This is a genomic window from Nocardia cyriacigeorgica (genome assembly GCF_029868385.1).
In the GTDB taxonomy this organism is placed as follows: domain Bacteria; phylum Actinomycetota; class Actinomycetes; order Mycobacteriales; family Mycobacteriaceae; genus Nocardia; species Nocardia cyriacigeorgica_F.
Genome location: NZ_JARWNX010000043.1, coordinates 56,778 through 287,463, shown reverse-complemented (window position 1 = coordinate 287,463; position 230,686 = coordinate 56,778). Strand labels below are relative to the sequence as shown.

The following is a 230,686-nucleotide window of genomic DNA, read 5'->3' as shown; positions in this document are numbered from 1 at the left end:
AACTGCAATCCGGTACCGCCGAATTCGCCGACAACGAGGTTCCGCCGCCGGACGAGGTGGCCCGCGGTCAGCTGCTGCGCGCCCTGGCCTCCGACGCCATTCGCGGTGGGCTGGAACGGCATTTCGGCGTGAAGCTCGCCTTCCAGAACTGCCACCGGGTGGCGGCGTTCCCGTTATCCGCGGTCGGCGGAGATACCTACACGACCTTCATCGGGACGCGGGCCCAGCTGCTCAACCAGAGCCCGGAACTGCGTAACTGCTAGATGTCGACGCATCGGCCCCCGCTCCTGGACTCGGAGCGGGGGCCGATGCGTGTCCTGCTCAGGCGAGGGTGATCACCGTGAGGTCGCCGTCGGCGTACTGGGCGCGCAGGCGCTTCTTGTCGAACTTGCCGACACTGGTCTTGGGGACCTCGGCGATGAACGTCCAGCGTTCCGGCAGCTGCCATTTCGCGAACTTGGTCGCCAGGAACTCGCGCAGTTCCTCGGCCTGCTTCTCCGCCGCTTCCGCGCCCTCGGTGAGCACGATCGCCACCAGCGGACGCTCATCCCACTTCTCGTCCGGCACACCGATGACCGCGGCCTCGGCGACCGAGGCGTGGCCCATGACAGCGTTCTCCAGATCGACCGAGGAGATCCACTCACCGCCGGACTTGATGACATCCTTGGAGCGGTCGACCAGGGTCAGATAGCCGTTCGGGCTGATCTTGCCGACATCGCCGGTGCGCAACCAGCCGTCATCGAACTTGTCGGGATCGACCGGTGAACCGTCGGGCGAATAGTAGGAGCCGGTGATCCAGGGGCCGCGCACTTCGAGTTCGCCGAGGGATTCACCGTCATTGGGCACCACGCTGCCGTCATCGGCCACGAGGCGGGCCTGCACACCGGCCGGGAAACGGCCCTGGGTGATGCGGTAGGCCCATTCCTCCTCGCCCTCCACCCCGGCGGGCGGATGCGCGACGCTGCCCAGCGGCGAGGTCTCGGTCATGCCCCAGGCGTGCACCACCCGCACACCGTGCTGTTCCTGGAAGGCCCGCATCATCGACGGCGGGACCGCCGAACCACCAACGACCACCGAGCGCAGATGAGTGATGTCCTGCGGTGCCGCGGCCAGCCCGGCCAGGACGCCACCCCAGATGGTGGGTACGGCGGCGGCGAAGGTCGGCTTGACCGACGCCATCATCTCCAGCAGCGGACCCGGCTGGAGGAACCGGTCCGGCATCAGCAGATTCGCGCCCGCCATCAGCGCCGCGTACGGCAGACCCCAGGCATTGGCGTGGAACAGCGGCACGATCGCGAGGATGGTGTCGGTATTGAACAGCCCCATACCGTTCGGTGAGGCGACCTGGGTGGCGTGCAGCCAGTTCGAGCGGTGCGAGTAGACGACACCCTTGGGGTCGCCGGTGGTGCCGGAGGTGTAACACATCGCGGCGGCGGAGCGTTCGTCGATGACCGGGAAATCGAAGGTGTCCGACTGGGCGTCCAGCAGTTCCCGGTAGGAGTGCACCTGCACACCCTCGGGTGCGGTGAGCGTCGCGGCGTCACCATTGGCGACGATGACGTGGCGCACCGTCTTCAGCCGCGGCAGGTACTGGGCGAACATCGGGACCAGGGTGCCGTCCACGATGACGACCTGGTCCTCGGCGTGATCGGCCACGAACACCAGCTGATCCGGGAACAGCCGGATGTTGAGCGCGTGCAGTACCGCGCCCATCGCGGGGACCGCGACGTAGGCGACCAGATGCTCGTTGTTGTTCCACATGAACGTGCCGACCCGGTCGCCCTCGCCGATCCCGAGCCCGCGCAGCGCGTTCGCCAGCCGCGCCGAATCGGCGCCGACCTCGCGGTAGGTCATGGTGCGCACGCCGTCACCGGTCCAGGTGGACACGGTGGCATCACCGACGAACGTCGACGCGTAATTCAACAGCGTCGCCAGCGACAGCTGGTCGTCCTGCATGGTGCTCAACATCGAAAAGGACCCCTCACTCTCGGGCGAACGGCCACGCCCCGGCACCTCGACCAGGACATGAGCCACATCACATCGGGAGCCTACCCAAGAGTAGTCGGAGTGGGGTCGGGAACTTCGTGGCCGCGCGAACCGCTGCACCAGGGTTCCGGCCCCGGCGCGCCGACGGCACCCCCAGCATGCCGTCGGCACCGGATTCCCGTGACCGGGACCGTCACGTGTCTAGCGGGCGCGGCATGGTCGTGCCAACTCCCGTGACGAAAATAGACCCGACCGATACGTGCGCGGGGCCGCCATCGCGAGCGCCATGCCTATCTCGGCGTCGACGCCGACACCCTGAGCTGCGAATTCCCCGGAAGCCCCCGCCACACGGCTGACCCGGGGTTCACGTACATATGCACGCGCATAACGTGGGCGGCAACGGCACGAGCCGAGACGATGCGACCAGCGGGAGTTGACACCATGCCTGTGGACCGAATGCTGCCCACCGAGGAAGCCAGGGATCTGATCGAGCTGACCCGCGATCTCGCGGACAAGGTACTGCAACCGCGGGTCGTGGAATGCGAGAAGACCGAAACATTTCCCGACGGCGTCTTCCCTGCGCTCGGCGCGGCCGGTCTGCTGAGTCTGCCGTATCCGGAGGAATTCGGCGGTGGCGGCCAGCCCTACGAGGTGTATCTCCAGGTGCTCGAGGAACTCGGGGCGCGCTGGGCGGCGGTCGCGGTGGCGGTGAGCGTGCACGGTCTGTCCTGTTTTCCGCTGTTCACCTTCGGCACCGATGAGCAGAAGCAGCGCTGGCTGCCGACCATGCTCTCCGGTGAAACCATCGGCGCCTACAGCCTTTCCGAACCGCACGCCGGTTCCGACGCCGCGGCTCTGCGTTGCCGCGCCACCGCCGTCGACGACGGATACCGGATCAACGGCTCGAAGGCGTGGATCACCAACGGCGGCCGCGCCGATTTCTACACGCTGTTCGCCCGCACCGGCGAGGGTTCGCGCGGGGTCTCGTGCTTCCTGGTGCCCGACGACACCGACGGACTGAGCTTCGGCAAACCCGAGGAGAAGATGGGACTGCGCGCGGTCCCGACCACCACCGCGAGCTACGACGACGCCTTCGTACCCGCCGAACGGCTGATCGGCACCGAAGGTCAGGGCCTGACCATCGCGTTCAGCGCCCTGGACTCCGGCCGCCTCGGTATCGCCGCGGTGGCGACCGGCCTGGCCCAGCGCGCCCTCGACGACGCCGTCGCCTACGCCAAGGAACGGGAAGCGTTCGGCAAGCACATCATCGACCATCAGGGTCTCGGGTTCGTCCTCGCCGATATGGCCGCCGCCGTCGATTCGGCCCGCGCCACCTATCTCGACGCCGCCCGCCGCCGCGATGCCGGACTCCCCTATTCGCGCCAGGCCAGCGTGGCCAAGCTGGTGGCCACCGATGCCGCTATGAAGGTCACCACCGATGCGGTGCAGGTGCTCGGCGGCTACGGCTACACCCAGGATTTCCCGGTGGAGCGATACATGCGCGAGGCCAAGGTGATGCAGATCTTCGAGGGCACCAATCAGATCCAGCGGCTGGTGATCGCCCGGCAGCTCGCCGGTAAGTAGCGAGTGGCCGGAAATGTGGATTTATTGTCCGTCGATCTCTTCGGACCAGCCTGTTTCCGGCCTACTCTCGAATCATGACTTCGCCGTCGATCATCATCATCGGAGCCGGTTTCGGCGGGCTCGGTATGGCCTTGGAGCTGCGCCGCGCCGGGATCGGTGATTTCACCATCCTGGAGAAGGCCTCCGACCTCGGCGGTGTATGGCGGGAGAACACCTACCCCGGCGCCGCCTGCGATGTGCCCTCGCCGCTGTACTCCTGGTCCTTCGAACCGAAATCCGATTGGCCCCGGCGGTTTTCCGAGCAGGCCGATATCCACGCCTATATGCGCGGCGTCGCCGCCAAATACGGGCTGACCCGCCACATCCGATTCGGCGCCGAGGTCACCGACGCCGAATTCGACGAGACCACCGGGCAGTGGCAGCTCACCCTCGCCGACGGCTCGCGGCTCACCGCCGATGTGCTGATCCCCGCCGTCGGCCAACTCTCCCGCCCGGCCATGCCGAATATCGCGGGTATGGACACCTTCACCGGGCCCGCGTTCCACTCCGCCGAATGGGATCACGGCGTCGACCTGACCGGTCAGCGGGTGGCCTGCATCGGCACCGGCGCCAGCGCCATCCAGTACATTCCGCGAATCCAACCGCAGGTCGAGCAGCTGACGCTGTTCCAGCGCTCGGCGGCCTGGATCATCCCCAAACCCGATGTGGCCTACCGGCCGATTCACCACACCCTCTTCGAGCACCTGCCGCCGCTGCGGATGGCCGAACGCTTCCTCGCGTGGTCGTTCTTCGAACTGGTCGCACTGGCGATCACCGATGTGCCCGCGCTCAAGGGCCCGGTGGTGGCGATCGCCGACCGGCACCGGGCCAACCAGGTGCCCGATCCACAACTGCGCGCCAAGCTGACCCCCGATTACGCGGCGGGCTGTAAACGCGGTTTGCTGTCCAACGACTATTTCCCGGCGCTCACCGAACCGAACGTGCATGTGGAGACCACCGCCATCACCGAGATCACCCCGAAGGGCGTGCGGACCGCCGACGGCGTGGAGCACGAGGTCGATGTGATCATCTACGGCACCGGATTCAAGGGCACCGAATTCCTCGCGCCGATGAACATCTACGGCACCGGCGGCCGCAAACTCGCCGACGCCTGGGCCGATGAGGGCGCCCGCGCCTATCTCGGCGTCTCGGTTCCCGATTTCCCGAACCTGTTCATGATGTACGGCCCCAACACCAATGTCGGCTCCGGTTCCATCATCTACATGCTCGAGGCACAGGCCCGCTATATCCGCCAGATCATCGAATACCTCGGCGCCCATCCCGGCCGCAGCCTCGCCGTCCGCCCCGGCACCGAACAGGCCTGGGATGTCTGGCTCCAGCGCCGCCTGAAGGACACCCCCTGGAACTTCTGCTCCAGCTGGTACCGCAATGCCTCCGGCCGCATCACCAACAACTGGCCAGGCGCGACCCTGCTGTATCGCTGGAAGACCCGGCGTTTCGATCCAGCCGATTATCAGGAGTCCCGAGTTCCCGCGGGAAGCCGCTGACGGGGTCGGGGCCGGGCACGCGGCTATGAGCCGAAGGGCCGTGGGCACGCACCGAGGCGAGCGATTCGAGGCTCGGGCAGACGATGCCGGGGCATCGCTGAGCGGCCGATCGATCCGAGCCGGATCGGTTCGGCGATCATCGGTGGTGCGGCCAGCCGATCCGCGCGACTCGCTGCGGGCGAACATGCTCGTTCAATCGGCATACGCACCGGCGGATCCACGCTACGGCCGGTTATCGAGCTGGTTCACCCGGCGTGCGCAGCGACGCGACTGCCCCGACTGGACGATTCACTATTCAACCGGCGGGCATATGCAGATCGAGTAATTCACCGAGGTGCTTGCCGACCTGGTCCAACGGCGCGGTGGAGTTCTGCGCCATGGAGAGGATGACAGCGCCCTCGACCGCGGCGAGCATCGTGGTGGCCAGCGATTGGGCGGTCTCGGCATCGACGTCGTGCTCGGCCAGCCGCTCGGCCAGGATCTGCTCCCATTCCTGATACGTCTGCCTGGCGACTTCGGCGGCCTCCGGTGCGACGGAGCGGCCGAGCGATGCCGCGACCACCGGGCAGCCCGCGGCGTAATCGCTGGTCCGCAGCACGCCCTTCCAGCGGTCGAGGAAGGCGGCGATCCCCCGCTGCGGGCTGCTCGCGGTGAACTCGCGCAACCATCCACTCATCGCCTGCCCGGCCACCCTGGTCGATTCGGCGATCAGTTCGGCCTTTCCGCCAGGAAAGCTCAGATAGATCGAGCGGCGCGACACCCCGCTGTGCGCGAGCAGTTCGCTGAGTCCGGTACCGGCCACACCATTGCGCCGGACCAGTTCGATTGCACTGCCGATCAAGCAGTCACGTACGGCCACCCTTGCGAGTATACCGATCGTTCTACTACTGTCGCTCCCGACTAGACCAATCGGTTTACCCAGTGGATCAGGAGCCGCCATGACCGCCCTGCACGAACCCCTCGAGCTCGACTGCGGCCTCGTACTGCCGAACCGGCTGATGAAATCCGCGCTCAGCGAAGGACTCGGCACCGCGGGACTGGGGCCGGACGAGCGCATCGAACGCCTCTACACCCGCTGGGGGCGCGGCGGATTCGGGCTCGTGATCACCGGCAATGTCATGGTCGATCGGCGTCAGCTCGGCGAACCGGGCAATATCGCGATCACCGACGACCGCGATCTCGACGGCCTGGCCCGCTGGGCGAAGGCCACCAAGGACGGTGGCGCACCGATCTGGATGCAGATCAATCATCCTGGACGGCAGGCCAATCCGCTGGCGACCCGGTATCAGCCGGTGGCGCCGTCGGCGGTCGCGATGAACATTCCCGGCCTGCCCGCGCCGAGGGAACTGACCGAGGCCGAGATCGAGGACATCATCGACCGGTTCGCCACCACGGCCCGGATCGCCGAACAAGCCGGCTTCGACGGGGTGCAGATCCACGGCGCGCACGGATACCTCGTCTCCCAGTTCTTGTCGCCGCTGGTCAACCGGCGCACCGACGGCTGGGGCGGCGATCCGCGCCGCCGCATGCGCTTCCCGCTCGAACTCATCCGCCGGATCCGTTCGGCGGTATCGCCGGGTTTCGGCGTCGGGATCAAACTGAACTCCGCGGATTTCCAGCGCGGCGGGTTCACCGAGGACGAATCCCGCGCGGTGATCGAGCAGATCGCCGCGGAGCGCATCGACCTCATCGAAATCAGCGGCGGCAGTTACGAATCACCCGCCATGATGGGCCGCGCGGCGAGCACCCGGGCCAGGGAGGCGTACTTCCTGGAGTACGCGCAATCGGTACGAGAACTGGCCGCCACCGTGCCCCTCGCCGTCACCGGCGGTTTCCGCAGCCGGGCCGCGATGACCGAAGCGGTGGCGAGCGGAGCCTGCGATATCGTCGGCCTCGGCCGCCCCACCGCGGTGCACACCGCGGCCGCCGCCGCGATCCTCGACGGCACCGACCGGCTCCACACACCGACCATCCGGCTCGGCCTGCCCCGCCGCCTGACCGAGGCCGCCGGCGTGAAATCCCTCGACGGCGCACTCGACCTGCAATGGCATTCCGATCAGCTGCACCTGATCGGCGCCGGTGCCGAGCCCGATCCCACCCGATCGCCCTGGTCGACGGCGCTGACCATGGTCAAACGCAACGGTCTCGATTCGTTGCGCAGCCGCCGTTCCGCGGCGCCGGACCCGCGTCGCGACATCCGGCGCAAGTTCGTGATCGAACGCGCCGTGGGCCGCTATATCGCCAATCCGACGGTGCGGGCCCTCGGCCGGATCGGTGTCACGACCTCGGCCGCCGCCGAACTCGAGACCATCGGCCGCAAGAGCGGCCTGCCCCGCCGGGTCCCGGTATCGGCCCGCTTCGACGACACCGGAGCCTGGCTGATCTCCCAGCACGGCACCCGATCGGGTTGGGCGCTCAATGTCGGTGCCGAGCCGAATATCCGTATCCGCCAAGGCAATCGCTGGCGCACCGGTACTGCCGTCCTGCGCCCCGACGACGATGTGATCGCCCGCGCTCGCGCCTTCGCCCCACATCCGCTGCTCGCCGGACTCAGCGCCGCCACCTTCCGCGCCCTGCAAACCGACCCCATCTCGGTGCGCGTGACGTTCACCGACTGATTCGTCCGCGCCCCACCGATCTGTCCCGAGGAGCCGATCATGACTACCCCCGACCCCACCGTCACCGTCGAACGCGACGGCCACGTACTGCTCATCGGCCTCAACCGGCCCGCCAAACGCAATGCCTTCGACCTGGCAATGCTCACCGAACTGTCGCGCGCCTACGCGCTGCTGGAATCCGACGACGAATTGCGTTGCGGCGTACTGTTCGCCCACGGCGCGAACTTCACCGGCGGCCTGGATCTGGTTGACGTCGGCCCCGCCATCGCCTCCGGCCAGAGCCCGTACCCACCCGACGGCCGCGATCCGTGGCGCCTCGACGGCCCATGGACCACCCCGATCGTCGCCGCCGCCCAGGGCTGGGTGATGACCCTCGGCATCGAACTCCTACTCGCCGCCGATATCCGCGTCGCCGCCGCCGACACCCGTTTCGCCCAGCTCGAAGTCCGCCGCGGCATCTACCCGTTCGGCGGCGCGACCCTGCGTTTCCCGCGCGAGACCGGCTGGGGTAACGCCATGCGCTGGATGCTCACCGGCGACGAATTCGACGCCACCGAAGCCCACCGCATCGGCCTGATCCAAGAAGTGGTCGACGGCCACCCTCTCGACCGGGCCCGAGCAATCGCCCACACCATCGCCGACGAAGCCGCCCCGCTCGGCGTCCGCACCACCCTCGCCTCAGCGCACCGAGCCCGCACCGAAGGCGATGCATCCGCCGCCGCCCACCTGGGCCCCGACGTCACCCGCCTGTTCACCTCCGCCGACGGCATAGAAGGCATGCAATCCTTCATAGAACGCCGCAAAGCCACCTTCACCGGCCGCTAACCCACCCCCGCCGACCCGGTGAGCAACGGATTCAACACCCCCGCCAACGCACACAACACGGGCGACCCGAACGGCGGACACGGCACCGCCGAGCTCACCACCTCCCGACCAACCACTGCCTGCGCGGGCACCTTCATATCCGCCGAGGCAACCCCAACAGGCGCCAACTCCACCATCGCCACAACCGCCGAAACCACCACAGTCCTGCGCATAACCCCACCTTCCCGTAGCCCATCACCCCACCCACCGACACAAACTGTGTACCCACCCACCAACCAGGTAGACTTCCCCGAGTTCGCGCATCGGCCCCCCGGTCCGAACCAAGCCCTCGTAGCTCAGGGGATAGAGCACCGCTCTCCTAAAGCGGGTGTCGCAGGTTCGAATCCTGCCGAGGGCACGTAGAACATGGCCCACTGTAGTAGCGGTATCCCGTGACGTGCCGGGTTGCCCGGTTCGGTGTCGTGGCTCGCAGCGGGGCCTCGCCACAGGTCACGGTGAGATCAGTCGAGGTCGCCGCGCCGGGGCTCTCGTGGTGAGATCACGCCGCGCGTCGGAGGGCGGGCCAGGCCCTGATCGAGGTTGAGGCCCTCGGCCGCGAAACCGCGAACAGCACCACAACCCCATTCGCGAAAATTGCGCGGATTCGCCGCGAGGCCGCCTCGCGCGACAACGCAAGCCGCGAACGAAACGCACCCAGCGCACCCGAAAGGCCTCGACCGGCCGTGAGGCCAGCCATACCATCAGAAATGGATTTCAAAGAAGGAGAAAGAGATCCAGGTGAGGGTCGGTGTGGACGCAGTCCCGCGAGTCCGTGCTGTCCATCTCACTCCTCCTTATGGTGGCGACCAGAGTTCGTCGCGAAGTCCTGACGGTGGTAGCCGACTCGCTGACATTCGGGGAGGCAGGCATCGCGACGGCCGTGCCTGGCCGCCGCACCAAAAGTGATGATCGCGCGGAAGCTTTCGGGGGTCTGGCTGGGGACAACAAGGAGCTGGCCTTCGCTGCGATGGAGGGTGGCTTGGTGCGACATGGGGTCTCCGATTCCGATGCGGCGGACGAGGTAGTACATGGGCCGCCGATGGCTTATGGTCGTGCTCGCGTTCATGTCGAGCGCATCGAGAGAGAGGTAAGAAATGGCTGTGGCCAGCACGGAAAGGCACACCCTCATCGGTGATGTGCACCTGCTGCTCACCGACGACCAGGGGAGGATCCTGTTCGGTCGGCGAGCTGGTACCGGTTACGCCGATGGAGCGTTCCACCCGCCTTCGGGGCATCTCGAGGCCGAGGAGTCGGTGGTCGAGGCGCTGCGGCGTGAAGCCGCCGAGGAGATCGGTGTGCAGATCGCACCCGAGGACGTCGAGTTCGCGCACATCATGCACAACAGCTCGTCCGGCGGTCGCGTCGCGTTCTTCTTCCAGGTCCGGCAGTGGGAGGGCGAACCGACGAACATGGAACCCGACAAGTGCGATGCGCTGGAATGGTTCACGGCCGACGCTCTGCCAGCGGACATGATCCCCTACTGCCGGGAAGCACTGGGCCACATCTCCTCCGGCAAGTCACTGTCACTGTTCGGCTGGTGACAGGTGACGGTGGGAACCGTGACCTCTCTCTCACCGGTCCCCACCGTCGCTTGACCTCGTCAGATGAGCTGCCACTCATCGAGCGAGGCGATCAGTTCCTCGAGGCGCTGCGGGGACATACGTTTCTCCGCAGCGTCTTCGAGGGATTCCTTCATGGCCCCGTATTGCCACCAGGACTCGCCGTTCTTGGCGTCCATGACCAGGAACCGGTCCTTGATGGCAGGGCCGCGCAGCACCAGCGACACGGTGCCGGGTTCGGCGACCACGGCGTGAACAGCGCTGTGGTGCAGCGCGTAACTGGCCCCGACCCGTTCCTGGCGCACGTGCACCGCGCGCAGGCTCGAAACGTCGATCTCGGTACCGAGTTCGACGTCGCCGTAGAGCCGGTGCCGGTATTCGCCACGCAGGATGCGGCTGGCGTAGGTCCAGCGGTGGTTGTGCGGGCGATCGTGGTAGCCGGGCCCGAAGATGTGCAGGCGCAACCGGATCCCGGATTCGAGGTCGTCGTGCAGGACGATCTTGTCGAGAATGTCGTAGTGCTCGCACAGTGCGGCGAGATCGGGGTTGTCGGGCAGCGTAGTCAATTCGCGCCGCAGCAGGTACTTCTGGGCTGCGAGCAGTTCGAAGGACTTGCGGGTAGCCAACTCGACGGCCTCCACGTCGTTCCAATCGAGGCAGCGCAGCGGTTCGATGACGGTTTCCATGGTGTGCATTGAGGTCTCCTATTCGGGTTTCGCGCTGGATTTCCACAGTCGGCAGACCGGCACGATGTCGGGGTAGGCCGAGCACGACGAAGACCCCATGACCAGTTCCTCGGCCGGGCAGCCGCCCATGCACGCCGATTCCTTGCAGCCGCCGCAGGCGCTGCCGACGAGAGGTTTGGTGAACAGATCGAACTCGTTGACCTCGCTGTCGCGGTTGAGCAGCACCTGGCCGTCGCGCATCTTGGCGTAGTAGGTGTCGGTATCGAAGAGGTAGCTGCACACGTAGCAGCGGCCGTCGGGGAAGATCGAGATCCGGTCGAGGGTGCGGCCGATGCAGCCCTGGTAGCCCTCTCCGGCGTAGCGGTCCATCTGGTCGCGGCGGGCGTAGGTGGGCTGGAACCACACCCGTGACTTGTGTTCCGGCGCAACCAGTTCGAGCCTGGCGCAGAAGTTCACCCACTCCAGGGGATTCATCGCCATGTCGGCGTTGCCGTGGCCGGTGCCGATGGTGGAGAACACGTGGAACTTGACCAGGCTCGCGCCGATGCCGTCGGCGATGTCGAGCAGGCGCAGGACATCACCCTCGTTGGCTTTGTGGACCGTGCAGATGATGCGAGTGTCGAACCCGCGCTCGCACAGTTCGGCGCTGGTCTGCATCGCCTGGTCGAAGGTGCCCTCACCGCGGACCGTGTCGTGGGTGGCTGCGCTGCCGCCGTCCATGCTGACCTGGACGTAGGCGAAGTCCTCGGGGGTGAGCCGGGCGAACTTCTTGCGGGCGATGGCCTGGGCGTTGGTGGTGGTGATGACGTGGCCGTAGCCGATGGTCCTGGCCGCCCGGATGGCGTCGATGTACCAGGGGTGCAGGGTCGGCTCACCGCCGAGAATGGTGAGCTTGTCGCCGCCGAGTTGCCGCCAGGTGGCGAGGGTGTCGACGATCTGCTGCGGGGTCATCTTCAACGCCCGCTCGAGCCGTTCGCCCATGTAGCAGTGCTCGCACCGCAACTGGCACGCCTCGGTGATGTAAAGGTAGACGTTGCGGAACCGGCCGTAGGCGACCTTGTCGACACGGTGTGGTTCGCGCTGTCCGGCGTTGCGTGGCATCCGGGCGTGGCCGTAGGTGTCGGGCCGGAAAGTCGGGAGTCCAAGAGGGGTTGTGCTGGTCATGCGGTGGTGCTCCTCACTATGAGCAGGGGCTCGACGATTCGTGCGAGGGTCGCGGCGTCGTCGGCGGCGTCGACGGAGTTGGTGGGGATGCCCGCACGGTCGAACGCGGTACGCACGTCCTCGACCGTGTCGTCGTGGCGTCGGGTGCGGGCGGCGAACAGTGACGGAGCGTCGCCTCGCCGCGGGTGCAGCAGTGAGCCACAGTTCCCACAGGTCCATCCACCGAACGTCGATGCGGTCGCGGGCAGGCGCGGATCGGCGGCCGGATCGCGCTCACATCGGTGGCAGACGCGACGTGCTCGCGCCCTCTTGCGTCTGGCCGGCGCGTCGAGCACGAGCTCGACCGGCTCGACGGCACAGCCCGGTGCGAGCGCCCGCGTTATCTCGAGCAGCGCTTCGACCTGCTGGCCGGTGCCGGGATAGTTGTCCAGGAGCACCGTGTGGTTCCGGGAGTCGGTGGCCACGGTGCTCAGGTACCGACGCACCGCCAGATTGACGACGTCATCGTCGATCCAGCCGAGGTCTCGCGGACCGTGACTGGCGGTCTGCCTGACCACCTCGGGCGGCACGTGTTCGCGCAGTCTGAACACGTGCCGGTCGAGATTCTTGCCCAGCGCCAGCGTGAGCGTTGTCTTTCCGGACGCCGGTGGCCCGAGGATCGGCACCAACAGTGATAGCGCCATGTCGCCCCTTCCGCAGGATTGCTATCGGACACACCGACGATCGCCGCGTCGAGCACGAATTGGCTATACACACAACGAGTCTCGGGAATTCCGGCGTATGCAGAAGGTGCATATGGGCTGGGTAGAGCTGGTGGTACCGTCGGAAAAACCGTTGGGGACGGCCATGATCGCGGAAGCGGGGCGGATGATGCGGATAGCCGAGAACACGCGCGAATGCCCGATGTGCGGGACTCGGTTGTCCCGATTCAACACCGGCACGGCGTGCAGTAGTTGCGCGCGAGTAGAGCCCGCTGTCGGCGCACCGGTGATGCCCGCCGAGTTCTGGGCCAGCGATCACATGCGCGACGCCTTGGCCTCCTGGCACATGGGCCGGGTGATCTTCGCCTTCCGCACCCACCCCATGCACAAGTCCCCGATCACCCAACTCGACGTCGCGAACTGGCTCGACATGTCCCAGGCGACCCTGAGCCGGATCGAGCCCCGCGAAGCTCCCGAAAAGATGTCCAAGCTGGTCCAATGGGCAACAGCTCTGCACATCCCCGAGGAACTGCTGTGGTTCCGACTCCCCCGACAGAACGCGGCAACAGAGGTCGACCGTCGACAGCTGCTCGTCCTCGCGGCAGCGGCCGTCGCCTCGGCCACCACCGAGGACATCCTCCCCAGCAGCAGCCCGGCCACCGACGACTTCGACGCCTCGGTGCCCGCCATCGAAACAGCATTCTGGGCAGCAGGCAACATCGGAAGCGATCAGCCAGTCCGCGAGATCGGCGAACTCGTCGCGCTCGCCCGACGCATCACACGACTCCAAATGGCCTGTGAATACACGAAACTCGGTCCCCTGCTGGCTCCGGCGATCACCGATCTGTACCGCCAAGCCCACAGCGGAAAGCCCCGAGACCGCCGCGCCGCGTGGGATGCGTTGGCCCAGGTCGCTTCCGAGACTTCAGTGGCCCTGCGCGCACGCGGCTACTTCGCCGTCGCCTGGTCAGCCGCGCAAGCAGCTGAATCCGCTGCCAAACGGATCGACAGCCGCCAAGGCATCGCCTCGGGCGCTTACGTGCGCAGCCAGGTACTCCTCGCCCGACCCGAGTCCCTCAAGGCTGCCCTGGACTGCGCCGTACACACCGCTGCCCAGGTCGGACCCGACGCAACCACCGCCCCCGAGATACAAACGGTCGGAATGCTCCACCTCCAAGCCTCTTTGGTCACCGCCACCATGGGCGCCAGCCCCCACGATCATCTCGCCCAGGCGGCCGAGTACGCGGCTCAGCTCGACCGCGGGACCATCGACGATCCCACCACGATCGTCGGCAACGTCTCCTTCGGCTCGGCCAACGTGGCGTTGTGGAACATGACCGTGGCCATGGAAGAAGGCTCCCCGGAACGAGTGCTCGATCTCGCCCATTGCCTCGACCCTCGTTCGCTGCCGACCGTCGGCCGCGCCGCCCAGTACTTCGTAGAGGTGGGGCGTGCCGCCGCAGCCCGCGACGACCACACCATGTCCCTGGACGCGCTGCTACGGGCAGAGCGCATCGCGCCTCAACAGGTCCGCAACATGGACACGGTGCAGGAACTGGTGGGCCACATGATGATCAAAGCCGGACGCGACCTCGTCACTGGAGACCTCGGCAAACTCGCTTCCCGGGTCGGTGCTGTGGCGCTGTAGGCGAAGACGCATCACCCATCGCCTGCCATGATGGGGACATGGGTGAGCGCACAAGAGTTCTGTACGCGATCGTGACAGGAGCCGGTGGGGCCGGGGACGTCGGGGAACTGGTGACCCTCGCACAGGCAGACGGTTGGGAAGTGTGTGTTCTGGCCTCCCCCAACGGCGCCCGATTCATCGACGCCGAAGCACTCGCGGCACAGACCGGATACCCCGTCCGGTCGGAGTTCAAGGTCCCAGGCACCAAAGACCTGCTTCCGCCACCCGACGCGGTCCTCGCCGCGCCGCTGACGACAAGTTCTATGGCGAAATGGGCTGCGGGGATTGGTGATACATTGCCGCTGGCGCTGCTTGTCGAAACGGTCGGAGCCGGGCTACCAGTCGTAGCGGTTCCGCACGGACGAGCAGCCCAATTCCAGTTCCCGCCAGTCGCTGCCGCACTGTCCAACCTCACCGACTGGGGCGTGCGCTTCATCCGGGTCAACGAAGGCGAACCGGTGCCCTGGGCCGCAGCCCTGAAAAGCCTCGACTGACTCAGTCCCACCACGCCCTACAGCCTCCCATCGTTGTATAGTCGGCCCGAAGTCCCCACGCCTGAGCTGAGTTTCGGTCTCGAACTGCCGCAGCAGAACGCTGCCGGGCCCGAAGGACGCTGCCAATATAGCGAGGGATTGGGTTCGCCACTTGATGAACAAGCGTTCAACGCCCCAGGGGCTTCCAGATTCATGCGGTTCAGGGTAAACCCTGTGGCCCCTGAACTACATGTCTACGGCTATGCTGCCCCTCCCCGCGCGGCGGCCGGAGCCGACTATCTAAGTATCACAATCTCCTACGCCAAGTGTTCGGCGCAGCTCTGGGTCGTTGTCCAGGCTGTGCTGGAAACCCTCAAACGCAACAAGATCGACCGGTTTGCCGCCGAACCACCGCTCCACGAGCTCAAGGCCCTTCGGTGTCAAAGATGCGAACCGGGCTGGACGTCCTTGGAGCTGTTCTTCGTGTAGCCGAATGGGTTTCGGGCCATCTCGTCGCCCAGACGGCAGAAGCCATGCGTCCTTTCGTAGTGCGATCATCCCATCTGCAACGAGATCACCTACCGCCCAGGTCATTCCGTCGGATATCAGAGGTCGATCCCGACCCGGCGCGTACTCGAATAGCCACCGTAGTAGCCGCAGCTCCAAGTCGCTGTAACGACGTGTCATCACCCCGAGGTTGGCCTTGTACTGCTTCATCGCCAGGACATCGATCTCGCCGTGTGTCTTGCGCGCGTGACAAGTCGGGCACAGCGCGATGAGGTTGTCGAACTCGTGACGTCGTGTCTTTGCCCAGTCGACGATGTGATCGACCTCGACGGGGTACTGGCGACAAGTTGGTATGGCGCAACGATGTCCTGCCTCAACCAACACCTCACGGCGAAGCTCACTGGGAATATGCGGGCGCGTTGACGACACAGTCCGATGCTAGTTCCGACCACTGACACCTCGTCAGACCTCGCGGCGGGCGGGTGTCGGGCCGATCCCGATCACTCAGCTGATCAGAATCACCGAAACGAGGCCAGGCCCGATCCCACCTTCGATACGCCCGCCGTGGGCACAACGAAGATGGGAACGCGATAAGGTCGGCACCGACGAATGGGGATCGCTAGATCGTGTAAGAATCCGCGATGACCAGGCGTTTTCCGGTTGCCCATGTTTGTGTGTCCTGCCGAGGGCACAAATCTGCGACGGCGTTTCCGCAGTTCAGCGGCTTCGGCGCCCGTGCTCCCGCCGATCATGAAACCGCACGTCAGCGATGTCGCTCCGTCGGCCGTATCGCGGCAAGCCACCAAGATCTGGAAGGGCGGCACCGAGCGCGACGCCGCTGCCGCCAACTGGACCCGATGCTTCCGCCGGGCCGGCAAAGCTCGCCGACTACCCCTCGGCAGTCCTCGCCTCACTGGCCGGGGCGTTGTGATGTGCCGTCGAAAAGTCTGTGCGTCTCGGGGGTGCGGAGGTGAGCCGAGTCGGTCGAGGCTTCGGGTGATGCGCTGCGAGGTCTGTTCGGAAGCGAACTCCATCGCGAATACGACGATGCATTTTCCCGAAGCTCTGTGCATCATCGGCGAAGGCAAAGGCGTCACGATCGTCGCCAACCAGATTCGGGATTGCCACACCCGCCCCGACGTCGCGTACGTGCCGCTACTCGGCGCCCCGCCCATTCGCTACGGACTGCTCTGGTCCACCGACCGTGTAACCGCTCCGGTGCGGGAACTCGCCGGGGCGATGCTGCGAGAGGCGAGGCGCGACCTCGCTACCGGTGAACTGGGGCAGCTGGCGCAGCACGTCGGCATCGCGCCCGTCTGACATACGTCTCGGGCCACAGCCGGTGTGAGAAGCTTCTACAGCCAGATCGATGTCGAGAGTGCCCCAGGCATCAACTCACGCATGGACGAGGCGTTCGCCGGTCGGAGTTCAGGACTGTGGCGCCGCGGTGCCGCGTGCAGGGCATGGACCAAGCGCGGGGGCAGGACGCCAAACTCGACGGTGAGGACGATCGAGTCGGTTACCTGTAAGCGTTCCTCGAAGAGATCGGCGATCACGCGTTTGCCCTCGATACTGTTCTTGCATCGAACGGGACCGTGCGGGTTGTGGAACTGGATGAGAAGACGCGAGCCGCCTGTCGTCGTGCCGTAGACGCCCCACGCACGTCCGGTACGCCTCACAATTCAGGTTGTCGTGCTGTCGGCCCAGAATTCACGGACAGTGGGGGCCGCCGTGAACGTGAGTGCACTTCTATTGGCCCATTTCGATTCGCGGGTCGAGCCCGGCGTCTGCGTGGAGGTAGCGTCCGGGTGAGGTCCCAACCGTCCGGCGGAACGCCGCGAGGAACGCGCTCGCAGTCGTGTATCCCACGGCGTGGGCGGCCTGGGATACGGTACGACCTTCGGCGAGCAGAGGCAGGGCCGCGCGCAGCCGCATATGGGTGCGCCAACGGTCGAAGCTCATACCGGTATCGCGGACGAACAGCCTGGTCAGTGTTCGTCGACTCACTCCTATGTCGTGTGCGTGCGCTTCGAGGCCGCGGGGGTCGGCGGGGTCGGCGAGCAGCGCGTCGGCCACCGCGCGGACCCGTTCGTCGACGGGGTGTGGAACGTCGATCGGTAGGGTCGGTACGGGGTGCAGCAGGTCCAGCACGACAGCCTCGGCCCGCTGCCGTGCGCCTTCGGCCAGATCGTGGCGGGCGAGATAGGTGATCAGTTGGGCCAGCAGCGCGCCGACACCTACCGCGGTGGGCTCGGACCAGTCCAGGGAGCATGCTGCCGGATCGAGGTAGAGGCTGCACAACATCGCCTCGCGGGTGGCGCCGGTTCGGTGTACTACCCCCGCCGGTAACCACAAGGCCCGGGTCGGCGGCAGTACCCAGTACGCGTCGGCGACAGCGATGCTGAGGACTCCGCGACGCGTCCACGCCAACTGATGGTGGGTATGACTGTGGGCGGGGATCCATTCCCCCGACGTCAACGGGAATTGGCCGACGATGATCACTCCCGCACCGGACAGATCGGACCAATCGGCGGGTTCCAGCATGCCGCCAGCCTATGTCCTCAACGCGACATCATTGGGCCTCACCACGTATTGTGGCCAGCTTCGAGAGGCACATAGCGTCGTTGAGTGCTGAAAAATCTTGTGACTCATAATGGTTGGCGTACTCCCTCGATGCCGGAGCGTCTGCCGTGACACCGATGGTCGCTTCCGTAGTCCCCGGCCGACGCCGGGCAGCGCTGGTAGTGCTGTGCTTCGTGCAGTTCATGCTCGTCCTCGACGACAATGTGGTCAGCGTTGCTCTCCCCAGCCTCCGCGACGAGCTGGGCTTCACCGGCGCAGGGCTGGCCTGGGTAGTCAACGCCTACTTTCTCGCATTCGGTGGATTGTTGTTGCTGGCCGGGCGCGTGGCCGATCTGCTGGGCCGCCGCCGTGTCTTCCTGCTCGGGGTGGCGCTGTTCGGTGTGGCAAGTCTGGCGTGCGGGTTCGCCCAACAGCCATGGCAGCTCGTGCTCGGACGGTTCGTTCAGGGCACCGGCGCGGCCATGGCGAGCCCGGCCGCGCTGTCGTTGATCACTCTGCTGTTCCCTGGCACCGCGGAACGCACTCGGGCACTGGCCATCTGGGGCGCGATCGCGGCTCTTGGCGGCACCGCGGGCCTGGTGATCTCCGGCGTGCTGACCGACCTCACCTCCTGGCGCTGGATCTTTCTCATCAACCTGCCGGTGGCGGCGGTGGCGATCGTGCTGTTGCCTCGCTTGATCCCGGAAAGTCGTGCGCGCACCCGAGCACGTCTGGATATACCCGGCGCTGTTCTGGGCACCGGCGCCGTGGTCTCCCTGGTCTACGGCCTGCTCCGAGCCGGAGAAACGAGCTGGGCCGGACTCCCCGTCATCGCGGCCCTGCTGTTTGCTGCGCTCTTGGCCGCCGCATTCATCGTGGTGGAGTCGAGGGTGGCGCAGCCTTTGGTGCCGATGGCGTTCCTGGCCGACCGGACGCGTTCGGTCGCCAACGCGGCGACGTTGCTGTTTTCAGTGGCCTTTTTCGCCATGGCCTTCTTGTTGATGATCCACTTGCAGACCGTCCTCGGATACGGGCCATTGGAGGCTGGCCTGGCCTATCTGCCCTATGGCGCTGGAATTCTCGTGGGTATGCGCCTTTCCACGTACGCGATCACGAGGATCGAGATGCGGTGGGCGCTGGTCTTGTCGTTCCTGATCAGCGCGGCCGGGCTACTGATGCTGTCCGGTGTGGCGGTGGGCGATCCATACGCTACGGGTGTGCTGCCGGGCATGCTCGTCACCAGCCTGGGATGTGGGCTGAGCCTGCCGGCTCTGACGGTGGCCGCGGTCACCGGCACCACCACGGACAACGCCGGACTCGGCTCGGCGTTGTTCAGCTCGGTGCAGCAGATCGGTGGCGCAATCGGCATCGCCGTTCTGGTCACCGTGGCCGAACACCACAATGGCGCCTCGGCCGGTTCCGCCGATTCGGCGGGCTTTTCCTTCGCGCTCATGATCGCTGCCGTTGTACTCGCCCTCGGCGCTGTCCTCATAGCCGCACTGCTGCCAGCAAACCGCTCGACCCCAGCCGCCGCCTCGGACGACGACCGGATATCAGCAGCCGACCGGGCCTGACCCTCGACAGACACCGCAGAGTGTGGGTGTTCGACGCGGTAGACCGAATAATTCGGGGGATTTCGGGTGGTGATGTGTAGAAGACGATGAGCGTCGCACATCGCGACCGAGCGGGGTTACCTCCGCTGAGAATTCGCCCGAACCGCTTGGAGTGCTCCCTCACCCCGTTCACCTGGTCCCAGCGGCCCCCGTTGTGATCAGCGAGAGCAACCCGTCACGAATCTCGGTGAACCGCGCACGCACTGTTTCGGCAGCCGCTGCGATCACACCGTCAGCGGGGTAGGTCGGTGGCTCGAGCAGCAGGTGGACGACCTCGGCGAGGACGGTTTCGGGGTCGTCGATCTCGATCGGGCCGGAGCTGGGCGGGTCGGCCATGACGGTGCTGAATCCGACGAGCAAGGCGTGGATCGCGTACCGCTGCTGTGGTTCCGGGAGGTCGTCGCGCACGATTCCGTGCGCGCGCAGGGTGGTGGTGACCACGTTGGCCATCGCGCTCGGTGAGGCGTCGATGAAGCGTTGCTGGTCGGCGGGGCGGTGAACGAGCTGGCGTAGTGCGCTGTCGTCGTTGCGCACCCAGCGCAGCCATGGGTTGCCCAGTGTTGTGCGGATCAACAGCGGTGCGAGGTTGCGGGGCAGGATGGTGTGCGGGTCCTGGGCGATCTGGGCGTTGATGGTGTCGATCCAGGCCAGTACTTCGCGCGTGATCAGTCCCATGAACAGGTCTTCTTTGGTCTCCCAGTACAAGTAGACCGTGCCCTTACCGACACCTGCGGACTTGGCGATCTCGGCGATGGTCACCTTGCGGACGCCGTGTCGGAGGGCCAGTTCGCGCGCGCTGTCGAGGATTCTGGCCGCCTTGATCGAGTCGTGTTCGATCAGCTGACCCGTCATCGAGAGTCCTCCTATTCGGTCGTCGGGGCCATGATGTCACGGAGGCAGCGGATGAGCGGGCCTGCCGCAGGGGTCACCCCGCGGCAATATCGATCGTCTTCATCCGGTTGGCTTCACTGCGGTGCTCCAGTTTCGACAGCAGCCTCCTACCGAGCGAAGCCCCCGCCACCAGATTGAAGGCGGAACGAATCCGGAGTTCCCTCGCGTCGGCGGGAACGAAGAGACGACGCATGGCCATTCCGGTGCCCTGGTGGAACTCGACGAACGGGCGGAGTCGCGCCTCCCATGCCCGCAATGCGGCCGGTATGTCACCCGGGTGTCGTTCCAGCATCGTGCCGAGCAGGTCGGCACCGGACATACCGACGGCGGCGCCCATACCGGAGTAGAGCGTCAGACACCACGCGGCATCTCCGAGGAGAACCACACGGTCACGGTGCCAGGTATCCATCCGGATCTGTTCGGCGCTGTCGAACAGGTGATTCGGCGCCTGCTCGAATTGGTCGAGCAGCCAGCCGAGGGTTGCGCCGGTGGGCTCCGGCCCGAACACCTTGCGTAGCGAGTCGATCGGGGCTCGCGTGAACTCGGCGTCCACATCGTCGGTCCGGTAGGTGAACAGGACGGTCGGGGGCCGGTCGGCGAAGGGGAAGACCCAGACCGACCGTCCCTGTTCGGCCAGAACGACACCGTCCCGGCTCCGAAATCCGGGCACCGGAGCGGGCAGGGCGCATGCGGCGATCATGTAGCCGAGGCGGTGCACGCGTCCGTCGTCGGGCCCGAATGCCAAGCGGCGCACCGTCGAACGCAAGCCGTCGGCCCCGATGACGAGGTCGAACCGCTCGGTGGTCGTCGTCGCGGAGCCGCGGTCGGTGATGTCGACCTCCACACCTTCGGCATCCTCGCGCAGCGCGACGGGAACCGTCGAATAGCGGATCCGCACATCGGGGGGCACGGCGTTGAACGCGCCGTCTTCGATGTCACCGCGCACGACGAGCCGTGTCCTACCCGGCACCGCATCGGCGAAGCTCAACCCGCGCCGCCGCCGACCCGCCCGGTCGATGTTGTAGTTGGCGAGGTCCGCCGAGACACGATCCGGAAGTTCGATGCCGAGGCGTTCGGCCGCGCCGAGCCCGGTGCCGAAGAGGGCGATGAAGTAACCGCCGCGGCGGCGTTGCGCGGCCCTTTCCAGAACGGTGACATCCCAGCCCGCTCGGTGCAGCCGCAGCGCGGCGGCGATGCCGCTGATGCCGAGTCCGACTATGAGTACCCGCTGCCGCGGGGTGGCGTTCAGGTCCATGACCACAGCGTAGATACTTTTGACCAAAATGGTCATATGGTCACTCGATTGTAGCGAAGGCCACTGCGAGCAGGGGCCAGGCCGTGCTCCGAGGCGGAGTCGAGCACCGAGGAACGTAGACCTCGGATTTCTCGAAGTGGACTTCGGTGACCGGATGCGACCTCGGTTGTCGGGGCCGAAATTCATTCGCGACTACGAGATCGACGGCGTATCGGTCACCACCGGTTTCAAAGGTCCCGGCCGCGACCGCGCCGTCTACACACTCGCCCTGCGCTGATATCGGACTGGAGATCAATGGATCTTCACGCCCGGAATCCGACCTCGAACCGAAGACTTCGAGAGGGCCTATGGCGACGCGGCCGAAGTCAAGCCGGCGAAAACTCCGCTGCCACATCCAGAATCCAGGTAATTCCGAAACGGTCGCGCAGCATGCCGAACGCCGGTGCCCATTGCGCTGGGCCGAACTCCTCGATGACAGTTGCTCCGGCGGACAGGGCTTCCCACAGCGCGCGTACCTCCTCGACGGACTCACCTCGCACGGATAGGAAGAATGGCTCCTCGGTGCGGGTTGTGCCGTTCTCGCGGTGGGTGGTCGGCGCGGAGCGGTCGATCGGAGTGTCCGGACCGGGTACGTCGTAGGCCATGACGCGGAAGCCGTTCTCGGCGATGATCTGACCGAATACGACCTTGGTGGCGTCGGGTGATTCGGTGCGCATACCGAAATCGGCGTAGGTGGCGAGGGTGAGCCGGCCGCCGAAAACCGATTGGTAGAACTCCAGGGCCGCGCGGGCCTGACCGTGGAAGTTCAGGTGGGCGACTGCGTTGATCGTCATGATGATCCGTCCTCGAGAAGTAGGCCGCCGGTGATTTCCGGCGACGAGAGCAACCCTGTCAGCGGTACCGGTCAGGGAACGTCCGCTACTTGTGGCAGCCTGACCGATATGCCGACCTCCTCCTCGACGGCAACGTCGCGCCGACTGCTCGCGCTGCTGTCGTTGCTCCAGGTCCGCCGCGACTGGTCGGGCGGCGTCCTGGCCCGGCGCCTCGATGTCAGCGAACGCACGGTGCGCCGCGATATCGATCGTCTGCGCGAACTCGGCTACCCGGTCAAGACCACCAAGGGCCCCGAGGGTGGCTACCGGTTGGAGGCAGGCAGTGAGCTGCCGCCGCTGCTGTTCGACGACGACCAAGCGGTGGCACTCGCCGTAGCGTTGCGCATCGCCGCGGGGACCGGTGCGGGGATCGCGGAGGCCGCCGCACGGGCCTTGACCACCGTGCGGCAGGTGCTACCGGCGCGCCTGCGGCAACGCGTCGACGCCCTCGAGATCACCGCCGCCGATAACGTGGGCGATTCACCAGTCGACAGCCACATGCTGCTCGCGCTGAGCAGCGCCATCCGATCCCGCGAGGAACTGCGCTTCGACTACCGGTCACCGACCGGCTCCGGCACCGATCCCGGGCCGCCACGCCGGGTTCAGCCGCACCATCTGGTGGCCAGAGCCGGGCGCTGGTACCTCATCGGATGGGCTCCCGAACGCGCGGACTGGCGAATCCACCGCGCCGATCGAATGACACTGCGCATCCCCAACGGGCCACGCTTCACCCCTCGCCAACTGCCGGGTACCGATATCGCCGCGTTCCTGTCCGCCCGCTTCAAAGGCTCCGAGAGTACGAACATCTGGCCCTGCCAGGGCGAAGTGATCCTCGATCTGCCCGTCACCCGAGTCGTCCCCTTCGCCGGTGACGGTGTCGTCGAAGAACACGGACCCGACCGGACCAGACTGCTCATCGGCTCCTGGTCCTGGGCCGCGCTCGCCGCCACAGCGGCCCGTTTCGACACCGACATCGAAGTCATCGGCCCGGAACCCTTGCGCGACGCCTTCACCGACCTCTCCCGTCGGGCGCGCCGCGCCGCCGGACTCGACTGACCACCGCACATCGTCGAGAGGCCGACCGTGGCAACGGGATCGATCGCTTCCCTACGATTCGACCGCGACAACGGGCAATCCTGCTACCGACGCCGTCGCACAGAATCCTTCGGCCCCTCCGCGAACTCGTAACCCTGCGACAGAATCCGCCGCGGCGAACGCCCTACCCCTCAGAGACCGCCGCGATACCGGCGTGGACCACCCTGGCGAACATCGCCAGATCGGAGATGAGACTGTCGATATCCGCGGTATCGGCATGGTGTAGCCAGTCGGCGACCGTGTCGAACAGCCCGCCGATCGTCGATACGGCGAGCGCGCGGGTGTCGAGGGTGGTGCTCTCCGCGACGATTCCTTCACGGCGCCACAGTGATTCGAGGAACTGTGCAGCCCAGCGGCGGTTGGCCCGGCGTTGGGCCTCCACTTTCGGCGAGATGCCGCTGGCCTCGCCGAAGGTGACGGCGGCGACCCGTGGGTCGTCGACCAACGCGTGGGCAAACGCCGCGATCACGACCATTGGCGCGTCACCGCCCTCATCGACTTCCTCGAGCGCCGCGAGCACCTGGCGTTGAATGCGCTCGCTGATCGATTGCAGCAGGGCGAGATAGCACGCTTCTTTGTTCTCGAACTGCTCATAGAACGCCTTGTTACCGACGTAGGCCGTCTGGGCGATCTGTTCGATCGAGGTGCCCGCGTAACCGTCACGAGCGATCAACTCGAACGCGGCGTCGAGGAGTTGCTCGCGTCGGCGAGCGCGCCGTTGGTCGGCATCGAGACCTTGGATGCGCCGACCACGCGCGCCGATGGTCCGCGCCGAGTCGACGTCTTCGGTAGCCACCACAAGGCCCACCATACCCAGCTACGCATTACAAACAAGGACTCTTGTTCATAACAAGGGAACATGTTGTAATCGTCACATTCGATCGAAGGAGCTGCCATGCAACGACGCACGGCGATCTGTCACCACGCTGTTCGAGCATTCGTACCTGCCCTGATGGTGGCCCTGTTCAACGCCGCGGCTCCGGCTGCCGCCGACGACATCCCACTGCCGCCGCTGCCCAACGAAGCGCAGGTCTATCCGGCGGTGGTGCCGATTCCGACCCCCGACGAAGACCCCTGGTACGCCGATCCCGGGGACATCGACCGCTACGCACCCGGCGACGTCGTGCGCAGTCGAGTCGTGCAGACCTACTCGCTCGGTGTACCGGTCCCGGTACACACCACACAGTTGCTCTATCGAACGACCGATGCGCAGAACGATCCCGTCGTCACCGCGACCACTGTGCTCATGCCCGGCATCCCCTGGCTCGGCCTCGGGCCGCGACCGCTGATCTCGTATCAAGAGGCGATCGACAGCCTCGGCTCGCAATGCAACCCCTCCTACACGCTGCGGGCGGGTGTGCAGAAGGAGATCGCGATCATCGGCCAGTTCCTCACCGCCGGTGCGGCTGTCGCGGTGCCCGATTTCGACGGTAAGACCAATGCCATCATGTCGCCGAGCGAGGGCACCATGGTCCTCGACGGTCTACGCGCCGCCACACGGGCCGGGCTCGGGCTCGAGCACTCCCCCATCGGCATGTGGGGATACTCCGGCGGCGGTAACGCCACGGCGTCGGCGGCCGAGAAGCACGCCGCCTACGCTCCCGAGCTGCCGATCAAAGCCAGTGCGCAGGGCGGCATTCCGGGTGACAAGGCCGCGATCGCCCCGTATGCGATCTCCGGTGCACAGCCGCAGGCCAACTTCACCGGCTGGCTTGCGGTGCTCGGATTGGCCCGCGCCTACCCCGAATTCGATCGACTGCTGCGCGACGAACTCACCCCCGACGGCGCCCGCATCGCCGCGGACCTGAGCAACCGCTGCCTCTATACCGTTGTCGGGACGACGCTGCTGCGGCCGATGGTGAACTATCTGAAGAACCCGGACGTGCTGGCGCATCCGATCGTGCGGCAGGCGCTCACGGAAGCGAGCTTCGGGCGCCCGGAGAACACCCCGGATATGCCGATCCTGGCGTGGCATTCCACCACCGATCAGCTCCTGCCCGCCGAACTGGCCTTCGACCGGATCGCGCGCGACTACTGCGACCGCGGCGTGAACCTGCGCTATTTCCGCGTCCCCGCCTCCGAGCACCTGAGCGCCGAGATCGTTCCCGAGCTGGCGACGGTGGCGTGGGTGCTCGGTGTGATCGCCGGTGCCGATCCGGGGCCGCGGATATGTTGAGGCGGTGTCATCCGGGCCAATTTCCCGGTGCGCGGCTGACCATCACATTTATCAGCGGTGGTCCGCGGCTCGCGGTGAATATCGAGACATCCATCCCGTTGCGCATATCGGAATTCGATGCCCTGGCATGACCTGTGCCCCGAATTCGTACCGATCGCCGGCGCTGCGACCAGGGACGGAACATCTCCGGTGAAACGAGTGTTCGCGGTTCTATCGAGGGAGGCGCCCGATCTACTCACCCATTGCGCGAAATGATGTTTCGTGACCTATTCGGAGGGCAGTTAGCGTCGAATTCATGGAATGGAATTTTCGATCGGCCGAAGAGCTGGCGACCGCACTGCGTGCCGGTGAGGTGACCTCGGTGGAACTGACCGAGGAGGCGATCGCTCGGATCGAGCGCGAGGACAAGCTGATCAATGCGATCTGTGTGCCGGATTTCGACCGTGCGCGAGCCGCCGCACACCGGGCCGACCAGGCGCGCGACCGCGGCGAGGACCTGACGCTGCTCGGTATTCCGGTGACGGTCAAGGAGTCCTACGACATCGCCGGGCTGCCGACGACCTGGGGCATGCCGCAGCACGCGAACCACGTGCCGGCCGAGGACGCGGTGCAGGTGTCGCGGCTGAAGGCGGCCGGTGCGGTGGTGCTCGGTAAGACGAATGTGCCGTTGATGCTGCGAGATATCCAGAGCTTCAACGAGATCTACGGCACCACCAACAATCCGTGGGATCACGACCGCACCTCCGGTGGATCGTCCGGCGGTTCGGCGGCGGCCCTTGCGGCTGGATTCGGCGCACTGTCCATCGGCTCCGACCTCGCCGGTTCGCTGCGCACCCCCGCGCATTTCTGCGGTATCTACGCGCACAAGCCGACACTCGGGTTGGCCCCGACTCGCGGTATGGTCGCCCCGCCCGCGCCGGCTCTGCCGGTCGATCTCGATCTGGCCGTCGTCGGTCCGATGGCACGCACCGCCCGCGACCTCACGCTCCTGCTCGACATCATGGCCGGACCGGACCCGCTGACCCACGGCGTCGCCTACGACCTCGCACTGCCGCCCGCACGCCATGAGCGGCTGGCCGACTTCCGGGTCCTGATCATCGAGGACCATCCACTCATCCCGACCGGAGCAGCGGTGCGGGCGGGCGTGAACCGGGTCGCCGAGGCCCTCGTCGAGGAGGGCGCCCGCGTCGAACGGCGCAGTCCGCTACTGCCCGACCTGGCCGAAGCCGCGTCGCTCTACATGCTGTTGATGTTGTCGAACGCCGCCACGAGCCTTCCCGTCGACGTGTACGAACAGCTGCGGACCCGCGCCGCCGCCCTGAGCGCGGACGATCGGAGTCTCGATGCGGCCCGGCTGCGCGGCATGGTGCTCAGCCACCGTGACTGGGTCGAGGCGAACAACCGTCGCGAACTGCACCGCCGCAGCTGGCGGCAGCTCTTCGCCGAATTCGATGTCGTGGTGTGCCCTGTCACGCCTACCCCCGCCTACCCGCACGACCACAGCGGCGGCCTGGAGGATCGGCGCATCGACATCGACGGCGTCGAACATCCGTACTTCGACCAGCTCGTCCTGGCAGGTGTGGCGACCATGCCCGGTCTGCCCGCTACCGCCATCCCGGCGGGCCGCTCACCCGAGGGTCTACCGGTGGGGGTGCAGCTCATCGGCCCGATGTTCGAGGACCGAACCCCGCTGCGGCTGGCCGAACTGCTCGAGCAGAAGATCGGCGGCTTCCAGGCGCCGCCGCCCTACGCGGGCGGTGCGTGAGTGCGCCCGCGCCGAACATCCCCTGTGGGGAGCGCACGCACGGAAATCAGCTCAGCGTCTTCAGCGACGCCGCGTCGTAGGGCTTCAGCTCGTCCATCCGTCCGCCGAGTACCTTGGCCGCCCACTCCGGGTCCTGGAGCAGGGCACGGCCAACGGCGACCAGATCGAATTCGTCGCGTTCCAGGCGATCGAGGAGGTTGTCGAGGCTGCCGAGTTCGGCGCCCTCGCCGGTGAAGGCGCGCAGGAATTCGCCGTCGAGGCCGACCGAACCGACGGTGATGGTCGGCTTGCCGGTGAGTTTCTTGGTCCAACCCGCGAGATTCAGCTCCGAGCCGTCGAACTCCGGGAGCCAGTAGCGGCGGGTGGAGGCGTGGAAGGCGTCGACACCGGCCGCGGCCAGCGGGGCCAGGATCGCCTCCAGCTCCTGCGGGGTCTCGGCGAGTCGAGCGTCGTAGGCCTCTTGCTTCCACTGCGAGTAGCGGAAGAGCACCGGGAAATCGGGCGACACGACGGCCCGCACCGCGGCCACGATCTCGGCCGCGAACCGCGTGCGGGCCACGGGATCACCGCCGTAGGCGTCGTCGCGGCGGTTCGTCCGCTCCCACAGGAACTGGTCGAGCAGATAGCCGTGGGCGCCGTGGAGTTCTACGCCGTCGAAGCCGATGCGCTCGGCGGCCGCGGCGGCCTCGGCGAAGGCGCCGATGACATCGTCCAGGTCGCGCCGGGTCATCGCCTTACCTGCGCCCTCGGTTCCGTCGACGCGGATACCGGACGGGCCGACGGCGGGGGCATCGGCGTAGGGCTCGTCGCCCTGATTGCGGACCATCCCGATATGCCACAGTTGCGGCACGATCGTGCCGCCCGCCGCGTGCACGTCCTCGGCGACCTTCGCCCACCCCGCCAGTTGTTGCGCACCGTGGAACCGCGGCACCCGATCACTCTGTCCGGCCGAATCGTGGCCGACGTAGGTCCCTTCGGTGACGATCAGGCCGACGCCAGCGGCGGCACGGCGCGCGTAGTACGAGCGCACATCGTCACCGGGAACGCCGCCGGGAGAGAACATGCGCGTCATCGGCGCCATCACGATGCGGTTCGGAACGGTCAAACCGTTCAGGGTGATGGGCCGTGACAGGACCTGAGCCGTGCGGGAGGCGTCGGAGGCGGTGACGGTCACTGAAATACTCCTCGTAGGTACTTGACTATGTCGATGGTTGAGAACCTCAAGCAATACCGCCACGCTAGAGGTAGATATTTGAGGTAGTCAAGTTTCTGCGGATAGGCTGGTACGCATGGCAGAGGCTCCTCGCGTCGACACGACCCAGCTCATGGAGCTGCTGTCGGTGTCGCTCGGCGCCTACTACGGAGACTTCACCGCCGCGGCAGCAAGCGAGAATCTCACCGCGAGTCAGGGCAAGACACTGACCGCGCTGCGCCGCCGCCCCTTCACCATGCGCGCCCTGGCCGGAATCCTCGCATGTGACGCGTCGAACGTGACCGGCATCATCAACCGGCTGGAGAAGCGCGGACTCGTCCGCCGCGAGCCCAGTGCCTCCGACCGCCGCGTCACCAACCTCGTCATCACCCCCGAGGGCGAACGTGTCACCGACGCGATCCGCACGAAGATGCACGCCACCCACGACGGCCTGGACAGGCTCAGCGACCACGAACGCGATTGCCTGTACGAGCTGCTGGAACGGGTTTTCACCACCCGACTCACCACCGCGCCGACACAACCCTGACCGCACCCGCCATCGGCGCGCATCACCACCGAGCCCGAATCTGTTTCACGACACCTGAATTCGCCATCTCGCGCCGATGCGTGTCCACGATCGAACCCGCCCCAGCGCAGTCAGCGAGAAAGCCCGGAGCGCAACACCGTCCACACCGGCACAGCGAGCTTGATCGGTGATATGTCGAGGGCGAATGCCCGGCGGGTTCGGCTGACCTAGCATTTCCATGGTGGGACTGCTCTTCCGAACGCGCGCCTCGGATTCACCGTGGATCGAATCCGTGTGGACGTGTCGTAGTGAGCAGGTCTCGACGATGACCTCCGTTGCCACCGAGACCTGGGGGCTGGTGTTCTGGGAGCAGGAGGGGCGTACGCAGGCGGCGATCACCGGGCCGGAGACGCGGACCGGGACGGTACCGGTGCCCGAGGGAGCGGATTTCGTGGGTATCCAGTTCGCGGTCGGCACATCGCTGCGGATGGCGGCGACGCCGTCGCTGGTGGACGGCGGGATCGCGTTACCCGATGTGCGCGGGCGGCGGTTCTGGCTCGACGGCGCCCACCGGGAGATACCGCGGCTCGATGATGCCGAGGCGCTCGTCGAGCGGCTCGTCCGCGAGGGGGCCGTGGTGCGTGACCCCGTGGTCGCGGCGGCACTGCAAGGCCTGCCGCCGGCGGTGGGCGAGCGGACGCTCGAGCGTCGATTCCGGGCGGCGACGGGGCTCACCCATGGTGCGGTGCGGCAGATCGGGCGGGCGCGCACGGCCGCGTTCCTGCTGTCCACGGGTGAGGCGCCCGCTGATGTCATCGACAAGCTGGGCTATTACGACGAACCGCATCTGGCCCGTGCGCTACGCCGGTTCGTCGGCCGGACGGCCGGGCAGCTGCGCGCCGACGAGGGCGGCGCGATCGCGCTGGATACGCCTCAGTGCGCGACCTCGTAGACGAGTTTGGCCACACCGTTGGAGTAGGTCGCCGACTCCCGCAGCCGCAGCTGCTGCTTATCCCGATCCGACCGGGCGAACAGGCTCTTGCCCGCGCCGAGCAGCACCGGGAACATCAGCAGGTTGTACCGGTCGATCAGATCGGCATCGGCGAGGCGCCGGGCCAGTTCGGCGCTGCCGTGGATGAAGATGGCGCCGCCGTCGGTCTGCTTCAGCTTCGCGACATCGTCGTCGGATCGCAGGATGGTGGTCGGGCCCCATCCGTCGATCAGCGCGTCGTCGGTCAGGGTGGAGGAGACGACGAACTTGGGCAGGTCCTTGTAGGCGAGGTGATCCTCGGAATCGCGCCAGATCGGGGCGAACGCCTCATAGCTGCGGCGGCCGAACAGCAGCGCCGTCGTATCGGCGAGTTCCTCGCCCTTGAGCGAGTAGGCCTCCGGCACGAACTCGGTCTCCATCACCCAGCCGCCGCTGCGATGGCCCTCGGCGGTGCCGCCGGGTGAGTCCACGACGCCGTCCAGCGACATGAAACCGGTGTAGACGAGTTCGCGAGTCATCAATTCCTCCTGAGTAGGTGCGTCGGCGTTGTGCCTGCGCCCAGCCTAGGAAATGGCCGCCGCGGCTGTCTTGGACGAAACCGACACCCATCGATCCCCCGGCATCGCCGGTCCGCCGGACGAACCCTGTGCCATCCGGACCTGCTCCACCACGGCCCATTAGGCTGACGAGGAATGTCCGGCGAGTGGGAAGCATCTGAATGAGCACCTATCCGGGCGGGTGGCCGCCGCCGCAGAAGACGGGATCGAACCGGCGACTTCTGGTCATCCTGACGCCCATCATGGTGTTGGTGCTGGTCGTTGTGGCGATCGGTATCGGATTGCTGGCTCGCGGCCTGGTGACGACGACGATCGAAGGTCAGGCCGTGGCGGCGGTCGAGGGCTCCACGCCCGAGAACGTCCTGGCCGACGGTGCGGTGCGCGTCGGCGATGCGGACGCGCCGGTGACCGTCCGGGTCGTGATGGACCTGCAATGCCCCGCCTGCAAGGCATTCGAAGAGGCCAACGGGACGGTGCTGGAAGACGCGGTGCGCGACGGCACCGCCGCGGTCGAATACAGCGTCATCAGCTTCCTCGACCGCGCCAGCGATACCGAGTACTCCTCGCGGGCGGGCAACGCCTCGTTCTGCGTCGCGAACGCCGGCCTCGACGATTACCAGTCCTGGTTGTCGGAAATGTTCGCCCGCCAACCCTCCGAGGGCGGCGACGGCCTGCCCGACAGCGAACTGATCGAGATCGCCGAATCGGCCGGTTATACCGATTCCGCTGTGGCCGAATGCATTACCAACCGCGAATACGACGGCTACCTGCGCGTGAAGACCGACGAGGTGCTCAACTCCGGCCTCACCGGCACTCCCACCGTCTATGTCGACGGTGAGCAGATCACCGATCCGCAAGCCATCATGGGGCAGGACGGTCTCGCGCCCGTGATCGCGGGCGCGCGATGAGCTGATCTACGCACCCACCGGCACCAGATCCGCGTCCGGTTTCAGGACGGGTTCACCACATTGGTGTTCTGGGCCGAACACACCCACCATGCGCCATCTCGGCGAACAAGCACCCAGGTGCCGCGATTGGTGAGGGAGAACTCGGGCGTGTTCAGGGTTTGTTCAAGGTTGACGATCGCGTGGTCGGTGGTGAGGAAGCGGACGGCGATGATGTCGTACCGTGCCTGCGCTGCCGTGGATTTGCCGAGCACGGCGCGATGGTAGGTGTGGAGTTCGTTCCAACCGCGGAAGATTCGTCCGGCGGGATTGATGAACATGATGTCTTCGGTGAAGACATCATCGAAAGCGGCGGCGTCCCCGGCGCTCAATGCCGCTTCCAGGTGCCGGAACAGTCCCTCGATCTCGGCGATATCGGTCGACTCCGATTCGTCTGCCGAGGACGAAGGCCGGGCGATTGATCTACTGGATACGGTGTCGTCCATCGGTCCGATGCTATGCGCGTTGCGCCTGGCGTGCGAGTCCATGGCTCTGGCGTCAGCCATCGACCATTCGGGTCGAGCTGATCGCAATGCTGTTGCGGGGCGGGCGTGAGCGGTTCGATCGATTCACTATGAGTTCCGCCGCGTCGCCGATCACCACCCTCTCGTTCCTGACACCGGGCAACTATCCCGACGACGACCCGGCCGCCGGGCTCGAGGACACGCTGCAACTGTTCGAATTCGGTGAACGCCTCGGGTTCGATGGCGCCTGGATCCGGCAACGGCATCTCGAACACGGTGTCGGTTCAGCGGCGGTGTTCCTGGCCGCCGCGGGTCAGCGCACCAGCCGGATCGAGTTGGGGACAGCGGTGATTCCGATCGGGTACGAGAGCCCGTTCCGGCTGGCCGAGGATCTGTCGATGGCCGATGTGCTCTCCGGCGGGCGGCTCCAGCCCGGTTTCAGTGCTGGCACGCCACCGCATGCCGAATTGCTCGGACATCTGGTCTTCGATGGCGACTGGCGAAGCTATGACCTGTCCTACGGCCGGATCGCCCGGCTCATCGACAATCTGCGCGGCGACTATCTCGGCGGTCCGGATACGGTGATCCATTCCCCCGGCAACACCCAGCGGCCCCGGTTGCAACCGCACAACCCCGGCCTGATCGACCGGCTCTGGTACGGCGGCGGCAGCGTTCGCTCGACACGATGGGCGGGCGAGAACGGGCTGAATCTGCTGGCCGGAAATGTTGCGACCGGGGAATACAGCGACGATTTCGGTATCACCCAGTCGCGACTGATCGAGGAGTACCGTCGCCGCATCGACCCGCTACGTCCGGGTCGGGTGGCGGTGGGGCGGGTGATCGTCCCACTCGACAGTGCCGACCGCGCGACCAGACAGCGCTACCGGCAGTACGCCGCGAGCAGACATGAACGCACCCTGTCACCGCAGGGCGAACGCCGCATCCTGTTCGCCCAGGACCTCGTCGGCACCGCCGCGGAAATTCTCGATCGACTGCACGCCGATCCCGTACTCGCGCACACTGCCGAATTACGTCTGGAACTGCCCTACGAGTTCCATCGCGCCGATTATGAGCAGATCCTGCACGACACCGTCGAACTGATCGCACCGGCATTGGGTTGGAAATCCGCGACGAGCGAGCAGCCGGACGCCGCCGCCGGTCGACCACGGCCGCGGTGATGATCGTCCCGATTCCACTGCGGAACCCGCACGGGCAGCAGCTGGGTCTTCTGCACGCCAGATGGACGGAGAGGCCCGCATAATGCCTCGGCCCGGAACACATGGTTCCGGGCCGTAATGGACGGTGCAGGTCAGGGCTTCGTCGGTCGGTCGAGGAATGCGGTGACCATCGGCACGAGAAGCTCGGGCCGGTGGACGACGGTGACGTGGGAGGCGCCGGGGATCACGGCCAGTTCGGAATCGGGCAGGCCCGCCGGAGTGTCACCCATGATGCCGCCGCCGTGCAGGCGGAACATCTCGACGGCGTGCTCGGGGCGCACGATATCGGAGTCGCCGATGATGGTCAGGGTCGGCGACGTCATAGCCGTCACGGCATCGGCCGGGAAGGTCGGTGCGTTGGCGTCCATCTCCTTCACCTTGGCGACCAGAGTCGGAAAATCTTCCGGACGTGGCGCATTCGCCAGATAATCCTCGTGAAACGGTGAACCGTGCAGCATTTCGGGCTGGATCTGGGTGATGCCGTCGAGCACACCGGGGTGCAATCCCTCGGGCGAGAGACCCACCGAGAGCAGCACCGATTTGCGGACCATATCGCTGTGGCGCAGCCCGATGTCGAGGGCGACACCCGCCCCCATGCTGTAGCCGAAGATATCGGCCTTCTCGACGCCGATCTGCTTCAACAGCGCGACGGTGTCATCGGCCATGTGCTCGGTACGCAGCGGCCGGTCGATATCGGCGGTGCGTCCGTGCGCCTGCTGTTCGATCGCGATGACCTGGCGGTCCTTCGACAGTTGCGGGATCAGATCACCGAAGTCGGTACCGATACCGGACAGCGCGCCGTGCAGCAGCACCAGCGGCGGCGCGTCATCGGACTGTCCGTGCACCTCGTAGTACATATCGAGGCCGTTCACCTGGATGTGCCTACCGGGCTCGGGGGTCGAGGATTCGGCGTCGTCACCGCATCCGGTCAGCAATCCGGTGGCGGCGATGGCGAGGGCGGCCAGGGCGGGCTTGATCATGACGGTCTCTTCTCTGTGTCGCGCTACGGGCGGTGATCGCGAGGCCGCGGTCCTCGCTCGTTCAGCCATAGAGACGGGCACCGAGCCGAGAATTCATCGCCGATCGCTCGAGGGGTATTCGGAATACCCGCCATTCACGCCGGGTTGGCATGCACAACCGAGATCATCGACGAGACAGTGGAGAACTATGAGCGACTTCAATACCGATGTGATCCGGCAGTTCCGCGCCAATGGCGGACGGGTCGGCGGAATATTCGAAGGCCGCACCAACATGGTGCTGATCACCACGACAGGCGCCAAGTCGGGGCGGCAGATCACCACTCCCCTGGTCTACGTACCCGACGACGACCGCATCGTGCTGATCGCCTCCAACGGTGGCGCCGACCGGCACCCGGCCTGGTATCACAATTTGAAGGCGAACCCGACCGTCACGGTCGAACTCGGCACCGAATCCTATGAGGCGACCGCCGAAGTCCTCACCGGCACCGAGGCCGACGACCTGTTCGACCGGATGGTCGCGATAGCACCCGACTTCGCCGAATATCGCGCGAAGACCTCACGGCGCATTCCGGTCGTCGCGGTCAACCGTGCCTGATACCGGCGGGCCGTACGGGGCCGCTGCCGTACCGCGCCGACCGCTGAACCAGCAGGCGACGCGGTACCGGACGGTCAGCGGTCGGCGGCGATGAGGTCAGCGGCCTTTTCGCCGATGACCACCGCGGGGGCGTGGGTGTGGCCGCGGATGATGGTCGGCATCACCGACGCGTCGGCCACGCGCAGGCCCTCGACGCCGCGGACCTTCAGCTCGGGCGTGACCACGCTGGCCGGGTCGCTGCCCATCCGGCAGGTGCTGGTCGGGTGGTAGAGGGTGTGCGAATGCCAGGTGAGGGCGTCTTCGAGCGTGTGCTCCAGCGTCGGCTGTTCCCGCTTGGGTTGCAGGAACCGGCCGATCCGGGAGCCGAGCGGCTCGGAGGTGGCGATGCGGTGTGCCATATGCAGTCCGGTGAGCATGGCGGCGCGGTCGACGCCGTCGCTGTCGGACAGATACTTCGGATCGATGACCGGCTTGGCCGTGGGATCGGCGGATGCCAGCGTCACCGTCCCGCGGCTGCGGGGCTGGAGCAGGATGGGGCCGAGCCCGATGCCGTGGCCGGGCGCCACGCCGATACCTTCGTCGTAGAACGGGGCGGCGCCGAAGATGATCTCCAGATCCGGCAACTCCAGATCCGGCCTGCTGCGCACGAAGCCGTATGCCTCGCCCACATTCGAGGTGAGCATGCCGCGGCGCCGGGCGAGGTAGTCGATCAATTGCAGCGGCTTCTCCGCATCGAACAGGGTGCCGGAGTCGACGGCGAAACCGATCAGCGAGACCAGATGGTCGGTGAGGTTGCGGCCGACGTTCGGCAGTTCGTGCACCACCGGAATGCCGTGCGCGCGAAGTTGTTCGGGGTCACCGATACCGGACAGTTGCAGCAGCTGCGGACTGTTGATCGCACCGCCGCACAGCACCACTTCCTGCTGCGCGCGAACCGTCCGGGTCCGACCGTTCTCGACATATTCGACACCGACGGCGCGCGTACCCTCGAACAGCACCCTGGTCGCCTGAGCGCCGGTGATCACGGTCAGATTCGGGCGCTTACGGGCGGGCTTCAAATACGCGTCGGCGGTGCTCCATCGCGCCCCGCGCTGCTGACACACCATGGTCTGGGTGAAACCCTCGGGCTGCGGGAGATTGGCCCGCTCACGCTTGAAACCCGCCTGCTCGACGGCGGCGAGGAAATCGGAGGTCCAGCGGTTGGGGCTGCGCTGACGCGAGACGTGCAGCGGTCCGCTACGACCCTCATCCGATTCCTGCGCGCCCTCCACCGCCTCGATGCGCTTGAAGTACTCGACCACATTCGCGAACGACCAGCCCGCACCCGCGGCTCGAGCCCATTCGGCGTAATCGGCGGCATAGCCGCGAACCCACATCATGGCGTTCATCGAGGACGATCCGCCGAGCATCTTGCCGCGCGGCCAGAAGATCTGGCGGCCGCCGAGTTCGGGCTGCGGGGTGGTCAAATAGTTCCAGTCCAGGTCGGTCTGGAACAGCTTGGAGAACGCGGCCGGAATGTGGACGGCCTGGTTCTTGTCCTCCGGCCCGGCCTCCAGGGCGATGACCGTATTCGACGAGCGCTCGCTGAGCCGTGCGGCGACCACCGCGCCCGACGAGCCGGTGCCGACGACGATGTAGTCGGCAATGGTGTTGGTGCTCATAGGATTTCTCCAGTCGGAAGTGGATGGCTCAGCCGCGTAGCGCGGAGGCGAAGATCATCGGCAGGCGCGTCCAGCCGGGGTCGGCGGCGAATCCGGTGAGCAATTCGCCGGTGCTCGCTGCGGTGCGGTTGCCGACGAACCACGGCGGCTTCGGCGACATCGCGAACTCGCCGTGCAGCAGCGACCGCGGCGCCGGACGGAACGGGCCGCGCACCACCGTGCGCTCGACGCGGTCGATCAGCCATGCGTTGTGCACCACACCGATACCGCTCTGCACATCGGCGAGGGTATGGCCGGGGAAGGCGCCCCAGGACGCGGTCGGCGTGAGATAGCCGACGCCGGTCCACGCGTTGATCGCGATCGTGCCGTAGCGCAGATCCTCGATCAGCTCGTCGAACGCCTCGCCGAGTTCGGTGATGGTGGCGGGCTGGGCGATGACGTTCACCCCGAGGGTTCCGGTGCAGGCCTCGTTCGCGGTGCGGGCCGCGGCGCGCGCGAACTCCGCCCCGGTGCCGGGCAACTCCACCACACCGAATACCGGCGCGAAGTACTCACCCGAGAGCAGCGGCTCCGCCGGAGAAGGCGCCAGCCCGGTGATCAGCAGGCGTTCCCCGGCCGATCCCAAGCGTTCGGCCTGCGGATACGTCGACCGCGCCTGCGCGACCCGGTCGTCGCTGCCCGGATAGTACGCGCGGCGGGCCGGCGCTTTCGCGATGGCCTCGCGCAATGCGGTGAGGAACTGCTCCTTCTGCGCCCAGTCGGAGGAGATGATCAACGCCTGAGCGGCGACGCAGTTGTAGCCGCCGTTGTGCAGCCGCTGGGTGGCCACATGCTCGGCTTGGAACGCGATATCGGCCGCACTCCACCGACCTGGCAGCACGATCGTCGGCGAGACACCGCCGAGTTCGCTGGTGACCGGTGTGGTCAGTTCGGGCGTGCCCGCCCGCTTCCGTTCGTCAGCCTCCGCGCCGGTGCCCCAGACGATCGCGTCGTGGGTCCTCGCACTGCCGGTCATATGCACATGCGCGACGAGATCGTGGGTGACCAGGTAGCCGCCGACTTCCGCGCCGCCGGTCAGTATCCGTACCGCACCCAGTTCGATCAGCGGCGCGAGGATCTTGCCGAACACCGGTAGCAGCGGATCGGTGATCGGATTGAGTTTGAGCGCCACGACCCGGTTGTGCGCGATCAGCTCGTACAGGGTGTCCAGCGGGGCGATCGAGGTGATGTTGCCAGCGCCGAGCACGGCGCCGATGCCGTTGGTGCGGCTCGGATCACGCTGGGCCAGACCGGCATTGGCCTTCGCCGCGGCATTGCTGACGCCTCGCTGGAGCCAGACCTGTGCGCTGAAACCGTTGAGCAGCAGCGCATCGAACGGGCTGGCCGGGAGAACGTCGATAGTGACGTGATCGCCCGCGGCGCCGAACGACGCCTTGTCGAGCGGGGATCTCCCCTGCTCCAGCTTGCCGAGCGTTTCCGAGAGCGCGCCGAGGCTCGCGGCCAGCACATAGGGACCCGAGAGCCACTCCTCGCCCACCAGCGGCGACGACGGGGCGAGGCCCTTGATCGCGACGGCGGCGTCCACCCAGTCGTCGGCGTGCCGGAGGGTGAGTTCGCGCATCCGGTCGAGCAGTTCGCGCCTGCCGCGCAGCGAAAGATTCGCCCACCTCTTCTCGCCCTCGGCGAGCTCGGACAAGGCGGCGTCGACGGCGGCGTGTGTCGACGGCGCCACATTGGTAACCACGTTCGATCCTCCAAGACGTCGGCGGTCCGCGCGGGTCTCCGCCGCGGACGGGATCGACCAATTGTGTGTCCTGCACCACTCTCGGGGCCATGTGCCGCCGTTGCGGACACACCAGGCCCACGTTGTGCTCGCGCACAAACCGCCGCGCTGAACTCCTCGACGGAACCGTCTTGAACATGCGTCGTGCACCCGTGCCGCCCGGAACTTCAGCGATCGACAGCGCTCGCGATTGTGCACGGCAACAATTTGATGGTGGCGCACCTCACCCTCCCCTGCCTACGCTGACAAGGTGGCCGCACCATCGCAAACAGTTCCGACGCCCACTGCCCGACCCGCCCTGGATCTGCTCGAGCGAGTCGCGACGTTGTCCGACGAGCTGGTCACCCGGATCATCGCCGCCGACCGCTCCTACGGCGAGCCCGGCCTGCTCACCGCCGAGGAACTCCGCGAGGCCTGCCTGACCAATCTGACCGCGATCATCGGCGCGCTCGGTGGTCTCGAGCCCGTACGGTTACAACCCGCGCGTGCGGTCGGACGACTCAAAGCCGAGCGGGGCGTTCCCATCGCCGCGTTGTTGCACGCGTTCCGGCTCGGCGGCCGACTGATCTGGGAGCAGCTGACCACACGGCCCCCCGAACCCGGCGATCCCGAGCTGCGCGACCTCGCCACCGCGTTATGGGAACTCATCGACACCTACTCCGACACCGCGGTCGAGGCCTACCGCGAAACGGAGATCCTGCTCGCGCACGCCGACGCACAGGCCCAGAGCCGGTTGATCCGCATGCTGTTCGACGACAATTCCGGTAATCCGGCCCGCGCGCTGACGGCATTGCGCACCCTCGGCCTGCCCGAATACGGAACCTATGCGGTGGTCTCGATCGAGACCGATGATCCCGGCGCCACCTTGCCCGGCAACCTCGTCACCGCGATGCAGGATGCCGGGGCGCGGTCGGTCTGGGATTCACAGGTCGATACCCATGCCGGACTGTTGTGCACCGGATCGTCCGCGGCGATCGACCGTGTGCTGGCGAAGCTGGCGGGCCTGGTAGGCGGACGAATCGGCGTGAGTACGAGTTTCACCAGTCCCCAGGCCATACCCGGCGCACTGGCCGAAGCCCGCCTCGCCGCCCGCAGCGCACGCACGGATTCACGCGGGGCCGTCCGATTCGGTGACGACCCGGTCGCGCATCTGCTGGTGATGCTGCCGGAGGCGAGCCGACAGGCCGCGACCCAGATCCTCGGGCCGGTGCTGCGCCTGCCCGCACCCGAACGCGACGACCTGATCGTGGCATTGCGGGCCTGGTACCAGTGCCATGGTTCGACTGCCGCGGCCGCCGAACAGCTGCATTGTCATCGCAATACCGTGCGCTACCGGCTACGCAAGATCCGCGACCTCACCGGCCGCGATACGGCCGACCCGGTCCAGTCGGCCGAACTCCATCTCGCGCTACAGGCCGTCACCCTTCTCGGGCCCGATCCCGCGCCGACCGGCGCTTCGGCATAGCAGCGCCCGAATGTCTCGTGCGACGGCAGGTGCGGCGTGAGCACTATCCGTAGTGGCAGACGTAGTGCATGGTTTCGCGCACCTCGATCTCGAAGGAGCTGTCACCGGGCACGGAGAACGATTCGCCCGCCCGGTAGACCACGGCCTCATCCGCACCGGCGAAGGTGACCGCACATTCGCCCTCGATCAACTCCATGACCTCGGGCGCGGCTGTGCCGAAGGTCAGGGTGGCCGGCTGGATGACGCCGACCGACTTGCTGGTGCCGTCGGGCAGCTCGAGGCTGTAGCTGACGCATTTACCGTCGAAGTAGACGTTGGCCTTCTTCGCGACGCTGACATTCTCGAACTTCGACATGGTCTCTTTCCCGTGGTGAGCTGGAGGGCGTCAGCCTACTTCAGGCAGCGGCCGCTCAGTCGCCCCAGCCGCCGGACGCGATGATCTCGTCCCAGGTCGGATAGGGCAGTTCCGGATGGCGCTGATGCACGATCTCCCCGGCGAGGGTGGTGGGAAAGGCTTTGCGTGGATCGGCGAGCGTCTGGGCTTCGATAACGTCGGTGAGGGCCCGAAGAGAAAGCCGCGGATGCTGTGATTGCGCACCGGCGCGGTGAGGGCGGCATCGATCAGTTGTCGCGCCGCCACCGCTATCGGCGATGACGGCAGCGCGAGCGCATCGGTGCGCGCCGCTGCCGTGGTCTCGGGCGGCGCTGCGACGCCGGTCGACCCGGCGGCGCCGAACGCGGTGCGGTGAGAGGTGTCCATGAATGCTCCGATCTCGAGAGAGGCCGTTCGGCCCATACCGACGTGTGCCCGTCCGAAGCGTGGTCGAGCAGGCACAACCTTCAGCAAGACTGAAGCATAGCGGAAGCTTCAACAAGGCTGAAAGAGGTGGCCGACGACGCATACCGCGCGCCGCCGAACCCATTCCGATAGACCGGCGCGCCAAGCGCCCTACCCGCGATATCGCATTCGCGCTGCCCAGCCAGCCGCACTCGGGGTACCTTCAGGGCCGGTCGACGCCCATGGATGCGGCCGGCGAATCGGGGAGGTAGCAGAGGTGAGCAGCACACCGGAGACGGTCATCGCCGGATACCGGATCGATCGCGTACTCGGCAGCGGCGGGATGGGCACGGTCTATCTGGCGCGCCATCCGCGAATGGACCGGCTGGTGGCGCTGAAAGTACTACCCGACCATGGTGCCGACCCGCGCACCGCCACCGGCTTCGAACGCGAGGTCGACCTCGCGGCCCGGTTGGACCATCCCAATATCGTGCCGGTGTACGACCGCAGCGCACCGGGCGCGACGCCGATGTGGGTCGCCATGAAGTTCATCGAGGGTCAGGATGCGGCAGCGCTGCTGCGCACGAATGGACCCTTGTCTGCGGCCCGCGCGGTCGCGTTGCTCAGCGATATCGCCGACGGACTCGACTACGCGCACCATGCGGGCGTGCTCCATCGAGATGTGAAGCCCGCGAACATACTCATCGAACATGCCACCGGACGGGCACTGCTCACCGACTTCGGGATCGCGCGCACCGTCGATCACACGGTCACCCGCTCGGGTCTGCTCATGACCCTCGCCTACACCGCGCCGGAACGCTTCCGGGGCGAGCAGATCGATCACCGCGCCGATGTCTACGCACTCGGATGCACACTGTACGAACTCATCATCGGCACACCGCCATTCACGCGCTCCGACCAGGCGGCGGTGGTCGCGGCGCATCTCACCGCGCAACCGCCGCGGCCCAGCGAACTGCGCCCGGACATACCGGCCGGATTCGATGAGGTCATCGCGGTCGCCCTCGCCAAGGACCCGAGTCTCCGCTACGACAGCTGCGGCGAGCTGGCGGCCGCGGCCGAACTCGAACTCGCCGAATCCGACGACAGGACAACCGAACTCGTCGACCTCCCGCCGATGGCAGCGCGAAATGTTTCGCGACGTCGGTTATTGGCCGGTGCCGCCATCGCGGTACCGGCGATCGCGGTCGCCGCCACCGCCGCGACGCTCGCCCTTCGATCCGAGGACGAGGCATCCGGCGCGGGCCCCACGCACACACCGGACCCGCAGCGACCGCTCGCCACCGAAATCACCGACCTGCCCGCGGGGAGCACGCCGGACGCGGTCGTGTTCAGCTCGAACAGCGGCAAGGTGGCCGGTGGCAGAAATATATGGAATGCGCAGGCCAGACGTGCGATCAGGGAAATATCCCGCGGACAGGTGATCCGCGCATTCGATCCAACCGGCACCATCGTGGCCGTCGAGGACCGGCACGATCTGCGACTGGTCCGCGCCGAGACCGGCGAGACGATCGGACCACCGTTCACCGGGCACACCGATATGATCGTGACCGCCGCCTTCCATCCCGATGGCGGCCGGCTCGTCTCCGGCAGCTGGGATAAAACGATCAGAATCTGGGACGTGTCCACCGGACAGCAGATCGGCCCGGCGTTGACCGACCACGGCGACTATGTGGATGCGGTGGCCATCAGCCCGAACGGCACCACCCTGGCCTCCGCGGGCTGGGACGCGACCATACGGCTCTGGGATATCGACACCGGAGCACCCATCGGACCACCGCTCACCGGCGATCAGGCCTGCCACGCGGTCGCGTTCGGCCCGGACGGCACGACGCTCGTCTCCGGTGACAGCACGGTCCGCTTCTGGAATGTGGAGCGGCACATCGAACTACCCAGCGGAAACCTGATCGAGCCGATCGCCGCCGCCGGTGTCGAATCGGTCGCCGCGAGTCCCGACGGCGCGCTCTTCGCCAGCGCGCACGCCGACGGCACGGTTCGCCTGTGGGACGCGCGAACCCGAAAATCGCTGGAGCAACCGCTCACCGTCTCGTCCGGGCGTGCGTTGTCGGTCGCCTTCAGCCCGGACGGCACGCTGCTGGCCGCCGGAGCCGAGGACAATACGATCCGACTCTGGGAGCTGGGTCCGCATCGCTGAACCGCCGCGTCGGGTCTCAGGGCACCGCCGGGGTCGCGTCGTGGGTGAAACCGCCCGCATCGTGCCGGGTGAGCGGCACCGATTGCGGATGCACCGTCAGGTGGTCGATACCGCGCCGGACATCCGCCAGCAGGAGGTCGACCATGTCGTGAGTGAAGCCGTGCCGCAGCACCGCTCGCATGATCACCTCATCGCCGCGATCGTCGGGCAACGGATACGCCGCGATGAGCCAGCCACGCGCGCGCAGCCGGTCGGAGAGTTCGTAGAGGTTGAACCCCGGATCGCCGCCGAGACGCCAGGAGACCGCGGTGATGCCGCGACCGGGATCACCGGCATGGATGAGTTCGAACGGGCCGAGTTCGGCCAGACCCTCGGCGAGATGACGTGCCACCTGGTAGATCGCCGCCTGCAACTTCGTGTAGCCGATGCGGCCGAGCCGGATGAATTCGTAGTACTGCGTGATGGCCTGACCGCCGGGCCGGGAGAAGTTCAGATTGAACGTGGCCATACTGCCGCCGAGATAGTCGACGTCGAAGATCAGTTCGTCGGGCAGATCGGCGGCTTCACGCCAGATCGCCCAGCCCACACCGAGCGGCGCCAGACCGGTCTTGTGCCCGGAGGCATTGATCGACTTCACCCGCGGCAACCGGAAATCCCACACCAACTCCGGTGCGGTGAACGGGGCGAGGAAGCCGCCACTGGCCGCGTCGACATGGATCGGGATATCGAGTCCGGTGGCGGCCTGGATATCGTCGAGCGCCTTACTGATTCCCACCACATCCTCGAACAGACCGGTGAACGTCTGCCCGAACGTGGGCACCACCATGATCGTGTTCTCATCACAGTGGGCGGCGACATCGTCGGGATGCATGGTGTATCGGTCACCGCGCAACGGGATCTGGCGGATCTCCACATCGAAATAGCGCGCGAACTTCTCCCAGCACACCTGCACCGGCCCACAGACGAAATTCGGCATCCCGGTCCCGCCGCCTCTGGCACGCCACCGGAATTTGGCCGCGAGCCCGCCGAGCATCGCCGCCTCACTCGAACCGATGGTCGACGTACCGAGGGTCGCGGCCGGATCGGGCGCGCACCACAGATCGGCCACCATCCGCACCGCACGATGCTCGAGTTCGGCGGTCTGCGGATACTCGTCCTTGTCCACGATGTTCTTATCGATCGACTCGAACATCAGCCGCCGCGCCTGATCATCGATCCACGTCGTACAGAAGGTGGCCAGATTCATCCGCGAGACACCATCGAGGGCCAACTCATCGTGCACGATCTCGTAGGCGACCTGCGGCAGCAGTTCCGGTTCGGGAAAACCGGCCTTCGGCGCGCTGCGCCCGAACGCCGGGAGCGCGAACAAGTCGTCGGCATCGCGTGAGGTAGCCATCGGACCTCCACACATCGTGTGATGTTTGAACCGCATGACCCGTGCCAGCATGCCACGAACGTGGTCCGCGCAGCGGCCGTTCCGGCACACCCGCCGGTCCGATCCCAGCCGATTCCCGGCGCACCCAGGTGGATAACCTTCCGAAAACGATCGAGGGAAAGCGACCTTCGGCCCTTGATCGCGGTGAGCGGCCGGGACAGGCTTGGCGCTGCGGCACCCAGCGGAGGTGGGCCGCAGCACCCGGTCGGATGCTCGCCCGGTCCGGCCCGAACACCGGAGGCCGAACATGTCGGAACCGATAGACAACCGCCGTGACCGATCCACGGATGTGGTCGTCGGCATCGATGGGTCGGCGGGGGCGTTGGTGGCGGTGCGGTGGGCGGCCCGGTTCGCGGCCGAGCGTGGGCGGGGGCTGCGGTTGGCGCACGGTATGGAGTTGGTCGGCACCGCGAAGCTGGTCAGCACCGCGGGTGGGGTGACCTCGTCGCTGCTCGAGGCGTTGAAGGAGAACTCACGGCATCTGCTCGACCGAGCCGAACAGGTCGCCGTCGAGGAGGCACCCGAGCTGTCGGTCACGACGCGTGTCTCGGTCGGCAGTGCGGGCGCCCTGCTCATCGAGCAGAGCGCCGAGGTGTACGTGGTGGTGCTCGGTGCCACCGGGAATGTCGGGATTCTCGGTCATATCGGATCGACGCTGCTCGCGGTGGTCTCGCGTGCGCACGGCCCGGTGATCGTCGTGCGGGCGGACGCCGCGGGTGCGGTCCGGACGACGGGCCCGGTGGTGGTCGGGGTGGACGGGAGCCCGGTCAGTGAAGCCGCGGTCGCCGCGGCCTTCGCCGAGGCGAGTGTCCGCCGCACCGATCTGGTCGCGATCCATGTGCACAACGACCGGCGGCTCGAATCCGAACAACTGCGCAGGCTACTGCCCGAAGACGAGGTCGAAACCGCAGGTCAGGAAGTGCTGGGTGAGCGGCTGGCCGGATGGCAGGAGAAGTACCCCGATGTCGCGGTGACCCGCAAGACCTATATCGACAACCCCACCGAGCGACTACGCGAATGGTCCGATACCGCCCAGTTGGTGGTGGTCGGCAGCCGCGGGCGCGGTGGATTCGCCGGTCTACTGCTCGGCTCCACATCGAACTCACTGGTTCAGCACGCCGGATGCCCCGTCATGGTCGTCCGGCCGGAGGATTCCACGGAAGGACGCGCCCGATGACCGCACCGATCAAACCCGCCGACGCCCCGATCGTGGTGGCGGTCGACGGTTCACCGCAATCCATGCACGCGGTGGCCTGGGCGGCGGCCGATGCCGCATCGCGGGGGCGGGCCCTCAGCATCGTCTCCGCACCGGAACTGCCCTCGGATATGCGGCCGAGCGTGCTGTTCTCCGCGGAGGACATCGCCGGATCACGGCACCGGGCCGAGCAGTCGCTGGCCAAGGCCGCCGAGGTCGCGGGCTCGAGCGGGGTACCCGAGATCTCGACCGAATTGGTGGAGGGCCGCATCGTCGGGTATCTGCTCGGACGTTCGGCGGATGCGGTGCTGCTGGTGGTGGGCAGCCGTGGGCTCGGCGCCTATCGGCGCAGCCTGCTCGGTTCGGTGAGCACGGCCGTGACCAGGCATGCGAACTGTCCGGTCGCGGTGATCCGCGATGTGTCGGCCACCGATGTGGTGTCCGCGGCCAAACCGGTGCTGGTCGGCGTCGACGGCACCCGCAACAGCGAACCGGCCATCGAACTCGCCTTCGACGAAGCCTCCCGCCGCAAGGTGGGGCTGACCGCCCTGCACTCCTGGACCGATGTGACCGGTATGGACATACCGATGCTCGACTGGGTGGACAGCGAGGACATCGAGGCGGCGACGCTGGCCGAATCCCTGGCCGGATACGCCGAACGCTATCCCGATGTGGAGGTGCAGCGCATCCTCGAACGCGACCGGCCCGCTCGATCGCTGGTGCGCGAATCCGAGAACGCGCAGCTTGTGATCGTCGGCAGCCACGGCAGGGGCGGCTTCACCGGCATGCTGCTCGGCTCCACCTCGGAATCGGTGCTGCATTCGGTGGAATGCCCGGTGATCGTGGTGCGCGCCTGAGGATCTCACCGACGGGACCCTCGTCTACACCGGCAACACCCTGATCACCGAGACCACATCGAGGATGAAGCGATGACCCGGAAGACCGCGAATCTGTGTTAACTTAACACGGAATGGTCATTAACTTGGCCGGTCGGCTCGGAGTCAGGAGTTGGTCATGGAGACCGCGGTCATCGTCGACGTCGTGCGTACCCCGTCGGGTAGAGGGAAGGCCGGTGGCGGGCTTTCCGATGTTCATCCGGCCACACTGCTGGCGGGTGTGCTGTCGGATCTACTCGGCCGCAATGATCTCGATCCCGGGCTGGTCGATGATGTGATCGGTGGCTGTGTCACGCAGAGTGGCGAACAGGCGTTCAATATCAGCCGGACGGCGGTGCTGGCGGCGGGGTTCCCGGAATCGGTGCCCGCGACCACCGTGGACCGGCAGTGCGGTTCGAGTCAGCAGGCGGCGCATTTCGCAGCACAGGGCGTCATATCGGGTGCCTACGATATCGCGATCGCCTGCGGTGTCGAATCGATGAGCCGGGTGCCGATGTTCTCCAACGCCGCCGGCCAGGACGCCAACCGCGGGCCCATCGCCCAGCGCTATCCGGAAGGCCTGGTACAGCAGGGCATTTCCGCCGAGCTGCTGGCCGCCCGCTGGAAGCTGGACCGGGCCCGGCTCGACGAATTCGCCGCCCGCTCACACCGATTGGCGGCCGAGACCGCGGCATCCGGCGGCTTCGACCGTGAACTGGTCACCGCGGGACGGCTGGATGCCGACGAAACCATTCGCGCCACGACGACCGTCGAGAAACTCGCCGGACTGAAACCCGCCTTCACCGATGAGACCTACCGGCAACGGTTCCCGGAGATCGAATGGTCGATCACCGCGGGCAACTCGTCGCCACTCACCGACGGCGCCTCGGCCGCGCTGATCATGAGCGAGCGGATGGCGAACAAGCTCGGCCTGCGCCCGCGGGCACGGTTCCATTCGTTCGCCGTCGTGGGCGACGATCCGCTGCTCATGCTCACCGCGGTGGTCCCGGCCACCCGCAAGGCTTTGGACCGGGCGGGGCTGAGCATCGATGACGTCGACGCCTACGAGGTCAACGAGGCCTTCGCTCCGGCGCCGCTGGTGTGGCAGCACGAACTCGGCGCCGACCCGGCCAAACTGAACCCGCGCGGCGGCGCCATCGCCCTCGGCCACCCACTCGGCGCCTCCGGCACCCGCATCCTGGCCACCATGGTCAATCATCTGGAGCAGACCGGCGGCCGCTGGGGACTGCAAACCATGTGCGAGGCAGGCGGTTTGGCGAATGCCACCATCATCGAGCGGCTGTGATCATTCGGGCCGGTAACGGGCCCTGATATGGAAACGCTCGCCCTGCGGTCCGTAGATGCTCAGGTATTCGACAGGATTGTCGTCGGCATTGCCGAACCAATGCGGTAGGTGGGTGTCGAATTCGGCGACCTCACCCGCGGTGAGCACCATGTCCCGGTCGCCGAGGATGAGGCGCAGTTTGCCGTTGAGCACGTAGAGCCAGTGGTAGCCCTCATGGGTGCGCGGATCGGGTTCCCGATCGGCGGGGCGTCCGGCGAGGATCTGCTTCCAGGCTTGCAATCCGCCGGGCTTGCGGGTCAGCGGCACGACCGTCTGGCCGTTGCGGGTGAACGGGCGCGCGTACACGCGGGGATCGCCGGTTTCCGGCGCGTTGACCAGCTCGTCCAGCGGCACCTGATGCGCCTTGGCCAGCGGCAACAGCAACTCGAGACTGGGTTTGCGCTGCCCCGATTCCAGCCGCGACAGCGTGCTGACCGGGATGCCGGTCAGTTCGGAGAGGGCCGCCAAGGTGGTGCCGCTGCGGCGACGCAACTCGCGCAGCCGCGGCCCGACCGCGTCGATCACCTCATCGAAGTCCCGATCCATACCGATATTGCAGTTCTGGCAAATTTGTTTGTCAAGTCTGCATGGTTGCTCGCATTCTGGTCCTGCCACCACCGAGGGACGGAGACACGCGATGGACCAGCAGTTCTGGGATGAGATGTACGGCAGCCGCGAGCAGTTGTTCAGCGGTCTGCCCAACGATGTGCTGGTCACCGAGGCGAGTGGACTCACACCGGGGCAGGCGCTCGACGTCGGCTGCGGTGAGGGCGCCGATGCGCGCTGGCTGGCCGAACAGGGCTGGCAGGTGACCGCGGTGGATGTCTCGCAGGTGGCGCTCGAACGTGCGGCGGCGACCAACCGCGAGGTGTCCTGGTCCCATGCCGACCTCACCACGACGCCACCACCGGCGGATTCCTTCGACCTGGTCTCCGCGCACTACTTCCCGATCGAGCTGGAACCCGAGCACGCCACGGTGCGCGGCCTGATCGATGCGGTCGCGCCCGGCGGCACGCTGCTCGTCGTCGGCCATGATCCGGCCGACTTCCCACCCGATGACGACCACGGCTTCGATCCACGCGACTACTACCTGCCCGAGCAGATCGCCGACCTGCTCGGTGACGACTGGACCGTGCTGGTGAATTCGACCCGCCCCCGTACCCGCCCCGGCCCGCCGGGAACCCATCACACCAGCGACGTCGTGCTGCGCGCCCAGCGCAAGCCCATCGGCTGACATCCCCGCCGCCGCTGGCGAGTCCTCCCCAGGTTTCCAGAGCACATTGCTATGGTCTGGGTCACATGTGCGCCGGACGCGAAAACCATGAGGCGGAGGGGTGTCGATGCGGTTGACCCGGCGGGTCCAGGGTGTGGCGGCAGCGTTCGTGATCCTGTTCACCGGCGGGGCGGCCGGAGTGGCGACCGTGACCGACCGCGAGGTCGCCTACGAGACGCCCGCACCCGCCGTCGCGCCGGACGAACTGGCACGGCAGTGGACCGACACCCATGACGGGCCGCAGCCGTATCCGGATGTGCACATCGACTGGGATGTGCCGATCACCATGAGCGACGGCGTGGTGCTCAAGGCCAATGTCTACCGGCCGATCCGCGCCGACCGGCAGGTCGAGACCGCGCCGCTGCCGACGATCGTCAACCTCACGCCGTACACGAAACTCATGACCAACCTGATCGATTCGGCCGTCTCCATGCCCGGGTTGCAACAGCTCACCATGGATCTGGTCGGCCGGATCAACCTGTCGGGCACCCCGGTCAGCGGGTTCGAGGATCTCCTGCACGCCCTCGACGGCGGCACCATCCAGACCGTACTCGGCTTGGACCGCAAGCTGATTCGCAGCGGATACACCCAGGTCGTCGCCGATGTGCGGGGCACGGGATTCTCCCAGGGCACCTGGAACACCCTCGGCGAGCGCGAACAACTCGACACCCGTGAGGTGATCGACTGGGCGGCCGCCCAACCCTGGTCCAACGGCCGGATCGCGATGAGCGGCGGTTCCTACTCGGGTATCAACCAGTTGCGCGCGGCCGAGAATCCGCCGCATGCACTGCGCGCGATTTTTCCGGTGGAGCCGGGCAGCGACCTCATGCGTGATGTGGTGGCTCCCGGCGGCGGTATCGGCACCACCTTCCTGCCGATGTGGCTGAACTCGGTGAACAATGCGAAACTGCTGCCCGATATCGGCTCGATGCTCGACGGCACCTTCGACTGGCGCTGGTTCAACGACCGCAGACGCGATCCGCTCACCAATGTCGATCTGCTCGCCCAGGCCCTGCTCACACCGTCACTGCACAATGTTCCGCCCGCGCTGTCGGCCGCACTGGATGAGAACAGCGCGTTCCGCGAAGGCATCCTCGGCCACCCCGACCGGGTCGGTGTGCCCGCCTTCGTCTACGGCGGCTGGCACGACATCTTCGCCAACAGCGCCACCGCCCTCTACAACGCCATACCGCTGCCCGCGGACCGGAAGAAGCTGGTCGTCGGCGATACCTATCATGCGAATCCCGGTGCGGGCACCGGTGTTCCGGGCGCACCGGCCCGCCTCGACGTACTCCAGCGGGCGTGGTTCGACCACTGGCTCAAGGACATCGACAACGGCATCACCGGATTCGGACCCGTTACGGTGTGGCAGCAGGGCGGCGGCTGGGTCACCCTCGGCGAATTCCCGCAGCCCGGTATGACGCATCGCCGGGTGTATCTGTCCGGTGCGCCCAGCGGCACCACCCGCGACAGCCTGCACGACGGTTCTCTCACGGCGGCGCCCGCGGGCGAGACCACGCGCCTGACCGTCGCGCCCGGACTCACCACCGCGTGCTCGCGCGACGCCGCGCAGGGCTCGGCGGGAATGACCGCCGTGATCGATGCCTGCGCCAAGGATTCCCGGATCGCCGAACGCAACGGCCTGACCTTCACCAGCGCCGAGATCACCGAGCCGACAGTGATCTCCGGGCCGATCAACGTCCATCTCAATACCGTGCACGATGCCACCGACGGGTACTGGAACGTCACCGTCAACGATGTCGCGCCCGATGGGACCTCGACGGTGCTGTCCACCGGTCAGCTCACCTCCTCGCTGCGCGCCATCGACGACGCCAAGAGCACCCGGTCCGCCAATGGCGACCTGACCGCGCCGCACAATCCGATCACCCTGGACAGCATGCTGCCGGTGCCGCCGGGTGAGCCGATCGCATTGGATATCGCCGTCATCCCGACCCAGGCGATCATCCAGCCGGGGCATCGGCTGCGGGTGGACGTCTTCGCCGGGAACTCGCCCAAAGCCCTGGCGTTTCGGCCGATGCTCAATGCCAGCGAACTCAAACCGCAGCATCTGGTGCTCGACCCGAACGCGCCGAGCTTCGTCAACCTGCCGACCGATCGACCTGTCACCTTCGGGTAGCGGAGATTTCGTGTGACGCCACAATGTCACCGCGACCCCTCGTTCGCCGGGGCCGGAATCCGTAAGGTTTAGCCCCATGGTGTCGCCCGAAATGTCGCAACTGGTGCAGTCGGTCGTCGAGACATACCTGCTCGGTGGCACCCGGCGCTACACCCGCGACGATGTGGCCGAGCGGTCCGGTGTTGCGCCGGAGGTATCGCGGCGGCTGTGGATCGCGCTCGGTTTCCCGGCGGGCGGCGAGGAGCCCACGCTCGATTACACCGATGCCGATGTGCGCGCCGTCCGCGATTTTCGTGAGCTCGGCGTGCTGGCCTCGGCCGATATGCGGCAGCAGGCGGCGACCGCCCGCACCATGGGCCAGGCGATGGCGCGGCTCGCGGAATGGCAGGTTGATCTGGTGCTCGACGAGATCACCCGCCGGGTGGCCGCCGCCGATCCGGGCGCCGATCCGGCCGAGGTGGCCAGACAGGCCACCGAGGCGACCGTGCCGATCCTGGAAGAACTACAGGTCTACGCCTGGCGCAGGCATCTGGCCGCCGCTATGGCCCGCTCACTCGACGGTGCTGGCACGGCCGCCGATTCCACGCGGGAGCTGGCCGTCGGCTTCGCCGATATGGTCGGCTACACCCGGCTGACCAGGCATCTGCATCCGGATGAGCTGTCGACGCTGCTGGAGGCGTTCGAATCGACGACCACCGCCGCCATCACCGAGAACGGCGGCTGGGTGATCAAGAACGTGGGCGATGAGGTGATGTACGCCGCCGAGACCCCGCTGGCGGCCGCGCGCATCGCGCTGACGATTCAAGAGACCACCATGACCGTCGGCACCACGCCGGAGTTGCGCGTCGCGGTCGCCTATGGCCCGGTCCTCCAGCGATTCGGTGATCTCTACGGCTCCGTGGTGAACATTGCCGCACGGCTCACCGGCGTCGCCCGGCCCGGCACCGTTCTGATCGATGATGCGGCAGCCGACGAACTGGCCGGTGAACCCGAATTCGCCATCCGCCATCTGCGCAGTGTGCGGGTGCGTGGATTCAACCGGCTGCGGCCCCATCTGCTGCGCCGCAACAACAAGGGCCGCTGAGCACGCCCTCGTCTGCTGCCTCCGCTGGAGGAGTTGCCGCGGCACGCCAGACCCGGTCACGTTCTCGTCTAGGCTCGGCCGGTGGATATCGACTGGCCCGACCTGCGTGAACGCTGCCGCCTCGATGAGGACGAGGCGATCGTGGCGTTGAACAAACCCGCGGGCATATCGGTGACCGGGGAACGGCACGACACCGATATCGTGCAGGCCGCCGCGGCCGCGGGTGAGACGTTGTATCCGGTGCATCGCATCGACAAGGTGACCTCCGGTGTGGTGCTGCTGGCCAAGGATCTCGCCGCGCACGGCCAGTTGACCAGGCAGTTCAACAAGCAGACCGCCCGTAAGACCTACCTGGCGATAGTCGCGACACCGGCCGAGCAGCTGCCCGACACCGGCACCATCGATCTGCCGTTGAGCGTCGGCCGCAAGAACCGGGTGCGGATCGCCGCGCCACGGGAGAGCATCCGGGTCGCCGACGACCGCTGGTTCGTCGAGTCCGCCGATCTGCTCGACACCAAGAACTACCCGTCCACCACCCGTTTCGCGACCGTCCTTCGCCACGGTGCGCACACCGTCCTCGCGCTACGCCCGGTCACCGGCCGCCGTCACCAGATCCGCGTGCACCTCGCCTGGATCGGCCACGCCATCACCGGTGACCCACTGTTCGACAAATCCACCGCCCACGACCGCACCTATCTGCACTCCTGGCGGCTCGGCCTGGCCGCGGACTGGCGCACCCCACCCGAGCTGAACCTGGAGGCGCCGCCGGGCGAGTCGTTCTGGGCGCCGATCGCCTCGGCGTCCGATGATCCGGCCGAGCTGCTACAACGGGCGGCCGAACGACTGGGTGAAAGTTCAACATGACTCGCCCCACATTTTTCGGAGTTGGGCGATCGAGGTGGTGAGCCTCATGGCGACAACGATTCCGCTGGTCAACTAGCCTGATACCGGCGCTGCGGGAGGTGCGGTGCACGCTGTTTCGCAATGGAGCGATCCCCCAGAGAAAGCGGATGGGCATGATCCTGGTGGCTCAGGTCAGCGACACACATTTCGATCTCGGACCCCGCAATGTCGAACGTGCGGAGCGGGTGATGGCCTACCTCGCCGACCTACGGCGCCGACCGGACGCGATCCTGGTGACCGGCGATATCACCGATTCCGGCAAGCCCGATCAGTACGCCGAGGCGCGGATCGCGTTGCAGGCCGATATCCCCGTCTACGCGATCCCCGGCAACCATGACGACCGCGCCGCCTTCCGCGAAGTGCTGCTCGGGGAGCCGCCGTCGACGGCACCGATCAATCGCACCCACCGCGTCGGCCCGCTGACCCTGGCCCTGCTCGATTCCAGCGTGCCAGGCGAGCCGGGCGGGCGGCTCACCGACGACACCTACGACTGGTTGCGCGGGGTCCTCGCCGAGGCCCCCGTCGACGCACCGATCCTGCTGGCGCTGCATCATCCGCCCGCACACCTGTTCAGCCCGGTGGTCGACGAGATCGCGCTCGCCGAACCGGAGCGTCTGGCCGAGATCGTCGCGGGCGACGACCGCGTTCTCGGCGTGCTCACCGGCCACGCGCATTCCGCCGCGACCACCACGTTCGCGGGCAAACCGCTGCTGATCGGACCGAGCACCGCGTCGGTGCTCGGCGGTGAGTGGGAGCTGGCGCTGCCCGATCATGTGATGGACTATGCGCCGGACCCCGCGGTCGCACTGCATGTGATCGACGAGAAACACCGTCTGACAACACATTTCCGCAGCGTTCCGATGGGTGGATGGATAGGCATCGCACCGATCTGAACGGGCGAGGCTCACTCGTCATCGAAAGAAGCGGGAAGCATTATCGGCGTTCACACGTACCGCGTATCGCCACCGGCGGTAATTCGTAAAACGAATATATGACCCGAGAACGAGTCCGGTAAACGCACCGGAAATATAGTCGATACCTCCTGGCTACCGCCGCATCACCCTGGCGCAATATTCCCAATATTGGGAATTGACGCAGGAATGAGCGTTCTCTTGGAAGGTCTATCCTCGCTGCTCTAACCAAGATTCATACGTGGTTGTCCAGGAAGTACGCATGCCACCCTTTCCGCCGTCGTCGGCTCTGCACGCCCGTCAACCGATTGCCCGACTGGAATCACCACACGGATGGTTCGCAGTCGGCTGGAGCCGCGAATGTCGCCCCGGATCCGTCTTCACCACCCAGCTGAATTCCCGTGAGATCGTCGTATTCCGCACCGAATCCGGCACACTCGTCGCCGCCGATGCCTATTGCCCACATCTCGGCGCACATCTGGGGCATGGCGGAAAGGTGGTGCGGGAAGAAATCCGCTGCCCGTTCCACGGATTCCGCTTCTCGGCCACCGGCGCCTGCACGCACAACCCGTACGGCACACCACCGCCCGCCGCGCGGCTCGGCACCATCCCGGTTCTCGAACGCTACGGCGCGATCCTGGTCTATTCCGGCCCGGAGGCGACACCCGCATGGGAACCACCCGACGACGACAGCTCGCAATGGCGCGGCCTGTTGGTGGGCAGCCATCATTTCCAGGGACATCCACAGGAAGTCACCGAGAACAGTGTCGACCTGGGCCATCTGCGCATCCTGCACGCGTTCGGCGAGGTACGGGCGACCCAGCCGCTGACTGTCGACGGCCCGCTGCTGCGGGCCGGTTACGGCATCCGCCGACGGCTCATCGGCCGGATCGAGATGGACGCGACCTTCGATCTGGTCGCCGCCGGTCTCGGTGTATCGATCGTCGAACTGACGTTGCCCGCGTTCCACGTTCGGCTGCGCCTGCTCGTGCTGCCAACACTCGTCTCCGGCGGGAAGGTCGTGCTGCGGCTAGCGGTCAGCGCGCGACGCAGCCGAAAGGTGCTGAGCACGGTGCTTTCGGCCATCCTCGCCCGCGTGACCCTGGTGGCCTTCTCGCAGGAAGTGCGCAGGGATATCGACATCTGGCGGCACAAAACCTATCTCGCGCGGCCCGCGATCGCCGACGGTGACGGCCAGATCGGCCGATACCGCCAATGGGTCCGGCAGTTCTACTCGATGGATGGAGCACTGTGAACACTCGGCTCGAGCGGGTCCCGCTCCAGCGCGCTGCCCTGGCCACCGGGGCGGCGGCCGGACTTCTCATGTGGCGCGGATGGCGCGCGCACTGCCGTCCACCGGAGGTGCCGCACGGATTCCGCGCCGCACCACTGGCACGGATCGGCGCGGATGCGATCCCGATCATCGGCGTCGTCTCGCGGTTGCACAATGTGGTGACCCGGCCGGTGGAGATGGTGCACGATGCCGCCCGCGTGCACGGCAGCGTCTTCACCCTGCGCGTGCCGACCCGGTTCGATCTGACCTATCTGACCGATCGCGCGGCCTACGATCAGGTGCTCGCCCTGCCCGCCGAGCACGCCATGATGGGCCCGGTCTTCGGCAATGTCCCGACCGTCGGCTTCTGGTTCCCGCGCCGGCACAGCGATCACGATTCGCTCCAGGATCTCGCGCTCACCGGTAAGCGGATCATGGCGGGCCTGCTGGCGCCGCATCGTGTCACGACCCTTGCGCCGCTGACCGAGACGGTGATGGCAGCCCATATCGACAGTTGGGGACCAACCGTCGATATGGCCGAAGCGTTCCCGCGGGCGATCTACGAGATCTCCGGACGGTACTTCGCCGGAGATGAATTCTGGGACCGCTACGGCGCCAGGGTCACCCCGCTGATGCGGGCGATCGCCGATGGCATCGAGGTGCCGCGTGCCACGCTGGCGGTGACCCCGGCGCGGTGGTTCATGCGTGAATACCGCGCCACCAAACGGCTGGCCGCAATCCTTCGGGAAGCCGCCGAGACGATGCCGGACTGCCTGCTGTTCCGGTCGATTCGAGCGGCGGGCGTCGCCACCGGAGACGCGGCCTGGATGGCGATGTACGTGCTGTGGAACGCCGTCACCTATCCGGGCAGCTACGGGCTGTGGACGCTGCTGGATGTGGTGTCTCGTCCCCAGGTGTACCGGGCGGCCACCTCGGCCGATGATCCGGTGACCTATCTGAGCTGGTGCCTCTGGGAGACGATCCGGCTGAATCCGGTGTCGTCGCTGGTGCGCGCGTTGAGCAAGCCGTTCACCTATGAGCAGGACGGCGTGGCCTACCATCTGCCCGCCGGAACCATCGTCGGGGTCGCGCCGTCGCTGCTCAATCAGGATCCGAATGTCTGGGACCATCCCGGCCACTACCGTCCGGAACGGTTCGCCGACCTGAACAATCCGCGTCGCGCGCTGTTCGGTTCCGGCCCGTTCGGCTGCGTCGCTGGCGAATTCTCGCGTCAACTGGTGGCCGAGGTATGCGCGCAGATCCTGCGCAGCGCGGAGATCAGATTGCTCGACGGCCTACCGAACCGGCAGTGCCGGGTCCACCTGGCCTATCCGGACCGACCCATCCCCGTGGCACGTATGCCGATCGGAGCGTGATCGGATGCGCCGCACAGGTTTCGAAGTGTCGGTCGTCGTACCGGCGGAACCCGATACGGTCCGCGACTTCCTGGCCGATCTGCGTGAATCCCCCCGGATCCATCCGCTGATCGTTCGGGTGGACCCGCTTGCCGAGCGCATGCCCGGTATCGCCAGGTACCGGATACGCGACCGGATGCGCATGGGCCCGATGACCATCGCCTTCAGCTATCTGGTCGAGACCACCCGCACCCCGGAAGGCGACATCGTCTCCGACGCCTACCAATTCCCCCGCATCCACCTGCACAACGTCACCTCCTTCACCCCGGTCGACGACGGAACCCTCGTCCACGAACAGGTCACCATCACCGCACCACGGTTGCTGGTGGCGACAGTCCGCCGTGAAGGCGCCCGCGCCCACCGCACGATGATGGACAACCTGGCGGCGGAACTGGCGAATGCGGCCTGCGGACCGGAATTCGAGGACAGACCTCGCTAGTTCAGGACGCGGGTGCGTGATCTCCGGTAAGCGGCGGGGGTGGTCCCTGTCCAGCGTTTGAACGCGTAAATGAACGTCGACGCCTCCGCGTATCCCAATCGGATCGCCACGTCGCTCACCGATAGTGGTGTGGTGCTGAGCATTTCCTCGGCGAGGGCGCGGCGCATTTCGTCGAGGAGGGCGCGGTAGCTGGTGCCCGCGGCGTCGAGGTGGCGGCGCAGGGTTCGGGTGCTCATATTGAGATCTCGTGCCACCGAATCGATTCCGGGTGGGGCGGCGAGGCCGTCGGTGCCGCCGTGTGGGACCAGGCGCGACCTGACCTCGGCGGCGATGCCGGTGCGGGCGCGGCGGCGGTGTACCAGGTCACGGCATTGGGCCAGGCAGATGGCGAGAGTGTGCTCATTGGCCTGTGGCAGCGGTTGGTCGAGGGTGTGCGGATCGAGCGCGAACAGGTTGTGCGGGCGGTCGAAGCGCGGCCGGACCACCGTCACCTCGGCGATCCGGTCGGCGTAATCCGGTTCGGGAAAGGCGAACTCGGCTCTGGTCAACGGCATATGGTGGCCGAGCAGATCGCTCATCACCTGATGCATCGCGGTGACGTCGCGTTCGATGAGGAACTGACGCACGTCGGCGGGCACCGATTCGGCGTGGATCCGTGCCACGAACTCGGTGTCGAGCAGTTCGGTCACCGGTAGGCAGAAGGTGAAGCTCAGATCCAGATAGCGCAGCGCGAACGCGATGGCCTCCCCCAGCGTCGGACTGCTGATACAGGCGAAGCCGAAGATACCGAAGGTGGTGATCCGGTAGCGCTGCCCGACCTCGACCCCCAGCGCGGGCCGGTCCGGCAGCGCGCGGACCAGATTGCGGACCACCGTGAGTTCGGTGCGCGCGTCGATCTGAGCGTCGGGATCACGCAGTAGCCGCTCGGTGAGCGCGGTGCCGTCGAGCATCCGTTCCACCGCGACACCCTGCTCACCGGCATAACCGGTGAGCAGGGCGACGCTGGCCACACCGCGCGGAAAATCCCAATCGCGCACCGGACTGTCCACCATGGCAGCCAGTATGGCCGAAAGTGTCGATTACCAGGACAACTCCGCGCAACGTCGAGCGGAATCGGGTGTTTCCACCTGGAGCGTGGCGTGGCTGATGTGGAAACGCTCGGCCAGCAGATGCTGAGCCGTGCGCAGCACGTCCTCGGCGCTGGCGCCTTCGGCCGTGGTGATGTGCGCGGAGGCGACCTCCATACCGGAGGTGAGGGTCCACACGTGCAGATCGTGCACATCGGCCACCCCGTCGACGGCACCCAGTTCGGTGGCGACCTGCTCGACGTCCAACTCTTCCGGGCTGTGCTGGAACAGGATCCGCAGCGAACGCTTGGCCAGCACATAGGTCCGCGGCAGCACCCACAGGCCGATGGCCACACCGATGATCATGTCCGCGTAGCGCCAGCCGGTGGTGAGGGTGATGGCCGCCGACAGCAGCACACCGAACGAGCCGATCATGTCGGCGAACACCTCGAGGTAGGCGCCGCGCACGTTCAGGCTCTCCTTGGCGCCGCTGCGCAGCAGCAGGAAGGAAGCGATATTGGCCAGCAGACCGACCGCACCGACGATGAGCACCGGCCAGCCCGGCACCTCCGGCGGTTCACCGATGCGCGCCAGCGCCTCGTAGAGCACATAGCCCGCCACCAGGAACAACAGCACCGCATTGGCCAGCGCCGCGATCACCTCGGCGCGGTAGTAGCCGAAGGTGCGGGTATAGGTCGGCCGGCTGCGACGGGCCAGCAGGATGGCCGAGAGCGCCATCCCGATCCCCACGACATCGGTGAGCATATGCGCGGCATCCGACAGCAGCGCCAGCGATCCGGTCGCGAACGCGACGACGAACTCCACCACCATGAATCCGAGGCCGATGGCCAGCGCCAACCCCAACCGGCTCAGATACTTCCCGGACGCGCTCTCCGGCGCTATCCCATGCGAATGATCGTGTCCCACACCTGACAACATATGCGTACATGCGCATGGATGCAACATCCTCGTCTCGGGCTGGCAGACTTGTGCCGTGAGTGATGTGTCCACCGAATCGGCCGAACGCGCCGCGCGCGGCCCGCTACGGCCGATCGAGCTGGCCACCGGCGCGGTCCTCGGCGGTGTCACCGTCGGGCTGGTGACGATCGGTTCGGTGGTACCACTCGCGACCGCCTTGCAGCTGGTCGCCGCGGTGCCGATGGGCCTGCTCGCCCATCGCTACCGCTTCCGCGCCGTGGCCACCACCGCTATCGCAGCAGCCCTGGTCACCTTCGTCGCGGCCGGGTTGCTCCCAGCCATGGGCATGGCCGCCTCGGCCACCATCGGCGGCATCATCGGTGGGGTCAAACGCAGGGGTGGCGGCATCATTGCCGTCTTCGGTCTCTCGCTGATCGCCGGTCTGGCGTGGGCAGCGTTCTCCATCGGATTCCTGCTGGTGTTCTCCGCCTCGCGCAATCTGCTGTTCGACACTATCCGCAATACCTCCGAAGGTGTGAAGGACCTCGCCGGGCGGGCGCCACAGCTGGCGCCGCTGGGCGACGGCGTCGCCGAGCTGACCGATGTGGTGCTGCGCTACTGGTGGATCTACGTCGGCGGCGGCGTGCTGTTCGGCACGATGCTCACCGCCGTCATCTCCTGGTTCGTTCTGGGTTCGGTCCTGGATCGGCTGGAGTGGTTGCCGGGCAGCGACCGGCTCGACGCCCCTGTCGACGACCGCCCCGTTGCACCGCTTCCGGTGACCATGCGCGCGGCGGGATACCGGTATCCAGGCGCGGACACCGAGGCACTGACCGGGATCGATCTCACGGTCGAGGTCGGGGAGTTCGTCGCGGTCGTCGGCCACAACGGGTCCGGGAAATCCACCCTGACCCGCCTGCTCGCCGGACTGCCGCCCTCCACGGGCAGCGTCGACCGGCCCGGCTCGGCCGGACTCGGCCATCTCGGCGGCACCGCGCTGGTGCTGCAACGGCCGGAAAGCCAGACCCTCGGCGTGCTCGTCGCCGATGACGTGGTCTGGGGCCTGCCCGCCGTCCTGGCCGAACAGGTCGATGTGGACGGGCTGCTCGGCGAGGTCGGCCTCGAAGGGATGGGCGACCGCGAAACCGCCGCGTTGTCCGGTGGCCAGCAGCAGCGCCTCGCCGTCGCGGCGGCGCTGGCCCGGCGACCCGCCCTGCTCATCGCCGACGAGGCCACCTCGATGATCGACCCCGACGGCCGCCGCGAACTGGTCGCCTTGTTGGCCGCACTACCGAAACGGCACCGGATGGCGGTGGTCCTCGTGACCCACCACGAAGCCGATGCGGCCGCCGCCGACCGGGTGGTGCATCTGGCCGGAGGCCGCGCGGTGGATCGGCTGCCCGCCTGGCCGAAACCGGGCCACGATCCGCGCCGGCACCCGATGGGCGAGCCGATCATGCAGCTGCGCGATATCCGCCACACCTACCACCGGGGCACCCCGTGGCAGGCTCCGGCACTGCACGGTGTGGACCTGTCGGTCCGGCGGGGTGAGGCGCTGCTGGTCGTCGGTGGCAACGGCTCGGGTAAATCCACCCTGGCCTGGATCATGGCCGGGCTGATCAAGCCGAGCGCGGGACGGTGCGAGCTGTCCGGGAAGCCGGTGACCTCCCAGATCGGCCGGGTCGAGCTGGCCTTCCAGCATTCCCGGCTGCAATTGCAGCGCCAGACCGTCGGGGCCGAGATCGCCGACTGGGGCGGCCGGGCCACCGGGTCCGGTGCGGTCGGGCGGGCATTGGACGCGGTGGGACTCGACCGCTCACTCGCGGCCCGTTCGATCGAGGAACTCAGCGGCGGACAGGCCAAACGGGTCGTACTGGCCGCGATCGTGGCGAGCCGACCGCAGGTGGTGGTGCTGGACGAACCGCTGGCCGGGCTCGACCCGGAGGGCCGCGCCGATATCGTCGATCTACTCGCCCGGCTACGCGATTCGGGCCTGACGCTCATCGTCATCTCGCACGATGTCGACGATGTGGCCGCCATCTGCGACCGGACGGTGCATCTGCGCGCGGGCCGGATCGCCGAATCGGCGCATGCCGGTGCGGCCTCCGAGGCGGCGCCGGATCCGACGGAAACCGCGCACCCTGGCACACCATCGTTACCCGGCTCCGCGTGGCGGATCGAGCAGGGAGGTCGACCATGAGCATCGTGCTGCTGCGACAGGTCCCGGTGGCCAGCCCGATCCATCGGCTGTGGGCCGGAACCAAGATGATCGGGGTCTTCCTGATCAGCGTGCTGCTGATGTTCTGGCCGACCTGGCCGGTACTCGGCATCGTCACCGCGTTCCTGGTACTCGTCGGCCTCCTCGCCCGACTGCCGCTGGGCACCCTGCCACGGCTGCCGTGGTGGTTCTGGGGGCTGGCCGCGGTCGGCGCGCTGATCAATCTGCCGGTCGGCGGTGCCGCGGTACTGCGATTCGCCCAGGTCCTGGTGTTCAGCCTGATCCTGGTGGCCGCGTCGTTCCTCATCGCCTGGACCACCCCGATGAGTGAGATCGCACCGGCACTCGCCAAGCTCGGCGCACCGCTGCGCACGCTGCGGGTTCCGGTGGACGAATGGGCGGTGGTCGTCGCGTTGACCCTGCGCGGCCTGCCGCTGCTGATCGATGAGATCCGGGTGCTGCACGCGGCACGGCGGCTGCGCCCCAAGGACGATCTGCTGCACCGGGCCGCCGATAACGGGCTCATCGACATCCTGACCGCCGCGATGGCGGTATCCACCCGGCGCGCAGGCGAATTGGGTGAGGCGATCACCGCACGCGGCGGCACCGGACAGCTCACCGCCAACCCCGCCGCGCCGGGACGCGGCGATGCGGTCGCGCTCTTCCTCGTGGTGGCGGTATGCGTCGGTTCGGTCATGATCGACTTGCTGCTGCTGTGACACACTGGTGGTCGGATCGGCCCGGAACACGGCACCCGCGAAATCGATGGAACCGAACGCAGGCCCGCCGCGTCGAAATGGGTATACGGACCGAGTCTCGGAACAGGGGTAGGCGATGAATGACGACCGGGAAGCCATGCGCTCCCGCAACGACGCATTGCGCACGCAGGTCGGCGACATGCTCGAGACCTTCGAACGCCAGCGTCACGAACTGGCCGCCGCACAGCAGCGGATCGCCAATGCGCAGGTCACCGCGTGGTCGTCGGACAATCTCGTCCGGGTGACGAGCAATGCCGCCGGTATCCCGCTCGAGGTGCACATCGAACCCGACGCCTTCAAACGCACCAACCCGGAGCGGCTCGGCCGCTCGATCACCGAGGCCGTGCAGGCCGCCGCCCGCGAGGGCGTGCAGGTATCGCAGCAGGCATTCGCGCCGATCGAAGCCGCCGCCGACGAACTGCCCGATCTGCCCGATCTGGTACCCGGCGCCCCGAGCATCCGCGATCTGGTCGACAAGCTGATCCCGGAACCGCCCGCCGCGCAGGACGCCGCACCGCAGGCGGCGGCGCAGGCCCCGCTCGACGATGAGGACGAGGACGACTACTACCGCAACCGCAGCTACCTCGAGGGCCGCTGATGAGCACGTTGAAGGCCGATCCGGAAGCGATCAAGGCGACAGAGCCCGGGTTCCAGAGCCTGTCCACCCAGGTGGGCGATGCCCTGAGCACGCTGAAATCCGCGCTCGAGGCCGAGGGCGAATGCTGGGGCGCCGACGAGATCGGCGAGAGCTTCGCCGGAAACTACACCCCCGGCGCGGAGAAAGCGCTCAAAGCGGTGGAGATTCTCAGCACCACTTTGTCGGCCATGGGTTCGGGTGCGACCAACACTGCCACCTCGCTGGAGGGGCAAGACCAGGCGATCGCCGACGCGCTGAGCAAGGACTCGTAGCCGTACCGCTTCATCAGGTTCCCAATAGCTTTGCGCTATAACGGGCGGCAGGTTTGGTACTGACCCAAACCTTTCGGTTTACCCGCAAATCCGTCATATCAAACCAGCCTCCGGTTGTAACGTGGCGTCCAGGAGAGCTGTCCACTTGATCAAAGGTCCGTGCGCGGGGCGGGGAAGCACCACAACGCGCGGAGCGTTCGGTAGGGAACCTGATGAAGATGGGAACAACAGAATGATTTTCCGCAAAATCGCCGCGTTGGTGGTGCCGGTGGCCGCTGCCATGGTGGTCGGCGCAGGCACCACTCAGGCGCAGCCGGCCGCGGCACCCGTACCCGATATCGGGTACGAGGCGAAGCTGGTCGGCGACCGCATCATCACCACACTGACCGGGGGCACGTTCGAAGTCGCCGGTAATACGGTGAATATCAAGGACTCCGCGGGCAATACGGCGATCAGTATGCCGTTGGCGTTCCGGCAGGACGGGCTGGAATTCCCGATGCCGAACATGGTGCGTGACGAGGGACGAACGCTCGAGTTGACGGCGGTCAAGGACTACACGCGGGCTCGTCCGGTTCCGGTGACGCCGGTGGCGTCGCTGGAGGAGAACCAGCGGGCACAGGATGCGTTCCTGGCTCAGTTCGGGATCGCCACGGCCGTCGGCGGATTCGTCGGACTGGCGATCGGCGCGGCGGTCGGACTCATCGGATTCCTCGGTGGAGCCTTCGGTTTCGCAACCGTTCCGCTGGCCGCGGGTGTCGGAAGCATCATCGGCACCCTGGTTGTGGGCGGGCCCGCACTGATCATCGCGGGCATCGACCTCATCAATACGCTCAATGCCCCACCGGGCTCCACCAAGTGGATGGACGAAACCGGCAGGAACTGATCAGGCCCTCCGGATAAACCACTGGGCCGATCGCTGCAACGCGATCGGCCCAGTTCCGTTCACAGGACCCGGAATCCGCCGCCCCAGCGCCCGGCTCGTGCAATCTGAGCACGATCTCAGCAACTGCGATGCGGGCCGAGAAGCAGGCGGGCAGAGCCAGTGCCTCGCCCTCGGCGCACCGGATTCCGGCGGTACGCCGGGCTGCTTCAGCCCTGTTTGCGCACCGCGTTCTTCGCGGCTTCCTGCGCGGTGTCGACCTTGTCGGCGAATTTGCCGCCGGTCTTCTGGTCGACGATGTCTCCGGCCTTGTCGATGACGGTGTCGACCTTGTCGGCGTTCTTCGCCGCCAGGTCCATCGCCTTACCGGCCAGGTTCTTGAAATCCACGTGCACTCCCTCGGTGTCGAGCCGCGTTCGAATCGCGATCACCATACCCGCGCTCACGGCGCCCGCTCGGGTACGGCAGAAGCGATTTGATCACATTCGAGGCCGGGTTGCTCAGTTGTTGCCCTGTCGATTCGACGTGATCGGACAACCCTGGCGCGGCCGTCGCCTCGCCTCCTGCCGTGCACTCTCAGTTCGTGCGCCCCAACCAGGCCGGATGCCAGAGTCGCCCGCTGTCGGTCCAATTCATGAAACGCACGGTGCCGGTGAGTTCCGGGGTCACCCAGGTGGCGTCCTTGGTCTCCTCGCGCGACATCTCGTTGACGAAGGGGCTGGTCTTGCGACGGTGTCGATGCAGTCTCGCCGACAGCGTGCGCATCTCCTCCTCGCTGAAGCCGGTACCGACCCGGCCCACGTAGATCAGTGTGCCGTTGTCGGGGATGCCGACCAGCAGTGAGGAGAACTGCCGGGCCGCGCTGCCCCGCCAGCCGCCGACGAGTACTTCCTGGGTGCGCCAATTGCGTTGTTTCACCCAGGAATGGCCGCGTTTGCCCGGCAGATAGACCGAATCCCTTCGCTTGGCCACCACGCCCTCGGTGCCCTCGGCACGGCTGGCCTCCAGCGCGTCGGCACCGGTGCCCGGCAGTTGCGGTGGCACCGACAGGGCGGGCACGGCGGCGGCCAGCGCCTCGAGCACCTGCCGCCGATCGCTGTAGCGTTTGCGTAGCAGCGAGGTGCCGTCGAGGTAGAGCAGATCGAAGGCGACCAGATCGGCGCGGCGGGTATCGGCCTGTAGCAGGGCGAGATTGGCGATGCCGTCCGCGTCGAACACGACCGCCTCACCGTCGAGTACCACCCGATGCTCGGAAAGTTCTGCGGCGAGCGCGGCGATCTTCGGGTAGCGGTCGGTGACGATATTGCCCGCGCGGCTACGCAATGTGGCCGTGCCGTGGTCGAATTCGACAATCAGCCGGTAGCCGTCCCATTTCGTCTCGAAGACCCACTCGTTGGGATCCAGACCGGTCACCTCACCGGAGGTGGCGAGCATGGGTGATAGGCCGCGGGGTAGGTCGGCGGTCGATCTCTCGGCGATGCCTGCTGCCCGCGCAGTTCGGTCCGCAGTCGCCTTCGACCCGGCGGTGGACGGACCTGCGGCCGGTCCGTCCTCCGAACGCCGAGTCCCCGCCTTCCCGTCACCTTCCCCCGGCTGTTCCCGCATCAGATGCATCAACCAGTTCTTGCCGCCGGTGCGGATGAGCGCATACCGGCCGTGCAACCGCTCACCGCGCAGCACGACGATCACTTCGTCCTCGCGCCACTTCTCGGCCTCGTAGGTGCCCGTATCCCAGATCGTCATCTCCCCGCCGCCGTATTCGCCTTTGGGGATGGTGCCGTGGAAATCCAGGTACTCCATCGGGTGGTCCTCGGTGTGCACGGCGAGGCGGTTGTCCTTGGTGTTCGTCGGCGGGCCCTTCGGCACTGCCCAGGACACCAGCACGCCATCACGTTCGAGCCGCACATCCCAATGCAACCGGCGCGCATGATGTTCCTGGATGACATACCGATTTCCCGGCCCTGGGCTCGGCGGCTGCGCGGGAACGGGCTCGGGTGTCCGCGATGGGTCACGCATGGACCGATAGGTGCTCAGTGCATCCGGACGCGCCGAACCCTGCTGTTCCAGTGGCGGATCGAGTTCGGCCAGCAGATCGCCATCGGCCCGGTACCGGGCCAGCACCTCATCGAATCTCAACTGCCGCAGCGAATCCCGATCCTCGATCTCGGCCCAGGTGCGCGGCGCGGCCACATTGGGTTGGGCGCGTCCGCGCATGGAGTACGGCGCGATGGTGGTCTTGGCCGGGTTGTTCTGGCTCCAGTCCAGGAAGACCTTGTCTGTGCGTACCTTCTTCGCCATGGTCGCCGTGACCAGTTCCGGATGCATTTTCTCCAGATTGGTGGCGACCTGTTTGGCCACCGTGGACGCACCACCGGGGCTGAGCGCGCGATCGAGCGGCACATACAGGTGAATACCCTTGCTACCGCTGGTGACCGGGAACGCGCGCAGTCCGATATCGGCGACCATATCGCGCACCGCGAGCGCCACCGTCGCGCATTCGGCCAGTCCGGCACCGGGTCCGGGGTCGAGGTCGAAGACCAATCTGGTGGCCGGGCCCATCTCGTCGCCGTCGAAACGCCATTGCGGCACATGGACTTCCAGTGAGGCCTGCTGGCCGAGCCAGGCCAGACCGGCCTCGGAATCGATCAACGGATAGCTCACGGTGCGGTCGGAATGGCGGATCAACCGCCGCACCAGCCAGCCGGGAGCGTGGGCGGCCAGATTCTTCTCGAAGAACGAGGACTCGGCGACGCCGTTGGGCCACCGTTTCCGGGTGACCGGCCGCCCGGCCATATGCGGAAGCATGGCGGGGGCTATCGCGGCGTAATAGGCGATGACCTCGCCTTTGGTGGTCCCGGTCTCCGGGTAGAGCACCTTGTCGAGGTTGCTCAGTTCCAGCTCGATATCGGGCTGCCCCGCCGCGCCGCGGAAGCTGCGGCGCAACCCGTGGTCCGCGACCCGGCGACGGGAACCGGCGTTCATCCGGTTCCCGCCGCGCGTGGCCTGCGGACGGTCACTGCCCTGTGGGCGGTCTCGGCTGCGAGGGCAGGTCAGGCCTGCGGGCCCGGCTGTCCGCCCGGCTGCTGACCCTGCTGGCCCGGCTGCTCCGGCGGTACGGCCTTCTTGGCCGCCTCCTTGCCCTTCTCGATCTTGTCGGAGTACTTGCCCTTCGTCTTCTGATCGATGAAGTCGCCACCCTTGTCGATGGCTTGGTTGATCTTGTCCGAATTCTTGGCAGCGGCCTCCTGGCCCTTGCCGACCAGGCCCTTCAAGGTGTCGATCAGACTCATATGCCTTACGTCCTTCCCTGTGCCTTCGATGAGGTGTTCACCCGATATCTTTCCACCACAACTGCCCGGACGGCAGGTCATCGGGATCCAGACGCTCACCCGGCCGCGGAACCGCCACCGTGGTGCCCGCCGCGCGCGCCGCCGCCACCATCCGCTGTACCGGCTCCGACCACCCGTGGAAGGCCAGATTGAACGTCGCCCAGTGGATCGGCACCAGCAGACCGTGGCCGGGATCACCGACGCACAGATCGGCGTGCGCGCGCACCGCCTCTTCCGGGTTCATGTGCACATCGGTCCAGCGCTCGTCGTAGGCGCCGATCGGCAGCAGCGTCAGATCGAACGGGCCGAGCGTCGTGCCCGCATCGGCGAAGGCCTTGGTGTATCCGGTGTCGCCGCCGAAGTAGGCGCGCCGGGTGGGGCCCGCCAGCGACCACGACGCCCACAGCGTGGTGTTGCGGATGAGGCCGCGACCAGAGAAATGCCTGGCCTCCACGCAGGTGATCGTCAGATCCGTGCCGTCGCGGTCCCGACCGAGAGCGGACAGGGAAATCGAACCGCCCCAGTCCAATTCGACGATCCGATGATCGGGCACACCCCAGTGCCGCAGATGCGCGCCGATACCGACGGGCACCACGAACGGCGCGCTCTGTGCCGCCACCAACGCACGCACGGTGGCGGCGTCGAGGTGGTCGTAATGATCATGGGAGATGATCACCGCGTCCACCGGCGGCAACTCCGACAGCGGCGCGGGCACCGGATGCATCCGCGCGGGGCCGACCAGTGGTGAGGGTGAGACCCGCTCGCTCCACACCGGGTCGGTGAGTACGCGGTAGCCGTCGACCTCGATCAACGCGGTCGCATGCCCGAACCAGGTGACGGCGAGATCGGACGCCTCCGCGGGCAGCCGCGGTGTCACCAACGGCACCGGCCTGGCCGGGCGCCCGGCATGGCGTTTGGTCAGGAACGAATGCAGCAGCGAGGGTGCCGCGCCCGGCGCGATCTGGCTGCTGGGTTCGGTGTTGTGGAACTGCCGGTTGCGGTAGCTGGTGGCGCCGGTCGCGTACGGCTGGATCGCCGAGATCGACGCGCCCATCGCCGAGGGCAGACCCCACAGTGCCCGCGCCACCCAGGTGATGCCGAGCGCACCGGCGGCTCCGGTGACGATCCGTCGCATCCGCATCATCGCCCCATGAATTTCGCCGCGCGCTTCTCTTGTCTGGCCAGGCGGCCCTCTTGGGCATCGGCGCTGGTCCAGGCCGCTTCCAGGGCTTCACGCTGCTGGGCATTGTCCGGGTCGCGGGTGCCGTCATCGTTGAGCACCAGTTTGAGATGACGCAGCGACAGCGGCGCGAGTTCGGCGATCGACTTGGCCCAGGCCTGCGCATCGGCGAGGGTGCCGAGCCGGTTGGCGAAACCGAAACCGTAGGCGTCCTCGGCCGAGATCGGCTCCGCGCCCAGCAGCATGGTGCGGGCGGGGCCACCGCCGATCAGCGAGACCAGCCGCCGCGCGGTCCACCGGTCGACGGTGATGCCGAGCTTGGCGGCGGGAATCGCGATATAGGAGTCGGGGGCGAGTACCCGCAGGTCCGACGCCAGGGCCAGCTGCACGCCCGCACCGAGCGCGGCGCCGTTGATCGCCGAGATCACCGGGATCGGCGCCGACTCGATGGTGTGCAGCATCTCCAGCAGGCGGTCGAGGAAATCCTCGGAGTACACCCCGCCGAGATCGGCGCCCGCGCTGAAGATCGGCCCTCGGCCGGTGAGCACGATGACGCGGGCCTGCTCGGCGGCATCGAGCACCGCATCACGCAGCTGCGTGACCAGCTCGATGTTCAGGGCATTGCGACGGTCCTCGCGCTGTAGCTCGATGGTGACGACATCACCATCACGGCTGACACCGAGCATGCTTCCTCCCCAGCTGAACGAAATCCGACTGTTGAGTTCATGCTGCCACAGGAGCTGACACAGACCGGCGACGGCGCGAATGTGCGCGGTCACAGTCGTCGGCGCCGGGGTCCGCTCTCGCGTGTCCGAACCGGATGCCGGGATGCGCATAGCATCGGAGACTGTGCTGTCCGATCCGATGCCCGATTCCATCTCGATAGATTCCGGCTCGTCCCATATGAGCTATCCGATTCTGGTGATCGGTGCGGGCCAGGCCGGGTTGTCCGCGGGCTATCACCTGCGCAGGCGCGGTCTGGTGCCCGAACGGGATTTCCTGATCGTCGATCACGCGCCCGGTCCCGGTGGCGCGTGGCAGTTCCGCTGGCCCTCGCTCACGCTCACCACGGTGAACCGAGTGCACGATCTGCCGGGAATGTCGTTCGCGGAGACGCTGCCACCCGGTTCGGAATCGGCGCCCGCGGCGACAGCGGTCCCGCACTATTACGAACTCTACGAAAAGCACTTCGACCTGCGGGTACAGCGGCAGGTGAAGGTCAAGGTCGTCTGCGATGGTCATAACGGGCAGACCGACGGCAGCGGGCCCGACCACGCAGAGCCGACGGATTCGAGCGGCCCCCGACCCGCGCGCGACGGACTACTGCATGTCGAGACCGATTCGGCGGGCACGATCCGGGTCCGCGGTCTGATCAACGGCACCGGCACCTGGGAGCATCCGTTCATTCCGCGTTACCGGGGCGCGGAGACCTTCGCCGGGCGTCAACTGCACACCCGTGACTATCACTCCGCCGCCGAGTTCGCGGGCGAGCATGTGGTGATCGTGGGCGGCGGTATCTCGGCCGTGCAGCTACTCGACGAGATCTCCCAGGTCACCACGACCACCTGGGTGACGCGGACCGAGCCGCGGTTTCGTGAGACACCGTTCCGCGAGGACGAGGGCAGGCAGGCGGTCGCGATCGTCGAGGACCGGGTCCGGCGCGGACTGCCGCCCGGTTCGGTGGTCTCGGTGACGGGTCTGCCGCTCGACGACCGGCTCCGCGCCGCCCGAGACCGCGGCGCCCTGCACCGCCTGCCGATGTTCGATCACATCGAACCCGAGGGCGTGCGCTGGGCCGATGGCACCTTCCAGCCCGCGCAGGTGATCCTGTGGGCGACCGGATTCCGCAGCGCGCTCGACCACCTCGCGCCGCTGCGGTTACGCGGGCCCGGCGGCGGCATCACCATGACCGGCCGTCTGGCGACGCAGGTCGCCGTCGATCCGCGCATCCACCTCATCGGGTACGGGCCATCGGCCAGCACCATCGGCGCCAACCGGGCCGGACGGGCCGCGGCGGCCGAACTCACCGCATACCTGGGTGTGGGCAACCGCTGACGACGGCCGGGCGTCAGTCCAGACCGGCGGCGAACGTCGAGGGGTCGGGGCCGACGCGGCCGCCGTCGTCGAGTTCGGTGATCGCGGCCATCTGCTCGCCGGACAGTTCGAATCCGAAGACGTCGAAATTCGACTCGATCCGCGACGGCGTGACCGACTTCGGGATGACGATATTGCCGAGCTGGAGATGCCAGCGAATGATCACCTGGGCTGGCGTGCGGCCCACCGCGGCGGCGACCTCGGTGATCACCGGATTGTCGAGTAGCGTGCCCTGGCCGAGCGGGCTCCACGCCTCGGTGGCGATCGCATGTTCGGCGTGGTATTCGCGCAGCTCACGCTGGGCCAGTCGGGGATGGAGTTCGATCTGGTTGACCGCGGGGATCTCGCCGGTCTCCCCGATCAGCCGCTCCAGATCCTGGACCCGGAAGTTCGACACTCCGATCGAGCGCACCCGCCCATCGGCCTTGAGCGCCTGGAACGCCTTGTAGGTGTCGACGAAGCGATCCGCGGACGGCGCGGGCCAGTGGATCAGGTACAGGTCGAGATAATCCAGGCCGAGCCGCTCCAGGCTCGCATCGAAGGCGCGCAGCGTGGAGTCGTAGCCCTGTTCGGAGTTCCACAGTTTGGTCGTGACGTAGACCTCGTCACGTGGGAGGCCGAACTGGCGGATCGCCCGGCCGGTCCCCTCCTCGTTGCCATAGATGGCCGCGGTGTCGATACTGCGGTATCCGGCCTGTAAAGCGGCCGTGACCACGGGAAAGACATCGTCGTCCGGAACTTGGAACACCCCGAACCCGAGCTGCGGGATCACGTTCCCGTCGTTCAGCACGATCGAGGGAATGGCGCAGGTCTCGCTTCTGAAGGTCACCATTCCGAAGGTAGAAGCGCCGGGCCGCATGGTCAACGAGCAGCCGGTACGTGTCGTTGTGTGGGTCCGGGAGCCGAGGGGTGCACAGCGGGGTCGGTCTCACCGGCCCATCCGGCGTGCCGACACCGGTCGAGCGCGGTTCCGCGGCCGGATCCGCGAATCGAGACCTCGGATCACTCGGTGCCGTCGGGCACTCCGAGACGGCGGTAGCGGAGGTGTCGAGCGGCGCGCAGATCGGCCATGGGTGTGGCGTGCAAGGCAGCCAGTTCACCGGCGATGGCGGCGACCATGCGGCGGGCGAAGTCGATGGGTTCGTCTGCGGCGTCGGGATTTTCGGTGACGATGCGGTCGACGATCCCGGCCGCGAGCAGATCGGTGGAGCCGATGCCTTGTGCGCGAGCGAGTTCCGGCGCGTGGTCGGTATCGCGGTAGACGATCTCACTCGCCCCCTCCGGCGGCAACGGTGCGAGCCAGCCGTGGGTCGCGGCCAGTACGCGGTCGGCCGGGAGCAGGGCGAGCGCTCCGCCGCCGGTGCCCTGGCCGAGCAGCACCGAGACGGTCGGGGTGTCCAGGGTGACGAGATCCGCTATGCAGCGGGCGATTTCGGGTGCGAGCCCACGCTCCTCCGCCTCCTTCGACAAGGCCGCGCCAACCGTGTCGATCACCAGCACCAGCGGCAACCGCAGTTCCTGGGCGAGCTGCATACTGCGCCGCGCCTCCCGCAAGGCGGCCGGGCCCATGGTGTTCTCTCCCACCGGACCCGAACGGTCGTGGCCGAACACCACACACGGGTAGCCGCGCAAGCGCGCCAATGCCAGGACCACGGTCCGATCGGTCTCGCCCTGACCGGTACCGCTGAGCGGAACCCGTTGCGTCACATGCCGTAACAGCTCGCGCAGGCCGGGACGGTCCGGGCGGCGTGATGCGAGCACCGATTCCCACGCCGGATCGTCGCCGGGCGAGTCCCGGCCACCGGCAATCCGCTCGGTGCCGTGATCGGTCCGGGAAACACGGTCGACGTGCACGGAGGCCGATTCGGCAGCGACGCCTGTCGAAACCTGTCCGGTATCCCGCGAACCCCGCTCGACACTGCCGAACGTTCGCGTCTTGCCGCCGACCGCATCCACGTCGGGAACCCCGCTGAGCACGCTCAGTGCCCGATGCGCGATGCGGCGGAACACCTGGAGCCCGATCACACCGTCGATGACGCCGTGCCGATACAGGTTCTCCGCGGTCTGCACACCGGGCGGGAAGGGGCGGTGGTAGAGCGCCTGATACACCCGCGGGCCGAGGAAGCCGATCATCGCGCCGGGTTGGGCGAAGGTCATATGGCCGAGCGAACCCCAGGATGCGAACACTCCGCCCATGGTGGGATCGCGCAGGTAGACCAGATACGGATGGCCTGCCGATTTGTGTGCGGCGACCGCACCGGCGATCTTGACCATCTGCACGAAGGCGACGGTGCCCTCCTGCATCCGGGTGCCGCCGGAGGTCGGTGAGGCGATCAGCGGCAGGCCGAGTTCGGTCGCCCGCTCCACGGCGGTGACGATCCGCTCGGCCGCCGCCACACCGATGGAGCCCGCGAGAAAATCGAACTCGCAGGCGATCACGGCCACCCGGCGGCCACGCAGCAGGCCTGCACCGGTGCGGACGGATTCATCGCTGCCCGTCCGCGCGGCGGCGGCGCGCAGCTCGTCCCGGTATTGCCCGGACATGCGCACCGGCAGCGGTGGCCGGTCCCAGCTACGGAACGAACCGGGATCGAGCAACGCCTCGAGTAGATCGGCGGCGCGGATCCTCCCCGATCCCACGCCGGCGCCGACCGCCGAACCGCTGCGCTCCTGCCCGCCGGAGCCGATCAATAGCCCTGCATCACCTTGCGCAGGGCGTATTCGGTGAGCGCGACCAATGCCTGTTTGGCGGGCTCACGACGACGGGCGTCGATGGACATGATCGGCACATCACCGGAGACGGCGAGCGCCTGCCGGATGTCCTCGATCGGGTAGCGCGGCGCATCGTCGAACTCGTTGAGCGCCACCAGGAAGGGTAGGTTGCGCGCTTCGAAATAGTCGACGGCCGCGAAGCTGTCCTCTAGCCTGCGGGTGTCGACCAGCACCACGGCGCCGATGGCGCCGCGGATCAGGTCGTCCCACATGAACCAGAACCGGTACTGGCCCGGCGTACCGAACAGGTACAGCACCAGGTCGTCCGCGAGACTGATCCGGCCGAAGTCCATGGCCACCGTGGTGGTGGACTTCATCGGAATGCCGGTCAGGTTATCGATTCCGGCACTCGCGTTGGTGACCAACGCTTCGGTGCGCAGCGGAACGATCTCCGAGACGGCGCCGACCAATGTCGTTTTACCCACACCGAAACCACCCGCGACCACGATCTTGGCCGAAGTCGGCTTGGCGGTACGGGTATCGACCTGCGCCGTCGAATCAAATACGCCGGAGTCCACTGAGAACCCTTTCGATCAGCTCGCGACGTTCATCGTCGCTGGAGTCGTCTTTCAATGTGGCGGAAACGCGAACGTGCCCCGCTTCGATGAGATCTGCCACGAGCACACGCGCCACCCCGATGGGTATACCCAATCGAGCCGCAACTTCCGCCACAGACGGCGATTCTCTGCACAACTCCACGATTGACGTTTCGATGTTGGTCAGTTCGAACTGCCGCTCCAGGGCGACCGGATGCGATGCGACGAGGGCCTCGAGCGCGAGCTCGACCGCGGGCCGCGTACGACCCGCGGTCAGCGAATACGGGCGGACGAGACTCGGCTCGCTGCTCCCCACACGATGATCTTCTATGTCCATCCCACCATCAGGAACCCATCGTGACGCGTGGAGTGGCCTGAACTGTCTGGCCAACACGCTCGACCAACAACGCCATCTCGTAGCCGACCTGACCGATATCACACGAGGTGTTGGTCAGGACCGCCAGATACGAACCGTCGCCGACAGCCATGAGCAGTAGGTAGCCGTGTTCCATCTCGACCACCGACTGCAAGACGGTGCCGCCTTCGAACAGGTTCGACACACCCACCGAGAGGCTGGCGAGCCCGGCGGTGACGGCCGATAGCTGTTCGGCACGATCGACCGGGAGCTGTGCGCTCGCGGCCATCAGCAGACCGTCGGCCGAGACCAGCACGGCATGGGCTACGCCAGGAACCTCGTTGGCGAAGTTCGAAACCAGCCAATCCAGCTGACGGTTCGTACCACTACCACCTAGATCGGGGTTCATCGGTCTCCTTTGTCTCCGGTTAGGTTCATTGCCTTCATTGCGCGGCCATCCCGGACGCCCTGCTGGTGACGACTCAAGCTGGACCGGATCGTTTCGGGATCGCGACTCGGTGCCCGATCCACGGCGCCGCTGACGGCGCCGGGCACGAGTCGTCCGCCCGGATTACGCTGTGGCAGACCGGCTGCCGTTGTGGTTGTGGGCTTGGCTTCGCTGGCCCGTTGAGCGGCCTGCCAGCCTTCATCACCGGGTGATTCGAAGGAGGCGGCGGCTTGGGATCGGTCCGCGTTCGGATCCGACAGCCAGGCCGACATCATCTCGGCGAAGATCGGCGTTCCGCCCATCACCGGATCGCTGCTCTCCTCGGCAGGCTGCAACCGGGTCTGGAAGAACGAGGCCGTCCGCTCCGGGTTGGAGCGGTAGCTGTGCCTGCCGCGATCGCGACCCGCGTCACCGGGACCGGTCGACTCCACCCGGTCACCGTTGGCGGCGCTGTCCCGCTGCGGCAGTGCGACACCAGGCGCGTTCTCGACCCGCTGCGGCAGGCCGTTGCCCGGCTGACGCTGCGGCAGGCCACCGGGACCGGACGGGCGCTGGGGCAGATCGGTCTGACGCTGGGGTAGTTCGGTCGAACGCTGGGGTAGATCCATCTGACGCTGGGGTAGCTCCGTGTGACGCTGGGTGACATCCGGGCGGCGCGGCGGCAGCCCCGGCTGCGCGTTGCCATTGGCCAGACCGGAGACGGCCTGGATCTCACCGGACTGCGCCGTCGCGGGCTGACGCTGCGGCAGACCGGATTGTCCGGGCTCCCGCTGCGGAAGACCACCCGGACCCGCTTCGCGCGCCGGACCAGTCTGGCCGGGTTCCCGCTGCGGCAGACCACCGGCAGACGGCTCACGCTGCGGCAATCCACCGGCGGTGGGCTCACGCTGCGGCAACCCGCTGGGGCCCGCGTCACGCTGCGGCAGACCACCCGCGCTGGGCTCACGCTGCGGCAAGCCGCTCGGACCAGCTTCACGCTGCGGCAACCCGCTGGGGCCCGCGTCACGCTGCGGCAGACCACCGGCGGACGGCTCACGCTGGGGCAGGCCACTCGGACCGGCCTCACGCGGGCCGAGACCACTCTGGCCCGGTTCACGCTGCGGCAATCCGCCCGGTCCGGCCTGACCCGGCTGGCGCTGCGGCAGACCGCCCGCACCACGCTGCGGCAGGCTGCCGTTCGCGTCACGCTGGGGCGCGCCACCGGGCTCACGCTGGGGCAGACCACCGGTCGGCTGCGGCACACCGTTGGAACCCGGCTGACGCTGTGGCAGACCACTGTTCGGATCGCGCGGCGGCGGGGTGGCGGCGGGCCGTTCGGCCTGCGGACCACCGGGACGCGGCGGTACCGGACCGCCGGGGACGACATTGCGCTTGGGCAGACTGGCTGCGGCGAGCTTGCCGCGCTGCGGGCCATTGCCCTGCTGACCTGGTGCGGGCCGCAGCGTCGCACCCGACTGCTCGGCCTCACCACGCAGACCCGACGCCATCGCCGAACCGGGCTGCCGCTGCGGCAACCCACCACCCGGAGTGGCGGGCGCACCCGCCGCGTTCGCCGCGGCCGCGCGCTCGTCGGCACCGGCCGCGATCGGGCCGCTCACGCCGGGATCGACGGTGACCATCATGTTGCCGCCCGGAGTGCGGCTGACCGAGCGCATCTGCATCGACGAGGGCGCCGACGGACGCTGCGGTTCACCGGCCGGAGCCGGGGACGGCTGCGGAACCAGCGGACCGGAACCGCTCTTGTCGGCCACGATCAAGCCGACGGGCACATGCACGGTGACGGTGACGCCCGGATCACGCGCGGTATCGAACGTCGGGCGCAGCCGCACGGTGAGTCCGTGCCGCTCGGCCAACCGGCCGACCACGAACAGACCCATGTGGCGGGCGGTGTCCGGGCCGGGTTCGGCGGTTGTCTCCAGCCTGCGGTTGATCTCGGCCATCTCGGTCGGCGGCATACCGATACCGCGGTCGGCGACCTCGATCAGCAGGCCCTGGTCGTGCGCCTGGGCGAAGGTGAACTTCACATCCGTTTCCGGCGGCGAGGCGCGCAGCGCGTTGTCGAGCAGCTCGGCGAACAGATGCGCGAGGTCGGAGGCCGACGGCTCTTTCAGCGAACCGCGCGGGGTGGCGCCGAGCTTGACCCGCTCGTAGTCCTCGACCTCGGAGATCGCGGCACGCAGCACGTCGGCGATCTCGACCTGCGCGGATTTGGTGCGACGTTGTTTGGTACCGGCCAGAATCAGCAGGTTGTCGCCGTTTCGGCGCATACGGGCGGCGAGATGGTCCAGCCGGAAGAGGTTCTCCAGCAGACGCGGGTCCTTCTCGTCGTACTCCATCGCCTCGATCAGCGTGAGCTGATGGTCGACCAGCGACTTGGAGCGGCGAGCCAGGGTCTCGAACATGTCGTTGACCTGGGTACGCATCTGCGCCTGATCACTGGCCAGGCGCAACGCCTGACCGTGGATGTCGTCGACGGCGCGGGCCAGCTGACCGATCTCCTCCTCGGAGCGGATCGGCATGGGCTCCAGCGGCACCTGTTCGGGCGAGGCGCCGTTACGCAGCTGGGCCACCTCATGCGGCAGATCGCTCTCGGCGACGCGCAGCGCGGCCAGGCGCAGCCGGTGCAGCGGCACGATCATCGACCGCGCGACGAACACCGCGAGCAGCAGCGCGGCGAGGATGGTCAGCAGCACCACGATGCTGTACATGATGGCGTCGGCGCGCGCGGCGTCGGCGAGGTCGCGCACACCGCCGACGATGTCGTCGGTGGAGAAGGCCACCAGTGCTTCGGTGGTGTCGAGGCTGGACAGGATCGACTGGCGGGCCTCACCGAGCGGCAGCTGCCCGGACTGGGCCTGCGGCCCGGTGAGCATGCCCTCACGGGCCTCGATGCCGCGACGCAGATCGTTGATATTGCGGTCGTCGGCAGGGAATCGTTCGGCGAGCAGACCGAGCAGCGCCCGTTCGGTGTTGGTGGCGACCAGATAGGTCTGCGTCCCCTCCTCACGGTCTTGCAGATACACGGCGAGACCGACGACCTCACCGAGCATGGTTGAGCGCATGTTCAGCGCGTCGACCAGGCGCAACTTCGCCGCGTCGATCTGCGGATCGCTGACCTGCGCCACGATCTGTTCGACGGCCTCGACACCGTTGCTGCGGTATCGGTCGATCTGATCACGCGCCTCGAGCGGCGTCAGTGAGGTCGGGGCCAGCCCCTGGGCGCGCACCTGCTTGGCCTGATCGAGCATCTCTTGCAGCGGCTGCTGCGCACTCGGCAGGTCGGCGAGTTCGCCGATGACCTGCTCGGTATCGGTGATGGCCTTGTCGAGGTCGACCAGGTTCTCCTCGGTGACCAGCGATCGGCCTCCGATGTTGATCACCTGGGAACCGGCGACCGTCGAGGTCGCGGCGCTCAGACCGGTGACGACCGGGATGACCTCTACGTTGTCGGCGGCCGAAGCCAGCCGGTTGGCCTCGCTCCACTCGGATGAAATCTTGGACACGCCGAGTCCGACCGCGACCGCCAGCGGCACGGCGAGCACCGCCGTAACCTTCCAGCGCAGGTCCCAGTTGCTGAGCGCCCAGCGCTTTCTGCCGGACCTAGCGGCGTCACGCATCTCCCACTCACTTTCCAAACTGGCCCCAGCCACGCGCCATCAGCGCCAACCTCCACAATCGCATGCTGGCTCGACAGACAGTGCTGGCCGAGAACTGCGGCTGGCCGAGAAATTGCGTCTACGACGGACCGAATAAGTGACATCAGATTCTAACGGATCAATAACTTCTTGGTTTACCCCGCATCGGCACGCAGCCAGTGACCAGCCCGTTCCAGGCAAAACCAAAGGTCGCGGCACCCACCCGGGCGTCGCGTGAAGTCTGCCACAATCGTGCTGATCTATCGAGGCGGGCATCGAAGCGAGGCTAGGGAGCACGGGTTGAACGCGAGGAACGAGTACCGACCGGTCTACCAGACCAGCCTCGTCGATCCCGCCGAGTTCTGGGCCCATGCTGCCACCGCCATCGACTGGGAGGTACCCCCCGATCAGGTGATCGACACCACGGCCCGACCTGCGGCACGCTGGTTTCCGGACGCCCGGCTCAACACCTCGTTCAACGCGCTCGACCGGCACGTGCGTGAGCTGCCCGAAGGCGCCGAGGGCACGGGCGGCCGCGCCGATCAACCCGCACTCATATACGACTCGGCTATGACCGGCGCCAGAGGGGTTTACAGCTACGCCGAACTGCTGACCGAGGTGTCACGGTTCGCGGGCGCGATGTCACGGCTCGGTGTCGCCAAGGGTGACCGGGTCGTGATCTACCTGCCGATGATCCCCGAGGCCGTTATCGCGATGCTGGCCTGCGCGCGGATCGGCGCGGTGCATTCGGTGGTGTTCGGCGGGTTCGCCGCGCCCGAACTGGCGGCCAGGATCGATGACGCCGAGCCGGTGCTGATCATCACCGCCTCCGGCGGGCTGGAGCCGGGCCGGCGGATCGAGTACCCACCGATCGTCATGCAGGCCCTCGACCTGGCGCAGACCACCGCGCCGCGCAATGTCATCGTCCGGCAGCGGGCCGCGTTCCCGACGATCCCCTTCCCCGAGCCGCAACCCGCCACCGAATCGCTGCCGAGTTCGGCCGATACCGTCGCCGCCCGCTGGCTCGACTGGGAGGACGCCGTCCGCGACGCCCCACTCGCCGATCCGGTGACGGTGGCCGCGACCGATCCGCTCTACATCCTCTACACCTCCGGCACCACCGGTAGGCCGAAGGGCGTGGTCCGCGACAACGGCGGGCACGCGGTGGCGCTGAGCTGGTCGATGCGCAATATCTACGATGTCAGTCCCGGCCAGGTGATGTGGGCAGCTTCGGATGTGGGCTGGGTCGTCGGCCACTCCTACATCGTCTACGCGCCGCTGCTGGTCGGCGCCACCACACTGCTGTACGAGGGCAAACCGATCGGTACCCCGGACGCGGGCGCCTACTGGCGTGTGGTTGCCGAATACGGGGTGCACGTGTTGTTCACCGCGCCGACCGCGCTGCGTGCCATCCGCCGCGCCGATCCGAACGCCACATTGGCCCACACCCACGACCTGTCCTCGCTGCGGGCGATGTTCTGCGCGGGCGAGCGGCTCGATCCGACGACCTACGAATGGGCCGTGCACACTTTGCTGGCCGAACGTCCGGACTGCCCCGTGGTCGACCACTGGTGGCAGACCGAGACCGGCTGGCCGATCTGCGCCAATCCGCTGGGGTTGCAACAGCTGCCGATCAAACCGGGATCGGCGTCGGTGCCGGTGCCGGGCTATCGGCTGCGGGTGCTCGATTCCTCCGGTAATCCGGTCGCGGCGAATGTCGAGGGCAATATCGTCATCGGGTTGCCGTTGCCGCCGGGTGCGCTCAGTGGACTGTGGCAGGACGACGAGCGGTACAAACGCTCCTATCTGTCGGCCTATCCCGGCCACTATCTGACCGGTGACTCCGGTTATTTCGACGACGACGGCTATCTGTTCGTCCTCGGCCGCAGCGACGATGTGATCAATATGGCCGGGCACCGGCTGTCGGCGGGCAGTATCGAGGCCGCTATCGCGGGTCATGAGGCGGTCGCCGAATGCGCGGTGATCGGCCTGCCCGATGAACTCAAGGGGCAGCGCCCGATCGCATACGTGGTGCTCAAAACCGGGGTCGAGGTGGACAATGAGCAGTTGCGCGAGGAGCTGATCCAGCGCGTGCGCACCCAGATCGGCGCGATCGCCACCCTGCACGACGCGGTGGTGGTGGCGGGCCTGCCCAAGACCCGTTCGGGCAAGATCCTGCGCAAGACCATCCGCCATATCACCGCCGGCGAGGAATACGAGGTCCCGTCCACCATCGAGGATCCCTCGGTGTTGATCGCCCTGGAAGATCAGATCCTGGCCGCACAACCGGAGCTGTTCACCAGCCGCCCGCCCGATGGCGAGGGCAACGGGAACGGCAATTCCGGCGAGGTCGTATCGGATTCGGATCCGGTCGCGCCGTAGTTCATCCGCACCGTCGGCAGCTCCGCATGCGTCCTCAGAGTTTTCACAGGAGCGGCTCACACGCATGCCAGCACGGGGCAATAGCGTCGAGGCGTCCGTCATCGATCTTGTAGGAGGCAGCACTATGAACCGTTTTCGTGGCAGGGCCACCCTCGCGGCACTCACCGTGGCCGGGGCCGCCACCGTGACCGCGTTCCTCAGCCCGGCCGTCGCGTCCGCCGGACCGATGGAGCTGGCCGCGCCGCTGCTCGAGTCCGACTGTTCGTTCGCACAGGTCGATGCCGCGCTGCACGATCAGGCCCCGCAGCTGGCGGCGATGCTGGATGCGAACCCGGAGGTCAAGGCGGAACTGCAAGCCAAGTTCGAACAGCCGGTCGAACAGCGGCGCGCCGAACTCCAGCGCTATATCGACGAGAACCCCGAAGCCGCGCAGCAGGCCGAGAACGATCCCCGCGCCTCGGGTCTGAGCCAGACCATTCAGAAAGTGGCCGACACCTGCCGCAACTACTGAATGACCGCTGACGCTCGCCGGTCGGTGCCGGATGGTGGTGCCGATATCGCGACGCACCGCGGCAGGTCCGCGACCGGGCCGCACCGGGAAACGGCGGCACAATGAACGACGTGACCAGCGAGCGAAACGTGAACCCGACCGTCCTCGTCGTCGACGACGACGAGGACGTGCTCGCCTCGGTGGAGCGCGGGCTGCGCCTGTCCGGCTTCCGGGTCCTGGTGGCCCGCGACGGTGGCGCGGCCCTGCGCTCGGTCAACGAGCACTCCCCCGACGCCATCGTGCTGGATATGAATATGCCCGTGCTCGACGGCGCCGGTGTGGTGACGGCGCTGCGGGCCATGGGCAACGAGGTCCCGATCTGTGTGCTCAGCGCCCGCAGTTCGGTCGACGACCGGATCGCCGGACTGGAATCCGGCGCCGACGACTATCTGGTGAAGCCGTTCGTCCTGGCCGAACTGGTGGCGCGGATCAAGGCGCTGCTGCGCCGGCGGTCCGATACGCCGGCGCCGACCACGCCCGGCGCGGTCACCGTCGGACCGCTCGAGGTGGACGTGGCCGGATACCGGGCCCTGCTCGACGGCCGCGAAATCGACCTGACCAAGCGGGAATTCGAACTGCTGTCCACGCTGGCCCGCAATGCGGGGGTGGTGTTGAGCCGGGAGCGGCTGCTGGAACTGGTGTGGGGCTACGATTTCGCCGCCGACACCAATGTGGTGGACGTGTTCGTGGGTTATCTGCGGCGCAAACTGGAAGTCGAGGGCACGCCGCGGTTGCTGCACACGATCCGCGGGGTCGGGTTCGTCTTGCGGGCGCCGAAATGATGTGGCACATATGACCACCGGCCGCGCGCGGCGGCGCACCTATTCGCTGCGCACCAGGGTCGCCGGTGCGGCGGTCGCGGGCGCGATCCTGGTCATCACCATTCTCAGCGTCATCACCTTGCAGGCGATCGAACGGGTCAATGTCGAGCAGACCGATCAGCAGCTCACCCTCGCGTCCAGGCTGGTGCTCATCGATCCGGTGATCGCCGTCGGACTCGTCAACCTCATCGGCCCCAACGAGGACATGGCCCTCACCGTGCGCGATGACGGCGCCTTGACCGCGACCACCGCGATCGAACTCCCCGATCTGCCGACCGGGTCCCGCACTGTCACCGTGGACGGTGCGTCCTATCGTGTGCTCACCACGACCGAGAATCAGCAACCCGGCCGAACGGTCTCGATGGGCATCCCCAATGCCGACGCGGCCCGCGCCACCGCCGAACAGCAGCGCTGGGTGCTCGGTGGTGGGCTGGTCGCCATCGCCGCGGCGGCCTGGCTCGGCTGGCTGTTCGGTGGGCGCGCCGTACGGCCGATCGTTGATCTGACCCGTCAGGTGGGGGCGCGCAGCGGCTATCGCGATCCCGCACATCCACCACAGCCGGTGGACGGCTCCGGTGTACTGGAGGCCGAGAAACTCGCCGACGCGGTGAACACCATGCTGTCGCGGGTCGATCAGGCCCAGGGCGAAACCGCCGCCGCATTGGAGACCGCCCGCGATTTCGCCGCGGTCTCCGCGCACGAACTGCGCACTCCGCTGACCGCGATGCGCACCGACCTCGAGGTCCTGCGCACCCTCGACCTGGACGAGGCCCAGCGCACGGAAATCCTCGACGATCTGCACCGCAGCCAGGGCCGGGTGGAGGCCACGCTGTCCGCGCTGGAACGCCTCGCCTCCGGCGACCTCACCCATGAACGCGACCATGTCGACACCGATGTGGGCGACCTGTGCGATCAGGCCGCCCACGACGCCATGCGCCACTTCCCCGACTTCACCGTCCGCATCGACACCGACGCCGAACTCGTCACCCGCGGGCTGCCCGCCGGGTTACGCCTCGCCGTCGACAATGCCCTGGCCAACTCGGTCAAACACGGTGGCGCCACCGAAGCACTGGTCTCCGCGCACCGAGCACCGAACGGCCATATCGTCGTCTCCATCGACGACAACGGCCGCGGCATCCCACCCGAGGAGCGCCAGGCGGTCTTCGACCGCTTCTACCGCGGAAGCCAAGCCACCAAGGGCGGTTCCGGACTCGGTCTCGCATTGGTCGCCCAGCAGGCGCAGCTACATGGTGGACAGGCCTATTTCGATGACGGGACGCTCGGCGGAATCCGCCTGGTCCTCGACCTGCCCGCACGACCGGCACCGGCGATCTGACCGCCGGGATCTACCGGCGACCACCGATCGCTGTCCTTACCGAAACCTCAGAGAATTACCAACAGCGGCAACATAACGCGGATCTACTGTCGTCGCAGTGATCGGAAAACGGGCCCGCTGGGCACTTCTCGCTGCTGTCATCGTCGGGGTCGGGGCGGTCGGTGGGTTCGCCGCTTGCGGGCGTTCCTCTGCTGCGCCGAGCGGAATCGCGTTGGTGAACGTCGATTCCGGACCGACCGGTGAGCGGGTGGTCGAGGCCGTGCAGCAGGCCGGTGGTTATGAATGGGCGGTGGTGGCGCCCGAGGCGGTCGAGAGCGACGACTACGCGGCCGTCATCACACTGCCCGCCGATCTGACCGAATCCATGGGCACGCTGGCCGGGCCGCAACCGCGGCGGGCGCAGGTCACGGTGGCGACGCATTCGGACGCGGACGCCGAGCTGGTGAACGGGGCCGTGGCCACGGTGACTCAGCACATCGGCGCCGCGGGTGTGGACGCGGCGCTATCGGCCACCGCCGCGGCCAGATCGGAGATGACGAGTGTGCAGTTCACCGCCCAGTTGCTCAATGCGGGGGTGAACGCGGCGGCAGCGGGCGCCGATCAGTTCACGGCGGGCGCCGATCAGCTGCTCGGCTTCCTGGATATGGCCAAAGACGGTTCCGCACAGTTGACTTCGGCGATCGAACTGCTGAACACCACCGTCGACGGGGCCGCCGCACAGGCCGAACAACTCGCCACCGCATTGGATTCGACCGGACTGACCATCGCGCAGGTGCAGCAGTCGGCGAACACGATGACTTCGGGACTCGATCAGATCCTTCCGCTGCTGCGCGGCCTGCCGTTCGCCGACGATCCGCAGGTGGCCGATGTCATCGGCAAATTGCAGGGGCTGCGCGATGTCTCCGGTCAGGTCGGTTCTCAGCTCACCGGGCTCGGCACGCTGGTCGGCGGCGCGACGGACCCGAACACCGACCTCGGCACCCTGCTGCGCACCGTGGTGGCCCGGCTGACCGGCGCGAGCGACCAATTGACCAAAGGCGCCCAGCTCGCCGAATCCCTGCCCCGGCACGCCGATGAGGGCGGCACCCAACTGCTGGCCGCCATCGGCATGATCGAGACCGGCATCGGTCAGCTCCAGGGGCTCACCACCACCCTGAACGAGCGGACCGGTAAGGCCATCGCCACGCTGCCCCCACGCAGTTCCAGCCAGCAATCCGCGGTGGCGCTCGCACTCACCGACCCGGTCGAGATCGTCCACGAGTGAGGGGCGCCGCGACCGGCCGCACCTAGCCGAGCACCGCGACCCGTGCGGCCTCGAGCGCGGTGACGCCGTCATCGGCCAGGAAATGCCCCGCACCGGGGACCACGACCGATTCGACACCGAGCCGGGCGGCCAGCCGGTCCGTATGCGCCGTCGGCACGATCTCGTCGTCGTCGGAACGGATGACCGTCACCGCGCCGATCGAGGATCGCACACCTTCCACCGCGCATCCGCCCTCGATGAACTCGTCCAACTCGGGCAAGACGGGCAGGGGTTCGAGAAAGCCGCTCACCAGCACCAATCGTCGGAGCGACCATGGATGCGGCAGACCGGCGAGATGCCGCAGCACGGTCAACGCGCCGAGACTGTGCGCGACGATCGCGGTCGCGGCATCGGGGGTGCCCACCGTGCGCTCGATGACGGACGCCCATCGGGTTCGGTCCGGCGCATCGGCTTCCGGGAGCATGGGGACCTCGGCGGCGATGCCGGACGACCCGAGCGCGTGTGCCAACCAGCCGAACCAATGGTCGTCGGGCGTCGCGCCGTAGCCATGCACGATCACGGCACGTCGGAGGGCGGGCACCACCGGAATGTCACGCAGCTCTGTCATGTTCGTGACGGTAGGGCTTCACGTCAGCGTGAAGGTCAAGCTGGAGGAGGAACATGCTGATCGGCGAGCTGTCGCGACGCTGTGGTGTCAGCACCCGCGCATTGCGGCACTACGAGGAGGCCGGACTGCTTGTCCCGAACCGGGACGGCAACGGCTACCGGCGATACGGCGCGGACGCCGCGGATACCGTCGAACGGATCCGGCGGATGATCGCCGCCGGACTCGGCACGACCACGATCCGCCGCTACCTGGAGTGCGTCCGGACCGGTGCGCACGGCATAGAGCTACAGATGTGCCCGGCCTTGCGCGCCGAACTCGATGCCATCGGCGAACGCCTCGATCGGCAGGCCACCGAACTCGACCACAAGCGGAGAAAGCTGGCCGAACTGGCCGACAGCGCCGGATAGTGCGAAACGAACGAAGGCCCGCTCCTCGGAGGAGAAGCGGGCCTTGTCGTATCCGTCGGTCCTACTGCGCGGCGAGCAGGTCGATCACGAAGACCAGGGTCTTACCGGAGAGCTTGTGGCCCGCACCGGCGGGACCGTAGGCCAGCTCCGGCGGGATGGTGAGCTGGCGACGACCGCCGACCTTCATTCCGGGGATGCCGTCCTGCCAGCCCTGGATCAGGCCGCGCAGCGGAAAGGTGAGGGATTCGCCGCGGTTCCACGACGAATCGAACTCCTCGCCGGTGTCGAATTCGACGCCCACGTAGTGCACCTCGACGGTGCCACCGGGCACCGCCTCCGCACCGTCACCCACGGTGATGTCCTTGATGACCAGTTCGGTGGGCGCGGGCCCCGCCTGGAATTCGATCTCCGGCTTGCTCATTCGCATATCCCCTTCGATATGTGGGTTCTCTTCGTCGGATCTAGCGGTTGGTGATCTCGTGGTAATCGCGGGCGCCGTACCCGGTGTAGATCTGGCGCGGACGGCCGATCTTCAGCGGTTCGCTGTGCATCTCCCGCCAGTGCGCGATCCAGCCGGGCAGCCGGCCCATGGCGAACAGCACGGTGAACATGCGGGTCGGGAAACCCATGGCCTTGTAGATGACGCCGGTGTAGAAGTCGACGTTCGGGTACAGGCGACGCTCGACGAAGTAGTCGTCGGTGAGGGCGGCCTCTTCCAGCGCCTTGGCGATATCGAACAGCTCGTCGTCACCGCCGAGCTTGGCCAGGATGGCGTCGGCGTGCTTCTTGGCGATGGCGGCGCGCGGATCGTAGTTGCGGTAGACGCGGTGCCCGAAGCCCATGAGCTTCACGCCGTCTTCCTTGTTCTTGACCTTGCGGATGAATTCCTTGACGTCGCCGCCCTGCGCCTTGATGTCGTCGAGCATCTCCAGCACGGCCTGGTTGGCGCCGCCGTGCAGCGGGCCCCACAGCGCGTTGATGCCACCGGAGACGGAGGTGAACAGGTTGGCGTCGGAGGAGCCCACCAGACGCACGGTCGAGGTGGAGCAGTTCTGCTCGTGATCGGCGTGCAGGATCAGCAGCATGTCGAGCGCGGCGGCGATCTCCGGGTCGACCTCATAGGGCTCGGCCGGGAACCCGAAGGTCATCCGCAGGAAGTTCTCCACCAGGCTCAGCGAGTTGTCCGGGTAGAGGAACGGCTGACCGACCGACTTCTTGTACGAGTACGCCGCGATGGTCGGCAGCTTGGCCAGCAGGCGGATGGTGGACAGCTCGACCTGCTCGGGGTCGCGCGGGTCCAGCGAATCCTGGTAGTAGGCCGACAGGGCGTTGACCGCCGAGGAGAGCACGGGCATCGGGTGCGCGTTGCGCGGGAAGCCGTCGAAGAACCGCTTGAGGTCCTCGTGCAGCAGGGTGTGGCGGCGGATCTTGTCGGTGAACGATTCGAGCTGGGCCTGCGTCGGTAGCTCGCCGTAGATGAGTAGGTAGCTCACCTCGATGAAGGTCGAACGCTCGGCCAGCTGGTCGATCGGGTACCCGCGGTAGCGCAGGATGCCCGCTTCACCGTCGATGTAGGTGATCGCCGACTTGGTGGAGGCGGTGTTGACGAAGCCGGGGTCGTAGGTCGTATATCCCGTGCTCGCCAGCAGCTTGCCCAGATCGATGCCGTCATTGCCCTCGGAGGCATCGGCGATCGTCATCGGGTATTCGCCACCGGGGTACGTCAGAACCGGCTTGGCGTCGTTGATGTGATTCTCGGGCACGGAAGGATCCCTCTCAGGCTATGACCGTCGGCACCGGGTGCGGTCGGCACGGCGGTGCGCTTGACCATGACGCTAGTCGCTGCGTCGCCGGGCCCGGTCGGGAGGGTGCCCACGGCACGATCTCACAAACGTTCGCGCCGAAGGTGAGGTCGCGCGCTCATACGACCGCCGGTTCGGCCTCTGACCGGCCGACGCGGTACCGGACGAAGGCCGGAAAGGCCAGTGCCGCGAGCACTACACCGACCACCACCAGGATTCCGCCGCCGGCCGCCGCGACGGCGGTACCCAGGCTCGCCGCGGCAAAACCGTGCGCAACATCACCGATCCGCGGGCCACCGGCCACCACCACGATGAATACGCCTTGCAGCCTGCCACGCATTTCGTCGGTTGCCACGGTCTGCAACATCGTCATCCGCAGGGCGGCCGAGACCATGTCCACCGCACCGCCGAAGGCCGAACAGGCCAGCGCGATCCACAGACCCACCGTGACGCTGAGCCCGTGCCCGGTACAGCCGACCGCTGCGCCGAATCCGACCATGGCCAGACCCCACAGCACGATGCAGACGACCACCGCGAGCCCCTGCCGTCGCACCCGCGGTATCCAGCCGGAGAACACCCCGCCGAGCACGGCGCCCGCCGACATGGACGCGAACAGCAGGCCGAGTGCCACCCCGCCGGTGACGGGATCGCCGAACGTCTCGTGCGCGATCTGCGGGAACAGTGCCCGCGCCATGCCGAACACCATGGCGATGATGTCGACGGCGAAGGAGGCGAGCAGTATCCGCTGGGTGGCCAGATAGGCGAACCCATCGACGACCGTGCGCAGGCCCGCGCGGCGCACCGAACCGGTGGGCGGCAGCGAGGGCAGCCGCCATACCGCCCACAGTGTGACCAGCAGGGCGATGGCGTCGATCAGATACAGCGTGGACAGCCCGATCAGCGGGATGAGCGCGCCCGCGAGCACCGGTCCGGCGATGGCGCCGAACTGGGTGACCGTCATGGACAGCGAATTGGCCGCGGCGAGCTGACTTTCCGGCAGCAGCCGGGGAATGGTCGCGCTGCGGGTGGGCTGATTCACCGCGAAGAAGGCCTGCTGCACGGCGAACAGACCGAGCACCACCCAAACGTTGGCGAATCCCGCGGCGGCTTGGAACCAGAAGGCGAGCGCGGTGAGCCCGGTACCGGCATTGGTGATGAGCATCAGCGTGCGCCGGTCCATCACATCGGCGAGCGCGCCGCCCCACAGGCCGAACACGATCAGCGGGACCAGCCCGAACAGCCCGGCCAGACCGACGTAGCCGGAACTGCCGGTGAGCTGGAAGATCTGGGTCGGCACCGCGACCACCGACAGTTGCGCTCCGATGGTGGTGACGACACCGGAGGTCCACAGTCGGCGATAGTTCGGATCGCGCAGCGGCCTGGTGTCGGCGAGCAGTCTCACCAGGCGCAGATTATTCGAGTGCGGCTCGATTGATCCAGGCCTTATTCATCACATCATCGGACGCATTACTTCTCGGCCATGCGACCGGCGATATCGCGAATCCGGGTCGGCCGAATCAGGGTTGCAGGCGCTGGACCGTCATCCGGTCACCGTCGACGTCCACCCGAATGCGATTGTGCAGCCGCCCCTGTCGCCCCTGCCAGAACTCCACCTCATCGGGTCGCAGCAGATAGCCGCCCCAGTGTGGTGGCACCGGGATCGCGTCCACGCCGGCGAACCGCGCGGTGGTCTCGGCCAGTGCGCGATCGAGTTCGGCCCGTGAAGCGATGGGCCTGGATTGATGCGAGGCCCATGCACTCAGCTGCGAATCACGTGGGCGCGAGCGCCAATACACGCCGGTGGTCTCGTCCGAGACCCGCTGCACCGGGCCGCGCAGATGCACCTGCCTGCCGAGTGCGGGCCAGACGAAGGTGGCCGCCGCGAACGGCACCGCCGCCAGCTGGGTGCCTTTGGCGGAGTCGTAATTCGTGTAGAAGGTCACGCCTTCGGGGGACAGCCCCTTGCACAGCACGGTGCGCGCGACCGGACGCGGTGTGCCGTCGGCGGCCAGCGCGACGGTGGCGAGGACCATGGCGTTCGGTTCGGCGATGCCCACCGCGGTGGCCTGTTCGATCCAATGCCGCAGTAGCGGCTCCCAGCCGCCGGCCAGCCAGGTCTCGTCGAGATCGGAATCGCGTGCGCCGGTACCCGGCGCGCCTTCGCTGTCGAACGGGCCGCCGCCGTACTCGACGCGCATGGCGGCGAGATCCGGGTAGGAATTGTCCAGGTCACGCATGGGGCAGACGTTACTCCGCAGTAGCAAGGGGCTAAGGTTTTGGTGATCGGCATGTGCCGCGATCGCCGTGCACCGCGAGCCATGCGACCCGACGTGCGAGGAGAGTCACCACATGACTACCAGCCCTGCGGTTCCCCCGGACTTCGTCAGCGGCCTCGAGGGTGTCGTCGCATTCACCACCGATATCGCCGAACCCGACAAAGACGGCGGCGCTCTCCGATACCGCGGGGTGGATATCGAAGATCTGGTCGCCAATCGGGTGACCTTCGGCGACGCCTGGGCGCTGCTGGTCGACGGTGAGTTCGGTCACGGCCTGCCGCCCGCCGAACCGTTCCCGCTGCCGGTGCACACCGGTGACGTCCGGGTCGACGTACAGGCCGGCCTGGCCATGCTCGCCCCGATCTGGGGCTACGAGCCGCTGCTCGACATCGATGACGCGACCGCACGGGAGAACCTGGCGCGCGCCTCGGTGATGGCGCTGTCCTATGTCGCGCAGTCCGCGCGCGGTATCTATCAGCCCGCGGTCCCGCAGCAGAAGATCGACGAGTGCACCACCGTCACCGAGCGGTTCATGACCCGCTGGAAGGGCGACCCGGACCCGCGGCACACCGAGGCCATCGACGCCTACTGGGTCTCGGCCGCCGAACACGGGATGAACGCCTCGACCTTCACCGCCCGGGTGATCGCCTCCACCGGCGCGGATGTGGCCGCCGCGCTGTCGGGCGCGATCGGCGCCATGTCGGGACCGCTGCACGGCGGGGCCCCGGCGCGCGTGCTGCCGATGATCGAAGAGGTCGAGCGCACCGGCGATGCCCGCGCACTGGTCAAAGGCATCCTCGACCGCAAAGAGAAGCTGATGGGCTTCGGACACCGGGTGTACCGGGCCGAGGACCCGCGCGCCAGGGTGCTGCGCAGTACCGCGCAGCGGCTGGCCGCGCCGCGCTTCGAGGTCGCCGCCGCGCTGGAGCAGGCCGCGCTGGCCGAACTGCGTGAGCGTCGCCCCGACCGCGCCATCGAGACCAATGTCGAGTTCTGGGCAGCGGTCATCCTCGATTTCGCCGAGGTGCCGGCCCATATGATGCCCGCCATGTTCACCTGCGGCCGGACCGCCGGCTGGTGCGCGCACATCCTCGAACAGAAGCGGCTCGGCAAGCTGGTGCGTCCGGCCGCCATCTACACCGGTCCCGGCCCACGTAAGCCCGATGAGGTCGCGGGCTGGGCGGCCATCGCGCACAGCTGATTCCGCCCGTTCACGGGCGGGTACCGCTGCCCCCACGCCGCGTATCGCCGTCTCGGCGGTGCGCATCCGGCTACCGCTCCCCCAGCGAGGCGGCCCAGTCGACGGCGACCGATTCACCGCGGTCGACGGTGAAGAACGCCACCTCGAGCCGGTTACCGAGGTCGATGAGCCCGATCGCGGCCAGCGGCACCGGCTGCACCAGCCGAACGCGCCACGGCGCCGGTTCGTCCCACGCGTGGACCTCGAGGTCGAGCCGAAGCACCGGATCGTCGCGTCCGGAGTAATCGGCCGCCATCGGTGTCGCGGCCAGTACCGTCGCCTCGGCGCGGCGGCCGTCGGACAGGATCTTGGCGATGCCGACCCGACCCGGATCGGCGTCGTTCGAGACGTGCAGGACCACCCGCTCGCGATCACCCGGATCGACCCGGCAGAAGATCACGTCACCCGGACGCATCCGGTCCAGGTCCGCCTCACGCACGCGCTGGCGCACTCTGGTCTCGTAGGGCAACTCCCCGTCGAGCTGCACCCGCACCCAGAACACGTGCCCGGCCTCCCTGCGGCGCGGTCGCACACCAAGCACGGTGGCCGTGCCGTGCGTACCGCGCAGCAACAGCTCACGCCGCGCCGACCCGGTCAGCACGCCCGACTGCGCGCCGATCCGCCACGGCAGCCGCGGCCGCAGACTCGACAGCGCCAGACCGGCGCCGAGCAGCCACAGCCCGATTCCCGAACGCCTGGCACCCGCACCCGCCGTGACGTCCCCGCGCGCCCTGCCCCGCCGAACCCGCCGCACCACCCGGGACGAACGCCGACCCTGCGCTCCGCGCGATCGCCGCGCGGAGTTTGCCGACAGCATGCTCATGAGGGTTCAGGTTAGCCGGAGTGTGGTACACAACACAGCGATACCGCGACTACGCTGTTCGCCATGACCAGTGCGTTCCCGACCATTCCCGACGACCTCAAGCCCGCCGACGGACGTTTCGGCTGCGGCCCCTCCAAGGTGCGACCGGAGCAGTTGCGGTCCCTGGTCGAGGTGGGCGCCTCGGTGTTCGGAACCAGCCATCGGCAGAAGCCGGTCAAGGATGTCGTCGCGCGGGTGCGCTCGGGTCTGCGCGAGCTGTTCTCGCTGCCCGACGGCTACGAGGTCGTGCTCGGCAACGGTGGCACCACCGCGTTCTGGGACGCCGCGGCCTTCGGCCTGATCCGGGAGCGTTCGCTGCATCTGACCAATGGTGAGTTCAGCTCCAAGTTCGCCTCGGTGGCCAAGAACAACCCCTTCATCGGCGACCCGATCGTCGTCTCGGCCGATCCGGGCAGCGCGCCCGAGCCGGTGTCGGACCCGTCGGTCGATCTGATCGGCTGGGCGCACAACGAGACCTCCACCGGTGTGTCCATCCCGGTGCAGCGTCCGGCCGGTTCGGACAACGCGCTGATCGCCATCGACGCCACCTCGGGCGCGGGCGGTCTGCCGGTGAACATCACCGATGCCGATGTCTACTACTTCGCGCCGCAGAAGTGCTTCGCCGCCGACGGTGGTCTGTGGATCGCGCTGATGAGCCCGGCCGCACTGGCTCGGGTGGAGGAGATCAAGTCCTCCGGTCGCTGGACCCCCGACTTCCTGTCGCTGCCGATCGCGATCGACAACAGCACCAAGGACCAGACCTACAACACGCCGGCGCTGGCCACCCTGTTGCTGTTCGCCGACCAGATCGAATGGCTCAACGGCAACGGCGGCCTGGACTGGGCGGTCAAGCGGACCCTCGATTCGTCCTCGCGTCTGTACTCGTGGGCCGAGTCGAGCGAATTCGCCACCCCGTACGTCACCGATCCGGCGCACCGCTCGCAGGTCGTCGGCACCATCGACTTCGCCGATTCGGTCGACGCCGCCGCGGTGGCCAAGGTGCTGCGCGCCAATGGCATCGTCGATACCGAGCCCTACCGCAAGCTCGGCCGTAACCAGCTGCGGATCGGCATGTTCCCTGCCATTGATCCCGAGGACGTCACCCAGCTGACCAAGGCCGTCGACTGGGTAGTGGAAAAGCTGGGCTGAACCACCCGAAACCAGCGAGAACCCGCCGCGCCGACCGCGTGGCGGGTTCTCTTTTTGTCAAGCGGGGCAAACTGGTTGGTTCGCAACGGAATAGAGCAGATTAGCCGTGCGCGGTGCGTTAGGGGTAGATTTCGATGCCGCGTGTCTTGCGGCGGGATTTACAGAAGTGCACTACTGTTCCAGAACGTGGGCGGTGTCGCGAGCCGACGCGATAAGGAGGTAACGGTGCGTGAACTTCGAGTGATCGGCGTGACGCCCGATTCCGCCCATATCGTCTGTGTGGACACCGAAAGCGGCCAGAAATTCCGGCTTCCCGCCGATGACAAACTGCGTGCCGCCGCCCGCGGAGACCTTGCCCGATTCGGCCAGATCGAGATCGAAATGGAAGCGACTATGCGACCACGCGATATCCAGGCCCGTATCCGCGCCGGTGCCTCCGTAGCCCAGGTCACCGATGAATCCGGCATGCCGGCCAGCCGGGTCGAACGTTTCGCCTATCCGGTTCTGCTGGAGCGGGCCCGCGCCGCCGAACTGGCGCAGAAGGCCCATCCGGTGCGGCCCGATGGTCCCGCGGTGGAAATCCTCATCGATGTGGTCACCGCCGCGTTCACCGCGCGCGGGCACACTTTGGAAAACGCCGAATGGGATGCCTGGAAAGACGAGAAGGGTTTCTGGGTCGCCCAGCTCCAGTGGCAGAACGGACGTTCGGAGATCGCCGCGCATTGGCGGTACCAGCCGGACGCGCACGGCGGAACGGTCTCCCCGCTCGATGATCCGGCCGCCGATCTGATCGATCCCGATTTCGGGCGCGCGCTGCGTGGTCTGGCCACGATCCTGCCGGAGGAGCCGCAGGCACCCGCCCCGGTGGAGCCGCCCGCCGAACCGAGGCAGCAGCCGCGCGAAACCGCCGCCCTCCCGCAGAATCAGCCCGCGCTCGAAGAGTTCTACGAGCAGCGCGCGGTCGCGGCGGGCGGCACGACCGCACTGCCCGCGGCCGGGACGTCGGGTGCGATTCCGGCGGCCGGTGGTTCGGCCACCGGCGCTACGGCAGCGAGCCCGAAGGCGCCGACGGCAGGTGGTCGCGCCGATACCGCGCACACCGAGCCCGCCGCACGCACCGACACCGGCGCGCCTGCCGAGTCCGACAGTCGCGTCGAGACCGTCGACCGCACCGCACCGGAGGCGGTCGAGGTGCCCGCCGCGGCAACGGAACCGGACGCGCCCGAGACCAAGAACACCGCCGAAGAGGCCAAGGCGGGCGCCGCCAAGACGGCCAAGCCCGCCCGGACCAAGCGCGGCAAGGCGCCCATGCCGTCGTGGGAAGACGTGTTGCTCGGAGTTCGCAGCTCCGGTCACTGAACCCGCGTCGACGAGGTCGTAACGGGCAAATCCGCATCATGATGCGGCGGGGGCGAGTAGATTTTTCGGTGTGTCGTCGGCTGCGGTCGACATAGGGCCGTGCACGGAACGCCTTACGCGCACCGTGCATTGCCCGAAGTTCGCGGAGCTCTTTCGTGCAACTCGGGAGGTGCCGAAAATGCTGTCCAAGGCTTCGTCTGTCTGGTACGTCGACGCACCCGATCCGGCGGCGGTGCTGCGCGAGGATCACGCATCCGATCCCGACGCCGCGCGAGCGCTGGCCGAACAGCTGCACCCCGACAGTGACGTGGTGCCGATCATGGTCGGCACGCTCGGCGGCTGTGCCGGACCCGACGCCGACGAGGTGTACATCGGCTGCTATCCCGGTGTCACCGTGGTGTGTTCGCCGCAGATGGCGCGGGTACGGCCGACCGCGCTGCCCACGCCGCTGATCCGGCCGCTGGCCTCCGAGCACACCTATCTGATCGCCTTCGACACCGCGCACCGCTGGGGTTCGTTCGCGCATTGGGAGCGCGGTGAATTCCGCCGCTCGTTCAGCGCCAACCGGGTGCACATCCTCGAAGACGAAGGCCTGCCGCTGGTGTGGGAGCGTTCCTACTGGGCGGGTGAACATCCGATCCGTTTACAGGTGGGCGATATGCCCGACCCGCAGATTCTGCCGTTCGATCCCCCCGATTTCGCGGACGCGGCCAATAACGAATGGCTCGGCTTCCATTACCGCGCACCGGCGGGCGACGGCGCACTACTGCCGGGCGATATCTCGGTGTGCGGTTTCACGCTGTATCCGAAAGGCCAGGCGCCCGATCCGGTGGCGCGCACCGGCGAGAATCAGCCACATATCGCGAACGGCAAACCACGCCGCGGTCTGCTGTCGTGGCTGCGGCGCGGTGATCCGGTGGGCTGAGCTGACACCGCTCAGCGGTGCGGGTGAATCGGTTGGCACCGCAACCGACCCTGCTAGCCGCCGAGCAATAGCCCCAGCCACGCCAGCACGACACCGATCACGCCGCCCGCGAGAACCCAGCGGGTGACCGGCGCGGTACGCCAGCGCCATGCGGTGGGTGCGACCCCGCCGACCGCGACCAGATTGACCGCCACCGACAGCAGCGGATGGACCTCGGCGAGCGCGGCGCCGAAGGCGTAGACCGCGACCGTGGTCAACACCGCGACCAGCACCGTCACCGTGATGCCCGCCGACCACGGGGTGGGGTCCTGGCTGTCGTGGTACGGGTCGTAGGGGTTGTTCGACAGATCGCTCATGTCGTCCTCACCCGTTCATAGAACGCCATCGCGGCCGCGGTCGCCACATTCAGCGAATCGGTGCCGGGGCTCATCGGGATGCGCGCGCGGACGTCGGTGGCCGCCATGGCCTCTTCGGTCAGCCCGGGGCCCTCCGCGCCGAGCAGCAGCGCCACCCGATCACCGGTCATGGCCGTCGCCAGGTTCATCGCCGCGGGATTCGGGGTCAACGCGATGATCTGAAACCCCGCGCGGCGCAGGATGTCCAGGCCGTCGGGCCAGCCGGGAACACGCGCGAACGGCACCCGGAGCACATGCCCCATCGAGACCCGCACCGCCCGCCGATACAGCGGGTCGGCGCAACGTTCACCGAACAGGATGGCGTCGGCGCCGAGACCGGCCGCATTGCGGAACATGGAGCCGAGGTTCTCGTGGTCGTTCACGCCCTCCAGGACGGCGACGGTGCGCGCACCGTCGATGACCTCGTCGAGGGTGCGTTCGGGCGGACGGTGCGCGACGGCGAGCACCCCGCGGTTGAGGTGGAATCCGACCACTTCGGCCATCACCTCGGCCGAGGCCCGGTAGTAGGGCGCGTCGATCTCCGCGAGGTCGGCGGCCAGTTCCTCGCAGCGCTTCGCCGTCCCGAGCAGTGCGTGCGGGCGGAAGGGCGACTCCAGCATCCGCCGCACGACCACCACACCTTCGGCGATCACCAGCCCCTTGCCGCCGGGACGGTCCGGCCTGCGATCGACCGACTTCAGATCCCGGAAGTCGTCGACCCGGGGATCGCTCACCTCGTCGATATCCACAACCACCGCCACAGCCGACATCCTGCCAATCCCGCGCCACCGCGCCCGACCCGGCCGGAAATTCGGGTGCGCGCACAGCGCGGGAGTGCCATCGTTTCGACTATGGCCATCCAGGACGCAGTCGTGATCCGGTCGGCGGAGCCCGCCGACACCGCCGCCATCCAACTCCTCCTCGAGGCGAGTTTCGCCACCCGGGTCTCCCCGGAGGAGGTCGAGCAGCTGCCGCGGCTGTTCCCGCTGGATCAGGCGCTGGTCGCCGAGGCGGGCGGTCGGGTCGTCGGGCACACCCAGGCCACCACGATGACGCTCACCGTGCCGGGCGGCCGCGAGGTCGCGGCGACCGGTATCGCGGGCGTCGCGGTGGCGCCCACCCATCGGCGCCGCGGCATCCTGCGCGCGATGTACACCGAACAGCATCGTCGGACCGAGGCCGCCGGACTGCCGCTGACCATGTTCACCGCCAGCGAGGGCGGGATCTACGGACGCTTCGGCTACGGGCCCGCCGTGGTCGAGCGGAGCATCCGGGTGGACCGGCGGGCCGCGGCCCTGCTGCCGTCGACGCCGGATCCCGGTGGCGTCGAATTGGTGGCGCTCGCCGCCGCGCAGCAGCCGATCCGGGCCGTCTACGACCGCTGGCGCCGCATCGTGCCCGGTGCGCAGATGCGTCCCGATGCCGCCTGGGCGTTGCGCTTCGGCGATCCCGAACGTTTCCGTGGCGGCGGGACCGACCTGTTCGCCCTGGTACATCCCGACGGTTACGCGCTGTACCGCTACCGCCACGGCGCCGACGGTTCGGTGGCCGATGTGGTCGAACTACGCGCGGTGACCACCGATGCGCACATCGCGCTGTGGCGCGCCCTGCTCGGTCTGGATCTGGTGGACCGGATCGAAGCCGCCGTCACCGACGGCGATCCGCTCGAGTATCTGCTCACCGATCCCCGGCTGGTCCGCACCACCGGCCGCTGCGACGGCGTGTGGTTGCGGCTCATGGACGTTCCCGCAGCCCTGTCGGCGCGCACCTATCAGGGCGATGTGGACGTGGTGCTCGCGGTGCACGATCCCTTCCGCGACGCGGGCGGCACCTTCGCGCTGCGGGTCCGCGACGGTATCGCCGAATGCGCGCCGACCGACCGGGACGCCGAACTGGAACTCGGCATCGATGTGCTCGGCAGCCTGTACCTGGGTGCGCATCCGGCCGGTGGGTTCGCCGCGGCGAACCGGCTGCGCACCAAGGATTCCGGGTTGATGCGTGCGGTCGAGCAGGCCTTCGCCGCCGAACGCGCGGCCGAACTCGGCTGGTCGTTCTGACACCGAGCACGCCCGGCCACTGCCAAGGAGTACGCCAGGGCGAGGAATGGATGCGAACCACGCCCGGACCTGGCATGCTCGAGTCATGCAGGTGATCCGGCTCATCCTCAATATCCTCTGGCTGCTCTTCGCCGGATTCTGGATGGCGCTGGGCTACCTGGTGGCGGCGGTGATCTGCTTCATCCTCATCATCACCATCCCGTTCGGCGTCGCCGCCCTGCGCAATGCCGCCTATGTGCTGTGGCCGTTCGGCCGCACCACTGTCGACAAGCCGGGCGCCGGTGCGGGCTCGCTGATCGGCAACATCATCTGGTTCGTGGTCGCGGGCTGGTGGCTGGCCCTGGGACACCTGCTCACCAGCATCCCGCTGTTCCTCTCGATCATCGGCATCCCGTTCGGATGGGCCAATCTGAAGCTGATCCCGCTGGCGCTGTTCCCGCTGGGCAAGGACATCGTGGATTCGGATCAGGCGTTCGCCCCGAACTACCGCTACTCATCCTGAACGGCTGCCGCGGCCGCCGAGTCGCGTGCCAGCATCGGACCGCATGGCCGCAGTGAATGCGGAGGTGGGACGTTATTCGGATTCGGCGACGATCTGCTTCATGATCGTGACCGCCCGCGCCAGCACATCCAGCTGATCCGGCGTCAGGCTGGAGAGCTGATCGGTCATCCAGGCCTCACGGGCGCTGGCCTCATCGGCGATCAACGCGCGACCCTTCGCCGAGAGCGACACGATGATCTGACGACCATCGGTGGGATGCGGATCACGCGCCACCAGACCGATATCGGTGAGCGAGGCGATGACCCTGGTCATCGACGGTGGCTGCACCCGCTCCTTGGCGGCGAGGGCGCCGGGAGTCATGGCGCCGTCGCGGTGCAGGGTGGCCAGCACCGAGAGCTGGGTCAGCGAGATCTGCGAATCGGTTCGCCGCCCACGCAGATGCCGCGTCAAACGTACGACCGCCAGCGACAGCTCACCCGCGAGCTCCCGAACATCCGATGGCGTTGTCACAGTTGAGCACGATACGGGACCGTGCCCCGACTGCACGCATGTTCGCCGGCTACCCGTATCTCCCATTCGCTGCCGGTATGCGCAGGCCGACAACTCCCGGCGCGGGACGGGTCCACTAATCTGGGCACCGTGCCCCAGCAGGTTCCGCAGATCCCGCAGCGACTGACCGACCCACGGCCGGTCCTCGCGGTCGGCAGCGCGCTGTGGGCGCTGGCCACGGTGGTGGTGTGGCTGAGTGGCGACCGCTGGGAATGGGCGCGACCGGTCTGCCTGATGGGGCTTGCGGTCGGCTTGCTCGGGTACACGATCTTCTTCGTTCAGCGTCGCGGTGCGCGGCGGGGGGACAAGGGCGCACAGACCGGGCTCTGAGCCGTCAGGCGATATCGAACTCGTCGCTGGTCCCGACGATCGGCGTCAGCGAGCCGTCCGCACCCAGCCGGTCGGCGAAATGTTGGAAGCGGTAGCGACCGGGCGTCGCATCGCCAGGGATGTCCCAGGTGAATCGGGCCACCGAGACTCCGGGGCCGGGTGAACTCCAATGGAACCGCACCGCCCATTCGCCCTCGTTGGCCACCCGCTCCCAACGCCCGGAACCGGTGCGCCGCTGCACCTCGAGGAAGGTGCCGTTGCGCCGCGGGTTGTGTTTCGGATGCGCCGAGACGAACTCGACCTCGGCACGGGTTCCCGGTGCACAAGCGGGCGCCGGTTGTACGAGCACATCGCCGAAACCGCGGCCCTGCGGTGCGGCGTCCGGGCCGGGCACCGGCACGAGGTTGGGTTGTAATGCGGAGACGTCACGCGGGGCCGGACCACGCGCGATCGGCTGACGGGCGGCGAACGCCGTTGCCAGCCGGGTGAATTCCTGCTGGTAGGCGCATAACGTGTAGCGGCCGTAGAGGGTCGAGGCGCCCTCGTACTGCTGCACGTCGTATTCCTCCGGCGTGGTCACGTACTGGTGATAGGCATTGGCGTACCCCTGCATCAGCACCTGCTCCACATCCACACCGAGCGCCGCCGCGACGGCCCGGCGCACCCGCAGACCGGAGACGATGGTGAACTCGCCACCCGCCGCGGCCAGATACAACTCACCGATGCGGACCAGCTGAATCGGCAGCACATTCGGCACCCACGGCACCGGCGGCAACAGCCCGAGCGGTGCGGCGATCGCCTTGGGCGCCTGTGCGTCGGCGAGCCAGGCGGGCGCGGCGGCACCCGGATCACCGAGCGCGGACAGGAACGGATTGGTGACGCCCTCCGGGATCGGTCCGCCCGGCAGACCGGGCCCGTCCTCGACACTTCCGGCGACGAGGGACACACCCGCCGCGGCAGGCGCGGTGCGGCGCGGCAGACCGTCGGGGGTGAACCGGCCGTCGACGCCGATATCGGCCAGATCGATGTAGCACAGCATCGCGTCGACCGGACCGCTGATCGATTCGGCCGTCGACAATGCCGATTTCGCGGCGCGATACTGCCGATCGCCGATGATGCGGGTGTTGTCGAATTCGTCATCGGTCGGGCCGGAACCGGGCCGCAGATTCAGATTCGGTGACATATCACCGGAATTGGTCTGCGCGAAGGCCGCGATGAAATCGGCACGCCCGTCCAGATATCGCACGCCGTGTTCGGTGTGTTCGAAGCTGAACGCCGCGTAGCCCTTGTTATCGGAACTGATCAACCGGTTCTCGTTGGTCATCGAGGTGTTGTGGGTGGCGAACCAGGTGATGGCGCCGATCTCGCGTCCACCCTTGCGCAACGACAGCACCGTCACCGCGGGGTCGATGGCGTCCGGGAAGTACTGTCGATCGGCTTCGGGGTTGCGGTCGAACGCGATTCGGGACCGATTGACGCTGGCATCACGCAATTGCGCACGGCCGAGCGCGAGCGAGCCCGGTCCCAGATCGGCGTGCGCGGCGGCGACGGCCTCGACGATGCCCTGCACCTCGGCGTCGTAGACCTGCTGCTGGAAACCGAGAATGGCCAGGTTGTAGGCGTAGTCGTGGGCCGAGCCGCCGCAGGTGGCATGGGAATGCGTCGAGGTGAGCAGCACGTTCTGCTCGGTGTACAGATCGCCGAAACGTTCGGCCAGTGCGAGCATGACGCCGCGGTGCACGGATTGGAAGATCATGCCGTTCTCGGCGACGACGTAGGCGATGCGCCGGCCACCGGCGGCGATGATGAACGCCCTCGCACGCGGGCGCAGATGAATGCCCGCGGTGGTCTGTTCCTGCTGGGAGTAGCCCATCATCCCGCATTCGGCGGCCGGGCCGGTGATATCGGAGAGACCCGCGCCGATCTCGTAGGCACCGGGCGAGGCCTGCGCGGCGGCGCCGAGCACCGCCGACAGACCGGGCGCCATCACCGCGGCGAGCGCGGCCGAGCCGACCGCCGTCCCGGCGAGCATCGTTCTGCGCGTTACCGACATCACAGACTCCCTTCGATCAGATGGCAGCGAACCACACATCTGGACACGCGTCCAGTACGAATTTTTCGGGTCTGCGAATTGACTGTTCGCGCCGTGAGCGCTTAACTCGCTCAGGTGTCCTCCCGATTGAGCGTCGAAGAACGACGGGCCCACCTTATCGAGGCCGCGATCGGCCTTGCCGAGAAAAAGGGTGTAGCGGGCGTGACAACGCGCGATGTCGCACAAGCGGCAGGCGTGTCACTCGGTGTGGTGCATTACTGTTTCGAAAACAAGGACGCGCTGATGACCGAGCTGGTCAAAGCGCTATCGATGGAATTGCGCGATTCCGTCGACGCCAATGAAACGGTATGGCAGGACGCCGGAACCGGAAAAGCGGCACTGCAATCTCTGGTGCGCGCGGGTCTGGAACTCATGTGGCTCAACATCGAAGCCACACCGGAACGTCAGCTGCTCACCTACGAGACCACCACCTACGCATTGCGCGAAGGCGAGCAGACTCCGGCGAAACTGGCGATCGCGCGGGAACAGTACGCATTCAACGACTCCACCGTCGCCGATATCCTCGACCATGCCCGCGATGCGACATCGACGCAATGGTCGGTGCCGGTGCAGACCCTGTCGCGGTTCACCCTCAGCGTGATCGATGGGATCGTGCTGCGCTGGTTGGTGGACAACGACAGCGAGAGTGTGCGCACCCAGCTGGACGTGCTCAGCGAGATGGTCAGCACCTACGCGAATTAACGCCGGCCCGATCAGTCGCGGGCCTGCGGGTTTCGGATATGGGTCGTCTCGCCCTCGCGCCACCACGGCACCGAGACCGTCCGCTGCACCGCGCCCGTCAACCGGACAAGCAGTTCGTCGTGCAGCACCAGATCACCGCCATCGGGCAGCCGGAACAGTTGGCGCAGGACCACACCCATCGGTTCGGTCGCCCAGGTACTCGGGCGACCGGTGCTGATCACTTCGGCGGTGACGACTTCGGAGACGAGTGGAAGATCCAGCAGCGTCGCCAATGCGGGAGCCGTTTCGATCGCACCCGCCACCAGCCGTTCCGGCGGAATCGCCAGCCCGAACCACGGCTGATCCAGGACCATGGCCTCGGCCGGATCGACCGTCGCGCCGGATAGCGCGCGCACCAGCTCGGGGAGGGCGAGATCGGCCAGGTCGAGATGTTCCTCGGCGGCAGCGAGCCGGGCATGGGTGCGCGCCACCACGTCCGGTGTGGGTGTGCGCGCCGGGTCGGCGAGCGCCGCCAGCAGGGCCTCGGCCAGATCCGGTGTGATCGCCGTGGGATCGGCGAGGACGGGACGCAACACATCGAGTTCGGCCCGCAATAGCCCTGGGGCGGCGAATTCGGTTAGCAGACCGTCGAATTCGGACTCACTCGGATGCCGCAACACGCCGAGCGGTGTGCCGTCGATGCGAGCGAACCTGCGCAACCACCAGGCGGTGTAGCCGTTCGGGTCCGCCAGCAGCGGCCGGGTCCGCGCACCGGTGACCAGCTGACACAGGGCCTGCGGCCAGGCGGTGTCATCGATCAGGTCGAGATCGCGGACGGCGATCAACTCGGCCGGATCCTCCGACAGCCCCGCCCACCAGGCCTCTTCGTCCGGGAGGTCGTGATCGGGGCCGGTCGGATCGGTCTCGGTGACGATCGCGAAATCCCAACCGACGCCCACCGCCCGCAGGGCCTCCGCACCGTAGCGGTCGACGAGCGCTCCGTCGACCGTGCCGAACGGCGAATCCGCCACCAGCACATCGCGCAGCGGCGCACCGGGCAGCAGCAGCTCATCGGCGGGCAGCGATTCGCCCGTGTCATCGGCCAATTCGAGCAGACCGAGCCATGCGGGCAGGGCGGCGGGATCGGCGTGGGCGGCCAGCCTGAGCACCGCATCGGCGATCTCCGGGTTGCCCGGATCGTCCTCGAGTTCAGCGCGCAGGCCCGGGTCCGACAGCAGATCCGACACATTCGCCTGCCGCGCTCCGAGCCGCGACAGCAGCGGATGGGCCGCGTCCGGATGGATCAGCCGCGCCCAGCGCACCGGAATCGGCACCTGTAGTTCGTCATCGAGGACGGCCGTGCGCGGACCGGTGACCAGGCGTCCGTCGGCGAGCGGCACCGCGAGCGCGCCCAGCTCCTCCACCGCGAGCGGATCGGTGACATACGGTTCCAGCGCCGTGTACAGCTCGCGCCACCACATCGGCGAACGGTCCAGTCCGGCCGACAGTTCGGCCAGCCGCGCCAATCCGATGCGATGCACATCCAGCACCGACAGCGCCTCCGCGTACGGACCACCCGACAGTGCGGGGACGACCAGCGGACCGAGCACATCGGCCAGCAGGGCGGCCAATTCGGCACTCAGGCCGGGGAAGACGCTCGCCCGGGTCGGCAGTGCGACAACGTCGTCGGGCGGTCGGGCAGCGGATGTATCGAGCGGGTTCGCGACGGGGTGTTGCTCGCGCGGCATCTCATCCGAAGCGACATGCCGGGCTGCGGAGTCGTCGTAGCCTCCGGGTTGTATCGCGCCGGGTAGATCGTCGGTCACCGGTGCGTCGAGGTGAGCTTCCGGCTGAATCCGTGACCCCGCGACCTCCGCTGGATTCGGGACGACCGGCAGCCAGGAATGGGTCTGTAGTTCGCGGATGATCGCTTCGCGGAGCAGCCCGTCGGCCTCGCTGCGCGCGAAACCCGGAACCGGGACGAGGGTGAGGCGATCCCGCGGCGGTAAGGCACGCGCGAAATCAGCGTAGCCCGAAACCAACTCGGTCAGGGGCGCGCCCGGAAGCAGGCGACGCCGATCCGGCTGCATCGGGACATCGGCGATGAGCAGAACCGGCAGCGACAGTTCCTCGTCGGAGCGGGTCGGCGCGCGCAACACATCCGCCCCGGCGGGTACCGGCCTGCCGTCCCGGATCGGCAGCAGCCATCTGGCGCGGGCCGTGCGGTACTGCCACCAACTCCGGTCGAGATCGGGGCCGGTGATCCGCAACTCCTCCGGACCGGCCGGGGACGAGGTGCTTGCGGCACTGGTGAATTCATCGTCGCCGACCCGAATGGCGCGCAGTGCGGGCAGTTCGAGCAGGAGGTCGACGACCTCGCTTCGCATCGCAGCGAGCAATGCCTCGGAATCGACGTCGTCGCGCAATCGCAGCACGACCTCGGTATCGAAGCCGATGGCCGGTGCCGTAGTACTCGGCCATACCAACCGAAGGGCGGGCGGATCCATCCGATTCCCGGCGGTATGGCGGGGTGCGGCCGGACGGCCACGCTCTGCGGGCACCGCGCGGTCATCCTCGGCACGCACCGAACGCGTACTCGCCGATCGGGGGGAGCCGTCGCGCCCAGACGATTCCGTAGCGGACGCTGGCCGATCGTCGCCGGATCCGGGCTCGCGCAATGGCGTTCGAGCATCGATCGTCCGAGTATCCACGTCGGCGCCCTCGGGACTGCCCGGCACATGGATGTGATTGCGACGCAGCGCTTCGCGAGTCTCGGCGCGGGAGAACCGCAGCGATCCCGTCGTGGAACGGAGTTCGATCTCCTCGCTGACCGTCAGCACCGCGGTGAAACCGACACCGAAGCGTCCGACCGTGGCGGCGGGATCGGACTTACCCGACGCGCGCAACGCCGTCAGCGCGTGCACACCGGAAAGATCCAACGGCGCACCGGTATTCGATACGTGCAGCGCGCGGCCATCCAGCCACACCGCAAGCCGCCCCGGCACACCGGCCTTCGCCGCGGCATCGGCGGCGTTCTGCGCCAGCTCGGTCAGCAGCCGATCCCGATACCCGGCGCGCACCAGATCGGCCTCGGTGGCCGCGTCCTCACGCAGCCGCGTCGGCGAATCCCGCCACGCGGCGAGGACACCCGAGCGCAGGGCCGCCGTATCGAACGGATCGCCCGACGCGCTCAGCTCTGTACCGATGGCCCGGACTCCGACCGGGTGTCCGGCTCAGCCGCCGACCGGATCGGCTCGTCACCCGGTGTCACCGAGCTGATTTCGGGCTGCGCAACGTCCGCGGCGGCTTGGTCCTGCGCGTCCGCAGATTCGGCCAGCGCGGAATCGGCGATATCGGAACCGGCGATCGCATCGACGTGCTCGATGACGACGTCAGCGGCCGCAGAACCCACCGGCGCGTCCACATCCACCACTTCGGCATCCGCACCAGCGGCCACCTGGGCGGTATCGTCGGCGACCGTCTTCGATCCCCGACGCGATTCCACCGCGACGATATCGAACGCCGCATCGTCGTACGCCTCGTACAACGGCGAACCCGCCCCCGTGGGAACGGTGACGTCGGAGTGCGCACCACATCCGTATTCGGTGTGCACGACATGACCGTCGGCGGCCATGGCGTTACCGCATACGCCGAACGCGGCCCGCAGGGCGCCGGACAGCGGAAGGTAGAAACCGCAGCGGCCGCAGGTTGACGGCGCGGCCTTGGCCATCTCGGTATCGGGACCGAACTCGGTGTACCAGCGCTGGGCGGCCTCCTCGCGACCTTCGAGGCTGAGCACCTGGGTGCGGCCGAGCCCCACCTGGTAGGCGACGTCGTCGACCTCGGGATCGCCGGTGGCGGTGTAGCCGGGGACCAGGCGTGGATCGCCCGGCGGCGGGGCCAGCAGATCGCCGGGGGCCAGATCGCCGGGCCGGACGCGCTGATCCCACGGCACGAATTCGGGCGCGATCAACGCGTCCGGTCCGGGCAGCAGCGCCGACTCGCTCACGGTCGGATGGTCCGCGCCCGGCGGCGCCGCCACCACGACCGCCCACTGCCAGCCGCGATAGCCCGGCAGCGTGGCCTCGAAACGGTGCGTCGCGGCGGTGTCGTCGTCCTCGGCGGACACACCAAGATGCGTACCGACCCCGGATGGCTCCAGCTCGAGGAGCGCACGACGGGCAAGCTCGACGGCGTCGGCCAGGATCGGCCGCACGCCGGAGTCCGAAACAGAAACTGCGCTCACGGCCTACATTTTGCCGTATGGAGACCGATCGGCGTTCGCTGGCCGTCGCTGCCCTGCTCTGCCTGCTCACCGCGACGGGCTGCGCGGGCCCCGACGACCCGGCCGATCACGCCCCACACCTGGTCGTGGAGGTCGTCGGCACCGCACCGCACGATACGAATGCCTTCACCCAGGGCCTCCAGATCACCGGCGATGTGCTCTACGAGAGCACCGGCATGCCGGGCGCGTCGGGTGTGCGGGCCACCGATCGCGCCACCGGCGCCGAAATCGCGGCGGCACGGCTCCCACAGCCACTGTTCGGCGAGGGCATCGCCACGGCGGGCGATACGCTCTGGCAGCTCACCTGGAAAGACGGCATCGCCTTTGCTCGCGATCCGGCCACCCTCGCCGAGCGCGGTCAGGTCACCTACGAGGGCGAGGGTTGGGGTCTGTGCGCCCAGGACACCCGACTGGTGATGAGTGATGGTTCGGCCACGCTGACCTTCCGCGATCCGGACACCTTCGCGCCCACCGGCTCGGTCGAGCTGAAAGGTCGTGACTCCGCACGTCTGAACGAGCTGGACTGCGCGGCCGACGGGTCGGTCTACGCCAACAACTGGCCCAGCGAGGAGATCCTGCGCATCGACCCCGACACCGGTGCGATTCTCGCGGTCATCGACGCCTCCGGCCTGCTCACGGCGCGCGAACGCGCGGGCGCCGACGTCCTCAACGGCATCGCCCAGATCCCGGGCACCGACCGCTTCCTGCTCACCGGCAAGTACTGGCCCACCCTCTTCGAGGTGCGTTTCGTGCCCGCGCGATAGGCGAACCACAGCACTTTCGGCGGAATCGACGGAGAGTGCGTGAACCCCACACGCGGTTGTGCGCCAGAATTGAGGTTGTGACGACTCCCAGCGATCCCCCCGGTCCCGATCGCGGTCGGTGGGACGGCGAAGAGTACCCACCGAACGAGCGACACCCCGGCTTCGACCGGTACCCGCCGCCCAACGCGCCCCGACGACGTCGCCCGCTGCCGCCACTACCACCGGATCATCCCGGCACCGCCCCGCCTCCGACCCGCCCGATCACCGAAGTGGGCCGCGAGGCCGAGCGCGAATCGGGCCGTGGATTCACCCGGTCTATGCGCAAGGGCGGCGCCGAACAGCCACGTCGAGTCGACGACCGCCGCGAGGAACAGGCACCGGCCGACGACACCGGACGGGTCGACGACCGACGTATGCCACGCAAACTCACCGTCACCCGAGTCGCGGCGTTGCGCGGTAAGGAACTCACCGAGAAGGGTTTCGCCACCTTCCAGCGCGCGGCCAAGGCCGACGGCGCCGACAAATCCGGGCTGACCGCGCTGACCTACGCGACCATGACGAACTTCGCGCTGGACGCCGCGATCGCCGTCGCACTGGCCAATACGCTGTTCTTCGCCAGCGCCACCGCCGAGAGCAAGACCAAGGTGGCGCTGTATCTGCTGATCACCATCGCACCGTTCGCGGTGATCGCGCCGTTGATCGGCCCCATGCTCGACCGGTTGCAGCGCGGACGCAGGCTCGCGCTCGCCTCCTCGTTCGCGGTGCGCGCGGTGCTGGCGGTGGTGCTCATCATCGACTTCGACACCTGGGCGCTGTATCCGCTCGCGCTGTGCATGATGGTGCTGAGCAAATCGTTCGCCGTACTCAAGAGCGCGGTGACGCCACGGGTACTACCGCCGGGGATAGATCTCGTCCGCACCAATTCACGGCTGACGGTGTTCGGCCTGGTCGGCGGCACGATCGGCGCCGGGGCGATCGCCGCTGCGGCCGCCGCGGCCTTCGGTTCGACCGGTGCGCTGGTGCTCGCGGTCGGCATCGCCTGCGCGGGCACCTATCTGAGCCTGCACATTCCGCGCTGGGTCGAGATCACCGAGGGTGAGGTACCCGCCACCCTCAGCTACCACGGCGACGATCCCGAGACCGAGGTCATCCCCTCCGGCAAGAAGTCCGCGGTGCCCGCGCGTAAACGCCGCCAGCCGCTCGGGCGCTCGGTGGTGACCGGCCTGTGGGGCAACAGCACCATCCGGGTGCTGACCGGATTCCTCACCTTCTATGTGGCATTCGTCGCGAAGGCGACCGAACATCGTCCGATGCAGCAGGCGGCCATGCTCGGTGCGGTCGGCGCGGCCGCCGCGATCGGCAACTTCGCCGGTAATGCCAGCGGCGCCCGGATCAAACTGGGTAGGCCGTCGTTGATCGTGGTCAACTGCACCGCCGCCTGTGCGCTGGTCGCGCTGTTCGCGATCTTCGCCGACAACCTGCTCGGTGCGGCGCTGGCGGCGCTGGTCGCCTCGGCTGCCAGCGCCCTGGCCAAGGTGTCGCTGGACGCCTCGATCCAAGACGATCTGCCGCCGGAGTCGATCGCATCCGGTTTCGGGCGCTCGGAGACCGTATTGCAGCTGAGCTGGGTGGCGGGCGGTGCGGCCGGTGTGCTGCTGCCGACCGACTACTGGAAGGGTTTCGCGGTGGTGTCGGTGATCCTGGTGGCCGGACTGGTTCAGACTGTGGTGAGTTATCGCGGCCATTCGCTGCTGCCCGGTCTGGGCGGCAACCGGCCGCAGCACGCCGAACAGGTGGTGCCGGCACCGTCATCGGACACCACCGCCCGTAAGTCCGGCACCGCCCGGCGCCCCGGCGCGACCGCCGATATCGAACGAGGGGATCCCATCTGGTGAGCACACTCAACGCCCGCACCATCGTCGCGCTGTTCACCGCAGGCGTGCTGGTGCTGTCCACGGCCTTCGTCGGCGTGCTGACGGTGCTGGTCCGCAATGCCGACGAGCACGACCCGGAGATCACCGCCTATGCGCACGGGCGCACGGTCACCGTCGCGCCGTTCATGTACTGCACGGTGCGGATGGAGGATTGCCGCTACGGCCAGACCGTCGCCCTCGAGGTGCCGCCCGGCTATCCGCTACAGCTGTCGCTGCCCAGCGAGATCGCCGATGCCCCCTGGCTGATCCAGCAGGTGTACGCGCTGCCCTCCGGTGAGGAGATCGCCAAGGTGAGCAGGCACACCGATTTCCCGGAGGGGGTGCGCGCCATCACCGTCGAATCGCAGCCGGAACCGGATCTGCGTCTGGTGGGTGTGGAGATGCAGCTGCCGATCCTGGCCCGCGACGAGACGGGCGCGGAGTTCTATGTGCCGCACGCCGCCTGGTCGATCAGCACCGCCGAGTAGTCCGCAGGTCACCGCACAACGGTCGTAGGCATCGAGTGATGCCTACGACCGTTGGTGTTTCGGAGTGTTCGGCGCCGCTCAGTGATCGAGTTCACGGGCGACGGCCCGCACGACCTCGGAAATCCGCTGCGCGGTCTTGCGGTCGGGGTACTTGCCCTTGCGCAGATCCGGCTGCACCGTGGCCTCGAGCAAGGTGATCATGTCCTCGACCATGCCGTGCAGCTCATCGGGCGAATGCCTGCGCGCGGCGGGCTCTTTACGCCCCGCGCGCTCCTGACCCTGACGCACCGACGGCGGCGCCTCGAGCAGCTTCAGGCTCAGCGCCTGCGGACCGCGACGGCCGGCGGCCATCCCGAACTCCACGCGCTGTCCCGGCTTGAGCGTTTCGATGCCCTGCGGGAGCGCAGACGAGCGGACGTAGACGTCCTCACCCTCGTCCTGGGAAAGGAAGCCGAAGCCCTTGTCGACGTCGTACCACTTCACCCTGCCGGTCGGCACTGCGCTCACCCGTTCATCATTCGAAACCCGGACCCTTGCGGTCCGGGTGGATCCGTATGCGAAGCACCTGCGCGGCGGCGCCGCGATCAGGTCTTGCCCTTGTGCGAAAGAACGCGCCCCACAGGTATGCAGGACGCGCATTGCCGTCGAGTCTACCCCGGTGCCCACCGCTCGGGCACATCAGTTTTACGGTGCAGCTGTGACGAACACTCCCCCGCAACCGCCTTCGGGCGGAGCGCCACGCCGTTCCGGCGACTGGTTGCTACAGCTCGCGCTCGGCGCCTTCGGGGTCGGACTGCTGGCGATCGTCGCCATTTTCCTGACGCCGATCCTCACCGACGGGAAGCCGGGACTGTGGCTGTATCTGTTGGCGATGCTCGCGCCGATCGGCTTCGTGCTCGCGCTGGTGTTCACGCTGCGCTCCGGGCGACGAGCCAAGTGACTCCAACCGGTTACCCCGGCCGTTCGTTACCGAAGCCACCATGTGATCCTCATCACATAACAGCCAGATAACAGAACGTTCTTGCAGCCGCCCCGGCCATCCCGCACCGCGCCTAGCTGCACAGAGAGGTCTATGCCCGGCCGAGACCACTCCGAGACTCCCCCGTACACGCCGGTTACCAAATAGTGATTTTTCGCGGGGTTCGTCGTACCGTCTTACCCAGCCGGGACACCCGGCAACCAAACCACCGGCCCGCCGCACCGAACCTCACCCCGCGGGTACCGGACCCCCGACGGCCTTGAGGGGTGAGGGCGGGACGGACGACCTCTCAGTCCGAGCCCGAGCGACAACCTCGCAGGTGCGTACGAGAGGAAGACGAACCCGATATGAGTGGACGCCATCGCAAGCCAACCTCCACCGGGCGCACCGTGGCCAAGGTCGCCGTCACCGGCGCCATCATGGGCACCGCAGGTGTGGCCCTCGCCGGAAACGCCAGCGCGGCACCCGACTCCGACTGGGATCGACTCGCGCAGTGTGAGGCCGGGGGTAACTGGGCGATCAATACCGGCAACGGTTACCAGGGCGGACTCCAGTTCTCCCCGAGCACCTGGAACGCGCACGGTGGTGGCGAGTACGCCGCGACCGCGAACCAGGCCAGCCGGGAACAGCAGATCGCGGTCGCCGAGAAGGTGCTCGCCTCCCAGGGCTGGGGCGCGTGGCCGTCCTGCTCGGCCTCGCTCGGCCTGAGCAGTGCACCCACCCCGCGTTCGGCCCCCGCCGAGGCCGAGAGCCCGCGCTGGCAGCCCTCCGCGCCGCAGCAGCAGGCCGCCACCGACAGCAGCCAGCAGGTGTTCGACGCCGTCGATCGCGCCATCGCGGTGGTGCAGGCGCAGGGCGTGAATGTTCCGCAGCAGGCGCTGGACGTGTTCAATGCCGCCAAGTCCAACGGCACCAAGCTGGATCCGGCCGTCGTGAACTTCTTCGAGGCGAACCAGGGTCTGCTCCCCTCCTGACCCGAGACTTCACATACCGACTGTGGCCCCGCATCCGATCGGATGCGGGGCCACAGTCGTTTTCAGATGTGATGTGGAGCGCGTTCAGATGCGATGCGGGATGTGTCGCGTCCCGGACACGAATACTCTTCGGCCCCACCTACACCGAAACCGCCCGCGGGCATGAGCCAGCGCGAGCGGAGGGTGTGGGCATCGCCGAATGCGATGAACTACCGATCGGCGGCCGCGGTTCGCGACGGCCGGGGTGGGTGGCTCAGCGGTTGATGACGGTGTGCGGGTGGACGTAGGGCAGCTGATCGGCGGCCACCGGGAACTCGGTGTCCTCGCCGAACGGCGACAGATTGCCCGAGCGCGAGGACGACAGTTCGGTCACCGCATGCTCACCGTCGGCCACCTGCGGCCAGCCGTTGTCGACATAGGGCTTCTTCGATTTGTTCACCACCCGCCCATTCTGGCATGTGGTGTGTGCCAACCGGCAGATGGTCGGCGTGAATCCGCGGTGCGGGCGTCGACGCCTCCTGCTCGGGCAGCGCCGGACCGCACATCGTAGGCTGAATCCGATGACCGGTACCGACTCCCTGGCCGACTGGCTCGGCTCCCGCGGCGATGCCGAGCTGGTCGCGCTGCTCGAGCTGCGGCCCGATCTGGCGGTGCCGCTGCCGTCCTCGATGACGGTGCTCGCCGCCCGCGCCGAACAACGCGCCTCGGTGCTGCGCGCCGCCGACGAACTCGACACCCTCGAATTCGCCATCGTGGAAACCCTCGCCGTGCGTGCGGCGTCGGCGCAGGAGCCGTTGACCCGCCGCGAGTTGAAGAAGGAGCTGCGCGATCGCGTGAAGGCCGCCCCGGTCGACGCCGCGGTGAAGCGTTTGACCGACCGGGCGCTGGTCTGGCTCGACGGTGATGCGCTGCGGCTGGTTCCGGCTGCCGCGGAGGCGCTTCCATGGCCGCTGGGCAGCACCACCGAGCTGCCGGACACGCTGACCGAACCGGAGGTGACGGCCGCACTGGCCGAGATCTCGCCCACCGAACGGGCTTTGCTGGACAAACTGGCGGCGACCGGTCCGCGGGGGCGCACCAAGGACGCCGCCCCCGGCACCCCGGCCGATCGGCCGGTGCAGCAACTGTTGAGTCGGCAGCTGCTGCGCCCGCTGGACGAGGAGACCGTCGAACTACCGCTCACCGTGGCCCAGGTGCTGCGCGGTGAACCCGTCACCGATCCGCATACGCTCACCCCGCCGCGACCGGCCACCACCGAACACACGGCCGCCGAGGTGAACGCGGTGGCCGCGGGTGAGGTCGGTGAACTGCTGCGCCACTGCGCGAGTGTGCTGGAGGTTCTCGGTCAGGCGCCCGCGCCCGCGCTGCGGGCCGGTGGGCTCGGGGTGCGGGAGACGCGCCGGATCGCCAAGCACGCGGGCACCGATGAACAGCGCACCGGTCTGCTGATCGAACTGCTGGCCGGAGCCAAACTGATCGACCGCGGCCTGCCCGACCCGCCGCCGGATGTCGACGGCACCGACGACTTCTGGGCACCGACCCCCGCCGCCGACTCCTGGCTGGAAGCGCCACTGGCCCGGCGCTGGGTGACACTGGCGCAGGCCTGGCTCGAATCGGATCGGGTGCCGTGGATGATCGGCATGCGCGACGCCAATGACAAACCCCTTGCCGCCCTCGCGCATGAACTGCGCTCCCCGCACGCCGTCCGCGACCGGCAGGCGATGCTGCGAGTGCTGGCCGAACAGTCGGCGGGCACCGCGCTGGAACCGGCCGACGCCGCGCGGCTGCTCGCCTGGCGGGCCCCGCGCTGGCGCAGGCATTTCCGGGTCGAAGCGCTGAGGCGCACCTACGCGGAAGCCGCGGCGCTCGGCGTCATCGGCCGTGGTGCGCTGAGCGCTCCTGGACGGGCGCTGTTGGGCGAGGAGTCCGCCGCTATCGCCGAGGCCGAAGCCGCGATGGAGCAGGCCCTGCCGGATCCGGTGGATCATGTGCTGGTGCAGGCCGATCTGACGGTCATCGCGCCCGGTCCGCTGACCGCGGAGTTGCAGAGCCGGATCGCGCTCGTCGCCGATGTCGAATCGGCGGGCGCGGCCACCGTCTACCGGATCGGTGAGACCTCGGTGCGGCGCGCCCTCGACGCCGGGCTCACCGCCGCCGAACTGCATGCGCTGTTCGCCCGGCATTCGCGCACGCCGATACCGCAGGCGCTGACCTATCTGATCGATGATGTGGCGCGGCGGCACGGACAGCTGCGGGCCGGAATGGCGCAATCGTTTGTGCGCAGTGACGATCCCGCGCTGTTGACCCAGGTACTCAACGCCCCGGTGGCCGCCGAACTCGCGCTGCGCGCGATCGCGCCGACGGTGGCGATCTCGCAGGCACCGCTCGGCGAGCTGCTCGACCGGTTGCGCGCGGCGGGTTTCGCACCGGCCGGGGAGGATTCGGCAGGCGTGATCGTCGATCTGCGGCGACGGGGCGCCCGGATCGCGGTGCGCCCGAATGCCAGGCACGCGTATCGTCCGGTGCCGCCGAGCACCGAACAACTGGAATTACTGGTCCGGGAACTGCGGGCCGGTGAGCGCGCGGCCAGCGCCAAATCGGCGCAGGCGGTGCGCACCGACGGCACAAGGACCGGAACCGCCGCGACGCTCGCGCTGCTGCAATTGGCGGCGCGCGGGCGCCGGGCGGTGAACATCGGTTATGTCGACGCGCAGGGCACGGCCATCCAACGGGTGGTGGAACCGCTGCGGATCGGCAACGGTCAACTCGATGCGGTGGATCCGGTGACCGGCGCGGTCCGGCACTTCACACTGCACCGGATCGCGTCGGTCGCCCTACTGGAATAGCTTCGGTCCTGCCGGAGCAGGCGCCGATCAGGCCTTGGGATCGCCGAGGCAGAACGTGGTCTTGGGATCGGCCACGGTGATGAACTTGTTGGCCTCGGCACCGCACAGCAGTTCGTCGGCCTCACCGTCGATCCGCTGGATCACGCGGAAGCTGGCATCGGTGGAGGCGCAGTCGGCGAAGCTGTAACCGGAGAGCATGCTGTCGGCGTAGCAGCTGTCCTGCTTGAAATTGGGCGCGAGGCACAGGAACGCGGTGGTCCCGCCGTTGAGGGTCTCCTCATAGGAGGTGTAATCCTCGGCGCATTCGGTTTTGGTCTCGTGGGTCTGGACCACCTTGTAGACGGCCTTCTCCGATGAGCAGTCGACCGGTTCGGTCTCGGAGTCGACCGCCGAGCTGCTGATGACGTTGATGCAATCGCCGACCTCGGACTTCGCCGTATCGGACTTGCCCGCGTCGTCGAGCATCGAACATCCGGTCACCGCAACCGCCAGCGCGACCGCTGCGACGAAGGCGAGCATGATGCGCGCCAGCAGCCGCGTTCCTGGGAACTTCACGTGAAAACCTCTCTCACCGAAGCGTTCACTGGATCATGAACGCGCGGGTGAGGATACCCGCACGATCATCGCGGCCGCATCTGGTCGGAGTGCGGAGCCGATGGTCAGTAGATGCTGGACATGCCGAGCAACGACAGCGCGAGAATGCTCGGGAGCAGTCGACCGAGCATCTGGAAACCGAAATAGTTCACAATGGTGCCTTCCACATTTCGTCCACATGATGGACGTACGTCCAGTCCGAGCACTCTGGCGGTGCCGGCCGGCGCGTTGTTACGCCCCATGAGTATGGCCGCCACCGGCCGTCACCGCGACCCCTACGTTCAGCGCCCTGACCTGAATATTCCTGCCCGGCAGTGACTCCGGTCACATATGGCGTCTATGCGACGTTCACGCCGCGAGGTCGCCGGGGAACAGGTACTCATCCGACGGCCGGGCGGCCTGATCGAGCCATGCTGTGAAGAACCCGGTCAGATCGGCGCCGGACTTCGACTGGATGAAATCACGGAACTGCGGCATCGAGGCATTGCCGTAGGCATTGGCGGTGACGAACTCGCGGATCGCGGCGAAGAAGACTTCATCGCCGAGTTGTTTACGCAAGGCGTGCAGGAACAGCGGGCCCCGGTAGTAGACGGAGGTGAATTCGTTTCCGGCGCCGGGGTTTTGCAGCGGGACATCCCAGAACTCCGGCATCGTCTCCGCTTCCCGAATCGTGTTGCGGTACATCGCGTCGACGTCGGCGCCCGCCGTCCGCTCCGGCCACAGATAATCGGCGGTGTAGCTGGCGAAGCATTCGTTCAGGCAGATATCGGCCCAGCTGTACACCGACACCGAATCACCCCACCACTGATGCGCGATCTCGTGCACCACGGTCGGCAGATCGACCCACGGCGCATAGATCGGCCGGGTCTGGGTTTCCAGGGCGAAGGACAGGTCGGCGTCGACGTAGATCCCACCCGCGGTGTCGAACGGATATGGGCCGTAGAGAGATTCGGTGAAATCGAGGATCTCCGGCAGGCGCCGCTCGTGCTCGATATTGCGGGTCGCGCCGGGGGCGAAAGCGCTCAGCAATGGTGTGCCGTCGGCGCGGCGCTGTTCGAGATAGGTGAACTTGTCGATGGCGATGGTGGTCAGGTAGCCGAGGATGGGTGCGCGCGATTCCCAACTCACCGTCCGGGAACCGTCGCGCACCTCGTTCCTGGTGCGCACCCCGTTGGAGACCACTTCCCATTCGGCGGGCACGGTGGCGTGCAGGGTGAAGGTGGCCTTATCGCGCGGGGTGTCGTTGAGCGGGTACCAGGTGGTGGCCGAATGCGGTTCACCGGCGACGAACGCGCCGCCACTCGGGGCGAAGGTCCAACCCTCACCCTCGGCGTCCACCGCAGGACCCGCGTAATCGACCGTGACGGTGAACGGCAATCCCGGCAGCAGCGGTAGCAGCGGCCGCACGGTCAGTTCGTGCTCACCGTTGCGGTCGAACGTCGCGGGCATATTGTTCACCGCGACCCGCTGCACCGGCGGACCGGCGAAATCCAGGTTGAACGAGGTGAGCGCCTGGGTGGCGGTGGCGTCGATCCTGGTGGAACCGGTCAGCTGCCGGGCCACGGGCTCATAGCCGATGCCGACCTCGTAGTGGCGCACGTCGTATCCGCCGTTGCCGTCGAGCGGATAGTACGGATCGCCGAGTCCCGGCGCACCGGCCAGCGGATCGTTCGCCGACTGCGCGCTCGCCGGACCGGACAGTCCGAGCAGCAGCGCGGCCGCCACCGCGACGATCGACGCGCCGGACAACCTCATACGAACCCACACCCCTCGTTCGATACCGCATCGTCGGGCACGGTGCACCGGCCCCGATGGATGGTAGTCGCCCCCGACGGCCTTTCCGCGCACCGCCGCCGACGCGCCGGTCCGGCGGCCATCACCCGGCCCGTATTCCGCGCGACCCTCAGGAGCCGAGATCGTCGGGGAGATGCTGGGGGTCGAGCAGCAATCGCTTGGCGGAGGTGCGGCGCACCTTCTCGGCGAGGGCGAGATTGTCCGACAGCAGCCGCCACTCCACCTCGCTGATGGCCGCGCGGGCCCGTTCGATGACATTGCCGTCCCTCGTGCCCCAGGCGATGGGCATGGCGTCGACACTCTGCCGCAGCTCACCGACCGCGCGGGAAGCGTGATCGCCGCGCACCACGACCGAGGGCACCCGCTCCCCCGCTCTGGCCTCATGTCCGGGTAGCGCCCGCACCTTGCGCACCACCAGCGCGTAACGCGCCTCGGTGCCCTCGGGGCGGCCGAGGTTCACCAGCGCGAGCAGCAGCACCGTCCCGCTCGGATACGCATGCGAGACGACGGCGGGAACCAGTTCGCCCTCGGCGTAGAGCCGGTCGATGCGTGAGCGGCGCGGTGCCCACAGCGCCACCCAGAGCGCGGTCACCGCACCCAGCGCGGAGGCCACGGCCAACAGATAGGACCAGGGGTGGTTCAACCACACCAGATAGGCGGTCACGGCCGCCGCGACCACGGCGGCGATCACCGCGCTGATCCGCAACCGACGCAGATCGGCGACAACTTCGTTGACCGCATGGGCATGGTTGCGGTCCACCACGAATTCGAAGCGTCGCACGTCTTATTCCTAGCACACGTTGTGGAGGTGTCGCCTCCACTTATCCGATGGCCGGTCCCAGCAAGTCGTCAGCATCTGTTATGCGATAGGCATACCCCTGTTCGGCCAGGAAACGCTGGCGATGGGCCGCGTACTCCGCGTCGAGCGTGTCGCGGGCGACCACCGAATAGAAGTGCGCCTGACCCCCGTCCTGCTTCGGACGCAACAACCGGCCGAGCCGCTGCGCCTCCTCCTGCCTCGACCCGAACGTACCCGAAACCTGGACTGCGACCGACGCTTCGGGCAGGTCGATGGAGAAGTTCGCGACCTTGCTCACCACGAGTACGGGCACCTCGCCGCGCCGGAAGGCGTCGAAAAGCGCTTCGCGCTCTTTGGTTTTCGTCGACCCCTGGATGACCGGCGCGTCCAGCGCCGCACCAAGCTCCTCCAACTGCTCGAGATAGGCGCCGATCACCAGGGTGGGCGCGTCGGCATGTTCGGCCAGGATGGATTCGACGACGGCGATCTTGGTGTGCGCGGTGGAGCACAGCTTGTAGCGCTCCTCCGGCTCGGCGGTGGCATAGGACATCCGTTCGGCATCGGTGAGCGTCACCCGCACCTCGACGCAGTCGGCGGGCGCGATCCAGCCCTGCGCCTCGATGTCCTTCCACGGCGCGTCATAGCGTTTCGGCCCGATCAGCGAGAACACATCGCCCTCGCGGCCGTCCTCGCGCACCAGGGTGGCGGTGAGGCCGAGCCGACGCCGGGACTGGAGATCGGCCGTCATCCGGAATACCGGCGCGGGCAGCAGATGGACCTCGTCGTAGATGACCAGCCCCCAGTCACGGCTGTCGAACAGCTCGAGATGCTTGTATTCGCCCTTGGTGCGGCGGGTGATCACCTGATAGGTGGCGATGGTGACCGGACGGATCTCCTTGCGCTCACCGGAGTATTCACCGATCTCGTCCTCGGTGAGCGACGTGCGGGCCAGCAGTTCACGCCGCCACTGCCGTCCGGCGACGGTATTGGTGACCAGGATCAGGGTCGTCGCCTTGGCTCGCGCCATGGCGGCAGCGCCGACCATCGTCTTGCCCGCACCACACGGCAGCACCACCACACCCGAACCACCCGCCCAGAACGAATCGGCGGCCATCTCCTGATAGTCGCGCAACTGCCAGGCGCCGCCGGTGTAGTCGAGTTCGATCGGATGCGCCTCACCGTCGACGTATCCGGCCAGGTCCTCGGCGGGCCAGCCGATCTTCAGCAACATCTGTTTGATGTGGCCGCGCTCGGACGGATGCACGATCACGGTGTCGTCGTCGAGCCGCTCACCGAGCATCGGGGCGATCTTCTTGTGCCGCAGCACCTCCTCGAGCACCGCGCGATCCAGGCTCACCAGGGTGAGCCCGTGCGCCGGATGCTTCACCAGCTGCAACCTGCCGTAGCGGGCCATGGTGTCGACGACGTCGACCAGCAGCGGCTGCGGCACGGCGTAGCGGGAGAAACCGATCAGCGCGTCCACCACCTGCTCGGCGTCGTGGCCCGCCGCACGGGCGTTCCACAATGCCAGCGGCGTTATCCGGTAGGTGTGCACATGCTCCGGCGCGCGCTCGAGTTCGGCGAACGGCGCGATGGCCTGCCGCGCCGCGTCGGCCGATTCGTGATCGACCTCGAGCAGCAGCGTCTTGTCACTCTGAACGATTAGTGGACCTTCAGCCACCGGTGCCTCCTGTGCAGTGCTCCCACCCATTGTTCCCGAACCCACCGACACCCACCCGCGACGACGGTACTCCCCTGCGCACCGATGGTGACGGGTCCACCGGTGCCGAACTGGACCGAGACGAACCGACCCGGCGCGCGCGAGGATCATCGGCATGATCGAGATGGCGGCAATGATGGGCGTGGCGGCGGCAGCGCTCGGCATGGTGCTCACCCCAGGACCCAACATGATGTATCTGGTGTCACGGACCGTGTCACAGGGACGCCGCGCGGGCCTGGTGTCGCTGACCGGCGTCGCGGCCGGGTTCGGGGTGTATCTACTGGCCGCGGTCGCGGGGATCACGGCGGTGTTCGCGGTGGTCCCCGGGCTGTACACCGCGTTGAAGCTGGCCGGTGCCGCCTATCTGCTCTGGCTGGCCTGGCAGGCGCTGCGGCCGGGTGGGGTGTCGGTATTCACGCCCGCGCAGCTGCCCGCGGACCCGACCCGGCGACTGTTCACGATGGGTCTGGTCACCAATCTGCTGAATCCGAAGATCGCCATCATGTACATGGCGCTGATCCCGCAGTTCGTCCATCCCGGCCCCGCGCCGGTGTGGTTGCAGAGCCTGTGCCTCGGCGCGGTCCAGATCACCGTCGCGCTGACCGTGAACGCCCTCATCGTGCTGGCCGCCGGGCAGGTCGCCGCGTTCTTCACTGCCCGCCCGATCTGGCTGCGGGCACAGCGCTACTTCATGGGAACCGCACTGGGCGGTATCGCCGTCGTCGTGGCCACCGATCGCGCCCGACCGGTGCCCGCCTGAGCCGGGTCCGCACGGCTCAGGCGATCGGCGCTCCGGCGCGCAGGCGCCGTATCCCTTCGTCCAGGGTCTCGCCTCGCTTGCAGAAGGTGAAGCGCACCAGATGGTTCCACTCGTCGGGATGGTCGGTGAAAACACTGACCGGAACCGCGGCCACGCCGAGGCGCGTCGGCAGTTCACGGCAGAAGGCGAGGCCGTCGGTGGCGCCGAGCGGACGGATATCGGCGCAGACGAAATAGCCACCCGCACTGGAGTGGACCGCGAAGCCGGTATCGGCGAGCGCCGCCGACAGACGCAGACGACGGTCCGACAGCGAGTCGCGCAGTGCGGCGACCCAGTCCAGCTCCTCGGTCAGCGCATGGGCCACCGCGGGTTGGAACGGGCCACCGGCGACGAAGGTCATGAACTGTTTGGCGGCGAGCACGCCGTCGATCAATTCCGGTGCGGCGCATACCCATCCGGTCTTCCAGCCGGTGACGCTGAACGTCTTCGCCGCACTCGACACCACCAGCGTCCGTTCGGCCATACCGGGCAGCGTTGCGAGGCTGATGTGCTCGGCACCGTCGAAGACCAGATGCTCGTAGACCTCGTCGGTGAGCACCAACAGGTCGTGTGCACAGGCTATTTCGGCGATCGCGGTGAGGTCGGCGCGGTCGAGCACGGTGCCGGTAGGGTTGTGCGGCGAGTTGACCATGATCATCCGGGTGGCGGGTGTGATCGCGGCGCGCAGGCTGTCCACGTCGAGGACGAAACGGGCGCCGTCGGCGACGAGCCGCGCGGTGCGCCGCCGCGCACCGGCCAATGCGACGGCGGCGGCGTAGGAGTCGTAGTACGGCTCGATGAGCACCACCTCCTGCCCCGGTTCGACCAGTCCGAGCACAGCGGCGCTGATCGCCTCGGTGGCGCCGACGGTCACCAGAACCTGGGTGTCCGGATCGTATTCGGTGCCGTAGCGCCGGGCCCGATCGGCGGCGACAGCATGACGCAGGACCGGCATACCGCGTCCCGGCGGGTACTGGTTGAGCCCGTCGGCGATGGCGCGGCGGGCCACCTCGAGCATGCCCGCCGGGCCGTCGGAGTCGGGGAAGCCCTGCCCCAGGTTGATGGCATCGTGCCGGACCGCGAGTTCGGTCATCTCGGCGAAGATGGTGGCGCCGAAGGGCCGCAGGCGGGCGACGGTCTGTGGCTGCTGGCGCATAGCAGCGAGCCTAGTGGGCGCACGCGCAGGCCTTCGGCCCTCTCCTCGCCGCCATCGAACGGCGCGACGCGTATCCGCGATAGCCATGGAATCGCTATCGTTGCCACCAGATAGCGAACAGCTATGTTTCACATTCGCTTTCCAGCTTTCACCTGCATGGTTGTGCGTTTTCCCATAGGCAGCTAGCCTCGCCGTGTTCTATTTCACAGCCCGCCTCGGCGGGTATCTCGAAAGGGGCGCCTATGGCCTCATACCTCGACCTGATATCGAATCCGGCCGCGTCGGAGGTCGCCGGATTCCTCTTGGGTCAGCTTCGCGATGTAGCCCATGACCTGATCGCAGGCTTCGGTTCCTCGACCCCGGACTGGGGTCTCGGATCGTCGACCGGCGACCACAGCACCGGTTCCTCGACCGGCGACTGGTTCACCGGTTCGGCCACGCCGTAGCGCATCACCCCGTCGGGCCGGGATGCGCGGCCCGGCCCGACGGCGCTCGCCCTCCCGATCCGTTCAGTCGATCCGGATACCGGTGTGCTTGGCCGGATTGGCGATATCGTAAGTGCCCCAGACCAACCCGTCGCGCACCGCGAATCCCACCACCCGCCGCGGTATCCCGGGAGCACGATCGTCGGCCGCCCGCTCGGCCACCAGCGCACCCCACTGACCGTTGACCGATACGATCTCCATACTGCGCACCATCTCCGCGCCCTCGATGCCGTACTTGCGCAGCAACCCGACGAAGAACCTGGCGATCCGATCCGCACCGTGCAGCACATTGACGGCGGTGGAGGTGGTGCCATCGGCATCGCCGATCATCACCGCGTCCGGATGCAGCGCCGCGGTCACCGCCTGCACATCCCCCGTCGTCAATGCCGCGAGCAGCCGCTGCACCGCCGCGACATGATCGTCGTCGGCGACCGGCTCCGGCGCCCGCGACACCGCTTTGCGCGCCCGGACCGCGAGCTGACGGGCCGCCTCGGGGGTGACCTCCAGAATCTCGGCGATCTCATCGAACGGCACCGCGAGACCGTCGTGCAGCACGAAGGCCACCCGCTGCGGCGGGGTCAGCGAATCGAGCACGACCATGGCGGCGAACCGGAATTCCTGTCGGCGCACCACCGCGTCCAGCGGATCGGGGGCACTCGACGAGCCGAGCCCGGTCACCACCGGCTCCGGCAACCACTGCCCCACATAGCTTTCCCGCCGCACGGCCGCACTGCGCAACCGATCCAGGCAGATCCGGCTCACCACGGTGGTCAGCCACGCCCGCAGATCCTCGATCTCGGACTGCCTGGCCCCGGCCAGCCGCAGCCAGCTCTCCTGCACCGCGTCCTCGGCGTCGGCCACACTCCCGGTCAGGCGGTAGCCGACCGACAGCAGATGCGACCGATGCGATTCGAACAAGTCAGCAAGCAATGCGGCTACCACCGGTCGAAGTGTACGGACCCCCGACCACCCGCCCGCGCCGCCCTCGGCACCGGAAAACCCGATGAACCGACCGCCGGGTCCGTGCCACCATGTGGCGATGGAGGACCGCACACTCACCGACGGGACAGTCTGGTTGTCGCGGCCGCGCGCCACCGATATCGACACGATCGTCGCGCGCTGCCAGGAGCCGTCCATCGGCGAATGGGTGACGATCCCGCTGCCGTACGGACGCGCCGACGCGGAGGCCTTCCTCACCGAGATATCGGAACCCGGCTGGGCCGACCGCAGCCCGACCTGGGCGATCCGCCCGGCCGATGACGGACCCGTGCTCGGCATGATCGGGCTCGGAGCGCGTGATGAGACGGCGGCCGAGATCGGCTTCTGGCTCGGATCGGATTTCCGCGGCAGGGGCATCATGTCGCGGGCGGTGCGACTGGTCTGCGATTTCGGTTTCGATCCCGACGGCCTGGCCCTGATCAGGATCGGCTGGCGCGCCTTCGTCGGCAACTACGCCTCGGCCGCGGTGGTGCGCCGCAACGGGTTCCACTATGAGGGCACCGACAGGTTGGGGGGCCTTCAGCGTGGCGTCCGGCGCGACAGCTGGCTGGGTGCGCGGCTGGTCACCGACCGGCCCGGCCCGGTACCCGACTGGCCCGCGCATACCTTCGCCGGCGCGGACGGATCGGCCGGGCCGAACGGATAGGGCCACCCCGAACGCCCGCGAGTTCGGACGACAGCGCGTAGTTTCGCCAGATATGGCCCATGATGCGCGGTTCCTGTGGTTTCGCCGAATCATCGATCCAGCACCCGGCGACCGACTGCTCGAAATCGGGCCGGGATCCAGCGATTCGCTGGCGGTCCTGGCCGAATCGCTCGACACCGGCTGCATCATCGGGATCGACCGCTCCGCCACCGCTGTCGAACGCGCCGCGAAACGGCATGCGGCGCTGATCGAATCCGGCCGAGTCCGCGTCCGGCAACTCGCACTGGAGGAGCTCACCCGCGAACGAACCGCGGAACTCGCACCAGCGGGCTTCGACAAGATCCTTGCCGTCAACGTGAATGCGTTCTGGACCCGCAACCCCACCGCCGAACTCGCGGTCCTGCGGGAAGCCCTCGCGCCGGGTGCGGCGCTGTACCTGTTCTACGGCTACGGCGAACCCGGTGAGCGCACCTCGACAGCACCGACGACCACTCCGCGCAACCTCATCGACCATCTGACCGGGGCGGGTTTCGACGTCGGCACGGTCACCTCCGGCGACCTGCTCGGCGTCATCGCCACGCCCCGGTAGATCCATTCGTCTCCGACAAGGCGTCGAGTCTTCAGCGCTCGCGGCGCCTGGTCACCGCATCGGCCAGCCGGTCGAGCTGAGCGGCGGTGGTGTTCCAGTCGATGCAGGCGTCGGTGATGGACTGGCCGTAGGTCAGATCCTCGGCGTGACCGAGGGTCAGATCCTGGCGCCCGGCTTCGATGAAGCTCTCCAGCATCACACCGACGACGCCCTGCTCGCCCGCGGCCAACCGCTCGGCGATATCGGTGACCACATCGACCTGCTTGTTGTGGTCCTTGTTGCTGTTTCCGTGGCTGGCGTCGATCACGATGCGCTTGGGCAGCGACGCCTTCTCCAGCCGCAGGCAAGCCTCGGCCACCGAGGCGGCGTCGTAGTTCGGGCCGGTGCTGCCGCCGCGCAGGATCACATGGCAGTCCGGGTTGCCGGCGGTGCGGATCAGCGCGGAACGACCGTCGAGATCGGTGCCGGGGAACACATGGCTGGCCGCGGCGGCGCGCACACCGTCGACGGCGACCTGCACGTCACCATCGGTGCCGTTCTTGATCCCGACCGGCATGGACAGCGCGCTGCTCAGCTGCCGATGCACCTGGCTCGCGGCGGTGCGGGCGCCGATCGCACCGTAGGACACCAGGTCCGCGATGTACTGCGGGGTGATCGGATCGAGGAATTCACACGCCACCGGCAGACCGACCGCGGTGATGTCGGTGAGCAGTTTGCGGCCGAGACCGAGTCCGGTGTTGACGTCGAAACTGCCGTCCAGATGCGGATCGTTGATCAGACCCTTCCACCCGAGCGTGGTGCGCGGCTTCTCGAAGTACACCCGCATCACCACATGCAGCCGGTCGTCGAGTTCGGCGGCCTTGGCGGCCAGGCGACGCGCGTAGTCGAGGGCGGCGGCCGGATCGTGCACCGAGCACGGGCCGACGATCACCATCAGGCGATCGTCGGCGCCGTTGAGCACGTCGACGGTGGCCTTACGACCCGCGCGCACGGTGTCGGCGAGTTCATCGGTGATGGCGTGCACCAGGCGAACTTCCGCCGGCGAACGCAGCGGGCTGACGCTGAGGGTGCGTTGATCGTCGAGATCGGAATGCCGTGAATCGACGTCTACTGCGGTTGTCATCGTGGGTGTCGTTCCTTTTCTTCAGGCCGACCCACGGACATGAACCCCGTCGAGCCGGTCGTCATCCGGCTCGGGGTGGGAATCTGGTCAGCGCGCGTGGTTGCCGCAGACCGACCCACCCAGGGCCGGCTTGCTAAACCAGAAATACACGCGCTGCACGCAGCTGACAGTACCAGCCGATGAACAGTCGGTGCCCGCTCACCCGGTGTCGGATAGCGCACACCGACGCCGCACCGGTACTCAGCTCAGCGAACCCGGCACATAACCACCGGCCGGTGTGTGGGCGATGACGTTCATCCGGTTCCACGCATTGATGGCGGCGATAGCGGCGATGAGGCCGCCGATCTGATCGTCGTCGTAGTACTTGCGCACCAGCTCCCACGTCTGGTCGCTGACACCACCGCCGTCGGCGATGCGGGTGGCCTCCTCGGCGAGCGCGAGGGCGGCGCGTTCCTCATCGGTGAACACGGTGGCTTCGCGCCAAGCGGCGACCAGGTTGATCCGTACCTGGTCCTCGCCCGCGTGTGCGGCGTCCTTGGTGTGCATGTCGACGCAGAAGGCGCACCCGTTGATCTGGCTCACGCGGATCTTGACCAGTTCGAAGGTGGCCGGTGCCAGACCCGAGTCCTCGACGACCCGATTGGCGGTCACCAGACGCTTGCCGAAGCTCGCGGTGATCGAGTTGGCGTAGAGGTTCAGCCGAGGTTCCATGATCCTGCCCTTTCACTGGGTTGGTTTCATGGAGAAGACGACGCGGCGCGGACCGCTGTGACATCAGGCGCCGGTGCGCTGGATCACACCGAGAAATCGTAGGTGACGCCGGTCAACCGTTCGGACAGTTCCCACAGGCCGCGGGCGGTCTCCGCATCCTTGGAGCGCTTGCTCGACCCCGCACGACCCGGATGTCCGCGCATTCCGCGCCAACCGGTGGGGCCGTAGTAGGCGCCCGGTTCCACGTCGGCGGTGGCGGCGTAGAGCTCCGGCAGCGCGCCCATCTCGGCGCTCTGCGCGAACAGCCGGTTGCCGAGCGACATCACCGCGTCCTGGATGGATTCGGTATGCGATTGGAGTTCGGTGGAGGCGTATCCGGGATGGGCGGCCAGCGAGAGCGTGGACCATCCGGCGGCGGTCAGCCTGCGCTGTAGTTCGTAGGCGAACATCAGATTCGCGAGTTTGGCTTGCCCGTATGCCTGCCAGCGGCGGTATCTGCGGTGCTGCCAGTTGAGGTCGTCGAGGTCGATGACGCCTATCGTGTGCAGATCGCTCGATACCGTCACGACGCGGTCGGCGATGCGACCGAGCAGCAGCCCGGTGAGCGCGAAATGGCCGAGATGGTTCGTTCCGATCTGTCTTTCGAAACCGTCGGCGGTGCGGCCGTAGGGCACGCCCATCACACCGGCGTTGTTGATGAGCACGTCGACGCGGTCGATCGAGGCGGCGAACTCCCGGACCGAGGACAGATCGGCGAGATCGAGCCTGCGTACCTCGGCCTGTGCGCCGATCTCGTCGGCCACGGCCTGCCCCTTGCGCACATCGCGGCAGGCCAGCACCACCCGCGCACCGGCTCCGCCCAGCGCCCGCGCGGCCACCGCGCCGAGTCCGCTGTTGGCGCCGGTGACGATGAAGGTCCGGCCGTGCTGATCGGGAATGTCGGAGACGCTCCAGCCACTCATGCGGCGAGTCTAGTTGCCGCCGACCGCGCGGGAGGGCCCGACGGAAACGAAGTCACGAGTCCGTCACCACCGCAACCAGCGACTGATAGGGTTGCCTTACCTACATAACTGAAACCAGATTCGCGCACACATTCTCCTGATCACCGCCGATTCCGCATGTGAGGCAGACGTGAGTTCCACATCCACCACATCGGGCACGCACCGCGACGGCTACGTGCCCTTTTCCGATGCCGACGCCGAGCAGTACCGCGCCGCTGGCTACTGGTCGGGACGCAGTCTCGGCGATCTGCTCCGCGACACCGCCCGCACACATCCCGCCAGAACGGCGCTGATCGGTGACCGGACCTTCACCTACGCCGAATTGGACGCCGAAGCCGACCGGATGGCCCACGGCCTGCTCGCCCTCGGCCTCACACCGGGCGACCGGGTGGTGGTCCAGCTCCCCAATGTCGCCGAATTCCTGACCGTGCTGTTCGGCGTGCTGCGCGCCGGAATCATTCCGGTGCTCACCCTGCCCGCGCACCGCCGCGCCGAGATCGAGCATCTGGCCGCCCTGTCCGGTGCGGTCGCGTACGTGATCACCGCGCAGGCGGGCGATTTCGATTATCGCGAGCTGGCGGGCACCGTCCGCGCGAATGTGCCGAGCCTGCGGCATGTGCTGGTGCTTGGCGATCCCGGCGAGTTCACCGCACTCGATTCGATTCCGGCGCAGGGTGATATGCGGGCCGCGAGCGGGGCCACCCTGCCCGAGGTGGATCCGGCCGATATCGCGCTGATGCTGGTCTCCGGCGGCACCACCGGTCTGCCCAAACTGATCGCGCGCACCCACGATGATTACGTCTACAACGCCACCGCGAGCGCACAGGTCTGCGAACTCACCGCCGATGACGTCTATCTGGCGACATTGCCCGCCGCACACAACTTCCCGCTGGCCTGCCCCGGCATTCTCGGCACCGTCGGGGTCGGCGGGACCGTGGCCTTCGTCTCCGATCCGAGCCCGGAGAACGCCTTCGCCATCATCGAGAACCACCGGGTGACGGTCACCGCGGTGGTACCTCCGCTGGCCCAACTGTGGTGCGCGGCGGTGGAATGGGAAGAGGCCGATCTGAGTTCGCTGCGCCTGTTGCAGGTGGGCGGCGCGAAGCTGGCCGAGGTCAATGCCCGCGAGGTGGAGCCCGCGCTCGGGGTGAAGTTGCAGCAGGTGTTCGGCATGGCCGAAGGGCTGCTCAACTACACCAGGCTCGACGATTCCGATGAGCTGATCTGCACCACCCAGGGCCGACCGCTGTCGGACGCCGATATCGTGCGTGTCGTCGATGCCGAGGGCAACGAGGTGGCGCCGGGCGTCGAGGGCGAGCTGCTCACCAAGGGCCCCTACACGATTCGCGGCTATTACCGCGCACCCGAACACAATGCCCGCGCCTTCACCCCCGACGGTTTCTACCGCAGCGGTGATCTGGTGCGCAGGCTGCCGAGCGGGCATCTGATGGTCTCCGGCCGGATCAAGGATGTGATCAACCGCGGCGGCGAGAACATCTCCTGCGATGAACTCGAGGAGCATCTGCTCGCCCATCCGGCCGTCCGGCATGCGGCCGCCGTCGGGCTGCCCGATCCGAGCCTCGGTGAGAAGGTGTGCGCGGTACTGGTCGTCAGCGGCGAGATGCCGACGCTGGTGGAGATCAAGACCTTCCTCACCGATCGCGGCCTTGCCACCTACAAGCTCCCCGATGTGCTGCGTCAGGCCGAGAGCCTGCCGATCACGGCCGTCGGCAAGATCGACAAGAAGGCGTTGCAGGCCGAGGGCTGATCCGGTCGGTGGTGGCGGTTCGCGCCGCCACCACCGACGGCGCCGATCGACAGCGAAGGCCGTGGGATCGTGTCATGCACGACCACACGGCCTTCGGCGGATTCCGGCCCCTACGCCTTGACGACGTACGGCGCGATACTGCCCAGCTTCTCGCAGGTCTCCTCGAACTCACGCTCCGGCGTCGACTGGCCGACGACCCCGGCTCCCGCGCGCAGCCATGCGCCCTCGGTGGTCTGATACACCGCACGCAACACCAGACTGGCCTCCAGCGCACCGGTGGGCGAGACCGTCACCACCGCGCCCGAGTACAGTCCGCGCGGATCGTGGTCGAGCCGGAAGATCGAGTCGACGCCCGCCCGCTTGGGGATGCCGGAGGCGGTCACCGACGGGAACAGCACCTCGAGCGCATCCCAGCTGGACCGGTCGGCGGCCAGTCGGCCACGCACGGTCGAGGCCAGATGCTGGACACTGCCGCGTTCGCGCACCGCCATGAAGTCCGAGACCGCGGGCGTGCCGGGATCGGCGACCGCGGCGATCTCGGCGAAGGAGGTCTGCACCGAGATCGCGTGTTCGACGATCTCTTTGGGGTCGGCGAGCAGATCGGCGCGCGCGGCCAGGTCGATCTCGTCACCGAGGCCGAAGGCCCTGGTACCGGCCAGCGGTTCGGTGGTGACCACCCGATTGTCGTCGACGGAGGCGACGAGTTCCGGGCTGAAACCCGCGGCCTCGAGCCCGCCGAGCCGCAGCAGGAACGAACGCGCCGGGGTGTTGTTGGCCCGGCCGAGCCGGTAGGTGGCCGGAATATCGACGGCGAAGGGCAGATCGACCTTCCTGGACAGGATGACCTTCTGGTACCGCCCCGATCGGATCTCGCCGATCGCCTCGGCCACCCGCCCCTGATAGCCGGTGGGATCGATGCGGATATCAGCAGGATGCGGTACCGGCAGCTCCAGCCCCTGCGATCCGGCGATCAGCTCGTGGATCACGTCGATCTCGTCGTCGGTGGCACCGCTGATGCGTACACCGGCCTCGCTGACGCTCACCTCGATGCGCGGAATCATCAGGTGCACGAGGGAGGTTCGCGGGGTCAGGTGATCGGTGGCGCCGAGCGACCAGGCGCAGAATTCGAAGCCGAGCCAGCCGTAGGCGTTGCGACCGGCCAGCGGCAGGGTGGCCAGCGCCCGGTCGACGACGGCAGCCGGGCTGCCGTCCCACACGGTCGCGGTGGTCTCACCGTTCCAGGTGACCCGCAACTCCTCGACATCCAATTCGATGCCGCCGATCGGGTCAGCGGCGAACACCCAATCGCCGGGGCGTTCGTACATGACGTACTCGCCGAACCGCTCATCGGCCGCCAGGCGAGACATCGCTGCCGCCGGATCGGTCACATACTCAACGCGCGAGCGTTCGTCCGTGGTCGACAACGATCCTCCAAGAAAACTAGCTGACCCTACTTCAGTAGGTAAGGTTAGCATTACCTACAGCAAACCGAACTGTGCCCGATGCCATAGCCGAGAAGCGACTCTCGGCCCGTAGTTCCTGCGCGGATCCCGCTGGCGGGCTTGAATAGAGGGATCGTCGTTTCTGCGGAGGGACCACTCATGATCGATCGCGGCGGCGCACCGGCCCGCAGCTCCGGTGAGCCGAGCACCGGCTCGGTGGTCGCGCTGGTAGAGGCGGCCTCACGGGTCGAACGCGAGCTTATCGGCACCTGGCTGGCCGAAGGTGGTCTCGCCGCGGAGGTCGGTACCGATGCCCCGGTCACCCAGATCGACCTGGATGCCGACGCCATCGCCGACCGGTTGACCGGACGCACCGACGATCCGCTGGTGGTTCCGGTCCGGGTGCTGTGGCTGCCACCCGAACGCGAGGGCGTGCGCCGCACCACCTTCGCCGATCTGGTGATGCTGAGCAATCCACGCAAACCGCACCGGCTGGCCCAGCGCCGACTGGTGCGCCGCGAACCGGACCGGCACGTCGTGCTCACCGGACGTCCGGCGCGGCTCAGCGAACTGCGTGCCAACAACCCGGAGGCCTCGGCCCTGCATATCGCGGGCACCACCGAGCCGTTCGCGCGCGCGATCCTGCGGGCGGGCGTCGTCGCGCTCGAACGGGCCGAACGTTCGGTCATCGGCGATCGCTACAAGGTGCCGCGGCTGGTGGCCGAGGAGATCCTCGACTCCCCCGAGTTCCTGCGCCGTCTCGACCTCATCGCCGATCGCATCGGCGCGAGCAGGCACGAGGTGTACCGGCGGGCCGAGAAGGCGCTGCGGGAACTGGTCGCCGCGCAGAGCAGGCTGGTCTCGGATCTGTTCACCCAGGCCATGCGGCCCGTACACGCCTCGACCTGGAAGGTCGACTGCGATGAATCCGGGCTGGACGCCCTGCGCGATCTCAATCGCCGCTATCCGCTGGTGTTCCTGCCCTCGCACCGCTCCTACGTCGACGCCTTCGTCCTCGGTGATGTGCTCGCCCGCAACGATTTCCCGCCCAATCATGTGATCGGTGGCGCCAACCTGCGGTTCTGGCCGATGGGCCCGATCGCCCGGCGCACCGGAACCGTGTTCATCCGGCGCAGCTTCGGCGACGACGAGGTCTACAAGGCCGTCGTCGAAGAGTATTTCGGCTATCTGCTGGCCAAACGCTTCAACCTGGAGTGGTATTTCGAGGGCGGACGCACCCGCACCGGAAAACTTCGCCCACCGCGCTACGGCTTGTTGAACTACCTGGCCGCGGCGGTGCGCTGGAACCGGATCGACGATGTGATGCTGGTGCCGGTGTCGATCACCTACGAGCGGCTCAACGAACTCGGCGCCATCGCCAGCGAACAGTCCGGCGGTAAGAAGAAACCCGAGGGCCTGGCCTGGATGGCCAGATATGTGCGCAGCCAGCAGCATTCGGCCGGGCACGTCTATGTCCGGTTCGGTGCTCCGCTCTCGGCGCGGGAACGGCTGGCCGCCCACGGTGATCCGCTCACCGCGCCGCCGCTGTCGATTCCGCTGCATCGCGCCGACGGCACCGCGGCACCGGTCGTCGATACCGGCGACGAGGTGGGCGAGCTGGAACGCAAGGCGGTGCAGCGGCTGGCCTTCGAGGTGGCCGTCGGGATCAACGAGGTCACCCCGATCACCGTCAACGCGCTGGCCACCCTCGCGCTGCTCGGCGTGCACGAACGCGCGCTCACCCTGCGCGAGGTCTGCGATCTGCTTGCCCCGGTCGTCGACTACATCGAACGCCGCGATCTGCCGCGCGGCGAGGTGGCGGCGCTGCGCGATGAGCAGAGCCTGGCGGTGGTGCTGGAGCAGTTGTCGCTGGCCAAGGTCGTCACCGTGTATCGAGGCGGCCTCGAACCGGTCTATTCGATCGAATCGGGGGCGCATCTCGAGGCAGCGTTCTATCGCAACAGCGCCGTGCACTGGTTCGTCAACCGGGCGATCGTCGAGCTGTCCATCCTCGCCGCGGTCGATACCGCGACCCAGGATCTGGACGACGGCATCGACACCGACCCGCTGCGCACCGGATGGGAAGAGGCGTTCCGGCTGCGCGATCTGCTGAAATTCGAGTTCTTCTTCCCCGAGCGCGGTGAATTCTCCGAGCAGTTGACCGCCGAGATGCTGCTGATCGATCCGGGTTGGAATCACCGGACCCGAGACACCCTGAGCGTGGAGATCCTGGCCCAGCTCACCGCCTCCGGTTTCATGATGGCCCACCGCGTGCTGCGTTCGTTCTTCGACGCCCAACTGGTGGTGGCCGAACGTCTGGCCGACCGAGGCGGTGCGGCCATCGCGGACCGCAAACAATTCATCGATGAATGCGTCGCGGTGGGCAAACAGATGCTGTTGCAGCAACGGCTGCACAGCACGGAATCGGTATCGACCGAATTGTTCACCAGCGCACTCAAACTGGCCACCAATTACGATCTGGTGGATCCGGCCGAATCCGAGCCCGCCGAACTAGCCGCACGCCGTGCCGAATTCGCTGAACGGCTGCGTGTCATCGGTACACGGATCTCCCGCGCCGCCGCCCTCGATCCGTCCAACCTCCCGGCTTCGGAGCGATAGTGGGCGACGACAAGACAGGCGCGGTGGACATGGGTGCGGCGTATTCGGATATCGACTCGATCATCGCCGCGATCCGATCGGGTCCGCAGGGGCCCGGGGTCGCGGCGGTCTTCGAACTCGGCGGCGTCGTGGTCGACGGTTTCGCGGCGCCGCCCGCGCGTCGCCGCCCATTCGGCCGCCGTGACCGCGACGAGCAGGTGGCCGGGCTGCTGCTGGACGGTATCCGGGCCCATCCGGACGACAGGGCGTACGGCCGGTTCCTACATTCGGCGACCACGGTTCTCGCCGGACGCACCGAGGCCGACATCGCCGAGATCGGCACACGCCTGTTCAAGCACACCGTGTACGGCCGCATCCATCCCGAGGCATGGCGGCTGATCCGCACTCACCGAGCGGCCGGGCACACGGTCGTCCTGGTCTCCTCGGCGACCCGTTACGTACTCGCGCCGGTGGCGGCGGCGCTCGGCATCGAGCACATGCTGTACACCCGGATGGCCGCCGACGCGGGTGTACTGACCGGCTATCCGGAGGGCCCGACCCTGTGGCGTTCGGGAAAGGCCGATGCCGTCCGGGAGTTCGCGGCGGCCTCCGGGATCGATCTCGACGCCAGCTACGCCTATGCCGCGAGCGCCGTCGATCTGGCGACCCTGTCGGCGGTGCGGTTCCCGGTCGCGGTGAACCCGGATTCCGAGCTGGCGGTCACCTGCGCGGAACAGGACTGGCCCGCGTCGACCTTCCGCCCGCGCCAGCCTGCGCGGGCGGCCGATATCGGGCGGACCGTCGCCGGATTCGCCGGGCTCATCGCCGGGGCGATCATCGGTGTGCTGAGCAAGTCCTATACGCGCGCACGCAGGCCGATGGCCGATGCCCTGATGAAATTCGGCACCGGCGCCACACTGCGGGCCACCGGTGTGCGGCTGCGGGTCACCGGCGCCCATAACGCCCGCGCGCCGCGGCCTGCGGTTTTTGTATTCAACCATCAGAGCCAATACGACGTGATCATCGTTCCCGCGGTGCTCGGCGGCGGGGTCACCGGGATCGGTAAGAAGGAGCTGACCAAGAATCCGGTGTTCGGACCGCTGATGCGGTTCGTCGGGGTCACCTTCATCGATCGTGCCGATACCGCGCGCGCCAAGGCGTCGCTGGAACCGGTGGTGCGCACCCTGCGCGAGGGCCTGTCCATCGCCGTGGCGCCGGAGGGCACCCGTTCCTATACGCCGGAGGTCGGCCCGTTCAAGAAGGGCGCCTTCCATATCGCGATCCAGGCGGGTGTGCCGGTGATTCCGGTGGTGATCCGCAATGCGGGTGAGATCTCCTGGCGCGATTCGATGGTCGTCCGGCCGGGCGTGGTCGAGGTGGCGGTGCTCGACCCGATCGATGTCGGCGGGTGGGATCCGGCGAATATGCACGACCAGGTGGAGCGGGTGCGGCAGCTGTTCATCGATACGCTGCTCGACTGGCCGGAGTAGGCGGTCCGCGTCCTCGGTCGCAGACGTGCCGTCAGCCGTGTCGGAGTGTGATCAGACCGCGCGGCCGAAGAGCAGCTTCCACGGCATGAGGGCCGATTCCAGCTGCACCTTGAGGCTCATCTTGGAGGCGCCGAGGGTGCGTTCCTCGAAGCGGATGGGCACTTCGGCGATGGAGATGCCTTTTTTGACGGTGCGGTAGTTCATCTCGACCTGGAACGAGTAGCCGTTACTGCGGATCGAGGCGACGTCGATGGCGCGCAGGGTGTCGGCTTTCCAGGCTTTGAAGCCCGCGGTGGCGTCTTTGACGCCGAGGCGCAGGATCAGGTTCACGTAGAAGTTGGCCCAGGCCGACAGCGCCTTGCGGTACCACTTCCATTCGGCGGCGGTGGAGCCGCCGGGCACATAACGGGAGCCGAGGACGACGCCCGCGTCGGTGCCGGTCAGTTTCTCCAGCATGGCCGGGATGACTTCGGCGGGGTGTGACAGGTCGGCGTCCATCTGGATCACCACGTCGGCGCCGTCGTCGAGGGCGCGGGTGATTCCGGCGATGTAGGCGCGGCCGAGGCCGTCTTTTTCGGTGCGGTGCAGCACGCTCACGACGTTGGGCAGTTCGGCGGCGAGTTTGTCGGCGACTTCACCGGTGCCGTCCGGTGAGTTGTCGTCCACGACGAGCACGTGCAGGTCGGCCACCGGTAGCGCGGTCAGCCGTTCCACCGCAACAGGCAGATTTTCGCGCTCGTTGTAGGTCGGCACAACAACGGTAACCCTCAAGGGTCGCCCTCCCTGCTCACCTGGTCGCGCTCGGTGACCCGTGCGCAGGCCGCGAGCGATCGTCTGATTTCTCGTGAACGGTAGCTGATCCGCCTCCCCGCGAATTCAGCGCACCAGGGCCACACTCTGCCACCTCACGGCGCCGGACGCACATCCGGTGATCTCACGAACACCGCCGTTCGCTCGAATTCGATTGTCGCCCAGCACACAGCCCGCGCACGGCGCCGCCGCAGGCTCCCGATGCGGCGACCGCGCTCAGTTACTTCCGTCACGCCATTTCTGGTCCCGCGCATCCTCGGCGGCATTGCGTTCCCGCACGATCTCCAAGGCCCGCTCCGCCGTGGCCCGATCCGGAAACGGCCCGAGCCGATCCGCGAACCAGCACCGTTTCCCCTGTTCGGCCCGCTTGTGCTTCAGGCAGTAATACCAGGATTCAGCCATCCACCCAGCTTCCCACCAGCCTCAGCGCCCAGCACGGAAATAGCCGAACCCACCCCGTGTCCCCGCATGACCCCTGGAGCGATCATCGGCCGAAAATCATGACCACAGTAGACATACCCGACCTCGCGTGAATCGCCCGAACTGTGCGCACCCACAGAGACAAAGCCTAAGAAGCAACAACCGTCCGGGGGGACGAAGCTAAGACGCAACAACCGTCCGGGAGACCCAACCAACTGTCGGGGGGACGCAGCTAAGACCCAACAACCGTCCGGGGGGACGAAGCTGAAACGCAACCAACCGTCGGGGGGCCGGGGGGCGAAGCCCCGCCGGGCGGGGACGGGGGGTTGCACCCCCTCAAATAAAACAAACCCTCCGCCAACGCGAGCGCTTTCAGCGAGCATGACGGAGGGCGGAGGGTGGCCAGGGCCGGGATCGAACCGGCGACCTTCCGCTTTTCAGGCGGACGCTCGTACCAACTGAGCTACCTGGCCGCAGGCACCCGAACGGAATGCCATACGTGAAACGCCGGATTGCTCCGGCGTTTACTTGCGACCCTGACGGGACTCGAACCCGCGACCTCCGCCGTGACAGGGCGGCGCGCTAACCAACTGCGCCACAGGGCCTTGCACTACCTCTTACGATCCGAAGATCGTACCCCCTACGGGATTCGAACCCGCGCTACCGCCTTGAAAGGGCGGCGTCCTAGGCCGCTAGACGAAGGGGGCTCGTCCCGGATTTCTCCGGACCGGCTTTACAACGGCTGTCCGTTGGGAGCTCGCATAGCTTATGACAGAGTTGCGAGGTTTCCCAAACCGGCTGGTCAGAGCGCTAAACCGAGCTCTTCCAGCCGAGCGCCCGCGCGCCAGCCCTCGCGACGGAATCGCTCCACCCATTCCGGGGTCGACATGGACTCGATCACCACCTCGAGCGCTTCCTGGAATCGCGAACGCAGATCGACTCCGTTGCCGAACAGGTCGATGAAGTAGCGCTGACCCGCCAGCGCGGCCGCGAGGGTGCGGGCGAAGCGGTCGGGGTCGGCGTCGGCGCGTAGCTGACCCTGCTCGATGGCGCGCACGGCGAGCGAGCGGGTGGCTCGGGCGATGATCCGTCCGCCGCCGTTGGGGACGTCGCGGTAGAAGTCGGGCTCGATGATGAGCCGGAATTCGGCCTGCACGATGATGTCGTGCTCGAGCCGTAGCGCGATCTCGTCGAGCATGCCGTGCATGACGTCGAGCGGACCGAGGTCGGTGCGCGCCAGCCAGCGGTCGGCGGAGAATCGATATCGATCCAGCGCCGTGTCGAGGACGGCGCGCGCCAGATCCTCCTTGGAATCGAAATGGAAGTACATGGCGCCCTTGGTGGCTCGCGATCCTTCCAGTATGCGGTTGAGCGATGCGGCGGCGTAGCCGCTCTTACCGAACTCAACGGCGGCGGACCTGATGATCGCCGCACGTGTCCGGCGGGCCCGCTCTTGCTGCCGTGCCATCTTCGAAACGCCTCCGAAGCCTTATGGAGCCCAAGGAGTTCCACCCCGGCGGGCTCCTTCGCAGCCATGACGAGCCCGAAGGGAAACAGGCCACAGATGCGAAGTTATGAGTTTTATCAACACTTACAACAGGGTTTTCGCCCCGAATACAAACTTTTGGTACGAAAACTAGGCGAGAAACCCGAAACACACCGACTGGTATAATTTTCCCGCCCGGGTGCGCCGCAGGGGGTGCGCATCCGGGCCTTTTCGTCGTCGCGCTTTTCGTCGTCCCCGATTTGCCTCCTGCGGCGTCAACTCATGGGAAGCCCCGAATTCACCGATTCGCCACGGTACCCGCAAACGTCGCCCGACACGCGGCAAACCGTAAGAGTGAGGTTGCCGACCCGCCGAGGGCGGACCGCAGCAAACTCCACGCAACGACCAGGGTGACCCGGCGCGCACGAATCGACAAGCGACACAGTGTCGTTGGATATTCGGCTACCGTGTTCCGTACCCGGTGATCATTACACCCGCCACCGCCGCCGACATCGGCCGCCCATGACAGGCGGATATCCGAACTCATTGGTATGCAACATATTTGGATGATATCGCGCCCATCCAAAAGTCGACAAAGCTACCCACACCCCACCCCTCACGACCCCCATCACACCCGACGCGGACCGCACCACAGGTCCGACCCGCCAGCGTCACGTGACCGCCCGACCACCCACCCCCGGACTCACCACCCGCCCCGGTTACGCGAAACCGCACCAGCCCATTACACTTGCCAACCGCGCCCCTATAGCTCAGTTGGTAGAGCTACGGACTTTTAATCCGCAGGTCCCAGGTTCGAGCCCTGGTGGGGGCACCGCGCGGGCGTCCGGTGGTCACCACCGGACGCCCGACTCGTTCACGGCACGGGGTGCGGATCAAGCGTTCGGATGGGTCCGCTCGATCGTGTTCCCGGCGCGCGCCAGCACATCATCGGCCTCGAATCGGTCGGTCTGCCATGATTCCGCCGCGATGCCGACGCGGCCGCGCCATTCACGCATGACGCGATGTGCACCGCCGGTCAGGACAGCCCCACTCGCATCGCAGAGCCCTGCGGCCGGAAGTCAATACCCATCCACTCACGATAAGCGCATGTAGATCATCTCATCAGTCGACGGCGCGGCCATGGCCGACGACACCCATCGCACACACCACCACGCCCACCGCACAAGATCACCTTCGCGCTAACGCCACCGCGCCCCGCAGCGATAGTCCCCTCGCTGCTGGCCGGAGGTCATACACTCGCTAGTAGTTGCCGAGCGCCGACGACGGCGTATGACGTCCATCACCACGTAAATTCCGTGGCCCGATGCGTTTCGCATCACACCTACGGTGCCGTAAGGTATGGCCGCATCGGCAACGGTCAAACCTGAGGGGGGCGACCCGCAAGATCGCAGAGATGAAGGGCTTGATTACATGGCAAGGGATCTGACTCAACTCGAGCTGCTGACGGAGTTGGAGCCGGTTGCCGAAGAGAACGTCAACCGGCACCTTTCCCTGGCAAAGGAATGGCATCCGCACGACTACGTCCCGTGGGACGACGGCCGCAATTTCGCCGCGCTCGGCGGTATCGACTGGGACCCCGAACAGTCGAAGCTGAGTGAAGTCGCCAAGGCCGCGATGATCACCAACTTGCTCACCGAGGACAACCTGCCCTCGTACCACCGTGAGATCGCGGAGAACTTCTCCCAGGACGGGGCGTGGGGCACCTGGGTCGGTCGCTGGACCGCCGAGGAGAACCGCCACGGCATCGTCATGCGCGACTACCTCGTCGTCACCCGCGGCGTCGACCCCGTCGCGCTCGAAGAAGCACGCATGGTCCACATGACCAACGGGTTCGCCTCCCCCGCGGAGGCCGACGCCGGATTCCTGCACTCGGTCGCGTATGTGACCTTCCAGGAGCTGGCCACCCGTGTCTCGCACCGCAATACCGGCAAGGTCTGCGACGACCCGATCGCCGACCGCATGCTCCAGCGCGTGGCCGCCGACGAGAACCTGCACATGATCTTCTACCGCAACATGTGCGGTGCGGCCCTGGATCTGGCGCCCGATCAGGCGCTCGACGCAATCGCGCTGATCCTGGAGAACTTCCAGATGCCCGGCGCCGGTATGCCCAATTTCCGCCGCAACGGCGTGCTGATGGCCAAGCACGGCATCTACGATCTGCGCCAGCATCTCGAAGAGGTGGTGCAGCCGGTACTGAAGAAGTGGAACATCTTCGACCGCACCGACTTCACCGCGCGCGGCGAGGAGACCCGCGAGCGCCTCGGCAACTTCCTCGACAAGCTGGGCAAGGACGTCATCAAGTTCGAGGAACAGCGCGACCGCATGCTGGCCCGCGAGGCCGCGAAGCGCGAACGCGAGCTGGCGAGTTCCGCCGCGAGCTGACGCCGGCACACTGCGAAGACAAAGAAGCGCCGCCCCTCCGATATCGGAGGGGCGGCGCTTTCTGGTCGATGGGCGCTGCCCGCGCGGCCAGCTCGGTGGCAGTGCGTCTACTTCAGCGGCAGCGCGCCGCCGACTCCACCCACATCGGTGATCTTCCAGCCGTCGTTCTCATCGATCGTCACGCTGTAGCTCACGGTGGTCTGCGCGCCGTCCGGAGTCTGGGCGTTGGTCGAGTTCACGTTGACGAACACACTCACCTGATAGACGCCGCTGTCCTCGGACATCACCTTCGCGGTGATCGGCGACGCGGTGGAGGTCCACTTCAGCGGTATCAGGACCCGCTCCAGCAGCGGAGCGGTCGAATCCATCTTGCCCGCCAGCTGATCGGTGGTGCCCGCCTTGAGGCTGCCGACCCAGCCGTTGATGTTCTGGTAGTCGACGGTGGCCGCGCCGACCGCGTATTCGGTGGCGACCTGTTCGGCGCGGGCCTCGGCCGTCGCGCGCGCCTCGCGATCGGCGATATCGCCGCGGGTGGACAACCACAGCGCGGCGAACACCACGACGGCGATCGCCAACGCGCCGATGACGGCACCGCGGACGATGGTCGACACCTGCACCGAGACGGTGCCTGGTCGGACGGGTTCGGGTGTCGGCGCCGTGGGAGCCGGTGCGGCTTCCTTGTCGATGGTCGCGGTGGCGCCGCTTCCGGAGTGCTCGGTCATTGATCCTCTTTCGATCGCATACCGCATCGCACAAACTCCCCGGCGGCGATGCCTTGCGAACATCAGGCTAACGAATTGGTCACAAGTACCTCGAACCCAGGGTCACATACACCAGTTGACCGGCCGAGCACCGGGCACCCCGGAGTGTGAGCCGATCGTCGCGATGAGCAGTACCGCACGGATGAGACACTGGAGGGCGTGACGATGACGACGAGCGAGCAGAGCACGGCGCTGCGGATCGGGCCGTATCCGGTCGATCCGGCGGTGGTGCTCGCGCCGATGGCCGGAATCACAAATCTGGCGTTCCGCAGACTGTGCCGCGAGTTCGGCAGCCCGACCTCGATCTATGTCTGCGAGATGATCACCGCCCGCGCGGTGGTGGAACGCAATGAGAAGACCCTGCACATGATGTCGTTCGATGCCGACGAACATCCGCGATCGATGCAGCTCTACGGCGTCGATCCGGCCACACTCGGCGAGGCGGTCCGCATCATCGTCGGCGAGGGCTTGGCCGATCACATCGATCTCAACCTCGGCTGCCCGGTCCCCAAGGTGACCAGGCTCGGCGGAGGCGCCGCACTGCCGTACAAGCGGGCACTGTTCGCCCGGATCGTGCAGGCGATGGTGGCCGGAGCCGAGCCGGCGGGCGTGCCGGTGACGGTGAAGTTCCGCATCGGCATCGATGACGATCACCTGACCTATCTGGACGCGGGCCGGATCGCCGAAGCCGAGGGCGCCGCGGCGGTCGCGCTGCATGCCCGCACGGCGGCGCAGCGGTATTCCGGGGAGGCCGACTGGTCGGCGATCGCCCGGCTCAAAGAGGCTGTCACCACCATTCCGGTCCTCGGCAACGGCGATATCTTCTCCGCCGACGATGCCGTGCGGATGATGGACGAGACCGGCTGCGACGGCGTCGTCGTCGGGCGCGGATGCCTCGGTAGGCCGTGGCTGTTCGCCGAACTCCAGGCCGCGCTACGCGGCGAGCCGCTGCCCGAACCGCCGAATCTGGGCCGCGTCGGCGAGGTGCTGCATCGGCACGGCGCGCTGCTCGCCGATCACCTCGGCGAGGAAAAAGCCATGCGTGACCTGCGCAAACACATGGCCTGGTACCTGATGGGCTTCCCGGTGGGGGCGGATCTGCGGCGCTCGTTCGCGACGGTGTCGAGCCTCGTCCAGCTCGAGGACCTCATCGGCAAGCTCGATCCCAGCGCGCCGTTCCCCCGCGACGCCGAGGGTCCGCGTGGCCGCCAGGGTTCACCGGGCAAGGTCGCCCTGCCGCACGGCTGGCTCGACGATCCCGACGATCCGGCCGTTCCCGCGGGCGCCGATCTGATGCACAGCGGCGGCTGAGCGTCGGCGAAGGACCGCGGCCGGGCAACTGTTCAGCATTCGCTTCGGCATATGACATTTCGATAGAGCGGGCTTCGCGCCGGGTGGCCGACCGTGGCGGAATCGTTATCATTGCGGAATCACTTCGGTCGACCGGCCGCGGTGGCGACAACGCCGTGCCCGGTCGATCAGCGGTCAGACTGGATACAACAGTCCGGCCGGGCAATGCGGCAGAACGAAAAGCGAGGTTCGTTGGTGGGTGACGATCGGCACGGGCATTCGCCACGGCCCGGAGGTCGCGCCCCGTGGGAGCGGTATCCCGCGGCGGGTTCCCCCGAACGAGATGGCGTCGACGCGCCGCGTAGATCCCGCCATGCCGACGTCACCCCTGACGTCGAATCCACCTCGATCTCGGTCCAGGATCTGGTCAACCGGGTCGACAACGAACGCACCGGCAGGCGAAGGGCCGCCGAACCCGCTCCCGGGCGCGGTCAAGAACCCCAGGGGCGGCCCGCATCCGGGCGCCAGTCGCAATCCCCGCAGCGACGGCCCGACACCGCCGCGCGACAGCCGATCGCGCCGGAACAGCGACCCGTGCCCGGCGCACGGCAGTCCCGGCCACCGCAGCCACCCGCCGCGCTCGATCAGCACCGCACACCACCGAATCAGCGGCCGTCGGCCCCCGTCCCGCCCGACGATGGCAGGCGGCCCGCGCCGCGCCGCGGCGAACCCACCCAGCGCCGAGCGGTGGATCCCACTCTCGCCGACGCCCCGTACCCGACTGCCGAGGCACCGCCGCGCGGTAGGGAAACCGGTGCGCTGCGGCGTCAGCCCGACCCAGGAGTCGGCGGCCCGACCCGCCCGGACCCGAAACGCCGACAGCCCGCCGCGACCGCGGCCGATTCGGCGGCGCCGAAGTCCGGCCCTGGCCGCGCCCGGCAATCGAACAGCACACCGCGCGGCGCCGGGAAGACGGGCGCCTCGCCGGTCGTCCAGGACATCGCCGGAACGGCCGAGGTGGCGAACCGACGCGGTGAGCCAGAACCTCCCGAGGTCGTCACCGATGTCATTCCGCCCGTCGACGACGCCAAACGCCCCGGCCGGGCACGATCCACGACCGGTTCCTGGCCGACCACCGAAAGCGCCGCGACGCCGGAAGCCGTCGGTTCGCCGCGGCGGACCCGGCTGGCCGAGAGCAAGCTGCGCAAACATCGCCGTGCACGTCTGGCCGGACGGGTCACGCTCGCCGTCTTCGCCGCCGTTGCGCTCCTGATCACCGGCGGCGGCTGGACCTATCTTCGCGCCGGGGAGAACGGCCTCAATCAGGTCTCCGCCCTCGGCGACAACTCCGAAGACGTCATCGACGGCAATGCGCAGCTCGGCGATGAGAATTACCTCATCGTCGGCACCGATACCCGCGCCGGCGCGAACGGGGAACTCGGCGCCGGAACCATCGAAGACGCCGAAGGCGCCCGCGCCGACACTGTGCTGCTGGTGCATGTTCCGAAGAACCGCCAGCGCGTGGTCATGGTGTCCTTCCCTCGCGACCTGGACGTGACCCGACCCAAATGCGACGGTTGGGACAATGCCAACAACAGCTACACCGAGGAGTCCTACCCCTCGGAGATGGGCGGCAAGCTCAACGCGGTGTACGCGCTCGGCGGACCGCGCTGCCTGGTGGCGACCATCCAGCGGTTGACCGGTAGCACCATCAATCACTTCATCGGTATCGATTTCGCCGGTTTCGAGGCGATGGTCGACGAGGTGGGCGGCGTCCAGGTCTGCACGACCGAACCGCTCATCGACGACGAGCTGGGCACCGTGCTGGAGAAGGCGGGCAAGCAGACCATCAACGGTGCGACCGCGCTCAACTACGTGCGCGCCCGCAAGGTCTACGGCGAGATCCGCGGCGATTACGACCGCATCAACCGTCAGCAGAAGTTCCTGGCCTCCCTGCTGCGCACCGCCCTGTCGAGCAAGGTCCTGCTCGATCTCGGCAAACTCAACGGCTTCGTCAAGGCCTTCTCCGCCGCCACCTTCGTCGACAAGGTCAAACCGGACGATCTGCTCACCCTCGGCCGCTCGCTGGCCGGCGTCGACGCCGGTGCGGTCACCTTCCTCACCATCCCGACCGCTGGCACCACCGCCTACGGCAACGAGATCCCGCGCGAATCCGATATCAAGGCCATCTACAAGGCGATTCGCGACGATCAGCCACTGCCGGGCGAGAAGCCGGGTGCGACCGCACCGCCGCCCTCCCCGGCACCCGCCGCGCCGGAGCCGCCCGCCTATGTGGCCGTCGACCCGAGCACCGTCTCGTTGCTGGTGTCCAACGGTTCCGGGATCAGTGGTCAGGCCAGCACGGTGGCCAACAAACTGAACAACGTCGGCTTCCCGATCTACAACACCGGCAACTACACGGCCGGTATCTCGGACACCACGATCGTGCGGTACACGGCGGGCTATGAGGCCGAAGCCGCCACGGTGGCCAGCGCGATCCCCGGTGCGAGCATGGCGGCATCCGACGCGGAGGATCTCGGCGGCATCATCGAGGTCGTCCTCGGCTCCGACTACCAGGGCGTCGTCAACGAGCCGACGGCCGTGGGCGAGGCGATCACCGACGTCCCTGCCGCACCGGCCGCCACCGGCGAGGTCGTGCTGCCGGATGACCTCGAGCACATCAACGCCGCCGACGACATCTGCTCCTGACCTCGCCCCGGCATTTCACCCGCTGTTCGTGACTTGGACAGCGGCGCGAACTAGTGTCAGTTTTCATGCGTGTCATCTACAACGAGCAAATGGCCGGTCTCGCTCAGCTGTTGGGCGAGATGGCCGGTCTCGCGGGTTCGGCCATGGAACGGGCCACCCAATCGCTGCTCCAGGCCGATCTGTCATTGGCCGAACAGGTGATCAGTGAGTACGACCGGATCTCGGAGATGATCTCCGATGTCGAAGAACGGACGTTCGCGCTGCTCGCGTTGCAGGCACCGGTCGCGGGGGATCTGCGGCAGGTGGTGAGCGCCATCCAGATCGTCAACGACGTCAACCGGATGGGTGCGCTGGCCCTGCACGTCGCCAAGGTGACCCGCAGGCGGCACCCGAACCACGCGGTTCCCGAATCGGTCAACGGCTACTTCGCCGAGATGGGCCGGATCGCGGTCAGCATGGGTGAGAGCGCCAAAGAGGTGCTCGAGACCCGCGACCCGGAACGCGCGGCCCAGCTCAACCAGGAAGACGAGGCGATGGACGATCTGCATCGCCACCTGTTCACCCTGCTGATGGACCGCGATTGGAAGTACGGCGTCGCCGCGGCCGTCGATGTCACGCTGCTCGGCCGCTACTACGAGCGCTTCGCCGACCACGCCGTCGAAATCGGCCGCCGGGTGGTGTTCCTCGTCACCGGCGAGCTGCCATCGGACGACGACGCCGAGGTGTAACGGACATACGGAAAAGGCCCGCGGATCACGCGGGCCTTTTCCGTATTCAGGGAGCCGGGTCGTCCCGGCTCCCACACATCACCCGAAGCGACCGGAGATGTAGTCCTCGGTCTGCTTCTGCGACGGGTTGGAGAAGATCTTCTCGGTGTCGTCGATCTCGATCAGTTTGCCCGGTTTGCCCTGGGCTTCGAGATTGAAGAATCCGGTCTGGTCACTCACACGCGCGGCCTGCTGCATGTTGTGGGTGACGATGACGATGGTGAATTCCTTCTTGAGCTCGGTGATCAGATCCTCGATCGCCAGGGTGGAGATCGGGTCGAGCGCCGAACAGGGTTCGTCCATCAGCAGCACATCCGGGGAGACCGCGATGGCGCGCGCGATGCACAGGCGCTGCTGCTGACCACCGGACAGGCCGCCGCCCGGCTTGTCGAGCCGGTCCTTGACCTCGTTCCACAGGTTCGCCCCGCGCAGCGAGCGCTCGGCGACCTCGTCGAGTTCCTTCTTGCTGCGCACGCCCTGCAACTTCAGTCCGGCCACCACATTGTCGCGAATCGACATGGTGGGGAACGGGTTCGGACGCTGGAAGACCATGCCGATGGTGCGGCGCACACCGACCGGGTCGATCTGCGAGCCGTAGATGTCCTCACCGTCGAGCATCACCGCGCCCTCGACGCGGGCGCTCGGAGTGACCTCGTGCATCCGGTTGAGCGAACGCAGCACGGTGGACTTACCGCAACCCGACGGACCGATGAAGGCGGTGACGCTGCGGGGCAGCACGGTCAGCGATACGTCGGCCACGGCGTGGAATTTGCCGTAGAAGATGTTCAGGTCTTTGATATCGATCCGCTTGGCCATCGTGGTTATCCGTTCGCTTCTATCGGTTCCGCGTGAGCAGTTTGTTGACCGCGGCGGCGGCCAGATACAGCAGCGCGATCATCAAGATCAGGGTCAGCGCCGCGCCCCACACCCGAAGTCGGCCCGCCGGCTCCGGGTTCGCCAGCTCTTGGTAGATCAGCAGCGGCAGCGAGGCCATATTGCCGTCGAAGACATTGAAATTGATCGACTTGCTGTAGCCGACCAGCACCAGCACCGGCGCGGTCTCACCCATGACGCGGGCGAGTGCGAGCAGGATGCCGCTGATCATGCCGGGCAGTGCGGTCGGGATGACGATGCGCAGGATGGTCTTCCACTTCGGCACGCCGAGCGCGTAGGAAGCTTCACGCAGTTCGTCGGGGACGAGTTTGAGCATTTCCTCGGTGCTGCGCACCACCACCGGCAGCATCAGCAGCACGAGCGCCAGCGAGACCGCGAACGCGCTCTGCGGGAAGCCCATGGTCGCGATCCACAGCGCGAAGATGAACAGCGCGGCGACGATCGAGGGAACACCCGCGAGGATGTCGACCATGAAGGTGGTCACCTTGGCCAACCGGCCGCGCCCGTATTCGACCAGGTAGATCGCGGCCATGATGCCCAGCGGCACCGCGATCACCGCGGCGACGGCCGATTGGACGATGGTGCCGTAGATCGCGTGGTACACACCGCCCGCGGTCTGATCGGGCAGCACGCCCTTCTGCGAATTGAACCACCAGTCGGCGGAAATGATCGCCTCGAAGCCTTTGCTGACCACCATCCACAGCACCCACACCAGCGGGATCAGCGCGATGCCGAACGACAGCGTGATCAGGCCGGTGGCGAGGTTGTTGCGGATCCGGCGGCCGGTGCTCACATGCCGGAAGGTCGGTGCCTTGACCGGTTTGTCGAGGGTCGTCGTCGTAGTCATCACTGGTTGACCTTTCCGCCGGACGCCAGCCGGGCCAGCGCGTTGACCACGAAGGTCAGGGCGAACAGCACGAAGCCCGCGGCGATATAGGCGCCGGTGGGCAGCGCGGAGCTGAACTCGGCGGCCGATGCGGCGATCCGCGAGGCGAAGGTGTAGCCGCCGTCGAACAGCGACCAGCTGCCCGCCTGCGCGGCGGTGCGCAGCACGATGAGCACCGCGATGGTCTCACCGAGCGCGCGCCCGAGACCGAGCATGGATCCGGCGATGACGCCGCTGCGGCCGTAGGGCAGCACCGTCATCCGCACCACTTCCCATTTGGTCGCGCCGAGCGCCTGCGCGGCCTCGATATGCGAGACCGGGGTCAGCGCGAACACTTCACGGGAGACCGAGGTGATGATCGGCAGGATCATCACCGCGAGAATCACACCGGCGGTGAAGATCGTGCCGCCACCGGAGATCGACACGTTGCCGTCGGCGAACAGGAAGAACCAGCCGAGGTTCTCGTTCAGGGAACGCTGCACCGGCTCGATCTGCGGCGCGAGCACCAGGAAGCCCCAGAGACCGAAGACGATCGAGGGCACCGCGGCCAGCAGATCGATCAGCATCGCGAACGGCTTGGCCATCCGGTTCGGTGCATAGTGGGTCAGGAACAGGGCGATGCCGACACCGATCGGCACCGCGACCACCAGCGCGAAGATCGAGCTGAGCACCGTGACCATGAACAGGTCGCTGATACCGAACCGCAGATGGTCGGCATCGGTGGTGGAGAACTCGGAGCTGGTGAAGAAGTTGGCCTCATTGGCCATGACCGAGGGAACCGCGCGAATCAATAGGAACAGCGCGATCAACGCGATGGCGCCGACGATCGTCGCGCCTGCTGCCGTGGCCAGCGACCGGAAGATCGTCTCGGTCCGCTGACTGTTGGGCTGTCGTCCCTTGACAGAGGGTGTCTCGGGCTTCGGTTCGCTCGACATAGGCGCAGTTTCTCCAGCCGCCTGCCGGTTCGTCGTCTTCGACGAACCGGCGGGGGCCACCTCAGGGTGCACGGTCATGGCTGGCAGACGATCAGGAGATGGCGTTGATCGCGGCGGTCAGCCGAGTCTTGAACTGGTCCGGGATCGGGATGTAGCCATTGTCGGCCAGACCTTCCTGGCCGTTGGTGACGGCCGACGTGAGGAACGCCTTGACGGCGGTGGCCGTATCGGCGTTCGGGTACTTGGAGCACACGATCTCGTAGGTCGCCATCACGATCGGGTAGGCCCCGGCCTGGGTCGGCTTGTAGAACGAGGAGGTGTCGAGAGCCAGGTCGTTGCCTTCGCCCTTGATCTTCACACCGTCGATCGCCTTACCGGCCGATTCCACCGACAGGGTCACCGGCTCGGGGCCCGCCGAGGTGATGATCTGGGCGATCGACAGGTTCTGCGCCTTGGCGAAGGCCCATTCGTTGTAGGTGATGGAGTTCTTGGTGTTGCCCACCGCGGCCGAGGTGCCCTCGTTGCCCTTGGCGCCCTCGCCGACACCACCGGCGAAGACCTTGCCGGCGCCCTTGCCCCAGGCGCCGTCGGAGGCGGCGTCGAGGTAGAGCTGGAAGTTGTCGGTGGTGCCGGACTCATCGCTGCGGAAGATCACCGCGATGGGCTGGGCGGGCAGCGCGGCGTTCGGGTTCAGCGCCTTGATCTCGGGGGCGTCCCAGGTCTTGACGGTGCCGTTGAAGATCTTGGCGGCGGTCGGGCCGTCGAGCACGAGGTCGGTGACGCCGTCGACGTTGTAGGTGATGGCGATGGGGCCGAAGACGGTCGGCAGGTTCCACGCGGGCGAGGCGCAGCGCTGCTCGGCCTTGGCGGGCTCGTCCTTCTTCGCGCTCAGCGGCGAGTCGGAGCCGCCGAAATCGGTCTGGCCGCCGATGAACTCGCTGACACCGGCACCGGAGCCACTCGAGGTGTAGTTGAGGGTCTGTCCTTCGCAGTTGGCCTCATAGGCCGTGGTGAAGCGCTCCATGGCGTTCTTCTGCGAGGACGCCCCGCTGGCCTTCAGCGCTTCCTTGCCACCGCAGGCGACGTTGGTGTTCGCCGCGGTGCCGGTGGCCGAGGTGTTGTCATCGCTGCCGCAACCGGCGAGCGTCATGGCACCGGCGGCCAGCACACCGACGAGTGCGCTGCTGCGCTTGAACTTCACAATTCCTCCGCATGTGGCGTAGCTACTCGCCCGGCCCCTCACCGGTCCGGGCGGGTGATGTGGTGCGGTTCGCGGGGAACTTGCGCACCAGGCAGCGCGTGCTGCCCACAGGTAACGTAGTTTCGCCCGGTGGACAGTTGGACCAGGCTGGGTGAACGGAAGGTGAACAGCCTGACGATATCCGCGCCTACCGCTGTGACATTTGCCCCACATTTACTCGAACTCCCCGAATCGTCTGATTACCGTTCAGTTGGGTGAGGCGCCGGTGTCCGGTTCGCCCGATTATCGACCGACGCTCCCGGCGGCGCTGTAGGCGGCGTCCACATGGGCGACCGCGAAGCCGAGCCGGGTGTAGGTGCGCACCGCCGATTCGTTGTCGGCCTCGGTGTACAGCAGCACCGCACTCAACCCGCGGTCGCGTAGGTAGTGCAGTCCCGCCAGGGTGAGCAGTCTGCCGAGACCGCGCCCCTGGGCCGCCGGATCGATCCCGACCACATACACCTCACCCAGCGGCGGATCGAGTTCGGCGTGCACCTTGGTCCAGTGAAATCCCAGCAGCCGCCCTGGATCGGCGGCGTCGACCGCGAGGAACAGTCCCTTCGGGTCGAACCATGACTCGTCGCGCCGTACCGCGATATCGCGTTCGGTCCAGCCGCCCTGCTCGGGATGCCAGGCGAAGGCGGCATTGTTGACCCGCAATATCTCGGCGTCGTCGTGCGGACCGGCGTAGGTGCGCAGCACGATCCCGTCGGGCACCGCCAGTTCGGGTAGCTCCTCGGTAGCCAGATCGCGGCGCATCTGCCAGAGTTCCCGCGCGATGCTCAGCCCGAGCCGCGCCGACACCGCACGCGCGGCGGGCAGGTTTCCGTGGGCCCACACCCGCGTCCCGGCACCGCCCGCGGCGAGCGCTTCGGCCACGAGGGCGGCGCCGTAGCCGTTGCCGCGCACCGCGGGATCGACCACGACCTCCGCCATCGCCGGATGCTCGCCCCGCGCGGGCGCGAGATTCGCGTAACCGATCACCGCGCCCTCGCGCAGCCCCAGCAGATGGCGGGCCGCGGCGGGCTCGCGTAGCGACAGCACGGCCTGTTCGGAGACGGCAGCCACCCCGTCGGCCTCGGCGGCGCGGTCCAGCGTCGTGCGCACCTGTTCGGCGGCCTCGGTGTCGAGTCGATCGCTCCAGCGCATCGTCATGTCGCTCATTCGCATACCACCCATCCAACTCTGTCGTCGGAAATCCGTGCCGTGCTGCCTGTCAATTTAGTGGCAAAACGGACATTTCCCACCGCTGGTGAGCGGGCCGTTATCTAACGTGCCGCTATTTAGCGGTGCCGTTGATCGGCGTGAGCGGAGTGTCGTCGGAACCATCGGGTTCCTCCTCGGGGAGGTTCGGCGGCTCCCCCTTGGCGTTCGAACGCGCCGGGCGCACCGCCTTGTAACCCACATTGCGGACGGTGCCGATCAGCGATTCGTATTCGCTGCCGAGCTTGGCGCGCAACCGTCGCACATGCACGTCGACGGTCCTCGTGCCGCCGAAGAAGTCGTAACCCCACACCTCTTGCAGCAGCTGGGCTCGGGTGAACACCCGACCGGCATGCTGCGCGAGGTACTTCAGCAGCTCGAATTCTTTATAGGTGAGATCGAGCGGACGGCCACGCAACCGGGCCGTATAGGTCCCCTCATCGATCACCAGCTCGCCGAGGGTGATCTTGCCGGTACTCTCCGGGCTGGCGACGCCACCGTTGCGGCCGACCAGCAGCCGCAGGCGCGCGTCCAGTTCGGCCGGGCCGGTACCCGGCAGCAGGATGTCGTCCAATCCCCAGTCGGCATTCACGGCGACCAGGCCGCCCTCGGTGAGCACGGCCACCACCGGCACCGATGATCCGGTGCTGCCGAGCAGTCGGCACAGCCCGCGCGCGGCAGCGAGATCGGTGCGCGCGTCCACCAGGGCGACATCCGCGGTACCGGCCTCGAGCAGTGAGGCCACCTCCGTCGGCGCGGGTCGCACGGTATGTGCGAGCAGCGCGAGCGAGGGCAGCACCGACTCCGGGTTGGGGTCGGATGTGAGCAGGAGCAGCTCCACAAGCACTCCTCCCATTTCGTAGCCACGCGAAAGCCCGGCATCGTCGCCGCGTGCCACGTCGCTGGTCACAGGTGATCGGATGCAAGATTAGCGCGTATGACCGGATGAGCTTGCCATCCGGGTGAGCGGCCCGGTTACTGTTCATCACATGCGCAAGCTGATTATCGGGCTGCTGTGTCTCGCGGGACTGGCGGTGGTCATCGATTTCGGCGCCGCCGCGTATTCGGAGTACCGCGTCTCCCGGTCCCTGCGTGAAGGCGCCGATCTGAGCGCCGATCCGGAGGTGACCTTCCACGGTTTCCCGTTCCTGCGGCAGGCGTTCGACGGCCGCTACGACAACATCGCGATCACCGCACGCAGTATGCGGCCGGACATCCCGGGTGAGATCGCCGTCGAGGCGACCCTCACCGGTATGCGGCTGCCGCTCGGCGATCTGGTCGACGGCCAGGTCCGCAGTGTGCCGGTGGACCGGGTCGATGTGCGCATGCGGGTGGAACCGGTGGAACTCGGCAGACTGTTCGGCATCCCCGACCTGCAAGTTCATTCGCGTCCGGCGGACAAATCCGACGGCACCGGCGGATCGGGCGGCACCGGGATGACCACCGCGGGCGCCCTCGTGCTCACCGGAACCCTGCCCAAGGCGCCGACCGGTCAGTTCGGCGCGAAGATCGCCGGTGAGCGGGTGAGCGTGCAGGCCGATCTGCTGCTGGACGGCGACCAGATCCGGGTCATCGCCACCGGTTTCTACCGTGGTCCCGACGACACCTCCAGCGTCGTCGTCCCCGAGGCCGACGCTCCGGCCGTACTGGCCCGATTCACCCGTACCATCGATACGAAGGAACTTCCGTTCGGCATCCGGCCCACCGAGGTGTTCGCGCTCGGCGGCCAGATCGTCGTCGAGGGCAGGGGTGAGAACGTGACGATCGACCTCGACAGATTGCGGCGACAATGATCGAAATCACAATTCTGGTGGTGATGCTGCTGGCCGGTATCGCCATCGGGCTGTATCTGCGCGGCCGGGAGGGCACCGTCCGCCCGGCCACCCTCGACAGCGGCAACGATGAGCGGGCCGAACTGCTCGCCGCCGCTGGCGTCACCGGGTCGGGTCCCGCCGTACTGCATTTCTCGGCCGAATGGTGTGGCCCGTGCAGTGCCGTGCGCCGCGTAGTCGCCGGTGTCACCGAGGATTTGGCCGATTCACCGCAGCCGCCGCGCGATATCGAGGTCGATATCGACGCCGACCCCACCCTGGCCAAGGCGCTCAATGTGATGTCGTTGCCGACCACGTTCGTCTTCGACGCCGAGGGCCGCGAGCGCTTCCGCATCTCCGGCGTCCCCCAGGTCGGCGATCTGCGCAGTGCGCTCACCCCGCTGACCGTCTGAAACCGGCCGTCTACCTGGCCTGACATGTTCTCGATCAACCCGGGGTCCAATTCTCCCCGGGAATTGGGTAAACTGCCTTCCGTGCAATCCCACCGCGAGCTGATGCTCACCCGACGCCGCACAGTTGATCTGTGTCGGCTCGGTGGTTGTTGCTGCCTGTGCCGCTGATCGGTCGGCCCGCTCAGATTTCCTGACGCCGACCAGCGTTCGCCGCGCGAGAGATCCCTTCGATCCCCCGGCGAATTGGCAAATTTCCCGCCGAACAGCACATCGAGCGCAGGAGTACCTCCGATGTCCACCGATTCCATTGAAACTTCCGGAACCAGGTCGATCCCGGCCGGGCACGTCGACGTGCGCGGACCGCGTTTCGTCGCCTGGGTCACCACCGCCGTCCTGGTCACGGTCCTGGTCGCCGCCGCCTTCTCCCCCGTGATCGCCGCGGTGCTCATCGCGGTACAGGCGGTCGTCTTCGGGCTCGGCGCCGCCAACGGACCGAAACGGCACCCGTACGGCCGCATCTACGCGAACCTCATCGCCCCGCGCACCGGCCCGGCCACTGCATCCGATACGGCGCTCGCGGGTCCCTCCGTGGTTACGCAAGCTGCCTCCTCCGGGCCCGTCGCTCCCGCCGGGACCGAACCCGAAGCGCCGCTGCGGTTCGCCCAACTACTCGGCCTGGCCTTCGCGGCCGTGAGCCTGCTGGGCTTCGTGCTCGGCGCCCCCGTCGTCGGCGCGATCTTCGCCGGCTTCGCCCTGTTCGCGGCGTTCCTGAACGCGGCGTTCGGGATCTGCTTGGGCTGCCGGATCTATCCGCTGGTAGCTCGTCTGCGCCGGGCCCCGAGCCCGGCACCGAACTGACCCTGCAAGTCACCACCGAAAGGAACACTATGGCCCGCTCCGATGTCCTGGTCTCCGTTGACTGGGCCGAAGAGAACCTCAAGACCCCCGGCGTCGTCTTCGTCGAGGTCGACGAGGACACCTCCGCCTACGACGGCGGCCACATCGAGGGTGCCGTCCGGCTCGATTGGAAGAAGGACCTGCAGGATCAGGTTCGTCGTGATTTCGTGAACCAGGAGCAGTTCTCCGATCTGCTCTCGGCGCGCGGTATCGCCAACGACGACGAAGTCGTGCTCTACGGCGGCAACAACAACTGGTTCGCCGCCTACGCCTACTGGTACTTCAAGCTGTACGGCCACAACAACGTCAAGCTGCTCGACGGTGGTCGTAAGAAGTGGGAGCTCGACGGCCGTCCGCTGTCCACCGAGGCGGTCAGCCGCCCGGCCACCCAGTACAAGGCCTCGGCCCCCGACGTGTCGATCCGCGCGTTCCGTGACGAGGTCATCGCGGCCATCGGCGCCAAGAACCTGGTCGACGTGCGGTCCCCCGACGAGTTCTCCGGCAAGATCCTGGCTCCCGCGCACCTGCCGCAGGAGCAGAGCCAGCGTCCCGGCCACATCCCCGGCGCCATCAACGTGCCGTGGAGCAAGGCCGCGAACGAGGACGGCACCTTCAAGTCCGACGACGAACTGACCGCGATCTACGCCGAGGCCGGTCTCGACGGCTCCAAGGACACCATCGCCTACTGCCGCATCGGTGAGCGTTCCTCGCACACCTGGTTCGTGCTCCAGGAGCTGCTCGGCCACCAGAACGTCAAGAACTACGACGGCAGCTGGACCGAATACGGTTCGCTCGTCGGCGCACCGATCGAGTTGGGAGCGTAATAACCATGTGTGCAGCACCTACCCAGGGTCAGGCCATTCCCGCAGGGGTCGACGTGGAGAAGGAAACGGTCATCACCGGCCGTGTCCTCGGCACCGACGGCCAGCCGGTGGGCGGCGCCTTCGTGCGTCTGCTCGACGGCAACGGTGATTTCACCGCCGAGGTCGTGGCATCGGGAACCGGTGACTTCCGGTTCTTCGCCGCGCCGGGCGCGTGGACCGTGCGTGCGCTGAGCTCGGCGGGCAACGGCTCGGCCGAGGTCCGCCCCGACGGCGCGGGCATCCACAGCGTGGACGTCGCGGTCGCGAAGTAATATCGCAGCGGATACGGCCCCGTGGTCTCCTGTTACGGAGACCACGGGGCCGTTCACGTATCTGCCGGGCGGTTTCGCTGTCGCCGGAGGATAGTTCGCCCGAGTCACGGTGCCGTACGCGAATGCACTGCCGTACGCAGGCGCACAGGCTGTTCACAGCGTCACGACCCCCGTACGCAGAGCCGCAGGATTGTTCGCAGAGTCACCGGGGCCGTGTGCCTCGCGCCGCGCGGTAATAGCTAGACTCCAGATGTGGTCCTCTTCTTCGAGATTCTGCTGGTGGCCGTGTCCATCCTCATCGGGTGGTTCGGCCTGTACGTCTTCTACCGGCTGTTCACCGAGTCATGAGCGTCAGCGGCCAGAGGCGGCAGCGCAGCGTAACCACGCAGGCCGCCGCTCATGACTTCATGGGCTCAGTGTCATGAGCGATCTCGCGAGCGAAGGTTCCGATCCGGCCGAGCGAGCGAGTGAGAACATGAATGGCAACGCTCCGGCCGAGCGACCGGAGCGGCGCAGCGGTGATCAAGCCGTGGCCGACGCCGTCGAGCGGGCGAAATCGACCGGCGCCCGCAATATTCCGGTGCTGCCGGATCTGCCGCTGCCCGAGGACACCGCGAATCTGCGCCTCGGGCCGGACCTGAGTTCGGCCATGCTCGCGCTGCTGCCGATGGTCGGCGTCTGGCGCGGTGAGGGTGAGGGCAACGATCCCGAGCGCGGAGATTACCGGTTCGGGCAGCAGATCATCGTCTCCCATGACGGTGGCGACTTCCTGGCCTGGGATTCGCGTTCCTGGGTGATCGAATCCGATGGCAGTTACGGCGGCCCCGATCTGCGTGAGACCGGGTTCTGGCGGGTCGGCACCGATGCCGATGACGAGGTCATCGAGCTGTTGTTGACGCACAGTTCCGGCATCGTCGAGCTGTTCTACGGTGAGGCGCTCACCCAGTCGTCCTGGGAGCTGGCCACCGATGTGGTGATCCGCAGTCAGTCCGGTGTGGTCGTCGGCGGAGCCAAACGGCTGTACGGGATCGTCGAGGGTGGGGATCTGGCCTACGTCGAGGAGCGGGTCGTGGCGGACGGGCCGTTGGCGCCTCGGCTGTCGGCGCGGTTGCAGCGCTATATCGGCTGAGCGGTTTCGACCGAGCGCGGTATCCGGTTTTCGGGTGCCGCGCTTTTCTGTACTTCCCCGGATTTCTGTACTTCCCCCGGATATGGAACGACCCCCGAGTCGTACCGGTGTGCTGTGCACAGCGGTCCCGATCGGACAGGATCGGGGACTCGGGGGCCGGGTGACTGCCTTGGATTCACTATCAGCGCCCTCGCCGACGGGAATCCGTACAGCGGTGACGCCTAGCTGGCAGCCACCTCACGCGTCCAAGAGTCAAACATTCTTCAGACCACCTCCTTCCTTGTGTACTGACGAATCTAGCCACGCGTCATGAGGTCGGCAACGGAATTTCGCGCGCGGCGCAACCGGTGCCGTCACTACCGTGGGCAACCGCGCTGACCTGGCCCGATGCGTCGACGTGCAGAACCAGATCGGCCCGATGGTCCGAGGGGAGCTGATGTGTGACGACCACCACAGTCCGGTCGGAGTCGACCAGGCCGCTGTTCTCGTCGAGCAGGGCACGCAGCAGGTCCCTGCCCGGCTCGGCTTCCAGGTGCTCGGTGGGTTCGTCGAGCAGCAGGACCCGGGCCGGTGAGATCAGCGCCCGCGCGAGCAGGATCCGGCGGCGCTGACCACCCGAGACCGCTGCCGCACCACCTACCAGATCGGTGTGGATGCCGTCCGGCAGGGAATCGAGCCACGGCCCCGCGCCCACCGCGCGCAGCGCCCGCTCGCCCTCCTCGGCCGTGAGATCACCGCGCGCGACTCGCAGGTTCTCCAGGACGCTTGTGCCGAACAGATGGGCGTCCTCGGCGAAGAAGGTGACGCCAGGGACCGGGGTATCGAACAAGCCCGCCCATGCCATCAGCAGAGTGGTCTTGCCCGCACCGCTGGGACCGGTGATCGCGATGCGCCGGGCGTCGGGGCGCTGCGGGTAGGTGCGCAGCGAACCACGCGGATTCGGCTCGGTGTCCGCGGCCGCTTCGAGTCGGCGCAGGGCCGCGCGGGCGGTGGTGAGGGTCTGGGCGGCGGCCGGGAGCGAGCCGACCGCTTCGAAGGCCGACAGCGGCAGCAGGACCAGGATGGTGAGCGCCATCGGCGTCATGGTGCCGGGATCGCCGCCGTTCGGGCCATAGACGGTGATGCCGATGAGCAGTGCTCCGAGCACGCTGGCGCCGATGGACAGTGGAGTGGCGGCGGCCGCCCAGGCGCTGCGGGAGGCGGCGGCGTCCTCGGCGGCGACGGCACGCGTACTCGCGGCCGATGCGGCGGCCATGGCGTCGTCCAGGCGGCCCGCGACGCGGAGTTCGGCCGCATGGTCGAGGACGGTGAGCGCCCGCGCGGTGAACTCGGCGCGATCGGCACGCACCGCCCGTTCCGCGTCGGCCGCCGCCCGCGCGGACAACCAGGGTGCCAGCACACCCGAAACGACCAGGGCCACAGCCAGAATCGCGGCCGCACCGACGGAGATCAGCCCGAGTAGCACCACAGCCGCCACCGACAGCACAAGAGCCACCGCGATCGGCACGAACGAGCGCACCACCACCGCGCCCAGATCGTCTATATCGCTGCCTACCCGCACCAGCAGGTCCCCGCGGCGCAGATGGGTGGCCGACCGATCCGACGACGCGTTTCCCGACGCCTGCTCGGCCGGGGCTTCCGTCGATCCGACGCCGTCCCTCCCAGTCGTGCGCGCGGGAGTCTCGGATGCCGAACTCCGGCGCGGTATCCACAGATCCGACCGCGCCAGCACCCGATAGGTCGCTGTCCGCGCACTCGTCATCGCCCGCAACGCCACATCGTGGGTCGCGAGCCGCTCCAGATACCGGCACAGCCCGCGCGAAATACCGAGCGCGCGCACCGCGACCACCGCAACGGTCAGATCCAGCACCGGCGGCATCTGCCAGGCCCGCGCGATCAACCACGCCGCCAGCGCGGCCAGCGCCAGCCCACTGCCCAGTGCGAGCACACCCCACCCGACCGCGACAGCCACCCGCCACGGCGACAACCGCAGCATCGACCACATGCCACGCACGTCACGCCCGAGTTCACGCATGATCGCGCCCCTCCTCGCGCACCGCCGCAGGCCCACTGCTCCGGCACGGCTGCGCCAGTGATACTGGCCGGATCCGCGACGCGAGGGTCATGGCGACACCTCCGCCGCTCGCCTGGTGGCCGATACCTCGATCACGTTGTCGGCTATCGCGAGCAGGGGTGGGCGGTGGGCGATGATGACGACCGTCGCACCGGCGCGCGCACGGGCGGTGAGGACGGCCAGCACGGTGGCCTCGGTCTCGGCGTCGAGGTGCGCGGTGGGTTCGTCGAGCAGCAGGATGGGGCGGTCGGCGGCCAGGACGCGGGTGAGCGCCAGACGTTGCCGCTGGCCGAGGGACAGGCCCGCGCCGCCCGCGCCGACCCTGGTGTCCCAGCGGTCAGGGAGTTCGTTCAGCACCGTGTCGAAACCGGTTGCCGTGCAGGCGGCCTCGAGCTCGTCGAGCACGCGCGCCGCCCCGGCACGGGTGGGTTCGGCGACGCGTGCGCCGAGCAGTTCCAGATTCTCCCGCAACGTGCCCGGCACCAGCACCGGACGTTGCGGCAGCCACGCCACCCGAGCCCACCACTGCGCCGGGTCGAGCGCCGCGACATCGATTCCGTCGACCGCGACCACACCACGATCCGGCACGATCAACCCCAGAACCGCTTGCAGCACCGTCGATTTCCCAGACCCGTTGGGCCCGGTCAGCACCGACACCGCACCCGGTCGCAGCACCGCCGACAACCCATCCGGCGCCATACCCTCGCGTGCGCGCACCGCGAGATCACACAGCTCGATGCGCCCTGCCGCAGGCAAATGGGTCCGCCCGCCTACAACACCGACTTCCACCCCGCGACGAACCATCCTGTCCGCCTGATCCCCGCCGCGCCCTGATTCCGCGACAGACTCGCCGCCAGCGCCCCCACTCCTATCCTGCTCGCGACCGTTGCGCACCCTGGCGCCGTGTCCACCGCCATCCTGCGCCCGGCCCAGGTCTCCGCGGCTATCGCGCTCGCCGCCATCGTACTTGCGGCCCACATGCCCACCACCGTCGCTGTCATACTCGCGGACGTCCTGCTCGCGGCTGTCGTGCTCGCTCGCATCATGGAGCCGAATCGCGGACGAGCGTTCGCCTCCACCGAGCCCACTGTCCCCGCAGCGGCGACCCCCGGAACCACCGATCGCGGGCGAAGCCGAGTGCGCCGCCCCAGGTGAACTCCGGCCGGGTTCGGCCAGATCAGGCCCGGTAGCCGAATCGTTCCTCAGCCGAGAATCCGACGAATCCGAGTCCGCACCGGGCGGTTCGAGGACAGCGAATGCCTTGTCCGCCGCCGCCATTCCGTCCTGCGCGGCATGGAACCGCTCCCCCACCGTGCGCAGCGGCAGATACACCTCCGGTGCCAGTACCAGCGCGACGATGCCCGCGTACAGGCTCATTTCGCCGAAGACCAGGCGCAGGCCGATGGAGACCGCGATCAGTGCGACCGACAGGGTCGCCAGCATCTCGAGCACCATCGAGGACAGGAAGGCGATCCGCAGTGCGGACATGGTGCGGCGGCGCAGATCATCGCCCAGTTCCTGCACCCGGCCCGCCATGGTGCGCGAGGATGCTCCGGGCTCGCTCGACGACGCGGCGGCCGCGGGCGCCCCGCTCTCACGCCCCAGCGCGCGCAGTGTCGGCATGCCGGCGAACAGATCGAGCAATTGGTCCGACAGTCGGGTGGTGGCGTCGAGGGTGGCGCGGGCGCGGCCTTCGGTGAGCAGGCCGATGAGGATCATGAAGATCGGGATCAGCGGCAGCGTGATCACCACGATGATGCCGGAGGTCGGGTCGTGCACCGCGATGACGGCCAGCACCACCGGCGGCACCAGCACCGCGAGGATCAGCGCGGGCAGATAGCCGACCAGATAGCCGCGCAGCCCGGACAATCCGGTGCCGACGATCACCGCCAGCTCGGTTCTGCGGGATTCCAGTTCCCGTGGCGGCAACTGCGCTCCGGCCTCGAGCACCGACTGTTCGAGTTCGGCGACCACGGAGGCGCCCGCGCGATGGGCCACCCTGGCCTGCGCCCAGGTGACCACCACACGCGCGCCGACGGCCAGGGCGAGCACGCTCAGCTCGACGCTCCACCTGCCGATATCCCGCGCGCCGGGATCGGTGATCACACCGGCGAGCACTCGTCCGATCATCACCGCGGCGACCACGATGGCGATGGTCGTCAGGACCGACAGCCCCACGCTCAGCGCCAGATAGCGGCGCGCCGAACGCGCGTACCGCCACAGGCGCGGGTCGATGGGCGGGCGGCGGGCCATCTCCTACTCCTCGACGGGTTGGCGCGACAGCCCGATACCGGGCGGAATGTGTTCGACGGTGATCCGCTTGCGGAACACCCAGTACGTCCAGCCCTGGTAGAGGAGCACCACGGGCGTCACGATGACCGCGGCCCAGCTCATCACCTTCAGCGTGTACGGCGTCGAGGAGGCGTTGTCCACGTTCAGGCTGAACGCGGCGTCCAGCGTCGAGGGCAGTACATCCGGGAACAGCGATCCGAACAGCAACGCCGAGGCGGCCATCACCGCAAGGGCGGTACCGGTGAACGCCCAGCCGTCGCGGTGGGCGAAGCAGGCGGCCGCGGCGACGATCAGACCGAACACCGCGAGGCCCAGCGGAATCCAGGTCCAGCCGGTGCCGTAGGCGAGCTGGGTCCACAGTCCGAATCCGCCGACGACCAACGCGGTCGGCGCCAGCAGCAGCCGCGCCGTGCGCACCGCGTCGTCGCGGACCTCACCGCCGGTCTTCAGGCTAAGGAACACTGCGCCGTGCAGGGCGAACAGCAGACCGGTCGTCAGCGCGCCGAGCAGCGCGTACGGGCTGAGCAGGTCGAGGAACGAGCCGGTCATCTGATGGTCGGCGTCCAGCGGAACCCCGCGCACGATATTGGCGAACACCCAGCCCCAGGCCAGCGCCGGAATCCAGGAACCGATACCGATGCCGAGATCGCAGCGGGCCCGCCAGACCGGATCATCGATCTTGCCGCGGTATTCGATGGCGCAGATCCGCAGGATCAACGCGACGAGCAATAGCAGCAGCGGGAAGTAGAACCCGGAGAACAGGCTGGCGTACCACTCGGGAAATGCGGCGAACATGGCGCCGCCCGCGGTGATCAGCCATACCTCGTTACCGTCCCAGACCGGGCCGATGGTGTTGAGCACGACGCGGCGGCGGGTGTCGGAGCCCTTGCCGAGCACCGGCATCAGCATGCCGACACCGAAGTCGAAACCCTCGAGCACGAAGTACCCGGTGAACAGCACGCCGATCAGAACGAACCAGAACTCTTGCAGATTCATCGTCGGCTCCTAGTAGGCGAACGAAAGCTGTTCGACAGCGGGCTCTTCGGTACGCGGCCCGCCGGTGTCGTCCGGACCGCCCTTCGTCGGCGCCGGCGCAGCCGGTTTGTCCGGCCCCTCGATGATGTAGCGCCGCTGTAGGTAGAACCACACCACCGCCAGCAGCCCGTACAGGATCGTGAAGGTGATCAGCGAGACCCACACCGTCGTCGCGGAGTGGTTGGATACGCCGTCCTGCACCAACAGCCGCAGGTTCGGATCACCGGTCGGATTCGGTACGACCACCCAGGGCTGACGTCCCATCTCGGTGAACACCCAGCCCGCGCTGTTGGCCAGGAACGGGGTGGGGATGGCGAGCAGGCTCAGCCAGGAGAACCAGCGTTGATCGGGCACCCGCCCACGCCGCGTCACCCACAATCCGGCGAACACCAGCAGCGCCGAACCACCGGCCAGACCGATCATGGCGCGGAAGGACCAGTAGGTGACGAACAGGTTGGGCCGGTAGTCGCCGACGCCGTACTTCTCGTTGTAGGCCTCTTGCAGGTCGACGACGCCGTCGAGGGTGACGCCGGTGAACTTGCCCTCGGCCAGCCACGGCAGCACGTACGGCACCTCGATGACGTGGGTGACGCTGTCACAGTTGTTGTGCGTGCCGACGGTCAGCACCGAGAAGTCGGGGTCGGTTTCGGTGTGGCACAACGATTCCGCCGAGGCCATCTTCATCGGCTGCTGTTCGAACATCAGCTTGCCCTGGACGTCGCCGGTGTAGATCAGCGCGACCCCGGACAGCACGATCACCAGTAGCGAGACCCGTGCCGCCGGTCGCCACATGGTCCTGGCATCGGCGAGTTTCTTCTCGTCGCCGCTGCGCGCGTTGCGCACCATCCACCAGCCGCAGACGCCAGCGACGAAGGTGGCGGCGGTCAGGAACGAACCGGCGACGACGTGCGGGAACGCCGCGAGCGCCGTGTTGTTGGTGAGCAGTTCGACAATGCTGGTCAGTTCCGCGCGCCCGGTCTCCGGGTTGTAGCGGGCGCCGACCGGATGCTGCATGAACGAGTTGGCGGCGATGATGAAATACGCCGAGGCGTTGACGCCGATGGCGACCATCCAGATGGTGGCCAGATGCAATAGTTTCGGTAGCCGGGACCAGCCGAAGATCCAGAGTCCGATGAAGGTGGACTCCATGAAGAAGGCGACAAGGCCCTCCAGTGCCAGCGGTGCGCCGAAGACGTCGCCGACGAAGCGGGAGTATTCGCTCCAGTTCATGCCGAACTGGAATTCCTGCACGATGCCGGTGGCCACGCCGAGGGCGAAGTTGATCAGGAACAGCTTCCCGAAGAACTTGGTGAGCCGATACCAGTGCTCCTTGCCGGTGATCACCCACGCGGTCTGCATACCCGCGATGAGCGGCGCTAGACCGATGGTGAGCGGTACGAACAGGAAGTGGTAGACGGTCGTGATGCCGAACTGCCACCGCGAGACGTCCAAGGCACTCACATCGACCTCCTGGGCGATCTACGACGTGTCGTAGTAAAGATTACGCGGCAGGTCACCCCGGTCAACGTGTCGAGCGACACGACACGCCGACCGTTCCCAGGGAGAAGAGGTCAGTGCGAGCCGATCACCAATCGCCGATCGCGCCCGCGCGTTCGACGCCGCGCTCCACCAGCTCGACGATCTCACCGGCGTGGTCCGGCGCCGACATGCGAAGCCCGTCCAGCGAATTCACCCGCGCCGCCAATGTGATGCTCGACAGCATCCAGATGCTGTCGCAGGTCAGCAGGTCCGCGGTGTACAGCGATTCGTAGCGGCAGTCGTACCCGGCCTTCTGCGCCTCCGCGTAGAACGCGCGCTGGGTGACGCCAGGCAGCACCCCGTTCTTCGCGGGCGGGGTGATCAACTGCTTGTCGCGCACGATCACCACGGTGGACCGCGGACCTTCGAGCACCCGGTTCTCGGTGCTGGTGAAGATCACATCGTCGGCGCCCATCCGCGCGGCGAAACGCAGGGCGGCCATATTCGTCGCGTAGGACAGGGTTTTCGCGCCGAGCAGCTGCCACGGCGCCGCCTGGGCGAGGTCGATCGAGATACCGCGCGCCAGCGTCACCACCGACACGCCTTCGGTCCTGGCCTTCGCCACCCGTTCCGGCACCCCGACCACCAGCACGAACGAGGTCGGCACCGGCACGGTTTCCGACAGCTCGCCCGAGGTCACCGAGGCCTTCATGCTGTTGAGATCGGCATCGCGGCCGCGGGTCAGCACCAGCCGCATCAACCCTTCCCGCTCGGAGCCCCACTCCTTGGCCGCCGTCTCGACCGCCTCGCGCCAGCGACCGAGTTCGGGCTCGGGCAGGTCGAGTGCCTGAGCCGAGCGGCGCAGCCGGGCCAGATGGAATTCGAGGGCGCAGGCCGCGCCGTCACGTATCAAAATCGTCTCGAAAACGCCATCACCACGCAATGCGCCGATATCGTCGGCAAACAGCAACGGCGCGTCCGCATCTCGGACCTCGCCGTCGAGTGTTACAAGAACTCGATCCACCATGCGAAGAAGCGTAGGCCAATAGGCCGCGCTACGACGGGCTACGGCCGCACGACCATGTCCTGGTTCTCCGGCGCGGGTCCATCGGGCCGCCCAGAGCCGTCCCTCGGCGACGCCGTCGACCGCCCGACGCGGTGAAAGTCCCGGGGCGCTTCGGGCACGTCCCACGGCACGCGCCTACAGTGGGTTGCGTGTCCGTGGTCGCCGCACCCAGCCCTGTCCTCGCTGTTCCGGGAGCCGTCGCGGGAGCGCCGGGAACTCCCGACGCCGCTGTCGCGTGGCATTACGGTGACCCTTTCGGTGAACAACGCGCCGCCACGCAGCGCGTGGCGATCGTGGACCGATCGCACCGCTTCGTACTCGCCATCACCGGCGCCGAGCGGCTCAGCTGGCTGCACACCATCACCAGCCAGCATGTGGCGAATCTGGCCGACGGTCACTCCGCCGAGAGCCTGGACCTCGACCTCAACGGCCGCGTGCAGCATCATTTCGTACTCACCGACCTCGACGGCACGGTCTGGATCGACACCGAGGCCGAGCGCGGCCCCGCCCTGCTCGACTTCCTCACCAAGATGGTGTTCTGGGCCGATGCGAAACCACGCGAGGCCACCGATCACGCGGTCCTGAGCCTGCTCGGCCCGCACGCCGGAACACTGATCGAGGCGCTGGGCATCGAAGCCCTGCCCGAGGTCTACGCCGCCGTACCGCTGCCCGGCGGCGGCTTCCTGCGCCGCATGCCGTGGCCGACGGCCGACTCCTTCGATCTGATCGTCCCCCGCGAGCGGCTCACCGCCTGGTGGACCACCCTCACCGAGGCGGGCGCCACACCGGCCGGTATGTGGGCCTTCGAGGCGTTGCGGGTGGCCGCACTGCGCCCGCGGATCGGGATCGACACCGACGAGCGCACCATCCCGCACGAGGCCCGCTGGATCGGCGATGTGACCGAACACGGCGCCGTGCATCTGGACAAGGGCTGCTACCGCGGGCAGGAAACCGTCGCGCGGGTGCACAACCTGGGCAAGCCGCCCCGGCAGCTGGTGCTGCTGCATCTGGACGGTTCGGCCGACGACCGCCCCACCACGGGCGAGGCGGTGACCGCGGGCGGCCGATCGGTCGGCCGGATCGGCACCGTCATCGACCACTTCGAATACGGCCCCATCGCCCTCGCGCTGGTCAAGCGGGCCGTCCCGGTCGACGCGAAGCTCGAGGCGGGCCCGACGGCCGCGGCCATCGACCCGGATTCGGTCGTGGTCGACGACACGCCCCAGGCGGGCCGCGTAGCGGTCGATCGGCTCCGTGGCCGCTGATGGGCTCGCCCATGCGCACCGGTGACACCGGGCGGGTCCTCGCGGTGTGCGTACTGCACGCCGAACTCGAGGTACCGGGCCGGGTGGGCCGCACCGCCATCGACAAGCGTCCGGTCGCCGATCGGGTAATGGTGCGCGCGCTCGGCCTGGCCGGCGATCATGTCTGCGATACCGTCAACCACGGCGGTGTCCATCAGGCCGTCTACGCCTACGCCGACGAAGACGCCGCCGACTGGGCCGCCGAACTCGATCGGGACCTGCCCGCTGGTTGGTTCGGCGAGAATCTGCGGATCTCCGGCCTGCCGGTCAGCGATGCGGTGCTTGGCGCCCGCTGGGCGATCGGCGAGACCCTGCTCGAAGTCAGCGCACCGCGTGTGCCGTGCGCGACCTTCCAGCACTGGAGCGGGGAACAGCAGTGGGTCAAGCGATTCGCCCTACGCGCCAACACCGGCACCTACCTGCGGGTTCTCACCGAAGGCACGATCGGCGCCGGCGATACGGTCGATGTGGTGCACGTACCCGACCACGGCATCACCGTCCGTGACGTGTTCACCGGCGACGATCCCACCCGTCTGGAACTGCTGCTGGCCGCCGAGCCGACCATCTCCGACGACATCCGCATGCAGATCGACCGGCACACCCGTCGCCGCGTCAATGCCGAACGCGCGCAGCGACGACGCGACGACGACGACCCGCTGAAGGCAGGAGCGCGAGTGTGAGCGTGGAATTGGTCGAGGTGGTCCGTTCCGGATTCCGGGAATGCGTGCACCGCGGATCGGTGGTCGTCCTCGGCGCCGACGGCGATCCCACCTGCGCGCTCGGCGAGGTGCACGTGCCGATCTATCCGCGCTCGACCAATAAGCCGATGCAGGCGGTCACCCTGCTGCGCAATGGATTCGATCCGGTCGACGATGCCGAACTGGCCATCGCCACGGCCTCGCATTTCGGCGAACCCGACCATATCGACCTGGTGCGGCGGCTGCTGGACCGCTTCGGTTTCGACGAGTCGGCCCTCGAATGCCCACCCGATCTGCCGATGGACGAACGCGCCCGCGCCATGGTGCTGTGCCACGACCGGCCACCGAGCCGGATCTATATGAACTGTTCGGGCAAACATGCGGCGATGCTGGCCACCTGTGCGATCAACGGCTGGCCGACCACCGGATATCTCGACAGCGCCCATCCGCTCCAGCAGGCGGTCATCTCGACCGTCATCGAGCTGACCGGCGAACCCGAAACCGATCTGGGCATCGACGGCTGCGGCCTGCCCATCATCCCGGTCTCGCTGATCAATCTGGCCCGCGCGTTCGCCGCGATGGCGACCGCCGAACCGGGCACCCCAGGACGCCGGGTCGCCGACGCCATCCGCACCCATCCGCGAGTGATTTCGGGCACCAATGGCCCCGATCTGCTGGCCATGAGCGCCACTCCCGGCCTGGTGTGCAAGATCGGCGCCGACGGGGTGCACGCGGGTGCGCTACCCGACGGAACGGCGTTCGCCTACAAGATCGATGACGGCGCCGACCGGGCCCGGATGCCGCTGACGCTGGCGATTCTGCAACGGATGGGCATCCAGTGGTCGGATGCGCTTGCCGAGCTGGCGGCACCTGCGGTGCTCGGTGGTGGTGCGCGGGTCGGCGTCGTCCGCGCGATCCCCGGCGTGCTGTAGTCAGGCGAGCATCGGGCAAACGGCCTCGGTTCGGTAGCTGTTCCCCCACTCCTGGAAGCGCGACCGCGTGACACGCGCTAGAGTGTCTGTCAGGAAGAGTATTAATTCGAACGGGGCCGCCACCAATCCCCAGGCCGCCCCGCTGTGACGCGAGGGGGTCAGCCATGGGCCGTGGCCGGGCTAAGGCAAAGCAGACCAAGGTTGCACGCGAGCTGAAGTACAGCTCGCCGTCGACCGACTTCGCGAGCCTTCAGCGCGAGCTGTCGGGTAGCGAGCTCTCGGGTAGCCCCCACTCTCAGCGGAGTGGTGTGCTGTCCGATGAGCACGATGCCGATGATCCGTTGTCCCGTTGGAACAACGAGGACGACGACTACGACGACTGGCGACGCTGACACGGTGGCAACGCATGACGGGGGAGGCCGACGGCCTCCCCTTCCGTCGTTGCCATCCGGTCGCATCGCCCGCCGCTGAGGTTCGCCGGACGTCAGGTCTCGACTGCACCGTCGAGACCTGATCGAAAGCTCGGTTCGAGCACTCACCGCGTTCTCTCGACGCCTTCGGCACTATCGGCACCCGTCATTCGTATCGGGGCCACCGAATCCGCCTCGACAGCCGCCACTCCCCTCGCGTTCCGTCGTCGGCACCAACCGCCCCGTTGGCGTCCGCGGTACTCGCCGTCACCGTGCGAACTCCCCGAAAGACGCGAAAACCGGCCGACCCGAAGGCCGACCGGCTGCGACGCGTGAACCGAATCAGAAGCGCGGGTGATCGCCCACCAGGACCGCACGCGGTGCGCCCGCATCCTTGGCCTTGGTCACCGTGCCGAGGGTCCAGCATTCGATATGCCGTGCGGTCAGCACCGCCAGCGCGCGATCGACGTCTTCCGGCGCCACCACGGCCACCATGCCGACGCCCATATTGAACGTCTTCTCCATCTCCGGCCGCTCCACCCGTCCGCGCTGGGCGATCATCTTGAACACCGGCGCCGGATTCCAGGTGCCGCGGTCGATCTCGGCGACCAGACCCGCGGGCAGCACCCTGGCCAGGTTCGCGGCCAGCCCGCCGCCGGTGACATGGGCGAAGGTGCGCACATCGGTCTCGGCGATCAGGGCGAGGCAGTCCTTGGCGTAGATGCGGGTCGGCTCGAGCAGCTCCTCACCGAGGGTGCGGCCGAACTCCTCGACATGCCCCGTCAGCGACATGCGGTCGATATCGAGCAGCACCTTCCTGGCCAGGCTGTACCCGTTGGAGTGCAGGCCGGAGGAGCCCATGGCGATCACCACGTCACCCGGCCGCACCCGGTCGGGGCCGAGCACCGCATCGGCTTCGACCACGCCGACACCGGTCGCGGACAGATCGTAATCGTCGGGGTCCATCAGGCCGGGGTGTTCGGCCGTCTCGCCGCCGAGCAGGGCGCAACCAGCGCGCACGCACCCGTCGGCGATACCGGAGACCAGCTCGGCGACCCGCTCCGGGACGACCTTGCCCACGGCGATGTAGTCCTGCAAGAACAGCGGCTCGGCGCCACAGACGACCAGATCGTCGACGACCATGGCGACCAGGTCCAGCCCCACGGTGTCGTGCTTGTCCATCGCCTGCGCGACGGCGATCTTGGTGCCGACGCCGTCGGTGGAGGCGGCGAGCAGCGGCTCCCGGTAACCACCCTTCAGCGCGAACAGCCCGGCGAAACCGCCGAGGCCACCCTGGACCTCGGGGCGGCTGGCCTTGCGTGCCAATGGTGCGAACAACTCGACTGCGCGGTCTCCGGCCTCGATGTCGACACCGGCCGCGGCATACGAGGCTCCGGCACCACTGGGGGTCTGTTCACTCATTTTCGGTGATAGCTCCAAACCGAATCGGCGGATAGATTGCCTGATCACGCTACCGTCGCGCGTCGGCGCGTCGAGTTCAGGGCCTGCTCAACGCGCTCGCGTTGGCGTTCTGGCCCAGCAGCGCGGTCTCGGACTGGCCGTTGAGCATGCCTTCGAGCACGTTCTTCCCGATCGCAACCTCGGTGGGCAGCGGGATCGGGTACTCGCCGTCGAAACAGGCGCAGCACAACCGAGTACGTGGCTGTTCGGTGGCGGCGATCATGCCCTCGGTGGAGATGTAGCCGAGGCTGTCGGCGCCGATGGAGCGACGCACGTTCTCCACCATATCGTCGTAGCTGTCGTCGGAACCGGTGCCATTGGCGATGAGTTCGGCCCGCGAGGCGAAGTCGATACCGTAGAAGCAGGGCCATTTCACCGGTGGTGAGGCGATCCGCACGTGAATCTCCAGCGCACCGGCTTCCCGCAGCATCCTGATCAGCGCCCGCTGGGTATTACCGCGCACGATGGAATCGTCGACGACGATGAGGCGCTTACCGCGGATCACCTCGCGCAGCGGATTCAGCTTGAGCCGGATACCGAGCTGTCGGATGGTCTGGCTCGGCTGGATGAAGGTGCGGCCCACATAGGCGTTCTTCATCAGACCCTGCCCGTACGGCACGCCGGAGCCCTGCGCGTAGCCGACCGCGGCCGGGGTGCCCGATTCGGGCACCGGGATCACCAGATCGGCCTCGACCGGATGCTCGCCCGCCAGCCTGCGACCGATCTCGACCCTGGTCGCGTGCACCGAACGCCCGGAGATGGTGCTGTCGGGGCGGGCCAGGTAGACGTATTCGAAGACGCAGCCCTTGGGTTCGGGCGTGGCGAAACGCAGCGAACGCACACCGTCGGCGTCGATGGCCAGCAACTCGCCCGGTTCGATCTCGCGGACGAAGGAGGCGCCGACGATATCGAGCGCGGAGGTCTCACTGGCGACCACCCAGCCGCGGTCGAGCCTGCCCAGGCACAGCGGACGCACACCGTGCGGATCGCGGGCCGCGTACAGGGTGTGCTCATCCATGAAGGTGAGGCAGAAGGCGCCCTTCAGGGTGGGCAGCAGTTTCATCGCGGCCTGCTCGATGCTGGAATCGGCGGCGGCATGGGCCAGCAGCGCCGTCATCACATCGGAGTCGGAGGTGGCGGCGACCGGACCGGGACGGCCACCGCGTGGCGCGGCGCCGAGGACTCCGAGTTCCCTTGCCCGATCGGCCAATTCGGCCGTGTTCACCAGGTTTCCGTTGTGGCCGAGCGCCAAACCGGAACCGACCGCGGTGGTGCGGAAGATCGGCTGGGCGTTCTCCCAGGTGGTCGCGCCGGTGGTGGAGTAGCGACAGTGCCCGACGGCGACATGGCCAGGCATCGCGGCCAGGGTCTGCTCGTCGAACACCTGGCTGACCAGGCCGAGATCCTTGAAGACCAGTACCTGCGAACCGTCGGCGACCGCAATGCCCGCGGCCTCCTGGCCACGGTGTTGCAGCGCATACAGGCCGTAATACGTGAGTTTGGCCACGTCTTCGCCGGGCGCCCAGACTCCGAAGACGCCACACTCCTCGCGTGGTGGATTCTCGTCCTGATCCGCGGGGGCGGGATTGCTGACAACCGGCAGGTCGGCGTTGGTCACCGTGTGCTCCCTGTTCGGGCGGGCTGGGGGCACCGTCATTCTACGGGTGAAACCACGCCCACGATCACCACCGCCCCTGGAAGGTCGCCCCGGATGCGCCTGTCATCGGGGCGCGCACGGCCGGAGTGGATACCGAAGCGTGGGCAAACTCGCAGTTGACCGGTGCGGCGGAGCGCCGTATCCGCGGCCCTTCCGGCTGTTACCGTGCGATCCGTGACGACTACGGACAGTGCAGCGGCGAAGGGGTCGGATCGCCGTCTCGGGGTGCGCATACTACTGCCGATCGGCGTATTGACCCTGCTCACAGCGTTGCTCGGGGTGATGTACCTCGACTACGTCGCCGATCCGGAAGGCAATCTGCACGACTTCCCCATCGCGCTGGTGAACCAGGATGTCGGTGACGTCACAGGGCCGCCCGATGCGCAGCAACAGGTGAACTACGGCAAACAGATCGCCGACGCGCTCCAGCAGGGCATGCCAGCGGACAAGATCGACCTGCGGGTGGTCGGCATCAGCGAGTCCGAGCGGATGATGCAGCAGGGGCAGGTCTACGGGGCGATCGTCATCCCCAGTGACTTCAGTAAGCGACTCGGCATTCTCGGCGTCGGCAGCGTCATCCCCGGCGATATCGAGCGTCCGATCATCACCCTGCAAACCAACCCGCGAATGGGCGCGTTCGGCACCCAGATCGTGTTGCGGGTCGGCGATCAGGCGCTGCACCAGGTACGTCAGCAGGTCGGTCAGCAGCTCACCGACCAGGTGAACGCGCAGCTCGCGCCGGAGCCGGGCGCACCGCCGAGCCCGGAGCCGAGCGGTGCGGCGCGGGTGGCGCTGGAAGATCCGGTGCAGATCGTCGTCCAGCAGTACCGTCCGCTGCCCGACGGCACCGGCCAGGGCCTGACCGCGTTCTTCTACGCACTGTTGATTCTGCTGGCGGGCGTGGTCGGCGCGATGATCATCCACACGATGATCGACGCCGCCCTCGGCTTCGTACCCACCGAATACGGCCCCTGGTACGTGCATTTCCCGCCGACGCCGATCTCCCGGTTCAACACCCTGCTCATCAAATGGGGTGTGATGGTGATCGCCGCCAATATCGTCTCGGGTGTCTATCTGGGTGTGGCGAAGATCCTCGGCATGCCGATCGACCATCCGCTCGGCCTGTACCTCTACAGCGCGCTGGCATTGACCGCGGTCGGCATCACCGGCCTGTCCATCCTGGCGGCCATCGGCACCGCGGGCCTGCTGGTGAACCTGATCCTGTTCATCGTCCTCGGCCTGCCCTCCTCCGGCGGCACCGTCCCGATCGAGGCGACGCCCAAGTACTTCCACTGGCTGGCCGCCTGGGAGCCGATGCATCAGGTGTTCCTCGCCGTCCGCTCCATCCTGTACTTCGACGGCAGCTTCGCCGCGGGCCTGAGCCGCGGCGTATGGATGGCTCTGCTCGGCCTCGCCATCGCCTTGGTACTGGGCACGGTGATCACGCGGTACTACGACTACAAGGGGTTGCATCGGGGGAATCGCGTCGCGGTTGCAGCGGGTGCGGCGGCCGGTACGGGCGTCGCTGCTGGCGCGACGGCCGTCGGCGACGAGCCCGTCGACCACGAACCCGGCGGCGACAAGTCCGCCGGCGACGAGTCCACAGTTGCCGACGCCAGCACTGCCGAGCCCTCCCCTATCGACGCGAAATCCGACGCAGCGACCCCCGGCGCATCGGACGATGCCGCCGACAAGCCCGCGTCCGGCAGCGCCGATTCGGATTAGACCGCACGGTGTGGGGCTGTCAGCACGTGCGCGACCTCACGTCTGTCGTGCAGGTGCGGATCGAGTCGGTGGGCCGCAGTATGGTCGGCCCGTGGTGCGATATGCGGTGGTGAAACCGGGAGAGATGCGGGCCGCGGTCACGGCGGTGCGCCGGTGGCTGCTCGATGACACGGCGACCGCGCCGACCCGCGCCGAGTTGGGCGCGGCCGTACGGATGACGGCCCGCACGCTGGCCGAAACCGCGCCGGGACATTCGGTCGAGGTACGGGTACCGCCGTTCGTGGCCGTGCAGTGCATCGAAGGGCCGCGCCATACGCGCGGAACCCCGCCCAATGTGGTCGAAACCGACCCACGCACCTGGCTGCTGCTCGCCACCGGCCTGTTGGATTTCACCGCCGCGCGGGATGCGGGTGAGCTGACCGCGTCGGGCAGCCGCGCCGATGAGGTGTCACGGTGGCTGCCGCTCATGCGATTGGACGCAGACTCCACCGGATAGGCGCGACCGGCAGCGGTATCCGAGTGGGGCAAAGAGCGGTCGATGGGCGAGTCGCTGACCGCGCGGTCCGAGTAGATCAGTCCCTCACCGCGAGCGGGCAGCGAATCGAGCGATCAGCACGCCTCCCGCATTGATCGCCCAGTGCAGCAGCGCCGGCGCGGCGGCGCTGCCGGTGTGGCGGCCGAGCAGGCCGAAGAGCGCACCGGCGGCGGTGGTCGTCGCGACTGTCACCGCCACGTTCTCCCCCGCGCTGCGGGCGGGCGCGATATGCCACAGTCCGAAGGTGGCGGCGCCGAGCAACGTGCCGACGCGGGCACCGAAAGCGTTGTCCAGCAAGGGGTCGAGAGTGGCGCGGAAGATGAGTTCCTCGCTGTAGACGGTGCCGATCGGAATGTGCACACCGATCCATTCGGCCGTCGATACTTCGGGTGCCCGGTCGGGGCGATCGGCCAGCCCGCGACGCACGGCCGGGATGGCCGCCGCGGCACCGTAACCGGCCGCGACGAGGGCAGCGCAGCCGAGGCCGTAACGCCACCCCCGCGCCGAGGACCAATTCGGGCGAGCGCCGAATGCCGCCGCGTAACCGGTGGCGACGCTCGCGTTGACGACCGTCCGCACCCGCATATCCGCGGGCAGACGCGGTACCACCGTATTGCTCCACAGCAGCGGCAGCCCCACCGCCAGCGCGATGCGGGCACTCATTTGATCTGCCGCTCGTACGCCTCGGAGATCTCGATCTCGTGCCGGATCCGTTCGGCCAGCTCGGGATTCCAGCCGGACGGCGCCCCGATGGCGGCCCAGCCGTCGAGCACCAGGCTGCCGTAACGATGCCCGTGCCCGTCGGTGACGCCCTGCGCATTGGTGAGATCGGCGGTGACCTGCCAGAACGTGACGAACGGCGCCCACCGCATCCGCCCGGACACATCCGCTCCACGCGGCTCGGACAGCCAATCCGGTTGCGAGAAGATCAGATCCGCCGACCACCAGACGATGGGATCGGACGGGTGTTGCAGATAGGCGATGCGCGGCGCGCGCCATTCCGGCCCCGGTCGGGTGAAATCGGCGGCCTCGGCGGCGAACCGGACCACCAGCCCGTCCGCGTACACCGGCTCCACCTCACGCGAGCCCGGGTCGCGACGCGCGACGAACTGCTGCCACAGCCGATTCGAGTTCGGCGGGCCCACCCAGAGCGCGCCGTCGACCTTCTCGCGCAGATCGGCCAGGCCCTCGAAGGCTTCCTCCGAACCCTGCGACCCGAGGCTTTCGCCGTAGACGAACAGTTTCGGCCGCTGGTCCTCCGGCCGCGCGGACCAGTGCCGATAGACCGCGTCGAACACATCGCGCCCGGCCGCGGCCGCTTTCCCCTTGTCCGCGAGGAACGACAGCACACTGGGCAGATACGAGTACTGGGTGGCGACGATGGCGGTATCGCCGCCGTACATGTACTCGATCGCGCCCGCCGCCATCGAATTCACCCAGCCGGTGCCGGTCGTGGTGGTCACCACGATCACCTGCCGGTCGAACGCGCCCGCACGTTCGAGTTCGGCGACCGCGAGTTCGGCCTGGGTTTCGCCGTTCTCGGCGGATTCGAGCCCGACGTAGGCCCGGATCGGTTCCTTGGCCGGAGCCCCGGTGACCGCGGTGATCCTGGCGGCGTCGGGCCCGTGTGAGACGAACCAGCGGCCCTCGAAACCCAGGGTGTCCCATTTCGCCAGCGACATCGGGCTGCCCGACTTCTCCGGTAGCTGCGGTTGCACCGCATACTCGGAGGTGTGGTCGTTGCGCACGCTGAACGCCGAATTCGCGACCGCGAAGAACGCCTGCGTGGCCACACCGTTGAACAGGGTGACCGCCAGCAGCACCAGCACCAGGAATCCCGCCGCGGGCGCCAGTTCACGCGGTACCTTCACCCAGCGGTTGAGCTGACGAGCCAGGAACAGGATCAGCTCACGCACGGTCCGATATACCGCGACGACCAGTACGCCGATTGCGAGGCTGAGCAGCCCGGTACGCAGATAGGCGGGCGTGGTGGTGCCCTCCATCCCCATCAGCGCGGTGATCTCGCGCTGCCAGCGCGCCGACTGCACCAGCATGTACGCGGCGGTGACGGCGGAGGTGAACAGGACCGCCGATTTCACCCCGTAACGCACCCAGGTGGGCGGTGCCGGGATCATGGTCAGCCGGGGGCGCACCCACAGCCGGAAGAGCCATTCCAACAGGCATCCGACGCCGTAGCCGATGGCGGCGTTGATACCGCTGATCAGGCCCTGGAACATCCAGTCGCGCGGTACCAGCGATGGGGTGACCGACAGCGCGAAGAACACCGTGGCGATCACCAGCCCGACGTAGTTCAGGTCGATGATCTGCTCGGCACGGTGCACCGCCGCGACGCCGCGCGTGCGCAGCTTCGTGAGGGTGGACGCCGTTTCGAGCACCAGGACAGTATGGCGGCACGCTACGACAATGCAGGAATGTTGCCCCACCAACGGCGCGGCAACTACCCACCGCGCTCGAGTAGTTGTACCCGGTTGCCGCGGCCGTCGGCGCCGCACACTCGATAACCATGAGCACACCAAACGCACAGCCGAAAACCACCTCGGCCTACATCGCCCAGGCCGCGATCGCGTTCGGCATCAGTTTGTTCGGGGCGGGCGTCGGAATCTTCTATCTGCCGTTGGATCCGTGGCAGCGCGGATTCCTCGGCATGACCGTTCTGTTCCTGGTGACCAGCAGCTTCACCCTGGCCAAGGTCGTCAGGGACAAGCACGAGTCGGATTCCATCCGCGGACGCATCGACGAAGCTCGGATGGAGAAGCTGATCGCCGAGCACGATCCGTTCAAGTCGGTCGCCTGAACCGGTCGAGGCCGAACCGGCAACGGGGCGTCACCACATGGGCGGCAGATCCGATCGGTGCCCACACAAGCGTTCACCCCGTCCGGGCCCGGCAGTACGAGGGGTCCCGGTCGGGACGGGGTGAACGTCGTATCGTTTTCGGTCCCAGCGGGACTCGATCAGACCTCCGCGCCGAACAACTTCGGCAGGGTGCCCTCATGCGCTTCGCGCAGTTCGGCCAGCGGCACCGAGAACTGTCCCTGCACCTCGATCGAATCGGCGCCCTGATCGACCACGCCGATGCGCACCCACGGCAGTTCGCGTGCGGTGCACATACGGGTGAACCTGGTCTCCTCCGAACGCGGCACGGCCACCAGTACCCGGCCCGCCGATTCGGAGAACAGCGCGACGAACGGGTCCGCGTCCTCGGGCAGCAGGATGCGGCAACCGGTCTCACCGGCCAGCGCTGCCTCGACCACCGCCTGGGCGAGTCCGCCCTCGGAAAGGTCGTGAGCGGCGCTGATCATGCCATCCCGTGAACCGGCCGTCAGCACCTCCGACAGCAGCCGTTCCCTGGCGAAATCGACCTTCGGCGGGACGCCGCCGAGATGGTCGTGGGCCACCTGCGACCAGATCGAACCACCGAACTCGTCGCGGGTGTCGCCGAGCAGGATCAGCGTTTCACCGGGTTCGAGGCCGAGTCCGGTCGGGATCCGGCGGTGCACATCGTCGATGACGCCGAGCACACCGACCACCGGCGTCGGCAGGATCGCGTCCTGGCCGGTCTGGTTGTAGAAGCTGACATTGCCGCCGGTGACCGGGATGCCCAGTTCCACACAGCCGTCGGCCAGACCGTGCACCGCCTGCTGGAACTGCCACATCACACCCGGGTCCTCCGGCGAACCGAAGTTCAGGCAGTTGGTGACGGCCTTCGGGGTGGCGCCGGTGGTGGCGACATTGCGGTAGGCCTCGGCCAATGCGAGCTGGGCGCCGGTGTAGGGGTCCAGTTTGGTGTAGCGACCGGAGGCGTCGGTGGCCAGCGCGATACCGCGGCCGGTCTCCTCATCGATCCGGATGACGCCCGCGTCGGCGTGTTCGGCGAGCACGGTGTTGCCGCGCACGTAGCGGTCGTACTGCTCGGTGATCCACTTGCGGCTGCACAGCTGCGGGCTCGACACCATGTGCAGCAGGGTCGCGCGCAGTTCGTCGGCGGTCTTCGGCCGGGTGAGGGTGTCGGGGGTGTCGGCGATCAGCGCGTCCTGGGTGTCCGGGCGCTGCACCGGACGCTCGTAGACCGGGCCCTCGTGGGCGACGGTGCGCGGCGGCACATCGACGACGGTCTCCCCGTTCCAGCTGACGACCAGCCGCTCACCATCGGTGACCTCGCCGATCACCGTGGCCAGCACATCCCATTTGCGGCAGACGGCCATGAACGCGTCCACGTTCTCCGGCGTCACCACCGCGCACATGCGCTCCTGGGATTCGCTGGACAGCACCTCGGCCGGGGTCATATCGGCGGCGCGCAGCGGCACCTTGTCCAGCTCGATGTGCATGCCACCATCACCGGCGGCGGCCAGTTCCGAGGTGGCGCAGGACAGTCCAGCACCGCCGAGATCCTGGATGCCGACGACCAACCTGGCCGCGTACAGCTCCAGACAGCACTCGATGAGCACCTTCTCGGTGAACGGGTCGCCCACCTGCACGCTCGGCAGCTTCTTGCGGCCGGCGCCGGATTCGTCGCCGGAGAAGGTGTCCGAGGCCAGCACAGACACGCCGCCGATGCCGTCGAGGCCGGTCCGCGCGCCGAACAGGATGATCTTGTTGCCGGTGCCGGAGGCGAAGGCCAGATGCAGGTCCTCGACCCGCATCACGCCCGCGCACAGCGCGTTCACCAGCGGGTTGCCCTGATACGAGGCGTCGAAGACGGTCTCGCCGCCGATATTCGGCAGCCCGAGCGAATTGCCGTAGCCGCCCACGCCGCGCACCACACCGTCGACCACCCGACGGGTATCGGCGGCGTCCGCGGCGCCGAAGCGCAGCTGGTCCATCACCGCGATCGGGCGCGCGCCCATCGCCATGATGTCGCGCACGATACCGCCGACGCCGGTCGCGGCGCCCTGGTACGGCTCCACATAGGACGGGTGATTGTGGCTTTCCACCTTGAAGGTGACCGCCCAGCCGTCGCCGACATCGACCACGCCCGCGTTCTCGCCGATACCGGCGAGCATGGAGGCGCGCATCTCCTCGGTGGTGGTCTGGCCGAAGTAGCGCAGATGCACCTTCGACGATTTGTACGAGCAGTGCTCGCTCCACATCACGGAGTACATCGCCAGTTCGGCGTCGGTCGGCCTGCGACCGAGGATCTCCTTGATCCGGGCGTATTCGTCATCCTTGAGCCCGAGCTCGAGATACGGCTGCGGAGTGTCCGGAGTGGCTGCTGCGGTTGCGACCGTGTCGACCTGCGGAGTCACGGGATTACCAGGGTCCTTTCGGCCAGGCATGCGGAGACAATCCAGACAGACTCGAACGAACACAGCTGCGCCGCGCCGAGTTGCCGAATTGCCGCGAGATACGCCTGCGAGTCTACTGCCGGGGCAAACGCGACTATTGCCGGGGCAAACCCGCCCGGCCCCGGGGCATAGGGGTACCCGCTAATCTGTCCCGGTGAACGATCGATCGGGGGTTGCGGAACCGGCCGAGCAGCCCGTCACCACGGCTGGCGCGCGCCCCGGCTCGAACGGCCCGGCCGCACCACCGGCCCCGTGGACTCGGCGTCAGAAGCGCTGGCTGGCCGCCGCGTTCGCGCTGTTCGCGGTGTATGGGGTCATCGCCCTGCTGGTCCACTGGTGGGACGGCTACATCGATCTCCAGGTCTACCGCAACGGCGCCCGGGTCTGGCTCGACGGCGGCGATCTGTACGGCCCGATGCCCAAGGTATTCGGCATCGGACTGCCGTTCACCTATCCACCGCTGGCCGCGCTGTTCTTCGCTCCGCTCGCGCTCATGCCGCTGGGCGTGGCCGAGATCGTGGTGCTTGCCACGTCGGTGCTGAGCCTCGGCATCACCCTGTGGTTGGTGCTGGCGCGGATCCGGCCCGAGCTGGACCGGATGACCGCGCTGACGGTCGTCATCGCCGCGGTCGCGCTGGCGGGATTCTTCGAGCCGGTCCGCCAGACCTACTCCTTCGGTCAGGTGAACCTGGTCCTGATGGCCGTGGTGGCCCTTGACTGCCTGGTGCGCAAGCCCTTCTGGCCGCGCGGCATGCTCATCGGCATCGCGGTGTCGATCAAGCTGATCCCGGCCGGGTATCTGCTGTACTTCCTGTTGCGCAAGGACTGGAAAGCGGCGGGCACGCTGGTCGTTTCCGCCATCGGTGCGGTGGGTCTCGGATTCCTGATCTTCCCGAGCGATTCGGTGGAGTACTGGTTCCACACTCTCGCCGATACCGGTCGCATCGGCCCGCCCTACTACGCGGGCAATCAATCGTTGAAGGGGTTCGCGTTCCGGCTCGGTGTCTCCGATTCCGCGGCGACGGTGATCTGGATCTCGTTGTCGCTGGTGGCGATCGGTCTCGCGGCGCTGTGGATGCGCAGGCTCATCCGGGCCGATGCATCGGTGGCCGCGCTCATGGTGAACGCGGCCGCCATCCTGCTGGTCTCGCCGGTGTCGTGGTCGCATCACTGGGTGTGGGTCGCGCCCGCCCTGCTGCTGACCGCCGACGCCATCGCCCGCGGCCGACGCAATCCGCTACTGATCGGCGCGGTGGCCGCGATGACGGTGATGTTCCTGCTCGGCCCGCACTGGCTGCTGCCCCATGAGGCCGATCGCGAACTCGGCTGGGCCTGGTGGCAGCAGATCATCGGCAGCAGCTATGTGATCACCACCTTCGCGGTGTTCGTGATCGCGGTGCTGACCTACCGTCCCGCGGTCTCCGGGGTCAAGAAGGCGGCCAGCGCCGCGGCGTAGGCCCCCACATCGGCGGCGCCCATCAATTCGCGGGCCGAATGCATCGCCAACTGCGGTGCGCCGACGTCGACGGTGGGCATACCGGTGCGCGCGGCCGTCATCGGGCCGATGGTGGAGCCGCACGGCAGGTCCGCGCGGTGCACATAACGTTGCAGCGGCACCCCGGCCTGATCGCAGGCCAGTGCGAACGCGCCGGCGCCGGTGGCGTCGGTGGCATAGCGCAGGTTCTGGTTCACCTTGAGCACCGGGCCGCCGTTGATCTCGATCCGGTGGGCGGGTTCGTGCCGTTCGGGGTAGTTCGGGTGGGTGGCGTGTGCCATATCGCCCGAGGCGCAGATCGAACCGGCCAGTGCCGCCAGGTATTCGGCGCGGCCGCCGCCGCGGGTCAGCACGATCCGTTCCAGCACGGTCGCCAACAGATCCGACTGTGCGCCGCGATCGGATTGGCTGCCCACCTCTTCGTGATCGAACATGGCCAGCACCGGTACCGCGGCGCCAGGGGTGTCGACAGCGGCGAGGAATGCGCGCAGACCCGCGTAGCAGGTGCCTTGATTGTCCAGGCGGGGCGCGCTGACCAGATCACGGTCGCGGCCGACCAATCGGCTCGGGTCCAGATCGTGGGCCATCAGTTCCCAGCCGAGTACGGTCGCCGGGTCGAGTCCGGCGTGCTCGGCGACATAGGCGATAAACGAACGTGGTTCCGCGCCGACGCCCCAGATCGCGTTCACGTGCCGCTGCGGGTCGAGCGTCACCCCGCGCCGGTCCTCGGACAGGTGGATCGCCAGCTGCGGCACCCGCAGGATCGGCTCATTGATGCGAACCAGCCGCTCACCGACGGTGTTGCCCTCGCGCACGCTCAACCGGCCGGACAGGCCCAGCTCACGATCGAGCCAGGAATTCAGCCAGGCGCCGCCGTACGGTTCGAGACCGACCAGCTGCCAGCCCGCCGCGCTCAGATCCGGGTGCTGTTTGACCCGCAGATTCGGGCTGTCGGTATGTGCGCCGACCACCCGGAACGGCGCCGCGGCCGCGGGCTCCTGATCGGCCCACGCCACCAGCGACCCGCCGCGCACCACGTAATGCCTACCGCGCCCACCCGACGGCCAGGCCGCCGATTCGTCGAGCCGGGTGAAGCCGTGCTCATCGAGATCCTGTGCGACGGTGTGGCACACATGGAACGGCGACGGCGATTCATCGATGAAGGCACACAGCCCGGCGGCCGAGGCCGCGGTGGAGGAAACCGGCATACCGCGATCCTATGCGCAGTGTCCGCGGCGCTCCGGCGATAGACGATCGTGGCTGCGATGGCCCCGAAAGCTGTTCGCCCACCTCTGCGCGACGACAAGGCAGTCGTCGCGCAGCGGTGGGCGGAAGAACTCGATCGAGGCGCGCGTTCGGCGGAGCGCCGCCGAAATCAGGCGCTGACGAGGGTGTCCAGCACCGAGAGGAACAGCCCGAGGCCGTCGTCGCTCGGGCCGGTGAGCGGCTCGGTGGCGTGTTCGGGATGCGGCATCAGGCCGACGACGCGGCGGTTGGCCGAGGTGATGCCCGCGATACCGCGCTGGGAGCCGTTCGGGTTGTCGCCCGCGTAGCGGAACACCACTCGACCCTCGCCCTCCAGCTCGTCGAGTACGGCCTCGGACGCCTGGAAGCGGCCCTCACCGGACTTCAACGGCACCAGGATCTGGGCGTCCGGCTCGTAGCGGGAGGTCCAGGCGGTGTCCACGGCCTCCACGCGCAGCCATTCGTCACGGCAGATGAAGTGCAGGCCCTCGTTGCGGGTGAGCGCACCCGGCAGCAGGCCGGCCTCGCACAGCACCTGGAAGCCGTTGCAGATGCCGAGCACCGGCATACCGCCTTCCGCGGCGCGCACGACCTCGCCCATGACCGGCGCGAACCGGGCGATGGCGCCGGCGCGCAGGTAGTCGCCGTAGGAGAAGCCGCCGGGCACGATGACGGCGTCGACCTGTTTCAGATCGGCGTCGGCATGCCACAGATCGACCGCTTCGGCGCCGGCCAGGCGAACCGCGCGGGCGGCGTCCACATCATCGAGCGTGCCGGGAAAGGTGATGACCCCGATCCGGGCAGTCATGAGACGCGGACCACCTTCCACTCCTCGATGACGGTGTTGGCCAGCAACGATTCCGCGATCTGCGCGAGTTCGTCGTCGCTGACGTCATCGCCGACCTCGAGTTCGAATCGTTTGCCCTGCCGGACGTCCGAGACTCCCTGGAATCCCAGGCGCGGAAGTGCACCGACGATGGCCTGACCCTGCGGATCCAGGATCTCGGCCTTCGGCATCACCTCGACAACGACTCGTGCCACGCGTTGCTCCTCGAGTGGTGGTGGGGGTTACCTGAACAGCGTAGTTGTAGGGCGCGACCGGCGCGGTGGCGGGTTGGCTGTGCGCGGCCCACTGTGCCGAGGCCCACAGCGGGCCTAATGTGGCCGTATGCGCATAGCCCACTTCGGTCACTCCTGCATTCTCGTGGAACTGCACGGCAGAAAGATCCTGTTCGATCCGGGCACGTTCGCTCACGGCTTCGAAGGCATCACCGGCCTCGACGCGATCGCCGTCACCCATCAGCATCCCGATCACATCGACCCGAACCGGATCGAGGCGCTGGTCGACGCGAACCCGAATGCCCGCCTGTTCAGCGATCCGCAGACCGCCCAGCAGCGCGGCGGACGCTGGGAGGCGGTGCACGCGGGCAATGTCATCGACCTCGACGGGGTGCGGATCACCGGCGGCGGCGGACGTCACGCCGTCATCCATCCCGATATCCCCGTCATCGACAACACCGTCTTCCAGCTCGGCACCCCCGACGATCCGGCCCAGCTGGTCCACCCCGGCGACTCCCTCTGGGTTCCGCCCAACCCCGTCGGTGTCCTCGCCATCCCCGCCGTGGCCCCCTGGATGCGCATCAGCGAAGCCGTCGACTATCTCCGCTCGGTGGCGCCCCGCACCGCCATCCCCATCCACTTCGGCATCATCGCCCCCGAAGCCCAGGGCATCTACTTCGGCCGCCTCGCCGAAATGGGCCCGGCCGGAACCGAATTCCGCGTCATCGAACCGGAGGATTCGGCCGACCTATGATTCCCGTACGAACCTCGACCCATGAGCATCGGCACCGTCACCGAATGGCACAACGACGAAGGCTGGGGTGTCATCGACTCCCCCGACACCCCCGGCGGCTGCTGGGCGCACTACAGCCACCTCTGGGCGGGCGAACTCCCGCGTCTGCGGCCGGGTGAATCCATGACGGTCAGCGGCGGTTTCCGGGAGGTGTTCGTCGGTGAAACCGTCGACTTCGACTGGGAGCCCGCCCAACAGGACGGATACGACTTCCGGGCCACCGATATCCGGCCGCGCCGAGACCACCCCCGCTGGACGGTGAAGATCCATCCACCCGCGTAATACGTGATTGGTCGCCGCCGTGCCGCCATCCGCTCCCCGGCAGCGGCTCCTCGCCCAGTTGGGGTTATGAGGCAACAGGTTTCGACCGCTTGCCTCGTCCGACCCATTCGGCAAGTAGGCCGGGCTCATACTGTGATCGTTTGGTCGGCAGCCGAACCATCCAGCTCCTCGACCGAGAGTGAACAGTTCGCGCCATGTGTACGGCTATTTCGAGTACGTCGACAAGAACAGTGCCTCGGCGAGCGCCAGATGTTCGATCTCGGTGGGGTCGACGCTTTCGTTGGGGGCGTGGATCAGGCACTGCGGTTCCTCGACGCCGAGCAGCATGATCTCGGCGTCGGGGTAGGTGTCGGCGAAGACGTTGCACAGCGGGATGGAGCCGCCCTGACCCTGGGTGGTGGCGGCGCGGCCGTAGGCGGTGGCGAGGGCCGATTCCATGGCGGCGCGGGCGGGGCCACCGCTGCCGGAACGGAAGGGAGCGCCGGTGGATTCCAGCTCGATGGCGATCTTGGCCTGCCAGGGGGTGTGGGCTTTCAGGTGCGCGACCAGCGCCTGATGCGCCTTCTCCGGGTCGGTGCCCGGCGGGATGCGCAGGTTGAGGCGGGCGCGGGCGATCGGCTGGACCGCGGCGGAGGAACCGACCACATCGGGTGCGTCGATGCCGAGCACGGTGAGTGCGGGGCGGGCCCACAACATATCGGCGACGGTGCCGTCGCCGAGCAGCCCGACCCCGGAGAGCAGCCCGGCGTCGGTGCGGAACTGATCCTCGGGGTACTGCACGCCGGCCCAGGTCTCGTTGTTCGCCAGACCGTCGACGGTGGTGTTGCCGTGCTCGTCGCGCAGTGAATCCAGCAGTTTGATCGTCGCCGCGAGCGCATCGGGTGCTGGCCCGCCGAACATGCCCGAATGCACCGGCCCGGCAAGGGTTTCCACGGTTACCACCACATTGACGTTGCCGCGCAAGGTCTCGGTGAAGGTCGGCACACCCACCGCGAAGTTCCCGCTGTCGCACACCAGGATCGCGTCCGACCGCAGCAGATCGGGGTTCGCTTCGACGAAGCGCTCCAACCCGCCGGTCCCCTGCTCCTCCGACCCCTCGGCGACCAGCGTGACCCCCACCGGCAGATCGGTGCCAAGCGCCCGCAGCGCGGTCAGATGCATGACGATATTGCCCTTGCAGTCGGCGGCGCCGCGCCCGTACCAGCGGCCGTCCTTTTCGGTGAGTTCCCACACGGGGGTTCGCCAGGCCGCGTCGTCGAGCGGCGGTTGCACGTCGTAATGGCAGTACAGCAGTACCGTCGGCGCGCCGGGCGGTGCGGGGCGTGAGGCGATGACGGCCTTACTGCCGTCGGGTGTTTCGTGCAGACCGACCCTGGTGAGACCGACCGCGGCGAACGCGTCGGCCACCCAGTGCGCAGCGCGTTCGCATTCCTCGGGCGGGAACTGGCGCGGATCGGCCACCGACTTCAGCGCGACCAGTTGCGCGAGATCGGCCCGCGCCTGCGGCATCTGCTCGGCGACCCGTTTACGCAGGTCGGTTACGCGTGCGTCCTCGGAGGTCATGGCACCTTCACTTCGTCGTATCGTCGAACTTCATATCCCCCACCTGATTCAGATAATCACCGAGCCGCTCCGGGCAATAGGTGGCGATCGCCAGCTCCACCGCGCGCACCATATCGGTCGGGCCGATCACCGGACGCTGCCCCGGCCCGCCGGCCCCGGTGGTGATGGACTGCTGATAGCGGGCCTTGATCAGCGCCGAGGACGGGTCCTGACAGACGAGCCCGCCATCGCGGCCAAGGGAGTTCGCGATGATCTGCGGATCGGGCGCGGGCAGGCCCGCCGCGACCAGCTGATCGTGCAGTTGCTCGGCCAGCACATCGGCCTGATGGTCGTCGCGGATGCGGTCGAACTGCGCGAGACCGAAAAGTGCGAACGTACACAGCAGCACGATCGTGGTGATGTAGATGATGCGCCGCTTGCGATCGGGCGCGTCGCCCGTCGTCATGCCGCCACCTCCGGCGCCGCGATCTTCCAGCTCTCCTGCCGGAATCGGTAGAACAGATAGGGAATCAGCAGGCCGACCACACCGAGCCCGCCACCCACGATCAGTACATAGACGAGGGTGTTGCCGCCGCCGAACTGCGAGGGCGGCACGAATCCGATGACGAACGCCGCCACCGACGACATCGCACCGAGCACGCACAGACCGATCAGCGCCGGCGCCCGATATCCACGCGGATGATCGGGTTGATTGCGGCGCAACCGAACCGCCGCCGCGAACATCAGCACGTACATGATCAGATACACCTGCGTGGTGATCACCGACAGAATCCAGTAGGCGCTGGAGACATTCGGGATGAACGCGTACAGCAACGCGATCAATGTGGTGAACACACCCTGCGCGACCAGCATGTTCTGTTGTACGCCATGGGCGTTCGTCTTGGTGAGGACCGGCGGCAGGTAGCCCTCGGAGCGCCCGATCAGCAGCAGACCTTTCGACGGACCGGCAAGCCAGGTGAGCATGCCGCCCAATGCCGCGGCGACCAATGCGATACCGACGATCGGGGTCAGGAAGTCGATCCCGAAGTGCCCGAAGAATCCGTCGAAGGCCTGCATCACACCGGCGGTCAGGCTCAGGTTCGCCGCGGGCACCACCCAGCTGATCGCCAGCGCGGGCAGGATGAAGATCAGCAGGACCAGACCGGCGGCCATGAACATCGCCCTGGGGAATTCGCGGCCCGGATTACGCAGGCTGGACACGTGCACCGCGTTCATTTCCATCCCGGCGTAGCTGAGGAAGTTGTTCACGATCAGCACCAGACTGGCCAGACCCGCCCAGGCCGGTAACAGATGGTCGCCGTCCATCGGCGCGGCGGACGGATTGCCCTGCGCCAGGAACACCAGCCCCAACAGCACGAGCACGGTTCCGGGGATCAACGTGCCGATCACCAGACCCATACTCGACAGGCCCGCCACCGTCTTGGTGCCCTGCGAGGAGATGTAGACCCCCGCCCAGTAGACGGTGATGATGACGATCGCGACATACACACCGTTGGCGGCGAGCGAGGGATGGATAATGTAAGCGAAAGTGCTTGCCACATAGGCCAACAGGCTCGGGTAGTAGAAGATCGTCATCGCGAACTGACACCACACCGCGAGGAATCCGAGCGGCTTCGACAGACCCTCACCCACCCACCGGTAGACCCCGCCCTGCCACCCCGACGCCAATTCGGCCGCAACCAACGAGGTCGGCAGCAGGAACAGCAGCGCCGGAACGAGATAGAGGAATACGCACGCCAAGCCGTAGACGGCCATGGTCGGCGCGGACCGCAGGCTGGCCACCGAACTGGTGGTCATCAACGCCAACGTCACCCAGGAGATGTATTTGGTGGCGGTGGCGCCCGTTGTGGTCGCGGTCATCGCTCCCTCCTGCCCGCTCGGTCCTGCCCGATCCAGCAATCCAGAAGCGGCCGACATCACGCCGCCGTGACCACTGTGGCATGAAACCGTGAGGCCATCGGGTGAATTCGAGCTATTGACGCGCAACCATCACCCAAATCGTGACAACGCGGGCAGACGCCGCCGCCCCTCGATCGCCGAACCGGGGCGGCGACGCCTCATGCCGCCCGCGCCGCGGTGAACGGTTCCCAGCGATACACCTCGCTGACCGCACCGTGATAGAGGGCGAGGTCGACGGCGTCGAGGACGGCCTGCCGCGGACCGGAACGATCGAGCTGGGCGCCCGAGATGGCCAGACGCAGCACACCGCCGCGCCGCGCCGTGCGGGCCGCACCCATCACCAGTGCGCGACACCACCACGGCTCGGCCCGGAAACCCTCGCCGATCCCGTACACCCTGGACTTCTGCGCGATATCGCGTTCCAGATCGAGCATGCTGGTCAAGCCGAGCGCGAGCCGGAAACCCGCCTGCGGCAGGGCCGCGAGCGCACCCGCCGACGCGTCCCAGCGCGGTGCGGCGAACAACCGGGTCCGCAGCCCGGTCTGCTCGAGCACCCGGTCGGCGGCGGTCAACCGCAGCAACGCCTCATGCTTGGGCAGGGTCGCGAACTCCGCGCGCCTGCGCTTGGTGGCGGCCTGGTCGTAGCCGTGCAGGACGATGGCATCGCCCCCGGCCCGCCGACCACGCAACCAGGACTGCGTGGCCGGATCGTTCACCAGCCGGTATTTGCCCTTCAACCGTGGCGCCACCAGCAGCGACAGCCGCACGTCACGCCGATCCATTTCCGCGGCGAACTCGATCGCCGCGTCCCTGGTGGTATCCCGAATCCCGGAAACCGACACGATCAGCTCAGCGTTCATGAACCAACGGTGGCAGCGGAAGATGTATTCGGCGTGCAGCGCGAATGACGGCGTGAAGAACAACCGTGGCCGTCACCAGCGGTTCCAGTGCAGCACCTGCTCGCGCGGCACCCGGACCGCTGGCTTGAAATCGGTGCCGATGGTGTAGGCCAGCGGAATGAACGCCGCGAGCATCACCTCGTCGTACGGTACGCCGAGCACCGCCGCGAGTTCCCGCTCCAGCGGCCCCTGCGCGCTGGTCCACACGGTGCCGAGCCCACGAGCGCGGGCGGCGAGCATGAAGCTCCACACCGCGGGCAGGATCGAGCCCCAGGTACCGGCCTGGGTTTGCACCGGCGCGTTGTCGGTACGGCCCTCCACACCTGGAATCACCAGCGCCGGAACGCGATGGATGTTGTCGGCCAGATAGGTGAGGCCGCCGAAGATCCGATGCATCGAACCCGGTGCGATATGCATGCGGCGCAGGTCGTCGCGGGTCAACGGCTGCTCGGCCGCGGCGGCCAGCGATCGCCGGAAGATATCGCCCACCACGCGGCGCTGCCGCGGATCGGTGACGACGAGGAAATGCCAGCGCTGCCGGTTGCGCCCGGTCGGCGCCTGGGTCGCCAGATCGATACATTCCTCGATCAGCTGTCGCGGCACCGGCCGATCGAAATCGAGGCGTTTGCGCACCGCCCTCGTGGTGGACAGCAGTTCGTCCGGGGTCAGCTCCAAAGTCACCGCGCACTCCTCAGCATTCGACGCGACAGTGCCAGAACTGTCTCACCACAGATAATCTCTAGTCAAATCATCTGTGCACAGACGAATGTTAGACTCGCGGAAACCGACGACGGGGAACCATGACCGACACCAAGCCGACCTACTTTCCGCAGCTCGCCGCCGAGCGCCTCGATATCGCACTGTGCCGCGCCTCGGCCGCGGTGGCCCGCGCCGGTGACGAACACGCGACCGAACACGGCCTCGGTGTCGGTGAACATCTCGTGCTGAAAATGCTGGCCGAGACGGGCGCCTGCGCACAGCAGACCTTGAGCGCGGAACTGCGCATCGACCGCAGTGTCATGGTGAACATCTGCGACGGCCTGGAGCGGTCCGGATATGTTCGCCGCGAACGCAATCCACGCGATCGCCGCTCCTATGCCGTCACCCTCACCGAGACCGGCCGCGACCGCCTGCGCACCGCCGAGACGGCGATCCCGGGCCACCTGGATCGCACCTTCGCCGCCCTCACACTCGATGAGCGCAAACAGCTGACCGCGCTGCTCACCAAGGTGCTCGGGCTGTGACCCGGGCTGAAACCGCTGTTCAGGCGTCGGCCAGGCCGACGGTGTCGAGCACCCAGGCGTACTCGAACGCCACTTCCTTCCACTTCTCGTAGCGACCGCTGACACCACCGTGCCCGGCGCTCATCTCGGTCTTGAGCAGCAGCGGGGCATCGCCGGTCTTGGTGGCGCGCAGCTTGGCCACCCATTTGGCGGGCTCGACGTAGAGCACGCGGGTGTCGTTGATGCTGGTGATTGCCAGGATGGCCGGATAGTCCTTGGCCTCGACGTTCTCATAGGGCGAATAGGACTTCATGTAGTCGTAGACGTCCTTGTCGGCCAGCGGATTACCCCATTCGTCCCATTCGATGACGGTCAACGGCAGCGACGGATCGAGGATGGAGGTGAGCGGGTCGACGAACGGCACATTGGCGAGAATGCCCGCGAACAGCTCCGGCGCCAGATTCGCCACCGCACCCACCAGCAGACCACCGGCGCTGCCGCCGTCGGCGACCATGCGGTCGGCGGCGGTGGTGCCGTTATCGATGAGATGCCGGGCGCAGGACACGAAATCGGTGAAGGTGTTCTTCTTGGTGAGCGTCTTACCGTTCTCGTACCAGAGCCTGCCCATCTCACCGCCGCCACGCACATGCGCGACCGCGAAGACCATGCCCCGATCCAGCAGCGACAACCGCGATACCGAGAACGACGGGTCCATGCTGGCCTCATACGAGCCGTACCCGTACAGCAGCAGCGGCTTCGGCGTCGCGGTGTCGAGATCCTTGCGCTTGATCACCGAGATCGGGATGCGGGTGCCGTCCTCGGCGACGGCCCAGTCCCGGTGCTGCTCGTATTCGTTCGGGTCGTAGCCGCCGAGCACCGGCTGCTCCTTGCGCAGCAGCAGATCACCGGTGGCGGGCACATAGTCGAACACCTGCATGGGCGTGATGAACGAGGTGACGCCCAGCCGCAGCGTCGGCTGGGTCCATTCCGGGCTGGCGCCGACACCGGCGGCGAACAGTTCCAACCCGAAGTCGAGTTCGCGCAGTTCGCCGTAGCCGTCGGGGCCGAGCGGCCAGACAGCCACGCGGGTCAGCGCCTCGCGCCGGTAGCTGAGCACCAGATGTCCGGCGAAGGCGTCGACGTCTTCGAGCCGCACATCGTCGCGGTGATCGATGAGCACGGTCATATTCGCCGGATCGGCCACCGGGGCCTCGGCGAGGACGAAGTTCTCCGCTTTACCACCCGCGCCCGGCTTGCCCTCGGCGATGACATCGTTGTGCAGGATCAGGAAACGATCCTCGCCCGCCACCACGGCATGTTCGGCCGAGTACTCGACGCCCTCACGGCGCGGCAGCAGCACCCGGAACTCGCCCTCCGGGTCGTCCGACTCCAGCACCCAGCCTTCGGTGGTGATCTTGGAGCCGACCCAGATCATCAGGTACTTCTCCGAGCGGGTCGCGCCGACGCTCACCCAATAACGCTCGTCGGGCTCGTGGAAGACCTTCACATCGGCGTCGGTGGCGGTGCCGAGACGGTGACGCCAGACGGTGTCGGGACGCCAGGATTCGTCGACGGTCTGATAGAAGACGTGCGTCCCGTCCAGCGACCAGGTGGCGCCCGGCGCGGTGCGCGCGATCTCGTCACCGAGCAGTTCGCCGGTGCGCAGATCCTTGATCCGCAGTGTGTAGCGTTCATCGCCCGCGGTGTCGACCGAGTAGGCGAGCAGATTGCCGTCGTAGCTGAGGGAGAACGCGCCGAGGGCGAAGAAATCATGGCCTTCGGCGAGAGCATTGCTGTCCAGCAGGACCTGTTCACCCTGGATCTCGGTGTCGACGTCCAACTGCGGCGGAGTCCAGGCGTCGATACCAGTCGCTGTGGCATCGATCGGGCAGCGGCAGTGCACGCCGTACTGTTTGCCCTCGAAGCTGCGCGAGTAGTACCAGTAGTCGCCGACCCGAGTCGGCACCGACAGGTCGGTCTCCAGGGTCCGGGCCTTGATCTCGTCGAAGATCTTGTCCCGCAGCGGGCGCAGATGTGCGGTCTGCGATTCGGTGTAGGCGTTCTCCGCCTCCAGATAGGCGATGACCTCCGGGCTCTCCTTGTCCCGCAGCCACTCGTATTCATCGACGAAGACGTCGTCGTGGTGCACCCGCTCGATGGGCACCGTCTTGGCGATCGGCGCCGTCACCGCCAGGTCATCGGTTGTCGATCCGCTACCACTGTCGAGAGCCATGGACACCACCGTAGCCCGTGGCTCGGACTACCCCGCGCCGATGGCCGCTCCGATCGTCGGCCAGGAGGCTTTCAGCATGTCGCCCCAGTACGACCAGGAGTGGGTGCCGACGGGGCTGTAGTCGATGCGGGCCGGGATGCCCGCGGCGCGCAACCGCTGTTCGAAGGCCACGGTGCAGAGATTGACGCCGAGTTCGACCGGGCCGCCGAGGAAGATGTTCTCCGCCAGCTGCGGCTTGATCTCGGCTTCGTGCGGGCCGGGGATACCGGTGCCGGTGGACAGGAACAGGGTTTTACCGCGCAGCCGTTCCAACATCAGCGCGGGATCGTGTTCGGCCCAGGCGGGGCTGCCGGGCGAGCCCCACATGTTGAGCGGATTGCCGCCGCGGTTGGCGATCGAGAACATCACCGCGCCCTGCGCCATGGCGGTGTCGGGGCAGGCGCTGTAACCGGCGACGGCGCGGTACAGCGCGGGGTGGCGGGCAGCCAGGATGTAGGCGGCGTTACCGCCCATGGACAGACCGCCGATGCCGTTGACCCCATTGCCGTTGAACTGGGCGTCGATGATCGGCGGCAGCTCCTGGGTCAGGAAGGTCTCCCATTTGTACCGGCCGAAGCGGGGATCGTCGTGCTGCCAATCGGTGTAGTAGCTGGCCTGACCGCCGATCGGCAGGACGACATTGACGTTGCGGCCCTGGAAGAAGCGCTCGGCGTCGGTCGCGTTGGTCCAGGTGCTCTGGCCGACGCCGGGATCGAGACCGTCGAGCAGGTAGTACGCCGGACGCGAACCGCCGCCCGCCGGGTGCAGGACCTGCACCTGGATGGTGCGACCCATGGCGGCGGATTCCACGAACACCGCCGAGCGGGTGGGGCCGAGCTGCTCGACGCCGACCAGGCGGGCCGCCGACGCGGGTGCGGGCTCGACCACAGCCGGGCCGATCAGTGCCGCCGCGAACGCCAGCACCACGGCAGCAATTCTTGCTCTACGCACGTCCCCTCCTGCATCAGCGCATGACAATGACCACTCAACCTAACCCAGAGCCGAGTCATCGGCAGGCATTTGCGGATTCGGCGTTTCAGCAGCAAACTGCCCGGTCCGTAACTGCATTCACGCCTGTCACACGGGAGGCGGGATCAGCGACCCAGCGCGCCCCTGATGGACCCGGCCAGATAATCCAGATCCGCCCGATGCGGTGTGGTCGGCCGCGCCTTCAGCCCGAACCCGTCGCCCACCGTGCGCGGAATGACATGCAGATGCACATGGAATACCTCCTGACCTGCGGTCACACCGTCGGCCAAGAAGAAGTTCACGCCCTCGCACCCCACCTCGCTGTCCCGTAACGCGGCGGCGAGTTTCTGCCCGACTTGGAACAACTTGCCGCCGATCTCGGGATCGAGTTCGGCCAGGCTGCGCGCCACCACCTTGGGTACGACCAGCAGATGCCCCGGCGTCAGCGGGCGGATATCCATGAACGCGATGACGTCGTCGTCCTCGTAGACGCGGCTGGCCGGTTCCTTCCCGGCGATGATGTCGGCGAAGATCGTATAGGGATTCACCCGCCCACTATCGCCGTCCGTCCGCGTCGAAATCCACCGCACGGGTCGGACGGTCCGTACCCGGCTGAATGTCCGGACGCCGCGCGGGGAGTTCCGATCAGAGAATCGGCGACGGCGTGTAGCGAGCGGCGTCCGGATACTCCGCGACCAGCTTGTCGACCTGCGCCACCACATCACCGACCTGCGCGCCGGCGGCGCCGATGAATGCCGACTTGTCCGCCAGCGCCGCCTCGAGCGCGGCGCGGTCCAGCGGCAATCGGGAATCGGCGGCCAAGCGGTCGAGCAGATCGGGTTCACGCCCCTGCTCACGCATCGCCAGCGCGACGGCCACCGCATGCTCCTTGATGACCTCGTGCGCGGTCTCCCGGCCGACGCCGGTGCGCACGGCCGCCATCAGAATGCGGGTGGTGGCCAGGAACGGCAGATAGCGGTCCAGCTCACGGGAGATGACGGCCGGGTAGGCGCCGAATTCGGCCAGCACCGTCAGGAAGGTCTCCATCATGCCGTCGATGGCGAAGAAGGCGTCCGGCAATGCGACGCGACGCACCACCGAGCAGAACACGTCACCCTCGTTCCACTGCGCGCCCGCCAGCTCCGCGGCCATCGACGCATAACCGCGCAACACCACCTGCAAGCCGTTGACGCGCTCACACGAGCGGGTGTTCATTTTGTGCGGCATGGCCGAGGAGCCCACCTGGCCGGGCTGGAAACCCTCGGTGACCAGCTCGTGGCCCGCCATCAGTCGGATGGTGTGCGCGAACGACGACGGCCCGGCGCCCACCTGAACCAACGCCGAGAGCACATCGTGATCCAGTGAGCGCGGATACACCTGGCCGACACTGGTCAGCACATCGGCGAAGCCGAGATGCCGCGCCACCTGCTGCTCGAGGGTGGCCAGTTTGGCGGAATCGCCGCCGAGCAGGTCGAGCATGTCCTGCGCGGTGCCCATCGGACCCTTGATACCGCGCAGCGGGTAGCGAGCGATCAGTTCACGCAGCCGGGTCAGCGCGATGAGCAGTTCATCGGCGGCGGAGGCGAAACGCTTACCGAGGGTGGTGGCCTGGGCCGCCACATTGTGCGAACGGCCGGCCATTACCAGCACCTGGTACTCGGCGGCGCGTTCGGCCAGCCGCGCGGCGATCGCGACACCGTGCGCATGCACATGCTCGAGCGAGAGCCGGATCTGCAACTGCTCGACGTTCTCGGTGAGGTCGCGGCTGGTCATGCCCTTGTGCACGTGCTCATTCCCGGCGAGGGCGTTGAACTCCTCGATCCTGGCCTTCACATCGTGGCGGGTGACGCGCTCACGTTCGGCGATCGACGCCAGGTTCACCTGGTCGATGACGCGCTCGTAATCGGCGACGACACCGTCGGGCACATCGACGCCGAGTTCGGCCTGCGCCCGCAGCACCTCCAGCCACAGCCGCCGCTCGAGCACGATCTTGTTCTCGGGGGACCACAGATGCACCAGCTCGGGGCTGGCGTAGCGGGTGGCTAGGACGTTCGGGACGAGGCTCACGTCCGGTCAGTCTAGTGCTCGGAACCTGTCGACCTGCTGCGGCGTCGCGGGAGCGACGATGTCGATCACTTCGAGCAGTGCGCCGCGAGCCATCCGACGCGGCTGCGGATCACGTTCGGTGAGCGCCGCGACCACCGCGCCGTCGACCACGGCGACCAGTCTGCGCAGCTGCTCCTGCCGCACCACCCGATCGGAGCGGCGTAGGACATCGGCCAGCAGATCGTCGAGCTGGGCGCGTAGCCGCTGTTGCACTTCACGTAACTCGGGGTGGCGAGCGGAGGCGACGGTGCGCTCGTAGCGGGCGATCAACTGCCCGCGCGCGTCCTCGTCCAAGCCGTCGGCGCCGATCAGCAGATCGAGTACCAACTCGACGGTGGCCTCGGCGCCGCGGCGACGGTGACTCACCTCGCCGATCCGGCGGCGCATGGCCTCCAGCTCCGCGTTACCGCTGAATTCGACCGCCCGCGCGATCAGATCCTCCAGCGATTCGAAGTAGTACGTCGTGGATGCCAGCGGTAACTCGGCCCGTGTCGCGACGGAGCGGTGTCTCACCGCATCGAACCCACCTTCGAGTAGGAGCTCGGCAGCAGCCGCTACCAGAGCTTGGCGACGCCGTTCGCCTTTCGGGGTCGTCGCGGTTATCACCGTGCCATCGTGCCAGTCATCATCAGTTCATCCGTGCGGAATCGGAAGGAATTAGCAGCCACCGATGTTTTTACCGCATCCGCGCGGCGATGGTGTCGTACTGTGCAAAGTTGTTGCCGGACACTACGTTCGACCACCCGGATAGTGCTCAGCGGCCCAGAAAACCCGCCAGACGCACCAGGGCGGCTTCGATATCGGCGGTCGCGCCCGCGAACGAGAAGCGCACCGTGTGGTTTCCGGCGACGGTGTCGAAATCCAATCCCGGCGCCAACGCCACCCCGGTGTGCTCGAGCACCTCGGCGCACCAGGCCCGCGAATCATCGGTGAGATGGGCGATATCGGCGTAGGCGTAGAAGGCGCCGTCGGCCGGTGCCAGATCGGTGATGCCCAGTTCGGCGAGGCCATCGAGCAGCAGTTTCCGGTTGGTGGCGTAGCGGCGCACATGGCCGTCGAGTTCGGCCTTGGCCTCCGCACCGAACGCGTGCAGTGCGGCGTACTGCGAGATGGCGGGCGGGCAGACGGTCATATTCGAGGCCAGCCGCTGCAACGCGGGCCGCAGGCCGGTGGGCGCGAGCATCCAGCCGAGCCGCCAGCCGGTCATGGAGAAGTACTTCGACACCGAACCGATCACCACCGCCTCCCGTGAGGTCTCCCAGGCCGAGGCGGTGCGCTCACCACCGTAGGTGATGCCGTGATAGATCTCGTCGGAGATCAGCAGGGTGCCGTTGGCCTCGCACCAGCGGGCGAGGGCGGCGAGTTCGTCGGGATCGATCATGGTGCCGGTCGGATTGGCCGGACTGGCCACCACCAGGCCCCTCGGCGGTTGTGGCAGGGCATCGAGCATGGCGACCGTCGGCTGGAAGCGGGTCTCGGCGCCGCAGTCGAGTTCCACCACTCGGCAGCCGAGGGCGGTCAGGGTATTGCGGTAGGCCGGATAGCCGGGGCGGGCGACCACCACGGTGTCGCCGGGGTCGAAGGCGGCGAGGAAGATGAGCGTGAACGCGCCGGAGGAACCGGTCGTCACCACCACGTCGTCGGGGTCGACCGGGTAGCCGTAGGTGGCGTGATGATGTTCGGCGATCGCCGCACGCAACGGCAGGATGCCGAAAGTCTCGGTGTAGCCGAGCAATTCGGCGTCGATCGCGGCCCTGGTCGCGCGCAGCACCGGAGCGGGCGCCGGAGTCGACGGTTGCCCGGCCGCCAGCACCAGGACATCGCCGTGCGTTCTGGCCCGTTCCGCTGCGGCTTTCCAGACATCCATCACGTAGAAAGGTGGAATGGTCGACCGCCGAGATTCTGTGAACACCCGACAGACGGTAGAGCACACGCTCACCGCCCTCGGGCGCTATGGTCGCACCTGATGCTCGAGAAGACCCCCCGGTCGACACTCGACCAGGACTCCGCCGCCGAGCCCGCCACCGACGGCCGCCCGGCCGAGAGCGCCGGGCTCGACGAGCAACGCCACACCGACACCCATGGCCGTCTGAAGGACGTGAGCATGGTGGGCGGAGTCGTACTCGCCCCGGACTGGCGCACGCGTGATACCGCGCAGCGGCGCGGGCCGTATGCGTTGATCGCTGCTCGGCTCGCGCGGTTACGTGCCCGGGCAGGTAATCGTCCCACCCGCGACGACGTGCGGGCGATGCTCGCCAAGCGGCCGACCGGTGACGAAATGCGCGCCACCCTGCGCAAGCATCGGGTGCTGATCGGCGGGGTCACCGTCGTCGCGCTGTTCGCGGCCGCCGACTCCACCTTCACCGGCATGGTCACCGATAGCGGTCCCGCTCCGGGACAGGTGCAGCGGATCGCGGTGGCCTATCCCTGGCAGATGCAGACCACCACGCCGTCGGTTCGACGCTATCTGGACGCCGTCGACCAGGGCGAACGTCTACGCGAACAGGCCGTGGTGGCCGCCGCCGCCCGCGCCACGCTCGAACGTGCGCGCAATGAGGCGGCGGCTGCGGCGGCGGGTGAACGTCAGCCGTGGATGGGCGCACCGCCACCACCGGCCATCACGATGATCCCCGGTGCGGTCCTACCCGGCGGCATCGCGCCGGGCGCCGGTGGCTACGTGCTGCCCGCGATCGGCATGTTCACCTCCGGGTTCGGGCAGCGCTGGGGCACCTTCCACAACGGCATCGACGTGGCAGGACCGATCGGCACCCCGATCTACGCGGTAGCCAACGGCACCGTCATCGACGCGGGCCCGGCGCAGGGGTTCGGCCTGTGGGTCCGCATCCGCCACGACGACGGCAGCATCTCCGTCTACGGCCACATGTACGACTTCTTCGTCTCCGTCGGCGAACGCGTCCCCGCCGGGATGCAGATCGCCCGCATGGGCAACCGCGGCGATTCCACCGGCCCCCACCTGCACTTCGAGGTGATCGTCGGCGGTCAGCACGTCGACCCGCAACGCTGGTTGGCCCTGCACGGGCTCACTTACAGCTGAACGGTGCGCCCACCTGCGCGTCGATGCGCTCCTCGAGCATGACGGCCACCCGGAAGCCCGAGGCAGGCATTCGTGCGTAGCGGAGCGACGGCACGCCCGGCGCACTACACGCTGATGCGGTCCTCGACGGCGGCCAGGCCGATATCGGTCCGGTAGTGGCTGCCGGGGAGCTTGATGCCCGCGATCCGGTCGTAGGCGGCGGTGCGGGCGGCGGCGAGGTCGGGGCCGGTGCCGACCACGCTGAGCACACGCCCACCGGCCGAGATCAGCGCACCGTCCTCGCGCTGGGCGGTACCGGCGTGCAGCACCGTGGCCGCGTCGTCGGCCGAACCCTCGCCCGCGCCGGTGATGACATCGCCGAGGCGGGGGCGGCCGGGGTAGTTCTCGGCGGCGACCACCACGGTGATCGCCGACCCGTCGCGCCAGCGCGGCGGCTGTACCTGGGACAGGGTGCCGGTGGCGGTGGCGTAGAGCAGCTCACCCAGCGGGCTGTCCAGCAGGGCGAGCACGGCCTGGGTTTCCGGATCTCCGAAGCGGCAGTTGAACTCGACCACGGCCGGGCCGTCCGCCCCGATCGCGAGCCCGGCGTAGAGCAGACCGGAGAATCCGCTGCCGCGGCGCACCAACTCCGCGGCGACCGGCTCGACCACATCGGTGACGATCGCGCGCGCCGTCTCCTCGGGCAGCCAGGGCAGCGGGGTGTAGGCACCCATCCCGCCGGTATTGGGTCCGGTATCGCCGTCACCGACCCGCTTATGGTCCTGCGCGGGCAGCAGCGGCACCACCGTCTCTCCGTCGACCAGGCAGAACAGCGACACCTCTGGACCGTCCAGGAACGACTCCAGCAGCACCGGATGTCCCTGTTCCAGCAGTTCGGCGCCGTGATCGCGGGCGGCGGAGCGGTCGGCTGTCACCACGACGCCCTTACCCGCGGCCAGACCGTCGTCCTTGACCACCCAGGTGGGGCCGAAGCGGTCCAGCGCGGCATCCAGCTCGGCCGGAGTGTCGACGACCTCGCTGTGCGCCGTGCGCACACCGGCCGCGGCCATCACATCCTTGGCGAACGCCTTCGAGCCCTCGATCCGTGCAGCGGCGGCCGACGGTCCGAAACAGGCGATGCCGGCGGCGCGCACCGCGTCGGCGACACCGAGCACCAGCGGCACCTCGGGGCCGATCACCACCAGGTCGACGGCGAGTTCGGTGGCCAGCGCAACCACGGCCTCGGCCGAACTCGGATCGACCGGACGGATCTGCGCATGCTGCGCGATGCCCGCATTGCCCGGTGCGGCCACCACGGCCTGCACCTCGGGGTCGCGACGCAGAGCGAGGACGAGGGCATGTTCACGGGCTCCGGAACCGATGACGAGTACGCGCACGGCAGACAGCTTATAGGTGCATCGCTCCCGCTCCGCGTGTCAGGTTCACCGCTCGCGGCGCCCGGCCCGCCCGCACGCGAACACCCGTTCGCCCAGGCTGGCGGCTGTCTCGCCGCCGACGCCGCCCGTCCGCGCCGATGCCGTGGATGATGGTTGGGGACAATCGAAGTGGGGGGCGCTCCCCACCCGAGCACGCGGAGGATGTGCGGGCCATGGGTCTGATGGACGGAATCATGGGTAATGCCGGGCGAATCGATCCCGGCCAGGCCCAGCAGGAATACGCCAAACTCCTCGGCAACGGCGAGCAGATCTATGCCGCCTATCTACTCGTTCGCGATGCCATCCTGTTCACCAACCGCAGGCTGATCCTGGTCGACAAACAGGGCGTATCCGGTCGCAAGGTGAGCTATCACAGCATCCCGTACCGCTCGATCACGCATTTCTCGGTGGAGACCGCGGGCACCTTCGACCTCGACGCCGAACTCGCCATCTGGATCGGCGGCAACACCACACCGTTGCAGAAGAAGTTCAACCGACAGGTCGACATCTACGAGGTGCAGGGAATGCTCTCCCATTTCGTCGCCGTGTAGCCGCGGTGGTCGTGGGTGATCGGGCCCGCGACCGGTGGGCGTAACCTGCGATCATGGCTTCTGTTTTCAGTGCGATCATCGCTGGTCAGCTCCCCGGTCGATTCGTATGGGAGGACGACGAATTCGTCGGTTTCCTCACCATCGCACCGGTCACCCAGGGCCACACCCTCGTGGTTCCGCGCGCGGAGATCGACCAGTGGCAGGACCTCGATCCCGCGACCTTCGCCCGGCTCACCGGCGTCGCCCAGACGATCGGCAAGGCCGTGCGCGCCGCCTGGGACGCCCCGCGCGCCGGTCTGCTGATCGCGGGCCTCGAGGTCCCGCACCTGCACGTGCACGTCTTCCCCGCCTTCACCATGGGCAACTTCGACATCTCCGGCGCCGACCCCAACCCCTCCCCCGAATCCCTCGACGAAGCCCAGGCCAAGATCAAGCAGGCCCTGCGCGACCTCGGCCACAGCGCCAACGTCCCCGACTGAGGCGTTTCGGTGTGGGGAGCCCTCGTCCGCCCCCACACCGCAGTGCCAATCACCCGATGCACGAACCAACTCGTCTCGGTAGTGAACCGATGCGCACACGCTCGTCGTAGATCCTCACGCTGTCGCACTGATGGCGACGGCATTCCGGCCGCGGACCCTGCGGCAAGGCGAAGAGGAGCGCACCATGACGACTGTCCATCCGGCACCGACCGAGACCGCCACCGAAGAATTCGCCGCCAGAATGGTCGGCGTCCTCAATGACGGTTGCACCGCGATGATGACCAGCATCGGCCATCAGACCGGGCTGTTCGACGCCATGTCCACCTTGCCGGGCCCGGTGACCTGCGCCGAACTCTCCGCGGCCGCGGGCCTGAACGAACGGTACGTGCGCGAATGGCTCGGTGCGATGACCGTCGCGGACATCGTCGAATTCGACCCGGCCGCACAGACATACCAGCTGCCCGCCGCACACGCTGCGGCCCTGACCCGGGCGGCAGGCCCGCATAATCTCGCCCGGTTCATGCAGGTCGTGTCGATGCTGGGTGAGGTGGAGCCCGCCATCGCCGAATGTTTCCGGATCGGCGGCGGACTGTCCTACGACAACTATCCTCGCTTCCATCAGTTCATGGCCGAGTTCAGCGCGGGCACGCTCGACGCCGCCCTGCTGGACCGCATCCTGCCGATGGTGCCCGGATTGACGGAGAGGTTGCGCGACGGTATCGACCTCGCCGATATCGGCTGCGGCCGCGGTCATGCGATCAACCTGATGGCGCAAGCCTTTCCGGCGAGCCGTTTCACCGGCTACGACTTCTCGGTCGAAGCGATCGATGCGGCACGGGCGGAGGCCGCCCAGCTCGGATCGACCAACGCCACCTTCGAAGTACTCGACGTGACCGACCTCGCCCACACCACCGCCTACGACGCGATCACCGTCTTCGACGCCATCCACGACCAGGCGCATCCGGCCACCGTGCTGGCGAATATCGCAGCAGCTCTTCGCGATAACGGCGTCTTCCTCATGGTCGACATCCAGGCCTCCAGCCACCTGGAGGACAATTCCAACCTGCCCTTCGGCCCCTTCCTCTACACCGTCTCCACCATGCATTGCATGACGGTTTCCCTCGGCCTGGACGGTGACGGACTCGGAACGGTCTGGGGTGAACAAAAGGCGCTGTCGATGCTGGCCGATGCCGGTTTCACCGACGTGGAGATCCACCACGAGGACGCGGATCCGCTGAACAGCTACTACGTGGCCAAGAAGGGGTGAGCGGGACACACGCCTTGGCAGGAGCCACAGCCCCCGGTCGGTGGATTGCCGTAGCTCCTGCCGAGTTCGCGTGACAGCTCCGCTGACACAAACCCGACGGCACCTCCACCATGTTCGAACTGGACGACTCACCGACGATGCGCGGTGATCGGCGGTATCGCCGGAAGGCAAGGACCCGAACTCTCATCGCCAAAAAAACGGTGCGGGCAAAGACAATCCCGCCTTCCTATAGATCGACCATCGGAGAGCGCTCCTCATCAGAATTCAATGAAGCTGCCGAAGCGATTCCAGTCGTTGGGATTCAATCTTTTTCATCGGCGGACGACTCGGCGCTGTTGGCGGTTCAGGATTCAAACCGAGAGCCCGCGCAGCCGTGATCGAGTAGATCTGGTCGCGAAGCTCGGTATCGACCACCTTATCGATCAGGGATGTGGCGCGCTCGAAGGCACGGTCGCTTCGGATATCCTGGTGCACGAGATCAGCGCGCCGAGTAACGTGTCGCCGCGCCATGTATGCCTGATGCACGAAGACGCCACCGCATACCGAGATGGTCAGACCCGCCGCACTCGAAAGCACGGACATGTAATCGACACCCGAGTCGGCGGGACGAAAAATGGCAAGCCCGACGCCACCTAGCATGATCAACGCACCGAGGGCTGTAAAGAGCATACTCAGGACGAAGGTGGTATTCGCCTGTGACAAAGCCTGGTTCATGAACTCCAACAGGAATGTCTCGCGCCGATCAGCAGCTGAGGGCGCGTCCGGAACGATCCGCACGGTCGGTGAGTTCTGGAAGATGTTGACGTTGGCATTGCGGCCCGAGACATTGACCCGTTCGGCACCGATGCGACCCGACCTCAGTCGCGCATACGCCTGTTCCCAGCCTTCGCGTTCGTACCCGACCCCGAGCGCATCCAGGATCTTCATGTAGTTCGCGTACGCCGGAAGGGAGTCCGTCGCGTTGAAGCAGCTCTTCAGGACCGCCTTCGGTAGCCCGGTCTCGGTGCTCAGCTGGGAGAATGTGTATCCACGCAGCGCACGCGCGACGCGCAAGGCCGCCGCTAGTTCGGCCACCGTCCCGATCTGGTCGAGTTCTGGGATAACAAGCGATGCACCATGTTCCGAGTCGCCCACTCCAACCCCTTCACAGTTGGTCGATGACCCAGTATGCCGTGATTTCGCGCACGTTTGGTGCCAGATCCGCCGACGAGCACCGGCGAAATCCGATCGTGACGTCGACCCACTCACGAACAGGCCCCTACCTGGAAATCCTCAGGTAAGGGCCTTGCGGTTGGAGCCCCCTGTCGGGATTGAACCGACGACCTTCGCTTTACAAGAGCGGTGCTCTACCACTGAGCTAAGGAGGCGGAAAGCGGAGCAATCATAACCGGGCGTGCGCACCGCGTGACACCGGCTTCCCGGTGCCAGGCGGTGCGCAGTCCAGTCGAGAGTGTCCCGGCGCAGTATCCAGCGCGTCAGGACTGGGCGCCCTGCCGGGCCGCATCGTCGGCGGCCATCGCGTCGCGCAGGCTCTTGGGACGCATATCGGTCCAGTTCTTCTCGACGTACTCGACGCAGGCGGCGCGGCTGTCCTCGCCGAACACCACGCGCCATCCGGCCGGGACCTCCGCGAAGGCGGGCCACAGGGAGTGCTGTTCCTCGTCGTTGACCAGAACGAAGAAGCGGCCGTCTTCGTCGTCGAAGGGATTGGTGCTCATTTCACCTCACTGGATACTGGCGCTGTGTACGGGATCGCTGCTGAGTCGACCGGCGCCGGTTACGCGAACCGCGGGCGTCGGAAAACCCCGAGCGTTGTGTCGACCCTAGCAAGGGATACGTTACGGCCGGGCGGTTACCTGGGGCCGTGTGCTCAGGGTATCGAATCGGGGCCCGGGCGGGCGGGCTCGGCCACCGCACTACCGGCTGGTCAGGCGGCGAAGAAGTCCAGCAGGATCTTGTTCACCGCTTCGGGGCGCTCCAGATAGCCGTAGTGCCCAGCATCGGGAATCTCCTGGTAGCGGGCGCCCGGGATGGCCTCGGCGACCTCGCGCGACAGGTACGGCGGGATCATCCGGTCATCGGCGAATCCGACCGCCAGGCACGGCACTGTGATGGCGCGATAGGCCTGGACCCGATCGAAATCGTGATCCATCCGCCGCTGGGCGCGGATACCGGGGGTCACCGGACCGCCGGTGAACTCGAACAGGTCCAGCCAGTCCCGTGCCGCATTGGCGTCGGCCATGGTGGCGGGCGACAGGTTCATCACTGCGGTCACCGCCGCCTCGTACTTGGGCGGCAGCGAGATGGCGCTGGCGTCCAGGTCGTGCTCGCCGAGCGACAGCGTCTTCTGGAACTGGTCCAGGCGCCCGTGTCCGGCGAGGAACACCGCCTTGCGCACCAGCTCGGGACGGGCCAGCGCCAGTTCCTGGGCCACCCGCGCGCCCATCGAGGTGCCGACGACCAGGGCCGGACCCTCGTCGAGCAGTTCGATCAGGCCAGCGGTATCGGCGACCAGCTGGTCGATGGTCATACCGTCGGCCGCCTCGAAGGTGGGCGCGATACCGCGGTTGTCGAAGGTGCACACGCGGTAGCCCGCGGCGACGAGAGCGGGCACCTGATGCAGCTCCCACACCCGCCCCGGGCTGCCGGTGCCCATGATCATCACCACCAGCGGACCGGCGCCCTTGGTATCCGTGCCCTTGGCTCGGTCGCCCTTGACCTGGTAGTTGAGTGAAATTCCGTTCACCGTGGCCAGCGGCATCCGCATACCCTTTCGTAAAGTTGGTGCTGCCTGCCCACGGTATCGGTACCGCGAGCACCGGTACACCGGGTGGGCTCCGGCACCGGGTAGATCCGGGCCGCGCGCCAGATACCATTGACTATTCGCACGTACGAGCGCAATTTTGCCGGGAGGACTGAAGATGGCCGCGAAGAGCAGCGCGAACGGAATCGCCGACGAGGACCTGGAGCCGCTGGCCGACGAAACCGCTCGTCAGGCCCAGCGCGTCGTCGCCGCCTACGCGGCCGACGCCGACGAATGCCGGATGCTGCTGTCGATGCTCGGCATCGGCCCGGGCACCAGGGGCGAATAGCAGCTCTACCCGGATCGGCGGCCGCCAATGGCGACGTCCGGCGATCCACCCACAACTGAACCGGGAACAGCGATGCGCAGCGTGGCGTGAGCGACGGCCCGAAGGCGGCAGCCGACGAGTGACGGGCAGTCGCGAACGCCGCCCTCAGACAAGGATGCGTGAGTGGACCAGATGACCGACCAGCCGTCCGACGATTACGACTCCAACTCCGACTCCGCCGAATCGGACCTGTCCGGGCCGCTCGCTGCCGCGCCCAACGGTTCCGGTCCACTCGACACCGAGGTGGCCGAACCCGAACCGGTCGAGGCGCAGCCGATCGGCGCGGGTGGCGGCAACTCCGGGTTCGTGGTGGTCGCCAATCGGCTCCCGGTGGACCTGGAGAAGCTCCCCGACGGCAGCAGCCGCTGGAAGCGCAGTCCCGGCGGGCTGGTCACCGCATTGGAACCGGTCCTGCGCAGCAACAAGGGCGCGTGGGTCGGCTGGGCCGGTGTCCCCGACGTCGATGTCGATCCGATCATCGAAGACGGCCTTGAGCTGCATCCGGTGCCGTTGACGGCGCAGGAGGTCGAGGACTACTACGAGGGCTTCTCCAACGGCACGCTGTGGCCGCTCTACCACGACGTGATCGTGCGCCCGGTCTACGACCGCAGATGGTGGGCCGCCTACGTACAGGTGAACCGGCGGTTCGCCGAAGCCACCGCGAAGGTCGCCGCCGAAGGCGCCACGGTGTGGGTGCAGGACTATCAGCTCCAGCTGGTGCCGAAGATGCTTCGCATGCTGCGCCCCGATCTGACCATCGGTTTCTTCCTGCACATCCCGTTCCCGCCGGTGGAACTGTTCATGCAGATGCCGTGGCGCACCGAGATCGTCGAGGGCCTGCTCGGCGCCGATCTGATCGGTTTCCATCTGCCCGGCGGTGCGCAGAACTTCTTGTATCTGGCCCGCAGGCTGGCCGGTCAGCCCACCTCACGCGGCACCGTCGGGGTGCGGTCGAAGCTGGGCGTCGTGCAGGTGGGGTTCCGCAATGTGCGCGTCGGCGCGTTCCCGATCTCCATTGCCTCCGCCGAACTCGACGAGCATTCACGACGCCGCTCTGTCCGTGAACGCGCCGCCAAGATCCGCGCCGAACTGGGCAATCCGAAGAACATCCTGCTCGGCGTGGACCGGCTCGATTACACCAAGGGCATCGATATCCGGCTCAACGCGCTGGAGGAACTGCTGCTCGAAGGCCGGATCGATCCGGCCGACACGGTGATGGTGCAGCTGGCGACGCCGAGCCGGGAGCGGGTGCAGAGCTACATCAAGATGCGCGGCGATATCGAACGTCAGGTGGGCCGGATCAACGGCGAGTTCGCCAGGGTCGGCTACCCGGTGGTGCACTATCTGCACCGTCCCATCCCGCGTGAGGAACTGATCGCGTTCTTCGTGGCCGCCGACGCCATGCTGGTGACGCCGCTGCGCGATGGGATGAACCTGGTGGCCAAGGAGTACGTGGCCTGCCACAGCGGCCTGAACGGGTCCCTGGTGCTGAGTGAATTCACCGGTGCGGCAGCGGAATTGCGGCAGGCCTACCTGTGCAATCCGCATGATCTGGATTCGGTGAAGGATGCGATCGCCTCGGCGCTCACCGACGACCGCGATACCAGACGCCGCCGCATGCGGTCGCTGCGCCGGCAGGTCCTGACCCATGATGTGGACCGCTGGGCGCGCGCCTTCCTCGACGCCCTCGCCCACGACCAGGTCGCCGGGAGCGCCCTGCTCCCCGATGAGGACATGTACTCCGAACCGCACCGCTGACCGCGCGTTCACAGCAACCACACAGCGAGTCCGCAGCCGAAACCCAGCGGTGGAGGCGACGATGGAGCGATGACCGGTACGCCGCAACAGGCACCCGAGGCGCGGGTGCTGGTGGTCGACGATGAGCCGATGATCGTCGAGCTGCTCGCCGTGAGTCTGCGCTTCCAGGGCTTCGAGGTCGCCACCGCCGCCGATGGCGCCCAGGCGCTCGACGTGGCGCGCACCTTCCGGCCGCAGGCGCTCATCGTCGACGTGATGATGCCGGGCATGGATGGCTTCGGCCTGCTGACCCGCCTGCGCGCCGACGGCATCGACGCGCCGGTGCTGTTCCTCACCGCCCGCGACGACGTGCACGACAAGGTGACCGGACTGACCCTCGGCGCCGACGACTACGTCACCAAACCGTTCAGCCTGGAAGAAGTGGTGGCGCGGCTGCGGGTGGTCCTGCGCCGCGCGGGCCGGGCGGGCCCCGAGCCCGAACGCACCCGGCTGCGCTTCGCCGATATCGAACTCGACGACGACACCCACGAGGTGTGGAAGGCGGGCGAGCCGGTGGCGTTGTCGCCCACCGAATTCACGCTGCTGCGGTACTTCCTGGTGAACGCGGGCACGGTGCTCAGCAAACCGCGCATCCTGGATCATGTGTGGCGCTACGACTTCGGTGGCGAGGTGGGCGTGGTGGAGACCTATGTCTCGTATCTGCGCAAGAAGGTCGACACCGGTGAGCGGCGGCTCATCCACACCTTGCGCGGCGTGGGTTATGTTCTGCGCGAACCCGATAGCGGGCGGCGGTGAAGGATCGGATCGCGGCCGAGGCCGCGGCGATTCCCCTGCGGGTGACCCTGGTCCTGGCGCTGGTCGTGCTCGCGGCGGCGGGTCTGCTCGCCTCCGGTGTGGCGGTGACGTCCTCCCTGCGCACCGTACTGGTCGACCGGCTGGATCAGCAGCTCGACGAAGCCGCGCACACCTGGGCCAACCCCAACCGGCCCGTCCTGCCGCGACCCCCGGACCCGTCCGAAGCCGATCAACCACCCGTGCGCTTCTACGCGCGGCTGTCCGATTCCTCCGGTCGGGTCGTGAATATCGACGACAACGAGGCGGGCGCGCCCGATGTGCCCGCCGATCCCGGTACCGGCCCGTTCACCACCGGTTCCGTCGACGGCTCCTCGAACTGGCGTGTGCTCTATACCGAGCGACCGCAGGGCAGCAGCCTCGTCGCGCTGCGGATGGATGAGACCGAGGCCATCATCGAACGGCTCATCGTGCTGGAACTGGTGATCGGCGCGCTGGTGCTGGCGGCGATCGCGGTGGCCGCCTATTTCGTCATCCGGCGCAGTCTGCGGCGGCTGGTCGAAGTGGAAGAGATCGCGGCCGAGATCGCGGCGGGCGATCTGCATCGGCGAGTCCCGGTGCGCGGCACCGATACCGAGGTCGACAGTCTGGCCGCATCGCTCAACGCCATGCTCACCCAGATCCAGACCGGCTTCGCCGCGACCGAGGCCTCCGAGGAAGCGGCCCGCCGCTCGGAAGCCAATATGCGCCGCTTCGTCGCCGACGCCAGCCATGAATTGCGCACCCCGCTCACCACCATCCGCGGTTTCGCCGAGCTGTACCGGCAGGGCGCCGTCACCGACGCGGGCTTGTTCATGGAGCGGATCGAAAGCGAATCGAACCGGATGAGCGTGCTCGTCGCCGATCTGCTCATGCTGGCCCGCCTCGACGCCCAGCGCCCGCTCGAACGAGATCCCGTCGATCTGCTCGCCCTCGCCAGCGATGCCGTGCACAGCGCACGCGCCACCTCCGCCGCCCGCCACCCGCAGTCCCCGCCGCGCCACATCGACCTCGAGGCCCGCCCCGGAACCGGCACCTACGAGATACCCGGCGACGACACCCGGCTCCGCCAAGTCTTGGCCAACCTGCTGAACAACGCGCTCGTCCACACCCCACCCGATGCCGCCATCACTGTCGCACTGACACCGCTGGCCGACGAGGTCCTGCTCGAGGTCTCCGATACCGGCCCCGGCCTCCCCGCCGAAGAAGCCGCCCGCATCTTCGAACGCTTCTACCGCACCGACACCTCCCGCAGCCGCGACAGCGGCGGCACCGGCCTCGGCCTGTCCATCGTCCAAGCGCTCGTCACCGCCCACGGCGGAACCGTGGACGTACACAGCACCGTGGGTTCAGGCACCACTTTCACCGTCCACCTACCCCGCGAACACCCCCGCCCCGAACCCATCGAGCCGCCCCAGGCCTGATGAACACCAGGTCGCGGCAAGCCGAGATCCCGGACTTCTGATCCGCGCTGAGAGTCACGTTCGGGCGCGCAATATCGGTACACCGTCGCCGTGTAGACGGTCGAGGGCGGGGGTGCGGCCGGAGAGGGCGAGCAGGAGCGCTTCGGCCGGCCCGCTGATGATCGGGCCGCTGCCGTGGGTCCAGTCGAGGTCGGTTGCTTCGAATCGCAGCCCCTCGAGCGTGTTCTCCACAGGCGCCTCCTCGCATCCACGACGGCGACGAACGCCGCATTCGCGGCGCCCGAGGCGTCGCGATCAGATCGGGGTTACCGATGCGACCAGCCAGCGGTCATCGGACTTGTCCAATTCGACGCGCACCCGGCTACCGGAGGTGGTGCCGTCCGGCCGGTCCTTACTGGTGGCGAGCTGGTTGAGGTACAGCATGACCACCGCGTGGGCGCGGTCGGCGGAGATCACGCCACTGGCCTGGGTGGTGGCGGCCACGGTGAGCTGTTGGTCCTTGGCGCCGGGGACGATGGCCTTCTCGATCAGCGTCAGGTAGTCCTTGCGGAACGGCTCGGCGAGGTTGTCGGCGGCCTTCGGGAGTTCGGTCTCGACCGTCGCGTGATCGTAGGTGAACATCGCCGCGACGGTCCGGCTCGCGGCGTCGACCGCGGCGGCCCGCGAATCCTCGGACCGCTGATCGTCCCAGTAGCGATACCCGTTGATGCCGAGGATGATCGCGGACGCGGCCACCACCACCGCCGTCACACCGAGCAGGACCTTGGTACGCAAACGCAATTCGCTCATGCCACGAACTCCACATCAGAGACGGTCATACCCGCGTCGGTATCGGTGACGGTGACCCGGAACCTGTAGTACCGCTGCTGCGGACCGTCCTTGCCCGCATTGATCACGGTCTGTTTGGCGGCGATGAGCACGCGAGCGGAATCGTCGTCCTCGCTCTCCAGCGCGGCCTCGACGACCTCGCCGGTGGACTGCACCTTCGCCTGTTTGACGACTTCGGTGAACGGGTCGACCCGCCCGTTGAACTCTTCCTTGAACTCACCGGAAGCCATGGTGAGGATGCGGTCGATGTCCTCTTTGGCGGTGTCGGCGCGGATGGTGGTCAGGTTCAGCACCGTCTGCCGGGCGGTCTGCACGTACTCGGCGCGGCGGGCGTCGCGTTCATCGGCCGAGCGCACCGCGAACACCGAGATCACCGCACCGGCGACCAGCGCGAGGGCGACGATGGTCGATGCCGCGACGGCCAGCATGCGAACCGCCGAACGCCGGGAACTCTTACTGTCGGTATCGGTCTCCGCGTCCTCGTCCGCGGCGGCCTGTGCGGGCTTCTTCCGGAAGAAACCGGAACGGCCCGCATCGTCAGCGGAGCCGGAATCGTCGGCCGCCTTGTCCGAAGCGGCCGAGCCCGCAGTGAGTTTCACGGTGTCCGCGTCCGGCTGCCCGGTATCCGCGTCGAGCTGCACAGTGTCAGCTCCCCGCCGAGCCGTATCGGCATCAGCGGCCGCAAGCTTCACCTTCTCCGCGTCCCGCTTCGGGGAACCGCTGCCCTCCTCGACGGTGTCGGCATCGGCGGTGAGCTTCACCGTATCCGCCTCCGATACCACCGACCCCATCCCGATGTCCGCCTTGTCCGTTTTCCGACCCCGAACACGGGCAGAGCCCGGTACGGCGGTACCGGGCTCGACCGCATCGCTGCGGTCCGGGTCGACGGCCGAGGTCGACGAGGCCGCGATGGCCTCGTTCTGCACCTCGTCGACCGGCGGGCCTGCCGAACGGCTCGCGCGCCGACGAGTCCGGCTCTGATTCACATCGCTCATCGTTGCTGCTCCTCGAACATCGCTTGCCAACTCGCCGGAACCGTTCCCGATCCGCCGGGTTCGATATTTCCCTGTCGATAGGTGCGCCCGTCAGGGCCGATATAGACGCCCGTCGCCGGATCGTACGACCTGGCCGCCGCGGGTGTGGCCGCACCCGACGAACCGGCGGGCGCTGTCGGCGCCGAGCCAGGAATCAACGGCGCGGACGCCGGTGCCACCGGCTGCGGCGGACCGAACGGCGGGTTGTTGCCTTCGGCAACGTAGCCGGTGCGGCACAGCTCCGGCGAGGGGGCCCGCCGACCGGGGAACTCCGCGCACGGGGTGTTGCGGATACCGCGCACCGCGACCGGTGAGTCCTGCGGGACCTTGCAATACAGGCCCGACGGTGTGTCGACCGGTGTGAAATCGCTCGGCGCGCGGCGCTGATCCGGCGGCAGGAATCCGGTGGTGCACGGCGGTGGATCGTTGAGGGTGGTCATGAAATCGACCAGCGCGCCGTATTCCAGCGGCCCACGGATCGAGGTCAGCAGGGCGGCGACCAGCGGCGGGTAGACGACCAGGATCTGCTCGACGCCCGCGTGGTAGGTCACCGCGACCTCGCCGAGGCTGACCAGATTGGCCAGCAGCAGCGGCAGCGTCGGGCGGAGGGAGTCGAACTGGTTGGTCACCCGTTCCAGGGCGGCCGGTCCGTCCCGCAGGATATTGCGCAGCGCCGGATCGTGTTCGCGCAGTTGGTCGGTCACCGTGGCGAGATCGGCGGGCCAGGACCGGATCGCGTCCTCTGATCGCACCTGGGTGTCGAGCAACGGCCCGATCTGCTCGATCAGCTGCTTCGTCGGCTCGGCACTGTCCTTCGCCTCCTGCACGAGCAGCGCGGCCGAGTCGATGAACCGCTGAAGGTCCGGGCCCGCACCGTTGAACGCGCGGAACGCCTCATCGATCACCTGGCGCAGCCTGGTATCGGCGACGCTGGACAGCAGCCGGTCGGTCTGATCGAGCAGCGCGCCGACATCCTGGGGCAGCTGGGTCCGCTCCACCGGAATCACGCTGCCGTCGTAGAGGTTTCCGTCGCCGGAATTCTCACCGGGCACCAGATCGACGTACTGTTCGCCGATCGCCGACACACTGCGCACCCAGGCCTCGGAATCGCCTGGGATCTTGTAGTCGCTGTCGATCGACAGATCCGCCTCCACCCCTTCGGGCGTCAGCCGGACCTCGGTCACCTTGCCGACGTTCGTACCGCGGAAGGCCACATTCGCCTGCTGGTACAGCCCGCCGGTCGCCGCGAGTTGCACGGTGACCTCATAGCGGCCGATGCCGAGCATCGCGGGCACGCCGATGTAGGTGCCGCCCATGACGACGAGGCCGATCACCGTGAGGACGGAGAAGATCGCCAGCTGGATCTTGACGAATTTGGTGAGCGTCACCGACCCTCCCCTTCCGGTGCGGGCGCGCCGGGCAGCGGCACGGTCAGCCCGGGAATGGCAGGTAGGCCCGGAATCGGTGGCAGCCCGGGAATGGTCGGCGCGGGTCCGCTGGATTGTCCGGGCGGCTGCATCGGCGTCGTCAGCGGATTGCCCTGCTGCCCAGCGGTTTCCGGTGCAAACGTGCCGAGCACACCCTCCACGCCACCGAAACGTCCACCGAGCGGGGTGCCGGTGAGGAAGTTCGAATCCAGCCGCTGACCGGTCAGATCGACCGTCATGAACAGGTTGAGATAGTCGCCCTTGATCGCATTGCCGAGGTTCTTCATCGGGAACGGGAAGGTGAGCGCGATCTTCAACGCTTCGGTGAGGTTGTTACCGGTATCGGCCAGTGTTTGCAGCACCGGGCCCAGCGCGGCCAGGTTCGCTGTCAGGTTGTCACCGGCATTGTCGATGATCCGCTGGGTGACATCGCTGAGGTCACCCAGGGCGGTGAGCGTGCCGGTGATGTTCTCCCTACGATCGGCCAGCACCGTCAGCGCGGGATGGATCTGTTCGATCGCCTCCGCCACCAGATCGCGCTGCTGGTTCAGCTGACCACCGAGCCGATCCAGTCCGGTCATCGCGGCGATGATGTCGTTGGTCTGCGCTTGCAGGTTGGTGGTGAGTTCGTTGAGCTGGGGCAGCAGATCGCGAATGGCGTCCTCGTTGCCGACGAAGGCCGCGTTCAGCTCGCGAGTAATGGTCTCGAGCTGGGAGATTCCGCCGCCGTTGAGCACCACCGACAGCGAGGACAGCACCTGTTCGGTGGTCGGATAGGCACCCGCCCGATCCAATGGGATGACGTCACCATCGCTCAACTTCCCCTGCGGCGCCACATTCTCCGGCGCTGCCAGCTCCACATGGTTGCTGCCGAGCAGACTGGTCTGCCCGATCTTGGCGACCGCGTTCGCGGGCAGGACCACATCGGGGTTCAGCGATACGGTGACCAGCGCGTGCCAGCCCTCGACGTCGATGCCCGTCACGGTCCCAACCGCCACATCGTCCACGCGGACCGGCGAATTGCGGGTCAGCGTGGTGACATTCGGCATCTGGATACGCACCTCGTACGCGCCCTCACCGGTGCCCTCGGTACCTGGCATCGGCAGCGAGTTCAGGCCGTCCCACTGACATCCGGTGATACCGAGCGCCATCGTGAGCCCGACCGCGACGGCCGCGGTGCGTCGCACGGCCGCACCGCGCGCCACTGGCGCGGTACCGCGCGTCATCGCCGATCGCTTGCGCATCATCGCCCTCCTCCCGGCACCGGTGGCGCGGGCAATCCAGGAATGGCCAGTCCGGCGATACCGTTCGGCACCGTCACCGGCGCCGCGGCCCGCGCCGGAGCGGGGCCCTGGGTCTGCTGGGTGCCCGCCAGTGACTCCGGGCTGAATACCAGCTGATCGGGGAAGGCCGTGACGCCCGTCGCCGGATTGGTCAGCAGCGGCGGATAGTTCATCGCGAGCGATTTCAGCACCGGCGCGAGGAATTCCGCGCACAGCGCCGCACTCTGATCGGAGTTGTATCCATCGCGGGCCTGCACCGATCCACACAGGAAGCTCAGCGGATCGGCGGTGTTGTTCAAGGCGATCGCGCCGGTCAGCGTGCCCTGTGCGGGCTTGTAGATCTGATAGAAGTTCACCAGCGCGGTCGGACCGGAGTGCAGCACCTGTTCGAGTTCGGGGCGCTTGTCGACCAGGATCTGCGTCGCATCGGCCAGTTTCTGCACGCTCTCGGTGAGTTCGGCACCGCTGCTGTCGAGGAAACGCTTCACGTCGGCGACGGCGATATCCAGATTGTCCAGGCCGGTGCCGAGTTCCTCGGACACACCCGCGAGCACCGACGATACCGAGGCGAGCCGGCCGCCGAACTGCACGATCTGCTCATTGCTCGCCGACAGCACCTCCACGAAATGTTGCAAGTTGCGGATGGTGCCGAAGAGGTCGGTGCGTCCGTCCGAGAGTGTGGTCAACGTGGCCGACAGCTCACGCAACGTCTCCCGGAACCGGTCACCGTTGCCGTCGAGGTTGTCCGCGGCGGTATCGACGAACCGGCCGAAGGAGCCCTGCTGGTCCTCGCCGACCGGGCCGAGAGCCGTTGCCAGCTTCGACAACTCGGCCTTGATGTCGTCCCATTCCACCGGCACCGCGGTGCGCTCGATACCGATCGTCGCGCCGTCCTCCAGCTTCGGGCCCTCGGTGTAGGCGGGTGCGACCTGGATGAACCGCGCCGACACCAGCGACGGCGAGATGATCACCGCTCGCGCGTCGGCGGGCAGATCGATGCCGCGATCGATGGTCATCTTCACCTCGACCTGATCGGCGCCCGGCTCGATCGAGTCGATCCTGCCCACCTTGACGCCGAGCACCCGCACATCGTCACCGGCGTAGAGGCCGCTGGTGGAGGTGAAATAGGCGGTGATGCGGGTTTTACCGATCCGGTCGAGCGCGGTGTATCCGGCGAACACGACGAGCGCGGCGACCAGCACCGCGACCACGATGAACACCCACCGCGGCAGACTGCGAATTCTCGATGTCATCGCGGCGGCTCCTGAATGGCGGGTCCGATGGACGGCATCGGATCGAAGTATCCCCGTAGCGACTCCGGCAGATTCTGCGGCCACACCAGCGAATCCACCAGGATCTGCAAACCGGGACTGGTCGCATTGACCACATACGCCTGGAAGTACGGACCGCTGCCGACCTGCTCACCGAGCGCCGCGGCGAACGGGCCGAGACCGTCGAGCGCCTGGTTGATGTTGTCGCGGTTGCGTTGCAGCAGATCCAGCACCGAATTCAGCTGGTCGAGCGCGGGTTGCAGCTGCGCCTCGTTATCGGCGACCAGACCCGACAGCTGCTGGGCCAGCCCGTTGACGTAGACGATCAGCTGACTGATGGCGGTGCGCCGCCGGTCCAACTCACCGAGCAGGTCGTTGCCGTCCAGCAGCAGGGCGTTGATCTGGTTCGCCCGGTCGGACAGGATCTTGGTGACGTTCTGGGCTCGGGTCAGCAGATCCGACAGCGCCTGATCACGAGTATTGATGGTGCGCGACAACGCGGTGATGCCGTCGAGTGCGTTGCGCAACGGCTCCGGGGTATCGGCGAAGGTTGCCGACAGCGTGTCGAGGGTCCGGTCGACCTGGTCCATATCCAGCCCGCCGACGGTGTCGGCGAGATCGCCGAGCGCCTCGTTCAGCGAGTACGGCGAGGTGGTGCGCTCCAGCGGAATGGTGTCGTCGACGCGCAACGCGCCCGGCCCCTGCGGGGTGACCTCGAGCGATTTGCGGCCGAGAACGGTGTTGGTCTTGATCGCGGCGGCGGTCTTGTCGCCGAGCACGATCGATTCGTTCAGCGTGAACGTGACCAGCACCTTCGCGCCGTCGAGTTCGACGTCTTCCACCTGCCCGGACTTCACACCCGCCACCTGCACGTCGTCACCGGGAACGAGACCGCCCGCGTCGGCGAAGAACGCGGTGAACGTCGCGCCGGAGCGGATGAACGGCAACCGGTCGAACTGGAGCGCCGACAAAGCGACGGTCACTGCGAGCACCAGGCCGACCACACCGATAGTGGTGGCGGGCGTACGCCTTTCGCTCATTCGCTTGCACACCTTCCAGTAGTCTGCCCGCCGGGCATGACCACCTCCATCGGCTTACCGTCCGGACCGTCGATCAGGATGTTCGTCTCGCAGACGTAGAGCTGGAGGAACGAACCGTAGGCACCGATGCGGATCAGCTGCTTATAGGTATCGGGCAGCCGCTCCAGCACCCACTGCACGGTGTCGGAACCCTGGTTGATGTTCGTGGCGAGCCGCCCGGTCTGCTCGATGGTGTTCTTCAGATCGGGGCGCGCCTGCGCGAGCAGATCGGTGAGATCACCGGTGGCGCCCGCGATCCGGGGCAGGGCGGCGCCGATCGGATCGCGGTCGGCGGCCAGCCCGCTGACCAGCCGCTGCAATTCGTTGATCGTGGTGGTGAACTGTTCGTCACGATCGTCGATGGTGGCGAGGACGGCATTGAGGTTGTCGATCACGCTGCCGATCAGCGCATCCCGATCGGCCAGCGTCTTGGCGAAGGAACCACCGCTGTTGAGCAGCGACACCAGCGTTCCGCCCTGCCCCTGGAACACCTGGAGCAGCGCGTTGGTCAGATCGTTGACCTGCGCCGGATCCAGTCCGCGCAGCAAAGGTTTGAATCCGCCGAGCAGCAGGTCCAGATCGAGCGCGGGCGCGGTCTGCTCCAAGCCGATGGTCCCGCCCTTGGGCAGCACATCGGCCGAACCCGGGCCCTCCAGCAGTTCGAGATAGCGGTCGCCGACCAGATTCTCGTATCGGATGGTCGCGCGGGTGCTGGTGTACAGCTTGAACTTTCGGTCGACATCGAATTCGACATGGGCCATATGGTCCTTGCCGACCTCCACCGACGACACCGAGCCCACCGGAACACCGGCGATGCGGACCTTGTCGCCGGGCAGCATGCCCGAGGCGCTGGTGAACACGGCGTGATAGCCGTTCTCCCTGGCGAAGCGCACTTCGCTGAACACGATCACCAGTCCGGCGAAGATCAGTGTCATCACCAGGGTGAAGATGCCGAGCTTGACTCTTGTCGCGGTGTTGTTCACGGCTGGCTCACCCCCGGAAGACCGGCGAACAGAATCCTGAAAACGCTGGGCGCGTTGATCGTCAGCTGGGTCGACGGCGCGTACGGCGCGCCTTCGGAGGTATCGGTGACGACATAGTCGGCATGGCTTCCCGGCGCCCGGTCGACCGTGCCCGCACATTGCGGTCCACCCGTGGCGTTCACCTTCGGCAGATCCTCCGGGAAGGTGTAGGCGGGATGGCCGTACATGAAGCTGGCGTTCAGCGCGACGCCCGGCTGCATACCACCGAAGACCGCCTCACCCAATGGCAGCGCCTTGCCGAGACCCTGGATCAGGCAGGACAGCGCGGGCCGGTAGTCGTAGAGCAGTTCGCTTGTCGGCCGCAGCAGATCCAGTGCGGTGACCAGTGACTGCTCGTTCTCGCGCAGCACCGAACCGGTGGTGTCGGCCAGGCCGGTCAGATTCGCCAGCAGCGCGTCCACGCCCGCGGTCTCGTCGACGATGGTGCCGCTGGTGACGATGGCATTGTCGACGGTGCGCAGCAGGTCGCCGACGGTATCGGCGTAGATATCGGTCACCTGTGCGGTGGCGGCCAGACCCTGTTGCAGCGTGGGCAGACTCGGGTTGATGTCGCGCAGATAGGCCTCGCTGTTCACCAGCAGATCACCGAGCTTCTCGCCGCGGCCTTGCAGCGCGGTACCGAGCGCGGCCAGGGTGGCGTTCAGCTTTTCCGGTTCCACCTGGGCCAGCACATCGGACAGATGCTGGAACAGCGTATTGAATTCGACGGTCACCTGGCTCGCGGCCACCGTGGCGCCGGGTTGCAGCGAATCCGGCGACGGATCCTCCGGGACAACGAAGTTCACGTACTTGGCGCCGAACACCGTGGTCGACCGGATGTCCACACCCGCATTGGCGGGCACCAGCTTCAGCTGATCCGGGTTCAGCGCCAGATTGATCATCGCGCCGTCGTCGGTGAGGTCGATATCGGAGACGCGGCCGATCTCCACACCGCGCACCTTGACCTTCGCGTCCGGGTCGAGCACCAGGCCGCTGCGTGGCGCCTGCACGGCCACCCGCACGGTGTCGGTGAAACCGCCGACGAACATGACCATCGAGACCACCACGATCGTCACCAGGAACAGCACCAGCCCGAGACCGGCCAGTTTCAGCCCGAGCGGGCCGCGCAACCGCGCCGCCAGACCCGAGGGCCGTCCCGATTGTTTCGTGTTCACCATGCCGCCGCTATCCGGAGAGGTTGAAGTTGCCGGAGGTGCCGTAGATGGCCAGCGAGACCAGCAGCGTCACCGTGACCACCGCGACCAGGGAGGCCCGCACCGCATTCCCGACGGCGATGCCGACGCCCACCGGGCCGCCCGCGGCATGGAAGCCGTAGTAGGTGTGGATCATCATCACGGCCACCGCCATGAGGATCGCCTGTACGAACGACCAGAGGATGTCGCTGGGGATCAGGAAGGTGGAGAAGTAATGGTCGTAGACGCCCGCCGATTGCCCGTAGATGACCACGGTGGCGAACCGGCTGGCGACGAACGAGGCGATGACGGCCAGCGAGTACAGCGGCACGATCGCGATCATGCCCGCGAGCACCCTGGTGCCCACCAGGTACGGCACCGGCCGGATACCCATGGATTCGAGCGCGTCGATCTCCTCGGCCACCCGCATCGCGCCCAGCTGCGCGGTGGAACCCGCGCCGATGGTGGCGGCGAGGCCGATACCGGAGATCACCGGCGCCGCGATGCGCACATTGATGAAGGCCGCGAAGAAGCCGGTCAACGCCTCGACGCCGATATTGCCGAGTGAGCTGTAACCCTGCACGGCGATGGTGCCGCCGGTGAACAGCGTGAGGAAGCCGACGATCACCACGGTGCCGCCGATGACGGCCAGCGCGCCGGTACCCATGCTGATCTCGGCGATGAGCCGGATGGTCTCGGTGCGGTAGTGCACGAGCGCTTTCGGCATGGCGCCGATCGCCCGCGCGTAGAACACGGCCTGTTTGCCGAGTTCGTCCATGGAGTTCGACATCCGGCGCACCCGCCGCACGGTGCGGGGGAACTTGGATTGGATCACGAAGGCCATCGGGTCACCGCACCGAGAACTTGATGCCGACCGCCGTGACGACGACGTTGACCACGAACAGCGCCATGAAGGCGAAGACGACGGTCTGGTTCACCGCATCACCGACACTCTTGGGTCCGCCTTTGACATTGAGGCCCAGATAGCAGGCGACCAGGCCCGCGATGAGCCCGAACAGACCCGCCTTGACCTCGGAGATCACCAGTTCGGGCAGATTGGTCAGCAGGGTGATCCCGTTGACGAAGGCGCCGGGGTTCACATCCTGCAACAGCACCGAGAACAGGAACCCGCCGAGGATGCCGATGGTGCACACCAGGCCGTTGAGCAGCAGCGCGACGAACATCGAGGCGAGCACGCGTGGCACGACCAGTCGTTGGACCGGGTCGATGCCGAGTACGCGCATCGCGTCGATCTCCTCACGAATGGTGCGTGCGCCCAGGTCCGCGCAGATGGCGGTGGCACCGGCGCCCGCAACGATGAGCACCGTGACGATGGGGCCGACCTGGGTCACCGCACCGAAGGCCGCGCCCGCGCCGCTGAGGTCGGCCGCGCCGATCTCGCGCAGCAGGATGTTCAGCGTGAAGCTGACCAGCACCGTGAACGGGATGGCGACCAGCAGGGTCGGCACGATCGAGACTCGCGCGATGAACCAGGACTGATCGACGAACTCTCGTGCCTGGAACGGCCTGCGAACGCTCGCACGCGCCACCTCCGCCGTGAGGTCGAAGAACCCGCCGACCGCCCGCAGTGGCACGGCAAGGACCTCGTTCATCGGCGATCCTCCTTGCCCTACTACTTGTCCCGCTGACGGACACGACGGTCGTAACCGTCCCGCATCCGGGGATAAGTAGAACATGTTCACTAGATTCCGGTTGGCTTTTGGCCGCATTTGAACTGCTATTTCGTTCCAATCTCAGACAGTAAGATTGAAACCTGGTTCATACGTGTTGAGCATCACGGTTGTGAGCCCTGGCACATACGATCCCCATGTCTACCAACTGCTGGACGACCGATCAACTCTTGGACGGTCGTTCAGAAAACATTCGAGCCGGTCGACGGACTATCGGGCTGGTCAGCCCAGTTCGTGTAGTGACGTTGCAGAGAACGTACGACTTTCCGGCCGCTGGGCGAAGTACCCGCCCAGCGTGGCGGCCAGATCGCCGGTCGACCACTGCTCCCCCGGTGCGTCGAAGCGCTGTTCGACCACCGGTGCGGCCATGAGCGCGACCATCGGGCCGTACACCACGAACACCTGGCCGTTGACCGATTCGGCCGCGGGCGAGGACAGATAGGCGACCAACCGGGCGACGTGATCGGGCGAGAGCGGATCGACCACACCCTCGGGCGCCTCACTGAACACCGCCTCGGTCATCGCGGTACGAGCCCGCGGGCAGATCGCATTGGCCCGCACGCCGTAGCGGGACAGACCACGCGCCGCCGACAATGTCAGCGCGGTGATGCCCGCCTTCGCGGCGCCGTAGTTCGACTGCCCTTCCGGACCGAGCAGACCCGCCTCCGACGAGGTGTTGACGATACGGCCGTACACCGGCCCGCCGTTCTCCTTGGACTTACCGCGCCAGTACGCGCCCGCATTGCGGCACAGCAGAAAGTGCCCGCGCAGGTGGACGGCGATCACCGCGTCCCAGTCCTCGTCGGACATATTGAACAGCATCCGGTCACGGGTGATACCGGCATTGTTGACCACGATGTCCAGCCCGCCGAACGCTTCGGTGGCGGTTCGGATCAGCTCATCGGCGGTCGACCGTTCGGCGACGCTGCCCGCGACGAACTCCGCCTTCGCGCCGAGCGCGCGGATCTCGGCCATGGTCTGATCCACGGCTTCCGAGTCGGACAGATCATTGACGACGACCGAGGCACCGGCACCGGCGAGGGCCAGCGCCTCGGCGCGGCCGAGACCGGCACCCGCCCCGGTCACGATCGCAACACGTCCGGCGAGGCTCACATCGTTATCGTTCACCGGGCCGACTTTAGAACGTGTTCCAATCCACGGCAAGGGTCGATCACAACAATTTCAGCGCCGCTTTCGGACATTGCGCGACCGCATCCTCCACCTCGGCGACACGATCGTCGGGCACTTCACCCTCGGCAATGTGCAGCACATCCTCATCATCGAGTTCGAACACGTCGGGGGCGATTCCGACACAGATTCCGTTCGCTTCGCACTGGTCGAGATCAACACTGACCTTCATCAGAACTCCTTCACCGCGGCTGTCGCCGAAGAGTAACAAGCCGATGTGGCCGCGCGGGCCGACATCGAGTGGATCCACTATCAATACTGGAACATGTTTCAGTCGATATGCAATGATCGGAACGCCGGTTTCCATCCGCGTGTCCCTATTCGATGAACGAAGGCCCGAGGTAACGCCCATGCGCATCGCCTACACGCCGCAGCAGCAACAGCTACGAGCGGAGCTGCGCGACTACTTCGCCAAGCTGATCACCCCCGAACGTCGCGTCGCGCTCAGCGCGCAGACCGGCGAATACGGGCAGGGCAACGTCTACCGCGAGGTCGTACAGGAGATGGGCCGCGACGGCTGGCTCGCCCTCGGCTGGCCCAAGGAGTTCGGCGGCCAGGATCGGCCCATGCTCGATCAGCTGATCTTCACCGACGAGGCCGCCATCGCGGGCGCGCCGGTGCCGTTCCTGACCATCAACTCGGTCGCGCCGACGATCATGCACTACGGCAGCGAGGAACAGAAGAAGTTCTTCCTGCCCAAGATCGCGGCCGGTGAACTACATTTCGCCATCGGTTACTCCGAACCGGGAGCGGGCACCGACCTGGCGTCGCTGCGCACCACCGCGGTACGCGACGGCGACGACTACGTCATCAACGGCCAGAAGATGTGGACCAGCCTCATCGCCTACGCCGACTACGTCTGGCTGGCCTGCCGCACCGATCCGACGGCCAAGAAGCACAAGGGCATCAGCATGCTGATCGTGCCGACCGATGCCGAAGGTTTCTCCTGGACGCCGGTGCACACCATGGCCGGGCCCGATACCAGCGCCACCTACTACCAGGACGTGCGCGTACCGGCGACCTCACTGGTCGGCAAGGAACACGGCGGTTGGCCGCTGGTCACCAACCAGCTCAACCACGAGCGGGTCGCGCTCACCTCGTCGGCGCCGCTCGCGCTGGCACTGCGCCAGACCGTCGAATGGGCGCGCGAGACCACCTCCTCCGACGGCACACGGGTGATCGATCGGGAATGGGTGCGGCTGAATCTGGCCCGGGTGCACGCCAAGGTGGAATATCTGAAGCTGCTGAACTGGGAGATCGCCAGCCGCGCCGACGCCGGTGGCGATGCCGCGCCGCGGCCATGGGATGCCTCGGCCTGCAAGGTGTACGGCACCGAGCTGGCCACCGAGGCCTACCGGTTGCTGATGGAGGTGCTCGGACCGCAGGCGTATCTGCGCCAGGACTCCCCCGGATCGGTACTGCGCGGACGGTTGGAGCGGATGCACCGGGCCGCGCTGATCCTCACCTTCGGTGGCGGCACCAACGAGGTCCAGCGCGACATCATCGCCATGACCGCGCTGAAGCAACCCGCCGCCGCCCGCTGAGACCGGACTTCGAAAGTAGGTATTCACCATGGATTTCACTCCTACCGAGGCCCAGGGCGATCTGGCCCGGTTGACCGGCGAGGTCTGCGCCAAACTGGTCACCGACGATCGGCTGCGCGAACTCGATACCGCCGCGGTGCGCTTCGACGAACCACTGTGGCAGTCGCTGGCCGAGACCGGCGTGCTCGCCGCGGCACTTCCGGAAGCGGTCGGCGGCAACGGTTTCGGTGTGCTGGAGCAGACCGCCGTTCTGCGCGAACTCGGCCGGTATGTGGCGGCCGTGCCGTATCTGTCCTCGATCGTGCTCGGGGCCGGTGCCCTGGCCCGCTATGGCAGCGCCGAACAGCGGGAACTGGCCCGGCGGGCGGGCGCGGGCGAGGTGATCCTCACCGCCGCCCTGACCGAGGAGCACAATTGGGACACCGGGAAGCCGGTCACCACCGCGGCCGAGGCCGCCGAGGGCTGGCAGGTCACCGGTGTGAAGACCACCGTTCCCGTCGCCGATCGCGCGCACCGGATCCTGGTGCCCGCCACCGTATCCGGACAGACCGCGGTATTCCTGGTCGACCCATCGCATTCCTCGGTGCAGGCGACCGCCCAGCAGGTGGTCGACCGCAGCGCGGAATTCATCGTCGAATTCGCCGCGACCCCGGCCGAGCTGCTCGGTACCGTCGAAACCGGCGCCGAGATCCTCGATTGGCTGTTACTGCGAGCCTGGCTCGGAGTGAGCGCGCAGCAGCTCGGCACCCTGGAACGCGCACTGGAGCTGGTGGCCGACTATGCCCGCGAGCGCGAACAGTTCGGTAAGGCCATCGGCAGCTTCCAGGCCGTGGCCCAGCGCCTCGCCGACGCCTACATCGACGTCGGCGGCCTGCGCCTGACCGTCACCCAGGCCGCCTGGCAACTGTCCGAAGACCTCCCCGCCGCCCCCGCCGTGCACACCGCCAAGTTCTGGGCCGCCGAAGCAGGCCACCGCGTGGCCCACACCGTCGTCCACGTGCACGGCGGCGTCGGCATCGACCGCGACCACATCGTGCAGAACTACTTCACCGCCGCCAAGCACAACGAGTTCGCGCTCGGTCCGGCGCCGGATCATCTGCTGCCACTGGCGGAACATCTGGCCGAATCGGCCTGACCCCGGAACACGATCGGCCCGCCGGATGTCATCCGGCGGGCCGACCTCGTTCATTCAGCTCACACCCGGAGCCGTGAACTTCATGAGTTCACCGGCAATCCCGGGAACATCCAGCAAGCCCTGGCATACCTCGAGCACGAATCGCTCTGCCGCGTCCACGTCGAACCGGACATCCAATGGATGGCCGTTCAGATGCAGAAAAACCCACGCCGCGTACCAAGCCAACCGCTTGTTACCGTCTACCAGCCCATGGTTTCGCGCGATCGACTCCATCAGAGCAGCGGCCTTGTGCCATACATCCGGGTAGGCATCCTGACCGAAAACGCTCGCCTGTGGACGGGCAAGAGCCGACTGCAACAGCCCATAGTCGCGGACCTCCGGCGTTCCGAGGCGCTCGGCGAGATTCAGCAGCTCGACCAACGTGAGGTGCTGCATCAGGCCAGTCTCCGATTCAGCTCCTCACTGGCGCGTAGGACATGATCGGCGGCCTCGTTGAACAACCGCGCGTGCTCGTTGATGGCCTTGATCACCGCATCGTGCGCGAACTGCTGCATGCTCCGCCCCTCCTCATCGGCTCGCGCACGCAGCGCCGCCAACTCTTCTTCGGTAAACCTGACATTCAGTCCCGCCACGCCATCGATGGTACCGCGCGGTACCAATCCGTACCATGGATAACGAAGACCAAGGCCGCCGCGGGGTTCGCGACGGCCCTGAATGGTGGATGTGACTACTTGCCGCTCGCCTCGGCGTGCTCGTCGGCGGGGCGGTCTTCGGTCTGCGCCTTGGCCCAGCGGTAGTCGGGCTTGCCCGCGGGGGAACGCTTGATCTCGTCGACGAACCAGAGGCTGCGGGGCAGCTTGTAGGACGAGACTTCCTTGGTCAGGATCGGGCGCAGTTCGTCGAGGGTGGGGCGCTTGTCGCCGCGACACTGGACCACCGCGGCCACCCGCTGGCCCCAGCGCTCGTCGGGTACGCCGACGACCAGCGCGTCGAAGATCTCCGGATGGGTCTTGAGAGCTCCCTCGACCTCTTCGGGATAGATCTTCTCGCCACCGCTGTTGATGCACACCGAACCGCGGCCGAGCATGGTGACCGTGCCGTCCTCCTCGACGCGGGCGAAATCACCCGGAATCGAGTATCGGACCCCGTTGAACTCTTTGAAGGTCGCCGCCGTCTTGACCGGGTCGCCGTAGTAGCCGAGCGGGATATGACCCTTGCGGGCGATCAGGCCGACCTGGCCGGAACCCGGCACGACCGGATTGCCGTCGTCGTCGAGCACCTCGGTGGAGGCGTCGATCTTCACTCGCGGTCCACCGGTGTGCGTCGCGCCCTTGGCCGCGATGGACAAACCACCGAACCCGGTTTCCGAGGAGCCGATCGAATCGGTGATGACGGTGGTCTGCAACAGCTCCAGGTACTGATCCTTGAGCGTCGGCGAGAACAGGGCCGCACTGCTGGCCATCGCCCACAGGTTCGAATGCTGGTAGGGCGCACCGGTTTCCGGGTTACCTTCGCGCAGCGCGTCCAGCATGGGGCGGGCCATCGCATCGCCGGTGATGAAGATCATGTTCACGCCGTGCCGGTCGATCGCCTGCCAGACGCTGTGCCCGCTGAACTCCGGCAGCATGACGGTCTTACCGCCGTCGAACAGACCGTGGAAGGTCGCGGCCTGCGAGCCGCCGTGGATCATCGGCGGGATCGGGTAGCGCACCAGCGGCGCGCCACTCGCGCCCGCTTTGGCTTGCTGCCATTCGTCTTCGATCTTCTCGCCGGTACCGAAGTTGGTGCCACCGCCGAGCACTCGCCACCAGTCCTCCTGGCGCCACATCACGCCCTTGGGCATACCGGTGGTGCCGCCGGTGTAGAGCATGAAGATGTCGTCGGGGGAACGTTCACCGAAGTCACGCTCGCCCGATGATCCGGCGAGGGCGGTTTCGTAATCGACCGAATCCACTGCGGTGGGCACCTGCCCGGCGGTATCGTCGTCGACCACGATCACGGTCGTCAACTTCGGCACACTCGGCCGTACGGCGGTCACTTTGTCGCTGTAGCGGCGCTCGTGAATCAACGCGACCATATCCGAATTATCGAAGATGTATTGCAACTCGTTCTCGACGTAACGGAAGTTGACGTTGACCATCACGGCGCGCGCCTTGAACACCGCGACCATCGCCTCGACGGCCTCGATGGTGTTGCGCGAGTAGATGCCTACCTTGTCGCCCGGCTGGACGCCCTGTTCTTGCAGGTAGTGGGCTAGCTTGTTGGTCCGCTCCTCCAACTGGGCATAGGTGACCTCACGAACGTCGTCGACCAGTGCGACGCGATCGGGCATGAGGTCGATGGTGTGCTCGATGAGGTCCGCTATGTTGTAGCTCACAAACCTAAAAATAGAACGTGTTACTGTTCCTGACAAGGGTGCTTTTACACCACGTCCTCGAGCCAGGAGATTTCCGCGATGCCGCACTGCCTCGTCGAGAAACGCGACCACGTTCTCATCGTCACCATGAACCGCCCCGAGGCCCGCAACGCCCTCTCCGGCGAGATGATGGCGATCATGCGCGATGCCTGGGATCAGGTGGACAACGATCCCGACATCCGGGTCGCGATTCTGACCGGCGCGGGCGGCGCCTTCTGCGCCGGTGCGGATCTGAAGGCGATGACCTCGCAGCACCCCGGCGACTCGTTCTCCGGCGGCGGTTGGGATCTGTCCAGGATCGAGGCGCTGCTCAAGGGCCGCAGACTCACCAAACCGCTGATCGCGGCGATCGAGGGGCCCGCCATCGCCGGTGGCACCGAGATCTTGCAGGGCACCGATATCCGGGTCGCGGGCGAGAGCGCGAAGTTCGGTGTGTCCGAGGCGCGTTGGGGCCTGTTCCCACTCGGCGGTTCGGCGGTGCGCCTGGTACGCCAGATCCCCTACACCGTCGCCGCCGACATTCTGCTCACCGGCAGGCATGTCACCGCCGCCGAAGCCAAGGAGATCGGGCTGATCGGCCATGTGGTGCCCGATGGCACCGCACTGGACAAGGCGCTGGAGCTGGCCGACAAGATCGCGGCCAACGGACCGCTGGCGGTGCAAGCGATCCTGCGCACCATCCGCGAAACCGAATGCCTGCCGGAGGAAGACGCTTTCAAGATCGACGCCGAACTCGGTATGGCGGTGTTCACCTCGGCCGATGCCAAGGAGGGCCCGAAGGCCTTCGCCGAGAAGCGCACGCCGACCTTCACGGGCAACTGAACTGTTCCGAAACCTCGAACGTCCCCGGCGGGCTCGACGCGCCGGGGACGTTCGGCATCCAGGGTCAGTTGGCGCCCGGGTAGTCCATCCAGAACGGCTCCCACTGGTGGCCGTCGGGGTCGAGGAAGGTGCGTCCGTGCATGCCGACCTCGGCCTCCTGGGAGCGCTTTTCCTCGTTGACCTCTTCCCGCCCGCCCGCGGCCAGCGCCGCCTCGGTGAGCTGGTCCACCTCCTGTGCACTGCCGAGCGAGAGCGCGTAACCAGCGGCGGTGGTCGCCGCGGTGTCGGCGATCGGGCGCTTCGCGAAGGTGGCGAAGTACTCCCTGGTCAGCAGCATCAGGCAGATGTTGTCGTCGATAACGATGCAGGAGGCGTTCTCATCGGTGAAGTCCTGGTTGACCTTCCAGCCGAGTGCCTCGTAGAAATTCTTCGACCGCGCCAGGTCGGTCACGGGGAGATTGACGAAGATCATCTTGGTGCTCATTTTTTCGGCCTCTCGGTCGTCGTGTGCTCGCTTCACCCATAGAGACGGGGCCCGTCGCGGAAACTCATCGCCGCCGCCGAAACCCGATATCCGTTACTGGCGGTACTGGTGCGCTTGCTGGGGCCGAGGTGGTGTTTACCTCGGCAAACGATCGCCCGGATGTCTGTTTGTTGTCGGTGGCATGTGCCACAGTGACATCCATGAGCGAGTCGTCGGGCACAGCCACCGCCGAAGTCATGGATTCTTTCGAGGTGCACCGCCGCGAGCTGTGCGCCTACGCCTACCGCATGCTCGGTTCCTCCTTCGAGGCCGAGGACGCGGTGCAGGAGACCTTCACCCGCGCCTGGAAGGCCTACGACGGGTTCGAGGGGCGGGCCAGCCTGCGTTCCTGGTTGTACCGGATCGCCACCAACGTCTGCCTGGACATGCTCGACGGTCCGCAGCGCCGGGCGCGGCCGATGGACATGTCGGGCCCGTCGAGCCCGGATTCACCGCTCACCGCGCCGCAGCCGGATTACGTCTGGGTCGAGCCCATCCCCAACGCCCTTGCCTTCGGGGCCGATCCGGCCGAGCACGCCAGCGCCAAGGACACCCTGCGGCTGGCCTTCGTCGCGGCCTGTCAGCATCTGCCCGCCACCCAGCGCGCCATCCTGATCATGCGCGAGGTGCTGCGTTTCTCCGCCAGCGAGACGGCCGAGGCGCTCACCATGTCACCGGCCTCGGTCAACAGCGCTTTGCAGCGCGCCCGCGCCACCATGTCCAAGGTGCAGCCCGCGGTTACCGACACCTACGACGAGACCGACGACGGACAGCGCAAACTGATCGACGATTTCGTCAAGGCGTTCGAGACCTACGATATGGACACCCTCACCACCCTGCTGAAAACCGATGTGGCGCTGTCCATGCCGCCGCTCGAGTTCTGGGTCTCCGGTCCGGCCAATGTCGCGGAGTTCATGCTCGGCCACGGCGTGGCCTGCCGGGATTCGCGCCTGGTCCGGCTCGAGGGCGCCAACGGTCTGCCCGCCTTCGGCCACTACAAGCCGAGCGACCGGCCGGGCGTGTGGGTGCCCTGGTCGATCACCGTCCTGGAATTCACCGACGGCGAGATCTCCGGGCTCAACTTCTTCCTCGACACCGAGAAACTGTTCCCACTGTTCGGCCTGGAGCCGGAGTTGCGCGAAGCCGCCTGAGCCGGTAGCCGGGTATCAGATCCGAGTGGCGGTCCGGGTCACCGGACCGATGGATGCCCGCCGCACCGAGACACGCCAGCGATTCGAATCCCTCGATCTCACCGGCGGAGAACCGGACCGCGGCGGGCAGTCCCGCAGGCGTCACGTAGGGCGCGATACCGCTCGGTACCGTCGTGGGCGGGTTCGTCGCCGGAGTGTGGTCGGCGCAGACCGCTTTGTGGGTCGGCGTCGTGGTGATGGCCGTCCCGGTCGGGATGCTGCTGCGGTCACCGCTTCGCATATGTCCGACACTGCCGTCCGATTGGTCGACGGCTGGCGCCGCCCACTCGTGGCAGGTGCGGGCGGCGGCAACCGCCCGCATTCTGCAACATGTTCTATGAGCCGATGAGGGGTGTCAGGCGCCGCAGCTGATCGAGATCGCTCACCGAGACGAGCATCATCGTGACGCCCGCCGCCTCCCAGACGCCGATCTGCTTACGCACCTCGTCCTCGTTGCCGATGATCGTGGTGTCGAGCACCATCTCGTCGGGGACCACGGCTGCCGCCTCGGCCTTGCGGCCCGCCTGGAAGAGTTTGCCGATCTCCTCGACCTCGCGCTCGTAGCCCATCCGCCGATAGACCTGGGCGTGGAAGTTGAGTTCGGGGGCGCCCATGCCGCCGATGTAGAGCGACATCACCCAGCGCAGTCGTTCGATCTCGGCCGCCGGATCGTCGGTGATGATCACCTGGGCGCTGGCGGCGATTTCGAAGGTCTCGCGGGTACGGCGGGCGCCGGGCCGGGCAAAGCCTTCATCGAGCCATTCGTTGTACATCCCGGCCAGCCGGGGCGCGTAGTAGATGGCCAGCCAGCCGTCGGCGATCTCGGCGGTCAGCGCGACATTCTTCGGCCCCTCCGCGCCCAGCCAGATCGGCAGATCCGCACGTAGCGGATGCACGATCGGCTTGAGCGGTTTACCGAGCCCGGTCGCTCCGGGACCGGCGTAGGGCAGCGTGTAATGCGGCCCGTCGCTGACGACGGGCGCCTCACGCGCGAGCACCTTGCGGATGATGTCGACGTACTCCCTGGTGCGCTGCAACGGTTTGGCGAACGGCTGCCCGTACCACCCCTCCACCACCTGCGGTCCGGAGACGCCGAGCCCGAGGATGGCGCGGCCCCCGCTGAGGTGATCGAGCGTCAGCGCATGCATCGCGGTCGCGGCGGGGGTGCGCGCCGACAACTGCGCGACGGAGGTACCCAGCCGCACCCGGCTGGTCGACGACCCCCACCAGGCCAGCGGGCCGAACGCATCCGATCCCCACGACTCGGCCGCGAACACCGCGTCGAAACCGGCCTCCTCGGCGGCGACCACCAACTCACCGGTCTGCTGCGGCGGCGCCGCACCCCAGTATCCGAGCTGCAATCCGAACCGCATATCGGTCCCCTTTCCGGTCGACTGCTTGCCAGCAGAATAAGAACCTGTTCTACTCGATATCGTGACTCAGGGGAATACTGCACCCACGGCAATCACGCAGGATCGCCCGCCCGGACTGGAACCGAGCGACGTACTCAGCGCGCCGCTGCGAATGACATTCGACTACACCCGCTCGGTGGGACCGATCATCGGACGGTTCCTGACCGGGCTGCGCGAGCGCCGCATCGTCGGCGTGCGTGGTTCGGACGGCCGGGTGCTGGTTCCGCCGTCCGAATACGATCCGGTGACCTCCGATCCGCTCGGCGAGTTCGTCGATGTGGCCGATGTCGGCACCGTCGCCTCCTGGACCTGGGTGCGTGACCCGCTGCCGGGTCAGCCCTTCGATCGTCCGTTCGCCTACGCGCTGATCGAGCTCGACGGTGCCGACACCGCGCTGCTGCACGCGGTGGACGTGGCGAGCCCGGACCAGATCAGCACCGGTATGCGGGTGCGCGCCCGCTGGGCCACCGAGACCACCGGCACCATTCACGACATCGCCTGCTTCGAACCCGGCGAAACCTCCACCGCCGGTGCGCAAACCCCGGCGTCGGATACCGAACCGGTCACCATGCTCGTGACGCCGGTGGATATGAGCTACAAGCACACGGCCTCCCCGCAGGAGACGGTGTATCTGCGTGGGCTCAAAGAAGGCAAGCTCATCGGCGGTCGCACCCACGCCGGGGACAAGGTCTATTTCCCACCGCGTGGCGCCAACCCGACCACCGGCAAGCCGACCGACGACATGGTCGAACTGGCCGATACCGGCACGGTCACCACGTTCTGCATCGTCAATGTGCCGTTCCTCGGCCAGCGGATCACACCGCCCTACGTGGCCGCCTACGTGCTGCTCGACGGCGCCGATATTCCCGTGCTGCACCTGGTGCTCGGATGTGCGGCCGAACAGGTGCGGATGGGTATGCGGGTGCGCGCGGTGTGGAAACCGCGCGAAGAGTGGGGTTACGGCCTGGAGAACGTCGACCACTTCGAGCCCTCCGGCGAGCCGGACGCCGATTACGAAACCTACAAGCATCACCTGTGAGAGGGCTCCCGAGTGACCATCACCGAGCGTACGACCGATAACGCCACCGACATCGCCGTCGTCGGCTTCGCGCACGCGCCCCATGTGCGGGAGACCTTCGGCACCACCAATGGCGTGGAAATGCTTGGACCATGCTTCCAGCAGATCTACGACCAGCTCGGCATCAGCAAGACCGATATCGATTTCTGGTGCTCCGGCTCCTCCGATTACCTTGCCGGACGGGCCTTCTCGTTCATCTCCGCGGTCGATTCGATCGGCGCGGTTCCACCGATCAACGAATCGCATGTCGAGATGGACGCGGCCTGGGCGCTGTACGAGGCGTGGGTGAAGCTGCGTTCCGGCCAGGCCCGCACCGCGCTGGTGTACGGCTTCGGCAAGTCCTCCGCGGGCACCCTGCGCCAGATCCTGTCGATGCAGCTGGACCCGTATCTGGTGACACCGCTGTGGCCGGATGCGCTGTCCATCGCGGGTTTGCAGGCCAGAGCGGGCCTGGACGCGGGACGCTGGAGTGAGCGGGACATGGCCGCGGTCTCCCGTGCGCACCGCGCCGGGGGCGCCTCGATCGATGAGCTGCTCGCGGCGCCGTATATCGCCGACCCATTGCGTGAGCACGATGTCGCACCGATCACCGACGGCGCGGCCGCGATCGTGCTCGCGGTGGGCGACCGCGCCCGCGAGCTGTGCGAACGCCCGGCCTGGATCACCGGGATGGCGCACCGCATCGACTCGTCGGTGCTCGGCGGCCGTGATCTGACCGTCTCGCCCACGACGCAGGCCGCCGCCCATGCGGTGACCGGCGGCGATACCAGCGGTTTCGATATCGCCGAGCTGCACGCTCCGTTCAGCCATCAGGAATTGATCCTGGCCGAGGCGATCGGTCTGGACAAGCACACCCGGGTCAATCCCTCCGGTGGCGCGCTGGCCGGAAATCCCATGTTCGCGGCCGGGCTCGAACGCATCGGTTATGCGGCGAAGGAAATCATGGCCGGCACCGCCGAGCGCGCGCTGGCGCACGCCACCAGCGGTCCCGCGCTGCAACAAAACCTTGTGACCGTTCTGGATTCGGAGGCTGGCCGATGAGTTTCCCGGCTGCGGTGCTCGGCACCGGACAAACCCATCACGTGACAAAACGCAGCGACGTGTCGATGGCGGGCATGTGCCGTGAAGCCATCGATCGCGCGCTGGCCGACGCGGGTGTGACCATGGCAGATATCGACGCGGTCGTGGTCGGCAAGGCGCCGGACATGTTCGAGGGCGTGATGATGCCCGAGCTGTACCTCGCCGACGCCCTCGGTGCGCCGGGCAAACCGCTGCTGCGGGTGCACACCGCGGGCTCGGTGGGCGGCTCGACCGGTGTCGTCGCCGCCAACCTGGTGCAGGGTGGTGTACACGAGCGGGTGCTCGCGGTGGCGTGGGAGAAGCAGTCGGAGTCGAATGCCATGTGGGCGTTGTCGATTCCGGTGCCGTTCACCATGCCGGTCGGCGCGGGCGCGGGCGGCTATTTCGCACCGCATGTGCGCTCATACATCCGTCGCTCCAACGCGCCGGGCCATATCGGTGCGATGGTTGCGGCCAAGGATCGGCGCAATGGCGCCAAGAACCCCTACGCCCATCTGAAGCAGCCGGATATCACCATGGAATCGGTGCTGGCCTCGCAGATGCTGTGGGATCCGATCCGCTTCGACGAGACCTGCCCCTCCTCCGACGGCGCCTGCGCGGTCGTCATCGGCGGCGAGAGTTCGGCCGCCGCGGTGGAAGCGGCGGGCAAGAAGGTGGCCTGGGTGCACGCGACCGCCATGCGGACCGAGCCCACCACCTTCGCCGGACGCGACCAGGTCAATCCGCAGG

Annotated in this window: 216 protein-coding genes and 6 tRNA genes (2 of these 222 only partly in view); 103 read left to right on the top strand and 119 right to left on the bottom strand. The window is 67.3% G+C overall.

From position 1 onward, the window contains the following. On the top strand, window positions 1–263 hold the 3' portion of the coding sequence (locus QH168_RS13470; RefSeq protein ID WP_280234935.1) for an SCO5389 family protein. 130 nt of this gene lie to the left of the window's left edge; the window shows 263 of its 393 coding nt (coding positions 131–393); the start codon falls outside the window, past its left edge; its stop codon occupies window positions 261–263. A gap of 58 nt (window positions 264–321) precedes the next feature. Here QH168_RS13470 and QH168_RS13465 read toward each other — a convergent pair whose 3' ends face one another. Then, window positions 322–1,968, bottom strand: a complete 1,647-nt coding sequence (locus QH168_RS13465; protein WP_280234934.1) for a long-chain fatty acid--CoA ligase — start codon at window positions 1,966–1,968, stop codon at window positions 322–324. 459 nt (window positions 1,969–2,427) lie between these two features. Here QH168_RS13465 and QH168_RS13460 point away from each other — a divergent pair, with 459 nt between their 5' ends. Beyond that, on the top strand, window positions 2,428–3,570 hold the full coding sequence (locus QH168_RS13460) for an acyl-CoA dehydrogenase family protein (RefSeq protein WP_280234933.1): 1,143 nt from the start codon (window positions 2,428–2,430) through the stop codon (window positions 3,568–3,570). A gap of 74 nt (window positions 3,571–3,644) precedes the next feature. Then, complete coding sequence (locus QH168_RS13455) at window positions 3,645–5,117, top strand: flavin-containing monooxygenase (protein ID WP_280234932.1); 1,473 nt, start codon at window positions 3,645–3,647, stop codon at window positions 5,115–5,117. 295 nt (window positions 5,118–5,412) lie between these two features. Here QH168_RS13455 and QH168_RS13450 read toward each other — a convergent pair whose 3' ends face one another. Beyond that, a complete protein-coding gene (locus QH168_RS13450; protein WP_280234931.1) occupies window positions 5,413–5,976 on the bottom strand; it encodes a TetR/AcrR family transcriptional regulator in 564 nt (187 codons plus the stop codon). A 79-nt stretch (window positions 5,977–6,055) separates the two neighbouring features. Here QH168_RS13450 and QH168_RS13445 point away from each other — a divergent pair, with 79 nt between their 5' ends. From QH168_RS13445 to QH168_RS13435, 3 genes are all read left to right on the top strand, one after another. Further along, window positions 6,056–7,735: a nitroreductase family deazaflavin-dependent oxidoreductase gene (locus QH168_RS13445; RefSeq protein ID WP_280234930.1), complete on the top strand. Its 1,680-nt coding sequence runs from the start codon at window positions 6,056–6,058 to the stop codon at window positions 7,733–7,735. A gap of 39 nt (window positions 7,736–7,774) precedes the next feature. Then, window positions 7,775–8,560 (top strand): crotonase/enoyl-CoA hydratase family protein, encoded by a 786-nt coding sequence (locus tag QH168_RS13440; RefSeq protein ID WP_280234929.1) that lies wholly within the window; start codon window positions 7,775–7,777, stop codon window positions 8,558–8,560. 324 nt (window positions 8,561–8,884) lie between these two features. Further along, window positions 8,885–8,957: transfer RNA gene (locus tag QH168_RS13435), tRNA-Arg, on the top strand. Between the two features lie 426 nt (window positions 8,958–9,383). Here the strand turns inward: QH168_RS13435 and QH168_RS13430 are convergent. Beyond that, entirely contained in the window at window positions 9,384–9,710 is a 327-nt protein-coding gene (locus tag QH168_RS13430) for a hypothetical protein (protein WP_280234928.1), read from the bottom strand. On the opposite strand from QH168_RS13430, the gene QH168_RS13425 reads away from it, so the two are divergent. Further along, window positions 9,700–10,140 carry an NUDIX hydrolase gene (locus QH168_RS13425; RefSeq protein WP_280234927.1) on the top strand — a complete coding sequence of 147 codons (441 nt, stop codon included), beginning with the start codon at window positions 9,700–9,702 and terminating at the stop codon, window positions 10,138–10,140. The two genes, QH168_RS13430 and QH168_RS13425, sit on opposite strands and share 11 nt — an antisense overlap. 59 nt (window positions 10,141–10,199) lie before the next feature. Here the strand turns inward: QH168_RS13425 and QH168_RS13420 are convergent, their stop codons facing one another. Genes QH168_RS13420 through QH168_RS13410 form a run of 3 tightly spaced genes read right to left on the bottom strand, consistent with a single transcriptional unit; the run spans window position 10,200 to window position 12,691 of the window. Continuing rightward, window positions 10,200–10,853: a hypothetical protein gene (locus QH168_RS13420; RefSeq protein WP_280234926.1), complete on the bottom strand. Its 654-nt coding sequence runs from the start codon at window positions 10,851–10,853 to the stop codon at window positions 10,200–10,202. A gap of 9 nt (window positions 10,854–10,862) precedes the next feature. Further along, entirely contained in the window at window positions 10,863–12,008 is a 1,146-nt protein-coding gene (locus tag QH168_RS13415) for a radical SAM protein (protein WP_280234925.1), read from the bottom strand. Beyond that, window positions 12,005–12,691 carry a hypothetical protein gene (locus QH168_RS13410; RefSeq protein ID WP_280234924.1) on the bottom strand — a complete coding sequence of 229 codons (687 nt, stop codon included), beginning with the start codon at window positions 12,689–12,691 and terminating at the stop codon, window positions 12,005–12,007. Before QH168_RS13410 ends, QH168_RS13415 begins: the two co-directional genes overlap by 4 nt. A gap of 97 nt (window positions 12,692–12,788) precedes the next feature. Between QH168_RS13410 and QH168_RS13405 the strand changes: the two genes are divergently transcribed. Both QH168_RS13405 and QH168_RS13400 read left to right on the top strand, forming a co-directional pair. Next, window positions 12,789–14,357: a hypothetical protein gene (locus QH168_RS13405; RefSeq protein ID WP_280234923.1), complete on the top strand. Its 1,569-nt coding sequence runs from the start codon at window positions 12,789–12,791 to the stop codon at window positions 14,355–14,357. A 38-nt stretch (window positions 14,358–14,395) separates the two neighbouring features. Then, complete coding sequence (locus QH168_RS13400) at window positions 14,396–14,890, top strand: flavoprotein (protein ID WP_280234922.1); 495 nt, start codon at window positions 14,396–14,398, stop codon at window positions 14,888–14,890. Between the two features lie 279 nt (window positions 14,891–15,169). On the opposite strand, the gene QH168_RS13395 is transcribed toward QH168_RS13400, so the two are convergent. After that, window positions 15,170–15,805, bottom strand: coding sequence for an HNH endonuclease (locus QH168_RS13395; protein WP_280234921.1), 636 nt, complete (start codon window positions 15,803–15,805; stop codon window positions 15,170–15,172). Window positions 15,806–16,375: 570 nt separating this feature from the next. On the opposite strand from QH168_RS13395, the gene QH168_RS13390 reads away from it, so the two are divergent. Beyond that, a complete protein-coding gene (locus QH168_RS13390; RefSeq protein ID WP_280234920.1) occupies window positions 16,376–16,696 on the top strand; it encodes a hypothetical protein in 321 nt (106 codons plus the stop codon). A 429-nt stretch (window positions 16,697–17,125) separates the two neighbouring features. On the opposite strand, the gene QH168_RS13385 is transcribed toward QH168_RS13390, so the two are convergent. Next, complete coding sequence (locus tag QH168_RS13385; protein ID WP_280234919.1) at window positions 17,126–17,920, bottom strand: AraC family transcriptional regulator; 795 nt, start codon at window positions 17,918–17,920, stop codon at window positions 17,126–17,128. Between the two features lie 155 nt (window positions 17,921–18,075). Here QH168_RS13385 and QH168_RS13380 point away from each other — a divergent pair, with 155 nt between their 5' ends. Then, the gene (locus QH168_RS13380) at window positions 18,076–19,512 is read left to right on the top strand and encodes an MFS transporter (protein WP_280234918.1); all 1,437 of its coding nucleotides are present in this window, start codon (window positions 18,076–18,078) and stop codon (window positions 19,510–19,512) included. A gap of 168 nt (window positions 19,513–19,680) precedes the next feature. Here QH168_RS13380 and QH168_RS13375 read toward each other — a convergent pair whose 3' ends face one another. Continuing rightward, window positions 19,681–20,403: a TetR/AcrR family transcriptional regulator gene (locus QH168_RS13375; RefSeq protein ID WP_280234917.1), complete on the bottom strand. Its 723-nt coding sequence runs from the start codon at window positions 20,401–20,403 to the stop codon at window positions 19,681–19,683. A 73-nt stretch (window positions 20,404–20,476) separates the two neighbouring features. Next, window positions 20,477–21,697 carry an FAD-dependent oxidoreductase gene (locus tag QH168_RS13370; RefSeq protein ID WP_280234916.1) on the bottom strand — a complete coding sequence of 407 codons (1,221 nt, stop codon included), beginning with the start codon at window positions 21,695–21,697 and terminating at the stop codon, window positions 20,477–20,479. Between the two features lie 154 nt (window positions 21,698–21,851). Between QH168_RS13370 and QH168_RS13365 the strand changes: the two genes are divergently transcribed. Then, window positions 21,852–21,974 (top strand): hypothetical protein, encoded by a 123-nt coding sequence (locus tag QH168_RS13365; protein ID WP_280234915.1) that lies wholly within the window; start codon window positions 21,852–21,854, stop codon window positions 21,972–21,974. 88 nt (window positions 21,975–22,062) lie between these two features. Here QH168_RS13365 and QH168_RS13360 read toward each other — a convergent pair whose 3' ends face one another. Beyond that, window positions 22,063–22,530 carry a VOC family protein gene (locus QH168_RS13360; protein ID WP_280234914.1) on the bottom strand — a complete coding sequence of 156 codons (468 nt, stop codon included), beginning with the start codon at window positions 22,528–22,530 and terminating at the stop codon, window positions 22,063–22,065. A gap of 108 nt (window positions 22,531–22,638) precedes the next feature. Here QH168_RS13360 and QH168_RS13355 point away from each other — a divergent pair, with 108 nt between their 5' ends. Further along, window positions 22,639–23,625: a helix-turn-helix transcriptional regulator gene (locus QH168_RS13355; protein WP_280234913.1), complete on the top strand. Its 987-nt coding sequence runs from the start codon at window positions 22,639–22,641 to the stop codon at window positions 23,623–23,625. 163 nt (window positions 23,626–23,788) lie between these two features. On the opposite strand, the gene QH168_RS13350 is transcribed toward QH168_RS13355, so the two are convergent. Then, window positions 23,789–24,460, bottom strand: coding sequence for a TetR/AcrR family transcriptional regulator (locus QH168_RS13350; RefSeq protein WP_432421087.1), 672 nt, complete (start codon window positions 24,458–24,460; stop codon window positions 23,789–23,791). Window positions 24,461–24,559: 99 nt separating this feature from the next. Here QH168_RS13350 and QH168_RS13345 point away from each other — a divergent pair, with 99 nt between their 5' ends. Then, window positions 24,560–25,840 (top strand): lipase family protein, encoded by a 1,281-nt coding sequence (locus QH168_RS13345; protein ID WP_280234911.1) that lies wholly within the window; start codon window positions 24,560–24,562, stop codon window positions 25,838–25,840. A 295-nt stretch (window positions 25,841–26,135) separates the two neighbouring features. Further along, window positions 26,136–27,605 carry an amidase gene (locus QH168_RS13340; RefSeq protein WP_280234910.1) on the top strand — a complete coding sequence of 490 codons (1,470 nt, stop codon included), beginning with the start codon at window positions 26,136–26,138 and terminating at the stop codon, window positions 27,603–27,605. A gap of 46 nt (window positions 27,606–27,651) precedes the next feature. Here QH168_RS13340 and QH168_RS13335 read toward each other — a convergent pair whose 3' ends face one another. Beyond that, entirely contained in the window at window positions 27,652–28,779 is a 1,128-nt protein-coding gene (locus QH168_RS13335; RefSeq protein WP_280234909.1) for an NADH:flavin oxidoreductase, read from the bottom strand. Between the two features lie 115 nt (window positions 28,780–28,894). Here QH168_RS13335 and QH168_RS13330 point away from each other — a divergent pair, with 115 nt between their 5' ends. After that, window positions 28,895–29,344 (top strand): MarR family winged helix-turn-helix transcriptional regulator, encoded by a 450-nt coding sequence (locus tag QH168_RS13330; RefSeq protein WP_280234908.1) that lies wholly within the window; start codon window positions 28,895–28,897, stop codon window positions 29,342–29,344. 304 nt (window positions 29,345–29,648) lie between these two features. Continuing rightward, window positions 29,649–30,275: a helix-turn-helix transcriptional regulator gene (locus QH168_RS13325; protein WP_280234907.1), complete on the top strand. Its 627-nt coding sequence runs from the start codon at window positions 29,649–29,651 to the stop codon at window positions 30,273–30,275. Here the strand turns inward: QH168_RS13325 and QH168_RS13320 are convergent. Continuing rightward, the gene (locus QH168_RS13320; RefSeq protein ID WP_280234906.1) at window positions 30,257–30,832 is read right to left on the bottom strand and encodes a dihydrofolate reductase family protein; all 576 of its coding nucleotides are present in this window, start codon (window positions 30,830–30,832) and stop codon (window positions 30,257–30,259) included. The genes QH168_RS13325 and QH168_RS13320 overlap by 19 nt on opposite strands. A gap of 200 nt (window positions 30,833–31,032) precedes the next feature. Between QH168_RS13320 and QH168_RS13315 the strand changes: the two genes are divergently transcribed. Continuing rightward, window positions 31,033–31,779, top strand: coding sequence for a DsbA family protein (locus QH168_RS13315; RefSeq protein WP_280234905.1), 747 nt, complete (start codon window positions 31,033–31,035; stop codon window positions 31,777–31,779). 41 nt (window positions 31,780–31,820) lie between these two features. On the opposite strand, the gene QH168_RS13310 is transcribed toward QH168_RS13315, so the two are convergent. Continuing rightward, window positions 31,821–32,261 carry an SgcJ/EcaC family oxidoreductase gene (locus QH168_RS13310; protein ID WP_280234904.1) on the bottom strand — a complete coding sequence of 147 codons (441 nt, stop codon included), beginning with the start codon at window positions 32,259–32,261 and terminating at the stop codon, window positions 31,821–31,823. Between the two features lie 128 nt (window positions 32,262–32,389). Between QH168_RS13310 and QH168_RS13305 the strand changes: the two genes are divergently transcribed. Next, window positions 32,390–33,457, top strand: coding sequence for an LLM class flavin-dependent oxidoreductase (locus QH168_RS13305; RefSeq protein ID WP_280234903.1), 1,068 nt, complete (start codon window positions 32,390–32,392; stop codon window positions 33,455–33,457). 131 nt (window positions 33,458–33,588) lie between these two features. Here the strand turns inward: QH168_RS13305 and QH168_RS13300 are convergent, their stop codons facing one another. Then, window positions 33,589–34,476 (bottom strand): alpha/beta fold hydrolase, encoded by an 888-nt coding sequence (locus tag QH168_RS13300; protein ID WP_280234902.1) that lies wholly within the window; start codon window positions 34,474–34,476, stop codon window positions 33,589–33,591. A 187-nt stretch (window positions 34,477–34,663) separates the two neighbouring features. Between QH168_RS13300 and QH168_RS13295 the strand changes: the two genes are divergently transcribed. Next, window positions 34,664–35,071: a nitroreductase family deazaflavin-dependent oxidoreductase gene (locus tag QH168_RS13295; protein ID WP_280234901.1), complete on the top strand. Its 408-nt coding sequence runs from the start codon at window positions 34,664–34,666 to the stop codon at window positions 35,069–35,071. 74 nt (window positions 35,072–35,145) lie between these two features. Here the strand turns inward: QH168_RS13295 and QH168_RS13290 are convergent, their stop codons facing one another. Together QH168_RS13290 and QH168_RS13285 are read right to left on the bottom strand one after the other, a co-directional pair. Beyond that, a complete protein-coding gene (locus tag QH168_RS13290) occupies window positions 35,146–36,732 on the bottom strand; it encodes a GMC family oxidoreductase (RefSeq protein WP_280234900.1) in 1,587 nt (528 codons plus the stop codon). Window positions 36,733–36,760: 28 nt separating this feature from the next. Beyond that, window positions 36,761–38,476 (bottom strand): aldehyde dehydrogenase family protein, encoded by a 1,716-nt coding sequence (locus QH168_RS13285; protein WP_280234899.1) that lies wholly within the window; start codon window positions 38,474–38,476, stop codon window positions 36,761–36,763. 289 nt (window positions 38,477–38,765) lie between these two features. Here QH168_RS13285 and QH168_RS13280 point away from each other — a divergent pair, with 289 nt between their 5' ends. Then, window positions 38,766–39,980, top strand: a complete 1,215-nt coding sequence (locus QH168_RS13280) for a PucR family transcriptional regulator (RefSeq protein ID WP_280234898.1) — start codon at window positions 38,766–38,768, stop codon at window positions 39,978–39,980. Window positions 39,981–40,023: 43 nt separating this feature from the next. Here the strand turns inward: QH168_RS13280 and QH168_RS13275 are convergent, their stop codons facing one another. Next, entirely contained in the window at window positions 40,024–40,335 is a 312-nt protein-coding gene (locus QH168_RS13275; RefSeq protein ID WP_280234897.1) for a pyrimidine/purine nucleoside phosphorylase, read from the bottom strand. Between the two features lie 700 nt (window positions 40,336–41,035). On the opposite strand from QH168_RS13275, the gene QH168_RS13270 reads away from it, so the two are divergent. Then, the gene (locus QH168_RS13270) at window positions 41,036–42,931 is read left to right on the top strand and encodes a WD40 repeat domain-containing serine/threonine protein kinase (RefSeq protein ID WP_280234896.1); all 1,896 of its coding nucleotides are present in this window, start codon (window positions 41,036–41,038) and stop codon (window positions 42,929–42,931) included. A 16-nt stretch (window positions 42,932–42,947) separates the two neighbouring features. Here QH168_RS13270 and QH168_RS13265 read toward each other — a convergent pair whose 3' ends face one another. Then, a complete protein-coding gene (locus QH168_RS13265; protein WP_280234895.1) occupies window positions 42,948–44,327 on the bottom strand; it encodes a glutamate decarboxylase in 1,380 nt (459 codons plus the stop codon). 286 nt (window positions 44,328–44,613) lie between these two features. Here QH168_RS13265 and QH168_RS13260 point away from each other — a divergent pair, with 286 nt between their 5' ends. From QH168_RS13260 to QH168_RS13250, 3 genes are all read left to right on the top strand, one after another. Continuing rightward, complete coding sequence (locus tag QH168_RS13260; RefSeq protein WP_280234894.1) at window positions 44,614–45,543, top strand: universal stress protein; 930 nt, start codon at window positions 44,614–44,616, stop codon at window positions 45,541–45,543. After that, complete coding sequence (locus tag QH168_RS13255) at window positions 45,540–46,418, top strand: universal stress protein (protein ID WP_280234893.1); 879 nt, start codon at window positions 45,540–45,542, stop codon at window positions 46,416–46,418. Before QH168_RS13260 ends, QH168_RS13255 begins: the two co-directional genes overlap by 4 nt. Window positions 46,419–46,575: 157 nt before the next feature. Next, complete coding sequence (locus QH168_RS13250; RefSeq protein ID WP_280234892.1) at window positions 46,576–47,742, top strand: thiolase family protein; 1,167 nt, start codon at window positions 46,576–46,578, stop codon at window positions 47,740–47,742. Here the strand turns inward: QH168_RS13250 and QH168_RS13245 are convergent, their stop codons facing one another. After that, entirely contained in the window at window positions 47,743–48,327 is a 585-nt protein-coding gene (locus QH168_RS13245; RefSeq protein WP_280234891.1) for a helix-turn-helix domain-containing protein, read from the bottom strand. A 91-nt stretch (window positions 48,328–48,418) separates the two neighbouring features. Between QH168_RS13245 and QH168_RS13240 the strand changes: the two genes are divergently transcribed. The 8 genes from QH168_RS13240 (at window position 48,419) to QH168_RS13205 (ending at window position 57,216) form a co-directional block, all read left to right on the top strand. Further along, complete coding sequence (locus QH168_RS13240; protein WP_280234890.1) at window positions 48,419–49,015, top strand: class I SAM-dependent methyltransferase; 597 nt, start codon at window positions 48,419–48,421, stop codon at window positions 49,013–49,015. 106 nt (window positions 49,016–49,121) lie between these two features. Beyond that, window positions 49,122–51,191: a CocE/NonD family hydrolase gene (locus tag QH168_RS13235; RefSeq protein WP_280234889.1), complete on the top strand. Its 2,070-nt coding sequence runs from the start codon at window positions 49,122–49,124 to the stop codon at window positions 51,189–51,191. A 76-nt stretch (window positions 51,192–51,267) separates the two neighbouring features. Next, the gene (locus tag QH168_RS13230) at window positions 51,268–52,275 is read left to right on the top strand and encodes an adenylate/guanylate cyclase domain-containing protein (protein ID WP_280234888.1); all 1,008 of its coding nucleotides are present in this window, start codon (window positions 51,268–51,270) and stop codon (window positions 52,273–52,275) included. A gap of 81 nt (window positions 52,276–52,356) precedes the next feature. Further along, the gene (locus QH168_RS13225) at window positions 52,357–53,139 is read left to right on the top strand and encodes an RluA family pseudouridine synthase (RefSeq protein ID WP_280234887.1); all 783 of its coding nucleotides are present in this window, start codon (window positions 52,357–52,359) and stop codon (window positions 53,137–53,139) included. Window positions 53,140–53,285: 146 nt separating this feature from the next. Beyond that, the gene (locus tag QH168_RS13220) at window positions 53,286–54,071 is read left to right on the top strand and encodes a metallophosphoesterase (protein ID WP_280234886.1); all 786 of its coding nucleotides are present in this window, start codon (window positions 53,286–53,288) and stop codon (window positions 54,069–54,071) included. A 280-nt stretch (window positions 54,072–54,351) separates the two neighbouring features. Next, entirely contained in the window at window positions 54,352–55,344 is a 993-nt protein-coding gene (locus QH168_RS13215) for a Rieske 2Fe-2S domain-containing protein (RefSeq protein ID WP_280234885.1), read from the top strand. Beyond that, the gene (locus QH168_RS13210) at window positions 55,341–56,738 is read left to right on the top strand and encodes a cytochrome P450 (RefSeq protein WP_280234884.1); all 1,398 of its coding nucleotides are present in this window, start codon (window positions 55,341–55,343) and stop codon (window positions 56,736–56,738) included. The genes QH168_RS13215 and QH168_RS13210 overlap by 4 nt, the downstream gene beginning before the upstream one ends. 4 nt (window positions 56,739–56,742) lie before the next feature. Beyond that, window positions 56,743–57,216: an SRPBCC family protein gene (locus QH168_RS13205; protein ID WP_280234883.1), complete on the top strand. Its 474-nt coding sequence runs from the start codon at window positions 56,743–56,745 to the stop codon at window positions 57,214–57,216. Here the strand turns inward: QH168_RS13205 and QH168_RS13200 are convergent. Continuing rightward, window positions 57,213–58,268 (bottom strand): AraC family transcriptional regulator, encoded by a 1,056-nt coding sequence (locus QH168_RS13200; RefSeq protein WP_280234882.1) that lies wholly within the window; start codon window positions 58,266–58,268, stop codon window positions 57,213–57,215. The genes QH168_RS13205 and QH168_RS13200 overlap by 4 nt on opposite strands. 27 nt (window positions 58,269–58,295) lie before the next feature. Further along, complete coding sequence (locus QH168_RS13195; protein ID WP_280234881.1) at window positions 58,296–59,210, bottom strand: cation diffusion facilitator family transporter; 915 nt, start codon at window positions 59,208–59,210, stop codon at window positions 58,296–58,298. A 67-nt stretch (window positions 59,211–59,277) separates the two neighbouring features. On the opposite strand from QH168_RS13195, the gene QH168_RS13190 reads away from it, so the two are divergent. From QH168_RS13190 to QH168_RS13170, 5 genes are all read left to right on the top strand, one after another. Continuing rightward, window positions 59,278–61,401, top strand: a complete 2,124-nt coding sequence (locus QH168_RS13190; protein ID WP_432421086.1) for an ATP-binding cassette domain-containing protein — start codon at window positions 59,278–59,280, stop codon at window positions 61,399–61,401. Further along, a complete protein-coding gene (locus QH168_RS13185) occupies window positions 61,398–62,138 on the top strand; it encodes an energy-coupling factor transporter transmembrane component T family protein (protein WP_280234880.1) in 741 nt (246 codons plus the stop codon). Before QH168_RS13190 ends, QH168_RS13185 begins: the two co-directional genes overlap by 4 nt. 115 nt (window positions 62,139–62,253) lie before the next feature. Then, window positions 62,254–62,775, top strand: coding sequence for a YbaB/EbfC family nucleoid-associated protein (locus QH168_RS13180; RefSeq protein WP_280234879.1), 522 nt, complete (start codon window positions 62,254–62,256; stop codon window positions 62,773–62,775). Next, entirely contained in the window at window positions 62,775–63,086 is a 312-nt protein-coding gene (locus QH168_RS13175) for a WXG100 family type VII secretion target (RefSeq protein ID WP_280234878.1), read from the top strand. The genes QH168_RS13180 and QH168_RS13175 overlap by 1 nt, the downstream gene beginning before the upstream one ends. Before the next feature lie 232 nt (window positions 63,087–63,318). Then, the gene (locus tag QH168_RS13170; protein WP_280234877.1) at window positions 63,319–63,969 is read left to right on the top strand and encodes an ammonium transporter; all 651 of its coding nucleotides are present in this window, start codon (window positions 63,319–63,321) and stop codon (window positions 63,967–63,969) included. A gap of 206 nt (window positions 63,970–64,175) precedes the next feature. Here the strand turns inward: QH168_RS13170 and QH168_RS13165 are convergent, their stop codons facing one another. The 5 genes from QH168_RS13165 to QH168_RS13145 all read right to left on the bottom strand — a co-directional run bounded on the left by QH168_RS13165 (window position 64,176) and on the right by QH168_RS13145 (window position 69,161). Further along, on the bottom strand, window positions 64,176–64,355 hold the full coding sequence (locus tag QH168_RS13165) for an antitoxin (protein ID WP_280234876.1): 180 nt from the start codon (window positions 64,353–64,355) through the stop codon (window positions 64,176–64,178). 187 nt (window positions 64,356–64,542) lie between these two features. After that, on the bottom strand, window positions 64,543–66,948 hold the full coding sequence (locus QH168_RS13160; RefSeq protein WP_280234875.1) for an ATP-dependent DNA ligase: 2,406 nt from the start codon (window positions 66,946–66,948) through the stop codon (window positions 64,543–64,545). Between the two features lie 68 nt (window positions 66,949–67,016). Continuing rightward, complete coding sequence (locus tag QH168_RS13155; RefSeq protein WP_280234874.1) at window positions 67,017–67,256, bottom strand: antitoxin; 240 nt, start codon at window positions 67,254–67,256, stop codon at window positions 67,017–67,019. A gap of 37 nt (window positions 67,257–67,293) precedes the next feature. Beyond that, on the bottom strand, window positions 67,294–68,436 hold the full coding sequence (locus tag QH168_RS13150; protein WP_280234873.1) for an MBL fold metallo-hydrolase: 1,143 nt from the start codon (window positions 68,434–68,436) through the stop codon (window positions 67,294–67,296). Then, the gene (locus tag QH168_RS13145; protein ID WP_280234872.1) at window positions 68,436–69,161 is read right to left on the bottom strand and encodes an enoyl-CoA hydratase; all 726 of its coding nucleotides are present in this window, start codon (window positions 69,159–69,161) and stop codon (window positions 68,436–68,438) included. Before QH168_RS13145 ends, QH168_RS13150 begins: the two co-directional genes overlap by 1 nt. Window positions 69,162–69,378: 217 nt before the next feature. Here QH168_RS13145 and QH168_RS13140 point away from each other — a divergent pair, with 217 nt between their 5' ends. Beyond that, window positions 69,379–70,530, top strand: a complete 1,152-nt coding sequence (locus QH168_RS13140) for an NAD(P)-binding domain-containing protein (protein ID WP_280234957.1) — start codon at window positions 69,379–69,381, stop codon at window positions 70,528–70,530. A gap of 13 nt (window positions 70,531–70,543) precedes the next feature. Here the strand turns inward: QH168_RS13140 and QH168_RS13135 are convergent, their stop codons facing one another. The 6 genes from QH168_RS13135 to QH168_RS13110 form a co-directional block, all read right to left on the bottom strand. Then, entirely contained in the window at window positions 70,544–71,401 is an 858-nt protein-coding gene (locus QH168_RS13135; RefSeq protein WP_280234871.1) for an aldo/keto reductase, read from the bottom strand. A 170-nt stretch (window positions 71,402–71,571) separates the two neighbouring features. Continuing rightward, window positions 71,572–73,209 carry a carboxyl transferase domain-containing protein gene (locus tag QH168_RS13130; RefSeq protein ID WP_280234956.1) on the bottom strand — a complete coding sequence of 546 codons (1,638 nt, stop codon included), beginning with the start codon at window positions 73,207–73,209 and terminating at the stop codon, window positions 71,572–71,574. A gap of 47 nt (window positions 73,210–73,256) precedes the next feature. Beyond that, a complete protein-coding gene (locus tag QH168_RS13125; RefSeq protein ID WP_171048002.1) occupies window positions 73,257–73,859 on the bottom strand; it encodes a GTP-binding protein in 603 nt (200 codons plus the stop codon). Beyond that, window positions 73,840–74,214, bottom strand: coding sequence for a DUF742 domain-containing protein (locus QH168_RS13120; RefSeq protein ID WP_280234870.1), 375 nt, complete (start codon window positions 74,212–74,214; stop codon window positions 73,840–73,842). The genes QH168_RS13125 and QH168_RS13120 overlap by 20 nt, the downstream gene beginning before the upstream one ends. A gap of 7 nt (window positions 74,215–74,221) precedes the next feature. Further along, the gene (locus QH168_RS13115) at window positions 74,222–74,641 is read right to left on the bottom strand and encodes a roadblock/LC7 domain-containing protein (RefSeq protein WP_036533017.1); all 420 of its coding nucleotides are present in this window, start codon (window positions 74,639–74,641) and stop codon (window positions 74,222–74,224) included. Continuing rightward, complete coding sequence (locus QH168_RS13110) at window positions 74,638–78,297, bottom strand: sensor histidine kinase (protein ID WP_280234869.1); 3,660 nt, start codon at window positions 78,295–78,297, stop codon at window positions 74,638–74,640. The genes QH168_RS13115 and QH168_RS13110 overlap by 4 nt, the downstream gene beginning before the upstream one ends. 318 nt (window positions 78,298–78,615) lie before the next feature. Between QH168_RS13110 and QH168_RS13105 the strand changes: the two genes are divergently transcribed. From QH168_RS13105 to QH168_RS13085, 5 genes are all read left to right on the top strand, one after another. Then, on the top strand, window positions 78,616–80,697 hold the full coding sequence (locus QH168_RS13105) for an AMP-binding protein (protein ID WP_280234868.1): 2,082 nt from the start codon (window positions 78,616–78,618) through the stop codon (window positions 80,695–80,697). A gap of 124 nt (window positions 80,698–80,821) precedes the next feature. Then, window positions 80,822–81,208, top strand: a complete 387-nt coding sequence (locus tag QH168_RS13100) for a hemophore-related protein (RefSeq protein ID WP_280234867.1) — start codon at window positions 80,822–80,824, stop codon at window positions 81,206–81,208. 101 nt (window positions 81,209–81,309) lie between these two features. Then, entirely contained in the window at window positions 81,310–82,029 is a 720-nt protein-coding gene (locus QH168_RS13095; protein WP_280234866.1) for a response regulator transcription factor, read from the top strand. A gap of 10 nt (window positions 82,030–82,039) precedes the next feature. Further along, complete coding sequence (locus QH168_RS13090; protein ID WP_280234865.1) at window positions 82,040–83,404, top strand: sensor histidine kinase; 1,365 nt, start codon at window positions 82,040–82,042, stop codon at window positions 83,402–83,404. Between the two features lie 214 nt (window positions 83,405–83,618). Then, on the top strand, window positions 83,619–84,668 hold the full coding sequence (locus QH168_RS13085; protein WP_280234864.1) for a hypothetical protein: 1,050 nt from the start codon (window positions 83,619–83,621) through the stop codon (window positions 84,666–84,668). A gap of 22 nt (window positions 84,669–84,690) precedes the next feature. On the opposite strand, the gene QH168_RS13080 is transcribed toward QH168_RS13085, so the two are convergent. Next, entirely contained in the window at window positions 84,691–85,275 is a 585-nt protein-coding gene (locus QH168_RS13080) for an RBBP9/YdeN family alpha/beta hydrolase (protein ID WP_280234863.1), read from the bottom strand. Window positions 85,276–85,328: 53 nt separating this feature from the next. On the opposite strand from QH168_RS13080, the gene QH168_RS13075 reads away from it, so the two are divergent. Further along, window positions 85,329–85,682 carry a MerR family transcriptional regulator gene (locus QH168_RS13075; protein WP_280234862.1) on the top strand — a complete coding sequence of 118 codons (354 nt, stop codon included), beginning with the start codon at window positions 85,329–85,331 and terminating at the stop codon, window positions 85,680–85,682. 61 nt (window positions 85,683–85,743) lie between these two features. Here the strand turns inward: QH168_RS13075 and QH168_RS13070 are convergent, their stop codons facing one another. The 4 genes from QH168_RS13070 to pdxH all read right to left on the bottom strand — a co-directional run bounded on the left by QH168_RS13070 (window position 85,744) and on the right by pdxH (window position 89,721). Beyond that, window positions 85,744–86,103 carry an FKBP-type peptidyl-prolyl cis-trans isomerase gene (locus QH168_RS13070; RefSeq protein WP_280234861.1) on the bottom strand — a complete coding sequence of 120 codons (360 nt, stop codon included), beginning with the start codon at window positions 86,101–86,103 and terminating at the stop codon, window positions 85,744–85,746. A 40-nt stretch (window positions 86,104–86,143) separates the two neighbouring features. Beyond that, entirely contained in the window at window positions 86,144–87,445 is a 1,302-nt protein-coding gene (locus QH168_RS13065; protein WP_280234860.1) for a citrate synthase, read from the bottom strand. A gap of 157 nt (window positions 87,446–87,602) precedes the next feature. Next, window positions 87,603–88,886, bottom strand: coding sequence for an MFS transporter (locus QH168_RS13060; RefSeq protein WP_280234859.1), 1,284 nt, complete (start codon window positions 88,884–88,886; stop codon window positions 87,603–87,605). Window positions 88,887–89,001: 115 nt separating this feature from the next. Beyond that, window positions 89,002–89,721, bottom strand: a complete 720-nt coding sequence (pdxH, locus tag QH168_RS13055) for a pyridoxamine 5'-phosphate oxidase (RefSeq protein WP_280234858.1) — start codon at window positions 89,719–89,721, stop codon at window positions 89,002–89,004. Between the two features lie 112 nt (window positions 89,722–89,833). Between pdxH and QH168_RS13050 the strand changes: the two genes are divergently transcribed. Next, window positions 89,834–90,961: a citrate synthase 2 gene (locus QH168_RS13050; protein WP_280234857.1), complete on the top strand. Its 1,128-nt coding sequence runs from the start codon at window positions 89,834–89,836 to the stop codon at window positions 90,959–90,961. Between the two features lie 70 nt (window positions 90,962–91,031). Here QH168_RS13050 and QH168_RS13045 read toward each other — a convergent pair whose 3' ends face one another. Continuing rightward, window positions 91,032–91,823, bottom strand: a complete 792-nt coding sequence (locus QH168_RS13045; RefSeq protein ID WP_280234856.1) for a hypothetical protein — start codon at window positions 91,821–91,823, stop codon at window positions 91,032–91,034. Window positions 91,824–91,886: 63 nt separating this feature from the next. On the opposite strand from QH168_RS13045, the gene serC reads away from it, so the two are divergent. The 3 genes from serC (at window position 91,887) to QH168_RS13030 (ending at window position 95,295) form a co-directional block, all read left to right on the top strand. Next, window positions 91,887–93,011, top strand: coding sequence for a phosphoserine transaminase (gene serC / locus QH168_RS13040; protein WP_280234855.1), 1,125 nt, complete (start codon window positions 91,887–91,889; stop codon window positions 93,009–93,011). 225 nt (window positions 93,012–93,236) lie between these two features. Next, entirely contained in the window at window positions 93,237–94,370 is a 1,134-nt protein-coding gene (gene sepH / locus QH168_RS13035; RefSeq protein WP_280234854.1) for a septation protein SepH, read from the top strand. 178 nt (window positions 94,371–94,548) lie between these two features. Then, window positions 94,549–95,295, top strand: a complete 747-nt coding sequence (locus QH168_RS13030; RefSeq protein ID WP_280234853.1) for a DUF6928 family protein — start codon at window positions 94,549–94,551, stop codon at window positions 95,293–95,295. 53 nt (window positions 95,296–95,348) lie between these two features. Here QH168_RS13030 and QH168_RS13025 read toward each other — a convergent pair whose 3' ends face one another. Continuing rightward, entirely contained in the window at window positions 95,349–95,651 is a 303-nt protein-coding gene (locus QH168_RS13025; RefSeq protein ID WP_280234852.1) for a DUF2537 domain-containing protein, read from the bottom strand. Further along, window positions 95,648–96,451, bottom strand: a complete 804-nt coding sequence (locus QH168_RS13020; protein ID WP_280234851.1) for a TrmH family RNA methyltransferase — start codon at window positions 96,449–96,451, stop codon at window positions 95,648–95,650. The genes QH168_RS13025 and QH168_RS13020 overlap by 4 nt, the downstream gene beginning before the upstream one ends. 90 nt (window positions 96,452–96,541) lie before the next feature. Here QH168_RS13020 and QH168_RS13015 point away from each other — a divergent pair, with 90 nt between their 5' ends. Both QH168_RS13015 and QH168_RS13010 read left to right on the top strand, forming a co-directional pair. Further along, window positions 96,542–97,747: a GNAT family N-acetyltransferase gene (locus QH168_RS13015; protein WP_280234850.1), complete on the top strand. Its 1,206-nt coding sequence runs from the start codon at window positions 96,542–96,544 to the stop codon at window positions 97,745–97,747. An 85-nt stretch (window positions 97,748–97,832) separates the two neighbouring features. Then, window positions 97,833–98,249: a YccF domain-containing protein gene (locus QH168_RS13010; protein ID WP_280234849.1), complete on the top strand. Its 417-nt coding sequence runs from the start codon at window positions 97,833–97,835 to the stop codon at window positions 98,247–98,249. A gap of 72 nt (window positions 98,250–98,321) precedes the next feature. Here the strand turns inward: QH168_RS13010 and QH168_RS13005 are convergent, their stop codons facing one another. Beyond that, a complete protein-coding gene (locus tag QH168_RS13005; RefSeq protein ID WP_280234848.1) occupies window positions 98,322–98,759 on the bottom strand; it encodes a MarR family winged helix-turn-helix transcriptional regulator in 438 nt (145 codons plus the stop codon). Window positions 98,760–98,888: 129 nt separating this feature from the next. Here QH168_RS13005 and QH168_RS13000 point away from each other — a divergent pair, with 129 nt between their 5' ends. Further along, a complete protein-coding gene (locus QH168_RS13000) occupies window positions 98,889–99,128 on the top strand; it encodes a DUF2530 domain-containing protein (RefSeq protein ID WP_280234847.1) in 240 nt (79 codons plus the stop codon). Between the two features lie 4 nt (window positions 99,129–99,132). Here QH168_RS13000 and QH168_RS12995 read toward each other — a convergent pair whose 3' ends face one another. Then, window positions 99,133–101,181, bottom strand: coding sequence for a neutral/alkaline ceramidase (locus QH168_RS12995; protein ID WP_280234846.1), 2,049 nt, complete (start codon window positions 101,179–101,181; stop codon window positions 99,133–99,135). A 114-nt stretch (window positions 101,182–101,295) separates the two neighbouring features. Here QH168_RS12995 and QH168_RS12990 point away from each other — a divergent pair, with 114 nt between their 5' ends. Beyond that, window positions 101,296–101,922, top strand: a complete 627-nt coding sequence (locus QH168_RS12990) for a TetR/AcrR family transcriptional regulator (protein ID WP_280234845.1) — start codon at window positions 101,296–101,298, stop codon at window positions 101,920–101,922. An 11-nt stretch (window positions 101,923–101,933) separates the two neighbouring features. Here the strand turns inward: QH168_RS12990 and QH168_RS12985 are convergent, their stop codons facing one another. Then, window positions 101,934–105,059, bottom strand: a complete 3,126-nt coding sequence (locus QH168_RS12985; RefSeq protein ID WP_280234955.1) for a sacsin N-terminal ATP-binding-like domain-containing protein — start codon at window positions 105,057–105,059, stop codon at window positions 101,934–101,936. Window positions 105,060–105,091: 32 nt separating this feature from the next. Continuing rightward, the gene (locus QH168_RS12980; RefSeq protein WP_280234844.1) at window positions 105,092–106,147 is read right to left on the bottom strand and encodes a DUF3027 domain-containing protein; all 1,056 of its coding nucleotides are present in this window, start codon (window positions 106,145–106,147) and stop codon (window positions 105,092–105,094) included. Window positions 106,148–106,164: 17 nt separating this feature from the next. On the opposite strand from QH168_RS12980, the gene QH168_RS12975 reads away from it, so the two are divergent. From QH168_RS12975 to QH168_RS12965, 3 genes are all read left to right on the top strand, one after another. Further along, window positions 106,165–106,950 carry a glutaminyl-peptide cyclotransferase gene (locus QH168_RS12975; protein WP_280234843.1) on the top strand — a complete coding sequence of 262 codons (786 nt, stop codon included), beginning with the start codon at window positions 106,165–106,167 and terminating at the stop codon, window positions 106,948–106,950. 77 nt (window positions 106,951–107,027) lie between these two features. After that, complete coding sequence (locus tag QH168_RS12970; RefSeq protein ID WP_280234842.1) at window positions 107,028–108,845, top strand: MFS transporter; 1,818 nt, start codon at window positions 107,028–107,030, stop codon at window positions 108,843–108,845. Continuing rightward, window positions 108,842–109,351 carry a DUF2771 domain-containing protein gene (locus tag QH168_RS12965; RefSeq protein WP_280234841.1) on the top strand — a complete coding sequence of 170 codons (510 nt, stop codon included), beginning with the start codon at window positions 108,842–108,844 and terminating at the stop codon, window positions 109,349–109,351. The genes QH168_RS12970 and QH168_RS12965 overlap by 4 nt, the downstream gene beginning before the upstream one ends. Before the next feature lie 78 nt (window positions 109,352–109,429). Here the strand turns inward: QH168_RS12965 and QH168_RS12960 are convergent, their stop codons facing one another. After that, complete coding sequence (locus QH168_RS12960) at window positions 109,430–109,849, bottom strand: cold-shock protein (protein WP_280234954.1); 420 nt, start codon at window positions 109,847–109,849, stop codon at window positions 109,430–109,432. A 199-nt stretch (window positions 109,850–110,048) separates the two neighbouring features. On the opposite strand from QH168_RS12960, the gene QH168_RS12955 reads away from it, so the two are divergent. Together QH168_RS12955 and QH168_RS12950 are read left to right on the top strand one after the other, a co-directional pair. Beyond that, window positions 110,049–110,291 carry a hypothetical protein gene (locus QH168_RS12955; RefSeq protein ID WP_280234840.1) on the top strand — a complete coding sequence of 81 codons (243 nt, stop codon included), beginning with the start codon at window positions 110,049–110,051 and terminating at the stop codon, window positions 110,289–110,291. Window positions 110,292–110,677: 386 nt separating this feature from the next. After that, window positions 110,678–111,304 carry a resuscitation-promoting factor Rpf1 domain-containing protein gene (locus tag QH168_RS12950; RefSeq protein WP_280234839.1) on the top strand — a complete coding sequence of 209 codons (627 nt, stop codon included), beginning with the start codon at window positions 110,678–110,680 and terminating at the stop codon, window positions 111,302–111,304. Between the two features lie 253 nt (window positions 111,305–111,557). On the opposite strand, the gene QH168_RS12945 is transcribed toward QH168_RS12950, so the two are convergent. Further along, complete coding sequence (locus QH168_RS12945) at window positions 111,558–111,746, bottom strand: hypothetical protein (protein ID WP_036532937.1); 189 nt, start codon at window positions 111,744–111,746, stop codon at window positions 111,558–111,560. 118 nt (window positions 111,747–111,864) lie between these two features. On the opposite strand from QH168_RS12945, the gene QH168_RS12940 reads away from it, so the two are divergent. Then, window positions 111,865–114,150, top strand: coding sequence for a helicase-associated domain-containing protein (locus QH168_RS12940; RefSeq protein ID WP_280234838.1), 2,286 nt, complete (start codon window positions 111,865–111,867; stop codon window positions 114,148–114,150). Between the two features lie 27 nt (window positions 114,151–114,177). On the opposite strand, the gene QH168_RS12935 is transcribed toward QH168_RS12940, so the two are convergent. The 4 genes from QH168_RS12935 to QH168_RS12920 form a co-directional block, all read right to left on the bottom strand. Continuing rightward, window positions 114,178–114,705, bottom strand: coding sequence for an LppU/SCO3897 family protein (locus QH168_RS12935; RefSeq protein WP_280234837.1), 528 nt, complete (start codon window positions 114,703–114,705; stop codon window positions 114,178–114,180). 387 nt (window positions 114,706–115,092) lie between these two features. Then, window positions 115,093–116,499, bottom strand: coding sequence for a M1 family metallopeptidase (locus QH168_RS12930; RefSeq protein ID WP_280234836.1), 1,407 nt, complete (start codon window positions 116,497–116,499; stop codon window positions 115,093–115,095). Window positions 116,500–116,647: 148 nt separating this feature from the next. Next, on the bottom strand, window positions 116,648–117,319 hold the full coding sequence (locus QH168_RS12925) for a DUF3239 domain-containing protein (RefSeq protein ID WP_280234835.1): 672 nt from the start codon (window positions 117,317–117,319) through the stop codon (window positions 116,648–116,650). A 40-nt stretch (window positions 117,320–117,359) separates the two neighbouring features. After that, window positions 117,360–119,018: a DNA repair helicase XPB gene (locus QH168_RS12920; RefSeq protein WP_280234834.1), complete on the bottom strand. Its 1,659-nt coding sequence runs from the start codon at window positions 119,016–119,018 to the stop codon at window positions 117,360–117,362. 154 nt (window positions 119,019–119,172) lie between these two features. On the opposite strand from QH168_RS12920, the gene QH168_RS12915 reads away from it, so the two are divergent. After that, entirely contained in the window at window positions 119,173–119,817 is a 645-nt protein-coding gene (locus tag QH168_RS12915) for a LysE family translocator (RefSeq protein WP_280234833.1), read from the top strand. A 16-nt stretch (window positions 119,818–119,833) separates the two neighbouring features. Here the strand turns inward: QH168_RS12915 and QH168_RS12910 are convergent, their stop codons facing one another. Further along, on the bottom strand, window positions 119,834–121,012 hold the full coding sequence (locus QH168_RS12910) for a pyridoxal phosphate-dependent aminotransferase (RefSeq protein ID WP_280234832.1): 1,179 nt from the start codon (window positions 121,010–121,012) through the stop codon (window positions 119,834–119,836). A 242-nt stretch (window positions 121,013–121,254) separates the two neighbouring features. Between QH168_RS12910 and QH168_RS12905 the strand changes: the two genes are divergently transcribed. Next, entirely contained in the window at window positions 121,255–121,458 is a 204-nt protein-coding gene (locus QH168_RS12905; RefSeq protein ID WP_280234831.1) for a hypothetical protein, read from the top strand. A gap of 63 nt (window positions 121,459–121,521) precedes the next feature. On the opposite strand, the gene QH168_RS12900 is transcribed toward QH168_RS12905, so the two are convergent. Beyond that, on the bottom strand, window positions 121,522–122,439 hold the full coding sequence (locus QH168_RS12900; protein ID WP_280234830.1) for a sigma-70 family RNA polymerase sigma factor: 918 nt from the start codon (window positions 122,437–122,439) through the stop codon (window positions 121,522–121,524). A 97-nt stretch (window positions 122,440–122,536) separates the two neighbouring features. Between QH168_RS12900 and QH168_RS12895 the strand changes: the two genes are divergently transcribed. Continuing rightward, complete coding sequence (locus QH168_RS12895; RefSeq protein ID WP_280234829.1) at window positions 122,537–123,142, top strand: GNAT family N-acetyltransferase; 606 nt, start codon at window positions 122,537–122,539, stop codon at window positions 123,140–123,142. A 52-nt stretch (window positions 123,143–123,194) separates the two neighbouring features. Next, complete coding sequence (locus QH168_RS12890) at window positions 123,195–123,731, top strand: class I SAM-dependent methyltransferase (RefSeq protein ID WP_280234828.1); 537 nt, start codon at window positions 123,195–123,197, stop codon at window positions 123,729–123,731. A gap of 31 nt (window positions 123,732–123,762) precedes the next feature. Here the strand turns inward: QH168_RS12890 and QH168_RS12885 are convergent, their stop codons facing one another. The 3 genes from QH168_RS12885 to QH168_RS12875 all read right to left on the bottom strand — a co-directional run bounded on the left by QH168_RS12885 (window position 123,763) and on the right by QH168_RS12875 (window position 126,527). Beyond that, entirely contained in the window at window positions 123,763–124,854 is a 1,092-nt protein-coding gene (locus QH168_RS12885; protein WP_280234827.1) for a 3-deoxy-7-phosphoheptulonate synthase, read from the bottom strand. A gap of 240 nt (window positions 124,855–125,094) precedes the next feature. Further along, window positions 125,095–125,565 carry a carboxymuconolactone decarboxylase family protein gene (locus tag QH168_RS12880; RefSeq protein WP_280234826.1) on the bottom strand — a complete coding sequence of 157 codons (471 nt, stop codon included), beginning with the start codon at window positions 125,563–125,565 and terminating at the stop codon, window positions 125,095–125,097. Window positions 125,566–125,648: 83 nt separating this feature from the next. After that, window positions 125,649–126,527: an oxidoreductase gene (locus QH168_RS12875; RefSeq protein WP_280234825.1), complete on the bottom strand. Its 879-nt coding sequence runs from the start codon at window positions 126,525–126,527 to the stop codon at window positions 125,649–125,651. A 169-nt stretch (window positions 126,528–126,696) separates the two neighbouring features. Here QH168_RS12875 and QH168_RS12870 point away from each other — a divergent pair, with 169 nt between their 5' ends. Next, window positions 126,697–128,334 (top strand): (2,3-dihydroxybenzoyl)adenylate synthase, encoded by a 1,638-nt coding sequence (locus QH168_RS12870; RefSeq protein WP_280234824.1) that lies wholly within the window; start codon window positions 126,697–126,699, stop codon window positions 128,332–128,334. A gap of 110 nt (window positions 128,335–128,444) precedes the next feature. Here QH168_RS12870 and QH168_RS12865 read toward each other — a convergent pair whose 3' ends face one another. Then, complete coding sequence (locus tag QH168_RS12865; protein WP_432421085.1) at window positions 128,445–129,758, bottom strand: salicylate synthase; 1,314 nt, start codon at window positions 129,756–129,758, stop codon at window positions 128,445–128,447. 177 nt (window positions 129,759–129,935) lie between these two features. On the opposite strand from QH168_RS12865, the gene QH168_RS12860 reads away from it, so the two are divergent. Continuing rightward, complete coding sequence (locus QH168_RS12860) at window positions 129,936–132,395, top strand: glycerol-3-phosphate 1-O-acyltransferase (protein WP_280234822.1); 2,460 nt, start codon at window positions 129,936–129,938, stop codon at window positions 132,393–132,395. Beyond that, window positions 132,395–133,864 (top strand): HAD-IB family hydrolase, encoded by a 1,470-nt coding sequence (locus tag QH168_RS12855; RefSeq protein WP_280234821.1) that lies wholly within the window; start codon window positions 132,395–132,397, stop codon window positions 133,862–133,864. Before QH168_RS12860 ends, QH168_RS12855 begins: the two co-directional genes overlap by 1 nt. Before the next feature lie 51 nt (window positions 133,865–133,915). Here the strand turns inward: QH168_RS12855 and QH168_RS12850 are convergent, their stop codons facing one another. From QH168_RS12850 to QH168_RS12825, 6 genes are all read right to left on the bottom strand, one after another. Next, window positions 133,916–134,635 carry a polyprenol monophosphomannose synthase gene (locus QH168_RS12850; protein ID WP_280234820.1) on the bottom strand — a complete coding sequence of 240 codons (720 nt, stop codon included), beginning with the start codon at window positions 134,633–134,635 and terminating at the stop codon, window positions 133,916–133,918. Window positions 134,636–134,890: 255 nt separating this feature from the next. Beyond that, window positions 134,891–135,076, bottom strand: coding sequence for a hypothetical protein (locus tag QH168_RS12845; protein ID WP_280234819.1), 186 nt, complete (start codon window positions 135,074–135,076; stop codon window positions 134,891–134,893). 417 nt (window positions 135,077–135,493) lie between these two features. Further along, window positions 135,494–135,567, bottom strand: a tRNA-Phe gene (locus QH168_RS12840). Between the two features lie 58 nt (window positions 135,568–135,625). Continuing rightward, window positions 135,626–135,699 (bottom strand) — tRNA-Asp (locus tag QH168_RS12835). A gap of 29 nt (window positions 135,700–135,728) precedes the next feature. Next, window positions 135,729–135,801, bottom strand: a tRNA-Glu gene (locus tag QH168_RS12830). Between the two features lie 95 nt (window positions 135,802–135,896). Next, window positions 135,897–136,562 (bottom strand): TetR/AcrR family transcriptional regulator, encoded by a 666-nt coding sequence (locus tag QH168_RS12825; RefSeq protein WP_280234818.1) that lies wholly within the window; start codon window positions 136,560–136,562, stop codon window positions 135,897–135,899. Window positions 136,563–137,339: 777 nt separating this feature from the next. Here QH168_RS12825 and QH168_RS12820 point away from each other — a divergent pair. Next, a tRNA-Lys gene (locus tag QH168_RS12820) sits at window positions 137,340–137,412 on the top strand. Between the two features lie 61 nt (window positions 137,413–137,473). Here the strand turns inward: QH168_RS12820 and QH168_RS12815 are convergent. Next, window positions 137,474–137,596: a hypothetical protein gene (locus QH168_RS12815; protein WP_280234817.1), complete on the bottom strand. Its 123-nt coding sequence runs from the start codon at window positions 137,594–137,596 to the stop codon at window positions 137,474–137,476. A gap of 415 nt (window positions 137,597–138,011) precedes the next feature. Between QH168_RS12815 and QH168_RS12810 the strand changes: the two genes are divergently transcribed. After that, window positions 138,012–138,983, top strand: a complete 972-nt coding sequence (locus QH168_RS12810) for an acyl-ACP desaturase (protein ID WP_280234816.1) — start codon at window positions 138,012–138,014, stop codon at window positions 138,981–138,983. A gap of 107 nt (window positions 138,984–139,090) precedes the next feature. Here the strand turns inward: QH168_RS12810 and QH168_RS12805 are convergent, their stop codons facing one another. Beyond that, window positions 139,091–139,705 carry a hypothetical protein gene (locus QH168_RS12805; RefSeq protein ID WP_280234815.1) on the bottom strand — a complete coding sequence of 205 codons (615 nt, stop codon included), beginning with the start codon at window positions 139,703–139,705 and terminating at the stop codon, window positions 139,091–139,093. 204 nt (window positions 139,706–139,909) lie between these two features. Between QH168_RS12805 and dusB the strand changes: the two genes are divergently transcribed. The 3 genes from dusB (at window position 139,910) to phoU (ending at window position 144,471) form a co-directional block, all read left to right on the top strand. Beyond that, entirely contained in the window at window positions 139,910–141,055 is a 1,146-nt protein-coding gene (dusB, locus tag QH168_RS12800; protein ID WP_280234953.1) for a tRNA dihydrouridine synthase DusB, read from the top strand. Window positions 141,056–141,289: 234 nt separating this feature from the next. Then, entirely contained in the window at window positions 141,290–143,743 is a 2,454-nt protein-coding gene (locus tag QH168_RS12795; RefSeq protein WP_280234814.1) for an LCP family protein, read from the top strand. A gap of 65 nt (window positions 143,744–143,808) precedes the next feature. Beyond that, complete coding sequence (gene phoU, locus QH168_RS12790; RefSeq protein ID WP_280234813.1) at window positions 143,809–144,471, top strand: phosphate signaling complex protein PhoU; 663 nt, start codon at window positions 143,809–143,811, stop codon at window positions 144,469–144,471. A gap of 78 nt (window positions 144,472–144,549) precedes the next feature. Here the strand turns inward: phoU and pstB are convergent, their stop codons facing one another. The 6 genes from pstB to QH168_RS12760 form a co-directional block, all read right to left on the bottom strand. Beyond that, window positions 144,550–145,326, bottom strand: coding sequence for a phosphate ABC transporter ATP-binding protein PstB (pstB, locus tag QH168_RS12785; RefSeq protein ID WP_280234812.1), 777 nt, complete (start codon window positions 145,324–145,326; stop codon window positions 144,550–144,552). A gap of 19 nt (window positions 145,327–145,345) precedes the next feature. Next, window positions 145,346–146,251 (bottom strand): phosphate ABC transporter permease PstA, encoded by a 906-nt coding sequence (gene pstA, locus QH168_RS12780; RefSeq protein ID WP_280234811.1) that lies wholly within the window; start codon window positions 146,249–146,251, stop codon window positions 145,346–145,348. After that, on the bottom strand, window positions 146,251–147,225 hold the full coding sequence (gene pstC / locus QH168_RS12775) for a phosphate ABC transporter permease subunit PstC (protein ID WP_280234810.1): 975 nt from the start codon (window positions 147,223–147,225) through the stop codon (window positions 146,251–146,253). Before pstC ends, pstA begins: the two co-directional genes overlap by 1 nt. Window positions 147,226–147,316: 91 nt before the next feature. Continuing rightward, window positions 147,317–148,426 carry a phosphate ABC transporter substrate-binding protein PstS gene (gene pstS, locus QH168_RS12770; RefSeq protein ID WP_280234809.1) on the bottom strand — a complete coding sequence of 370 codons (1,110 nt, stop codon included), beginning with the start codon at window positions 148,424–148,426 and terminating at the stop codon, window positions 147,317–147,319. A gap of 282 nt (window positions 148,427–148,708) precedes the next feature. Next, window positions 148,709–149,629, bottom strand: coding sequence for a mycothiol synthase (gene mshD, locus QH168_RS12765; protein WP_280234808.1), 921 nt, complete (start codon window positions 149,627–149,629; stop codon window positions 148,709–148,711). A 115-nt stretch (window positions 149,630–149,744) separates the two neighbouring features. Continuing rightward, window positions 149,745–150,509: a winged helix-turn-helix transcriptional regulator gene (locus QH168_RS12760; protein WP_280234807.1), complete on the bottom strand. Its 765-nt coding sequence runs from the start codon at window positions 150,507–150,509 to the stop codon at window positions 149,745–149,747. 148 nt (window positions 150,510–150,657) lie between these two features. On the opposite strand from QH168_RS12760, the gene QH168_RS12755 reads away from it, so the two are divergent. The 6 genes from QH168_RS12755 (at window position 150,658) to QH168_RS12730 (ending at window position 155,053) form a co-directional block, all read left to right on the top strand. Continuing rightward, complete coding sequence (locus QH168_RS12755; protein WP_280234806.1) at window positions 150,658–151,461, top strand: LmeA family phospholipid-binding protein; 804 nt, start codon at window positions 150,658–150,660, stop codon at window positions 151,459–151,461. Then, window positions 151,458–151,892: a thioredoxin family protein gene (locus QH168_RS12750; protein WP_280234805.1), complete on the top strand. Its 435-nt coding sequence runs from the start codon at window positions 151,458–151,460 to the stop codon at window positions 151,890–151,892. Before QH168_RS12755 ends, QH168_RS12750 begins: the two co-directional genes overlap by 4 nt. Before the next feature lie 291 nt (window positions 151,893–152,183). Next, complete coding sequence (locus QH168_RS12745; RefSeq protein WP_280234804.1) at window positions 152,184–152,750, top strand: DUF4395 domain-containing protein; 567 nt, start codon at window positions 152,184–152,186, stop codon at window positions 152,748–152,750. Window positions 152,751–152,779: 29 nt separating this feature from the next. Further along, complete coding sequence (locus QH168_RS12740; protein ID WP_280234803.1) at window positions 152,780–153,613, top strand: sulfurtransferase; 834 nt, start codon at window positions 152,780–152,782, stop codon at window positions 153,611–153,613. Window positions 153,614–153,618: 5 nt separating this feature from the next. After that, window positions 153,619–153,924: a DUF1416 domain-containing protein gene (locus QH168_RS12735; protein ID WP_280234802.1), complete on the top strand. Its 306-nt coding sequence runs from the start codon at window positions 153,619–153,621 to the stop codon at window positions 153,922–153,924. 421 nt (window positions 153,925–154,345) lie between these two features. Then, a complete protein-coding gene (locus tag QH168_RS12730) occupies window positions 154,346–155,053 on the top strand; it encodes an FABP family protein (RefSeq protein WP_280234801.1) in 708 nt (235 codons plus the stop codon). A gap of 307 nt (window positions 155,054–155,360) precedes the next feature. On the opposite strand, the gene QH168_RS12725 is transcribed toward QH168_RS12730, so the two are convergent. The 5 genes from QH168_RS12725 to QH168_RS12705 form a co-directional block, all read right to left on the bottom strand. Next, on the bottom strand, window positions 155,361–157,088 hold the full coding sequence (locus tag QH168_RS12725) for an ATP-binding cassette domain-containing protein (RefSeq protein WP_280234800.1): 1,728 nt from the start codon (window positions 157,086–157,088) through the stop codon (window positions 155,361–155,363). 87 nt (window positions 157,089–157,175) lie between these two features. Then, window positions 157,176–159,380, bottom strand: coding sequence for an ATP-binding cassette domain-containing protein (locus tag QH168_RS12720; RefSeq protein ID WP_280234799.1), 2,205 nt, complete (start codon window positions 159,378–159,380; stop codon window positions 157,176–157,178). Window positions 159,381–159,383: 3 nt separating this feature from the next. Next, a complete protein-coding gene (gene cydB / locus QH168_RS12715; RefSeq protein ID WP_280234798.1) occupies window positions 159,384–160,415 on the bottom strand; it encodes a cytochrome d ubiquinol oxidase subunit II in 1,032 nt (343 codons plus the stop codon). 9 nt (window positions 160,416–160,424) lie between these two features. Beyond that, on the bottom strand, window positions 160,425–161,915 hold the full coding sequence (locus QH168_RS12710) for a cytochrome ubiquinol oxidase subunit I (RefSeq protein WP_280234797.1): 1,491 nt from the start codon (window positions 161,913–161,915) through the stop codon (window positions 160,425–160,427). 124 nt (window positions 161,916–162,039) lie between these two features. Continuing rightward, a complete protein-coding gene (locus QH168_RS12705) occupies window positions 162,040–162,960 on the bottom strand; it encodes an aminodeoxychorismate lyase (RefSeq protein ID WP_280234796.1) in 921 nt (306 codons plus the stop codon). A gap of 188 nt (window positions 162,961–163,148) precedes the next feature. Between QH168_RS12705 and QH168_RS12700 the strand changes: the two genes are divergently transcribed. From QH168_RS12700 to QH168_RS12685, 4 genes are all read left to right on the top strand, one after another. Continuing rightward, a complete protein-coding gene (locus QH168_RS12700) occupies window positions 163,149–164,264 on the top strand; it encodes a YgfZ/GcvT domain-containing protein (protein ID WP_280234795.1) in 1,116 nt (371 codons plus the stop codon). 11 nt (window positions 164,265–164,275) lie between these two features. Then, window positions 164,276–164,983, top strand: a complete 708-nt coding sequence (locus QH168_RS12695; RefSeq protein WP_280234794.1) for an MOSC domain-containing protein — start codon at window positions 164,276–164,278, stop codon at window positions 164,981–164,983. Further along, entirely contained in the window at window positions 164,980–165,933 is a 954-nt protein-coding gene (locus QH168_RS12690; protein WP_280234793.1) for an asparaginase, read from the top strand. The genes QH168_RS12695 and QH168_RS12690 overlap by 4 nt, the downstream gene beginning before the upstream one ends. A 164-nt stretch (window positions 165,934–166,097) precedes the next feature. Then, entirely contained in the window at window positions 166,098–166,325 is a 228-nt protein-coding gene (locus QH168_RS12685) for a DUF3073 domain-containing protein (RefSeq protein ID WP_280234792.1), read from the top strand. Between the two features lie 360 nt (window positions 166,326–166,685). On the opposite strand, the gene purM is transcribed toward QH168_RS12685, so the two are convergent. Both purM and purF read right to left on the bottom strand, forming a co-directional pair. Next, window positions 166,686–167,765, bottom strand: coding sequence for a phosphoribosylformylglycinamidine cyclo-ligase (purM, locus tag QH168_RS12680; protein WP_163827632.1), 1,080 nt, complete (start codon window positions 167,763–167,765; stop codon window positions 166,686–166,688). A 76-nt stretch (window positions 167,766–167,841) separates the two neighbouring features. Beyond that, window positions 167,842–169,422 carry an amidophosphoribosyltransferase gene (gene purF / locus QH168_RS12675; protein ID WP_280234791.1) on the bottom strand — a complete coding sequence of 527 codons (1,581 nt, stop codon included), beginning with the start codon at window positions 169,420–169,422 and terminating at the stop codon, window positions 167,842–167,844. A 213-nt stretch (window positions 169,423–169,635) separates the two neighbouring features. Between purF and QH168_RS12670 the strand changes: the two genes are divergently transcribed. Both QH168_RS12670 and QH168_RS12665 read left to right on the top strand, forming a co-directional pair. Next, window positions 169,636–171,186: a YhgE/Pip domain-containing protein gene (locus QH168_RS12670; RefSeq protein ID WP_280234790.1), complete on the top strand. Its 1,551-nt coding sequence runs from the start codon at window positions 169,636–169,638 to the stop codon at window positions 171,184–171,186. A 124-nt stretch (window positions 171,187–171,310) separates the two neighbouring features. Next, window positions 171,311–171,682 carry a sterol carrier family protein gene (locus QH168_RS12665; RefSeq protein WP_280234952.1) on the top strand — a complete coding sequence of 124 codons (372 nt, stop codon included), beginning with the start codon at window positions 171,311–171,313 and terminating at the stop codon, window positions 171,680–171,682. An 84-nt stretch (window positions 171,683–171,766) separates the two neighbouring features. On the opposite strand, the gene QH168_RS12660 is transcribed toward QH168_RS12665, so the two are convergent. After that, complete coding sequence (locus tag QH168_RS12660; protein ID WP_280234789.1) at window positions 171,767–172,384, bottom strand: CPBP family intramembrane glutamic endopeptidase; 618 nt, start codon at window positions 172,382–172,384, stop codon at window positions 171,767–171,769. Then, the gene (locus QH168_RS12655) at window positions 172,381–174,117 is read right to left on the bottom strand and encodes an alpha/beta hydrolase (RefSeq protein ID WP_280234788.1); all 1,737 of its coding nucleotides are present in this window, start codon (window positions 174,115–174,117) and stop codon (window positions 172,381–172,383) included. Before QH168_RS12655 ends, QH168_RS12660 begins: the two co-directional genes overlap by 4 nt. Window positions 174,118–174,245: 128 nt before the next feature. On the opposite strand from QH168_RS12655, the gene QH168_RS12650 reads away from it, so the two are divergent. Then, window positions 174,246–174,536, top strand: coding sequence for a YiaA/YiaB family inner membrane protein (locus QH168_RS12650; RefSeq protein WP_280234787.1), 291 nt, complete (start codon window positions 174,246–174,248; stop codon window positions 174,534–174,536). A gap of 158 nt (window positions 174,537–174,694) precedes the next feature. Here the strand turns inward: QH168_RS12650 and purL are convergent, their stop codons facing one another. After that, entirely contained in the window at window positions 174,695–177,016 is a 2,322-nt protein-coding gene (purL, locus tag QH168_RS12645) for a phosphoribosylformylglycinamidine synthase subunit PurL (RefSeq protein WP_280234786.1), read from the bottom strand. Between the two features lie 163 nt (window positions 177,017–177,179). Between purL and QH168_RS12640 the strand changes: the two genes are divergently transcribed. Further along, window positions 177,180–178,481, top strand: coding sequence for a glycosyltransferase 87 family protein (locus tag QH168_RS12640; RefSeq protein ID WP_280234785.1), 1,302 nt, complete (start codon window positions 177,180–177,182; stop codon window positions 178,479–178,481). Here the strand turns inward: QH168_RS12640 and QH168_RS12635 are convergent. The 3 genes from QH168_RS12635 to purS all read right to left on the bottom strand — a co-directional run bounded on the left by QH168_RS12635 (window position 178,430) and on the right by purS (window position 180,806). Next, window positions 178,430–179,728, bottom strand: a complete 1,299-nt coding sequence (locus QH168_RS12635; protein ID WP_280234784.1) for a M18 family aminopeptidase — start codon at window positions 179,726–179,728, stop codon at window positions 178,430–178,432. The genes QH168_RS12640 and QH168_RS12635 overlap by 52 nt on opposite strands. 167 nt (window positions 179,729–179,895) lie before the next feature. Continuing rightward, a complete protein-coding gene (gene purQ / locus QH168_RS12630) occupies window positions 179,896–180,573 on the bottom strand; it encodes a phosphoribosylformylglycinamidine synthase subunit PurQ (RefSeq protein ID WP_280234782.1) in 678 nt (225 codons plus the stop codon). Further along, window positions 180,570–180,806: a phosphoribosylformylglycinamidine synthase subunit PurS gene (purS, locus tag QH168_RS12625; protein ID WP_036532785.1), complete on the bottom strand. Its 237-nt coding sequence runs from the start codon at window positions 180,804–180,806 to the stop codon at window positions 180,570–180,572. The genes purQ and purS overlap by 4 nt, the downstream gene beginning before the upstream one ends. A gap of 127 nt (window positions 180,807–180,933) precedes the next feature. Between purS and QH168_RS12620 the strand changes: the two genes are divergently transcribed. Together QH168_RS12620 and QH168_RS12615 are read left to right on the top strand one after the other, a co-directional pair. Beyond that, the gene (locus QH168_RS12620; protein ID WP_280234781.1) at window positions 180,934–181,578 is read left to right on the top strand and encodes an MBL fold metallo-hydrolase; all 645 of its coding nucleotides are present in this window, start codon (window positions 180,934–180,936) and stop codon (window positions 181,576–181,578) included. A 21-nt stretch (window positions 181,579–181,599) separates the two neighbouring features. Further along, window positions 181,600–181,899: a hypothetical protein gene (locus tag QH168_RS12615; RefSeq protein WP_280234780.1), complete on the top strand. Its 300-nt coding sequence runs from the start codon at window positions 181,600–181,602 to the stop codon at window positions 181,897–181,899. Window positions 181,900–182,103: 204 nt separating this feature from the next. Here QH168_RS12615 and QH168_RS12610 read toward each other — a convergent pair whose 3' ends face one another. The 5 genes from QH168_RS12610 to QH168_RS12590 form a co-directional block, all read right to left on the bottom strand. After that, window positions 182,104–183,462 (bottom strand): dipeptidase, encoded by a 1,359-nt coding sequence (locus QH168_RS12610; RefSeq protein ID WP_280234779.1) that lies wholly within the window; start codon window positions 183,460–183,462, stop codon window positions 182,104–182,106. 7 nt (window positions 183,463–183,469) lie between these two features. Further along, window positions 183,470–183,907, bottom strand: a complete 438-nt coding sequence (locus tag QH168_RS12605) for a hypothetical protein (protein ID WP_280234778.1) — start codon at window positions 183,905–183,907, stop codon at window positions 183,470–183,472. After that, the gene (locus QH168_RS12600) at window positions 183,904–185,322 is read right to left on the bottom strand and encodes an APC family permease (protein ID WP_280234777.1); all 1,419 of its coding nucleotides are present in this window, start codon (window positions 185,320–185,322) and stop codon (window positions 183,904–183,906) included. The genes QH168_RS12605 and QH168_RS12600 overlap by 4 nt, the downstream gene beginning before the upstream one ends. A 197-nt stretch (window positions 185,323–185,519) precedes the next feature. Then, window positions 185,520–186,221: a DUF2334 domain-containing protein gene (locus QH168_RS12595; protein ID WP_280234776.1), complete on the bottom strand. Its 702-nt coding sequence runs from the start codon at window positions 186,219–186,221 to the stop codon at window positions 185,520–185,522. A 72-nt stretch (window positions 186,222–186,293) separates the two neighbouring features. After that, window positions 186,294–186,941, bottom strand: coding sequence for a nitroreductase family protein (locus QH168_RS12590; RefSeq protein ID WP_280234775.1), 648 nt, complete (start codon window positions 186,939–186,941; stop codon window positions 186,294–186,296). A 119-nt stretch (window positions 186,942–187,060) separates the two neighbouring features. On the opposite strand from QH168_RS12590, the gene QH168_RS12585 reads away from it, so the two are divergent. Beyond that, window positions 187,061–187,504 (top strand): MarR family winged helix-turn-helix transcriptional regulator, encoded by a 444-nt coding sequence (locus QH168_RS12585; protein ID WP_280234774.1) that lies wholly within the window; start codon window positions 187,061–187,063, stop codon window positions 187,502–187,504. Window positions 187,505–187,523: 19 nt separating this feature from the next. Here the strand turns inward: QH168_RS12585 and QH168_RS12580 are convergent, their stop codons facing one another. From QH168_RS12580 to QH168_RS12555, 6 genes are all read right to left on the bottom strand, one after another. Next, entirely contained in the window at window positions 187,524–189,716 is a 2,193-nt protein-coding gene (locus tag QH168_RS12580; RefSeq protein WP_280234773.1) for a S9 family peptidase, read from the bottom strand. A gap of 27 nt (window positions 189,717–189,743) precedes the next feature. Continuing rightward, window positions 189,744–190,706, bottom strand: coding sequence for an alpha/beta hydrolase (locus QH168_RS12575; RefSeq protein WP_280234772.1), 963 nt, complete (start codon window positions 190,704–190,706; stop codon window positions 189,744–189,746). A gap of 143 nt (window positions 190,707–190,849) precedes the next feature. Further along, the gene (locus tag QH168_RS12570) at window positions 190,850–191,272 is read right to left on the bottom strand and encodes an HIT family protein (protein WP_280234771.1); all 423 of its coding nucleotides are present in this window, start codon (window positions 191,270–191,272) and stop codon (window positions 190,850–190,852) included. Window positions 191,273–191,369: 97 nt separating this feature from the next. Continuing rightward, window positions 191,370–192,791, bottom strand: a complete 1,422-nt coding sequence (purB, locus tag QH168_RS12565) for an adenylosuccinate lyase (protein ID WP_280234770.1) — start codon at window positions 192,789–192,791, stop codon at window positions 191,370–191,372. A 6-nt stretch (window positions 192,792–192,797) separates the two neighbouring features. Continuing rightward, window positions 192,798–193,436 carry a TetR/AcrR family transcriptional regulator gene (locus tag QH168_RS12560; RefSeq protein WP_280234769.1) on the bottom strand — a complete coding sequence of 213 codons (639 nt, stop codon included), beginning with the start codon at window positions 193,434–193,436 and terminating at the stop codon, window positions 192,798–192,800. 148 nt (window positions 193,437–193,584) lie between these two features. After that, entirely contained in the window at window positions 193,585–194,742 is a 1,158-nt protein-coding gene (locus QH168_RS12555) for a pyridoxal phosphate-dependent aminotransferase (protein WP_280234768.1), read from the bottom strand. Between the two features lie 54 nt (window positions 194,743–194,796). Here QH168_RS12555 and QH168_RS12550 point away from each other — a divergent pair, with 54 nt between their 5' ends. After that, the gene (locus QH168_RS12550) at window positions 194,797–195,885 is read left to right on the top strand and encodes a M23 family metallopeptidase (RefSeq protein WP_348537583.1); all 1,089 of its coding nucleotides are present in this window, start codon (window positions 194,797–194,799) and stop codon (window positions 195,883–195,885) included. A 104-nt stretch (window positions 195,886–195,989) separates the two neighbouring features. Here QH168_RS12550 and purD read toward each other — a convergent pair whose 3' ends face one another. After that, a complete protein-coding gene (purD, locus tag QH168_RS12545; RefSeq protein WP_280234767.1) occupies window positions 195,990–197,261 on the bottom strand; it encodes a phosphoribosylamine--glycine ligase in 1,272 nt (423 codons plus the stop codon). A 212-nt stretch (window positions 197,262–197,473) separates the two neighbouring features. Here purD and QH168_RS12540 point away from each other — a divergent pair, with 212 nt between their 5' ends. From QH168_RS12540 to QH168_RS12530, 3 genes are all read left to right on the top strand, one after another. Then, window positions 197,474–197,851 (top strand): PH domain-containing protein, encoded by a 378-nt coding sequence (locus QH168_RS12540; RefSeq protein ID WP_280234766.1) that lies wholly within the window; start codon window positions 197,474–197,476, stop codon window positions 197,849–197,851. 53 nt (window positions 197,852–197,904) lie between these two features. Next, on the top strand, window positions 197,905–198,330 hold the full coding sequence (locus tag QH168_RS12535) for an HIT family protein (protein WP_280234765.1): 426 nt from the start codon (window positions 197,905–197,907) through the stop codon (window positions 198,328–198,330). Between the two features lie 184 nt (window positions 198,331–198,514). Further along, on the top strand, window positions 198,515–199,597 hold the full coding sequence (locus tag QH168_RS12530) for a class I SAM-dependent methyltransferase (RefSeq protein ID WP_280234764.1): 1,083 nt from the start codon (window positions 198,515–198,517) through the stop codon (window positions 199,595–199,597). A 264-nt stretch (window positions 199,598–199,861) separates the two neighbouring features. On the opposite strand, the gene QH168_RS12525 is transcribed toward QH168_RS12530, so the two are convergent. The 4 genes from QH168_RS12525 to QH168_RS12510 all read right to left on the bottom strand — a co-directional run bounded on the left by QH168_RS12525 (window position 199,862) and on the right by QH168_RS12510 (window position 202,358). Continuing rightward, the gene (locus QH168_RS12525; protein ID WP_280234763.1) at window positions 199,862–200,731 is read right to left on the bottom strand and encodes a TRADD-N-associated membrane domain-containing protein; all 870 of its coding nucleotides are present in this window, start codon (window positions 200,729–200,731) and stop codon (window positions 199,862–199,864) included. Window positions 200,732–200,889: 158 nt separating this feature from the next. Continuing rightward, a tRNA-Thr gene (locus QH168_RS12520) sits at window positions 200,890–200,964 on the bottom strand. Between the two features lie 108 nt (window positions 200,965–201,072). Beyond that, window positions 201,073–201,315 (bottom strand): MbtH family protein, encoded by a 243-nt coding sequence (locus tag QH168_RS12515; protein WP_011207082.1) that lies wholly within the window; start codon window positions 201,313–201,315, stop codon window positions 201,073–201,075. 209 nt (window positions 201,316–201,524) lie between these two features. Then, complete coding sequence (locus QH168_RS12510) at window positions 201,525–202,358, bottom strand: alpha/beta fold hydrolase (RefSeq protein ID WP_280234950.1); 834 nt, start codon at window positions 202,356–202,358, stop codon at window positions 201,525–201,527. 160 nt (window positions 202,359–202,518) lie between these two features. Here QH168_RS12510 and QH168_RS12505 point away from each other — a divergent pair, with 160 nt between their 5' ends. The 4 genes from QH168_RS12505 to QH168_RS12490 all read left to right on the top strand — a co-directional run bounded on the left by QH168_RS12505 (window position 202,519) and on the right by QH168_RS12490 (window position 206,741). Further along, window positions 202,519–202,689 (top strand): hypothetical protein, encoded by a 171-nt coding sequence (locus tag QH168_RS12505; RefSeq protein ID WP_280234762.1) that lies wholly within the window; start codon window positions 202,519–202,521, stop codon window positions 202,687–202,689. Between the two features lie 282 nt (window positions 202,690–202,971). Then, complete coding sequence (locus QH168_RS12500) at window positions 202,972–204,486, top strand: alpha,alpha-trehalose-phosphate synthase (UDP-forming) (protein ID WP_432421088.1); 1,515 nt, start codon at window positions 202,972–202,974, stop codon at window positions 204,484–204,486. 69 nt (window positions 204,487–204,555) lie between these two features. Further along, window positions 204,556–205,281 (top strand): response regulator transcription factor, encoded by a 726-nt coding sequence (locus tag QH168_RS12495; RefSeq protein WP_280234761.1) that lies wholly within the window; start codon window positions 204,556–204,558, stop codon window positions 205,279–205,281. After that, window positions 205,278–206,741, top strand: a complete 1,464-nt coding sequence (locus QH168_RS12490; RefSeq protein WP_280234760.1) for a sensor histidine kinase — start codon at window positions 205,278–205,280, stop codon at window positions 206,739–206,741. Before QH168_RS12495 ends, QH168_RS12490 begins: the two co-directional genes overlap by 4 nt. Before the next feature lie 54 nt (window positions 206,742–206,795). Here the strand turns inward: QH168_RS12490 and QH168_RS12485 are convergent, their stop codons facing one another. The 13 genes from QH168_RS12485 to QH168_RS12425 all read right to left on the bottom strand — a co-directional run bounded on the left by QH168_RS12485 (window position 206,796) and on the right by QH168_RS12425 (window position 218,929). Further along, entirely contained in the window at window positions 206,796–206,972 is a 177-nt protein-coding gene (locus QH168_RS12485; RefSeq protein WP_280234759.1) for a hypothetical protein, read from the bottom strand. A 63-nt stretch (window positions 206,973–207,035) separates the two neighbouring features. Continuing rightward, window positions 207,036–207,530 (bottom strand): h domain protein, encoded by a 495-nt coding sequence (locus tag QH168_RS12480; RefSeq protein ID WP_280234758.1) that lies wholly within the window; start codon window positions 207,528–207,530, stop codon window positions 207,036–207,038. Continuing rightward, window positions 207,527–208,564: a hypothetical protein gene (locus QH168_RS12475; protein ID WP_280234757.1), complete on the bottom strand. Its 1,038-nt coding sequence runs from the start codon at window positions 208,562–208,564 to the stop codon at window positions 207,527–207,529. The genes QH168_RS12480 and QH168_RS12475 overlap by 4 nt, the downstream gene beginning before the upstream one ends. Then, complete coding sequence (locus QH168_RS12470) at window positions 208,561–209,991, bottom strand: MCE family protein (RefSeq protein WP_280234756.1); 1,431 nt, start codon at window positions 209,989–209,991, stop codon at window positions 208,561–208,563. Before QH168_RS12470 ends, QH168_RS12475 begins: the two co-directional genes overlap by 4 nt. Then, window positions 209,988–211,274, bottom strand: coding sequence for an MCE family protein (locus QH168_RS12465; protein ID WP_432421084.1), 1,287 nt, complete (start codon window positions 211,272–211,274; stop codon window positions 209,988–209,990). The genes QH168_RS12470 and QH168_RS12465 overlap by 4 nt, the downstream gene beginning before the upstream one ends. After that, window positions 211,274–212,566: an MCE family protein gene (locus tag QH168_RS12460; RefSeq protein ID WP_280234755.1), complete on the bottom strand. Its 1,293-nt coding sequence runs from the start codon at window positions 212,564–212,566 to the stop codon at window positions 211,274–211,276. Before QH168_RS12460 ends, QH168_RS12465 begins: the two co-directional genes overlap by 1 nt. Then, window positions 212,563–213,624, bottom strand: a complete 1,062-nt coding sequence (locus QH168_RS12455; RefSeq protein ID WP_280234754.1) for an MCE family protein — start codon at window positions 213,622–213,624, stop codon at window positions 212,563–212,565. The genes QH168_RS12460 and QH168_RS12455 overlap by 4 nt, the downstream gene beginning before the upstream one ends. Further along, on the bottom strand, window positions 213,621–214,646 hold the full coding sequence (locus QH168_RS12450; protein ID WP_280234753.1) for an MCE family protein: 1,026 nt from the start codon (window positions 214,644–214,646) through the stop codon (window positions 213,621–213,623). Before QH168_RS12450 ends, QH168_RS12455 begins: the two co-directional genes overlap by 4 nt. Further along, entirely contained in the window at window positions 214,643–215,863 is a 1,221-nt protein-coding gene (locus QH168_RS12445; RefSeq protein ID WP_280234752.1) for an MCE family protein, read from the bottom strand. The genes QH168_RS12450 and QH168_RS12445 overlap by 4 nt, the downstream gene beginning before the upstream one ends. 7 nt (window positions 215,864–215,870) lie before the next feature. Beyond that, entirely contained in the window at window positions 215,871–216,722 is an 852-nt protein-coding gene (locus tag QH168_RS12440; protein ID WP_280234751.1) for an MlaE family ABC transporter permease, read from the bottom strand. A gap of 4 nt (window positions 216,723–216,726) precedes the next feature. Continuing rightward, complete coding sequence (locus QH168_RS12435) at window positions 216,727–217,491, bottom strand: MlaE family ABC transporter permease (protein ID WP_280234750.1); 765 nt, start codon at window positions 217,489–217,491, stop codon at window positions 216,727–216,729. Between the two features lie 300 nt (window positions 217,492–217,791). After that, window positions 217,792–218,697 (bottom strand): 3-oxoacyl-ACP reductase, encoded by a 906-nt coding sequence (locus QH168_RS12430; protein ID WP_280234749.1) that lies wholly within the window; start codon window positions 218,695–218,697, stop codon window positions 217,792–217,794. 43 nt (window positions 218,698–218,740) lie between these two features. Beyond that, window positions 218,741–218,929: a ferredoxin gene (locus QH168_RS12425; protein WP_280234947.1), complete on the bottom strand. Its 189-nt coding sequence runs from the start codon at window positions 218,927–218,929 to the stop codon at window positions 218,741–218,743. Window positions 218,930–219,107: 178 nt separating this feature from the next. On the opposite strand from QH168_RS12425, the gene QH168_RS12420 reads away from it, so the two are divergent. Further along, entirely contained in the window at window positions 219,108–220,301 is a 1,194-nt protein-coding gene (locus QH168_RS12420) for an acyl-CoA dehydrogenase family protein (RefSeq protein ID WP_280234748.1), read from the top strand. A gap of 28 nt (window positions 220,302–220,329) precedes the next feature. After that, window positions 220,330–221,436: an acyl-CoA dehydrogenase family protein gene (locus QH168_RS12415; protein WP_280234747.1), complete on the top strand. Its 1,107-nt coding sequence runs from the start codon at window positions 220,330–220,332 to the stop codon at window positions 221,434–221,436. 54 nt (window positions 221,437–221,490) lie between these two features. On the opposite strand, the gene QH168_RS12410 is transcribed toward QH168_RS12415, so the two are convergent. The 3 genes from QH168_RS12410 to QH168_RS12400 form a co-directional block, all read right to left on the bottom strand. Continuing rightward, a complete protein-coding gene (locus tag QH168_RS12410) occupies window positions 221,491–221,871 on the bottom strand; it encodes a type II toxin-antitoxin system death-on-curing family toxin (protein WP_280234746.1) in 381 nt (126 codons plus the stop codon). Next, window positions 221,871–222,068, bottom strand: coding sequence for an antitoxin Phd (locus QH168_RS12405; protein ID WP_280234745.1), 198 nt, complete (start codon window positions 222,066–222,068; stop codon window positions 221,871–221,873). Before QH168_RS12405 ends, QH168_RS12410 begins: the two co-directional genes overlap by 1 nt. A 95-nt stretch (window positions 222,069–222,163) precedes the next feature. Then, the gene (locus tag QH168_RS12400; RefSeq protein ID WP_280234744.1) at window positions 222,164–223,813 is read right to left on the bottom strand and encodes an acyl-CoA synthetase; all 1,650 of its coding nucleotides are present in this window, start codon (window positions 223,811–223,813) and stop codon (window positions 222,164–222,166) included. 78 nt (window positions 223,814–223,891) lie between these two features. Here QH168_RS12400 and QH168_RS12395 point away from each other — a divergent pair, with 78 nt between their 5' ends. Continuing rightward, on the top strand, window positions 223,892–224,674 hold the full coding sequence (locus QH168_RS12395) for a crotonase/enoyl-CoA hydratase family protein (protein WP_280234743.1): 783 nt from the start codon (window positions 223,892–223,894) through the stop codon (window positions 224,672–224,674). 64 nt (window positions 224,675–224,738) lie between these two features. On the opposite strand, the gene QH168_RS12390 is transcribed toward QH168_RS12395, so the two are convergent. Then, window positions 224,739–225,158, bottom strand: coding sequence for a VOC family protein (locus QH168_RS12390; protein WP_280234742.1), 420 nt, complete (start codon window positions 225,156–225,158; stop codon window positions 224,739–224,741). A 200-nt stretch (window positions 225,159–225,358) separates the two neighbouring features. Between QH168_RS12390 and QH168_RS12385 the strand changes: the two genes are divergently transcribed. Then, on the top strand, window positions 225,359–226,348 hold the full coding sequence (locus QH168_RS12385) for a sigma-70 family RNA polymerase sigma factor (RefSeq protein WP_280234741.1): 990 nt from the start codon (window positions 225,359–225,361) through the stop codon (window positions 226,346–226,348). 374 nt (window positions 226,349–226,722) lie between these two features. Here QH168_RS12385 and QH168_RS12380 read toward each other — a convergent pair whose 3' ends face one another. Next, window positions 226,723–227,760 carry an LLM class F420-dependent oxidoreductase gene (locus QH168_RS12380; protein ID WP_280234740.1) on the bottom strand — a complete coding sequence of 346 codons (1,038 nt, stop codon included), beginning with the start codon at window positions 227,758–227,760 and terminating at the stop codon, window positions 226,723–226,725. 61 nt (window positions 227,761–227,821) lie between these two features. Between QH168_RS12380 and QH168_RS12375 the strand changes: the two genes are divergently transcribed. The 3 genes in view from QH168_RS12375 to QH168_RS12365 are tightly spaced (at most 12 nt apart) and all read left to right on the top strand, a layout consistent with a single transcriptional unit that may run on beyond the window. After that, window positions 227,822–228,838: a Zn-ribbon domain-containing OB-fold protein gene (locus QH168_RS12375; RefSeq protein WP_432421083.1), complete on the top strand. Its 1,017-nt coding sequence runs from the start codon at window positions 227,822–227,824 to the stop codon at window positions 228,836–228,838. A 12-nt stretch (window positions 228,839–228,850) separates the two neighbouring features. Continuing rightward, window positions 228,851–229,918, top strand: coding sequence for a thiolase domain-containing protein (locus tag QH168_RS12370; protein ID WP_280234738.1), 1,068 nt, complete (start codon window positions 228,851–228,853; stop codon window positions 229,916–229,918). Then, window positions 229,915–230,686, top strand: the 5' portion of a protein-coding gene (locus tag QH168_RS12365) for a thiolase domain-containing protein (RefSeq protein WP_280234737.1). 398 nt of this gene lie beyond the right edge of the window; only the first 772 of its 1,170 coding nucleotides appear in the window; its start codon is at window positions 229,915–229,917; the stop codon falls past the right edge of the window. Before QH168_RS12370 ends, QH168_RS12365 begins: the two co-directional genes overlap by 4 nt.

Bases quoted from the DNA above. Each gene is read 5' to 3' on its own strand.
- QH168_RS12425 (WP_280234947.1), bottom strand. From the start codon at position 218,929: ATGAAGGTCAGTGTTGATCTCGACCAGTGCGAAGCGAACGGAATCTGT.
- QH168_RS12660 (WP_280234789.1), bottom strand. From the start codon at position 172,384: ATGAGTGCCCGCATCGCGCTGGCGGTGGGGCTGCCGCTGCTGTGGAGC.
- QH168_RS13235 (WP_280234889.1), top strand. From the start codon at position 49,122: ATGCGGTTGACCCGGCGGGTCCAGGGTGTGGCGGCAGCGTTCGTGATC.
- QH168_RS12435 (WP_280234750.1), bottom strand. From the start codon at position 217,491: ATGAACGAGGTCCTTGCCGTGCCACTGCGGGCGGTCGGCGGGTTCTTC.
- QH168_RS12515 (WP_011207082.1), bottom strand. From the start codon at position 201,315: ATGAGCACCAATCCCTTCGACGACGAAGACGGCCGCTTCTTCGTTCTG.
- QH168_RS12440 (WP_280234751.1), bottom strand. From the start codon at position 216,722: ATGGCCTTCGTGATCCAATCCAAGTTCCCCCGCACCGTGCGGCGGGTG.
- QH168_RS13275 (WP_280234897.1), bottom strand. From the start codon at position 40,335: ATGTCGAAGTTCGAGAATGTCAGCGTCGCGAAGAAGGCCAACGTCTAC.
- QH168_RS12385 (WP_280234741.1), top strand. From the start codon at position 225,359: ATGAGCGAGTCGTCGGGCACAGCCACCGCCGAAGTCATGGATTCTTTC.
- QH168_RS13160 (WP_280234875.1), bottom strand. From the start codon at position 66,948: ATGAACGCCGGTTCCCGTCGCCGGGTCGCGGACCACGGGTTGCGCCGC.
- QH168_RS13220 (WP_280234886.1), top strand. From the start codon at position 53,286: ATGGGCATGATCCTGGTGGCTCAGGTCAGCGACACACATTTCGATCTC.
- QH168_RS13180 (WP_280234879.1), top strand. From the start codon at position 62,254: ATGAATGACGACCGGGAAGCCATGCGCTCCCGCAACGACGCATTGCGC.
- cydB (WP_280234798.1), bottom strand. From the start codon at position 160,415: ATGAATCTGCAAGAGTTCTGGTTCGTTCTGATCGGCGTGCTGTTCACC.
- QH168_RS13010 (WP_280234849.1), top strand. From the start codon at position 97,833: ATGCAGGTGATCCGGCTCATCCTCAATATCCTCTGGCTGCTCTTCGCC.
- QH168_RS12530 (WP_280234764.1), top strand. From the start codon at position 198,515: ATGACGACTGTCCATCCGGCACCGACCGAGACCGCCACCGAAGAATTC.
- QH168_RS13150 (WP_280234873.1), bottom strand. From the start codon at position 68,436: ATGCGGATGCGACGGATCGTCACCGGAGCCGCCGGTGCGCTCGGCATC.
- QH168_RS13260 (WP_280234894.1), top strand. From the start codon at position 44,614: ATGTCGGAACCGATAGACAACCGCCGTGACCGATCCACGGATGTGGTC.
- QH168_RS12725 (WP_280234800.1), bottom strand. From the start codon at position 157,088: ATGCGTGAACTCGGGCGTGACGTGCGTGGCATGTGGTCGATGCTGCGG.
- QH168_RS12650 (WP_280234787.1), top strand. From the start codon at position 174,246: ATGAGCACACCAAACGCACAGCCGAAAACCACCTCGGCCTACATCGCC.
- QH168_RS13100 (WP_280234867.1), top strand. From the start codon at position 80,822: ATGAACCGTTTTCGTGGCAGGGCCACCCTCGCGGCACTCACCGTGGCC.
- QH168_RS13050 (WP_280234857.1), top strand. From the start codon at position 89,834: ATGACTACCAGCCCTGCGGTTCCCCCGGACTTCGTCAGCGGCCTCGAG.
- QH168_RS13170 (WP_280234877.1), top strand. From the start codon at position 63,319: ATGATTTTCCGCAAAATCGCCGCGTTGGTGGTGCCGGTGGCCGCTGCC.
- QH168_RS13300 (WP_280234902.1), bottom strand. From the start codon at position 34,476: ATGATCAAGCCCGCCCTGGCCGCCCTCGCCATCGCCGCCACCGGATTG.
- QH168_RS13250 (WP_280234892.1), top strand. From the start codon at position 46,576: ATGGAGACCGCGGTCATCGTCGACGTCGTGCGTACCCCGTCGGGTAGA.
- QH168_RS12665 (WP_280234952.1), top strand. From the start codon at position 171,311: ATGCGGGCCGCGGTCACGGCGGTGCGCCGGTGGCTGCTCGATGACACG.
- QH168_RS12380 (WP_280234740.1), bottom strand. From the start codon at position 227,760: ATGCGGTTCGGATTGCAGCTCGGATACTGGGGTGCGGCGCCGCCGCAG.
- QH168_RS12805 (WP_280234815.1), bottom strand. From the start codon at position 139,705: ATGACCGAGCACTCCGGAAGCGGCGCCACCGCGACCATCGACAAGGAA.
- QH168_RS13015 (WP_280234850.1), top strand. From the start codon at position 96,542: ATGGCCATCCAGGACGCAGTCGTGATCCGGTCGGCGGAGCCCGCCGAC.
- QH168_RS13255 (WP_280234893.1), top strand. From the start codon at position 45,540: ATGACCGCACCGATCAAACCCGCCGACGCCCCGATCGTGGTGGCGGTC.
- QH168_RS12410 (WP_280234746.1), bottom strand. From the start codon at position 221,871: ATGCAGCACCTCACGTTGGTCGAGCTGCTGAATCTCGCCGAGCGCCTC.
- QH168_RS12845 (WP_280234819.1), bottom strand. From the start codon at position 135,076: ATGGCTGAATCCTGGTATTACTGCCTGAAGCACAAGCGGGCCGAACAG.
- QH168_RS12465 (WP_432421084.1), bottom strand. From the start codon at position 211,274: ATGCGCAAGCGATCGGCGATGACGCGCGGTACCGCGCCAGTGGCGCGC.
- QH168_RS12540 (WP_280234766.1), top strand. From the start codon at position 197,474: ATGGGTCTGATGGACGGAATCATGGGTAATGCCGGGCGAATCGATCCC.
- QH168_RS12950 (WP_280234839.1), top strand. From the start codon at position 110,678: ATGAGTGGACGCCATCGCAAGCCAACCTCCACCGGGCGCACCGTGGCC.
- QH168_RS12930 (WP_280234836.1), bottom strand. From the start codon at position 116,499: ATGAGGTTGTCCGGCGCGTCGATCGTCGCGGTGGCGGCCGCGCTGCTG.
- QH168_RS13410 (WP_280234924.1), bottom strand. From the start codon at position 12,691: ATGGCGCTATCACTGTTGGTGCCGATCCTCGGGCCACCGGCGTCCGGA.
- QH168_RS13385 (WP_280234919.1), bottom strand. From the start codon at position 17,920: ATGCTGGAACCCGCCGATTGGTCCGATCTGTCCGGTGCGGGAGTGATC.
- QH168_RS12880 (WP_280234826.1), bottom strand. From the start codon at position 125,565: ATGGAACCTCGGCTGAACCTCTACGCCAACTCGATCACCGCGAGCTTC.
- QH168_RS12455 (WP_280234754.1), bottom strand. From the start codon at position 213,624: ATGAGCGAAAGGCGTACGCCCGCCACCACTATCGGTGTGGTCGGCCTG.
- QH168_RS12745 (WP_280234804.1), top strand. From the start codon at position 152,184: ATGTCCACCGATTCCATTGAAACTTCCGGAACCAGGTCGATCCCGGCC.
- QH168_RS12890 (WP_280234828.1), top strand. From the start codon at position 123,195: ATGGCCCATGATGCGCGGTTCCTGTGGTTTCGCCGAATCATCGATCCA.
- pstB (WP_280234812.1), bottom strand. From the start codon at position 145,326: ATGGCCAAGCGGATCGATATCAAAGACCTGAACATCTTCTACGGCAAA.
- QH168_RS12495 (WP_280234761.1), top strand. From the start codon at position 204,556: ATGACCGGTACGCCGCAACAGGCACCCGAGGCGCGGGTGCTGGTGGTC.
- QH168_RS13175 (WP_280234878.1), top strand. From the start codon at position 62,775: ATGAGCACGTTGAAGGCCGATCCGGAAGCGATCAAGGCGACAGAGCCC.
- QH168_RS12940 (WP_280234838.1), top strand. From the start codon at position 111,865: ATGACCGGTACCGACTCCCTGGCCGACTGGCTCGGCTCCCGCGGCGAT.
- QH168_RS13305 (WP_280234903.1), top strand. From the start codon at position 32,390: ATGAGTTCCGCCGCGTCGCCGATCACCACCCTCTCGTTCCTGACACCG.
- QH168_RS12695 (WP_280234794.1), top strand. From the start codon at position 164,276: ATGCGCACCGGTGACACCGGGCGGGTCCTCGCGGTGTGCGTACTGCAC.
- QH168_RS12685 (WP_280234792.1), top strand. From the start codon at position 166,098: ATGGGCCGTGGCCGGGCTAAGGCAAAGCAGACCAAGGTTGCACGCGAG.
- QH168_RS12750 (WP_280234805.1), top strand. From the start codon at position 151,458: ATGATCGAAATCACAATTCTGGTGGTGATGCTGCTGGCCGGTATCGCC.
- QH168_RS13075 (WP_280234862.1), top strand. From the start codon at position 85,329: ATGCTGATCGGCGAGCTGTCGCGACGCTGTGGTGTCAGCACCCGCGCA.
- QH168_RS12705 (WP_280234796.1), bottom strand. From the start codon at position 162,960: ATGGTGGATCGAGTTCTTGTAACACTCGACGGCGAGGTCCGAGATGCG.
- QH168_RS12895 (WP_280234829.1), top strand. From the start codon at position 122,537: ATGGAGGACCGCACACTCACCGACGGGACAGTCTGGTTGTCGCGGCCG.
- QH168_RS13240 (WP_280234890.1), top strand. From the start codon at position 48,419: ATGGACCAGCAGTTCTGGGATGAGATGTACGGCAGCCGCGAGCAGTTG.
- QH168_RS13355 (WP_280234913.1), top strand. From the start codon at position 22,639: ATGCCGACCTCCTCCTCGACGGCAACGTCGCGCCGACTGCTCGCGCTG.
- QH168_RS13185 (WP_280234880.1), top strand. From the start codon at position 61,398: ATGAGCATCGTGCTGCTGCGACAGGTCCCGGTGGCCAGCCCGATCCAT.
- QH168_RS13295 (WP_280234901.1), top strand. From the start codon at position 34,664: ATGAGCGACTTCAATACCGATGTGATCCGGCAGTTCCGCGCCAATGGC.
- QH168_RS13140 (WP_280234957.1), top strand. From the start codon at position 69,379: ATGAGCTATCCGATTCTGGTGATCGGTGCGGGCCAGGCCGGGTTGTCC.
- QH168_RS13405 (WP_280234923.1), top strand. From the start codon at position 12,789: ATGCAGAAGGTGCATATGGGCTGGGTAGAGCTGGTGGTACCGTCGGAA.
- QH168_RS13215 (WP_280234885.1), top strand. From the start codon at position 54,352: ATGCCACCCTTTCCGCCGTCGTCGGCTCTGCACGCCCGTCAACCGATT.
- QH168_RS13030 (WP_280234853.1), top strand. From the start codon at position 94,549: ATGCTGTCCAAGGCTTCGTCTGTCTGGTACGTCGACGCACCCGATCCG.
- QH168_RS12735 (WP_280234802.1), top strand. From the start codon at position 153,619: ATGTGTGCAGCACCTACCCAGGGTCAGGCCATTCCCGCAGGGGTCGAC.
- QH168_RS12755 (WP_280234806.1), top strand. From the start codon at position 150,658: ATGCGCAAGCTGATTATCGGGCTGCTGTGTCTCGCGGGACTGGCGGTG.
- QH168_RS13265 (WP_280234895.1), bottom strand. From the start codon at position 44,327: ATGGCTACCTCACGCGATGCCGACGACTTGTTCGCGCTCCCGGCGTTC.
- QH168_RS13330 (WP_280234908.1), top strand. From the start codon at position 28,895: ATGGCAGAGGCTCCTCGCGTCGACACGACCCAGCTCATGGAGCTGCTG.
- QH168_RS12740 (WP_280234803.1), top strand. From the start codon at position 152,780: ATGGCCCGCTCCGATGTCCTGGTCTCCGTTGACTGGGCCGAAGAGAAC.
- serC (WP_280234855.1), top strand. From the start codon at position 91,887: ATGACCAGTGCGTTCCCGACCATTCCCGACGACCTCAAGCCCGCCGAC.
- QH168_RS12815 (WP_280234817.1), bottom strand. From the start codon at position 137,596: ATGCGTGAATGGCGCGGCCGCGTCGGCATCGCGGCGGAATCATGGCAG.
- QH168_RS13025 (WP_280234852.1), bottom strand. From the start codon at position 95,651: ATGAGCGATCTGTCGAACAACCCCTACGACCCGTACCACGACAGCCAG.
- QH168_RS12510 (WP_280234950.1), bottom strand. From the start codon at position 202,358: ATGCCGCTGGCCACGGTGAACGGAATTTCACTCAACTACCAGGTCAAG.
- QH168_RS12885 (WP_280234827.1), bottom strand. From the start codon at position 124,854: ATGACAACCGCAGTAGACGTCGATTCACGGCATTCCGATCTCGACGAT.
- pstA (WP_280234811.1), bottom strand. From the start codon at position 146,251: ATGACTACGACGACGACCCTCGACAAACCGGTCAAGGCACCGACCTTC.
- QH168_RS13135 (WP_280234871.1), bottom strand. From the start codon at position 71,401: ATGGTGACCTTCAGAAGCGAGACCTGCGCCATTCCCTCGATCGTGCTG.
- QH168_RS13460 (WP_280234933.1), top strand. From the start codon at position 2,428: ATGCCTGTGGACCGAATGCTGCCCACCGAGGAAGCCAGGGATCTGATC.
- QH168_RS13070 (WP_280234861.1), bottom strand. From the start codon at position 86,103: ATGAGCAAGCCGGAGATCGAATTCCAGGCGGGGCCCGCGCCCACCGAA.
- QH168_RS12535 (WP_280234765.1), top strand. From the start codon at position 197,905: ATGGCTTCTGTTTTCAGTGCGATCATCGCTGGTCAGCTCCCCGGTCGA.
- QH168_RS13230 (WP_280234888.1), top strand. From the start codon at position 51,268: ATGGTGTCGCCCGAAATGTCGCAACTGGTGCAGTCGGTCGTCGAGACA.
- QH168_RS13080 (WP_280234863.1), bottom strand. From the start codon at position 85,275: ATGACAGAGCTGCGTGACATTCCGGTGGTGCCCGCCCTCCGACGTGCC.
- QH168_RS13200 (WP_280234882.1), bottom strand. From the start codon at position 58,268: ATGGTGGACAGTCCGGTGCGCGATTGGGATTTTCCGCGCGGTGTGGCC.
- QH168_RS13120 (WP_280234870.1), bottom strand. From the start codon at position 74,214: ATGGACATAGAAGATCATCGTGTGGGGAGCAGCGAGCCGAGTCTCGTC.
- QH168_RS13290 (WP_280234900.1), bottom strand. From the start codon at position 36,732: ATGAGCACCAACACCATTGCCGACTACATCGTCGTCGGCACCGGCTCG.
- QH168_RS12635 (WP_280234784.1), bottom strand. From the start codon at position 179,728: ATGCCGGTTTCCTCCACCGCGGCCTCGGCCGCCGGGCTGTGTGCCTTC.
- pdxH (WP_280234858.1), bottom strand. From the start codon at position 89,721: ATGCGTGACCTGGACAATTCCTACCCGGATCTCGCCGCCATGCGCGTC.
- QH168_RS13415 (WP_280234925.1), bottom strand. From the start codon at position 12,008: ATGACCAGCACAACCCCTCTTGGACTCCCGACTTTCCGGCCCGACACC.
- QH168_RS13325 (WP_280234907.1), top strand. From the start codon at position 29,649: ATGACCTCCGTTGCCACCGAGACCTGGGGGCTGGTGTTCTGGGAGCAG.
- QH168_RS12475 (WP_280234757.1), bottom strand. From the start codon at position 208,564: ATGAGCGATGTGAATCAGAGCCGGACTCGTCGGCGCGCGAGCCGTTCG.
- QH168_RS13375 (WP_280234917.1), bottom strand. From the start codon at position 20,403: ATGACGGGTCAGCTGATCGAACACGACTCGATCAAGGCGGCCAGAATC.
- QH168_RS13145 (WP_280234872.1), bottom strand. From the start codon at position 69,161: ATGCTCGGTGTCAGCCGTGATGGTGATGTCGTCACCATCGAGCTACAG.
- QH168_RS13455 (WP_280234932.1), top strand. From the start codon at position 3,645: ATGACTTCGCCGTCGATCATCATCATCGGAGCCGGTTTCGGCGGGCTC.
- pstC (WP_280234810.1), bottom strand. From the start codon at position 147,225: ATGTCGAGCGAACCGAAGCCCGAGACACCCTCTGTCAAGGGACGACAG.
- QH168_RS12610 (WP_280234779.1), bottom strand. From the start codon at position 183,462: ATGACCTCCGAGGACGCACGCGTAACCGACCTGCGTAAACGGGTCGCC.
- QH168_RS13095 (WP_280234866.1), top strand. From the start codon at position 81,310: ATGAACGACGTGACCAGCGAGCGAAACGTGAACCCGACCGTCCTCGTC.
- QH168_RS12915 (WP_280234833.1), top strand. From the start codon at position 119,173: ATGATCGAGATGGCGGCAATGATGGGCGTGGCGGCGGCAGCGCTCGGC.
- QH168_RS12620 (WP_280234781.1), top strand. From the start codon at position 180,934: ATGCGCATAGCCCACTTCGGTCACTCCTGCATTCTCGTGGAACTGCAC.
- QH168_RS12395 (WP_280234743.1), top strand. From the start codon at position 223,892: ATGCCGCACTGCCTCGTCGAGAAACGCGACCACGTTCTCATCGTCACC.
- purM (WP_163827632.1), bottom strand. From the start codon at position 167,765: ATGAGTGAACAGACCCCCAGTGGTGCCGGAGCCTCGTATGCCGCGGCC.
- QH168_RS12825 (WP_280234818.1), bottom strand. From the start codon at position 136,562: ATGGCACGGCAGCAAGAGCGGGCCCGCCGGACACGTGCGGCGATCATC.
- QH168_RS12480 (WP_280234758.1), bottom strand. From the start codon at position 207,530: ATGAGCGAATTGCGTTTGCGTACCAAGGTCCTGCTCGGTGTGACGGCG.
- QH168_RS13345 (WP_280234911.1), top strand. From the start codon at position 24,560: ATGCAACGACGCACGGCGATCTGTCACCACGCTGTTCGAGCATTCGTA.
- QH168_RS12975 (WP_280234843.1), top strand. From the start codon at position 106,165: ATGGAGACCGATCGGCGTTCGCTGGCCGTCGCTGCCCTGCTCTGCCTG.
- QH168_RS13400 (WP_280234922.1), top strand. From the start codon at position 14,396: ATGGGTGAGCGCACAAGAGTTCTGTACGCGATCGTGACAGGAGCCGGT.
- QH168_RS12595 (WP_280234776.1), bottom strand. From the start codon at position 186,221: ATGAACGCTGAGCTGATCGTGTCGGTTTCCGGGATTCGGGATACCACC.
- QH168_RS13320 (WP_280234906.1), bottom strand. From the start codon at position 30,832: ATGACTCGCGAACTCGTCTACACCGGTTTCATGTCGCTGGACGGCGTC.
- QH168_RS13465 (WP_280234934.1), bottom strand. From the start codon at position 1,968: ATGTTGAGCACCATGCAGGACGACCAGCTGTCGCTGGCGACGCTGTTG.
- purL (WP_280234786.1), bottom strand. From the start codon at position 177,016: ATGCCTGGCCGAAAGGACCCTGGTAATCCCGTGACTCCGCAGGTCGAC.
- QH168_RS12580 (WP_280234773.1), bottom strand. From the start codon at position 189,716: ATGGCTCTCGACAGTGGTAGCGGATCGACAACCGATGACCTGGCGGTG.
- QH168_RS12905 (WP_280234831.1), top strand. From the start codon at position 121,255: ATGGCCTCATACCTCGACCTGATATCGAATCCGGCCGCGTCGGAGGTC.
- QH168_RS12445 (WP_280234752.1), bottom strand. From the start codon at position 215,863: ATGGTGAACACGAAACAATCGGGACGGCCCTCGGGTCTGGCGGCGCGG.
- QH168_RS12995 (WP_280234846.1), bottom strand. From the start codon at position 101,181: ATGTCGGTAACGCGCAGAACGATGCTCGCCGGGACGGCGGTCGGCTCG.
- QH168_RS12420 (WP_280234748.1), top strand. From the start codon at position 219,108: ATGCGCATCGCCTACACGCCGCAGCAGCAACAGCTACGAGCGGAGCTG.
- QH168_RS12605 (WP_280234778.1), bottom strand. From the start codon at position 183,907: ATGACGACGGGCGACGCGCCCGATCGCAAGCGGCGCATCATCTACATC.
- QH168_RS13390 (WP_280234920.1), top strand. From the start codon at position 16,376: ATGCGCTGCGAGGTCTGTTCGGAAGCGAACTCCATCGCGAATACGACG.
- QH168_RS13245 (WP_280234891.1), bottom strand. From the start codon at position 48,327: ATGGATCGGGACTTCGATGAGGTGATCGACGCGGTCGGGCCGCGGCTG.
- QH168_RS12505 (WP_280234762.1), top strand. From the start codon at position 202,519: ATGGCCGCGAAGAGCAGCGCGAACGGAATCGCCGACGAGGACCTGGAG.
- QH168_RS13110 (WP_280234869.1), bottom strand. From the start codon at position 78,297: ATGCGTGACGCCGCTAGGTCCGGCAGAAAGCGCTGGGCGCTCAGCAAC.
- QH168_RS13370 (WP_280234916.1), bottom strand. From the start codon at position 21,697: ATGGACCTGAACGCCACCCCGCGGCAGCGGGTACTCATAGTCGGACTC.
- mshD (WP_280234808.1), bottom strand. From the start codon at position 149,629: ATGAGCGACATGACGATGCGCTGGAGCGATCGACTCGACACCGAGGCC.
- QH168_RS12600 (WP_280234777.1), bottom strand. From the start codon at position 185,322: ATGACCGCGACCACAACGGGCGCCACCGCCACCAAATACATCTCCTGG.
- QH168_RS13155 (WP_280234874.1), bottom strand. From the start codon at position 67,256: ATGAGTCTGATCGACACCTTGAAGGGCCTGGTCGGCAAGGGCCAGGAG.
- QH168_RS12415 (WP_280234747.1), top strand. From the start codon at position 220,330: ATGGATTTCACTCCTACCGAGGCCCAGGGCGATCTGGCCCGGTTGACC.
- QH168_RS12550 (WP_348537583.1), top strand. From the start codon at position 194,797: ATGCTCGAGAAGACCCCCCGGTCGACACTCGACCAGGACTCCGCCGCC.
- QH168_RS13380 (WP_280234918.1), top strand. From the start codon at position 18,076: ATGGTCGCTTCCGTAGTCCCCGGCCGACGCCGGGCAGCGCTGGTAGTG.
- dusB (WP_280234953.1), top strand. From the start codon at position 139,910: ATGACGACGAGCGAGCAGAGCACGGCGCTGCGGATCGGGCCGTATCCG.
- QH168_RS12615 (WP_280234780.1), top strand. From the start codon at position 181,600: ATGAGCATCGGCACCGTCACCGAATGGCACAACGACGAAGGCTGGGGT.
- QH168_RS13115 (WP_036533017.1), bottom strand. From the start codon at position 74,641: ATGAACCCCGATCTAGGTGGTAGTGGTACGAACCGTCAGCTGGATTGG.
- QH168_RS12390 (WP_280234742.1), bottom strand. From the start codon at position 225,158: ATGAGCACCAAGATGATCTTCGTCAATCTCCCCGTGACCGACCTGGCG.
- QH168_RS13310 (WP_280234904.1), bottom strand. From the start codon at position 32,261: ATGGACGACACCGTATCCAGTAGATCAATCGCCCGGCCTTCGTCCTCG.
- purQ (WP_280234782.1), bottom strand. From the start codon at position 180,573: ATGACTGCCCGGATCGGGGTCATCACCTTTCCCGGCACGCTCGATGAT.
- QH168_RS12860 (WP_280234822.1), top strand. From the start codon at position 129,936: ATGATCGATCGCGGCGGCGCACCGGCCCGCAGCTCCGGTGAGCCGAGC.
- QH168_RS12585 (WP_280234774.1), top strand. From the start codon at position 187,061: ATGACCGACACCAAGCCGACCTACTTTCCGCAGCTCGCCGCCGAGCGC.
- QH168_RS12730 (WP_280234801.1), top strand. From the start codon at position 154,346: ATGAGCGATCTCGCGAGCGAAGGTTCCGATCCGGCCGAGCGAGCGAGT.
- QH168_RS12875 (WP_280234825.1), bottom strand. From the start codon at position 126,527: ATGAGTGGCTGGAGCGTCTCCGACATTCCCGATCAGCACGGCCGGACC.
- QH168_RS13420 (WP_280234926.1), bottom strand. From the start codon at position 10,853: ATGCACACCATGGAAACCGTCATCGAACCGCTGCGCTGCCTCGATTGG.
- QH168_RS13445 (WP_280234930.1), top strand. From the start codon at position 6,056: ATGACCGCCCTGCACGAACCCCTCGAGCTCGACTGCGGCCTCGTACTG.
- phoU (WP_280234813.1), top strand. From the start codon at position 143,809: ATGCGTGTCATCTACAACGAGCAAATGGCCGGTCTCGCTCAGCTGTTG.
- QH168_RS13090 (WP_280234865.1), top strand. From the start codon at position 82,040: ATGACCACCGGCCGCGCGCGGCGGCGCACCTATTCGCTGCGCACCAGG.
- QH168_RS12720 (WP_280234799.1), bottom strand. From the start codon at position 159,380: ATGGCCCGCCGCCCGCCCATCGACCCGCGCCTGTGGCGGTACGCGCGT.
- QH168_RS13315 (WP_280234905.1), top strand. From the start codon at position 31,033: ATGAGCACCTATCCGGGCGGGTGGCCGCCGCCGCAGAAGACGGGATCG.
- QH168_RS12910 (WP_280234832.1), bottom strand. From the start codon at position 121,012: ATGCGCCAGCAGCCACAGACCGTCGCCCGCCTGCGGCCCTTCGGCGCC.
- QH168_RS12460 (WP_280234755.1), bottom strand. From the start codon at position 212,566: ATGACATCGAGAATTCGCAGTCTGCCGCGGTGGGTGTTCATCGTGGTC.
- QH168_RS13340 (WP_280234910.1), top strand. From the start codon at position 26,136: ATGGAATGGAATTTTCGATCGGCCGAAGAGCTGGCGACCGCACTGCGT.
- QH168_RS13440 (WP_280234929.1), top strand. From the start codon at position 7,775: ATGACTACCCCCGACCCCACCGTCACCGTCGAACGCGACGGCCACGTA.
- QH168_RS12810 (WP_280234816.1), top strand. From the start codon at position 138,012: ATGGCAAGGGATCTGACTCAACTCGAGCTGCTGACGGAGTTGGAGCCG.
- QH168_RS13205 (WP_280234883.1), top strand. From the start codon at position 56,743: ATGCGCCGCACAGGTTTCGAAGTGTCGGTCGTCGTACCGGCGGAACCC.
- QH168_RS13360 (WP_280234914.1), bottom strand. From the start codon at position 22,530: ATGACGATCAACGCAGTCGCCCACCTGAACTTCCACGGTCAGGCCCGC.
- QH168_RS13045 (WP_280234856.1), bottom strand. From the start codon at position 91,823: ATGAGCATGCTGTCGGCAAACTCCGCGCGGCGATCGCGCGGAGCGCAG.
- QH168_RS13365 (WP_280234915.1), top strand. From the start codon at position 21,852: ATGCGACCTCGGTTGTCGGGGCCGAAATTCATTCGCGACTACGAGATC.